The sequence below is a fragment of the Citrobacter sedlakii genome, from assembly GCF_018128425.1.
Classification (GTDB): Bacteria; Pseudomonadota; Gammaproteobacteria; order Enterobacterales; family Enterobacteriaceae; genus Citrobacter_A; species Citrobacter_A sedlakii.
Window position 1 is genome coordinate 3,331,778 of record NZ_CP071070.1, and the last position, 228,921, is coordinate 3,560,698.

227 protein-coding genes, 1 tRNA gene, 1 other RNA gene, 2 pseudogenes and 1 other annotated feature (2 of these 232 only partly in view) are annotated in these 228,921 nt (G+C 54.0%); of the genes and pseudogenes, 116 read left to right on the top strand and 115 right to left on the bottom strand.

The window, feature by feature from the left end; genetic code table 11:
* The 6 genes from JY391_RS15940 to JY391_RS15965 form a co-directional block, all read right to left on the bottom strand.
* On the bottom strand, positions 1 to 428 hold the 5' portion of the coding sequence (locus JY391_RS15940) for an ATP-binding protein (protein ID WP_211934629.1). It extends 415 nt beyond the left edge of the window; the window shows 428 of its 843 coding nt (coding positions 1-428); its start codon is at positions 426 to 428; its stop codon lies off the left edge, out of view.
* A 2-nt stretch (positions 429 to 430) separates the two neighbouring features.
* Entirely contained in the window at positions 431 to 931 is a 501-nt protein-coding gene (locus JY391_RS15945) for a hypothetical protein (protein ID WP_229264061.1), read from the bottom strand.
* A 78-nt stretch (positions 932 to 1,009) separates the two neighbouring features.
* Positions 1,010 to 2,157, bottom strand: a protein-coding gene (locus tag JY391_RS15950; protein WP_199957947.1) for an IS3 family transposase whose coding sequence is annotated in 2 segments (ribosomal slippage) — positions 1,010 to 1,920 and positions 1,920 to 2,157 — 1,149 coding nt in all. Because the reading frame shifts where the segments join, the coding sequence is not laid out codon by codon here.
* A 60-nt stretch (positions 2,158 to 2,217) separates the two neighbouring features.
* Complete coding sequence (locus JY391_RS15955) at positions 2,218 to 2,538, bottom strand: hypothetical protein (RefSeq protein WP_229264062.1); 321 nt, start codon at positions 2,536 to 2,538, stop codon at positions 2,218 to 2,220.
* Positions 2,538 to 3,275, bottom strand: a complete 738-nt coding sequence (locus JY391_RS15960; protein ID WP_211934630.1) for a GIY-YIG nuclease family protein — start codon at positions 3,273 to 3,275, stop codon at positions 2,538 to 2,540. Before JY391_RS15960 ends, JY391_RS15955 begins: the two co-directional genes overlap by 1 nt.
* Before the next feature lie 34 nt (positions 3,276 to 3,309).
* Positions 3,310 to 3,591, bottom strand: a complete 282-nt coding sequence (locus JY391_RS15965) for a CII family transcriptional regulator (protein ID WP_020838495.1) — start codon at positions 3,589 to 3,591, stop codon at positions 3,310 to 3,312.
* 449 nt (positions 3,592 to 4,040) lie between these two features.
* Between JY391_RS15965 and JY391_RS15975 the strand changes: the two genes are divergently transcribed.
* From JY391_RS15975 to JY391_RS16105, 27 genes and pseudogenes are all read left to right on the top strand, one after another.
* Positions 4,041 to 4,742, top strand: coding sequence for a S24 family peptidase (locus tag JY391_RS15975; protein ID WP_211934631.1), 702 nt, complete (start codon positions 4,041 to 4,043; stop codon positions 4,740 to 4,742).
* Between the two features lie 160 nt (positions 4,743 to 4,902).
* The gene (locus JY391_RS15980) at positions 4,903 to 5,877 is read left to right on the top strand and encodes a P63C domain-containing protein (RefSeq protein ID WP_211934632.1); all 975 of its coding nucleotides are present in this window, start codon (positions 4,903 to 4,905) and stop codon (positions 5,875 to 5,877) included.
* 91 nt (positions 5,878 to 5,968) lie between these two features.
* Positions 5,969 to 6,349: an SEN1984 family lipoprotein gene (locus JY391_RS15985; RefSeq protein WP_102601543.1), complete on the top strand. Its 381-nt coding sequence runs from the start codon at positions 5,969 to 5,971 to the stop codon at positions 6,347 to 6,349.
* 447 nt (positions 6,350 to 6,796) lie between these two features.
* Entirely contained in the window at positions 6,797 to 7,138 is a 342-nt protein-coding gene (locus tag JY391_RS15990) for a transcriptional antitermination N peptide (protein ID WP_211935813.1), read from the top strand.
* A gap of 2 nt (positions 7,139 to 7,140) precedes the next feature.
* Positions 7,141 to 7,611, top strand: a complete 471-nt coding sequence (locus tag JY391_RS15995) for a hypothetical protein (protein WP_211934633.1) — start codon at positions 7,141 to 7,143, stop codon at positions 7,609 to 7,611.
* A gap of 45 nt (positions 7,612 to 7,656) precedes the next feature.
* Positions 7,657 to 7,950, top strand: coding sequence for a hypothetical protein (locus JY391_RS16000; RefSeq protein ID WP_211934634.1), 294 nt, complete (start codon positions 7,657 to 7,659; stop codon positions 7,948 to 7,950).
* Complete coding sequence (locus JY391_RS16005) at positions 7,950 to 8,198, top strand: hypothetical protein (protein ID WP_211935841.1); 249 nt, start codon at positions 7,950 to 7,952, stop codon at positions 8,196 to 8,198. Before JY391_RS16000 ends, JY391_RS16005 begins: the two co-directional genes overlap by 1 nt.
* A gap of 150 nt (positions 8,199 to 8,348) precedes the next feature.
* Positions 8,349 to 8,603, top strand: a complete 255-nt coding sequence (locus JY391_RS16010) for a hypothetical protein (protein WP_000401881.1) — start codon at positions 8,349 to 8,351, stop codon at positions 8,601 to 8,603.
* An 85-nt stretch (positions 8,604 to 8,688) separates the two neighbouring features.
* Positions 8,689 to 8,823 carry a protease FtsH-inhibitory lysogeny factor CIII gene (locus JY391_RS16015; protein WP_023242791.1) on the top strand — a complete coding sequence of 45 codons (135 nt, stop codon included), beginning with the start codon at positions 8,689 to 8,691 and terminating at the stop codon, positions 8,821 to 8,823.
* A gap of 29 nt (positions 8,824 to 8,852) precedes the next feature.
* Entirely contained in the window at positions 8,853 to 9,002 is a 150-nt protein-coding gene (locus JY391_RS24105) for a hypothetical protein (protein WP_490818067.1), read from the top strand.
* 87 nt (positions 9,003 to 9,089) lie between these two features.
* Positions 9,090 to 9,278: a hypothetical protein gene (locus JY391_RS16025; RefSeq protein ID WP_000613174.1), complete on the top strand. Its 189-nt coding sequence runs from the start codon at positions 9,090 to 9,092 to the stop codon at positions 9,276 to 9,278.
* Positions 9,279 to 9,285: 7 nt separating this feature from the next.
* On the top strand, positions 9,286 to 9,894 hold the full coding sequence (locus JY391_RS16030) for an ERF family protein (protein ID WP_211934635.1): 609 nt from the start codon (positions 9,286 to 9,288) through the stop codon (positions 9,892 to 9,894).
* Entirely contained in the window at positions 9,894 to 10,268 is a 375-nt protein-coding gene (locus tag JY391_RS16035; protein WP_211934636.1) for a hypothetical protein, read from the top strand. The genes JY391_RS16030 and JY391_RS16035 overlap by 1 nt, the downstream gene beginning before the upstream one ends.
* A gap of 12 nt (positions 10,269 to 10,280) precedes the next feature.
* On the top strand, positions 10,281 to 10,760 hold the full coding sequence (locus JY391_RS16040) for an HNH endonuclease (RefSeq protein ID WP_211934637.1): 480 nt from the start codon (positions 10,281 to 10,283) through the stop codon (positions 10,758 to 10,760).
* A 16-nt stretch (positions 10,761 to 10,776) separates the two neighbouring features.
* The gene (locus JY391_RS16045) at positions 10,777 to 11,067 is read left to right on the top strand and encodes a phage anti-RecBCD protein (RefSeq protein ID WP_211934638.1); all 291 of its coding nucleotides are present in this window, start codon (positions 10,777 to 10,779) and stop codon (positions 11,065 to 11,067) included.
* A 10-nt stretch (positions 11,068 to 11,077) separates the two neighbouring features.
* Positions 11,078 to 11,248, top strand: coding sequence for a DUF2737 family protein (locus tag JY391_RS16050; protein WP_211934639.1), 171 nt, complete (start codon positions 11,078 to 11,080; stop codon positions 11,246 to 11,248).
* On the top strand, positions 11,245 to 11,898 hold the full coding sequence (locus JY391_RS23800; RefSeq protein WP_229264063.1) for a hypothetical protein: 654 nt from the start codon (positions 11,245 to 11,247) through the stop codon (positions 11,896 to 11,898). Before JY391_RS16050 ends, JY391_RS23800 begins: the two co-directional genes overlap by 4 nt.
* Positions 11,895 to 12,107, top strand: a complete 213-nt coding sequence (locus JY391_RS16060) for a hypothetical protein (RefSeq protein WP_211934640.1) — start codon at positions 11,895 to 11,897, stop codon at positions 12,105 to 12,107. Before JY391_RS23800 ends, JY391_RS16060 begins: the two co-directional genes overlap by 4 nt.
* Positions 12,108 to 12,109: 2 nt before the next feature.
* The gene (locus JY391_RS16065) at positions 12,110 to 12,355 is read left to right on the top strand and encodes a hypothetical protein (protein ID WP_211934641.1); all 246 of its coding nucleotides are present in this window, start codon (positions 12,110 to 12,112) and stop codon (positions 12,353 to 12,355) included.
* A complete protein-coding gene (locus JY391_RS16070; RefSeq protein WP_211934642.1) occupies positions 12,352 to 12,924 on the top strand; it encodes an ead/Ea22-like family protein in 573 nt (190 codons plus the stop codon). Before JY391_RS16065 ends, JY391_RS16070 begins: the two co-directional genes overlap by 4 nt.
* A complete protein-coding gene (locus JY391_RS16075; RefSeq protein ID WP_211934643.1) occupies positions 12,924 to 13,343 on the top strand; it encodes an HNH endonuclease in 420 nt (139 codons plus the stop codon). The genes JY391_RS16070 and JY391_RS16075 overlap by 1 nt, the downstream gene beginning before the upstream one ends.
* Positions 13,340 to 13,780, top strand: coding sequence for a hypothetical protein (locus JY391_RS16080; protein ID WP_211935842.1), 441 nt, complete (start codon positions 13,340 to 13,342; stop codon positions 13,778 to 13,780). The genes JY391_RS16075 and JY391_RS16080 overlap by 4 nt, the downstream gene beginning before the upstream one ends.
* A 331-nt stretch (positions 13,781 to 14,111) precedes the next feature.
* A complete protein-coding gene (locus JY391_RS16085; protein ID WP_211934644.1) occupies positions 14,112 to 14,369 on the top strand; it encodes a DNA polymerase III subunit theta in 258 nt (85 codons plus the stop codon).
* Between the two features lie 82 nt (positions 14,370 to 14,451).
* Positions 14,452 to 15,006, top strand: a complete 555-nt coding sequence (locus JY391_RS16090) for a hypothetical protein (RefSeq protein ID WP_211934645.1) — start codon at positions 14,452 to 14,454, stop codon at positions 15,004 to 15,006.
* Positions 15,007 to 15,042: 36 nt separating this feature from the next.
* Positions 15,043 to 15,261, top strand: coding sequence for a hypothetical protein (locus JY391_RS16095; RefSeq protein ID WP_211934646.1), 219 nt, complete (start codon positions 15,043 to 15,045; stop codon positions 15,259 to 15,261).
* A gap of 2 nt (positions 15,262 to 15,263) precedes the next feature.
* A pseudogene (locus tag JY391_RS23805) lies at positions 15,264 to 15,326 on the top strand (helix-turn-helix domain-containing protein); the annotation flags it as partial.
* Between the two features lie 164 nt (positions 15,327 to 15,490).
* Positions 15,491 to 16,654: a site-specific integrase gene (locus JY391_RS16105; protein WP_211934647.1), complete on the top strand. Its 1,164-nt coding sequence runs from the start codon at positions 15,491 to 15,493 to the stop codon at positions 16,652 to 16,654.
* A gap of 18 nt (positions 16,655 to 16,672) precedes the next feature.
* On the opposite strand, the gene JY391_RS16110 is transcribed toward JY391_RS16105, so the two are convergent.
* A tRNA-Arg gene (locus JY391_RS16110) sits at positions 16,673 to 16,746 on the bottom strand.
* A gap of 241 nt (positions 16,747 to 16,987) precedes the next feature.
* Between JY391_RS16110 and folD the strand changes: the two genes are divergently transcribed.
* The 3 genes from folD to JY391_RS16125 all read left to right on the top strand — a co-directional run bounded on the left by folD (position 16,988) and on the right by JY391_RS16125 (position 18,712).
* Positions 16,988 to 17,854, top strand: coding sequence for a bifunctional methylenetetrahydrofolate dehydrogenase/methenyltetrahydrofolate cyclohydrolase FolD (gene folD, locus JY391_RS16115; RefSeq protein WP_042285739.1), 867 nt, complete (start codon positions 16,988 to 16,990; stop codon positions 17,852 to 17,854).
* A gap of 1 nt (position 17,855) precedes the next feature.
* Positions 17,856 to 18,068 carry a ribosome-associated protein YbcJ gene (ybcJ, locus tag JY391_RS16120; protein WP_042285741.1) on the top strand — a complete coding sequence of 71 codons (213 nt, stop codon included), beginning with the start codon at positions 17,856 to 17,858 and terminating at the stop codon, positions 18,066 to 18,068.
* Between the two features lie 122 nt (positions 18,069 to 18,190).
* Positions 18,191 to 18,712 (top strand): metal-dependent hydrolase, encoded by a 522-nt coding sequence (locus JY391_RS16125; RefSeq protein ID WP_211934648.1) that lies wholly within the window; start codon positions 18,191 to 18,193, stop codon positions 18,710 to 18,712.
* Positions 18,713 to 18,798: 86 nt separating this feature from the next.
* Here the strand turns inward: JY391_RS16125 and cysS are convergent, their stop codons facing one another.
* A complete protein-coding gene (cysS, locus tag JY391_RS16130; RefSeq protein WP_042285746.1) occupies positions 18,799 to 20,184 on the bottom strand; it encodes a cysteine--tRNA ligase in 1,386 nt (461 codons plus the stop codon).
* Between the two features lie 173 nt (positions 20,185 to 20,357).
* Here cysS and ppiB point away from each other — a divergent pair, with 173 nt between their 5' ends.
* The 5 genes from ppiB to mnmH all read left to right on the top strand — a co-directional run bounded on the left by ppiB (position 20,358) and on the right by mnmH (position 24,436).
* Positions 20,358 to 20,852: a peptidylprolyl isomerase B gene (gene ppiB, locus JY391_RS16135; RefSeq protein ID WP_012904905.1), complete on the top strand. Its 495-nt coding sequence runs from the start codon at positions 20,358 to 20,360 to the stop codon at positions 20,850 to 20,852.
* 2 nt (positions 20,853 to 20,854) lie between these two features.
* Positions 20,855 to 21,577 (top strand): UDP-2,3-diacylglucosamine diphosphatase, encoded by a 723-nt coding sequence (gene lpxH, locus JY391_RS16140; RefSeq protein WP_060569032.1) that lies wholly within the window; start codon positions 20,855 to 20,857, stop codon positions 21,575 to 21,577.
* Between the two features lie 118 nt (positions 21,578 to 21,695).
* Positions 21,696 to 22,205, top strand: a complete 510-nt coding sequence (purE, locus tag JY391_RS16145; RefSeq protein WP_211934649.1) for a 5-(carboxyamino)imidazole ribonucleotide mutase — start codon at positions 21,696 to 21,698, stop codon at positions 22,203 to 22,205.
* A complete protein-coding gene (purK, locus tag JY391_RS16150) occupies positions 22,202 to 23,269 on the top strand; it encodes a 5-(carboxyamino)imidazole ribonucleotide synthase (RefSeq protein ID WP_042285754.1) in 1,068 nt (355 codons plus the stop codon). Before purE ends, purK begins: the two co-directional genes overlap by 4 nt.
* 96 nt (positions 23,270 to 23,365) lie before the next feature.
* A complete protein-coding gene (mnmH, locus tag JY391_RS16155; RefSeq protein WP_211934650.1) occupies positions 23,366 to 24,436 on the top strand; it encodes a tRNA 2-selenouridine(34) synthase MnmH in 1,071 nt (356 codons plus the stop codon).
* Between the two features lie 97 nt (positions 24,437 to 24,533).
* On the opposite strand, the gene JY391_RS16160 is transcribed toward mnmH, so the two are convergent.
* The 3 genes from JY391_RS16160 to ybbA form a co-directional block, all read right to left on the bottom strand.
* Complete coding sequence (locus JY391_RS16160; protein WP_042285761.1) at positions 24,534 to 25,667, bottom strand: porin; 1,134 nt, start codon at positions 25,665 to 25,667, stop codon at positions 24,534 to 24,536.
* A gap of 178 nt (positions 25,668 to 25,845) precedes the next feature.
* The gene (gene ybbP, locus JY391_RS16165) at positions 25,846 to 28,260 is read right to left on the bottom strand and encodes a putative ABC transporter permease subunit YbbP (protein ID WP_211934651.1); all 2,415 of its coding nucleotides are present in this window, start codon (positions 28,258 to 28,260) and stop codon (positions 25,846 to 25,848) included.
* A complete protein-coding gene (ybbA, locus tag JY391_RS16170) occupies positions 28,257 to 28,943 on the bottom strand; it encodes a putative ABC transporter ATP-binding protein YbbA (protein WP_199956489.1) in 687 nt (228 codons plus the stop codon). Before ybbA ends, ybbP begins: the two co-directional genes overlap by 4 nt.
* On the opposite strand from ybbA, the gene tesA reads away from it, so the two are divergent.
* From tesA to JY391_RS16185, 3 genes are read left to right on the top strand one after another with little or no spacing between them, the layout of a single operon-like run.
* Positions 28,914 to 29,537, top strand: a complete 624-nt coding sequence (gene tesA / locus JY391_RS16175; protein WP_042286206.1) for a multifunctional acyl-CoA thioesterase I/protease I/lysophospholipase L1 — start codon at positions 28,914 to 28,916, stop codon at positions 29,535 to 29,537. The two genes, ybbA and tesA, sit on opposite strands and share 30 nt — an antisense overlap.
* Positions 29,527 to 30,336 carry an SDR family oxidoreductase gene (locus JY391_RS16180; RefSeq protein ID WP_120714857.1) on the top strand — a complete coding sequence of 270 codons (810 nt, stop codon included), beginning with the start codon at positions 29,527 to 29,529 and terminating at the stop codon, positions 30,334 to 30,336. The genes tesA and JY391_RS16180 overlap by 11 nt, the downstream gene beginning before the upstream one ends.
* Positions 30,337 to 30,395: 59 nt before the next feature.
* Positions 30,396 to 31,250, top strand: a complete 855-nt coding sequence (locus JY391_RS16185; RefSeq protein WP_199956491.1) for a co-chaperone YbbN — start codon at positions 30,396 to 30,398, stop codon at positions 31,248 to 31,250.
* A gap of 66 nt (positions 31,251 to 31,316) precedes the next feature.
* Here the strand turns inward: JY391_RS16185 and fetB are convergent, their stop codons facing one another.
* Both fetB and fetA read right to left on the bottom strand, forming a co-directional pair.
* Positions 31,317 to 32,093 (bottom strand): iron efflux ABC transporter permease subunit FetB, encoded by a 777-nt coding sequence (gene fetB / locus JY391_RS16190; RefSeq protein ID WP_060569037.1) that lies wholly within the window; start codon positions 32,091 to 32,093, stop codon positions 31,317 to 31,319.
* On the bottom strand, positions 32,080 to 32,757 hold the full coding sequence (fetA, locus tag JY391_RS16195) for an iron efflux ABC transporter ATP-binding subunit FetA (protein ID WP_211934652.1): 678 nt from the start codon (positions 32,755 to 32,757) through the stop codon (positions 32,080 to 32,082). The genes fetB and fetA overlap by 14 nt, the downstream gene beginning before the upstream one ends.
* Before the next feature lie 147 nt (positions 32,758 to 32,904).
* On the opposite strand from fetA, the gene JY391_RS16200 reads away from it, so the two are divergent.
* Both JY391_RS16200 and JY391_RS16205 read left to right on the top strand, forming a co-directional pair.
* Positions 32,905 to 33,819: an SPFH domain-containing protein gene (locus tag JY391_RS16200; protein WP_042285781.1), complete on the top strand. Its 915-nt coding sequence runs from the start codon at positions 32,905 to 32,907 to the stop codon at positions 33,817 to 33,819.
* Complete coding sequence (locus tag JY391_RS16205; RefSeq protein ID WP_042285783.1) at positions 33,819 to 34,280, top strand: NfeD family protein; 462 nt, start codon at positions 33,819 to 33,821, stop codon at positions 34,278 to 34,280. Before JY391_RS16200 ends, JY391_RS16205 begins: the two co-directional genes overlap by 1 nt.
* Positions 34,281 to 34,285: 5 nt before the next feature.
* Here the strand turns inward: JY391_RS16205 and cueR are convergent, their stop codons facing one another.
* Positions 34,286 to 34,693: a Cu(I)-responsive transcriptional regulator gene (cueR, locus tag JY391_RS16210; protein ID WP_042285786.1), complete on the bottom strand. Its 408-nt coding sequence runs from the start codon at positions 34,691 to 34,693 to the stop codon at positions 34,286 to 34,288.
* A gap of 107 nt (positions 34,694 to 34,800) precedes the next feature.
* Here cueR and copA point away from each other — a divergent pair, with 107 nt between their 5' ends.
* The 3 genes from copA to ybaK all read left to right on the top strand — a co-directional run bounded on the left by copA (position 34,801) and on the right by ybaK (position 38,914).
* Positions 34,801 to 37,302 carry a copper-exporting P-type ATPase CopA gene (gene copA, locus JY391_RS16215; RefSeq protein WP_200033584.1) on the top strand — a complete coding sequence of 834 codons (2,502 nt, stop codon included), beginning with the start codon at positions 34,801 to 34,803 and terminating at the stop codon, positions 37,300 to 37,302.
* A 136-nt stretch (positions 37,303 to 37,438) separates the two neighbouring features.
* Positions 37,439 to 38,233, top strand: a complete 795-nt coding sequence (locus tag JY391_RS16220; protein WP_060569041.1) for a TraB/GumN family protein — start codon at positions 37,439 to 37,441, stop codon at positions 38,231 to 38,233.
* Positions 38,234 to 38,434: 201 nt separating this feature from the next.
* The gene (ybaK, locus tag JY391_RS16225) at positions 38,435 to 38,914 is read left to right on the top strand and encodes a Cys-tRNA(Pro)/Cys-tRNA(Cys) deacylase YbaK (protein WP_042285792.1); all 480 of its coding nucleotides are present in this window, start codon (positions 38,435 to 38,437) and stop codon (positions 38,912 to 38,914) included.
* Positions 38,915 to 38,958: 44 nt separating this feature from the next.
* Here ybaK and ushA read toward each other — a convergent pair whose 3' ends face one another.
* Entirely contained in the window at positions 38,959 to 40,608 is a 1,650-nt protein-coding gene (gene ushA / locus JY391_RS16230) for a bifunctional UDP-sugar hydrolase/5'-nucleotidase UshA (RefSeq protein WP_211934653.1), read from the bottom strand.
* Between the two features lie 161 nt (positions 40,609 to 40,769).
* Between ushA and JY391_RS16235 the strand changes: the two genes are divergently transcribed.
* Positions 40,770 to 41,975, top strand: coding sequence for an MFS transporter (locus tag JY391_RS16235; protein WP_060569043.1), 1,206 nt, complete (start codon positions 40,770 to 40,772; stop codon positions 41,973 to 41,975).
* 215 nt (positions 41,976 to 42,190) lie between these two features.
* Complete coding sequence (ybaL, locus tag JY391_RS16240; RefSeq protein WP_042285798.1) at positions 42,191 to 43,867, top strand: YbaL family putative K(+) efflux transporter; 1,677 nt, start codon at positions 42,191 to 42,193, stop codon at positions 43,865 to 43,867.
* Between the two features lie 110 nt (positions 43,868 to 43,977).
* Here ybaL and gsk read toward each other — a convergent pair whose 3' ends face one another.
* Positions 43,978 to 45,282 (bottom strand): inosine/guanosine kinase, encoded by a 1,305-nt coding sequence (gsk, locus tag JY391_RS16245; protein WP_042285800.1) that lies wholly within the window; start codon positions 45,280 to 45,282, stop codon positions 43,978 to 43,980.
* A 142-nt stretch (positions 45,283 to 45,424) separates the two neighbouring features.
* Here gsk and aes point away from each other — a divergent pair, with 142 nt between their 5' ends.
* Complete coding sequence (gene aes, locus JY391_RS16250; RefSeq protein WP_211934654.1) at positions 45,425 to 46,384, top strand: acetyl esterase; 960 nt, start codon at positions 45,425 to 45,427, stop codon at positions 46,382 to 46,384.
* On the opposite strand, the gene hemH is transcribed toward aes, so the two are convergent.
* The 8 genes from hemH to JY391_RS16290 form a co-directional block, all read right to left on the bottom strand.
* Positions 46,381 to 47,343, bottom strand: coding sequence for a ferrochelatase (gene hemH / locus JY391_RS16255; RefSeq protein ID WP_060569045.1), 963 nt, complete (start codon positions 47,341 to 47,343; stop codon positions 46,381 to 46,383). The two genes, aes and hemH, sit on opposite strands and share 4 nt — an antisense overlap.
* Before the next feature lie 172 nt (positions 47,344 to 47,515).
* A complete protein-coding gene (gene adk, locus JY391_RS16260; protein WP_042285806.1) occupies positions 47,516 to 48,160 on the bottom strand; it encodes an adenylate kinase in 645 nt (214 codons plus the stop codon).
* A 241-nt stretch (positions 48,161 to 48,401) separates the two neighbouring features.
* Positions 48,402 to 50,276 carry a molecular chaperone HtpG gene (gene htpG, locus JY391_RS16265; protein ID WP_181821853.1) on the bottom strand — a complete coding sequence of 625 codons (1,875 nt, stop codon included), beginning with the start codon at positions 50,274 to 50,276 and terminating at the stop codon, positions 48,402 to 48,404.
* 110 nt (positions 50,277 to 50,386) lie between these two features.
* Positions 50,387 to 50,992 (bottom strand): recombination mediator RecR, encoded by a 606-nt coding sequence (recR, locus tag JY391_RS16270; RefSeq protein WP_042285814.1) that lies wholly within the window; start codon positions 50,990 to 50,992, stop codon positions 50,387 to 50,389.
* Positions 50,992 to 51,321, bottom strand: coding sequence for a YbaB/EbfC family nucleoid-associated protein (locus tag JY391_RS16275; RefSeq protein ID WP_001515903.1), 330 nt, complete (start codon positions 51,319 to 51,321; stop codon positions 50,992 to 50,994). Before JY391_RS16275 ends, recR begins: the two co-directional genes overlap by 1 nt.
* Positions 51,322 to 51,374: 53 nt before the next feature.
* Positions 51,375 to 53,306, bottom strand: a complete 1,932-nt coding sequence (gene dnaX, locus JY391_RS16280) for a DNA polymerase III subunit gamma/tau (protein WP_211934655.1) — start codon at positions 53,304 to 53,306, stop codon at positions 51,375 to 51,377.
* Positions 51,978 to 52,042 (bottom strand) — a sequence feature (DnaX frameshifting element). Its footprint overlaps the gene before it by 65 nt.
* 88 nt (positions 53,307 to 53,394) lie before the next feature.
* Positions 53,395 to 53,946: an adenine phosphoribosyltransferase gene (gene apt, locus JY391_RS16285; protein WP_042285819.1), complete on the bottom strand. Its 552-nt coding sequence runs from the start codon at positions 53,944 to 53,946 to the stop codon at positions 53,395 to 53,397.
* A 203-nt stretch (positions 53,947 to 54,149) separates the two neighbouring features.
* Positions 54,150 to 54,527, bottom strand: coding sequence for a DUF454 family protein (locus tag JY391_RS16290; protein ID WP_042285821.1), 378 nt, complete (start codon positions 54,525 to 54,527; stop codon positions 54,150 to 54,152).
* Positions 54,528 to 54,596: 69 nt separating this feature from the next.
* Between JY391_RS16290 and priC the strand changes: the two genes are divergently transcribed.
* The 3 genes from priC (at position 54,597) to JY391_RS16305 (ending at position 56,299) form a co-directional block, all read left to right on the top strand.
* Positions 54,597 to 55,124 (top strand): primosomal replication protein N'', encoded by a 528-nt coding sequence (gene priC / locus JY391_RS16295; protein ID WP_211934656.1) that lies wholly within the window; start codon positions 54,597 to 54,599, stop codon positions 55,122 to 55,124.
* Between the two features lie 14 nt (positions 55,125 to 55,138).
* Positions 55,139 to 55,306, top strand: a complete 168-nt coding sequence (gene rsmS, locus JY391_RS16300; RefSeq protein WP_042285825.1) for a pleiotropic regulatory protein RsmS — start codon at positions 55,139 to 55,141, stop codon at positions 55,304 to 55,306.
* 69 nt (positions 55,307 to 55,375) lie between these two features.
* Positions 55,376 to 56,299 carry an Rpn family recombination-promoting nuclease/putative transposase gene (locus tag JY391_RS16305; RefSeq protein ID WP_181821856.1) on the top strand — a complete coding sequence of 308 codons (924 nt, stop codon included), beginning with the start codon at positions 55,376 to 55,378 and terminating at the stop codon, positions 56,297 to 56,299.
* Positions 56,300 to 56,334: 35 nt separating this feature from the next.
* Here JY391_RS16305 and mscK read toward each other — a convergent pair whose 3' ends face one another.
* Both mscK and acrR read right to left on the bottom strand, forming a co-directional pair.
* Positions 56,335 to 59,691 carry a mechanosensitive channel MscK gene (gene mscK, locus JY391_RS16310; RefSeq protein ID WP_211934657.1) on the bottom strand — a complete coding sequence of 1,119 codons (3,357 nt, stop codon included), beginning with the start codon at positions 59,689 to 59,691 and terminating at the stop codon, positions 56,335 to 56,337.
* Positions 59,692 to 59,810: 119 nt separating this feature from the next.
* A complete protein-coding gene (gene acrR / locus JY391_RS16315; RefSeq protein WP_042285832.1) occupies positions 59,811 to 60,464 on the bottom strand; it encodes a multidrug efflux transporter transcriptional repressor AcrR in 654 nt (217 codons plus the stop codon).
* Positions 60,465 to 60,604: 140 nt separating this feature from the next.
* Here acrR and acrA point away from each other — a divergent pair, with 140 nt between their 5' ends.
* From acrA to JY391_RS16345, 6 genes are all read left to right on the top strand, one after another.
* Positions 60,605 to 61,798: a multidrug efflux RND transporter periplasmic adaptor subunit AcrA gene (gene acrA, locus JY391_RS16320; protein ID WP_042285835.1), complete on the top strand. Its 1,194-nt coding sequence runs from the start codon at positions 60,605 to 60,607 to the stop codon at positions 61,796 to 61,798.
* A gap of 22 nt (positions 61,799 to 61,820) precedes the next feature.
* Complete coding sequence (gene acrB / locus JY391_RS16325) at positions 61,821 to 64,970, top strand: efflux RND transporter permease AcrB (protein ID WP_042285838.1); 3,150 nt, start codon at positions 61,821 to 61,823, stop codon at positions 64,968 to 64,970.
* A gap of 493 nt (positions 64,971 to 65,463) precedes the next feature.
* A complete protein-coding gene (gene tomB / locus JY391_RS16330) occupies positions 65,464 to 65,838 on the top strand; it encodes an Hha toxicity modulator TomB (protein ID WP_042285841.1) in 375 nt (124 codons plus the stop codon).
* A gap of 27 nt (positions 65,839 to 65,865) precedes the next feature.
* A complete protein-coding gene (hha, locus tag JY391_RS16335) occupies positions 65,866 to 66,084 on the top strand; it encodes a hemolysin expression-modulating protein Hha (RefSeq protein WP_001280991.1) in 219 nt (72 codons plus the stop codon).
* 177 nt (positions 66,085 to 66,261) lie between these two features.
* Positions 66,262 to 66,819, top strand: a complete 558-nt coding sequence (gene maa / locus JY391_RS16340) for a maltose O-acetyltransferase (RefSeq protein ID WP_042285845.1) — start codon at positions 66,262 to 66,264, stop codon at positions 66,817 to 66,819.
* 107 nt (positions 66,820 to 66,926) lie between these two features.
* Positions 66,927 to 67,397, top strand: a complete 471-nt coding sequence (locus tag JY391_RS16345) for a YlaC family protein (RefSeq protein WP_042285848.1) — start codon at positions 66,927 to 66,929, stop codon at positions 67,395 to 67,397.
* Positions 67,398 to 67,444: 47 nt separating this feature from the next.
* Here JY391_RS16345 and ykgO read toward each other — a convergent pair whose 3' ends face one another.
* Positions 67,445 to 67,585, bottom strand: a complete 141-nt coding sequence (ykgO, locus tag JY391_RS16350) for a type B 50S ribosomal protein L36 (protein ID WP_016537667.1) — start codon at positions 67,583 to 67,585, stop codon at positions 67,445 to 67,447.
* A gap of 2 nt (positions 67,586 to 67,587) precedes the next feature.
* Positions 67,588 to 67,848, bottom strand: coding sequence for a type B 50S ribosomal protein L31 (locus tag JY391_RS16355; RefSeq protein WP_042285853.1), 261 nt, complete (start codon positions 67,846 to 67,848; stop codon positions 67,588 to 67,590).
* 178 nt (positions 67,849 to 68,026) lie between these two features.
* Between JY391_RS16355 and pdeB the strand changes: the two genes are divergently transcribed.
* On the top strand, positions 68,027 to 69,577 hold the full coding sequence (pdeB, locus tag JY391_RS16360) for a cyclic di-3',5'-guanosine monophosphate phosphodiesterase PdeB (RefSeq protein WP_211934658.1): 1,551 nt from the start codon (positions 68,027 to 68,029) through the stop codon (positions 69,575 to 69,577).
* A 39-nt stretch (positions 69,578 to 69,616) separates the two neighbouring features.
* On the opposite strand, the gene JY391_RS16365 is transcribed toward pdeB, so the two are convergent.
* Together JY391_RS16365 and yczE are read right to left on the bottom strand one after the other, a co-directional pair.
* Positions 69,617 to 69,970, bottom strand: a complete 354-nt coding sequence (locus JY391_RS16365; RefSeq protein WP_211934659.1) for a DUF1428 domain-containing protein — start codon at positions 69,968 to 69,970, stop codon at positions 69,617 to 69,619.
* Positions 69,971 to 70,050: 80 nt separating this feature from the next.
* The gene (yczE, locus tag JY391_RS16370) at positions 70,051 to 70,647 is read right to left on the bottom strand and encodes a membrane protein YczE (RefSeq protein ID WP_199956500.1); all 597 of its coding nucleotides are present in this window, start codon (positions 70,645 to 70,647) and stop codon (positions 70,051 to 70,053) included.
* An 83-nt stretch (positions 70,648 to 70,730) separates the two neighbouring features.
* Between yczE and yczR the strand changes: the two genes are divergently transcribed.
* A complete protein-coding gene (gene yczR / locus JY391_RS16375; protein ID WP_211934660.1) occupies positions 70,731 to 72,158 on the top strand; it encodes a MocR-like transcription factor YczR in 1,428 nt (475 codons plus the stop codon).
* On the opposite strand, the gene JY391_RS16380 is transcribed toward yczR, so the two are convergent.
* The 3 genes from JY391_RS16380 to ffs form a co-directional block, all read right to left on the bottom strand.
* On the bottom strand, positions 72,155 to 72,373 hold the full coding sequence (locus JY391_RS16380) for a hypothetical protein (protein ID WP_042285866.1): 219 nt from the start codon (positions 72,371 to 72,373) through the stop codon (positions 72,155 to 72,157). The two genes, yczR and JY391_RS16380, sit on opposite strands and share 4 nt — an antisense overlap.
* Positions 72,370 to 72,621, bottom strand: a complete 252-nt coding sequence (locus tag JY391_RS16385) for a hypothetical protein (protein WP_042285870.1) — start codon at positions 72,619 to 72,621, stop codon at positions 72,370 to 72,372. The genes JY391_RS16380 and JY391_RS16385 overlap by 4 nt, the downstream gene beginning before the upstream one ends.
* A 198-nt stretch (positions 72,622 to 72,819) precedes the next feature.
* An RNA gene (ffs, locus tag JY391_RS16390) (signal recognition particle sRNA small type) lies at positions 72,820 to 72,916 on the bottom strand.
* Between the two features lie 162 nt (positions 72,917 to 73,078).
* Between ffs and JY391_RS16395 the strand changes: the two genes are divergently transcribed.
* The gene (locus JY391_RS16395) at positions 73,079 to 73,387 is read left to right on the top strand and encodes an MGMT family protein (protein WP_211934661.1); all 309 of its coding nucleotides are present in this window, start codon (positions 73,079 to 73,081) and stop codon (positions 73,385 to 73,387) included.
* 34 nt (positions 73,388 to 73,421) lie between these two features.
* On the opposite strand, the gene JY391_RS16400 is transcribed toward JY391_RS16395, so the two are convergent.
* Positions 73,422 to 73,991 carry a YbaY family lipoprotein gene (locus JY391_RS16400; RefSeq protein WP_042285875.1) on the bottom strand — a complete coding sequence of 190 codons (570 nt, stop codon included), beginning with the start codon at positions 73,989 to 73,991 and terminating at the stop codon, positions 73,422 to 73,424.
* A gap of 213 nt (positions 73,992 to 74,204) precedes the next feature.
* On the opposite strand from JY391_RS16400, the gene tesB reads away from it, so the two are divergent.
* Positions 74,205 to 75,065: an acyl-CoA thioesterase II gene (tesB, locus tag JY391_RS16405; RefSeq protein ID WP_042285876.1), complete on the top strand. Its 861-nt coding sequence runs from the start codon at positions 74,205 to 74,207 to the stop codon at positions 75,063 to 75,065.
* A gap of 70 nt (positions 75,066 to 75,135) precedes the next feature.
* On the opposite strand, the gene amtB is transcribed toward tesB, so the two are convergent.
* The 5 genes from amtB to decR all read right to left on the bottom strand — a co-directional run bounded on the left by amtB (position 75,136) and on the right by decR (position 81,060).
* A complete protein-coding gene (gene amtB, locus JY391_RS16410; RefSeq protein ID WP_042285877.1) occupies positions 75,136 to 76,422 on the bottom strand; it encodes an ammonium transporter AmtB in 1,287 nt (428 codons plus the stop codon).
* A gap of 31 nt (positions 76,423 to 76,453) precedes the next feature.
* Entirely contained in the window at positions 76,454 to 76,792 is a 339-nt protein-coding gene (gene glnK / locus JY391_RS16415; RefSeq protein WP_002891893.1) for a P-II family nitrogen regulator, read from the bottom strand.
* A gap of 221 nt (positions 76,793 to 77,013) precedes the next feature.
* Positions 77,014 to 78,792 carry a SmdB family multidrug efflux ABC transporter permease/ATP-binding protein gene (locus tag JY391_RS16420; protein WP_042285880.1) on the bottom strand — a complete coding sequence of 593 codons (1,779 nt, stop codon included), beginning with the start codon at positions 78,790 to 78,792 and terminating at the stop codon, positions 77,014 to 77,016.
* The gene (locus JY391_RS16425) at positions 78,785 to 80,557 is read right to left on the bottom strand and encodes a SmdA family multidrug ABC transporter permease/ATP-binding protein (protein WP_211934662.1); all 1,773 of its coding nucleotides are present in this window, start codon (positions 80,555 to 80,557) and stop codon (positions 78,785 to 78,787) included. The genes JY391_RS16420 and JY391_RS16425 overlap by 8 nt, the downstream gene beginning before the upstream one ends.
* Positions 80,558 to 80,601: 44 nt before the next feature.
* Positions 80,602 to 81,060 (bottom strand): DNA-binding transcriptional regulator DecR, encoded by a 459-nt coding sequence (gene decR / locus JY391_RS16430; protein ID WP_042285884.1) that lies wholly within the window; start codon positions 81,058 to 81,060, stop codon positions 80,602 to 80,604.
* 112 nt (positions 81,061 to 81,172) lie between these two features.
* Between decR and JY391_RS16435 the strand changes: the two genes are divergently transcribed.
* Positions 81,173 to 82,228, top strand: a complete 1,056-nt coding sequence (locus tag JY391_RS16435) for a PLP-dependent cysteine synthase family protein (RefSeq protein ID WP_229264064.1) — start codon at positions 81,173 to 81,175, stop codon at positions 82,226 to 82,228.
* A 43-nt stretch (positions 82,229 to 82,271) separates the two neighbouring features.
* On the opposite strand, the gene cof is transcribed toward JY391_RS16435, so the two are convergent.
* Positions 82,272 to 83,090: an HMP-PP phosphatase gene (gene cof, locus JY391_RS16440; protein WP_042285890.1), complete on the bottom strand. Its 819-nt coding sequence runs from the start codon at positions 83,088 to 83,090 to the stop codon at positions 82,272 to 82,274.
* 100 nt (positions 83,091 to 83,190) lie between these two features.
* Between cof and JY391_RS16445 the strand changes: the two genes are divergently transcribed.
* Both JY391_RS16445 and queC read left to right on the top strand, forming a co-directional pair.
* Positions 83,191 to 84,891 (top strand): SgrR family transcriptional regulator, encoded by a 1,701-nt coding sequence (locus JY391_RS16445; RefSeq protein WP_211934663.1) that lies wholly within the window; start codon positions 83,191 to 83,193, stop codon positions 84,889 to 84,891.
* Positions 84,892 to 84,955: 64 nt separating this feature from the next.
* Positions 84,956 to 85,651, top strand: a complete 696-nt coding sequence (queC, locus tag JY391_RS16450; protein WP_042285896.1) for a 7-cyano-7-deazaguanine synthase QueC — start codon at positions 84,956 to 84,958, stop codon at positions 85,649 to 85,651.
* Between the two features lie 106 nt (positions 85,652 to 85,757).
* Here the strand turns inward: queC and fadM are convergent, their stop codons facing one another.
* The 9 genes from fadM to bolA all read right to left on the bottom strand — a co-directional run bounded on the left by fadM (position 85,758) and on the right by bolA (position 96,161).
* Positions 85,758 to 86,156 carry a long-chain acyl-CoA thioesterase FadM gene (fadM, locus tag JY391_RS16455; RefSeq protein WP_042285898.1) on the bottom strand — a complete coding sequence of 133 codons (399 nt, stop codon included), beginning with the start codon at positions 86,154 to 86,156 and terminating at the stop codon, positions 85,758 to 85,760.
* A gap of 104 nt (positions 86,157 to 86,260) precedes the next feature.
* Entirely contained in the window at positions 86,261 to 86,635 is a 375-nt protein-coding gene (locus JY391_RS16460) for a helix-hairpin-helix domain-containing protein (protein ID WP_042285900.1), read from the bottom strand.
* A gap of 149 nt (positions 86,636 to 86,784) precedes the next feature.
* A complete protein-coding gene (ppiD, locus tag JY391_RS16465) occupies positions 86,785 to 88,659 on the bottom strand; it encodes a peptidylprolyl isomerase (protein ID WP_211934664.1) in 1,875 nt (624 codons plus the stop codon).
* Positions 88,660 to 88,860: 201 nt separating this feature from the next.
* A complete protein-coding gene (gene hupB / locus JY391_RS16470; RefSeq protein ID WP_003021629.1) occupies positions 88,861 to 89,133 on the bottom strand; it encodes a nucleoid-associated protein HU-beta in 273 nt (90 codons plus the stop codon).
* A gap of 208 nt (positions 89,134 to 89,341) precedes the next feature.
* On the bottom strand, positions 89,342 to 91,696 hold the full coding sequence (gene lon / locus JY391_RS16475) for an endopeptidase La (protein ID WP_042285905.1): 2,355 nt from the start codon (positions 91,694 to 91,696) through the stop codon (positions 89,342 to 89,344).
* A gap of 183 nt (positions 91,697 to 91,879) precedes the next feature.
* Positions 91,880 to 93,154, bottom strand: coding sequence for an ATP-dependent protease ATP-binding subunit ClpX (gene clpX, locus JY391_RS16480; protein WP_042285907.1), 1,275 nt, complete (start codon positions 93,152 to 93,154; stop codon positions 91,880 to 91,882).
* 182 nt (positions 93,155 to 93,336) lie between these two features.
* The gene (gene clpP, locus JY391_RS16485) at positions 93,337 to 93,960 is read right to left on the bottom strand and encodes an ATP-dependent Clp endopeptidase proteolytic subunit ClpP (protein ID WP_003021624.1); all 624 of its coding nucleotides are present in this window, start codon (positions 93,958 to 93,960) and stop codon (positions 93,337 to 93,339) included.
* 244 nt (positions 93,961 to 94,204) lie between these two features.
* Positions 94,205 to 95,503: a trigger factor gene (tig, locus tag JY391_RS16490; RefSeq protein ID WP_042285910.1), complete on the bottom strand. Its 1,299-nt coding sequence runs from the start codon at positions 95,501 to 95,503 to the stop codon at positions 94,205 to 94,207.
* Between the two features lie 340 nt (positions 95,504 to 95,843).
* Positions 95,844 to 96,161, bottom strand: coding sequence for a transcriptional regulator BolA (gene bolA / locus JY391_RS16495; RefSeq protein ID WP_042285914.1), 318 nt, complete (start codon positions 96,159 to 96,161; stop codon positions 95,844 to 95,846).
* Between the two features lie 305 nt (positions 96,162 to 96,466).
* Here bolA and JY391_RS16500 point away from each other — a divergent pair, with 305 nt between their 5' ends.
* The 7 genes from JY391_RS16500 to cyoE all read left to right on the top strand — a co-directional run bounded on the left by JY391_RS16500 (position 96,467) and on the right by cyoE (position 103,821).
* On the top strand, positions 96,467 to 97,045 hold the full coding sequence (locus JY391_RS16500; RefSeq protein WP_211934665.1) for a lipoprotein: 579 nt from the start codon (positions 96,467 to 96,469) through the stop codon (positions 97,043 to 97,045).
* 47 nt (positions 97,046 to 97,092) lie between these two features.
* A complete protein-coding gene (ampG, locus tag JY391_RS16505; protein ID WP_211934666.1) occupies positions 97,093 to 98,568 on the top strand; it encodes a muropeptide MFS transporter AmpG in 1,476 nt (491 codons plus the stop codon).
* A 459-nt stretch (positions 98,569 to 99,027) separates the two neighbouring features.
* Positions 99,028 to 99,975 (top strand): cytochrome o ubiquinol oxidase subunit II, encoded by a 948-nt coding sequence (gene cyoA / locus JY391_RS16510; protein WP_042285924.1) that lies wholly within the window; start codon positions 99,028 to 99,030, stop codon positions 99,973 to 99,975.
* 19 nt (positions 99,976 to 99,994) lie between these two features.
* Complete coding sequence (gene cyoB / locus JY391_RS16515; RefSeq protein WP_042285926.1) at positions 99,995 to 101,986, top strand: cytochrome o ubiquinol oxidase subunit I; 1,992 nt, start codon at positions 99,995 to 99,997, stop codon at positions 101,984 to 101,986.
* Positions 101,976 to 102,590, top strand: coding sequence for a cytochrome o ubiquinol oxidase subunit III (locus JY391_RS16520; RefSeq protein WP_042285929.1), 615 nt, complete (start codon positions 101,976 to 101,978; stop codon positions 102,588 to 102,590). The genes cyoB and JY391_RS16520 overlap by 11 nt, the downstream gene beginning before the upstream one ends.
* Positions 102,590 to 102,919: a cytochrome o ubiquinol oxidase subunit IV gene (locus JY391_RS16525; RefSeq protein WP_012904838.1), complete on the top strand. Its 330-nt coding sequence runs from the start codon at positions 102,590 to 102,592 to the stop codon at positions 102,917 to 102,919. The genes JY391_RS16520 and JY391_RS16525 overlap by 1 nt, the downstream gene beginning before the upstream one ends.
* An 11-nt stretch (positions 102,920 to 102,930) precedes the next feature.
* The gene (cyoE, locus tag JY391_RS16530; protein ID WP_082636756.1) at positions 102,931 to 103,821 is read left to right on the top strand and encodes a heme o synthase; all 891 of its coding nucleotides are present in this window, start codon (positions 102,931 to 102,933) and stop codon (positions 103,819 to 103,821) included.
* A 17-nt stretch (positions 103,822 to 103,838) separates the two neighbouring features.
* On the opposite strand, the gene JY391_RS23915 is transcribed toward cyoE, so the two are convergent.
* The gene (locus tag JY391_RS23915; protein ID WP_374197233.1) at positions 103,839 to 104,024 is read right to left on the bottom strand and encodes a DUF1493 family protein; all 186 of its coding nucleotides are present in this window, start codon (positions 104,022 to 104,024) and stop codon (positions 103,839 to 103,841) included.
* Between the two features lie 273 nt (positions 104,025 to 104,297).
* Between JY391_RS23915 and JY391_RS16535 the strand changes: the two genes are divergently transcribed.
* Positions 104,298 to 105,662: an MFS transporter gene (locus JY391_RS16535; RefSeq protein WP_181821870.1), complete on the top strand. Its 1,365-nt coding sequence runs from the start codon at positions 104,298 to 104,300 to the stop codon at positions 105,660 to 105,662.
* A 46-nt stretch (positions 105,663 to 105,708) separates the two neighbouring features.
* On the opposite strand, the gene JY391_RS16540 is transcribed toward JY391_RS16535, so the two are convergent.
* Positions 105,709 to 106,200 carry a YajQ family cyclic di-GMP-binding protein gene (locus JY391_RS16540; RefSeq protein ID WP_042285941.1) on the bottom strand — a complete coding sequence of 164 codons (492 nt, stop codon included), beginning with the start codon at positions 106,198 to 106,200 and terminating at the stop codon, positions 105,709 to 105,711.
* Between the two features lie 124 nt (positions 106,201 to 106,324).
* Between JY391_RS16540 and panE the strand changes: the two genes are divergently transcribed.
* On the top strand, positions 106,325 to 107,236 hold the full coding sequence (gene panE / locus JY391_RS16545; RefSeq protein WP_042285943.1) for a 2-dehydropantoate 2-reductase: 912 nt from the start codon (positions 106,325 to 106,327) through the stop codon (positions 107,234 to 107,236).
* Complete coding sequence (gene yajL, locus JY391_RS16550; protein ID WP_181821871.1) at positions 107,199 to 107,789, top strand: protein deglycase YajL; 591 nt, start codon at positions 107,199 to 107,201, stop codon at positions 107,787 to 107,789. Before panE ends, yajL begins: the two co-directional genes overlap by 38 nt.
* 93 nt (positions 107,790 to 107,882) lie before the next feature.
* Here the strand turns inward: yajL and thiI are convergent, their stop codons facing one another.
* Positions 107,883 to 109,331, bottom strand: coding sequence for a tRNA uracil 4-sulfurtransferase ThiI (gene thiI, locus JY391_RS16555; RefSeq protein WP_060569060.1), 1,449 nt, complete (start codon positions 109,329 to 109,331; stop codon positions 107,883 to 107,885).
* 208 nt (positions 109,332 to 109,539) lie between these two features.
* On the opposite strand from thiI, the gene xseB reads away from it, so the two are divergent.
* Genes xseB through yajO form a run of 4 tightly spaced genes read left to right on the top strand, consistent with a single transcriptional unit; the run spans position 109,540 to position 113,599 of the window.
* Positions 109,540 to 109,782: an exodeoxyribonuclease VII small subunit gene (gene xseB, locus JY391_RS16560; RefSeq protein ID WP_042285949.1), complete on the top strand. Its 243-nt coding sequence runs from the start codon at positions 109,540 to 109,542 to the stop codon at positions 109,780 to 109,782.
* Positions 109,783 to 110,682, top strand: a complete 900-nt coding sequence (gene ispA / locus JY391_RS16565) for a (2E,6E)-farnesyl diphosphate synthase (protein WP_200033548.1) — start codon at positions 109,783 to 109,785, stop codon at positions 110,680 to 110,682. It abuts the gene before it with no gap.
* Between the two features lie 23 nt (positions 110,683 to 110,705).
* A complete protein-coding gene (dxs, locus tag JY391_RS16570; RefSeq protein WP_042285953.1) occupies positions 110,706 to 112,568 on the top strand; it encodes a 1-deoxy-D-xylulose-5-phosphate synthase in 1,863 nt (620 codons plus the stop codon).
* Between the two features lie 56 nt (positions 112,569 to 112,624).
* Entirely contained in the window at positions 112,625 to 113,599 is a 975-nt protein-coding gene (gene yajO / locus JY391_RS16575) for a 1-deoxyxylulose-5-phosphate synthase YajO (protein ID WP_199956508.1), read from the top strand.
* A 56-nt stretch (positions 113,600 to 113,655) separates the two neighbouring features.
* Here yajO and pgpA read toward each other — a convergent pair whose 3' ends face one another.
* From pgpA to nrdR, 6 genes are all read right to left on the bottom strand, one after another.
* Entirely contained in the window at positions 113,656 to 114,171 is a 516-nt protein-coding gene (gene pgpA / locus JY391_RS16580) for a phosphatidylglycerophosphatase A (RefSeq protein ID WP_042285958.1), read from the bottom strand.
* The gene (gene thiL / locus JY391_RS16585; RefSeq protein WP_211934667.1) at positions 114,149 to 115,126 is read right to left on the bottom strand and encodes a thiamine-phosphate kinase; all 978 of its coding nucleotides are present in this window, start codon (positions 115,124 to 115,126) and stop codon (positions 114,149 to 114,151) included. The genes pgpA and thiL overlap by 23 nt, the downstream gene beginning before the upstream one ends.
* A gap of 77 nt (positions 115,127 to 115,203) precedes the next feature.
* Positions 115,204 to 115,623 carry a transcription antitermination factor NusB gene (gene nusB / locus JY391_RS16590; RefSeq protein WP_042285962.1) on the bottom strand — a complete coding sequence of 140 codons (420 nt, stop codon included), beginning with the start codon at positions 115,621 to 115,623 and terminating at the stop codon, positions 115,204 to 115,206.
* Between the two features lie 19 nt (positions 115,624 to 115,642).
* Entirely contained in the window at positions 115,643 to 116,113 is a 471-nt protein-coding gene (gene ribH, locus JY391_RS16595; protein ID WP_042285964.1) for a 6,7-dimethyl-8-ribityllumazine synthase, read from the bottom strand.
* A gap of 89 nt (positions 116,114 to 116,202) precedes the next feature.
* On the bottom strand, positions 116,203 to 117,306 hold the full coding sequence (gene ribD / locus JY391_RS16600; RefSeq protein WP_211934668.1) for a bifunctional diaminohydroxyphosphoribosylaminopyrimidine deaminase/5-amino-6-(5-phosphoribosylamino)uracil reductase RibD: 1,104 nt from the start codon (positions 117,304 to 117,306) through the stop codon (positions 116,203 to 116,205).
* Between the two features lie 3 nt (positions 117,307 to 117,309).
* On the bottom strand, positions 117,310 to 117,759 hold the full coding sequence (gene nrdR, locus JY391_RS16605) for a transcriptional regulator NrdR (RefSeq protein ID WP_012904816.1): 450 nt from the start codon (positions 117,757 to 117,759) through the stop codon (positions 117,310 to 117,312).
* Positions 117,760 to 117,911: 152 nt separating this feature from the next.
* Here nrdR and JY391_RS16610 point away from each other — a divergent pair, with 152 nt between their 5' ends.
* The gene (locus JY391_RS16610; protein WP_211934669.1) at positions 117,912 to 118,451 is read left to right on the top strand and encodes a SadB/YajI family lipoprotein; all 540 of its coding nucleotides are present in this window, start codon (positions 117,912 to 117,914) and stop codon (positions 118,449 to 118,451) included.
* Positions 118,452 to 118,750: 299 nt separating this feature from the next.
* On the top strand, positions 118,751 to 119,605 hold the full coding sequence (locus JY391_RS16615; RefSeq protein ID WP_042285970.1) for a nucleoside-specific channel-forming protein Tsx: 855 nt from the start codon (positions 118,751 to 118,753) through the stop codon (positions 119,603 to 119,605).
* Between the two features lie 25 nt (positions 119,606 to 119,630).
* Here JY391_RS16615 and JY391_RS16620 read toward each other — a convergent pair whose 3' ends face one another.
* The 7 genes from JY391_RS16620 to queA form a co-directional block, all read right to left on the bottom strand.
* On the bottom strand, positions 119,631 to 120,362 hold the full coding sequence (locus tag JY391_RS16620) for a helix-turn-helix transcriptional regulator (RefSeq protein WP_042285971.1): 732 nt from the start codon (positions 120,360 to 120,362) through the stop codon (positions 119,631 to 119,633).
* A gap of 15 nt (positions 120,363 to 120,377) precedes the next feature.
* Positions 120,378 to 120,749, bottom strand: a complete 372-nt coding sequence (locus JY391_RS16625) for a VOC family protein (protein WP_042285972.1) — start codon at positions 120,747 to 120,749, stop codon at positions 120,378 to 120,380.
* A 152-nt stretch (positions 120,750 to 120,901) separates the two neighbouring features.
* Complete coding sequence (gene secF, locus JY391_RS16630) at positions 120,902 to 121,873, bottom strand: protein translocase subunit SecF (protein WP_042285973.1); 972 nt, start codon at positions 121,871 to 121,873, stop codon at positions 120,902 to 120,904.
* Between the two features lie 10 nt (positions 121,874 to 121,883).
* Positions 121,884 to 123,731 carry a protein translocase subunit SecD gene (gene secD, locus JY391_RS16635; RefSeq protein WP_072197058.1) on the bottom strand — a complete coding sequence of 616 codons (1,848 nt, stop codon included), beginning with the start codon at positions 123,729 to 123,731 and terminating at the stop codon, positions 121,884 to 121,886.
* Between the two features lie 26 nt (positions 123,732 to 123,757).
* Positions 123,758 to 124,090: a preprotein translocase subunit YajC gene (gene yajC / locus JY391_RS16640; protein WP_012904809.1), complete on the bottom strand. Its 333-nt coding sequence runs from the start codon at positions 124,088 to 124,090 to the stop codon at positions 123,758 to 123,760.
* A gap of 22 nt (positions 124,091 to 124,112) precedes the next feature.
* A complete protein-coding gene (tgt, locus tag JY391_RS16645) occupies positions 124,113 to 125,240 on the bottom strand; it encodes a tRNA guanosine(34) transglycosylase Tgt (protein ID WP_042285978.1) in 1,128 nt (375 codons plus the stop codon).
* A 52-nt stretch (positions 125,241 to 125,292) separates the two neighbouring features.
* Positions 125,293 to 126,363 (bottom strand): tRNA preQ1(34) S-adenosylmethionine ribosyltransferase-isomerase QueA, encoded by a 1,071-nt coding sequence (queA, locus tag JY391_RS16650; protein ID WP_211934670.1) that lies wholly within the window; start codon positions 126,361 to 126,363, stop codon positions 125,293 to 125,295.
* A 92-nt stretch (positions 126,364 to 126,455) separates the two neighbouring features.
* Here queA and acpH point away from each other — a divergent pair, with 92 nt between their 5' ends.
* Together acpH and JY391_RS16660 are read left to right on the top strand one after the other, a co-directional pair.
* Positions 126,456 to 127,037 carry an ACP phosphodiesterase gene (acpH, locus tag JY391_RS16655; protein WP_042285982.1) on the top strand — a complete coding sequence of 194 codons (582 nt, stop codon included), beginning with the start codon at positions 126,456 to 126,458 and terminating at the stop codon, positions 127,035 to 127,037.
* A gap of 126 nt (positions 127,038 to 127,163) precedes the next feature.
* Positions 127,164 to 127,766, top strand: a complete 603-nt coding sequence (locus tag JY391_RS16660) for a peroxiredoxin (RefSeq protein ID WP_042285985.1) — start codon at positions 127,164 to 127,166, stop codon at positions 127,764 to 127,766.
* Between the two features lie 50 nt (positions 127,767 to 127,816).
* Here the strand turns inward: JY391_RS16660 and JY391_RS16665 are convergent, their stop codons facing one another.
* The 10 genes from JY391_RS16665 to phoB form a co-directional block, all read right to left on the bottom strand.
* A complete protein-coding gene (locus JY391_RS16665; protein ID WP_211934671.1) occupies positions 127,817 to 129,211 on the bottom strand; it encodes a DUF3999 family protein in 1,395 nt (464 codons plus the stop codon).
* Positions 129,208 to 131,853 (bottom strand): DUF2339 domain-containing protein, encoded by a 2,646-nt coding sequence (locus tag JY391_RS16670; protein ID WP_211934672.1) that lies wholly within the window; start codon positions 131,851 to 131,853, stop codon positions 129,208 to 129,210. The genes JY391_RS16665 and JY391_RS16670 overlap by 4 nt, the downstream gene beginning before the upstream one ends.
* Before the next feature lie 159 nt (positions 131,854 to 132,012).
* Entirely contained in the window at positions 132,013 to 133,881 is a 1,869-nt protein-coding gene (locus tag JY391_RS16675) for an amidohydrolase (protein WP_211934673.1), read from the bottom strand.
* A gap of 21 nt (positions 133,882 to 133,902) precedes the next feature.
* Positions 133,903 to 134,448, bottom strand: a complete 546-nt coding sequence (locus tag JY391_RS16680) for an antibiotic biosynthesis monooxygenase (RefSeq protein ID WP_205612870.1) — start codon at positions 134,446 to 134,448, stop codon at positions 133,903 to 133,905.
* A 48-nt stretch (positions 134,449 to 134,496) separates the two neighbouring features.
* Entirely contained in the window at positions 134,497 to 135,138 is a 642-nt protein-coding gene (locus tag JY391_RS16685; protein ID WP_042285998.1) for a hydrolase, read from the bottom strand.
* A 190-nt stretch (positions 135,139 to 135,328) separates the two neighbouring features.
* The gene (gene malZ, locus JY391_RS16690) at positions 135,329 to 137,146 is read right to left on the bottom strand and encodes a maltodextrin glucosidase (RefSeq protein ID WP_211934674.1); all 1,818 of its coding nucleotides are present in this window, start codon (positions 137,144 to 137,146) and stop codon (positions 135,329 to 135,331) included.
* A gap of 178 nt (positions 137,147 to 137,324) precedes the next feature.
* Positions 137,325 to 138,692 carry a proline-specific permease ProY gene (gene proY / locus JY391_RS16695; protein ID WP_060569071.1) on the bottom strand — a complete coding sequence of 456 codons (1,368 nt, stop codon included), beginning with the start codon at positions 138,690 to 138,692 and terminating at the stop codon, positions 137,325 to 137,327.
* Between the two features lie 81 nt (positions 138,693 to 138,773).
* Positions 138,774 to 140,093, bottom strand: a complete 1,320-nt coding sequence (gene brnQ / locus JY391_RS16700; protein WP_060569072.1) for a branched-chain amino acid transporter carrier protein BrnQ — start codon at positions 140,091 to 140,093, stop codon at positions 138,774 to 138,776.
* A 408-nt stretch (positions 140,094 to 140,501) separates the two neighbouring features.
* A complete protein-coding gene (gene phoR, locus JY391_RS16705; RefSeq protein WP_060569073.1) occupies positions 140,502 to 141,797 on the bottom strand; it encodes a phosphate regulon sensor histidine kinase PhoR in 1,296 nt (431 codons plus the stop codon).
* 51 nt (positions 141,798 to 141,848) lie between these two features.
* Entirely contained in the window at positions 141,849 to 142,538 is a 690-nt protein-coding gene (gene phoB / locus JY391_RS16710; protein ID WP_042286011.1) for a phosphate response regulator transcription factor PhoB, read from the bottom strand.
* A gap of 189 nt (positions 142,539 to 142,727) precedes the next feature.
* Here phoB and sbcD point away from each other — a divergent pair, with 189 nt between their 5' ends.
* The 3 genes from sbcD to araJ all read left to right on the top strand — a co-directional run bounded on the left by sbcD (position 142,728) and on the right by araJ (position 148,459).
* Positions 142,728 to 143,930: an exonuclease subunit SbcD gene (sbcD, locus tag JY391_RS16715; protein WP_211934675.1), complete on the top strand. Its 1,203-nt coding sequence runs from the start codon at positions 142,728 to 142,730 to the stop codon at positions 143,928 to 143,930.
* A complete protein-coding gene (gene sbcC, locus JY391_RS16720; RefSeq protein WP_211934676.1) occupies positions 143,927 to 147,073 on the top strand; it encodes an exonuclease subunit SbcC in 3,147 nt (1,048 codons plus the stop codon). Before sbcD ends, sbcC begins: the two co-directional genes overlap by 4 nt.
* 207 nt (positions 147,074 to 147,280) lie before the next feature.
* Complete coding sequence (araJ, locus tag JY391_RS16725; RefSeq protein ID WP_060569076.1) at positions 147,281 to 148,459, top strand: MFS transporter AraJ; 1,179 nt, start codon at positions 147,281 to 147,283, stop codon at positions 148,457 to 148,459.
* 36 nt (positions 148,460 to 148,495) lie between these two features.
* On the opposite strand, the gene mak is transcribed toward araJ, so the two are convergent.
* Positions 148,496 to 149,404 carry a fructokinase gene (gene mak, locus JY391_RS16730; protein WP_042286021.1) on the bottom strand — a complete coding sequence of 303 codons (909 nt, stop codon included), beginning with the start codon at positions 149,402 to 149,404 and terminating at the stop codon, positions 148,496 to 148,498.
* 127 nt (positions 149,405 to 149,531) lie between these two features.
* Here mak and rdgC point away from each other — a divergent pair, with 127 nt between their 5' ends.
* Positions 149,532 to 150,443, top strand: coding sequence for a recombination-associated protein RdgC (gene rdgC, locus JY391_RS16735; protein WP_042286024.1), 912 nt, complete (start codon positions 149,532 to 149,534; stop codon positions 150,441 to 150,443).
* Between the two features lie 66 nt (positions 150,444 to 150,509).
* Here rdgC and ppnP read toward each other — a convergent pair whose 3' ends face one another.
* The 5 genes from ppnP to JY391_RS16760 form a co-directional block, all read right to left on the bottom strand.
* Positions 150,510 to 150,794, bottom strand: coding sequence for a pyrimidine/purine nucleoside phosphorylase (gene ppnP, locus JY391_RS16740; protein ID WP_042286027.1), 285 nt, complete (start codon positions 150,792 to 150,794; stop codon positions 150,510 to 150,512).
* 70 nt (positions 150,795 to 150,864) lie between these two features.
* Positions 150,865 to 151,542: an AroM family protein gene (locus JY391_RS16745; protein ID WP_042286031.1), complete on the bottom strand. Its 678-nt coding sequence runs from the start codon at positions 151,540 to 151,542 to the stop codon at positions 150,865 to 150,867.
* A 259-nt stretch (positions 151,543 to 151,801) separates the two neighbouring features.
* Entirely contained in the window at positions 151,802 to 151,993 is a 192-nt protein-coding gene (gene yaiA, locus JY391_RS16750) for a protein YaiA (RefSeq protein ID WP_042286035.1), read from the bottom strand.
* A 27-nt stretch (positions 151,994 to 152,020) separates the two neighbouring features.
* Positions 152,021 to 152,566: a shikimate kinase AroL gene (gene aroL, locus JY391_RS16755; RefSeq protein ID WP_181821885.1), complete on the bottom strand. Its 546-nt coding sequence runs from the start codon at positions 152,564 to 152,566 to the stop codon at positions 152,021 to 152,023.
* 192 nt (positions 152,567 to 152,758) lie between these two features.
* Positions 152,759 to 153,208: a YaiI/YqxD family protein gene (locus tag JY391_RS16760; protein WP_042286041.1), complete on the bottom strand. Its 450-nt coding sequence runs from the start codon at positions 153,206 to 153,208 to the stop codon at positions 152,759 to 152,761.
* A gap of 147 nt (positions 153,209 to 153,355) precedes the next feature.
* Between JY391_RS16760 and proC the strand changes: the two genes are divergently transcribed.
* Positions 153,356 to 154,165, top strand: coding sequence for a pyrroline-5-carboxylate reductase (proC, locus tag JY391_RS16765; RefSeq protein ID WP_042286044.1), 810 nt, complete (start codon positions 153,356 to 153,358; stop codon positions 154,163 to 154,165).
* 15 nt (positions 154,166 to 154,180) lie between these two features.
* Here proC and adrA read toward each other — a convergent pair whose 3' ends face one another.
* The 6 genes from adrA to JY391_RS16790 form a co-directional block, all read right to left on the bottom strand.
* Positions 154,181 to 155,281 (bottom strand): diguanylate cyclase AdrA, encoded by a 1,101-nt coding sequence (gene adrA, locus JY391_RS16770; RefSeq protein WP_211934677.1) that lies wholly within the window; start codon positions 155,279 to 155,281, stop codon positions 154,181 to 154,183.
* Between the two features lie 114 nt (positions 155,282 to 155,395).
* A complete protein-coding gene (gene psiF / locus JY391_RS16775; RefSeq protein ID WP_060569081.1) occupies positions 155,396 to 155,716 on the bottom strand; it encodes a phosphate starvation-inducible protein PsiF in 321 nt (106 codons plus the stop codon).
* Between the two features lie 213 nt (positions 155,717 to 155,929).
* A complete protein-coding gene (locus JY391_RS23890; RefSeq protein ID WP_267876732.1) occupies positions 155,930 to 156,055 on the bottom strand; it encodes a hypothetical protein in 126 nt (41 codons plus the stop codon).
* A 299-nt stretch (positions 156,056 to 156,354) separates the two neighbouring features.
* A complete protein-coding gene (iraP, locus tag JY391_RS16780) occupies positions 156,355 to 156,615 on the bottom strand; it encodes an anti-adapter protein IraP (protein WP_042286052.1) in 261 nt (86 codons plus the stop codon).
* 254 nt (positions 156,616 to 156,869) lie between these two features.
* Positions 156,870 to 158,075, bottom strand: a complete 1,206-nt coding sequence (locus JY391_RS16785) for a multidrug efflux MFS transporter (protein ID WP_211934678.1) — start codon at positions 158,073 to 158,075, stop codon at positions 156,870 to 156,872.
* A 167-nt stretch (positions 158,076 to 158,242) separates the two neighbouring features.
* Positions 158,243 to 158,926, bottom strand: coding sequence for an extensin-like domain-containing protein (locus JY391_RS16790; protein WP_042286057.1), 684 nt, complete (start codon positions 158,924 to 158,926; stop codon positions 158,243 to 158,245).
* A 105-nt stretch (positions 158,927 to 159,031) separates the two neighbouring features.
* Between JY391_RS16790 and ddlA the strand changes: the two genes are divergently transcribed.
* Positions 159,032 to 160,126: a D-alanine--D-alanine ligase gene (gene ddlA, locus JY391_RS16795; RefSeq protein WP_181821888.1), complete on the top strand. Its 1,095-nt coding sequence runs from the start codon at positions 159,032 to 159,034 to the stop codon at positions 160,124 to 160,126.
* Between the two features lie 54 nt (positions 160,127 to 160,180).
* Here ddlA and JY391_RS16800 read toward each other — a convergent pair whose 3' ends face one another.
* Positions 160,181 to 160,399 carry a DUF2754 family protein gene (locus tag JY391_RS16800; RefSeq protein WP_211934679.1) on the bottom strand — a complete coding sequence of 73 codons (219 nt, stop codon included), beginning with the start codon at positions 160,397 to 160,399 and terminating at the stop codon, positions 160,181 to 160,183.
* A 258-nt stretch (positions 160,400 to 160,657) separates the two neighbouring features.
* On the opposite strand from JY391_RS16800, the gene JY391_RS16805 reads away from it, so the two are divergent.
* Complete coding sequence (locus JY391_RS16805; protein WP_012904778.1) at positions 160,658 to 160,966, top strand: YaiY family protein; 309 nt, start codon at positions 160,658 to 160,660, stop codon at positions 160,964 to 160,966.
* 36 nt (positions 160,967 to 161,002) lie between these two features.
* On the opposite strand, the gene JY391_RS16810 is transcribed toward JY391_RS16805, so the two are convergent.
* Together JY391_RS16810 and sbmA are read right to left on the bottom strand one after the other, a co-directional pair.
* Entirely contained in the window at positions 161,003 to 162,097 is a 1,095-nt protein-coding gene (locus JY391_RS16810) for a DUF1615 domain-containing protein (protein ID WP_200033505.1), read from the bottom strand.
* Between the two features lie 14 nt (positions 162,098 to 162,111).
* Positions 162,112 to 163,332, bottom strand: coding sequence for a peptide antibiotic transporter SbmA (gene sbmA, locus JY391_RS16815; protein ID WP_042286065.1), 1,221 nt, complete (start codon positions 163,330 to 163,332; stop codon positions 162,112 to 162,114).
* Between the two features lie 342 nt (positions 163,333 to 163,674).
* On the opposite strand from sbmA, the gene ampH reads away from it, so the two are divergent.
* Positions 163,675 to 164,832 (top strand): D-alanyl-D-alanine-carboxypeptidase/endopeptidase AmpH, encoded by a 1,158-nt coding sequence (gene ampH / locus JY391_RS16820; protein ID WP_042286067.1) that lies wholly within the window; start codon positions 163,675 to 163,677, stop codon positions 164,830 to 164,832.
* Here the strand turns inward: ampH and iprA are convergent, their stop codons facing one another.
* Positions 164,833 to 165,459, bottom strand: a complete 627-nt coding sequence (iprA, locus tag JY391_RS16825; RefSeq protein WP_060569088.1) for a hydrogen peroxide resistance inhibitor IprA — start codon at positions 165,457 to 165,459, stop codon at positions 164,833 to 164,835.
* 91 nt (positions 165,460 to 165,550) lie between these two features.
* Positions 165,551 to 168,472 (bottom strand): autotransporter adhesin EhaB, encoded by a 2,922-nt coding sequence (gene ehaB, locus JY391_RS16830; RefSeq protein ID WP_211934680.1) that lies wholly within the window; start codon positions 168,470 to 168,472, stop codon positions 165,551 to 165,553.
* Between the two features lie 512 nt (positions 168,473 to 168,984).
* Between ehaB and hemB the strand changes: the two genes are divergently transcribed.
* Entirely contained in the window at positions 168,985 to 169,959 is a 975-nt protein-coding gene (gene hemB / locus JY391_RS16835; protein WP_060569091.1) for a porphobilinogen synthase, read from the top strand.
* A 120-nt stretch (positions 169,960 to 170,079) separates the two neighbouring features.
* Positions 170,080 to 171,780, top strand: a complete 1,701-nt coding sequence (olsF, locus tag JY391_RS16840) for a bifunctional ornithine lipid synthase OlsF (protein WP_211934681.1) — start codon at positions 170,080 to 170,082, stop codon at positions 171,778 to 171,780.
* A gap of 174 nt (positions 171,781 to 171,954) precedes the next feature.
* Here olsF and JY391_RS23895 read toward each other — a convergent pair whose 3' ends face one another.
* Entirely contained in the window at positions 171,955 to 172,083 is a 129-nt protein-coding gene (locus JY391_RS23895; RefSeq protein ID WP_267876733.1) for a hypothetical protein, read from the bottom strand.
* A gap of 261 nt (positions 172,084 to 172,344) precedes the next feature.
* On the opposite strand from JY391_RS23895, the gene JY391_RS16845 reads away from it, so the two are divergent.
* The 6 genes from JY391_RS16845 (at position 172,345) to fbpC (ending at position 180,142) form a co-directional block, all read left to right on the top strand.
* The gene (locus JY391_RS16845) at positions 172,345 to 172,974 is read left to right on the top strand and encodes a response regulator transcription factor (protein WP_042286212.1); all 630 of its coding nucleotides are present in this window, start codon (positions 172,345 to 172,347) and stop codon (positions 172,972 to 172,974) included.
* Positions 172,974 to 174,515: an MASE1 domain-containing sensor histidine kinase gene (locus tag JY391_RS16850; protein ID WP_211934682.1), complete on the top strand. Its 1,542-nt coding sequence runs from the start codon at positions 172,974 to 172,976 to the stop codon at positions 174,513 to 174,515. Before JY391_RS16845 ends, JY391_RS16850 begins: the two co-directional genes overlap by 1 nt.
* An 83-nt stretch (positions 174,516 to 174,598) precedes the next feature.
* Positions 174,599 to 175,903: an MFS transporter family glucose-6-phosphate receptor UhpC gene (gene uhpC / locus JY391_RS16855; RefSeq protein ID WP_211934683.1), complete on the top strand. Its 1,305-nt coding sequence runs from the start codon at positions 174,599 to 174,601 to the stop codon at positions 175,901 to 175,903.
* A complete protein-coding gene (locus JY391_RS16860) occupies positions 175,900 to 176,931 on the top strand; it encodes an ABC transporter substrate-binding protein (RefSeq protein WP_042286088.1) in 1,032 nt (343 codons plus the stop codon). The genes uhpC and JY391_RS16860 overlap by 4 nt, the downstream gene beginning before the upstream one ends.
* A 74-nt stretch (positions 176,932 to 177,005) precedes the next feature.
* Positions 177,006 to 179,084: an ABC transporter permease gene (locus tag JY391_RS16865; RefSeq protein ID WP_060569099.1), complete on the top strand. Its 2,079-nt coding sequence runs from the start codon at positions 177,006 to 177,008 to the stop codon at positions 179,082 to 179,084.
* A gap of 11 nt (positions 179,085 to 179,095) precedes the next feature.
* Complete coding sequence (fbpC, locus tag JY391_RS16870; RefSeq protein ID WP_211934684.1) at positions 179,096 to 180,142, top strand: ferric ABC transporter ATP-binding protein; 1,047 nt, start codon at positions 179,096 to 179,098, stop codon at positions 180,140 to 180,142.
* Between the two features lie 36 nt (positions 180,143 to 180,178).
* Here the strand turns inward: fbpC and mmuM are convergent, their stop codons facing one another.
* From mmuM to JY391_RS16915, 9 genes are all read right to left on the bottom strand, one after another.
* Entirely contained in the window at positions 180,179 to 181,111 is a 933-nt protein-coding gene (gene mmuM / locus JY391_RS16875; RefSeq protein ID WP_211934685.1) for a homocysteine S-methyltransferase, read from the bottom strand.
* Positions 181,098 to 182,501, bottom strand: coding sequence for an S-methylmethionine permease (gene mmuP, locus JY391_RS16880; protein ID WP_211934686.1), 1,404 nt, complete (start codon positions 182,499 to 182,501; stop codon positions 181,098 to 181,100). Before mmuP ends, mmuM begins: the two co-directional genes overlap by 14 nt.
* Positions 182,502 to 182,578: 77 nt before the next feature.
* Entirely contained in the window at positions 182,579 to 183,778 is a 1,200-nt protein-coding gene (gene mhpT, locus JY391_RS16885; protein ID WP_211934687.1) for a 3-(3-hydroxy-phenyl)propionate transporter MhpT, read from the bottom strand.
* A gap of 69 nt (positions 183,779 to 183,847) precedes the next feature.
* Positions 183,848 to 184,861, bottom strand: a complete 1,014-nt coding sequence (gene mhpE, locus JY391_RS16890) for a 4-hydroxy-2-oxovalerate aldolase (protein ID WP_211934688.1) — start codon at positions 184,859 to 184,861, stop codon at positions 183,848 to 183,850.
* Positions 184,858 to 185,808 carry an acetaldehyde dehydrogenase gene (mhpF, locus tag JY391_RS16895; protein WP_211934689.1) on the bottom strand — a complete coding sequence of 317 codons (951 nt, stop codon included), beginning with the start codon at positions 185,806 to 185,808 and terminating at the stop codon, positions 184,858 to 184,860. The genes mhpE and mhpF overlap by 4 nt, the downstream gene beginning before the upstream one ends.
* Complete coding sequence (gene mhpD, locus JY391_RS16900) at positions 185,805 to 186,614, bottom strand: 2-keto-4-pentenoate hydratase (protein ID WP_211934690.1); 810 nt, start codon at positions 186,612 to 186,614, stop codon at positions 185,805 to 185,807. Before mhpD ends, mhpF begins: the two co-directional genes overlap by 4 nt.
* A 9-nt stretch (positions 186,615 to 186,623) precedes the next feature.
* Complete coding sequence (mhpC, locus tag JY391_RS16905; RefSeq protein WP_211934691.1) at positions 186,624 to 187,490, bottom strand: 2-hydroxy-6-oxonona-2,4-dienedioate hydrolase; 867 nt, start codon at positions 187,488 to 187,490, stop codon at positions 186,624 to 186,626.
* A 16-nt stretch (positions 187,491 to 187,506) separates the two neighbouring features.
* Positions 187,507 to 188,451 carry a 2,3-dihydroxyphenylpropionate/2,3-dihydroxicinnamic acid 1,2-dioxygenase gene (mhpB, locus tag JY391_RS16910; protein WP_211934692.1) on the bottom strand — a complete coding sequence of 315 codons (945 nt, stop codon included), beginning with the start codon at positions 188,449 to 188,451 and terminating at the stop codon, positions 187,507 to 187,509.
* A gap of 1 nt (position 188,452) precedes the next feature.
* Positions 188,453 to 190,114: a bifunctional 3-(3-hydroxy-phenyl)propionate/3-hydroxycinnamic acid hydroxylase gene (locus tag JY391_RS16915; protein ID WP_211934693.1), complete on the bottom strand. Its 1,662-nt coding sequence runs from the start codon at positions 190,112 to 190,114 to the stop codon at positions 188,453 to 188,455.
* A 190-nt stretch (positions 190,115 to 190,304) separates the two neighbouring features.
* On the opposite strand from JY391_RS16915, the gene JY391_RS16920 reads away from it, so the two are divergent.
* The 7 genes from JY391_RS16920 (at position 190,305) to lacA (ending at position 199,313) form a co-directional block, all read left to right on the top strand.
* Positions 190,305 to 191,117, top strand: coding sequence for a DNA-binding transcriptional regulator (locus JY391_RS16920; protein WP_211934694.1), 813 nt, complete (start codon positions 190,305 to 190,307; stop codon positions 191,115 to 191,117).
* A gap of 168 nt (positions 191,118 to 191,285) precedes the next feature.
* A complete protein-coding gene (locus tag JY391_RS16925) occupies positions 191,286 to 192,062 on the top strand; it encodes an MBL fold metallo-hydrolase (protein ID WP_211935815.1) in 777 nt (258 codons plus the stop codon).
* 18 nt (positions 192,063 to 192,080) lie between these two features.
* Positions 192,081 to 193,034, top strand: a complete 954-nt coding sequence (locus JY391_RS16930) for a GlxA family transcriptional regulator (protein ID WP_211934695.1) — start codon at positions 192,081 to 192,083, stop codon at positions 193,032 to 193,034.
* Between the two features lie 27 nt (positions 193,035 to 193,061).
* The gene (locus JY391_RS16935; protein WP_131729027.1) at positions 193,062 to 194,147 is read left to right on the top strand and encodes a LacI family DNA-binding transcriptional regulator; all 1,086 of its coding nucleotides are present in this window, start codon (positions 193,062 to 193,064) and stop codon (positions 194,145 to 194,147) included.
* Between the two features lie 125 nt (positions 194,148 to 194,272).
* Positions 194,273 to 197,356 carry a beta-galactosidase gene (locus tag JY391_RS16940; RefSeq protein ID WP_211934696.1) on the top strand — a complete coding sequence of 1,028 codons (3,084 nt, stop codon included), beginning with the start codon at positions 194,273 to 194,275 and terminating at the stop codon, positions 197,354 to 197,356.
* A gap of 51 nt (positions 197,357 to 197,407) precedes the next feature.
* On the top strand, positions 197,408 to 198,661 hold the full coding sequence (locus JY391_RS16945; protein ID WP_042286109.1) for an MFS transporter: 1,254 nt from the start codon (positions 197,408 to 197,410) through the stop codon (positions 198,659 to 198,661).
* A gap of 28 nt (positions 198,662 to 198,689) precedes the next feature.
* Complete coding sequence (gene lacA, locus JY391_RS16950; protein ID WP_211934697.1) at positions 198,690 to 199,313, top strand: galactoside O-acetyltransferase; 624 nt, start codon at positions 198,690 to 198,692, stop codon at positions 199,311 to 199,313.
* A gap of 63 nt (positions 199,314 to 199,376) precedes the next feature.
* On the opposite strand, the gene prpE is transcribed toward lacA, so the two are convergent.
* From prpE to prpB, 4 genes are read right to left on the bottom strand one after another with little or no spacing between them, the layout of a single operon-like run.
* Positions 199,377 to 201,263 (bottom strand): propionate--CoA ligase, encoded by a 1,887-nt coding sequence (gene prpE, locus JY391_RS16955; RefSeq protein ID WP_211934698.1) that lies wholly within the window; start codon positions 201,261 to 201,263, stop codon positions 199,377 to 199,379.
* Positions 201,264 to 201,303: 40 nt separating this feature from the next.
* Positions 201,304 to 202,755: a bifunctional 2-methylcitrate dehydratase/aconitate hydratase gene (locus tag JY391_RS16960; RefSeq protein WP_042286115.1), complete on the bottom strand. Its 1,452-nt coding sequence runs from the start codon at positions 202,753 to 202,755 to the stop codon at positions 201,304 to 201,306.
* A 37-nt stretch (positions 202,756 to 202,792) separates the two neighbouring features.
* A complete protein-coding gene (prpC, locus tag JY391_RS16965; RefSeq protein WP_042286116.1) occupies positions 202,793 to 203,962 on the bottom strand; it encodes a bifunctional 2-methylcitrate synthase/citrate synthase in 1,170 nt (389 codons plus the stop codon).
* 52 nt (positions 203,963 to 204,014) lie between these two features.
* Positions 204,015 to 204,893: a methylisocitrate lyase gene (prpB, locus tag JY391_RS16970; protein ID WP_199956541.1), complete on the bottom strand. Its 879-nt coding sequence runs from the start codon at positions 204,891 to 204,893 to the stop codon at positions 204,015 to 204,017.
* A gap of 248 nt (positions 204,894 to 205,141) precedes the next feature.
* On the opposite strand from prpB, the gene prpR reads away from it, so the two are divergent.
* The 9 genes from prpR (at position 205,142) to JY391_RS17015 (ending at position 216,349) form a co-directional block, all read left to right on the top strand.
* On the top strand, positions 205,142 to 206,737 hold the full coding sequence (gene prpR / locus JY391_RS16975; protein ID WP_042286118.1) for a propionate catabolism operon regulatory protein PrpR: 1,596 nt from the start codon (positions 205,142 to 205,144) through the stop codon (positions 206,735 to 206,737).
* Positions 206,738 to 207,364: 627 nt separating this feature from the next.
* Entirely contained in the window at positions 207,365 to 208,189 is an 825-nt protein-coding gene (locus tag JY391_RS16980) for a hypothetical protein (RefSeq protein WP_211934699.1), read from the top strand.
* A gap of 243 nt (positions 208,190 to 208,432) precedes the next feature.
* Positions 208,433 to 209,770: a DNA methyltransferase gene (locus JY391_RS16985; protein WP_211934700.1), complete on the top strand. Its 1,338-nt coding sequence runs from the start codon at positions 208,433 to 208,435 to the stop codon at positions 209,768 to 209,770.
* Between the two features lie 4 nt (positions 209,771 to 209,774).
* On the top strand, positions 209,775 to 211,763 hold the full coding sequence (locus JY391_RS16990) for an AAA family ATPase (RefSeq protein WP_101139773.1): 1,989 nt from the start codon (positions 209,775 to 209,777) through the stop codon (positions 211,761 to 211,763).
* A 2-nt stretch (positions 211,764 to 211,765) separates the two neighbouring features.
* Positions 211,766 to 212,365, top strand: coding sequence for a hypothetical protein (locus JY391_RS16995; protein WP_211934701.1), 600 nt, complete (start codon positions 211,766 to 211,768; stop codon positions 212,363 to 212,365).
* Positions 212,366 to 212,369: 4 nt separating this feature from the next.
* The gene (locus JY391_RS17000) at positions 212,370 to 213,476 is read left to right on the top strand and encodes a hypothetical protein (RefSeq protein ID WP_211934702.1); all 1,107 of its coding nucleotides are present in this window, start codon (positions 212,370 to 212,372) and stop codon (positions 213,474 to 213,476) included.
* Positions 213,477 to 213,717: 241 nt separating this feature from the next.
* Complete coding sequence (locus JY391_RS17005; protein WP_211934703.1) at positions 213,718 to 214,155, top strand: hypothetical protein; 438 nt, start codon at positions 213,718 to 213,720, stop codon at positions 214,153 to 214,155.
* Positions 214,124 to 215,392 (top strand): relaxase/mobilization nuclease domain-containing protein, encoded by a 1,269-nt coding sequence (locus JY391_RS17010; RefSeq protein WP_211934704.1) that lies wholly within the window; start codon positions 214,124 to 214,126, stop codon positions 215,390 to 215,392. The genes JY391_RS17005 and JY391_RS17010 overlap by 32 nt, the downstream gene beginning before the upstream one ends.
* Positions 215,393 to 215,677: 285 nt before the next feature.
* The gene (locus JY391_RS17015) at positions 215,678 to 216,349 is read left to right on the top strand and encodes a hypothetical protein (protein ID WP_211934705.1); all 672 of its coding nucleotides are present in this window, start codon (positions 215,678 to 215,680) and stop codon (positions 216,347 to 216,349) included.
* A gap of 317 nt (positions 216,350 to 216,666) precedes the next feature.
* Here the strand turns inward: JY391_RS17015 and JY391_RS17020 are convergent, their stop codons facing one another.
* Positions 216,667 to 217,080, bottom strand: a complete 414-nt coding sequence (locus JY391_RS17020) for a hypothetical protein (RefSeq protein WP_211934706.1) — start codon at positions 217,078 to 217,080, stop codon at positions 216,667 to 216,669.
* 545 nt (positions 217,081 to 217,625) lie between these two features.
* Here JY391_RS17020 and JY391_RS17025 point away from each other — a divergent pair.
* A complete protein-coding gene (locus JY391_RS17025) occupies positions 217,626 to 218,474 on the top strand; it encodes a replication initiation protein (RefSeq protein WP_211934707.1) in 849 nt (282 codons plus the stop codon).
* Entirely contained in the window at positions 218,471 to 218,725 is a 255-nt protein-coding gene (locus tag JY391_RS17030; protein WP_000586154.1) for a hypothetical protein, read from the top strand. The genes JY391_RS17025 and JY391_RS17030 overlap by 4 nt, the downstream gene beginning before the upstream one ends.
* 453 nt (positions 218,726 to 219,178) lie before the next feature.
* Here the strand turns inward: JY391_RS17030 and JY391_RS17035 are convergent, their stop codons facing one another.
* The 3 genes from JY391_RS17035 to JY391_RS17045 form a co-directional block, all read right to left on the bottom strand.
* Complete coding sequence (locus tag JY391_RS17035) at positions 219,179 to 219,382, bottom strand: helix-turn-helix transcriptional regulator (protein ID WP_211934708.1); 204 nt, start codon at positions 219,380 to 219,382, stop codon at positions 219,179 to 219,181.
* Between the two features lie 120 nt (positions 219,383 to 219,502).
* On the bottom strand, positions 219,503 to 220,372 hold the full coding sequence (locus tag JY391_RS17040) for a DUF6387 family protein (RefSeq protein WP_211934709.1): 870 nt from the start codon (positions 220,370 to 220,372) through the stop codon (positions 219,503 to 219,505).
* A gap of 111 nt (positions 220,373 to 220,483) precedes the next feature.
* Positions 220,484 to 221,731, bottom strand: a complete 1,248-nt coding sequence (locus JY391_RS17045) for a tyrosine-type recombinase/integrase (protein ID WP_211934710.1) — start codon at positions 221,729 to 221,731, stop codon at positions 220,484 to 220,486.
* Positions 221,732 to 221,927: 196 nt separating this feature from the next.
* On the opposite strand from JY391_RS17045, the pseudogene JY391_RS17050 reads away from it, so the two are divergent.
* A pseudogene (locus JY391_RS17050) lies at positions 221,928 to 223,739 on the top strand (autotransporter outer membrane beta-barrel domain-containing protein); the annotation flags it as partial.
* 130 nt (positions 223,740 to 223,869) lie between these two features.
* Positions 223,870 to 224,502: a LysE family transporter gene (locus JY391_RS17055; RefSeq protein ID WP_060569115.1), complete on the top strand. Its 633-nt coding sequence runs from the start codon at positions 223,870 to 223,872 to the stop codon at positions 224,500 to 224,502.
* A gap of 10 nt (positions 224,503 to 224,512) precedes the next feature.
* Here the strand turns inward: JY391_RS17055 and JY391_RS17060 are convergent, their stop codons facing one another.
* The 5 genes from JY391_RS17060 to JY391_RS23815 form a co-directional block, all read right to left on the bottom strand.
* A complete protein-coding gene (locus JY391_RS17060; protein WP_060569116.1) occupies positions 224,513 to 224,644 on the bottom strand; it encodes a DUF2474 domain-containing protein in 132 nt (43 codons plus the stop codon).
* Positions 224,644 to 225,654 carry a cytochrome d ubiquinol oxidase subunit II gene (gene cydB / locus JY391_RS17065; protein WP_211934711.1) on the bottom strand — a complete coding sequence of 337 codons (1,011 nt, stop codon included), beginning with the start codon at positions 225,652 to 225,654 and terminating at the stop codon, positions 224,644 to 224,646. The genes JY391_RS17060 and cydB overlap by 1 nt, the downstream gene beginning before the upstream one ends.
* A complete protein-coding gene (locus tag JY391_RS17070) occupies positions 225,654 to 227,054 on the bottom strand; it encodes a cytochrome ubiquinol oxidase subunit I (RefSeq protein WP_042286123.1) in 1,401 nt (466 codons plus the stop codon). The genes cydB and JY391_RS17070 overlap by 1 nt, the downstream gene beginning before the upstream one ends.
* A 120-nt stretch (positions 227,055 to 227,174) precedes the next feature.
* Positions 227,175 to 227,276 (bottom strand): small effector SsaA, encoded by a 102-nt coding sequence (gene ssaA / locus JY391_RS17075; RefSeq protein WP_042286124.1) that lies wholly within the window; start codon positions 227,274 to 227,276, stop codon positions 227,175 to 227,177.
* 313 nt (positions 227,277 to 227,589) lie between these two features.
* Positions 227,590 to 228,921, bottom strand: the end of a protein-coding gene (locus JY391_RS23815; RefSeq protein WP_229264065.1) for an autotransporter outer membrane beta-barrel domain-containing protein. It continues 1,644 nt past the right edge of the window; only the last 1,332 of its 2,976 coding nucleotides appear in the window; its start codon lies beyond the right edge, outside the window; it ends in the stop codon at positions 227,590 to 227,592.

Genomic DNA, 228,921 nt, shown 5'->3' on the forward strand with positions numbered 1-228,921 from the left:
ATAACCAGACCGCCGCCTCTCTGTAATCGCTCAGGCCATTTGCTGGCGTATGCCTGACATACCTTCAGTACTCGTTTAGCATCGTCGTTAACTGGCACGTAGTTTTGCAGGGAACATCCCTTAAATCGCTCAGGGATATCGAGATTATTTAACAGAAATTCGATGGTCCTTTTGCGGGATGCCTCGTCGCTTTTAATCTTCTCTGCCTGTAGCTCAATAAGCTCGTCACGCAAGCATTCAGGGCATTCACTTGGTCTGGTAGCAAACTTAATAGGGCCTGTTGAATATCGGTTTCTCTGCTCAAACTCGCCGTGTTTCTCGCAGTTGCCAGTACAGAACTCTACGGCGGTGTGCTCGATTTCAATTGGCGGCTTGCTTAGCTCTGACAGTCTCTTCTCCAAGGATGAGATTTTTTCGTCCAGTGTCATATTCACTCCTGAGCCCAAGAAGGCATCTCAGTTTGTCCGTAGTCTTTGGTGGCGAAGCTCTCGTTAACGGCTCGCTTAACAGGTTGGCGGATAGCGTTTTTGTTCTGGTAATTCAACTTGGCACTTGCAGTGCTAAACCAGTTCTTCGGCTTCTCATGCGTGAATTCCAGATCCAGACGAGTCAGCTCAGCTACAAGGTCGATATTTGTGAAAAGCGCTTTCCAGGAATCGAAGTCCTTCTGGTTCAGTCGAACAACATTTCCCTCGAAGGCGTAACGACTAGCCATCTGGTGAACGTTATCTTCTTCGCAAGTCGCTTCAGCGGCTTGGGTGTTATTAGAGGGAATCAGGTTAAGGGAATCAGGAATCAGGTTAAGGGAATCAGCAGGATTTAAATTGTTCTCTACTGGTTCTTGCACTGTACTTGCACCGTGCTTTTCTGGTGCTTCTTGTTTATCAGTAGCTTGCGATTCATTTGCACCATCATTGCACTGTGCTTGCATGGTGCTTTCATCGACCTTTACTGGTTCTTCTTCCTGTTTAGGATCTGCTTCGCAGTATTCTGAATCGCCACGGATAACCTAGACACTTCTGAGTCGTTGATAATATAGGTTTTCATATTCAACTGGTGGCATCTGCTCGCTCGAACCATGCCGACGCTTACTGTTATAAAACATTTCGATGTAATCAAAAATATCGCTTCTGGCTTCGTCTCTAGTTCCGTAGATCTTTTTCTTAATCCGTTCGCGCTTCAGTAGCTGGAAAAAGCTTTCCGCAACCGCATTGTCGTGGCAGTTTCCGCGACGGCTCATGCTGCCTTCCAGACCGTGTGATTTCAGGAACGACTGCCACTCATGGCTCGTGTACTGACTGCCCTGATCAGAGTGAACCAGTACCTGCTTTTGAGGATTACGCCTCCACACCGCCATAAGTAATGCGTTCAGGACAATCTCTTTTGTCATTCGGGGTTGCATTGACCAGCCGATAACTTTTCGGGAGAACAGGTCAACCACCACGGCCAGATACAACCAGCCTTCGTGGGTTCGGATGTAGGTTATGTCCGTAACCCAACGTTCATCCGGTGCTTCCGGGTTGAACTGCCGCTGGAGCTTGTTGGGCGTCACAATACTGGCTTCACCTTTACGCGCCCGTGGACTTCGGTATCCGACCTGAGCCTTTATCCCCACACGTTGCATCAACCGCCAGACTTTGTTTACACCGCATTGTTGCCCGGAATCCCGCAGATCGAGATAGATCTTGCGATAGCCATAAACACAGCCCGACTCCAGCCAGAACTGCTTAATATGTCCCGTCAGCTTCAGGTCAGCATGATACCGTCGTGAATGTGGCTGCTTAAGCCAGGCGTAAAACCCACTTGGATGCACATCCAGCACCTGGCAGAGCAGGCGGACAGGCCAGCAACGATTGTTGTCACGGATAAAGGCGTACCTCAGTCGGACAGCTTTGCGAAGTACGCCGCGGCTTTTTTTAATATATCCCGTTCGTCAGTAACCCGCTTTAACTCCTTCTGGAGTCGGCGGATCTCGGCCTGAGCATCTGACTGTTCATTATTAGTGGAAGAATCCGGACCGTACTTCTTTATCCAGGCGTAAAGGCTGTGGGTGGTGATATCGAGACGAGTTGCAACGCTGGAAACAGAATGACCACGATCAACAACCTGTTTGACTGCTTCAATTTTAAACTCTTCAGGATAACGCTTACCGCTCATGGGCACCTCTCTTTAAGTCATCTTAAATGACTCTGGGGTGTCTGTTAAACCCGTGGCGATTCATTCTGGTATCTCACTAGGTGCTTCCTTGCAGTGAGGATTCTGGTGCTTCTTCCAGTTTGCAATCTGGATGAAAGCGCCATCATTAACCTTATAGCGATGAATGAATTTACGGTCATGCAACTGTTGCAGTAACTCATCGCAATCGACGTTATCGAAGGGAAGAACGAGCGCCTTAACCTTTTTGGGGCGATCATCAAGCCGCCCTTCTTTGTCAGCAATTGTCCATAGCCCGGCAAAAAGAAGTCGAGCATATGGCGAGCATTCTGCCAATTCATCATTGGTAAAAAAGCCAGGTTTGATGTTTCGTGAACGAGCCATTAAAAGCCTCCGGGTAATCTTGGGCCGTAAATGCCCGTGAGCATTTCTCTCTCATGAACTTCCTCGAGATATGCTAAGTAACTTTGATGTGATTCGGTCATGATTCCTCGAAGGAATCCGTTTTCGATAATTACTGATATGCCGTCATGGTTTATGCGATCTAACTGTTCGCACCCAAGCTCAAAGATAGCCCTCAGGATGCTTGTTGGAGAGCCGATATAACTAAGGCCAAACTCTTCTAACCATTCATGAGCATTAAGCTTTGTAGGTTTATCCGAACAAATAACTACGCAGTCATCTGCTATTTCTTCAATTGAGGCTTTCGACTCGCACAAGCAATATGACTTACAAATTTCGTTAGCTTCTGCAACAGAGCACCGGAAGAACTCTCTCGCGGTGTTTACTCGTTTCTCATCTAATGCAGCATGTATCCTTGCTTCATCTCCTCTAGGGTCTTCAGAGTAATATGAAGCCTCTACAATAAACTTCTCAGGTACACCTGTGGCAGCAGATATCTCTTTAGCCCTAGCCTGAGGGGAGTTAGTTGTCATCCCTATTTTTAGAATACCCGGCATGCATGGATTTGAAAGGATATACACCCATCCTTTGCAGTTGATCGTATCTGGAACGCTTCCACTGATATCGATAGGCATTGAATATTTGAGTTCAAGCCTCTCTACTTCTTCCTTAATGAATCGATATCTGAAATCTTTTACAAAATCGTCATTAAGCGGCATAATTACTCCTGTTACTTGACATAACACAGTGTGTTTAAGCCTCGATCGAGTTACCGCTCATCGGGGCTTTTTCTTTGGTGAGATAATTAGCCAGTCGCTTCGTCAGCTCTGCCATTTCCTCGTCTTCGATTCCATATTCCAGAACAGCCAACATCAGACTTACCTGAGAGAAGAAACCATTCTTCCACCGGCTAACCTGGTATTCGGGTATCCCCATAGCTTTAGCGAATGTCTTCTGACCCATCAGCGCCAGTTTGTTCAGTAGTGACGACTCGATGCGAGCCGCCTTCTTGCTTTGAGTTGCAATTCCGTTCATTCAAAATATTCCTTAGAAATTAGATAGAATTGGCTTCGCAAATTCACGCAAAGCCTTGAATATGTTTACCGCGTTGTCGGCGGTTCAGATTGGTAAAGAGCGTTTTGCTTATGCAGCCATCAGTTCAGGCCAAATGCTTACCCAATCACCTGGGTGCAGGTCTTTACGGGTTACGCTTCCGTTACTGAACTTCTCGATTAGTACGCATAACGCAGCGCCTAACTCATGATTCTTGCTAAGAGCTTTACGCAAATAGCCGATTGAAGTTCCGCATCGGGAGGCAAACTCGCGCTGCTCCTCAAGTGAGAGGGAGTTTAGATATGTTCGCAATTTCTCCATATCCCTTCTCCTTCATCATTGCATCATGCACAGAGTTTACCTACAGGTAAAACATAAATCAATACCCATAGGTTATTTACCGATGGGTAATGTTGGATAAGATCTCTTCTATGGATAAATACGAAAAAAGAAGACTTAAGCTCATAGAAATACGTGACAGATTCTGTAACGGAAAAGCTGCTGAGCTTGCACGTCGAATAGAAAGAGAGCCTTCATACATCTCTAGAATGCTTTACCCGGAAGGAAAGCCTGGGAGGAAGCGTATTGCTGATGACATGATGGAAATCATTGAAAAATCATTCAATCTCCCAAGAGGGTGGATGGACTCAATCACATCTGAGATGCCACAAGCAAATGATGAATTGGAATTTGCTGGAAGCATTCGCGCAGGATATGTTCCTGTCATTGGTGAGGCCGTTTTAGGAGTAGATGGCTCTGTGGATATGATAGAGTTTAGAGCAGGTTGGCTTCGAATTTATAGCGGAGATAAGGACGCCTATGGTTTAAAGGTCAAGGGCGATAGCATGTGGCCTCGGATTCAATCTGGAGAGTATGTAGTAATTGAGCCAAACACCATGGTTCATGCTGGAGATGAAGTTTTTGTACGTACGAAAGATGGTCACAATATGATCAAAATCATGAATAAGACACGAGATGGAGATTATCAGTTCTCAAGTGTGAATAGTGATCACCGTCCTATCACTCTTGAAGCGCACCAAATTGACAAAATGCATTTCGTTTCTGCCATCGTTAAACATACAAGATATGTGGACCAAGATGACGTACCAAGAGTAGATCAAGGGATTTTATAGCGTATAACATCATGACGAAATCCTTTGAATATGATAGGTCGCATGGAAGCGGCCTTTTTTATGCAGAAATAAATGCAAGCATAAACATTAAAAATCTGCTTGCTTGTTTATTTATACAGTGATTAAATGCATGCACATTTCACAATAAAGGTGCTTGCATATGTCTAATGAAGAAACCAGGAAACCTACTGGGAAGGCGAAAGGTGGAGTGGCTCGCGCTAAATCACTTACCAAAGAGCAGCGTACAGAAATTGCTAAAAAAGCGGCGGCAAAACGGTGGGAAGGTAAACCACTTAGAGCGATCAGAAAGGGCAACTTCATTGATGATTTCGGCATTGATGCAGAATGTTACGTACTTGATGATAATGATAAAACGGTTGTAGTTAGCAAAACTGGCCTGGCTAAATTACTCGGAATCGGTGAGCATGGCAGGGATGTAGACCGTTTTCTAAACACAAATTATATGGCAGATTTTGTTGATCCATTACTGCTGGAAAAATTCCAAAAACCTCTTATTTTTCAATGGCGAAGTCCGGTCCCAAACTCAGCACCAAATCCACTGGCTGACGAGGCGCACGGTTACGATATTGCCCTTATCGGTGATATAGCTACAGCAATGATTAATGCTGACCGAGCTGGCGCTCTGCCACCTTCAAGATCAAAATCTGCCAGCCTTGCCCAAAGACTTGTTACCGCATCAATGAAAGCTGGGCTCAAGGGGCTTGGTTATGCGATTGCAGGATACAGGCCTGAAGTACAGGAAGTTATTGATTCCTTCAAAGCCTACGTACGGGAAGAGGCAAGACAATATGAAAAAGAGTTCCCAGATGAGTTGTATGAGGCATGGTACAAAATATACCAACTAAACAAACCAGAAAGAGGACGCCCTTTCCTTTTCAGCAAATTAACGATAGAGCAGATTTACACACCATTGGCGAAAAGTCAGGGCGTGATACTTGATCTTGCTAAAAAAAGTAGAGATGAAAACGGGAAGCGTGGAGATAAAATCCATCAGTTCTTACAAGAGGTTGGCGTTAGAGCATTAAGACAACAAATAGGTAAGGTACTTGCAGTGTCTGAACTGTTTGAAGAAAAAGAAACGTATGAAGCGGCGCTAGCTAAAGTTAACAAATAACTCCCTAACCCGGCCACTGAGCAGGGTTTTCTTTATCAGTACAAAACACAATGTTAAGATGATTCCGATTGCAATCAATGGAAACTGAGATATGAAAAAAATAGCTCTGGCAGTGGCTTTGGCAGTAACGTTGGCAGGATGTGCATCTTCAGGAAATCAGCAACTGAAAAACGAGACTGAAACAAGCGTTCAGTCGAAAATCCAGGAGGGGAAAACCACCAAAGCAGAGGTGAAGTCAGTCTTTGGATCTCCTGACGCTGTTTCTTACACTGATGGCGGTAACGAAATCTGGAAGTATGCCTTCGCCAAAGTTAAAGTTAACGGCACTTCCTTTATCCCTTTTTATGGTCTATTCCATAACGGAACAAACGGCACCAAAAAAGAGCTGACCATTCTCTTTAAAGACGACAAGGTGCAGAAGTACACCATGGCTGAATCAGCAATCAATACCAAATCAGGATGGGCAGACTGATAATCTGTTTTATACCCGGCCTTTGAGCCGGGATAATCTCATAGATTGCCATCCGAACCCCTACCACTCCCCATACCCACACCCCATAGATACCACTTAGTATATTTCTAATCTCAGCAATTCCTATCTGTAATTTTAAAAAAATTACCTTATTTTTCATGCAGGTAAACTATCTCGATAAAATTATTTACCTATAGGTATAGACAAAGTTTTTACCCACAGGTATATTTTGACCATCAGCAGGAAGCTGGTAGCCAAAACGGAAAGGCAATGCTCTTTAACTTCGACGGTGCGCTGACAAAGCGCGAACAGATACCAAACGAGATGGGTTTGGGGTGCGGGCAGAAGCCAACCTCTTCGGCGGAGGCGCTCGGCAATGAGTACGCGGTCAGGGTTAGCCGCCTGACTGCCTGCACCACCAAAGCCATTTCACACGAGGACAAAGCCATGACGGTTATCCAATACGGTTCTTCAGTATCAGCAGGTAACGCTAAAACTCGCCGTCATGAGCGGCGCAGGAAGCTTGCTATCGAACGCGACGCTATCAGCAATATCTTTGACGCGATATTTGGTTGCGAATCTCCTGACGCTTCTCATGATGAAACACGCAAGCCTGTATCTCGTGTAGACAGAGCCACTTCGCTCGGAAGTCTGCGCGATAAGAAAGAGCAGGAAGCACCACAGAAAACTAACCGCCTGTACTACAGCAAGCCAACCCGTGAAATGGGAGTGACTTGTGTAGGACGGCAGAAAATTAAATTAGGCAGTAAGCCACTGTATGAGGGGTGAATATGAGTAAATCATGGAACGTTCCATTCCCTGAATCAGAGGTGGAGCATGACGGGATGCCTGTATTCTGGCGATTTCAGTCAACCGTTGAAGAAGATGGCATAAAGGTTTTCGCATTGCAGTACGTTGCTTTTCACCAAACGGAGCATTACGCATGGTTGGTTCCTGCGCACTGGATTGATCTCTATAAGCCTGAGCCAAAACGTTGGATGCAGGAATGGAAGGATAAAAAGAGAAGATACGCAATCAAGAAGGTTAAGAAAAGCGCGGAAAGGTCTTTCGCATTTCCAACCAAAAAATTAGCAATTGAAAGCTTATTGCGAAGAAAGAAATACCACTTGATGCATCTTAAACAAGACCTTGCTGTTGTATCCACTGTTGTAGATGAAATGAAAAAGCTAGATATCAATGAGCCGCGTATTGATTACAACTTCGGTCACAACCAAGAAACAGAAAATTGGGTATTCGAATAGGCCGCATAGTCGGCCTTCTTTTGGCAGCAAGCCACAGAGGTGAATATGAGCATTGAACAAATGAGAGTTGTATGCGAGGGGGCAAAATCCCTTGGAATGGCTCTGATAGGTGATGATTTTATTGGCTATAAATTCTGCGATGGAGATGAAAACCTTAGGGAGGCAGCTAATGAGCTACTTCAGGCATTCTTCCCAGCAGATTTACTTCAGGACGATGAACACGAATACATTCAGCGCGTTAAGTTTCTTGGTTACCACAGAGACGAAGATTATAGCAGTGCAAGATGGAATCAGGATAAAACGCAGGCAGCCATCAGCAAGGCTATGGGGGAGGAGTGATGAGTAATTTAGATAACGGTGGTTATGCATTCCCAATTCCGAATGCAGATTTTCAAACTTTCGCACCAAGTACGATTGAGGAATATAAGCGAGTTCAGTCAGGCATGACATTGCGTGATTACTTTGCAGCAAAGGTAATTAATGGAATCCTATCTGACCCCAACGCAGGTTTGTTAGAAGATGATTTAAACAGATATGCGGTAATTTCTTATAAAGCAGCGGACGCAATGCTCAAAGCTCGCGAATAAGCACTGTGTATTCATTCCAGTGAGTGAATACACGGAGCAATATCGCTCGTAACCGAATGAGGACGAAGACTCGTTCTGGTTATTGGAGAATCATCCCTTGATAGTCTTGCCGCTCTATATGGGCGGCATTCTTTTTGCCTGGAGGAAAGCATGGAAATCGACGTTCGAAAAGTTGCAACTTATTCATCAAATGGTGGATGGAGAGAAGTAACCGTCAAAGAAGATAATACGACTATTAAGTTTGACTTAAACACTTATGGCGAAATTAAAGAGTTTTGCCATCACCTCTTGGATACCGCTTTTGCTGAGATGGAAATGGATGAAATCATCGCCTATCTAACGGAAAACAGCTATAGCGACGAGATTATCGAGCGCTACGAAGAAGAGAAATCAGAAGCCGCCTGAGTGCGGCTTTTTCATGCCCGCATATCAACAGAGATTCACGAGTCTCTATCGCTATGCAATCACACACAACATAAGGAACCAGCCCATGATGCAACTAAGCCTCGCGGGTAGCGGCGTCATGTCCGCTTTTTATCCCGCTGAATCCGAATTATCCAAACGTGTTCGCCGTCTTATTCGTGCTGTTCGTAAGCAACTGGAGGCGTTATGCAAAACACATTAACCGTTATTCGCCAGTGCGTAACTCCAGGAATGCTGGTTATTCACCACGGAAAGCCATGGAGAGCAGCAGTTAACAAAGACGGCAAGTTGCACATCCACACACTGACCGAAGCTAAGCCACTTAAAGACCTGCTGGTAGATATCGTGCTTAACCATAAAAACGAGCCGGAGATTATCTAGTGAGCATTGCAGATACATGGTCAGACGATGCGTTTATTCGCCTTATGAAAGACATGCTCAATCAGCAGAAAGAACAGGAGAACGATGATGATTCCTACAGACCTAGCCAGAACTCCAGAATTGAGCAGGATAAAGCGTCAGTATCACCTGACTGAGGCAATGTACTGGCGTAAGGCAGGTGATAAGTCGATGAAGTCCTTCTGTCTTGATATGGCTCGCCGTGAACGAATGAATAAAGGCGAGTTTCTGGCTAATCCATCTGAACTTCCATTCTGAGGTAATTATGAGCATACAATTTTATGAGCGGCTGGCAGCTATTCAGGAGCACCTTAACGCGCCAAAAAATCAGTATAACTCGTTCGGGAAATATAAATATCGCAGCTGCGAGGACATTCTTGAAGGAGTAAAGCCGCTGCTGAAAGGCCTGTTCCTGTCAATCACTGATGAGATTGTCCTGATAGGCGATCGTTATTACGTCAAAGCCACGGCGACAATCACGGATGGTGAAAATAGCCACTCAGCAAGCGCTATAGCGCGAGAAGAAGAAAGCAAAAAGGGAATGGATGCTGCTCAGGTAACAGGCGCTACAAGTTCTTACGCTCGCAAATATTGCCTTAATGGTTTGTTCGGTATTGATGACTCAAAAGACGCTGATACTGACGAGCATAAACAACAGCAGAATGCAGCTCCGCCGAAACAACAAAAACCATCCCCTACTCCTGAGCAAATTCTGAAGGCATTTACTGATGCAGCGGCACAAAAGGCCTCAGTTGATGAGCTTAAACAGGCCTTTGCCAAGGCATGGAAAATGCTTGAAGGAAGTGATGAGCAGCATAAAGCTCAGGACGTTTACAACATTCGTAAAGATGAACTTGAAGGAGCGATCGCTTAATGGCGCATTCAATTACTGTACGACTAAACAAGCCAGCAAGAGAGTTTCAGGCTGGAGAAAATATCGGATTCAACATTCGTGCTGGCGTTCAGTATTACGACCGCCAGACAAAAAAGAAAGAATGGACAAACTACAGTGCCGCTGTATTTGCCAAACCGGGGGCCCAAGCTGATTACTACCGAAGCGTTCTGGTTGAAGGTGGAATCGTTGAAATTACCGGAGAGAACATCAAGGTGGATGTTTATCAGGGGCAAAACGGACAGTCCATAACTCTTGAGTTGCTTAATGCTCGAATAGGGTTTGCTAATTCAGGAAGTAACCAGCGGCCAGCTACCCAACCGCAAGAAACATACGACGACGCGATCCCCTTCTGATTTGGAAGTGACATGGAAATTTCAAAAGAAACCATTGAGAAATATCTACACTACGATCCCAATACTGGATTATTTAGATGGCGGGTTTATAGAAGCAGGATAGCCAGACCAAATAGCATAGCAGGATCTATCCAAAGCAAAGGCTATATAAACATAATGATAGATGGAAAAAATTATTATGCCCACCGCCTTGCATGGATAGTTACTTATGGAGAGACACCACAAGAAATTGATCACATTAATGGGATTAGGTCAGATAATAGGATTGGAAACCTTAGAAATTGCACAAGTTCACAAAACAAACTCAATTCAAAAGTAAACACTAGGAATAAATCCGGAGTTAAGGGTGTGTTTTGGCATGAAAGAGACAAAAGATGGATAGCTTATGGAGGAGGTAAAGAACTAGGAAGATCTCAGTCTCTTCTTGAAGCGGTTAATTTAAGAAATAAATTTATAGATACACACCCAGACTCTTCGTTTTTCGCAAAATAATCCTGAAGGTAAAAATATGAGACCTCTTTACGGGGCGGATGACCCGCGCCGGTTATCTGGTAATTCCGTCTCGGAGGTGCTGGATAACTTCAGAAAGAACTACGACCTGATTATGGCTATGCCGCAGGAAACGAAAGCAGAAAAGGAACTTCGCCATCTCATCTGGCTTGCGGAAAAAGAAGAACGCGAAGCCATCTACCAGACATCAATCCGTCCGTTCCGCAAAGCTACTTATACCAAATTCATTGAAATTGACTCGCGCCTTCGTGATTACCGTTCTCGTTATGGCGCTATCAGTAATAACTGAGGAATTCATCATGATTGGCAACACATATGACCCAGGTATTTCCCCTCACGAATTAATAGCCAGACACAAATTCAAGCCAATGCCAGATAAGCAGGAGTTACTCAAGCGTGACTCTTTTAACACACGCGAGAGATTGCAGAACAACAAGTGGCTAAATGCGATGCTGAGAGGTGGGAAATGAAACCGAGTTATGAAGAACTTGAAGAGCAACTGAACAGATCGCGACGTCTCTGTGATGCCGCTCTGGCTAATGAGCGGGTCTGGGAAACAGCCATGATGCAGGCATGCGGTGAGGATGGGCCGAAATCAGTGGCTGATAAGTTTTCCGAACTGAAAGCCCAATGCGCGGCGCTGGCTGCGGAGAATGCTGGGCTTAAGGACTTTGTCAAAACCTGTTTCCGCGAAGCGGCTGATGGTGCATCGCTGGATGGTGCTGATATTCAGGAGCTTGGCGAAAGTCTTGGCTTGTTTGGACGCGAGACGTATCAACCAGCGTTGCACGGCTACATCTGCGGTCATGAGGCTGGAGAGGACACCGTCTATGTCATGAAGAAAACCCCGGCAACCGACGCTTTCTTGGCTGAAGTGCGGGCGCGGGTCTGGGTTGAGGGTAACGAGCCAACTGAATTTGGTCGCTACTGGGTTCGTTATGAAACCGATACTGGCCCGCAATACTGCTCGGCGAAATGGATTGAACACAACTTCTGCGCGGGCAGCGATACCAACATCCACAAAATCTGGCTTGCGGACCATTCGCGTTCAATCAACAGCCTGAAGGGTGTAACCCACTACACCATGTTGCCAGAGCCAATCGAAGGAGGCGCCAAGTGAGTGCAGAAATTACTTCAATCTCTGGCTTTCTCAACGACCTCCGCTGGGGTGTTGATAAGCACGTTATTAACTATGAAAACGAGCATGTATGGATGGGGCCATCCGAACAAGGTGGCTTCACTGACTGCTGCTATTACGGCTACGAATGCGAACGCCACAAGCCTATCAGAGAAGCAGAGGACGCCGCGCAACCTCGCAAAGGAGTGTAGTCATGAGCGAAATATCAAGCTACCCGGCAGTGCAGCAGATTAACTTCTACGTCAACGATGCGTCTCCTGAATTGTTATTTGAGCGCAGGGTTTATTTAGAAAATTACCTACTCCCATGCTGGAAAGGAAGGCTGGCAGAAATGCAGTCATGGAGCGAATGCACAGACGCTGATTTAAAACTTCTCGCTGCATACCAAAGAGGCGTTGATTATCTGACGGATGCGTTAAAACAGGAGACCGCCCAATGAGCAACATCGACAAACAGGCGCTGCGTGAAGCGGCGAAGAAGGCTACGCCGGGGCCGTGGTACGTACATGACAAGCCTTGTGAGGACGGTAACTATGGGATTGATACCAGCGATAAAGAGTTTCTGGCTGAAGCCGTCGTGTGGTGGGGGTTTGCAAGGCAGAGTATTTGGCGTGAAGAGGACGCGAAATACATCGCCCTAGCCAACCCAGCAACCGTGCTGGCGCTGCTGGATGAGCTGGAAGCCGCAGAACGGCGCATCGCTGATCTGGAAGATCTACTGGAGGCTGAGGTTCGGTTGTGGACACAACGTTACGACTGCGCAAATAGCCGCAGAGAAGCCGCAGAGAAGCGCGTGGCTGAAGTGGAGGCGCGGGAGGTGACGCTACCTGAAGATGCTGAGCATGACGTTATGGCTCCTGTTGTTGCGTACTTTTTGGAGCATTTCAAGTGGGATGGAAGCTCGGTTCGTTGGGATGGTCGCAAAGAGTATGACCTTTTGGCCGATAGAGTGAAATACGCGCTAAACATGGTTTTTCGCCGCGCCGCTGGCATCGGTAAGGGGGAGTGATGGCATTGACGAAAAAACAGCGCGCCGAGTTGCGCATGAAGTTCGGCGGTCGCTGCGCTTACTGCGGCTGCGAGCTACCTGAAAAGGGTTGGCATGCCGACCATGTTGAAGCCGCTCTGCGCAAGTGGGAGTTTGGTGAACGACAGTCAAATGGGGTACGCCGCACTGTCGCAACTGGTGAGTTCTGGAGGCCGGAGAATGACGCTATCGAAAACCTTTTCCCGGCTTGCGCTCCATGCAATCTGTTTAAAGCGACATTCACCGTTGAAGATTTCCGTAAACAGATAACCGCTCAGGTAGAGCGTGCGCGCGCCTACAGCGTCAATTTCCGAACGGCAGAGCGTTTTGGCCTGGTTGAGGTAGTCGATAAGCCAGTTGTTTTCTGGTTTGAACAATATCAGGAAGGAGCGACAGCATGACCACTATTACCAAAGAGTCCATCACGGACACAATCAAAGGGCTGGAGCAGTTAGTCAATCGCGGTATTCAGTCTATCTACATCGATATGGCTATCGCTGGTATGCGTAGCCTGCTGGCATCGCTCGAAGCTGATCCTGTTCTTTACGCGGCAGAGGAAACGCTTGCTTACGCTAAGCATGGTGAGCTTCACCTGACCTGTTTATCAGAACCAATGGGGGATGCGGTTATTCCGCTATACACCGCCCCGCCAGCGACGGTATGTGAGAGAGAGTCGGTGCAGATGTTTGGCATTGGATCAGTGTTTAAGCCTCAAATATTGAGCATAGATGAGGTTGATTGTGATAACTGCGCACATTACCAGCCTAATGTCTGCCATGGGGAAGGATGCCCTGCCGCCATGCTTCAGTGTGCCGATGATGAAGTTGGCGAAAAATGAGAGTGGCGATGCCTAAATCCCCAGCAGAGCGCAAAGCTGCGCGTATAAGTGATGTTATACAAAGATAAACGTATAAGGCCATGCTACTGTATAGCCTTCGCTTTTTTGTGTGGAGGTTTTTATGACATGTAAGGTATGTGAAAAACAGCCCAGAGGACGCCGTCAACCCCCTCTAGAATGCATGGAGTCTATCCCTGAAGAGCAAGGCGAGTACATGAGTCTAAATGGCCGTGCAACCCAGGAAAGCTACTATGTTTGTAGAGAGTGCGGACATAAATGGATGCATGAAACTGGAAATTGCGGCATGGGATGGCAACCTTAAGGTTAATTTATGTCAAGGTTCAACATAGCAGCAAAGAGCCAGGAAGATCGTGACAAGGTTAATGTTGACCTTGCCGCTTCTGGTGTCGCGTACAAAGAACGCCTGAATATGCCCGTAATCGCTGAGCAGGTAGCACGAGAACAGCCTGAGCATCTGCGCGAGTATTTCTTGGAAAGAGTCCGATACTATCGCGAGCAGTCGTTAACGCTGCCGAGAGCAAGTGACCCGCGATATATAGAGATGGCAGAGCAGAACGCCAAGAAGTAACAACCTGAACGAATACGAACCCGCCGAGTGCGGGTTTTCTTTTATCTTAACCCGCTACGGCGGGTTTTGTTTTATGGAGTGAATGATGAAACTGATTGATTTGCTGATTAATGAGCTACCGAAACGAGGTGGCTGGCCTGTTGGTGTGGATGCGGTTTATCAAAATGCTCGGGGATGCCTGGTGCGTCAGATTTTTCAATCTGGATGCACAGACGCTGAAATTGATATCGCATTTGATGTGCTGGCAGATGATATGTACAAGGGTGTACTTCGCGAGCAATACGAATCCGCACTTGCTGCCAGCAAGACAGAATGGAATGGCGATGGATTACCTCCGGTGGGTGTTGAATTCGAGCACTCATTTCATGCTGACAGTTTTTCAACATGGCACTGTCGCAGGTGCACTGCTGTTGGTAAACATGGCGTGCTATGTATTGATGAGAAAGACACGGAGATATACCTGAATGACACGAACAACAGGTTCAGACCTATCCGCTCTGAAGCAGATAAGAAACGATATGCTGCTATTGAGGCGTTATTTGAGATTCTTGATGCAGGCGTTTCTACATCGCAAGACTCCATTGACATTTACGACGCCATAGCAGCCGGTAAGATTCCTCACATCCGCATCGACTAGACCGCCGCAATGGCGGTTTTTTATTGGAGATAGATAATGAATTTAACAATTAAGCAGATTCACGAACCGGCTAGTTTCGCTGGCCTGTCCTGCAACACTCCTGAAGATGCGCAGGTGGAAGGCGATACAGAAATCACTATTGATAGCGGCGACATTCATGATGATGGTGGGTACGGTATTTATTCAGGGCTACGTGCTCATTTTACTGAATACCCTGAAGAGGGTTATATCGCACTGGACGAATTACCGGAGTAACCATGGAATCACACAGCCTCACACTCGATGAGGCCTGTGCATTTCTCAAAATATCCAGACCTACCGCCACCAACTGGATTCGCACAGGCCGCCTTCAGGCAACACGTAAAGACCCCACAAAACCAAAATCCCCTTACCTCACCACACGGCAAGCCTGCATTGCGGCGCTCCAGTCTCCGTTGCATACTGTTGGCGTGAGCGCGGGTGATGGCATCAGAGAGGAAAGAAAATGTCACTCTTCCGCAGAGGTGAAATATGGTACGCCTCGTATTCGCTCCCGGGCGGGAAGCGAATTAAGGAGTCTCTTGGCACAACGGACAAGCGGCAAGCACAGGAGTTGCACGACAAAAGAAAGGCTGAACTCTGGCGAGTAGACAGACTCGGCGACTTTCCCGATGTGACTTTTGAAGAAGCCTGCTTACGATGGATTGAGGAGAAATCAGATAAGAAGTCGCTCGATACTGACAAAGGCCGGATGGGATTCTGGCTTGAGCATTTTGAAGGTGTCAGGTTAAAGGACATTACCGAGGCGAGGATTTACTCAGCGGTTAGCAGGATGCATAACCGAAGCAATCTGGAGATATGGAAAGCACGAGTCGAAGCAGCAAGGAAGAAAGGAAATCCTGACCCTGTTTATGTAGCTAAGCCGGTAACCACTTCCACCAAGGCGAAGCACCTTGCGTTGATGAAAGCCATTCTCAGAGCAGCAGAACGCGACTGGAAGTGGCTGGAGAAAGCGCCAGTCATCAAGATACCGACCGTCAGGAATAAGCGCGTCAGATGGCTGGAGAAGGACGAAGCAAAGCGCTTGATTGATGAATGTCCGGAGCCGTTAAAGTCTGTCGTCAAGTTCGCGCTGGCAACAGGTTTACGACGTTCGAATATCATCAATCTGGAGTGGCAGCAGATTGACATGCAGCGCCGTGTGGCATGGGTTAACCCGGAAGACAGCAAATCAAACAGAGCTATTGGCGTAGCGCTGAATGATACCGCATGTAAGGTTCTGCGTGACCAGATAGGCAATCATCATAAATTTGTGTTCGTACACACAAAGGCAGGAAGAAGGCCTGATGGTTCCATCACTCCGGCAGTCAGGAAAATGAGGGTCGATGATGGTCGCGCATGGAAGTCTGCATGTAATCGTGCAGGAATAGAAGATTTCCGGTTCCATGACCTGAGACATACATGGGCAAGCTGGCTGATTCAGTCAGGTGTTCCATTGTCGGTACTACAGGAGATGGGTGGCTGGGAGTCGATAGAAATGGTGCGTCGATATGCCCACCTCGCGCCTAATCACCTGACCGAACATGCGAAGCAAATTGACTCGATTTTTAACGATGATGTCCCAAATATGTCCCACGAAGGAAATTTAGAGGCAGGAGGAAATGGTTAACTTATTGATAATTAAGAGCGCCCCCTGCAGGATTCGAACCTGCGACCGACGGCTTAGAAGGCCGTTGCTCTATCCAGCTGAGCTAAGGGAGCATCGAGAGAAAACAAACTGACATAAAACTGCCCGGTATTATACGTTCACCACTCTGGTGGTCAATGGCTTTCCTTTCAACTGCTTGAGTTATGAGCATAACCGCCGCCGTTCACCTCAAGAGTGGCCTGATTCCTGTCAAAAACTGCCGCGACCGTAAGCGGCGACTGACAACCGTCCTCACTTCTGACAAAATAGCCGCATCCCCTTCGACGTGAAATTACAGATGGAATCCTCTCTCTGATGGCAGCAAAGATTATTGACGGTAAAACGATTGCGCAGCAGGTGCGCTCTGAGGTTGCTCAAAAAGTTCAGGCGCGCGTGGCGGCCGGACTGCGGGCGCCTGGACTGGCGGTTGTGCTGGTAGGCAGTAACCCGGCTTCGCAGATTTATGTCGCAAGCAAACGTAAGGCCTGTGACGAAGTGGGATTCGTCTCCCGCTCCTATGACCTGCCGGAAACCACCAGCGAGGCGGAGTTACTGGAACTGATCGATACGCTGAATGCCGATAACACCATTGACGGTATTCTGGTGCAATTGCCGCTTCCGGCGGGTATCGATAACGTGAAAGTGCTGGAGCGTATCGATCCGGACAAAGACGTGGATGGTTTTCATCCTTACAACGTTGGTCGCCTGTGCCAGCGCGCGCCGCGTCTGCGCCCCTGTACGCCCCGCGGCATCGTTACCCTGCTTGAACGCTACAATATCGACCTTTACGGCCTGAACGCCGTCGTGATTGGCGCATCCAACATCGTGGGCCGCCCGATGAGCATGGAGCTGCTGCTGGCCGGTTGCACGACCACGGTGACGCACCGCTTTACCAAAAATCTGCGCCATCATGTCGAAAATGCCGATCTGCTGGTCGTCGCGGTCGGTAAACCGGGCTTTATTCCCGGTGAGTGGATCAAAGAAGGCGCCATCGTGGTTGATGTCGGCATTAACCGTCTGGAAAATGGCAAGGTGGTTGGCGACGTCGTTTTTGACGACGCGTCCGCGCGCGCATCTTACATTACCCCCGTGCCGGGCGGCGTTGGCCCAATGACCGTCGCCACTCTTATCGAAAACACGCTTCAGGCGTGTGTTGAATATCACGACCCACAGGATAACTAACATGGCGACATTTTCTTTAGGCAAGCATTCTCACGTTGAACTGTGTGATTTGCTGAAACTGGAAGGCTGGAGCGAAAGCGGCGCCCAGGCGAAAATGGCCATTGCGGAAGGACAGGTCAACGTTGACGGCGCGGTGGAAACCCGCAAACGCTGCAAAATCGTTGCCGGTCAAACCGTCAGCTATGCCGGTCAGAGCGTCACCGTCGTCGCCTGATGCCCTTTGCCGGACAGCGGTCTTCGCACCCTGTCCGGCGATGCTCCCCTTCCCGTCGAGTGACTTCATCGTCCCTTCACAGTGCGTTGCGAACATAGCGTTTTTTCATACGAAGCGAAAATATGCCAACGATTCTCACCCACGCGGCTGTCCCGCTCTGCCTCGGCTTAGGGCTGGGCACAAAAGTCATTCCCCCCCGTTTGCTGCTCGCCGGTATCGCGCTGGCGATGGTGCCGGACATGGATGTGCTCTCCTTTAAACTCGGCGTGGCCTACGGCAACGCGTTCGGCCATCGCGGCTTTACCCATTCGCTGCTGTTTGCTTTTGTGGTGCCGATACTGTGCGTGCTCATTGGTCGACGATGGTTGAAAGCCAGTCTGACGCGCTGCTGGCTGTTTCTTACGGTATCACTGCTGTCACACAGTTTACTGGATTCGATCACTACCGGCGGCAAAGGTGTCGGCTGGCTGTGGCCGTGGTCGGATGAACGCTTTTTTGCGCCGTGGCAGGTGATTAAGGTCGCGCCGTTCGCGCTATCGCGCTATGCCACGCCGTATGGCCATCAGGTGATTCTCTCGGAACTGCTGTGGGTGTGGTTACCGGGGCTGATGCTAATGGGGATGTTGTGGTGGAAACGGCGATAAAAAGCCGGATAGCGACGCGTTACGTCTTATCCGGCCTGTAAATAACCTCAACCCGACAAGCGTAAACGCCGCCGGGGATCTCCGTCTTACTTGCGACGCCAGGTGGTTCCCTGCGGTCCGTCTTCCAGGACGATACCCATTTCGTTCAGACGATCGCGCGCCGCATCCGCCGCCGCCCAGTCTTTCGCTTTACGGGCATCCAGACGCTGCTGGATCAACGCTTCGATTTGGGCTACTTCGCCGTCATCCGCCTGCGCGCCGCTTTGCAGGAACGCTTCCGGCTCCTGCTCCAGCAGACCGAGCACAGCAGAAATTTTACGCAGATGTGACGCCATGGCGTTCGCGGCTGCCATATCTTCCCCTTTCAGTCGGTTCACTTCGCGCGCCATGTCGAACAGCACCGAATAGGCTTCCGGCGTATTGAAGTCGTCGTTCATCGCCTCAATGAAGCGCGTTTCAAAGGCTTCGCCACCGGCAGGGGCGACGGTTTTATCCGTTCCGCGCAGCGCGGTGTACAGCCGCTCCAGCGCCGAACGCGCCTGCTTGAGGTTCTCTTCGCTGTAGTTCAGTTGGCTGCGGTAGTGACCGGACATCAGGAAGTAGCGCACCGTTTCCGCATCGTAGTATTTCAACACGTCGCGCACGGTGAAGAAATTGCCCAGCGATTTAGACATCTTTTCGCGATCGACCATCACCATGCCGGAGTGCATCCAGTAGTTCACGTATTCGCCGTCGTGCGCACAGGTGGACTGCGCGATTTCGTTTTCATGATGCGGGAACATCAGATCCGAACCGCCGCCGTGAATATCAAAATGATTACCCAGCTGTTTGCAGTTCATGGCCGAGCATTCAATATGCCAGCCAGGACGGCCTGCGCCCCACGGCGACGGCCAGCTCGGTTCGCCCTCTTTGGACATCTTCCACAGCACGAAGTCCATCGGGTTGCGTTTGACGTCAACCACGTCCACGCGCGCCCCGGCCTGCAACTGATCCAGATCCTGGCGAGACAGCAGACCGTAGTTTGGGTCAGTCGGCACGTCGAACATCACGTCACCGTTGTCTGCGACGTAAGCGTGGCCTTTGGCGATCAGTTGCTCGGTGATCTCAATGATCTCGGCGATATGATGCGTCGCGCGTGGCTCCATGTCCGGGCGCAGAATATTCAGCGCATCAAAATCTTTGTGCATTTCCGCGATCATGCGATCGACAAGCGCCACGAAGCTTTCACCGTTTTCATTAGCGCGTTTGATGATTTTGTCGTCGATATCAGTAATGTTGCGTACGTATTTCAGCGTGTAGCCCAGAAAACGCAGGTAACGCGCCACCACATCGAACGCGACGAAAGTACGGCCATGTCCGATATGACAGAGATCGTAAACGGTAATACCACACACGTACATGCCGACTTCCCCGGCATGAATAGGTTTGAATTCCTCTTTTTGGCGCGTCAGTGTATTAAAAATTTTTAACATTGAAGGTTCCGTGTAAGACGTGTGTGGATCGTAAAGTCCGTATAATACCCATAATTCGGCATGGGATCAGCACACTTTGCAAGGTGATCACAGCCTGCGCTTATGCTATAACACACCCCTTACTCTGACCCTCATCGGGTTAAAGCACTTCTCTATCGGAACAGGATGCAAAAATGGTTACTTTCCACACTAATCACGGCGATATCGTAATCAAAACGTTTGATGATAAAGCGCCTGAAACAGTTAAAAACTTCCTGGACTACTGCCGCGAAGGTTTTTACAACAACACCATTTTCCACCGTGTGATTAACGGTTTCATGATTCAGGGCGGCGGTTTCGAACCTGGCATGAAGCAGAAAGCAACGAAAGAAGCGATCAAAAACGAAGCCAACAACGGTCTGAAAAACACCCGCGGTACGCTGGCGATGGCCCGTACTCAGGCTCCGCACTCTGCAACCGCGCAGTTCTTCATCAACGTCGTCGACAACGACTTCCTGAACTTCTCCGGCGAAAGCATGCAGGGCTGGGGTTACTGCGTATTTGCCGAGGTCGTTGAAGGCATGGACGTTGTGGATAAAATCAAAGGCGTCGCGACCGGTCGCAGCGGTATGCACCAGGACGTACCAAAAGAAGACGTGATCATCGAAAACGTGACCGTTAGCGAGTAATCGTGGCGACACTGTTTATTGCAGATCTTCATCTCTGCACGGAAGAACCGGCGATTACCGCCGGTTTTCTGCGTTTTTTAGCCGGAGAGGCCCGTCAGGCCGACGCGCTGTATATCCTCGGCGATCTGTTTGAAGCCTGGATCGGCGACGACGACCCTCTGCCTCTGCACCGGCAAATCGCGGCGGCAATCAAGGCGGTGGTTGACGCGGGCGTTCCTTGCTTCTTTATTCACGGCAACCGGGACTTTCTGCTTGGGAAACGCTTCGCGCGTGAAAGCGGAATGATCCTTTTGCCGCAGGAAAAGGTGCTCACGCTGTATGGCCGCCGGATACTGATTATGCATGGCGATACGCTGTGTACTGACGACCACGGTTATCAGGCGTTTCGCGCCAAAGTTCATCAGCGCTGGCTGCAAACGCTGTTTCTCGCCCTGCCGTTGTTTATTCGCAAACGGGTAGCCGCGAAAATGCGCGCGGGCAGCAAAGCCGCCAACAGCAGCAAATCGCTGGCCATCATGGACGTTAATCAAGATGCCGTTGTGGCCGGGATGGAAAAACATCAGGTGCAGTGGCTGATCCACGGGCACACCCACCGCCCGGACGTGCATACCCTTACCGCTAACGGCCAACCCGCGTTCCGCGTGGTGTTAGGCGCCTGGCACAGCGAAGGGTCGATGGTAAAAGTGACGCCGACAGACGTTAAACTGATCTCTTTCCCGTTTTAAATCTCCCCGCGAATTGCCAGCCTCATAAGTGACGCAACCGTTTTCCTTGGCGTATTTACATGCTATTCTCTGTGGCCTCAAAAGCAGCGTGTCCCGCACCACAGGAGTTTTCAGACGCATGTCTTCCCGCAATAACCCGGCGCGAGTCGCCATCGTGATGGGGTCCAAAAGCGACTGGGCTACCATGCAGTTCGCCGCCGAAATCTTCGATATTCTGAACGTCCCACACCACGTTGAGGTTGTCTCTGCGCACCGCACCCCCGATAAACTGTTCAGCTTCGCCGAAAGTGCGGAAGAACACGGCTATCAGGTGATTATCGCCGGCGCCGGCGGCGCGGCGCATCTGCCGGGCATGATTGCGGCGAAAACGCTGGTGCCGGTGCTGGGCGTTCCGGTACAAAGCGCAGCGCTGAGCGGCGTCGACAGCCTCTACTCCATCGTGCAAATGCCGCGCGGCATTCCGGTGGGCACGCTGGCGATAGGTAAAGCCGGCGCGGCAAACGCAGCGCTGTTGGCCGCCCAAATTCTGGCAACGCACGACAACGCGTTACGTCAGCGTTTGCACGACTGGCGCAAGGCGCAGACGGACGACGTCCTTGAGAATCCGGACCCGCGAGGTACGGCATGAAACAGGTCTGCGTACTGGGCAACGGTCAGTTAGGTCGAATGCTGCGTCAGGCCGGTGAACCGCTGGGTATCGCCGTCTGGCCGGTTGGGCTGGACGCGGAACCTGCCGCCGTCCCTTTTCAACAAAGCGTTATCACCGCAGAAATTGAGCGCTGGCCGGAAACGGCGCTGACCCGTGAACTGGCGCGTCATCCCGCGTTCGTCAACCGCGACGTCTTCCCGATTATTGCCGACCGCCTGACGCAAAAGCAGCTTTTTGACACGCTCAACCTGGCGACCGCGCCGTGGCAATTGCTGGCCGATAAAAAGGAATGGCCCGCGGTGTTTGAACGGCTGGGTGAACTGGCGATCGTGAAACGTCGCGTCGGCGGCTACGACGGCCGCGGCCAGTGGCGACTGCGCGCGACGGAAACCGACCAGCTTCCGGCCGACTGCTACGGCGAATGCATCGTTGAACAGGGCATCAACTTTTCCGCTGAAGTGTCGCTGGTTGGCGCTCGCGCTTTCGACGGCAGTACGGTGTTTTACCCGTTAACGCGCAACCTGCATCAGGACGGAATTCTGCGTACCAGCGTCGCTTTTCCCCAGGCCAATGCGAAACAGCAGGCACAGGCCGAAGCGATGCTCTCCGCCATTATGCAGGAGCTGAACTACGTCGGCGTAATGGCGATGGAGTGTTTTGTCACGCCGGACGGCCTGTTGATTAACGAACTGGCGCCGCGCGTGCATAACAGCGGTCACTGGACGCAAAACGGCGCCAGCATCAGCCAGTTCGAGTTGCATTTGCGGGCTATTACCGGCCTGCCGATGCCAGCGCCGGTGGTAAACAGCCCGTCGGTGATGGTGAATCTGATTGGCAGCGAGCTGAATGCTGACTGGCTGAAGCTGCCGCTCGTGCACCTGCACTGGTATGACAAAGAGGTGCGTCCGGGGCGTAAAGTTGGCCACCTGAACCTGACCGACAGCGACACCGCGCGCCTGAGCGCAACGCTTGAAGCCCTCGCGCCGCTGCTTCCGCCGGAATACGCCAGCGGTATCGTCTGGGCGCAAAGCCAGCTCAACTAACACATTTAGTGCCAGGGGAAGGAAGTTTCCTTCCCCGTTTCCCCTCTACGCGCGTAAAATCCCCCCATTGCTGTTTTTGTCTTTTCAGGATTTCACATGAACGATGGAACGGACTATCGGGCGATCCTCGCCGCTGATACGCCCTTAATCGATGTCCGCGCGCCGGTTGAATTTCAGCAAGGCGCAATGCCCGGCGCAATCAATTTGCCCTTGATGGATGATGACGAGCGCGCCGCCGTCGGCACCTGTTACAAACGCCAGGGGCCGGACGCTGCGCTGGCGCTGGGTCATCAACGGGTCTGCGGCGAGAAACGCCAGCAGCGAATTGACGCCTGGCGCGCGGCCTGCGAAAAATACCCGCACGGCTATATCTGCTGCGCGCGCGGCGGCCAGCGATCGCATATTACTCAACAGTGGCTGCGCGAGGCGGGCGTCGAGTACCCGCTGATCAAAGGCGGCTACAAAGCGCTGCGCCAGGCGGCGATACACATTACGGAAGAACAGGTCCAGAAACCGATGGTGCTTGTCGGCGGCTGCACAGGCAATGGCAAAACGCAGCTGGTCCAGCAGCGGCCTGATGGGATCGATCTTGAAGGGCTCGCCCATCATCGCGGCTCCTCGTTTGGCCGCACGCTGGAACCGCAGCTCAGCCAGGCGAGTTTTGAAAACCTGCTGGCGGTGACGTTACTGAAAAAACAGGCGTCACGCTGGGTGCTGGAAGATGAAGGCCGGATGATCGGCTCAAACCATCTGCCGGAATGTCTGCGCCTCCGGATGACTCAGGCGAGCATCGCCGTGGTGGACGATCCGTTCGAACGCCGTCTTGAACGGTTGCGCGACGAGTATTTTATCCGTATGCACCATGATTTCACCCACGCATACGGGGACGAACAGGGCTGGCAGGAATATGGCGAGTATCTGCATCACGGGCTTTTCGCTATTCGCCGCCGTCTGGGTTTGCAACGCTTTGCCGAACTGACCGCAAAGCTTGACACCGCGCTGACGGAACAGCGTCGTACCGGTAGCACCGACGCCCATTTCAACTGGCTGGTGCCGCTGCTGGAAGAATATTACGACCCGATGTACCGCTATCAACTGGAGAAAAAAGCCGACAAGATTGTCTTTCGCGGGACGTTTGAAGAGGTGGCGGACTGGCTGCGCCATTAAAAGAGCCGGGCGGCGTTTTCGCCTTACCCGGCGCGCACAGTGCGGCGACACAGGCCGGATAAGACGCCACGCGTCGCTCTCCGGCACTGTCGCCGACTCAGAAGTCGTAACGCAGACGCACGAGGTTCATATCGCCCAGGTCATCGGTGCTGGAGGTGAAGACATGCTCGTAATCAACACGGAAACCATAGTCCAGTTGGAAGCTGATCCCCACGCCGTTATCGGTGCGCAGATAATCCCGGCCATTCACGTATTCAATACGGTCGCCCATAAAGTACGGCTGAATGGATTTCACCGCGTACTGGTTGATCGGGAAAGTGTAGCCCGCGAAGTATTCCAGACCCCAGGCATCACCAGCAAAGTAGTCGTTCACCGATACTTTTTTCGTGGTCATGAAGTTCTGGTACCAGCCGCCGCCCATTGAGAAGGTCCAGTTTTCCGGCGTCCAGCTCAATGCTGTACCCACAATGTTCTGATCGTACGTCTTGTTGCCGTTGCCGCGCATTTCTGCACGGGTGTAGTTCCACGCCGTACCCCAGCTTAGATCGTCAGTAATATGATAATCCGCACCCAGCGAGCCGCCGCCTTTACGCTTGTAGTTCAGGCCGTTGTTTGCGTTGTAGTCATCGCTGAACAGATAAGACGCGTAGAGATCAACATCGCCTACGGTTTTCTTGTATTTCAGCATCTTGCGAGAACGGTAGGAGCCGTCGTAGTCGCCGTTGATCCCGTTACCCGGAGCCTGGCCTATCATGTCATAGTCCCAGATATCGGTTTTCGCGCCCACCACATCGTAGTAAATGCTGTTCTGTTGACCGAAAGTCAGCGTACCCCAGGTATCGCTTTTCAGACCGGTATACAGCATACGGCGGGTGGTGTCGTGCGCGCCTTCGGCGTAGTGGTTATCCCAGTTAAACTGCGCCGGAATATTCACGCCCAGCTCGTAGAAGCTGATCCAGCTAATGTCGTCAAACAGATAGTAATCTGCCGCGAAACGGAAACGGGTGCCGCCGTCAAAACCATTACGTTTATAACCGTTGGCGCCGTCATCGCCCGTCATATTCTGGAACTGGGGACGAATACTCCCGCCCACGGTGAAGTTTAGACGGCTCAGCGGGTTGCCCGCCTGGGGATCTTGTTTCAGAACAGTGATTTCCGCCTGAGAAGCGAAAGACATTAATGCCACTGCCGCGCCGATCGATGCCGCCAGCGCTGTTGTTTTTATAGTCATTATTTTTCCTTGATAGATTTCCTGCTAATTATTCAGCAATGGAATGTTAACCGGAATTACTACAGGCGTGTTGGCGGGTTTTTAATGATTTGTGCCGTTAAACGGCGCGGGCTTATCCATTTATGCTTTTAAAAAAGAGTGCGCCGGTATCTTCACCGGCGCGTCAGTCTCATACGGCTTAATTGCTAAACTGGCGGAACAGCGCCTTCCCCTTCAGTAACCGGATCCCCAACCAGCCGCCGCAGACGGAAAGCAGGAACGCGCCGCTAAGGGGTAAAACCGCCCACAATCGCCAGTCCGGCTGCCAGGGGAAATCAAAGACCCGGGTTTGCAACATTGCCAGCGCTGTTTCTGCGCCAATGGAAGCCACCAGCCCGGACACCAATCCCAGCATGGCAAATTCACACCATAAGGTGGTGCGCAGCAGTTTCTTGCCCGCCCCCAGCGTGCGCCAGACGACCAGTTCCTGATGGCGTTGCCGCATGCCAACCTGCACCTGCGCCAGCAACAGCAGGATGCCGCAGGCGGTAACCAGCACCACCATGACTTCCAGCGCCCGGCTCACCTGCTCCAGTACCTGGCCGACCTGCCGGAGAATAGCGCCGATATCCAGCAGGCTAACCGTCGGAAATTCGCGGTTAAGCTGGGTCAGCATTTCATTGCCGTTTTCCCAACGAAAGCTGGTCAGCCAGCTTTGCGGCTGTCCGTCAAGCGCGCCGGACGGGAAGATAAAGAAGAAGTTTGGCCGCAAACTTTCCCAGTCCACCTTACGCAGACTGGTGACCTTTGCGCTGAACTGTTGGGTATCGCCCATAAAGGTCACGCTATCGCCCAGTGACACGTTCAACCGCTTCGCCAGCCCCTCTTCTATCGACACTTCGCCCTCTTTCGGCGGCCAGACGCCGGCGACAATCGGATTATGGCTGGGTCGGCTATCCTGCCATGTCAGATTCAGCTCGCGGTTTAGCGCTTCATCCGGATTACCTTCGGTCGATTTATCGTTAATGGCCGTCAGGCGTGCCCGGACAATAGGATAAAACGCTTCCGGGATCACCTGATGCTCCGAGAGAAAGGCCTTCACCTGCGGCACCTGTTCAGAAGCGATGTTGATCAGAAAATAGTTGGGGCTTTCCGGCGGCAGTTGCTGCTGCCAGCGATCCAGCAGATCGCCGCGCAGCACCAGCAGTAGCGCCAGCAGCATAAACGACAGCGAGAATGCGGAAAGCTGGCTCAGGGTGGACCATGGCTGACGCAGCAGGCGGCTAACGGCCAGACGCAGCGGCAACGACGAGAGCGTCAGGCCGCGCAGAACATTCAGCAGCATCCACCCCAGCACGCCGCACAGCAGCGCCAGTACCACCGCGCCCGCCAGCACCGCCCACAGCAGGGGACTGCCGCCCATTAATCCGGCGAGCAACAGCACAACGACAACGGTGACGACCGGCAGATAAAACTTCAACGGCCAGACATTCGCCACCGCGTCGCGACGCAGTACGCGCAGCGGCTGAGTCGCCAGCAGCAGACGATACGGACGCAGGCCCACCAGCAGCGAAATGACTATCATGGTGCCCAGCGCCCACAGCCACGGCCAGAGGCTGGCAGGCGGCAGTGCGGCAGGCAATACCGGCTTGAGCAGCACCATTAAGACCTTTTCAAACAGTAACCCTATCGCGCCTCCGGTGACGGCAGAAAGCGCCAGCACCATCAGCCACTGCCCGACGATCAGTTTGCGCAATTGCGCCCTGCCCGCGCCGAGGGTTTTCAGGATTGCCACTAGATCGTAGCGGCTGCGGCAGTAATGGCTCATTGCCACCGCCACGGCGGCGACGGCCAACAGCAGGGTTAACAGCGCTGAAAGCAGTAAAAATTGCTGCGAACGCTCAAGGGATTTACCGAGCGCGCCTTCATCCTGCTCAAGACCATACCAACGATGCTCTGGTTTGAGCTGCGGCAGCAGCCATTTTTCGTAGTCGTCCAATTGCTGCGCAGTACCGCCAAACTTGTAGCGCCAGGTAACGCGGCTGCCGGGCTGTACCGCACCGGTTTTTTCCACATCAGCAATGTTCATCATCAGCCGCGGCGCCATCTGGAATGGGTTAAAGCCTGAGTCCGGCTCCTGCACCACTTCACCGGCAATACGCAACGTGGCGTCGCCCACGTCAAGGGTATCGTCGATTTTCAGATTCAGCAGCGCCATCAGGCGCGGCGCGAGCAGCACCGACCCGGGCTGGGGCTTCAGCCCAGACGGGCGGGTTTCCAGCTTGCCGTACATCGGATAAAGGTCATCAACCGCCTTAACGTTAGCCAGTTGCGGCGTGTCTCCGGCAAACGTCATGGTGGCGAAGGTCAGTTGTTCCCCGACTTTTAGCCCGCGCTGACGCGCTTCGTCGATCCACGCCTGCGGGACCACGCGCGAACTGCGCAGCGTCCGGTCGCCGGCCATAAACTCACGGCTTTGCTGGCTTAACCCTTTCTCCATTCGGTCGCTGATGCTGCCCAGCGCCAGCACACAGGCCACCGCCAGGCTCAGCGCCATCCAGCCAATCAGTAACGACGGCGAGCGCCATTCGCGCCAGAACCAGCGTGCGATCATGCCTCCTCCTGCAACTGTCCGTTGACCAGTCGCAGACGCCTGTCGCAGCGCGCTGCCAGTTGGGGATCGTGGGTCACCAGGATCAACGTCGTCCCGTGTTCACGGTTCAGCGAAAACAGCAGATCGGCAATTTTGTCGCCAGTCTGTCGATCCAGGTTGCCGGTTGGTTCATCCGCAAACAGCACCTCCGGTCGTCCGTTAAACGCGCGCGCCAGCGCCACGCGCTGCTGTTCGCCGCCGGAAAGCTGGGCCGGAAGATGATCCAGACGCTTACCCAGCCCCAGTTGTTCCAGCAACGCTTTCGCGCCTTCCCGGGTTTTGCTGCTGGTTTCCCCACGCAGCAGCGCTGGCAGCTCGACGTTCTCCAGCGCGTTTAGCGTCGGGATCAACATAAACGACTGGAAAACAAAGCCGACGTGCCTGGCGCGCAGTTGCGCCCGCGCTTCCTCGTCCATCTGGTGCAGCGGTTTACCCACCAGACTGACCTCGCCGCCGCTGCCGTCATCCAGTCCGGCGAGGATCGCCAGCAGCGTTGACTTACCCGAACCCGACTCGCCAATCAGGGCGATGGTCTCGGCGCGTTTGACAACCAGTTCAACTCCGGTAAGGATGGAAAGCTCATGCTCCCCCTGACCGACGGACTTCTTAAGATGATGAACTTCAACAATGTTTTCCGCTGGCATTTGCCCTTCCTGTTTTTGATCCTGTTTACCTGTCGGGCCGTGGCGGCTGACACGTTATTAATCCTCGGCGACAGCCTGAGCGCCGGCTATCGTATGTCTGCCAGCGCAGCCTGGCCTGCGCTGTTGAATGACAAATGGCAAGCAAAAACCACGGTTGTCAATGCAAGCATCAGCGGCGACACCTCCGGGCAAGCGCTGGCGCGGCTGCCTGCCTTGCTAAAACAACATCAACCGCGCTGGGTACTGGTTGAGCTTGGCGGTAACGACGGCCTGCGCGGTTTCGCCCCGGCGCAAACCGAACAGACGCTGCGCACCATTTTGCAAAAGGTGAAAGCCGCTAACGCCGAACCGCTGCTGATGCAAATTCGCCTGCCCGCAAACTACGGTCGCCGTTATAATGAAACCTTCAGCGCTGTTTATCCTAAGCTTGCCAGTGAGTTCGATATTCCTCTGTTACCCTTTTTTATGGAAGAGGTCTATCTGAAACCCCAATGGATGCAGGATGATGGTATTCATCCTAACCCCGAAGCTCAGCCGTTTATCGCTGACTGGATGGCGAAACAGCTGAGTCCTTTAGTAAATCATGAGTCATAACACAACGGAGATCCTGACAGGTAAAGTTATGCAAAAATCGGTCTTAATAACAGGATGTTCCAGCGGAATTGGCCTGGAAAGCGCGTTTGAACTTAAGCGCCAGGGCTTTCAAATTCTCGCAGGCTGCCGTAAACCTGAAGATGTCGCCCGCATGAATAGCATGGGCTTCACCGGCGTACAGATCGATCTCGACTCTCCTGAGAGTGTGGATCGCGCCGCCGATGAAGTGATCGCCCTGACCGATAACTGTTTGTTTGGGATCTTTAATAATGCCGGGTACGGCGTTTACGGTCCCCTGAGCACCATCAGTCGTGAGCAGATGGAGCAGCAATTTTCCGCCAACTTTTTTGGCGCTCACCAGCTCACAATGCGCTTATTACCGGCAATGCTGCCCCACGGCGAAGGGCGTATCGTCATGACCTCATCGGTGATGGGGCTGATCTCCACGCCGGGACGCGGCGCTTACGCCGCCAGTAAATACGCGCTGGAAGCGTGGTCGGACGCGCTACGTATGGAGCTGCGCCACAGCGGAATTCACGTCAGCGTGATCGAGCCCGGCCCCATTCGTACCCGTTTTACCGAGAACGTTAACCAAACGCAAAGCGACAAACCGGTGGAAAATCCCGGCATTGCCGCCCGTTTTACCCTGGATCCTGAAGCGGTGGTCAATAAAGTGCGCCACGCGTTTGTCAGCGACAAACCTAAACTTCGCTATCCGGTCACGCTGGTCACCTGGGCCGTCATGCTGCTGAAACGTCTGCTGCCGGGGCGCCTGATGGACAAAATTTTGCGTGGGTGAGTTGAAGCGCGCGCGTCAGCCCCCATGTAAAAAAGAAATCGACAAAAGAGAGCAACTCCATGTCCGTACAGAATATTGTCAACATTAACGAATCGAACCTGCAGCAGACTTTAGAACAGTCGATGACCATACCGGTACTGTTCTATTTCTGGTCCGAGCGTAGCCAGCACTGTCTGCAACTGACGCCAGTGCTGGAAAGCCTGGCCGCGCAGTATAACGGCCAGTTTATCCTGGCGAAGCTCGACTGTGACGCCGAGCAGATGATCGCCTCCCAGTTTGGCCTGCGCGCGATCCCTACCGTTTACCTGTTCCAGAACGGTCAGCCGGTTGACGGTTTCCAGGGGCCGCAGCCGGAAGAAGCGATTCGCGCCCTGCTCGATAAAGTGCTGCCGCGTGAAGAAGAGCTGAAAGCCCAGCAGGCAATGCAACTGATGCAGGAAGGCAACTATATCGACGCGCTGCCCCTGCTGAAAGACGCCTGGCAGTTGTCTAACCAGAACGGTGAAATTGGCCTGCTGCTTGCGGAAACCCAGATTGCCCTGAACCGCACTGAAGAGGCCGAAGCGGTGCTCAAAACGATTCCTCTGCAGGACCAGGACACCCGCTATCAGGGGCTGGTGGCGCAGATTGATTTGCTGAAACAGGCCGCCGACACGCCGGAGATTCAACAGCTCCAGCAACAGGTTGCCGATAACCCGCAGGATGCCGGACTGGCGGCGCAACTGGCGCTGCAACTGCATCAGGTGGGACGTAACGAAGAAGCGCTGGAACTGCTGTTCAGCCATCTGCGTCACGATCTCGCCGCGGCGGACGGACAGGTGCGTAAAATGTTCCAGGAAATTCTGGCCGCGCTTGGCACGGGTGATGCGCTGGCGTCGAAGTACCGTCGCCAGCTGTACGCACTGTTATATTAATTCCGCCTGCAGTGCCCGGTGGCGCTACGTTTACCGGGCCTGCGGGTCAGAGATGCCCTTCCCCGCTCACGACTTTAAATGCGTCACCACCAGTTGGTGGCGCGAATTGTAGAATTTCCGATAGGTTAAATAACAGGCGATAATGGTTGACAGGCTCGCCGTCGAAAGCAGCATAAAGGTCACCATAATCTGGTATTTTATCGCTTTTACCGGATCGATCCCGGCAAAGATCAGCCCCGACATCATACCTGGCAAACTCACCAGCCCAACCGTTTTCGCTGAGTCAATCGTTGGGATTAGCGAAGCGCGAATGCTGTCGCGAATCAATCCGGCTGATGCCATTTTTGGCGTCGCGCCCAGGCTCAGTTTTTCCTGAATCTGCTGCCGCTCACTGCTAAATCGCTGTCCGAGATTGTTATAGCACAAGCCAACGGCGACCATCGCGTTCCCGGCAATCATCCCGGAGATCGGAATCACCTGCATGGGAATAAATTCAATCGACCCTGACAGCACCAGCACCGCCAGTGTTAAGCCTGCGCCCACGGTAATGGCAATAAATGAGGACACAAACGCTTTATCAATATATTTGCTGCGCTTCTGCGCGTTATACGCCGCGTTAAAACAGATAAATAGCACCATCACTAACGTCAGAACGGCGTGATTGACGCCGAAGATATATTTCAGGACATAGCCCACGATAATAAGCTGAACGACAGCGCGCCCGACGCTCCAGAGAATGTCCTTTTCCAGCGCCAGTTTCTCTTTGTGGCTGATCAGCATCGCCACCACCACCAGCATCATCGCCAGGGCCAGAGACGAATTGGTAATATTATGCTCGTTCATTACGCGTCTCCTGCATTTCACCGGCATGCGGCGTCAGGGTAATAATCGTATCCGCATGATCGATCTCATCTTTATCGTGAGTAACCCACAGCACCCCAATTTGCTTATCACGAGCGTAGCGATGGATCATTTCGTTGACGTTGCGCTTATTTTTTTCATCCAGCGCGCTGGTGATTTCATCAAGCAACAGCACCTGCGGTAAAAACTGTAGATTGCGGATTAGCGAGATACGCTGCTTTTCGCCGCCGGAAAGCGCGCTGATGTTTTTCTCCAGTAGCGTTTCCGAAAGGTCAAATCGCGCCAGATCGTCGACAAGCTGCTGTCGCTCCGGGCGCTTATTGCGGATTTCCCAGGGGAAGATCAAATTCTCATACACGGTGTTGCCAAACAGCGTGGGCGTTTGCGTACAGTAAGAAACCTGCTGACGATACGTCTCCGGACTGAGCGTGGCGATATCTTGACCCGCAAAAAGAATTTCCCCTTCGCTGGGGCTAAGTAACGACGCGATAATTTTCAGCAAGGTGCTTTTACCGCAGCCGGAAGGTCCGGTAATCAGTTTAAATTCGCCGGGGAGGAGGTTAAAGCGAATACCACGCAGAATGGTTGTCTCCCCTGCCTGGTATCCCACGTTTTTGAGCTGAAGCAGAATGCCATTTTCTTTCATTGTGCGTCCATCTTTCCATTTTTTATCGGCAATGAGTGTATCTCTGTATGGAATAAGAGGGGAACTCCCTTTGATTAATCGGATATAATTTGTTTACGCTGGTAGCGATATATCATTTCAAGGACAGTGCAACAGGAGGTTTTTTTAATGCTTATTTTTATCCCTATTCTCATCTTTGTCGCCCTGGTGGTCGTTGGCGCGGGCGTGAAAATCGTACCGCAGGGGTATCAGTGGACAGTGGAACGTTTTGGCCGTTACACCAAAACGCTCCAGCCCGGCCTGAGCCTCGTTGTGCCGTTTATGGACCGCATTGGCCGCAAGATCAATATGATGGAACAGGTGCTGGACATTCCTTCGCAGGAAGTGATTTCCAAAGACAACGCCAATGTCACCATCGACGCCGTATGTTTTATCCAGGTCATCGATGCTCCACGGGCGGCCTATGAGGTCAGTAACCTCGAACTGGCGATCATCAACCTTACGATGACCAACATCCGTACCGTTCTGGGTTCGATGGAGCTCGACGAAATGCTTTCCCAGCGCGACAGCATCAACTCGCGACTGCTGCATATTGTCGATGAGGCGACCAACCCGTGGGGCATCAAAGTCACACGTATTGAAATCCGCGACGTGCGTCCTCCGGCGGAGTTAATTTCCTCTATGAACGCGCAGATGAAAGCGGAGCGAACCAAGCGCGCCTATATTCTGGAAGCCGAAGGGGTACGCCAGGCGGAGATCCTCAAGGCCGAGGGGGAGAAACAGTCGCAGATCCTGAAAGCGGAAGGCGAACGCCAGTCGGCCTTCCTGCAGGCGGAAGCGCGTGAACGTTCCGCTGAAGCGGAAGCGCGGGCGACCAAAATGGTGTCCGAAGCGATCGCCGCCGGGGATATTCAGGCGGTTAACTACTTCGTGGCGCAGAAATATACCGAAGCGCTACAACAAATAGGCTCGTCCAGTAACAGTAAAGTGGTGATGATGCCGCTGGATGCCAGCAGTCTGATGGGCTCCATTGCCGGCATCACTGAACTGGTTAAAGACAGCGCCAGCGAGCGGAAAAAATAATGATCGAGATGATAGCGGCGCATCCGCATATTTTCTGGCTCAGCCTCGGCGGCCTGTTGCTTGCCGCCGAAATGCTCGGCGGTAACGGCTACCTGCTGTGGAGCGGCGTGGCGGCAGTGATTACCGGTCTCACGGTATGGCTACTGCCGGTTGGTTGGGAGTGGCAGGGCGTGATGTTCGCGGTCTTAACCCTCCTCGCCGCCTGGCTATGGTGGAAATGGCTGGCGAAGCGTGTACGGGAGCAGAAACCCGCCGACCGCCAGTTAAACCAGCGCGGGCAGCAACTGGTGGGTCGCCGGTTTATGCTAGAGTCCGGGCTGGTCAATGGCCGCGGGCATGTGCGGGTCGGCGACAGCTCCTGGCCGGTCAGCGCCACGGAAGATCTGGCTGGCGGTACATTGGTTGAAGTGATCGCCGTTGAAGGGATTACCCTGCATGTCAGAGCAATAACACGTTCGTAATTAACTCACCTTCCCTTGTGATGGCAGCAGCCGGAAAGATTATCGATAATCGGACAGTCGGCGCTGTCATCGCCGGGACAGGCGTCCGCCAGCGTCAGCAGTTGCTCGCGCATCGACTGTAATTCGCTGATGTGCCGTTCAATTTCCGCCACTTTTTCCAGCGTGCGCTTTTTCACATCCGCGCTGTGGCGGGCCGGATCGTTGAACAGGTTGACCAGTTCGCCACATTCTTCAAGGTTAAATCCAACCTGACGCGCCTGGCGCAGCAGCGTCAGTTCGTTCAGATGCTGTTGGCTGTAGGTCCGGTAGCCATTTTCACTGCGTAACGGCGGCGTCACCAGCCCCTTTTCTTCATAAAAGCGGATGGCTTTGCTGGTTAAACCGGTTTTTTTCGCGACATCGGATATATTCATGACTTCCCCCTTGACCTTCCCCTTGATGGAAGGTTTACCCTAAATAACAGTTAGCCCATCGAAGTGCAAGGGGCAATACCTTTGCCCTGTAACAGAGGAGAGTTGTGATGCCACAAACCATCGACCTGACCCTGGACGGCCTGTCCTGCGGTCATTGCGTGAAACGCGTGAAAGAGAGCCTTGAGCAGCGCCCTGATGTTGACCAGGCGGAAGTAAGCATTACGGAAGCGCACGTCACCGGCACCGCCAGCGCCGACGCGCTTATCGAAACCATCAAGCAAGCCGGTTACGGCGCGGAGTTAAGCCACCCAAAGGCTAAACCGCTGGCGGAGTCATCAATCCCGTCGGAAGCACTGGCAGCGGTCCCTGATGAGCTTCCGGCAGCCACGGCTGAAGACGATAGCCAACAGCTGCTGTTAAGCGGCATGAGCTGCGCCAGCTGTGTCTCCCGGGTTCAGAACGCGCTGCAAAGCGTACCGGGCGTCACGCAGGCACGGGTAAACCTTGCGGAACGCACTGCGCTGGTCATGGGCAGCGCGTCCGCCGCAGAATTAGTGCAGGCGGTGGAAAAAGCGGGCTACGGCGCCGAGGCGATTGAAGATGACGCTAAACGCCGCGAACGCCAGCAGGAAACCGCCATCGCCACCATGAAACGCTTTCGCTGGCAGGCGATTGTCGCCCTGCTGCTCGGTGTGCCAGTGATGGTCTGGGGCATGATCGGCGACAATATGATGGTCACCGACGACAACCGCAGCCTGTGGCTGGCGATCGGCCTGGCGACGCTGGCCGTTATGGTTTTCGCAGGCGGCCATTTCTACCGCAGCGCGTGGAAAAGCCTGCTGAACGGCACCGCCACGATGGATACGCTGGTCGCCCTCGGCACCGGCGTGGCATGGCTCTATTCGATGAGCGTCAACCTGTGGCCGCAGTGGTTCCCAATGGAAGCGCGGCATCTCTATTATGAAGCCAGCGCGATGATCATCGGTCTGATTAACCTCGGACATATGCTGGAAGCCCGCGCCCGCCAGCGCTCGTCAAAAGCGCTGGAAAAACTGCTCGACCTCACACCGCCAACCGCCCGGATCGTCACCGACGAAGGCGAAAAAAGCGTCCCGCTGGCCGATGTCCAGCCAGGCATGCTACTGCGGCTCACCACCGGGGACCGCGTACCGGTTGACGGTGAAATCACCCAGGGTGAAGCGTGGCTGGATGAAGCGATGCTCACCGGGGAACCTGTCCCGCAGCAAAAAGGCGAAGGCGATAGCGTTCATGCCGGTACCGTCGTGCAGGACGGCAGCGTGCTGTTTCGCGCAAGCCGCACGGGGAGCCACACCACACTGTCACGCATCATTCGCATGGTGCGCCAGGCCCAGAGCAGCAAACCGGAAATCGGTCAGATGGCCGATAAAATCTCCGCGGTGTTCGTCCCGGTGGTAGTGGTTATTGCATTGGTAAGCGCCGGGATATGGTACTTCTTTGGCCCCGCGCCGCAAATTGTCTATACCCTGGTCATCGCGACAACGGTGCTGATCATCGCCTGTCCATGTGCGCTGGGGCTGGCAACGCCGATGTCGATCATTTCCGGCGTTGGGCGCGCCGCCGAATTTGGCGTTCTGGTTCGCGATGCCGATGCGCTACAGCGCGCCAGCACCCTGGATACGGTGGTCTTTGACAAAACCGGGACGCTGACCGAAGGCAAGCCGCAGGTTGTGGCGATCGCAACCTTTAACGGCGTTGATGACGCCATGGCGCTGCGTCTGGCGGCGGCGCTGGAACAAGGCTCCAGCCATCCGCTGGCCCGGGCGATCCTCGACAAAGCGGGCGAGGCAACGCTGCCGCAGGTTAACCGTTTCCGTACGTTGCGCGGGCTGGGCGTGAGCGGTGAAGCCGAAGGCCATACCCTGCTGCTGGGCAACCAGGCGCTGTTAAATGAGCAGCAGGTCGCCACGACGCTGATGGAGACCGAGATTGCCGCTCAGGCGTCACAAGGCGCCACGCCGGTTCTGCTGGCGATTGACGGTAAAGCGGCAGCGTTACTGGCTGTGCGCGATCCGCTGCGCAGCGACAGCGTCGCGGCGCTTCAGCGTCTTCATCGCGCCGGGTATCGTCTGGTGATGTTGACCGGGGACAACCCGACGACCGCTAACGCGATCGCGAAAGAAGCCGGGATCGACGAGGTGATCGCAGGGGTATTGCCGGACGGTAAAGCCGATGCCATTAAGCGTCTGCAGAGTCAGGGACGTCAGGTGGCGATGGTGGGCGACGGCATTAACGACGCCCCTGCGCTGGCGCAGGCGGATGTCGGTATCGCGATGGGCGGCGGCAGCGATGTGGCGATTGAAACCGCCGCCATCACCCTGATGCGCCATAGCCTGATGGGCGTCGCCGACGCGCTGTCGATCTCCCGCGCCACGCTGCGAAATATGAAGCAGAACCTGCTCGGCGCGTTTATTTATAACAGCATCGGTATTCCGGTCGCCGCCGGGATCCTCTGGCCCTTCACCGGTACTCTGCTGAATCCGGTGGTTGCCGGGGCGGCAATGGCGCTGTCATCCATTACCGTGGTGAGTAACGCGAACCGTCTGCTGCGTTTTAAACCAAAAGAGTAACGCGGATCGCTGACGCTTATCCGGTCTACACAGCCGTTTGTAGGCCGGATAAGCCGCGCGCATCGTCATCCGACAATTCACGGTTTGCACCTTCTCAGGCCACGCGCTAGCATGAGTCTCTACTTAGGGAGGTCGCATGGATCTGTTGTACCGGGTAAAAAGGGTTTTCGCTGCGCTGCGCGGCCATCCGTATAGCTGGCCCGCCATCGACGTTTCGTTGCCCGGCCATCGCCACTTTCACCTGATTGGCAGTATTCATATGGGCAGCCGCGACATGTCGCCGCTGCCCGCCAGGCTACTCAAAAAGCTCAGAAACGCCGATGCGTTGATCGTTGAAGCCGATGTCTCCGGTAGCGACAGTCCGTTTGCCGACTTACCGGCGTTTGCCGCGCTGGAAGATCGCATCAGCGAAGACCAGTTGCGCAATCTGCACAGAGCGACCGACGAGCTGGGGATCTCCCCTTCCCTGTTTTCCACGCAGCCGCTGTGGCAGATTGCGATGGTGCTGCAGGCCACCCAGGCGCAACAGTTAGGATTACGGCCTGAGTACGGAATCGACTACCAGCTATTGCAGGCGGCCAAAAACGCGCAGATTCCGGTCATTGAACTGGAAGGCGCAGCCAGCCAGATTACGTTACTGAGCGAACTGCCGGACAACGGCCTGGCGTTGCTGGACGATACGCTGACGCACTGGCATACCAATGCCCGGCTGCTTCAGCAGATGATGAGCTGGTGGCTGAAAACGCCGCCGCAGGATAACGCGTTGACGCTGCCAAACACCTTTAGCGAATCGTTGTACGACGTACTGATGCACCAGCGCAACCTCGCCTGGCGGGATCGCCTGGCGGCGCTGCCCGCGGGACGCTATGTGGTTGCCGTCGGCGCGCTTCATCTGTATGGGGAAGGAAATTTACCGGCGCTGATGCGCTAAAAAAATGGCCAATATCGCTATTGGCCCGTCAAAGAGGAATTTCATCATTATTATTATGCCGCCGCTTTTTGCGACGGTGTATGTCGATTGTCGCTCAAACTCTGCATCCTGCCAATACAATTGCGCAAGATGGTACTATTTTTTAGACAGTCGTCAGGGGTATGCTTTTGTTGAATTATCTCCGAGCAAGGATTCGTAGTTATGACACCCGCCGTTAAATTACTCGAAAAAAACAAAATTTCCTTTCAGATCCACACCTACGATCACGATCCTGGCGAAACGAACTTTGGCGACGAAGTGGTGCGTAAACTGGGATTGAATGCGGATCAGGTTTATAAAACGCTACTGGTCGCTGTAAACGGAGACATGAAGCACCTGGCCGTTGCGGTCACGCCGGTTGCCGGTCAACTGGATCTAAAAAAAGTGGCGAAAGCGCTGGGGGCAAAAAAAGTCGATATGGCTGACCCGATGGTTGCGCAACGTACTACGGGGTATCTGGTGGGCGGCATTAGCCCACTCGGACAGAAAAAGCGGTTGCCGACGCTGATAGATGCGCCCGCACAAACGTTCCCGACCATTTACGTATCCGGCGGCAAGCGCGGGCTGGATATCGAACTGGCGGCAAACGATTTGGCCGCCATTCTGGACGCTAAGTTCGCCGACATTGCGCGTCGGGATTAAACCCGTTGTCAGCCCGGCGGCCTAGCGTCACCGGGCAAGCAGGTTTAAAAAATCACCTCATTGCCAGGCGCATACGCACCGGCATCCAGCGGTGAATTTTTCTGGATATATTCTTTCAGCACTTCCGCATCGATGAAGCCAGTGTTGACGTAGCCCGGCTTGTTATCCAACCGCGGATAACCATCCCCGCCCGTGGCGTTAAAGCTCAGCGTCGCCATCCGGTAGGTTTTGGCCGGATCGATCGCTTCCCCTTTGATTTTGAGATCGTTTAGCTTACCGTCTTTCGCCACAAAGCTGACGTTAGCAAACTGCGGATACGCGCCGGAATCCGGCTTCATTTGCGCTACGGCGGTCAGGTACTCAACGACCTCTTTGCCGCTCATATCGGCGTATACCACAATGTTGCCAAACGGCTGCACCTTCAGGACGCTTTTATACGTGATGTCGCCCTCTTCAATCGAGTCGCGAATGCCACCGCCGCTCATCACCGCGAAATCCGCGCCGGTGCGCGCCATTTGCGCGGCCAGGATCAGACGGCCCATATTGGTTTGCTCGAAGCGCACTTTGCTGCGATCGCCTTCCAGACGAGCATTCACCGAGCCGATTTTGACATCCAGTTGCGCTTTGCCTTTATTCTGAAATGGCGTCAGTAGCGAGAGCATCTGCGGGTTTTCGGCTATTTCCGGTGTGTAAAGCACGCGCTCACTTTTCCCGTCTTCCCAGGTGACTTTCTTCTTCAGGTTCACCGGAATGAGCTGGTAGTTGACCATTTTCATTTCACCGTTACGGAACTCAAAGTCCGCGCGGCCTACGTATTTACCCCATTCATGCGCCTGTACGATCCAGATGCCGTTCTGCTTATCCGGTGCGCAAGGCGTTCCCGGAACATAATCGACCTGCTTTTTGTTTTCTGACGCCATGCACACGGGGTCTTGCGAGTGACCGCCTACAATCATCGCCAGCGAACCGGCAGGCAGGCTGCGCGCCATTTCGACGTCGCCCGGCGCATTGGAGCCGTGATTGCCGTTATCGTAGTGCCCCATGTGGGTCGTCGCGATAATCACATCCGGCTTCTCGTTCATTTGCAGTTCCTGAATCACCAGCTTCGCTTCATCCGCGGGCTTACGGAACTCAATATCCGTAAAGAATTCAGGGTTGCCAATTTTCGCCGTGTCGTCGGTGGTTAAACCGATAACCGCAATTTTCAGATCCTGACGCTTAAAAATAGCCCAGGGTTTAAACAGACGTTCACCGGTGCTTTTCTGGTAAATATTGGCGGAAAGAAACGGAAACTTCGCCCACTTTTCCTGCTGGCGTAAAACAGTGAGCGGATTATCGAATTCGTGATTGCCGACGGCCATTGCATCATAGCCAATCAAATTCATGCCGCGAAAGTCGGGTTCGGCATCCTGCAGATCGGACTCCGGCACGCCAGTATTAATGTCGCCGCCGGAGAGCAGCAGCAGGCTTCCGCCCTCTTCCGCCACTTCGTGACGAATACCGTCCACCAGCGTTTTTTGCGCAGACAGGCCATATTCGCCGTATTCACTGCGCCAGAAATGGCCGTGATGATCGTTGGTGTGCAGGATGGTGATTTTGTAAGTTTTATCCTTTTCATATGCCTGCACGGGCTGGCTGACCAGCGCCCAGGTTGCCAGCAACACCAGTGCGACGCCACGTTTCATAAACTTCATTTTTTCTCTCCCTGACCCAGGACAAATGCAGAAATTACAGCGAGTAATGAGAATAAACAAATAAGTTTTCAGAAATGCGACTTTCTTCAAAACTCAGTCACAGGTATGTTAGGCGGATAATAATTACTCCCTGCACTTCAATAACTATAGACGTGGTACTTATGGCAATCAGTGAAACCTCTCAGCCAGCGTCGCTGCCGAAAGGGCGGACGTCATTTGGCATTTTAGGGGCCATCAGCCTCTCGCACTTACTTAACGATATGATCCAGTCGCTGATTCTGGCGATTTACCCACTGCTTCAGTCAGAATTTTCGCTGACGTTTATGCAGATTGGCATGATCACCCTTACCTTTCAACTGGCCTCGTCGCTGTTGCAACCGGTTGTCGGCTACTGGACCGATAAATATCCCATGCCGTGGTCGCTCCCCATTGGAATGTGTTTCACCCTTAGCGGACTGGTTCTGTTGGCAATGGCGGGCAGCTTTGGCGCCGTTTTGTTGGCGGCAGCGCTGGTCGGGACAGGTTCATCGGTCTTCCATCCGGAATCCTCGCGCGTGGCGCGCATGGCCTCCGGCGGACGTCACGGCCTTGCCCAGTCGATCTTCCAGGTGGGCGGCAACTTTGGTAGCTCGTTAGGGCCGCTGCTGGCGGCAGTGATTATCGCCCCTTACGGTAAAGGCAACGTCGCGTGGTTTGTGCTGGCCGCTCTGCTGGCGATTGTCGTGCTGGCGCAAATCAGCCGCTGGTACGCCGCGCAGCATCGAATGAGCAAAGGGAAACCTAAAGCCAGCGTTATCAATCCGCTACCGCGCAACAAAGTCGTACTCGCGGTAAGCGTCCTGCTGGTGCTGATTTTCTCGAAATACTTCTATATGGCGAGCATCAGCAGCTATTACACCTTTTATCTGATGCAAAAATTCGGATTATCGGTACAAAACGCGCAGCTTCATCTGTTTGCGTTTCTGTTTGCGGTCGCTGCCGGGACGGTTATTGGCGGGCCTGTCGGCGATAAAATCGGTCGAAAATATGTGATTTGGGGGTCTATCCTCGGCGTAGCGCCGTTTACGTTGATTTTACCCTATGCCACGCTCTACTGGACCGGGGTTTTAACGGTGATCATTGGATTTATTCTTGCCTCGGCGTTTTCTGCCATTCTGGTGTATGCCCAGGAACTGTTACCCGGCCGTATCGGCATGGTTTCTGGTCTGTTTTTCGGCTTCGCTTTCGGAATGGGCGGACTTGGCGCGGCGGTATTAGGGTTAGTTGCCGACCATACCAGTATCGATTTAGTTTATAAAATCTGCGCTTTCCTGCCGCTTCTCGGGATATTGACCATATTCTTACCTGATAACCGACCTAAAGCCTGAGTTTACCGCGGCTAAAGCTAAACTTTAGCCGCGCGCCAGACCAGTTATCATAAGCGTTTGCTCTGCCTGTCCTCAGTCCCTTTTCCGATCCGTGCCTTTTTTGCGCCAGATTGCAGTTTTCTTCAAAATTCAACAATTATTCATAAACATGATAATGAAAATTGTCATAAACTATTACGTGGAATTTGTGGACATCAGCTACCAAAGGAGACGGAATGCATCACGCCACCCCGCTTATCACCACCATTGTTGGCGGCCTTGTGCTCGCTTTTATTCTCGGCATGCTTGCCAATAAACTGCGTATTTCTCCTCTGGTGGGATATCTGTTAGCGGGCGTTCTGGCCGGTCCATTTACCCCTGGTTTTGTGGCTGATACCCAACTGGCGCCGGAACTCGCCGAACTGGGGGTTATCCTGCTGATGTTCGGTGTTGGCCTGCACTTCTCGCTTAAGGATTTGATGGCGGTAAAGTCCATCGCCATTCCCGGCGCGATCGCCCAGATAGCCGTGGCGACGCTGCTGGGTATGGCGCTTTCCGCAGTGATGGGCTGGTCGTTGATGACCGGCATCGTCTTTGGGCTGTGTCTGTCGACCGCCAGTACCGTGGTGCTGCTGCGTGCGCTTGAGGAGCGTCAACTGGTTGACAGCCAGCGCGGGCAGATCGCTATCGGCTGGCTGATTGTCGAAGATCTGGTGATGGTGCTGACGCTGGTGCTTCTGCCCGCGGTGGCCGGAATGGTGGAAAAAGGCAACGTCGGTTTCGCCTCGCTGGCGGTCGATATGGGCATTACCATCGGCAAGGTCGTGGCATTCATCGCCATTATGATGTTGGTGGGTCGCCGCCTGGTGCCATGGATTATGGCCCGCAGCGCCGCCACCGGCTCCCGCGAGCTGTTTACGTTATCCGTTCTGGCGCTGGCGTTAGGCATCGCCTTTGGCGCGGTGGAACTGTTTGACGTCTCCTTCGCCCTCGGCGCGTTCTTTGCCGGCATGGTGTTGAATGAATCAGAACTGAGCCACCGCGCGGCGCACGATACGCTGCCTTTGCGCGACGCGTTTGCCGTACTGTTCTTCGTTTCCGTCGGTATGCTGTTCGACCCGATGATCCTTGTGCAACAACCGCTGGCGGTGCTTGCCACGCTGGCTATCATCATCTTCGGTAAGTCGGTCGCCGCCTTCCTGCTGGTGCGTCTGTTTGGGCATTCGCCGCGTACCGCACTGACCATTGCCGCCAGCCTGGCGCAGATTGGCGAATTCGCCTTTATTCTTGCAGGTCTGGGGATGGCGCTGAATCTGCTGCCCCAGGAAGGGCAGAATCTGGTGCTGGCCGGCGCGATCCTGTCGATAATGCTAAACCCAATACTGTTTGCGCTGCTGGAAAAATATCTGGCGAAAACCGAAACGCTGGAAGAGCAGACGCTAGAAGAAGCGATCGAAGAAGAGAAGCAAATTCCGGTGGATATCTGCAACCACGCGCTACTGGTAGGCTTTGGCCGCGTCGGCAGCCTGCTTGGCGAGAAACTGATGGCGGCGGATATACCGCTGGTGGTGATTGAAACGTCACGAACCCGCGTGGATGAACTGCGCGAGCGAGGGATCCGCGCGGTGCTGGGCAATGCCGCCAACGAAGAAATCATGAATCTGGCGCATCTGGACTGCGCGCGCTGGCTCATCCTTACTATCCCGAACGGCTACGAAGCGGGTGAAATCGTGGCGTCTGCCCGTGAGAAATGCCCGAACATTGAGATTATCGCCCGCGCGCACTATGACGATGAGGTGGAGTACATTACCGAGCGCGGGGCGAATCAGGTGGTGATGGGCGAACGTGAAATCGCCCGGACGATGCTGGAACTGCTGGAAACGGGGCCAGCAGGTGATGTGGTGCCGGGTTAATCCTGAATCCTGAATGTCACCCTGCCGGATGGCGGCGTCATGCATTGTCCGGCCTACAGCGCCTGATACTCTACGCAGGCCCGATCAGTGAATCGCCATCGGGCAGAGGTTCAGCGATCCCAGTAGGACTCCTCAAGACTGTCTTCCCGTTCCGGCAATCCTCGCGTCAGACGCGGGGAGTGTTGGTTCAACACCTGATAGCTGACCCGGTTCGCATACTTGCATACCTGCGCCAGTGACGAATAGGTCAACCAGGTAAAGGTATGCTTGCTGGAATTCGGCACGTTCGTGCGGTGATAGCTGTTAGCAGTAATATCATGCAGTAGCGCCGCCAGCGCGCCGTCGCCCGCGCCGTTGGTATTCATGATCTTTTCCGGACCGCCCATATACGGCGCGATATGAGAATAGACCCGCAGCGGATTCACGCAATCCTTATGACGCATCGCGCGGCTGAACTCGTACTGGTTAAACTCGGCAATCGCGCCCGGCAATAATGGATGCTGGGTTTTCCGTTTGGCTTCGTCTTCGGTGAAGCCCGCCATATACAGGCCGATCGGCCCGGCGGTGCAAAGCACCAGATCCACCCAGTCCAGCGCCTTGTCCGACGCCAGCAGCGGATCGCTCTCTCCGGTCAACGCTTCGGCTTCTTCTTCGTTCATCGCCAGAATTGAGACGTTTTCTTGCAGAAATGCCTGCCACCACTGTGGGTTATCGGCAATCACGAATTTGGTGCCAAGCGTCAGCACTACCGGCACATTGTGTTTTTTCGCATACCCGATGGCCTTCATGGTCGCTTCCGGCATTGGTTCTCCTGGCTTACAGCGCACCAGATAGGAGGTTAATACCAGCGCAGAGGCACCGGCAATCACCGACTCTGGGATGCTTTCCGCACGCAGTTGGTTCATGTGGCCGGGGCTGATGGCGAAGGTACGCTCACCGGATTCGCCGATCAGGGTAAAACAACGGCCAATCGGTCCGTCCACGCCCTGAAGATAGTTGAGATCGGTACGGCTGGAGGTATTGCACAAATAGCGATAGGCATAGCTGCCTATTTCGATGTTACTGCACATGACGCCAAGCAGCACCGAGCGATCGTCCGCCAGCACCGAATAGTTGTGCATGGTGTTGCCTATGGTGCCGCCCGCAAACTGATGAGTGATTAAATTTCTCTGCTTCAGCTCCTGATATAACGCTTCCGCCACGTCATCTTCGATCACCAGAGAATGTCCGGCGCTTAATCCGTAACGTTGTATAAACTCGTCATCGACTTTCGCTTCAATATCCACCAGCGTCTGGTCGATACCGACGACCCACGCGGCGCTACTCTCGTTTTCAGGCTGAATTTGTTGCAGCAGCGGATCGCGCGCATTGACGGGGAAATAGTGTTTGGATTTGCGTTTACCGGGAAATTTCATGACTGTTTTTACGGGTGACTAACGGAGCGGTGCATGGTAGCACATTCCCCCCCGCTTCCGCAGAGTTTCAATATCCGACGACGGGATCGCAGTTTCTGCGGCGAGAATTTTTACAATGTTCCTTTTTCACAAGGAGCGTTCGATGAAACCGGAAAATAAGCTTCCCGTCCTGACGTGCATTTCAGAAGAGATGCAGACAGTGCTTGATGTCCACCAGGACGACCTGCCGCCCTGGCCGCCCGCCGATGATGTTAAAGCCATGCGCCAGCATTACCAGCTTGAGCGTCGTTTCTGGAATCTTGATGCGCCAGCGATGACGACGCGAGAATATACGATTCCGGGCGCGCACGGCGAACTGACCACACGGTTTTACTGCCCGGAGCCAGAAAGTCAGGCAACGCTCTTTTACCTGCACGGCGGCGGATTTATTCTCGGCAATCTCGATACCCACGACCGCATTATGCGTCTGTTGGCACAATATAGCCGGTGTACGGTGGTAGGCATTGATTATTCCCTGTCGCCCGAGGCCCGTTTTCCGCAGGCTATTGAAGAAACGGTTTCTGCCTGCCAGTTTTTTCATCAGCACGCGGACGATTATCAACTGAACATGTCGCACATTGGCTTTGCCGGTGATTCGGCGGGAGCGATGCTGGCGCTCGCCAGCGCGCTGTGGTTGCGGGATAAACGGTTGGAATGCGGGAAAGTGGCCGGCGTGTTGCTATGGTATGGTCTGTATGGCTTGCAGGACTCGCCCAGCCGTCGGCTGCTGGGCGGCGAGTGGGACGGCCTGAGTCGCGACGATCTGAAGATATTTGAGAACGCCTATCTGCGTACCGCAGAAGACCAGGAGTCGCCTTACTATTGCCTGTTCAATAACGACCTGACGCGCGACGTGCCGCCATGCTTTATCGCCACCGCCGAATTTGATCCGCTTATTGACGACAGCCGCCTGCTTTTTGACACGCTCAGGACGCACCGCCAGCCGTGCGAATACAAAATGTATCCCGGCACGCTGCATTCCTTCCTGCACTACTCCAGGATGATGCGTAGCGCTGACGAAGCGCTTCAGGACGGCGCGCGTTTCTTTACCGCCCAGCTTTAGCGATACGCTGCGGTCAGTTTTAGCATCATATCAATATGTTCCGGTGTGGCATTAAGCGCCGGAATATATTCATATTTCTTGCCGCCCGCCTCAAGGAAGATCTCTTTGTTTTGTACCGCGATCTCTTCCAGCGTCTCCAGGCAGTCAGCCGCAAAGCCCGGGCACATCACCTGTATATGGCCGGTCCCTTTTTCACCGAGCATTTTCAGCGTTTCGTCGGTATAAGGCGTTAGCCATGGCTCACGACCAAAGCGCGACTGGAAGGTCATCATCACCTTGTCCGGCGGCAGGCCGAGCGCAGAAACCAGCTCTCGGGTGGTATCACGGCAGCGCTGCGGATAATCGTCGCCTTCATCTGCATAACGCTGCGGAATGCCGTGATACGACAGCAGCAGCAGATCGGGTTCGCCATGTTCTGCAAATGATGCCCGCACGCTGTTGGCCAGCGCATCAATGTAGGCGCTGTCGTCAGCGTAATCGCGAATGAATGAGATGCCGGGAATGTGGCGCTTGCGCTCAAGAATGCGCGCCAGTTCGTCCCAGACGGCAGCGACGGTCGAACAGGAATATTGCGGGTACAACGGCAACACGACGATATGATCGACGTGGTTGGCCAGCAGTTCATCCACTGCGCTTTCCAGCGATGGCGATCCATAGCTCATCCCGAGGGCAACCGGCGTATCCGGCAAGCGTGCGGCAAGCGCCTGCTGCTGCTGGCGGCTGTAAACCATTAGCGGCGACCCGCCTTCCATCCACACAGACTGATACAGTTTCGCCACGCGCGGCGAGCGCAGCGGCAAAATCACCCCGCGTAACAACGGCCACCATAAAAGACGAGGCGTATCAACAACGCGTTTGTCGCTGAGAAATTGCTTGAGATAGCGTTTCACTGCCGCTGGCGTAGGCGCATCGGGCGTGCCGAGGTTAGCCAACAAAATTCCGGTTTTCGTCTGACGCATTACCGCCTCTTATCGTTTCAACTGGTTGATAATTGTAGCGGAAAAGCAGAGAAGAAGAACTAATTGCTGCGAGAGGTATTTTTGGGCGAAGCCGGAGAGTAGCGTGCCGCGTTCTCTCCGGCCTACGGTGCGGTAAGCCCGATAAGCGTGGCGCCTTCGGGCATTTTACCGATTAACCGAGGATTTTTTCCAGGTCTGCACGCACGTCAGCCACGGCCTGTGTGCCGTCGACTTTGGCGTATTGGGTGTTACCGGCTTCCGCTTCTTTCTGGTAGTAGCCAATCAGCGGTGCGGTCATCTGATGGTATTCCACCAGACGCTTACGTACGGTTTCTTCCTGGTCGTCTTTACGGGTAGTCAGCTCTTCGCCGGTCACATCGTCTTTACCGTCCACTTTCGGCGGATTGAATTTGATGTGGTATACGCGGCCAGAGGCGGCGTGAACGCGGCGACCGACGATACGGTCCACGATCAGTTCGTCCGGTACGTCGAATTCGAGAACGTAGTCCACCACGATGCCCGCTTCTTTCATGGCGTCAGCCTGCGGAATGGTGCGCGGGAAGCCGTCTAACAGAAAACCGTTACGGCAATCTTCCTGGGCGATACGCTCTTTCACCAGCGCAATCACCAGCTCATCGGTCACCAGCTTACCCGCATCCATGATGTCTTTCGCTTGTTTACCCAGCTCGGAGCCAGACTTCACGGCAGCACGCAGCATATCACCCGTGGAGATTTGCGGAATACCATACTTCTCCATGATGAACTGAGCCTGAGTTCCTTTACCCGCGCCCGGAGCGCCAAGCAGAATGATACGCATTACGAAAATCCCCTTAAAGGTTGTCGATATTTTTTAAAAAAGCGCTAAACGATACCACCATCACGCAATTCGCTCAAGGAAGGTGCCCTGCGCTGAAACGGTTAACGGCGGGAAAATAAGAAAAGAGAGGAACAAATAAAAGAATGCCGGATGGCGCTGACGCTTATCCGACCTACAAACAGCAACCTGTCCGTAGGCCGGAAAGACGTTTTCGTCGCCTTCCGGCATCACCTCAACGCGGTCAGGAAACCAGCAGTTGGTTCATGCGACGGATAAACTGGTTCGGATCCTCCAGCGTCCCGCGTTCGGCAAACAGCGCCTGATCCAGCAGCAGTTCAACCCACTCTTTAAACTGAGCGTCATCTTCGGTGTCCGCAGTGCGTTTCACCAGCACGTGATCCGGGTTCAGTTCAAAGATGTATTTCACTTCCGGTACAGCCTGACCTGCGGCGGCAAACAGTTTTGCCATCTGAGTGCTCATTTCGTCCGCATCGGTGGTGACAATCGCGGGCGTGTCGGTCAGACGGTGGGTCAGACGCACCTCTTTCACCCGATCGCCAAGCAGAGTTTTCACACGCTCAACGAACGGCGTCAGCGCTTTTTCCGCTTCTTTCGCGCTTTCGTCCACTTCATCGGCCAGCTTGTCGATAGATTCGTCGGCTTTCGCCACGGACTGGAACGCTTTACCGTCGAATTCAGTCAGGTAATTCATCATCCATTCGTCGATGCGGTCGGAAAGCAGCAGGACTTCGATACCTTTCTTACGCAGCAGCTCCAGGTGCGGGCTGCTCTTCGCTGCCGCATAGCTGTCGGCGGTGATGTAGTAAATCTTCTCCTGCCCTTCTTTCATGCGGGAAACATAGTCTTCCAGCGAGACGGTCTGTGCGGAGGAGTCGGTATGGGTGGAGGCAAAACGCATCAGTCTGGCGATGGTTTCCTGGTTGGCGTGATCTTCCGCCGGACCTTCTTTCAGCACCAGACCGAACTGTTTCCAGAAGGTCTGGTATTTTTCCGCATCGTCCTTCGCCAGTTTTTCCAGCATTTGCAGAACGCGTTTGGTCAGCGCGCTGCGCAGATTACGGGTAACGGTGCTGTCCTGCAGGATTTCACGAGAAACGTTCAGCGGCAGGTCGTTGGAATCGATCAGACCCCGCACGAAACGCAGATAGTTCGGCATGAACTGTTCGGCGTCGTCCATGATAAACACGCGCTGGACGTACAGCTTCAGGCCGTGTTTATGATCGCGGTTCCACATGTCCCACGGCGCCTGAGACGGAATATACAGTAGGCTGGTGTACTCCTGCTTCCCTTCCACGCGGTTGTGGCTCCAGGTCAGCGGATCGGTAAAGTCATGGGCAATGTGCTTGTAGAATTCTTTGTATTCGTCTTCGCTGATTTCGGACTTGTTACGGGTCCACAGCGCCTGCGCCTTGTTGATTTTTTCCCAGGAGACAACGGTTTCACCGTCTTTCTCTTCCTGTTTTTCAATTTCTACCGGCAGCGCGATGTGATCGGAATATTTGCTGATGATCGAACGCACGCGCCAGTCATCGAGGAACTCATCTTCGCCATCGCGCAGGTGCAGGGTAATTTCGGTGCCGCGATCGTCTTTGGTGATGTCGGCAACCGTGTATTCGCCTTCGCCCGCAGATTCCCAGAACACGCCGTTTTCCGGCTTATCGCCCGCCGCGCGGGTGCGCACGGTCACTTTGTCGGCAACAATAAACGCGGAATAAAAGCCGACCCCGAACTGGCCGATCAGCTGGCTGTCTTTCGCCTGGTCAGATCCCATGGATTCGAGGAATGATTTCGTGCCGGATTTGGCGATGGTCCCCAGATGATCGATAACGTCATCCCGGTTCATGCCCACGCCGTTGTCGGCAATGGTCAACGTACGCTTATCTTTATCGAAGGAGACGCGCACGCGCAGTTCACCGTCGCCTTCATAGAGGTCCGGGTTTGACAGCGCGCGGAAACGCAGCTTGTCTGCCGCATCTGAGGCGTTAGAGATAAGCTCACGCAGGAAGATTTCTTTATTGGAATACAGAGAATGGATCATCAGATGCAGAAGCTGCTTTACCTCTGACTGAAAACCGCGAGTTTCTTGTCCTTTCATGTAGATCTACCTCAACAAAGCCATTTTTAATGGTAAAAACACGTTGAGGGGAAAATGGGGACGCGGGGGAGATATTTCAAGCGGAGGCCGCAAACGCCGCCTCCGTTTGTTCAGAATTTAAGCTTATGGCGACCGGCAAGAGAGTGTGACAGCGTTGTGCCGTCAACCATCTCCAGCTCACCGCCAACCGGAACGCCGTGAGCGATACGGCTGGCTTCGACGCCATATTGCGCGCAAAGCTCGGCAATATAGTTCGCCGTTGCCTCCCCTTCGACCGTGGGATTGGTCGCGAGGATCACTTCATTGAGCGGCTCAGAAGAAAGGCGCTGTTCCAGCCGGTCAAGTCCAATGTCGTCCGGCCCGATACCGTCGAGCGGCGACAGGTGCCCCATCAGCACGAAATAGCGCCCGGAAAATTGCCCGGTCTGCTCAATCGCGTAGATATCCGCCGGACTTTCGACCACGCAAATCTGACCGTTTTCCTGACGACGCGGGTTTGAACAGATATTGCACACGTCCTGCTCGGTGAAAGTACGGCAATCGGCACAGTGGCCGATTTCCGACATCGCCCGGGTCAGCGCTTGCGCCAGGCGCATCCCGCCGCTGCGGTCACGCTGTAACAGCGTAAACGCCATGCGCTGCGCCGACTTCGGGCCTACGCCCGGCAAACAGCGCAGTGCTTCCATAAGCTGAGTTAACAGCGGGCTGGTTTGCATCAGAACGGCATCTTAAAGCCTGGCGGCAGTTGCATACCGGAAGACACAGACGCCATTTTCTCTTTCTGCGTTTCTTCAATGCGACGAGCGGCATCGTTGAACGCGGCGGCAACCAGATCTTCCAGCATCTCTTTGTCATCTTCGAGCAGGCTCGGATCGATTTCCACGCGACGGCAGTTGTGCGCGCCGTTAATGGTCACTTTCACCAGACCTGCGCCGGACTCGCCGGTCACTTCCAGCTTCGCAATCTCTTCCTGCATCTGCTGCATTTTTTCCTGCATCTGCTGGGCCTGTTTCATCAGGTTGCCCAGACCGCCTTTACCAAACATAGGCTTCTCTCTCAATCACGTTAAGGGATGACAATCGTAAGCGACGCTTACGATCAAATGGGACGAATACTCTCTTCATCCAGATCCGCATCAAAAAAGCGACGCAGGGTCTGGATATTATTATCCGCAACGATCGACTCACGCGCCTGCGCAAGTTTTTCTTCATAAATGGCCTGACGCCACTCCAGCGGCGTGCGCACCGCCGGATTATCATCTTCTACGATAGTCAGTTCAACCGTTGTACCGGCCAGCGCGCTCAGCGCCTCGGCCAGTTTTTGTTTCGCGCCAGCGGAGTTCAGATGGCGCTGGCTGGAGCGCAAATGCAAACAGACAGCATTGCCGTCCTCTTCTTTCCAGGCATTGAGCGCCACCTGTTCCACCAGTTTCGGTAATGCTAACTGGCTCACCTGCGCCGCCCACGGGTCGCGTTCAATGGCTTCCGTCGCCAGCTTCGCCGCCAGCTCAGGCGTCTTTTCATGCTCCAGCGCTTTTTTCAGCGCTTTCGGCGTCGCGACAACGTCTTTCACTTCGACAACCGGAGTGGTTGCCTTCCAGCGATACGCTTCTTTCTTCACCGGCGCTTGTTCGAGCGCAGACGGTGCGGGACGCGCCTGCACGCGCTCCGTCACCGATGCCAGCCTTTCCAGCGCAGCGTTATTCACCGGCCGCGCGCGGGTTGCGGCTGCCGGTTCACTCTTTTTTGCTTTGGTTGCTCCCTGCGCGCGCTGAAGCTGATTGCGCGCCGCCAGCACCTGACTGGTGGCGTCGGACAATGGCGCGGCTGGCGCCTGCTGTGTCGGCGCAGACGGCTGCTGCGGCACCTGCGTCGGACTCATCACCGCAGTCGGGGCCACGGGCGCAAAAGACTGGCGCGGCGTCTCCGGTTCCGGCAACGGCATCCGTGGGTGAAACGCCAGCGCGCGCAGCAGGGTCATTTCAACCCCCATGCGTCTGTCCGGCGCGTAAGGCAGCTCTTTACGACCCATCAACAACGTCTGGTAATAAAGCTGTACGTCCGTTGGCGGTACTGTTCGCGCCAGTTCGCGCATCCGTACTTCAATTGTCGCCATGTCGCTGCCCAGCGCCGCGGGCGAAAGCTGGACCAACGCAATTCGATGCAGCAGGCCGAGCATTTCGACCAGCAACGCTTCCCACTCGATGCCGCGCGCCGCCGCGTCGTTGACCAGCGACATGACGCGTTCACCGTCGGCGGCGATCACCGCTTCCACCAGCGACAGCGCCTGGTCGTCATCCAGCGTACCGAGCATCGCGCTCACCGCCTGGGTTGAAACCTGACCGTCGCCGCTGGCGATAGCCTGATCGGTCAGGCTAAGCGCGTCGCGCAGGCTCCCGTCTGCCGCCCGGGAAAGCAACTGCAACGCGCGAGGTTCGTGCGCGATGTGCTCTTCATTAAGAATGTGCTCAAGCTGGTGGCGGATCTGCTCGACGTCCAGCGCCTTAAGGTGAAATTGCAGACAGCGGGACAATATGGTCACCGGCAACTTCTGCGGGTCGGTGGTCGCCAGCAGGAATTTGACGTGCGCGGGCGGCTCCTCAAGGGTTTTGAGCAGCGCGTTAAAGCTGTGACGGGACAGCATATGCACTTCGTCGATCAGGTACACCTTAAAGCGACCACGCGCAGGGGCGTACTGAACGTTATCCAGCAGGTCGCGAGTGTCTTCGACTTTGGTACGCGACGCGGCGTCAATCTCGATGAGATCGACAAATCGTCCCTGCTCAATTTCACGGCAGTTGTCGCAAACGCCGCATGGCGTGGCGGTGATCCCGGTTTCGCAGTTCAACCCTTTCGCCAGCAGACGGGCGATAGAGGTTTTACCGACGCCGCGAGTCCCGGAAAAAAGATAAGCGTGGTGAATACGCCCTAGCGACAAGCCGTTCGCCAGTGCGGTTAGCACATGTTCCTGGCCGACAACGTCAGCAAAGGTTGGTGGGCGCCATTTTCGGGCTAAAACCTGATAACTCATTGGCTGGCTCTGCAACGCTGGAAGGTGAATTCATAGGGGGGAATGCTAACACAACCTCGCTCAATGAGCGAGGTTGCGGGGACCGGGATTAATGCCCGGCAAAGGAGACCAGACAGTAACTGGCGATACCCAATTTTTCCAGACGCGCTTCGCCGCCGAGATCCGGTAAATTGATGATAAACGCCGCGTCATTGACTTCACCACCCAGACGGCGGATCAGTTTCGCGGTGGCTTCGATGGTGCCGCCGGTCGCTAACAGGTCGTCCACCACCAGCACTTTGTCGCCAGGCTGAATGGCATCAACGTGAATTTCCAGTTGATCGGTGCCGTATTCCAGCTCGTAGCTTTCAGCGATTGTCTCACGCGGCAATTTGCGCGGTTTACGTACCGGCACAAAACCAACGCCAAGCCCCAGCGCCACCGGCGCGCCAAACAGGAAACCGCGCGCTTCAGTACCGACCACTTTGGTAATGCCCGCATCTTTGTAACGCTCAACCAGCAAGTCGATGCTGAGCGCGTAAGCCTTCGGGTCTTCCAGTAAGCTGGTGACATCACGGAAAAGAATGCCCGGTTTCGGGTAGTCCTGAATGCTTTTAATGCTATTTTTGAGAAACTCAAGCTGCTGTGCAGTCGCGGTCATAAGTGTGTGCCTGATAAATACGGTATTACTCTACATTGCGCGCAGTATACTTCATCCTGCAGATTGCCTTAACGCACTTTGGACGATCGTGTGTATAGCAGGCCAAAGTTACCTGTGGTTAACCTTTGACCAGGCGCGCCTGTGCTCGAAAACGGTCGAATTTACTGGCTACAGCCGGTAATTGCAACTGCGATGATTACGCTTCAGTGCTTTTGTTGCTTTTCATCAACTACCGGGATTCGCCACATAAATATCAGCAGGCAGGCGAGGATGAAAAGCAGGAGGATCCGCACCCACATCATGGGGGTCAGCCACAATGAGACGCCAAAGGTCATCAGGATCAGAATGATCGCCCGGGATTTCGCGCCCGGCGGCATCGCTTTATGTTTTTGCCAGTAGCGTAAATAGCTGCCAAACCACGAACGGTAGAGCAACCACTGATGAAAACGCGGCGACGAGCGGGCAAAGCACCAGGCGGCAAGTAAAATAAACGGCGTCGTCGGCAGAAGCGGCAATACCACGCCAAGCGTTCCAAGGACAACCGCAAGCCAGCCCGTGATGATCAAGAAGATTCGTTGCATAATAAAGGCATGTCGCAAACCAGAACGCTACTTTAGCATAACAGTTATCATTTTCATTGGAGTGTTGAATTGAAAACCGCCATGCTGCTACAAAAGCTGGACGATCGGCTCGCCGAATTGCGCCATCGTTGCGCACCGCTAGCGCAGCACGCAACACTCAGCCCTCGCTTCGATCGCCAGCTTTTCCAGACCCGCACTACGCGTCTTCAGGACTGCGTAGAGGAAGCGGAGGCCAATCTTCAGGCGCTACGCCAGGCTGTTATGCGACAGCAGCTTCCACAGGTCGCCTGGCTGGCGGAACATCTCGCCTCACAGCTGGAGGCTATCGCCCGCGAGTGTGAAAGCTGGTCGCTGCGCGAATGGGACAGCGGTTCACCTACCCTGACCAAATGGCAGCGTAAACGCCTTCAGCATCAGGAATTTGAACGCCGCCTGCGAGCGATGACGCAGGAACGTAAAATGCGCCTCGCCGAAACCCACAGTCTGCAGGAACAACAGACGCTGCAGCGCGAAGTGGAAATCTATGAAGGTCGTCTGGCGCGCTGTCGCAAGGCGCTCGACAGCATTGAACGCGTCATCGCACACTTAACCCGCTAAACCCCGGAGAATCTATGTCACTGGAAAACGCCCCGGACGAGGTCAAACTGGCCGTCGATTTGATCGTGCTGCTGGAAGAGAATCAGCTCCCTCCGCGAACCGTGCTACGCGCGCTGGAAATCGTTATGCGTGATTATGAAAACAAGCTCAAAAGCGCGGAAGACGGCTCGCAATATCAATGATTACTGTCTGGTGGAGCGTCGCGGCGAATGGCATAGTCGCCGCAACAATTCGCGACCATTGGATGGCTCATGGAACGACTCCCCCCTTCACCGCACGATGCGGTTTTCCGACAGATGCTGACGCAAAAAGCCGTTGCCCGGGATTTTCTGCAGATTCACCTGCCCGGCCATTTTCTTCAGATCTGTAATCTGGACTCCTTAAAGCTGGAGTCCGGTAGTTTTGTCGAAGAAAATTTACGCAATCGGTATGCTGATATCCTTTATTCCTTAGAGACGGAACAGGGTCCTGGTTACATTTATGCGCTGATTGAACATCAGAGCACACCCGATAAGCTCATGGCATTCCGAATGATGCGCTATGCGATTGCCGCCATGCAGCGCCATCTTGATGCGGGACATACAACGTTGCCGTTAGTGGTGCCTATCCTCTTTTACCAGGGGCTAAAAAGCCCATGGCCCCACAGCCTCAACTGGCAAAGTCTGTTTAGTGAACCCGAGATGGCAAAGACGCTATACAACAGTGAATTTCCGCTGGTGGACCTGACGGCGATACCGGATAATCAGATCCTGCAGCATCAACGGATGGCGATGCTGGAACTCCTGCAAAAACATATTCGTCAACGCGATTTGAGTGAGTTACTGGATCAGTTGATCACATTGCTAACGCAGCAATCGCTTACCGACCCTCAACTTAACGTGTTGATAAACTATATGGTGAAGGCAGGTAATTGTGAAAATCCCGGCGTACTGATTCGCCAACTGGCACAGGGTGCGCCTCAGTATAAGGATCAACTGATGACGATTGCCGAATGGCTGGAAGAGAAAGGCCGCACAGAGGGTATTCAACTGGGCATGCAACAAGGTCTGGAAAAAGGCCGCCAGGCGGAGGCCCGTGCCATTGCGCGAAAGATGCTGGATGACGGGATGGAATCCTCACGTATTATGCAGTTTACTGGCCTGACCGCAGAAGAACTGGCTGCGCTGTCTCATTAAACAATCGAGGGGCGACATTCGCCGCCCCCGTTTGGTTAACTTACCGCCGGCGTCGGATCGTCGCCTTTAATCTCGCGCTTCACTTCCGTCACTTCATCGCCCTTATCGTTGCGCAGATGCACTTCAAGTTGATTAAAGGCAATGTCGATATTGTTTTCGCGGCACAGGCGGTCGATGGCGCGGTTCAGTTCGTCCACGGTATGGCTGCGATCGCGCAGTTCGCGGACGTACAAACGCAGCTCGTGGTCGAGCGTACTGGCGCCGAAGGTGGTAAAGAACACTTCAGGCTGCGGATCGTGCATCACCTTTGGATGCTCCAGCGCCGCCTGTTGCAGAACTTTACGCACTTTCTCCAGATCTGAACCGTAGGCCACGCCAATGCGGATCACCAGTCGCGTGGTGGTATCGGACAGGGACCAGTTGATCAGACGTTCGGTCACAAACGCCTTGTTCGGGATGATCACCTCTTTGCGATCGAAGTCAGTGATAGTGGTCGCACGGATGCGGATCTTACTGACGGTCCCTGAATAGGTGCCGATGGTCACCGTATCGCCGATCCGCACCGGACGTTCGAACAGGATAATCAGACCGGAGACAAAGTTACCGAAGATCTCCTGCAAACCAAAACCCAGACCGACCGACAGCGCCGCCGCCAGCCACTGCAGTTTATCCCACGAAACGCCAAGCGACCCGAATACTGTCATCGCCCCGACGGCGATAATAATGTAATTGAGGATCGTGGTGATCGCGTACGATGCGCCCTGGCGCATTTTAAGCCGCGAGAGCACTAACACTTCCAGCAGGCCCGGCAGGTTACGGATCAATGCCCAGGCCACCATTGAGGCGATAATGGCAAACAGTAAACTGCCCATCGTCACGCTCTTCACCACCGCGGCGCCCGCTTCAGTGCCGTTGTAATGCCAGAGCGTAATGCTGTCGAGATAGCTGAACACGGTGATCAGATCGGACCAAATCGCCCAGAACATGACCGCAAACAGCGAGACCATCAGCAGCATGGTGATACGCAGCGTTTGCTGGTTCACCTGCTCAAGCGCGATCGTCGGCTCCTCCTGCGGTTCCGCCCCTTCAGCGCCCTCTTTCACCAGATTTTGCCGACGCGCCAGTGCGCGACGCCAGGCAATGCGCCGCGCCGCAACGCTCAGTCCGCGCAGTACGGTCTGGTAAAGCAGATTCCAGATAATCACCAGATAAACGGTCTCTATCCAGCGACCCGCCAGGCGAAGCGTGGTATAGAAATAGCCGGTCGCGGTCAGCACCATCAGGGCAACCGGAATAATCGACAGGATAGTGATCGTGACCAGTCGCAGTCCATGAGACTCTTTGTCGCGCCAGCTTTCCCGGAACATCGGCCAGACCAGAAACGCGATCAACAGCAGGTTAAGGAAAATCATCGCCTGCCCCAGCACATCATCCATCAGATGCAGCGGCGACTGCTCGGCCACCACCGACCAGAAGTGCAGCGGCAGCAGCGCCAGACTGATGCGTACGATCTGACGCCGCCAGTGGCTGGTCAGCTGCGCGGGCATCCCGAAGTGTCGAATCGCCACCCCTTCTTTTTCCAGTACCTTCCAGCACAGGCCAAACACCAGCCAGAAGATGGCCAGTTTTTTGCTGAACGCCCACAGCAGGTCGCTGATGTTGAGCTGCATTGTCAGCAAAATCAGGCCGACGGCGAGGATAAGCAGGCACGCAGGCAGGGCGCGAATCAGATCGATCAGAATCGCTTTCGGCGTATTCAACTGGCTGTCATTGCGTAAGGAACCGACCGCCGCAGCGAGTTTTTGCTGCCAGGCTTTCAGCCATTTCAGACGCCAGCGAATCACGCCGGCAATCAGTAACAGCGGCAAGCCAGCGAGAAACGCGATGAATACCGCAGGCCAGGCTTTCTCCCAGTTAACGGTGATTTTCATCGCCTTAAACTGCTCTTTCAGGGTTTCCGGGAACGCCTTTATCCAGTCCCAGTCCATCGGACGGTTGCTGTTTACCCAGAAGATTTGCTGGGTGAGAATTTCTTTCAGGCTTTTTGATACGCTCATTAACTGCTGTTGATTAATTTGCAGGTTAATGGCCATCATCAGCTGATTGCCAAGCTGCTTATTCAACTGGTCCAGCAGCTCGCGGCGCATATCGACCACCTGCAGCAGCGCGTCGTGCACCTCGTCGTTAACGTCGCTCTGATGCCCCTCTTCCAGTTTGGCGACGAAAGCATCATTCTGAAACAGCGCGTCGCGCTGTTGGTTGACTTCAAACTGCTCAAGCCGCAAATCCGCGATGCGGTTGGTCATATCTTCAAGCTCATCTGCCGACGGCAGGGTTTGCTGCTGCTGATACAGGATACGAGACAGCAGGAGGCTCCCCTTCAGCACCGCGATCTGTTCTTTAATATTGCGTTCAGATTGCAGGGCGCGATCCAGCCAGTTTTTGACCTTGATGTTTTGCTGCATCAACGCGTTGCCGTTTTCCGTCGCGGCAATCAGACGCTGGCTGAGCTGATGGTTGATATCCAGTTCCTGCTTCACCAGCGGATTGGCCTGAATGCGCGCGGTCTCATCTGGCGAAATGGCCTCCTGCGCGGTCTTTTCGGTGAGCGTTAGCCGCTTGTTATTCACCGCTTCCTGCAACAGCTGCAGCTGATGCTCAATCCGGTTGCTGTTGGCGGTGACGAAATCGCGCTGCTTTTGCAAAGTGTCCTGGAGCACTGTATTGCCTTCCAGGCTTTTACGCTGTTGCTCAATCTGGGCATTCAGCAACACTTGCTGCGCTTGTAGCAGCACCTGTTGGGTTGGACGTAACGCCGTTTCGCCGACGCCATCCAGTTGGTTACGGATTTGCTGAAGCTGTTGGGAAGCGGCGTACATAGCGTTCTGCACGCGCTCTGGCTGCGTTTGCAGGGAAACTAACTGACTGTTATAGGTCGCCAGGTCGTTTTGCGAATTCTGCAGATCATCCAGCGCCTGGGCCACGCGCAGCTCCAGCTGACGCAGTGACAGAGTGCTGAGGGTTTTCCGCGTCTCGTCGTCATTATCGACATCGCTCAGCGCGTTAAGGGATTCCACGGCCTGACGCATTTTTTCCGGCGCCTGTGACACTTTCTGGCGTAACTGAACTGTCTCCTCTTTCACCCGTTCGATTTTCTCCAGCGTGGCAATGGTCTCGGTGAGATCCTGCTGAATCAGTTTGTCCTGGGCGGAAAGGTCTTTTTGTTTATTGAGTGTATCCAGTTGGCTTTGCACATCCGCCCGGGAAGGCAGGTCACCGTTTGTGGAGGCGCGGGCCAATGCCAATGACGGGCAGGACAACATAAGAATGAAAACAGCCACCGTGACAAAAATAAGGTGCTGTGAACGTTTATAGAGCTGCAACATAGTCATGTGAATGAAGGTTTCTGAACCGAAAAGACGACCGAAAATAGTCAACGCGCAAGAATATCACGGCTCTCTTAGGCAGAATAGCGGCAGCGAAATCGACCAGGACAATTCCTGGCGCGGGTTCAGGCCTGCGCGTCAGGCGCGACGGCGCGCAGTGTGGGGCAAAACATAAACATTTCCAGCAGGATAGCGACGTAATCGCGCGCTTCTTTTTTGAGATCGAACGAATGCGGCGCAAACAGCCAGTTTTCCATGATACCCGAGACGTAGCCGCGCATGATAACCGCGGCGCGGCGCGTGAGCAGATTCGCGGGAAGCATATTGGCTTTTATACAGTGCGTGAGGGTCTGCTCAATACGGTCATAGCTCTCCAGGCAGATGTTTCTTTGCGCCTGCTGCACTACGGCCATTTCTCCCACAAATTCGCATTTGTGGAATATAATCTCCATCAATAAACGTCGCCGCTCTTCCGTCACGGTAGATTCAAGAAGATGAACTAATATTTCTCTTAATACAGATAGTGGATCGTCGGGGAATTTTGCCTGATACTCAGTCTCAAGCTCACCAATGTTGGATTCTGACAGCTCCCAGATTTCACTGAATAAATCCGACTTGTTTCTGAAATGCCAATAGATTGCGCCACGAGTAACGCCCGCGGCTTTTGCAATCTCCGCCAGCGAGGTGGAAGATACCCCTTGTTGCGAGAACAAACGTAGCGCTACATCCAGTATGTGTTGTCGTGTTTCCTGCGCTTGTTGTTTGGTTTTTCGTGCCATATGTCGGTGAATTTATAGGCGTTAGATTTACATACATTTATGAATGTATGTACCATAGCACGACGATAATATAAACGCAGCAATGGGTTTGTGGACTTTTGACCATTGATCAATTTGAAATCGGACACTCGAGGTTACATATGAACAAAAACAGAGGGTTAACGCCTCTGGCGGTCGTTCTGATGCTCTCAGGCAGCTTAGCGCTAACAGGATGTGACGACAAACCGGCCCAACAAGGGGGCCAGCAAATGCCAGAAGTTGGGGTTGTGACGCTCAAAACTGAACCTCTGCAGATCACCACTGAACTTCCGGGTCGCACCAGCGCTTTCCGTATTGCCGAAGTTCGCCCTCAGGTAAGCGGCATTATCCTGAAGCGGAATTTCGAGGAAGGCAGCGATATCGAAGCAGGTGTGTCTCTCTATCAGATTGATCCTGCGACTTATCAAGCGTCATACGAAAGTGCGAAAGGCGATCTGGCGAAAGCCCAGGCCGCAGCCAGCATCGCGCAGGTCACGGTGAACCGTTATAAGAAACTGCTCGGCACGCAGTACATCAGTAAACAAGACTACGATCAGGCGCTGGCGGATGCGCAACAGGCGAATGCTGCCGTGCTTGCCGCTAAAGCCGCCGTTGAAACGGCGCGTATTAACCTGGCGTACACCAAGGTGACCTCCCCGATTAGCGGCCGTATTGGTAAATCGTCCGTAACCGAAGGCGCACTGGTGCAAAACGGTCAGGCGACCGCGCTGGCGACCGTACAACAGCTTGATCCGATCTACGTTGATGTTACCCAATCGAGCAACGACTTCCTGCGCCTGAAACAAGAACTGGCTAACGGAACGCTGAAACAGGAAAACGGCAAGGCGAAAGTTGAGCTGGTGACCAGTGACGGCATTAAATTCCCACAGACAGGCACGCTTGAGTTTTCAGACGTGACCGTCGACCAGACTACCGGTTCTATTACTTTACGCGCCATCTTCCCTAACCCGGACCACACGCTGCTGCCGGGTATGTTTGTCCGCGCGCGTTTGCAGGAAGGGACTAACCCATCCGCTCTGCTGGTGCCGCAGCAGGGGGTAACCCGTACGCCGCGTGGCGATGCTACCGCGTTGGTCGTCGGCGCAGATAACAAAGTCGAAACCCGTCAAATTGTGGCCAGTCAGGCGATTGGTGACAAGTGGCTGGTGACCGATGGGCTGAAAGCGGGTGACCGTGTTGTCGTCAGTGGGCTGCAGAAAGTGCGTCCTGGTGCGCAGGTGAAAGCACAAGAGATTACCGCAGATAACAAACAGCAAGCTGCTGGCGGTAACCAGCCTGAGCAAACTAAGTCTTAACTTAAACAGGAGCCGTTAAGACATGCCAAATTTCTTTATCGATCGCCCCATATTCGCATGGGTGATCGCCATTATCATCATGTTGGCAGGGGGGCTTGCGATCCTCAAACTGCCGGTCGCGCAATATCCAACGATTGCGCCGCCAGCAGTGACGATCTCCGCAACCTACCCTGGCGCTGATGCGCAAACCGTGCAGGACACCGTCACACAGGTTATCGAACAGAACATGAACGGTATCGATAACCTGATGTACATGTCCTCAAACAGTGACTCCACGGGTACCGTGCAGATCACCCTGACGTTTGAATCCGGTACCGATGCGGACATTGCGCAGGTTCAGGTGCAGAACAAACTGCAGCTGGCGATGCCGTTGCTGCCGCAGGAAGTTCAACAGCAGGGCGTGAGCGTTGAGAAGTCATCCAGTAGCTTCCTGATGGTTGTCGGGGTTATCAACACCGACGGTTCCATGACCCAGGAAGATATTTCGGACTACGTTGCCGCCAACATGAAGGACGCCATCAGCCGTACTTCCGGCGTGGGTGACGTGCAGTTGTTCGGTTCGCAGTACGCGATGCGTATCTGGATGGACCCGACAGCGCTCAACAAATTTCAGCTGACGCCGGTCGATGTGATCAACGCAATCAAAGCGCAGAACGCCCAGGTTGCGGCGGGTCAGTTAGGCGGTACGCCGCCGGTGAAAGGCCAGCAGTTGAACGCCTCGATCATTGCCCAGACGCGTCTGACTTCAACCGAAGAATTCGGCAAAATCCTGCTGAAAGTGAATCAGGATGGTTCGCAGGTTCGTCTGCGTGACGTTTCCAAAATCGAACTGGGCGGCGAGAACTACGACGTTATTGCGAAGTTCAACGGCCAGCCTGCGTCCGGTTTAGGGATTAAACTGGCGACGGGCGCCAACGCGCTCGACACCGCGACAGCTATCCGTGCTGAACTGGCGAAAATGGAGCCGTTCTTCCCGTCGGGCCTGAAAATTGTTTACCCGTATGACACCACCCCGTTCGTGAAAATCTCCATTCATGAAGTGGTGAAAACGCTGGTGGAAGCGATCATTCTCGTGTTCCTGGTAATGTATCTGTTCCTGCAGAACTTCCGCGCGACGCTGATCCCAACCATTGCCGTTCCGGTGGTTCTGTTGGGGACCTTTGCGGTCCTTGCGGCCTTCGGCTTCTCGATAAACACCCTGACGATGTTCGGGATGGTGCTTGCCATCGGTCTGTTGGTGGATGACGCCATCGTGGTGGTCGAGAACGTCGAACGTGTTATGTCCGAAGAGGGTCTGCCGCCGAAGGAAGCGACGCGTAAATCAATGGGCCAGATTCAGGGCGCACTGGTGGGTATCGCGATGGTTCTGTCGGCGGTGTTTATCCCGATGGCCTTCTTCGGCGGCTCGACCGGGGCTATCTATCGTCAGTTCTCCATCACTATCGTCTCTGCGATGGCGCTGTCGGTTCTGGTAGCGTTGATCCTGACGCCGGCGCTGTGCGCCACCATGCTCAAGCCCATCGCCAAAGGCGACCACGGTGAAGGCAAAAAAGGCTTTTTCGGCTGGTTTAACCGCATGTTCGATAAGAGCACGCACCACTACACCGACAGCGTAGGCAACATTCTGCGCAGCACCGGTCGTTATCTGCTGCTGTATCTGATCATCGTGGTCGGCATGGCCTTTCTGTTCGTTCGTCTGCCAAGCTCCTTCCTGCCGGATGAAGACCAGGGGGTATTCCTGAGCATGGCCCAGTTGCCTGCCGGTGCGACTCAGGAACGGACGCAGAAAGTTCTCGATGAGATGACCGACTATTTCCTGACCAAAGAAAAAGCCAACGTTGAGTCGGTGTTTGCGGTTAACGGCTTCGGCTTTGCGGGTCGCGGTCAGAACACCGGTATCGCGTTCGTCTCGCTGAAAGACTGGGCCGATCGTCCGGGCGATGAGAACAAAGTTGAGGCGATTACCCAACGTGCGTCAGCGGCCTTCTCGCAGATTAAAGACGCAATGGTCTTCGCCTTTAACCTGCCGGCGATTGTTGAGTTGGGTACTGCAACCGGCTTCGACTTCCAGTTGATCGACCAGGCGGGTCTTGGCCATGAAAAACTGACACAGGCACGTAACCAGCTGTTTGGCGAAGTGGCAAAACACCCGGATCTGCTGGTTGGTGTTCGTCCTAACGGTCTGGAAGATACGCCGCAGTTCAAAATTGATATCGACCAGGAAAAAGCACAGGCGCTGGGCGTTTCCATTAGTGATATCAATACCACACTGGGCGCAGCCTGGGGCGGCAGCTACGTAAACGACTTTATCGATCGTGGTCGTGTGAAGAAAGTTTACGTAATGTCTGAAGCGAAATACCGCATGTTGCCGGAAGATATTGGTAACTGGTACGTCCGCGGCAGCGATGGCCAGATGGTGCCGTTCTCGGCCTTCTCGTCGTCACGCTGGGAATACGGTTCACCGCGTCTGGAACGTTATAACGGCTTGCCTTCCATGGAGATTCTGGGCCAGGCAGCGCCGGGCAAGAGTACCGGTGAAGCGATGGCGATGATGGAAGAGTTGGCAAGCAAACTGCCTTCCGGCATCGGCTATGACTGGACGGGGATGTCCTATCAGGAACGTCTGTCCGGCAACCAGGCCCCTGCCCTGTACGCCATCTCGCTGATCGTCGTCTTCCTGTGTCTGGCGGCGTTGTATGAGAGCTGGTCGATTCCGTTCTCGGTTATGCTGGTGGTTCCGCTTGGGGTTATCGGCGCGCTGCTGGCGGCGACCTTCCGCGGGTTGACCAACGACGTTTACTTCCAGGTGGGCCTCCTCACAACCATTGGGTTGTCGGCGAAGAACGCGATCTTGATCGTCGAATTCGCCAAAGACCTGATGGATAAAGAAGGTAAAGGCCTGATTGAAGCCACGCTTGAAGCGGTACGTATGCGTTTACGTCCGATCCTGATGACCTCGCTGGCGTTCATTCTGGGCGTTATGCCGCTGGTTATCAGCTCCGGCGCAGGCTCCGGCGCGCAGAACGCCGTGGGGACAGGCGTGATGGGCGGTATGGTCACCGCGACCGTACTGGCTATCTTCTTCGTTCCGGTGTTCTTTGTGGTGGTACGCCGTCGCTTCAGCCGCAAGAGTGAAGATGTCGAGCACAGCCATACCGTAGAGCATCGTTGATCCGCATTATAATAAAGGCCGCGCAAGCGGCCTTTTTTTCGAGTGATAGTGTTCACCGCGCTAATTGCAACGTCGTTTACTTACGATTGAGGAATAAACGTCTTTATCCACAACAGTGAGGAGGATTTTCTTAGCGGTTTTAGTTAATTCTTATTTGTCGATTATTAATTCATTATTAAGAGTATTCCTGGCGATGAAAACAGCGACACCTCCCCCGCAACAACTAAGTCAATGAAAAGATAAGATATATTGAGTCTACGACTCAGGATAAAATACCTTATTCCGGACAGCCTCTATTACGTGCTATAATGATAATGTTGCACCCCACTCTTCTATTCACTTAATTGTAATTTTTCGTAATAGGACGATGAAATCTTTTATAGAGTAGATTATAGTTAAAGCATCAGGAGCAGAGGGCAAGTTCTAGGTCTGTTAGTTGTACCCATCCCGAAAGGTGTTCGGTTAGTTAAAGCCACTAAGAAGGGGATGCGTTATGGATGAATACTCACCCAAAAGACATGATATCGCTCAGCTGAAATTTCTTTGTGAAACGCTTTATCATGATTGTCTTGCAAACCTTGAAGAAAGCAATCATGGCTGGGTTAACGATCCAACCTCGGCTATCAACCTGCAACTCAACGAACTGATCGAGCATATTGCAACCTTCGCGCTTAATTATAAAATTAAGTATAACGAGGACAATAAGCTGATCGAACAGATTGATGAATATCTGGACGACACTTTTATGTTGTTCAGCAGTTATGGCATTAATGCGCAGGACCTCCAAAAATGGCAGAAATCCGGGAATCGCTTGTTCCGCTGCTTTGTGAATGCCACCAGGGCTAATCCTGTTAGTTTGTCTTGTTAAATATTATTACAATCATAGGTAAGAATCATGTCCGATAAACCATTAACTAAAACTGATTATTTGATGCGTTTGCGACGCTGCCAGACTATTGACACGCTGGAACGCGTGATTGAAAAAAATAAATATGAATTGTCTGACAATGAATTGGCTGTATTTTACTCAGCAGCAGATCACCGTCTCGCAGAATTAACCATGAATAAACTTTACGACAAGATCCCCTCCTCCGTCTGGAAATTCATCCGTTAATTCGTGGTAGACTCATTAGAAAATACGGATGTTTTCTTGCGAAACAATGTTGAATATTTGCTTTAAGCGTCGATACGCTGTTGTGAATTCTGTCACAAAATAACGCAGGGAACGTTCCCTGACACCCTCTGTCCCTCTACTGTATGGCTTTTAATGCTAACGCAGAGAGTGCATGGAATGAGTGAAGAAAAGCAAAAAATGATCGCGGGCGAGCTGTACCGACCCTCGGATGACACCCTGCGCGATGACCGGATGCAGGCGCGCAAGTGGGTTCACCGCTACAATCAGACCGCCCCGGACGAAAAAGCCGAACGCCTGGCGATCCTCACCGCGCTTCTCGGTCACTGTGACAAGCCCTATATCGAACCGTCCTTTCGCTGTGACTACGGTTACAATATCTTTCTCGGGAAAGACTTTTACGCCAATTTCGACTGTGTACTGTTGGACGTTTGCCCCATCCGCATTGGCGACAACTGTATGCTGGCGCCCGGCGTTCATATTTATACCGCCACCCATCCTCTGGACGCGACTGAACGCAACAGCGGACGGGAGTTCGGCAAACCGGTCACCATCGGCAATAATGTCTGGATTGGCGGACGCGCGGTGATTAATCCGGGCGTAACGATTGGCGACAATGTCGTTGTGGCCTCCGGCGCGGTGGTGACCAAAGATGTGCCGGCAAACGTGGTCGTAGGCGGCAATCCAGCGCGGATCCTGAAACATCTGTCGGCCTGATTGTAACTGTTATGCTAAATTGTGGTTAATCTGTTACTTTTTTCAGGGTTACGCCGCTTTTAAAATGGGGTGTTCATCTGCAAGTAGCACAATCACAAAGGCTAAAAATGACAGAAATACAACGCCTGCTTACCGAAACCATTGACGATCTTAACGTGCGTGAGAAGCGCGATAATAAGCCGCGCTTCAGTATCAGCTTTATCCGCAAACATCCGGGCCTGTTTATCGGCATGTACATCGCCTGGTTCGCCACCCTCGCGGTCATGTTGCAGTCCGACACGCTGGTTGGCTCAGTCTGGCTGCTGGTCGTGCTTTTCATCTTACTGAACGGTTTTTTCTTTTTTGACGTCGCTCCGCGCTATCGTTATGAAGATATCGACGTGCTGGACTTCCGGGTGTGTTACAACGGCGAGTGGTACAACACGCGATTCGTTCCCCCGGCTTTGGTTGAGACGATTCTTGAGTCCCCGCGCGTCAATCGTGAACAGAAGACGCAGTTACAGAAGATGCTTTCCCGTAAGGGCGAGCTGTCGTTTTATGATATTTTTACTCTGGCACGCGCTGAAGCACAGCAATAACCTGCCGGTGCCGGATGGCGCGCTCCGCCATTCGGCACCGGGTAATCTTACCGACGCTTTTTCCGCCCTTGTACTGCCTTAAAACGCGGATTCGTTTTACAAATCACATATAACCGCCCTTTTCTTCTGACAATCTGGCAGTCCGGATGGCGCTGCTTTGCGCTGCGCAAGGAATTCAGTACCTGCATTTTCACCCCCGCTTCGAGCTTAAAAAATGGCCAAAACGTTTCTCAAAGCGCGCCGCGCTGCCTTCGTTAGCAAACGTTTTTTGCTTACCGGTGTAATACGGATGCGACTTAGATGAAACATCAATAGTGACGTACGGGTAGACCACACCGTCCAGCTCAATTTCGCGATCCGTTTTAATGGTTGACCCTACTTTAAAATATTCATCAGCGCTGGTGTCGTGAAACACCACGGTGCGGTAAGCAGGATGTATATTCGGTTTCATCTTTACCCCTTTAATTGTTACAGTATAACATAACAATAAAATACGCCAAGCCTGGCCGTTTATCAACCCCATGAAAACCAGGCTCAATACGCACATTGCACTTAACACACTCACCAATACCGGTTTTTTTCCGCGATCGGATATAATTTCTTTACGATGCGTTATTAAGGATATCTTCGTGACCACACGACATCTGGTTAGCCTGGTAACGGGCGTGCTGATCCTCGCTATTTTGCTGCCAGTAGGGGTGAGCATCTGGCTTGCCCATCGCCAGGTCGAGAGGAAGTTTATTGAGGAGCTGGATAACTATTCCACCCAGGTGTTTGAGCGCACCCAACGTGTGGTCCAGCAGGCGAAAAATGCCCTACAGGACATTGAGGCAGTGACTAGCCTCCCCTGCTCGCATGACCATTTGCTGGCGATGCGGCGTATCTCTTTTAGCTACCGCTATGTACAGGAAGTGCTGTACCTGGAAAACAACATCCCGCGATGCTCGTCGCTGGAACAGGAAAGCCATACCGCTCCTTTTCCGCCCGCTATGAAGCTGACCGACGACGGTTACCAGGCCTGGTTTACCACGCATAACGATTTGGGGATTGCGCGCTATATGACCGCGCTGGGGAATGGCCGCTATATCGTCATGATCGATCCCGCCTCATTTATTGACGTTGTGCCCTTTGGCGCATGGCAAATCGATGTGGCGATAATCGGCACACAACGTAATATTGTTATCGCCAGTAGCGGGACCATTCCTCCCGCCGTTCTGCAATATACCCGCGAAAAAACGCCGCGCCATCTGGAACGTCACGGCGTGGTATATGAAATCCGCCCCTTCCCGGAAATGGGGATTGCCATTGTCAGTTGGGCTTCCACGCGTCCACTGGATAAAATCTGGTATCAACAGGCGTTTATCTGGGTACCCGTCGGTACGGTGATCGGGCTTCTGGCAGCGGCGTTTATCCTGCGCATTTTGCGGCGTATTCAGTCTCCTCGTCATCGGCTACAGGATGCTATACATAACCGGGACATCAGCGTTCACTATCAACCCATCATGTCGCTGACCACGGGGAAGATCGTTGGCGCAGAGGCGCTGGCGCGTTGGCGGCAAACTGACGGCAGCTTTCTTTCGCCGGACATTTTTATTCCGCTTGCCGCTCAGACCGGGCTTACCGAATCGCTTACCCGCCTGATCATCGAGTCGGTGTTTGAAGATATGGGGCAATGGCTTCAGCAGCATCCGGAACAGCATATTTCCATCAATATTGAATCCGCGGATCTTGCCTCAGAGAAGCTCCCGGCGCTGCTCAACAAATTGCTCCAGCAGTACCAGGTTTCTCCTTCTCAGATAGCCCTGGAACTGACTGAACGCGCTTTTGCCGATCCAAAAACCAGCTCGCCCATCGTTGCCCGCTATCGTGAAGCGGGACATGCCATCTATATTGACGATTTCGGTACCGGTTTCTCCAGCCTCAGTTACCTGCAGAATCTGGAAGTGGATATCATGAAAATTGATAAATCCTTTGTCAGCGCGCTCGAATACAAAAACGTGACGCCGCACATTATCGAAATGGCCCGGACGCTGAATCTGAAGATGGTGGCCGAGGGAATTGAAACGGCGAAGCAGGAAGCATGGTTACGCCAGCATGGCGTGGATTATGGTCAGGGCTGGCTGTACAGCAAAGCGCTGCCCAAAACGGCGTTTATCCTCTGGGCTGAAGAGCACCTTTAAGGTGAAAATGGCTGGCGGCACGCCGCACAGCCAGTCACGTCATTCGTCGAGAATAGGGGAAAATCCACCGTAGATCATGCGTTTACCATCAAACGGCATTTCATCGCCGAATTCTTTCATCCGCGGGTCGGACATCATCTTTTGATTCGCCGCATCCCGTACCTCTTTCGACGGGTATTCGATCCAGCTGAACACCACTTCTTCGTTTTCTCCGGCTTTAACCGCCATGCGAAAATCGGTGACGCTGCCATCTGGCACGTCGTCGGCCCAGCATTCAACGATGCGAAGCGCGCCAAATTCCTTAAACAGCGGTGCTGCTTTCGCCGCCAGCGCCTTATAAGCCTCCTTGTTTTCGGCGGGGACGGCTACAACAAAATCATCAACATACTTCATGAGAAAAACCTCCGAAGTTTACTGCGCGGCCAGCCTTTCCAGCCGCGTCAGTCGGATTAAGTGTAGTCGTCTCTCGTCAACTACGCTGTCTGGATCCGGGACCGGGAAGTGTAGCGAAACCACGGCAAACAGAGCTGAATTAACGGCCCGATCGCCAGAGCGTACAGCACCGTTCCTACGCCAAGCGTGCCGCCCAGCAGCCAGCCGCTGAAGAGCACCGACACCTCGATCGCCGTTCGGATCAGACGCACCGACCAACCGGTGCGGGCATGAATGCCGGTCATCAGCCCGTCCCGCGGCCCGGCGCCAAAGCCAGCGCCGATATACATGCTCGTCGCCAGCGCGTTGACCACCACCGCCGCCGCCAGCATCACGCTGCGCACGACCAGCGAGGAGAGTTCCGGCATCAGCGCCAGCGCAGCATCGGCGGCAAGTCCAATGACAATAACGTTGCTGAATGTGCCTAAGCCGGGACGCTGGCGCAGCGGGATCCACAGCAACAGGACCAGCGCGCCAACGATAATCATCACGATGCCTATCTTCATTGACAGCAGATTTGCCAACCCAAGATGAAAAACGTTCCACGGATCGGCGCCTAAGTCCGCGCGCACAAACATGGCGGTTGAGACTCCATACAGAGCCAGTCCAAAATAGAGTTGCAGCAGTCGACGTCCCATTTTCCCCTCCCCGTCAAGATGGCTTTTATCTTCGCCATAATTGGCACTATGATTAATGACCAGTTTTGAGAAAGTGGACTGCTATGTCATCACGTCGCAATGGAAGCCAGTCGTTACATCGCCTGCTGGGTCACTGGCAGGAGACATCTTCACGTACGCCGCTGTGGCGACAGTTGGCGGAAGCGCTGCGTCTGCTGATCCTTGACGGACGTCTGGCGCTAGATAGCCGCTTGCCTGGCGAACGCGAACTGGCGTCAGTGCTGGATGTAAGCCGCACCACCGTTGCCAGCGCGCTGGCGCAACTACGTGAAGAGGGATATCTGGACATCCGTCACGGCAGCGGGTCGCGGGTGATTTTGCCAACGCATATTCGCGACGTGCCCACGCGCTCGGCGACGCCCCTGGCGGTTGATCTTTCCACGGCGGCGCTGAATGCCGGACCTGAAATCCATCAGGCTTACCAGGAGGCGCTGCGCGCCATGCCGCCCCACTTGTTGACCTCCGGCTATCAGCCGCAGGGGCTGCTCTCCCTGCGCGAGTCTGTCGCCCGGCACTATGCGTCGCGAGGACTGCCGACCCATGCTGATGAAATCATGGTAGTGAACGGTGCGGTCAGCGGCCTGGCGCTGATCCTGCGTTTAATGACCGGGCCAGGCGACCGCGTACTTGTCGATCATCCCACTTACCCACTGGCCATTGCCGCGATTCAGGGCGCCTCCTGTCGACCGGTAGGCGTTTCGTTACCGGAGCAGGGCTGGGATACCGCTGGACTGGCAGCCACTATCGCACAGACCTCTCCCAGGCTCGCTTATCTGATGCCGGATTTTCATAACCCCACCGGCCGGTGCATGGATGAGCCGACGCGCCAGATTGTCGCCGACATTGCGGCCACAACCCACACTACGCTGGTCATTGATGAAACGATGGTGAATCTGTGGTACGACGCCGCGCCGCCGCCTCCACTGGCGGCTTATCATCGCCATGCGCCGGTCATTCTGCTGGGTTCGGCAGGAAAAAGTTTTTGGGGCGGCTTGCGGCTGGGATGGGTGCGCGCGCCCGCAAGAACCATCGCTGCGCTGGTGCAAACGCGCGACACGTTCGATCTCGGCTCGCCGGTGCTGGAACAGCTCGCCGCCACGTGGCTTCTCGATAATGCCAGCGCCTTTTTACCCCAACGCCGACAGCAACTGGCGGAACGACGCGCATTGTGTCAAACGCTTATGCGCTCGCATTTTCCGGAATGGCGCTTTCAGACGCCGCAGGGAGGACTTTCGTATTGGGTGGAACTGCCGGACGCGCTGGCGACGCAGTTCGCCACGCGCGCGGAGAGCGCCGGGATACAATTGGGAACAGGCACCCGCTTCGGTTTAGCAGGCGCCTTTGATCGCTTTTTACGGATGCCGTTCGCGCTGCCGGAAGAAGGCTTGCGCGAGGCTTTTCGAACCTTACAGCCGCTCTGGGAGAGCCTGCGCATGCAGTCAGCAGGCAGTAAAGTTCGCAAAATTATTTAGTATTGACGCGGTACCGGAAAGCCTTTCAGGGAGATGATAAAATCCTCACCCTCTTTCTTGATTCTGGCGCCCGCGTCGCACCAGTCTGAGGCAATACGGAAAAACTCGTCGCTGCCGACGTTCCAGTGTAAGCGAACATGTTTCACGTAGCCTGAGCGCAATAATTCACAGGCTTCACTGTAGTTACTGGCGGTGGAAAGCGTTTGCTGTTTCATTTTTTCTTCTTCAGTAATCTGCGCAATGCTTTGATTTCTTTCGACGTCAGCGGTTCGACTTGCGACTCGATCGTGTGCTGGCTGTCGATCTCATCTGCGCAGACGTCGCCTTCTGCCGCCGCCCCAAAGGCGCTAAGCAGCAGTTTTTCTGTCGTGATACTCAAATTTTCGTTGTTCGTTTCGGCGTGCTGGCGAAGTTTCTCTTTCACCGCCTCATCGATTTTGACATTTAGTACCGCTGTAGCCATCGTAAAATCCTTGTGTGCAAGCAGGAAAAACACGGCGTAGCCGCAAACGCGCCGGTACGACGTGGAAAGAAAGAGGGGATTATGTTTTAACTTCCCGACAACACTCTGCCAGTTGTTCATTACAAAAAAATGACGAATTCATGACAAAATGAAGAAGTGAGACGGCGGGCTACTTCGGACGGCAGAAATGGGTGGGGGCCCTGCCAGCTACATCCCGGCACACGCGTCATCTGCCTTGGCTGCTTCCTTCCGGACCTGACCTGGTAAACAGAGTAGCGTTGCGGGAGAACCAACAGAGCCCCCATTGAGAGCGTTGTTAACCAACGCGCAGGCGCATTATCACTGCTGCCCCGGCCAATTGCAAGCCGTCGGGCGTCGGATGCTGGTTTCTTGCGCAATGGCGCTTCACCCGCCGCCGTTTCGGGATTATCCTGAAGGATTACCGCAGGAAAAAATAATGGACAGAGAAGACACTTTTCCCCAACGAGTCTGGCAAATCATTGCCTCAATACCGGAAGGATTCGTCACCACCTACGGTGACGTGGCAAAACTTGCCGGTTCGCCGCGGGCTGCGCGCCAGGTAGGCGGCGTCCTCAAACGCTTACCCGAAGGCAGCACCCTTCCCTGGCATCGGGTGGTTAACCGACACGGCGCGATCTCATTATCCGGGCCGGATCTTCAGCGTCAACGTCAGGCATTATTATCAGAAGGGGTTCAGGTGTCCGGAAGCGGGCAAATCGATTTGCAGCGTTATCGCTGGAACTAGTGACCCTCTCCGGGCGGAGAGGGTCGTTTACGTCTTAATACTGCGTAGGTGCTGGTACGGCAGAAGAAGGCGTCACCTGTGTCGGCGACGTCGACGGCACCGTTGTGGTTGCGCCGCCGCTGGCCTGAACAGGCACTGCCGTCTGCTGGACAGGGACCAGCGTCAGATCGGCTTTCGTTCCGCCCTGGTTGATAACCGGCTGAACGGTATCGGTGATAAAGACCAGTTTGTCGTTCACAGTGATGGCTGCGCTCAGCAGAATGCGGGCATTCGGCTTGATATCGGCCGGGTTAAACGGCAGTACGAAGCTGAACGGCGCTTGCTTCCCTTCGGTTCGTACCGCTTTTTGCGACAGCACCTTAGACGGCGCATCGGCCAACGAAGCGTCTGACAGGGTAACGGTCAGAACAGCATCAGGCGGCAACGCCACTTTCTGACGGATCCATACGGTACCTGAAACATTAGGTTGCTGAATAGTGGACTGTGTGGCAGTAATGGAAGTGTTCGGGTTTGGCGCAGGCGTCTGAATGTCCGCGCTTTTATCCGCGCAGGCAGCCAGAGACACCGCAACCGCTAAACCACTTACTATGTGCACGAGTTTCATTCAATTCTCCTTATCATCAATGCACCAGCAGGCCTTTCCCCCCGCCGGAAGAGTGGTTAACAAATACATAACGTCAATAAGTGTGGCACATATCACTGATTTTTGCCTGGATTAAGCCTTTTATTCAGACTATTGCACCCATCGGACCACTTAATAAATTGCGTTATACTCTGCCTATCTCGCTTCGGCGCCGTTGTTACCTGGAGAGCATGTATGAGTCAGGCACTGAGTAATTTGCTGACATTATTGAATCTGGAAAAAATTGAGGAAGGACTCTTTCGGGGCCAGAGTGAAGACTTAGGACTGCGCCAGGTCTTTGGCGGGCAGGTTGTCGGTCAGGCGCTGTATGCCGCTAAAGAGACCGTACCGGAAGAACGCCTTGTTCACTCTTTCCACAGCTATTTTTTACGCCCCGGCGACAGCCAGAAACCGATTATTTATGATGTGGAAGTACTGCGCGACGGCAACAGTTTCAGCGCCCGCCGCGTTGCCGCTATCCAGAACGGCAAGCCTATTTTTTACATGACCGCGTCGTTTCAGGCGCCTGAAAACGGTTTTGAACATCAAAAAACCATGCCGCACGCCCCCGCGCCAGACGGCCTGAAATCAGAAACCGAAATCGCCCAGTCGCTGGCGCATCTGCTGCCACCGGTGCTGAAGGATAAATTTCTCTGCGACCGCCCACTGGAGGTGCGACCGGTTGAGTTCCACAATCCGTTGAAAGGCCATGTGGCCGAACCTACCCGTCAGGTGTGGATCCGCGCTAACGGCACGCTGCCGGATGATATCCGCGTGCATCAGTATCTGCTGGGCTACGCGTCGGATCTTAATTTTCTGCCGGTTGCGCTACAGCCGCACGGCATTGGTTTTCTGGAAAAAGGGATTCAGATCGCCACCATCGATCACTCCATGTGGTTCCACCGTCCCTTTGATTTGAATCAGTGGCTGTTGTACAGCGTGGAAAGCACCTCGGCGTCCAGCGCCCGGGGCTTTGTACGCGGTGAGTTTTATACCCAGGACGGCATATTGGTCGCCTCAACCGTGCAGGAAGGGGTGATGCGCAATCACAACTAAACCGGCAGACGCCGTATGCGGTTGATAACGCACGCAGGCCCGGTCAGCAATACGCTGCCGGGCCCTGACGTTACGCGTTATACGCGTTCTCGCCGTGGCTGTTGACATCCAGCCCTTCGCGCTCTTGCTCTTCCGGCACGCGCAGCCCTACGGTCATATCCGCCAGCTTGTAACCGATGAACGCCACCACGCCGGACCAGACGAGGGTGATGGCAATACTTTCCAGTTGTACCAGCACCTGATGCCCCATCGTTACGCCCTCGGCGAACCCCACCCCGCCCAGCGCGCTGGAGGCGAATACGCCCGTCAGAATACAGCCGACGATCCCGCAGACGCCGTGAACGCCAAACACATCGCATGGGTCGTCAACTCGCAGCAGACGCTTCAACATGGTTACGCCCCACAGCCCGGCTAGCCCGGCGACCACGCCGATGATTAACGCGCCGCCTACGCCGATATAGCCGCAGGCAGGCGTTACGCCAACCAGACCGGCAATCGCACCGGAACAGGCGCCCAGCAGAGAAGGTTTACCGCGCAGCGCCCACTCCCCGAAAATCCAGCCGAGGATTGCCGCCGCCGTTGCGACAACGGTATTGACGAAGGCCAATGCCGCAATTTCATTCGCCGCCCCGGCAGAGCCGGCGTTAAAACCAAACCAGCCGATATAAAGGATCGCCGTGCCGGTAAACACCATCGGCAGGTTGTGCGGTTTAAACGCCTCTTTGCCAAAACCGACGCGTTTGCCAATCAGGTATGCGCCCACCAGCCCGGCAATCGCCGCGTTAATATGCACCACGGTACCGCCGGCGAAGTCCAGCGCGCCATGTGACGCCAGCAGGCCGCCGCCCCACACCATATGGGCGATCGGAATATAGGAGAGCGTCAACCAGACCACCACAAAGATCAGCACGGCAGAGAAACGGATACGTTCCGCCAACGCCCCGACGATCAACCCGACGGTGATACAGGCAAACGAGCCCTGAAAAGCAACGTGAATATACTGGTAGATACTGCCCATCACGGCGGTCAGCTCAATGTTCTTGAGCATCACCCAGTTAACATTACCGAAGAAGTTGTTCCCTTCGCCAAACGCCAGTGAATAGCCAAACACCACCCACATAATACACACCAGCGCGAAGGTGACCGTCACCTGCGTCAGCATCGACAACACGTTCTTACCGCGGATCAGACCGCCATAGAACAGGGCAATGCCGGGAATGGTCATAAACAGCACCAGCGCGGTGCAAATCATCATAAAACCGTTGTCCGCTTTTTCGGCAACTGCCGGAGCAGCCGCTGCCAGCCCAGGCAGCATCGCCAGTGAAGCAAGGCCCGTTTTCATCGTTGCTATCTTCATTTTGTCGTTTCCCGTTACTGTGTGCCAGGCGTTACAGCGCCGCTTCGTCGGCTTCGCCGGTACGAATACGAATCACACGCTGCAGCTCAGCGACGAAAATTTTGCCGTCGCCAATTTTTCCGGTGTATGCCGCTTTACTGATGACATCAATCACTTCATCAAGCTGGTCGTCGGCAATCGCCACATCAATTTTCACTTTGGGCAGGAAATTGACGCTGTATTCCGCCCCGCGATAAAGCTCAGCATGACCTTTCTGCCGCCCAAAGCCTTTCACTTCGGTGACGGTCAGTCCCTGAATACCTATAGAAGAGAGCGCTTCGCGAACGTCTTCCAGTTTGAACGGTTTGATTACCACGGTAACCAGCTTCATAGATCCCCTCCAGTCAGAATTCGGTAATGGCGCTGCTACACGTATACGTGATTGCAAGGGTTATGCCAGAAATGAAAATTCCCCGAAGAGCGGCCTGCGGCTGGCGAAAGAATTGACGTGAGAAAGGGCGAGGCGAAGCGAGAAAAGAAAAACGCACCATGGCAGTGCATGATGCGTTACATTTTTGCACCACCGCCGTCGGGGCTAACGGCGTCGGTGCATCAGGCGGGTTGCGACTCTTCCCGCACGCTGGCCGCCAGTTCCTCTCCGGCGAGCTGGAGCTGATACATCTGCCAGTAGCGTCCCTGCGCGGCGAGCAGTTGATGATGGGTCCCGCGCTCCACCGCTTGTCCGCGATGCAGCACCAGAATGGTATCCGCTTCCACGATAGTTGACAGACGATGAGCGATCACCACCAGCGTGGTATGTTCGCGCACCGCCGCCAGCGCCCGCTGAATTGCCTGCTCAGTGCCCGAGTCAATGCTGGCGGTCGCTTCATCGAGAATTAAGATTTGCGGCGTCGCGACCAGAACCCGCGCCAACGCAAGCAGCTGTTTTTGCCCGACGGAGAGGTTATTTCCCTGCTCGCCAAGACGGGTATGGATACCTTCGCTCATGCCGCGCGCCAGCTCCGCGAGCTGCACGGTTTCGAGCGCCTGCCAGACCTGCTCCTCGGAAATATCCCGTCCCAGGGTAACGTTGGCAAGGAACGTATCCGCCATCACCACCGGATCCTGCTGCACCATCGCCACGCCCTGGCGTAACGCACCGTGACTGAGCGTACTCAGCGGACGGCCATCAAGACGAATTTCGCCGTGGCGAAGGGGATAATAGCCCATCAACAGGCTGGCAAGCGTGCTCTTGCCGCTGCCGGTGTGCCCCACCAGCGCCACAAAACTGCGCGACGGCACTGAGAGGCTGATGTTTTGCAGCACCAGATTATCATCGCGATAAGCAAACGAAACATCGTCGATTTCGATCTGCCCGGATGCCAGCGGACGGGCGTCCTGACCGTAACGCTGACGCGGGCCGTCCATCAGTTCAAACACGCGTTCACCCGCCACTACCGCCTGTTGCAGCATCGACTGCTGCGTAGTGAGTTCAATTAGCGGCTCATTCAGGCGCCCCAGATAACTGATGAAGGCGTACAGTACGCCGACTTCAATAGTGCCGACAGAGGTAAAGCTGAACAGCATCAGCAGCCCACAGAGAATCAACGCTGAAAACAGGCTCAACAGAGGACGCAATAAAAAGCCGTCCAGACGCAGTGTCTGCATCCGCGCCATATAATGCGATCGGCTGGCCTCCCCCATTCTTTCACCAAAACGCGCCTGCTGGCGGAATTGCTGAATGACGCTCATGCCGTTGATGACTTCGTTAAAACCGTCGTTAATATCGGCGAGATAAGCGCGTACCCGGCGCACTATCGGCGTGCTGTAGCGCTGGTAGATCACCATCACCACCAATACGGCCGGGAAAATCAGGATCGCCACCAGCGCCATACGCCAGTCAAGACTGAACATCGCCACCAGCATCGCGCCAATCAGCGCCGCGCTGCGCAGCACGGTCGCCACCACCGTGACGTACAGATCGCGAATGACTTCGGTGTCATTGGTGACGCGTGAAATCAGTTGGCCGACGGGTTGGGTGTCAAACTCACTTAACGGCTGTCGCAACGCGGCGTCCATCACGTCGGTACGCAGTTGCTGAACCACCCCGACCGCGGCGCGGTTAAACAGCAGCGACTGCGCGTAATGCAAACTGGCGGCCAGGATTTGCAAGCCGAGATAAGCGGCTATCAGCCCGGCGACAATGCCGAGCGGCAGCGTGTTTTTCGCCACCATATTGTCGATAAAATAACTGATCAACAACGGGCCGCTGACTTCCGCCGCCGCCGCAATCCACAGCATCACGACCGCGATACCCAGCGGTTTACGCCACGGAGATCCATAGGCCAGCAGGCGCTTGAGGGTCGGCCATAACTGCCCGAAACTACGCATTCGCCGTCTCCTCATCGTTTTGCGGCGCATCGTCCAGCGCGGCTTCCAGTTGCTGGTAACGGTACATGTCGCGATACCAGCCCGCCTGCTGAACCAGCGTCTCATGGTCGCCACGCTGCACGATATGACCATGCTGCATAACAATGATTTCGCTCGCTTCGGTCAGCGCCGACAGTCGGTGCGCGCTGATAATCACCGTGCGCCCTTCTCCCCACTGGCGCAGATTATGCAGGATCTGATGCTCGGTGCGGCCATCCACTGCCGACAGCGCGTCATCAAGGATCAGAATTTCGGCATTCAGCAGCAGCGCTCGCGCAATGGAGATGCGCTGTTTTTGCCCGCCAGAGAGCATGACGCCACGCTCGCCCACTTCGGTGTCATAGCCCTGCGGCAGACGCAAAATATCCTCATGAACGCTGGCCAGCCGCGCCACATGCTCAATGTCCTGCTGCGTGGCGTTCGGGCAGCCCAGCGCAATGTTATTGGCCACGGTATCGGAAAACAGAAAAGGCGTCTGGCTAACCACCGCCAGGCGGCTGCGCCAGCTGTCCAGTTGCAAACGCGGCAACGGAATGTTGTGAAAACGCACGTCCCCCTGGGTAATGTCGAAATGACGCTGAATCAACGACAGCACCGTACTTTTACCCGCGCCGGTGGGCCCGCAAATGCCAAGCATCTGCCCCGGTTGAAGGCGAAAAGTAACGTTTTCCAGCGCCGGATGCGAGGTGTGGGGATAGCTGAACTCACGTATCGCGACCGCCAGTTCTCCCCGCCCTTCCGGCACCGGTTCCGTACCGTCGTTAACTACCGGCGCTTCGGCCAGCATCGCGCGAATGCGGCTGTATGCCGCGCTGCCGCGCTCGACGATGTTGAACATCCACGCCAAAGCCAGCATTGGCCATATCATCAGCCCGAGATACATCATAAAGCTGGTTAATTGTCCCAACGTCAGGGAGCCCTGGACGACCATCCAGCTGCCGCCGCCAATCGCCAGCAGGTTCGCCATCCCGATGGCGATGTAAATCGTGGGATCAAAGCGCGCGTCAATGCGCGCCACGCGCATGTTTTTCTTACCGGTGTCGTCCGCATCGGCCGCAAACAGCGCCGACTGGCGATCCTCCAGACCAAAGGCTTTGATCATGCGGATGCTGGTGAGGCTCTCCTGGGTACGGTCATTCAGGCTGGAGAAAGCAGCCTGCGCCAGGCGAAAGCGATCGTGCAACTTATCGCCGTAGCGCTTAATCATCAACGCCATAACCGGCATGGGCAACAGCGCTAACAGGGTCAGTTGCCAGCTGATCTGCGTGGACATCACGATCAGCACCGCACAGCCCATCACCAGCGAATCCACCAGCGTCAGGACGCCTTCGCCTGCGGCGAACACCACGCGATCCACATCGTTGGTGGCGCGCGCCATCAGATCGCCGGTACGGTGGCGCAGATAAAATTCAGGATGCTGACGGCTCAGCTGACGGTAGTAATCTTCCCGCAGTTCCACCGCAAGCTGGTAAGACGCGCCAAACAGCAGCACGCGCCAGACGTAGCGCAGCAGATACACCACTACGGCAATCAGGGCGATGGTGCCAATCCACATCAGCACCCGCTGCGTCGTAAAGTGCTGCGCGGTGACGCCATCCACGACAATGCCCACCACCTTTGGCGGAATGAGCTGAAGAATGGCGATGATAATAAGCAAGGCAACAGCGCCGAGGTAGCGACGCCACTCCCGGCGAAAATACCAGCTTAATTGAGCAAATAATCGCACGCGTTATGTCCTGACCTGATTTTCCGGCTCATCGTCCGGGAGGGTTATTCAATGGGTAAAGCGGTAGTGTATTTAATCTGTTCCATCGCGAAACTGGATGTCACATCGGAGAGGCCCGGCACGCTGTTCACCAGGCGCTTATAGAAATCATCGTAGCGTTTCATGTCGGCTACCTGTACCCGCATCAGGTAGTCGTACTCCCCGGCCATGCGCCAGAAGCCAAGCACTTCGGGCATCTCGCTGACCACCGTCACGAAACGGCAGTACCATTCACTGCTGTGGTGCTGGGTTTTGATCAGCACGAAGGCGGTTAATCCCAGCCCCAGTTTTTCCGGGTCCAGCAACGCGACTTTGCCCAGCAAAATGCCGTCGTCTTCCAACCGTTTGAGGCGCTTCCAGCAGGGTGTGGTGGTCAGATTAACGGCATCCGCCAGCGCCTGCAAAGAGAGGGTGCAGTCTTGCTGCAACAGCGCCAGTAGCTTGCGGTCAATTTTATCTAACATATCGACATCTCAGAGAACAATTTTCTCCATTCATTCTATTTTAAAGGTCAAATAGCAACAATTTTTTCCGTGCTTTTCGCTACGCTTGGCACAAAATGACAAATGGATATTAATGATGAATAGTGCATGGGTTAAAAACGCCATCAATGAAATCAACGCGGATTACCATCGCTCCGCCGATACTCACCTTATTCGCTTACCGCTGCCTGCCTTTCCGGGTATCGAGCTGTATCTTAAAGATGAAAGCACGCACCCGACCGGCAGCCTGAAACACCGGCTGGCGCGCTCGCTGTTTCTCTACGGGCTGTGCAACGGCTGGATCAAAGAAGGCACTACTATTATAGAATCCTCTTCGGGATCGACCGCGGTTTCTGAAGCCTATTTCGCTCGCCTGCTGGGGTTGCCGTTTATCGCCGTCATGCCATCCTGTACGGCAAAGCGTAAGATTGAGCAGATTGAATTTTACGGCGGCCGCTGTCATTTCGTCGAAAGCGCGTGTGAAATTTACGCCGCCTCGGAGCAACTGGCGCGCGAGCTGAACGGTCATTACATGGATCAGTTCACCTACGCTGAACGCGCCACCGACTGGCGCGGCAACAATAACATCGCCGACAGTATTTTCCGCCAGATGCAGTGCGAGCCGAACCCGGTTCCCGCGCACATCGTTATGAGTGCGGGCACAGGCGGCACCTCCGCCACTATTGGACGCTATATTCGCTGTCAGGGCTATGCGACCCGTCTGATGGTGGTTGACCCGGAAAACTCGGTATTCCTCCCCTACTGGCAAAACCGTGACGCCACGCTTCGCAGCCCGACGGGCAGTAAAATCGAAGGCATAGGCCGTCCGCGCGTGGAGCCTTCTTTTATTCCGGACGTGGTGGACGAAATGCTGCGCGTGCCCGATGCCGCCAGCGTGGCAACCGCGCACTGGCTGGAAACCCAGCTCGGTCGTAAGGTTGGGGCTTCCACGGGAACCAATATGTGGGGAATGCTGCACCTTGCCGCCAGAATGCGCGACGCGGGTGAAACCGGTTCACTGGTGACGCTGTTATGCGACAGCGGGGAGCGGTATCTGGACACCTACTACCACCCCGAGTGGGTAAAGGCGAACATAGGCGATTTGACGCCGTGGCAGGATGCGCTTGCTCAGTTGCTACGCCTTAAATAAAAAAACGGGCAACGTGATGCTGCCCGTTGCCGGAAAGGATCTCTCATTCGGGGGAATAAGGTAGATGCGGATTGTCCAGCCAATGTGTCAAAAAGTGTGATACCGCCTGATTACGGCAGTGGCCAATAACCGGCAGATGCGGCAGCTCGGCAATCAACTGCGGCATCGCATTGCCCATAATCAGGCCATGACCAACGCTACCGAGCATTTCACGGTCGTTCATCGCGTCGCCGAACGCCATGCATTCCGCCATCGTCAGTCCAAGGTGTTGACTCAACACTGTCAATGCGGAACCTTTATTACAGTTCACCGGCAATACTTCCAGGCAATCAACGGCAGAGAAGCACAGATGCGCCCGTGGGCCTAACGTTTCATGCAACTGCGTTTTCAGTCGCGACAGATCGTCATGATCGCCGCAGAAGCAAACCTTGGTGACTTGATCCGCCGGGAGACGTTTGATATCGACGATCTGGTAGCGAAAACCGCTGTAGACGTGGGCCTGCAGGATCGCCGGAATGTCCTCGCCGGTAAACCAGCCATTGTCGTTAAAAACATGCATACTTGCCCGGGTGTCCCACTTCTGCTGCAGGACGATTTGCGCGACCGCCGGATCCAGATCCTGTCGATGCAGCACCTCTCCTTCCAGCGAATGAATGCGCGTACCGTTGCCGGTAATTAAAAACGCCTCCAGCGAAACGGCGCCGAGAATATGGCGCATTTCCAGCACGTGACGCCCGGTCGCAAAAGCCAGCGTGATGTCACGTTCACGCAGGCGGGATAACGTGGAAATCGTTTCCTCACCCAGCAGGTGGTTTGGCATCAGCAAGGTGCCATCCATATCAAATGCAGCCAGACGAGCCATCTCTTTCTCCACTCTGTGACGGGGTTAACTTGTGGATGAGTATCACCTGATATATACGGAAGTAATAGTGAATAGATAAACTGAATTGTTCCGGGTTTTTATGCGACTTCTTAATCGTCTTAATCAATACCAGAGGCTGTGGCAACCTTCTGGCGGCGAACCGCAAAGCGTGACCGTGGGCGAACTGGCGGAGCGCTGCTTTTGCAGCGAGCGTCACATCCGCACCCTGCTACGTCAGGCGCAGGCGGCGGGGTGGCTTGTCTGGACGTCGCAGTCCGGGCGGGGTAAGCGCGGATTGCTGCGTTTTTTGGTGACGCCGGAATCGCTGCGCACCACGATGATGGAGCAGGCGCTGGAAAAAGGGCAACAGCTTAGCGTACTGGAGCTGGCGCAACTGGCGCCCGGCGATTTGCGCGCCATGCTCCAGCCTTTTATGGGGGGTCAGTGGCAGAATGCGACGCCAACGTTGCGAATTCCCTATTATCGCCCGCTGGATCCGTTGCACCCTGGCTTCCTGCCTGGCCGCGCCGAACAGCATCTGGCAAGCCAGATTTTCTCGGGTCTGACCCGCTTCGACAGCGAGACGCAGCAACCCTGCGGCGATCTAGCGCACCACTGGGAGATTTCCCGCGACGGCTTACGCTGGGATTTTTATATCCGATCCACGCTGTACTGGCACAACGGCGACCCGGTGGCAACCACGCAGTTACACCAACGGCTGTTGATGCTGCTGGCGCTTCCGGCGCTGCACAGGCTGTTTATCAGCGTCAAGTCAATAGATGTGACCCATCCGCAATGCCTGACGTTCACCCTTCACCGCCCGGACTTCTGGCTGGCGCACCGTCTGGCAAGCTACTGTAGCCATCTGGCGCATCCGGAACAGCCACTCGTCGGCACCGGGCCGTTTCGCCTGACGCTTTTTACTCCGGAACTGGTGCGTCTGGAAAGCCACGACCATTACCATCTTACACATCCCTTGCTTAAAACCATTGAATACTGGATCACACCACAATTGTTCGCGCAGGATCTGGGCACCAGTTGCCGTCACCCGGTGCAGATCACCATTGGAAAACCAGAGGAACTCGCCACGGTAAGCCCGGTCAGTACCGGAATCAGCCTGGGCTTTTGCTACTTAACGTTGAAAAAGAGCGCAAGATTATCCTTGTACCAGGCGCGTTGGCTGGTCGAACTCATCCATCGTTCTTCGCTGCTTGAGACGCTCGATGTCGGCGAGAATTTAATCACGCCCAGCCGCGCGCTGCTGCCAGGCTGGTCTATTCCACGCTGGCAAGGGCTTGAGGAGGTGGCGCTGCCAAAAACCTTGACCCTGGTCTACCATCTGCCAGTGGAACTGCACACCATGGCCGAACGCTTGCGCCTGACTCTGGCGGATCTGGGCTGCGAACTGACGTTAATTTTCCACAATGCGAAAACCTGGGAGGGCTGTCATCTGCTTGCCGAAGCGGACCTGATGATGGGGGACAGGCTGATTGGCGAAGCGCCAGAATATACCCTCGAACAATGGCTGCGCTGCGACGCGCTCTGGCCACATGTGCTCGACGCGCCTGGGTTTTCGCACCTACAGGCGACGCTGGATGCGCTGCAAATTCGTCCCGAAGAAGCGCATCGGCACGCCGCGCTCCGGCAGGTTTTCACCACTCTGATGAATGAGGCGACGCTGACGCCGCTGTTTAACTATCATTACCGCATCAGCGCTCCCCCAGGCGTGAACGGCGTACGCCTGAATCCGCGCGGCTGGTTTGCCTTTACGGAAGCCTGGCTGCCGCCGCCGGGGCCGTGAAGTCGCTGGTCGGCGCGCATTTCAGGCGTTAACATAATGGTTTTGTAGATTTACGGGAAATACCATGAAACGTGCCGTCGTTGTGTTCAGTGGAGGACAAGACTCCACCACCTGTCTGGCGCAGGCGCTGCATCAGTATGATGAAGTGCATTGCGTGACCTTTGACTATGGTCAGCGCCATCGCGCTGAGATCGATGTGGCCCGTGAACTGGCCCTGAAACTGGGCGCCCGTGCGCACAAAGTGCTGGATGTGACGTTGCTCAGCGAACTCGCCGTCAGCAGCCTGACGCGCGACAATATCCCGGTACCGGATTACGAACCGGAAGCAAACGGCATCCCCAATACTTTTGTTCCCGGACGCAATATTCTGTTTTTGACGCTAACGGCCATTTACGCCTATCAGGTGAAGGCAGAAGCGGTGATCACCGGCGTGTGTGAAACCGATTTTTCCGGCTACCCGGACTGCCGCGACGAATTTGTGAAAGCACTCAATCACGCGGTTAATCTTGGCATGGCGAAGGACATTCGATTTGAAACGCCGTTAATGTGGATTGATAAAGCTGAAACCTGGGCGCTGGCAGACTACTGGGGCAAGCTGGATCTTGTGCGTCATGAAACACTGACCTGTTATAACGGCATTAAAGGCGACGGTTGCGGCCAGTGCGCGGCCTGTCATCTTCGCGCCAACGGTCTGCACCATTATCTGGCTAATAAGCCTGCGGTAATGGCGGCGATGAAACACAAAACCGGTTTACAATAACGCCTGTAGCATGGCCGGATGACGAAACGACGTGTCGTGTCCGGCCTACGCCGTCTGATGCGCAGGCCGGATACGCGAAGCGCCATCAGGTACGCTTCGCGGTTTTCTACTGGACCATTTGCTCCAGCTTATCCCGCAATTCCCCTTCCAGCGGTAACGCTTTCTGTGTTTTCAGATCGATGCAAACGAAGGTGATCAGCGCATCGGCCACCACTTGCCCTTCTGGTTCAAGCGTGATGACCTGGCTCAGAATACCGCTTTTACCGTTTAACTGTTGGACCTGACTGGTGACGGTCAACAGATCGCTCAGCACCGCCGGACGGCGATAATTAATATTGATATTTACCACCACGAAGGCGATGTTGTGCGCCGTCATCCACTGAAAGCTGTCGCTGTTTTCCAGCCCGTCCCAGCGGGCTTCTTCAAGGAATTCCAGATAGCGGGCGTTATTCACATGTTGGTAAACATCGAGATGATAACCACGGACTTTGATTTGTGTTTGCATAGCGCTGAAACCTTAATTTATCGTTATAGGTATGACAGAAGTAAAGAGGTCATAACTGGTATGACCTCCGTAATCCTGGCAAATTTTAGCCACTACGCAAGTGCTTAAAGCGTTAACGCTGACAGATTACGTTCAACTAACGCGCTACCCATGCCCGGCACCTGCTTGAGATCGTCTACCGTTTTAAAAGGACCGTACTCTTCGCGATAGCTGACGATCGCCTGTGCTTTCTTCAGCCCGACGCCGTTCATCGCGCGCGCCAGCTCCTCTGCCGTTGCGGTGTTAATGCTGACCCGGGTACCGTCTTCGTCGCTGGCTTTCACTGGCGCCGCCGCTTTGTTTTGCGCAGCGGTATGGGCTTCCGCTTTGTTTTCCGCCACCGCGCCCTTTGTTGCTGGCGCGGCGGCCAGCGCGCTGTGCGTCATGCCCGCGCAGGCTAAAGAAAGGGTAATGAGTAGCGCTTTGAATCCGTGTTTCATACTGTTTCTCCTTGTTTGTTAACAGTGAAAGCACAATAGCGGGACGGCAGAAAGCGAACAAATGGCAAAGTTCAGAAATGGAAAAGGCCGCGAAAGCGGCCTTTTGGTGTTACAACTGTTGAGCTATTTTTTGCGAGACGTCTCGATGATTAAGGCTGTTGCTCCATCGCATCACCGATTTTGATCTTCGCTTCTTTACGCAGATTGCTCATCAGCGCTTCAAACACAATCTGCGCATTGTTCTGGGTGATACCCTGAACCATCGCCTTTTTCTGATCTTCCGGCATGGAGCCGGCTTTCACTTCATCCAGCGCCAGGATCACGACGTTACCCTGCATGTCGTCAGCAATGCCATAGCTTGGTTTATCTTTGGCTGGCAGGCTCAGGCCAAACGCCGCCTGGCTAATCGGATCCTGTCCAGTACGGCTCAGGGTTTTCGAATCGCCAAAGCGCAGGCCCGCCGCTTTCATCGCTTCTGCGCCTTTTCCTGCTTTCAGATCAACCAGCAGTTTTTCCGCGCTCAGTTTGGCCTGCTGCGTGGCTTTTTCATGTTTCACTATTTCAGTGACCTGATCTTTTACCTCAGCCAGAGGCTTCACCGCTTCCGCTTTATGCTCGCTAATGCGCAGTACAAACGCACGATCGCCATCAACGGTGATGATATCGGAGTTTCTGCCCGGCGTACCGTTTTCACCTACCAGCGAGCCGTCAAAGATCGCGTCTGACACCGGTTTAAAATTGAGTTCTTCAGGCAGACTGTCGCGGCTAAACCAGCCCGTTTCCACCGCTTTCACACCGGCGACTTGCTCAGCGCCCACCAGCGATTCGGTGTCATTGTTCGCCGCGTCGCTAACTTTCTGCTGCAAGGCGAAAAAGGCGTCGATCGCTTTTTCCTGTTTCACTTTCGCGGCAATGTCGTCACGTGCTTCGCTCAACGGTTTGACCTTCGCCGGCTGGACGTCGTCAAGACGCGCCACCAGGAAACCGACGGAAGATTTGATTACGCCGGAAAGCTGGCCTTTTTCTTTCAGACCGGCATTTTTCAGTTCGTCAGGGGTGGTTGATTCTTCCAGCCAACCCATGTCGCCGCCGTTACGGGCAGAGATGATATCAGCCGATTTTTCTTTCGCCAGCGCTGCAAAATCACCGCCTTTATTCAGCGCGTCCAGCACCGCTTTGGCTTCATCTTCCGTTTTGGTCTGGATGATGCTGTAACGGGTGCGCTGCGGCTGAGTGAATTCATCCTGATGCTGATCGTAATAAGACTGAATGTCTTCATCGCTCACCGGTTTTTGCATCGCCGCAGCGTCGAGCTTGATATAGCTGACACGGAACTGTTCCGGGGTCATGAAGCTGTTTTTGTGCTGCTCGTAATAGCTGCTGACATCCTGTTCGGTCACCTGCTGCTTCGCCGCCAGCGCATTGACGTCGATAGTGGCTTCACGCACCACGCGCTGCTGAGCCACCAGCGCCGCCAGTTCGTCTGTTTCGCCTTTGAGCATAAAGTCGGTACCCGCAACGCCGTTGATCAGCTGCTGGGTGGTCAATTGATTACGCAGCGCCTGGGCATACTGGTCCGCAGTCATGCCCATCTGATTAATAATCGCGTTGTAGCGATTGTTATCAAATTTACCGTCAACCTGGAAAGCGGGCGTAGTGAAAATCGCTTGTTTAACCTGTTCGTCGCTGATGCCAAGTTTGAGTTCGCGCGCGTACTGGTCGAGCAGCGCTTCGTCGATCAGGCGATTCAGCGTCTGCTGGCGCAGGGTTTTCATATAGCCTTCATTGGCGGCCAGTTCTGAATACCGATCGCCAAGCTGCTGCTGCATGCGATTACGTTCGCTGTTGAACGCATTCTCAAACTGCCCACGGCTGATTTCCTGGCCATTCACTTTAGCGGCGTAGTTGTTGCCTCCGCCAATCAGGTAACCACTCACGCCGGTCAGAATGAACGACACGATAATGATTCCGAAAATAATCTTGAGCACGAGACTGTTAGCAGCCGTGCGTAAGCTGTCCATCATGGTGTAACCACACTCCGCTGTAGGTGACTATACACTGCACGCAGCATAGTGTTTCCTGAACGCTGCGCATAAAGGCCTATTGTGACAAGAAACAGGGGCGATTGTCAGCCCACAACGTATAGAAAATCGGTTCAATAATAAAAAAGGCACATCAGATGATGCGCCCTTGTACTGGATCCTGTTCCCCTGAAGGGAATACGCTTAGTTTACAGCGTCTTTCAGTGCTTTACCTGCACGGAAGCCAGGAACTTTCGCCGCAGCAATGGTGATCTCTTTACCGGTTTGCGGGTTGCGACCAGTACGGGCAGCACGCTCTTTAACGGCAAAAGTACCAAAACCTACCAGCGCAACGTCATCCCCTTCTTTCAGAGATTCGGTAACAGATGCAATAATTGCATCTAACGCACGTCCAGCCGCAGCCTTAGAGATATCAGCCCCTGCAGCAATTTTGTCGATCAGTTGAGATTTATTCACTCTTCTCTTCCTCATTATAATTTATATCGCACCTGAGTCCTTCAAAGTGCGACCGCGCAGCAGTTATATCAGGCCTGCCATGCCCTTACAACACCCGTTAATGATGGCAAGCCTAATCCGTCATCTAAATTAGCTATACAAAAAAAGGCTGGCAAGCCCGAAATGGCCTGCCAGCCCTGTTTTTATTAGTGCTCTTTGCGCGAGGTCACTATTTTGCGGTTACAACCTGCATGCCAGACGGCTCATTTTGCAGCGCGAGGGTCAAAACTTCTTCGATACGTTTCACCGGATGAATGTCCAGATCCGCAATCACGTTATCCGGAATCTCTTCCAGGTCACGTTTGTTCTCGTCAGGAATTAAGACCGTTTTAATGCCGCCACGGTGTGCCGCCAGCAGTTTTTCTTTCAACCCGCCGATAGGCAACACCTGGCCGCGCAGGGTGATCTCACCGGTCATCGCGACATCGGCGCGTACCGGGTTACCGGTCAGACAGGAGACCAGCGCAGTACACATTGCGATACCGGCGCTCGGGCCGTCTTTCGGCGTCGCGCCTTCCGGTACGTGAACGTGGATATCGCGTTTTTCGTAAAAGTCCGGATTAATACCCAGTTTTTCCGCGCGCGCGCGTACCACCGTCAACGCTGCCTGAATGGACTCCTGCATCACCTCGCCCAGCGAACCGGTATAAGTGAGCTTACCTTTACCTGGCACGCAGGCGGTTTCAATGGTCAGCAGATCGCCGCCCACTTCCGTCCACGCCAGACCCGTGACCTGGCCCACACGGTTTTCGTTGTCCGCACGGCCATAGTCAAAGCGCTGAACGCCCAGGTAATCGTGCAGGTTATCGCCGTTGATCACGATATGCTTCAGGGACTTGTCCAGCAGCAGTTGCTTCACGGCTTTCCGGCACAGTTTAGAGATTTCACGCTCCAGGCTACGTACGCCCGCTTCACGGGTGTAGTAACGAATAATGCCGATAATGGCGCTATCGTCGACCGTCAGCTCACCTTTTTTCAGCGCGTTACGCTCGATCTGCTTCGGCAGCAAATGCTGCTTCGCAATATTCAGTTTCTCGTCTTCGGTGTAGCCAGACAGACGGATCACTTCCATACGATCCAGCAGCGGCGCCGGAATGTTCATCGAGTTAGACGTCGCGACAAACATGACGTCGCTGAGGTCGTAGTCCACTTCCAGGTAGTGATCGCTGAACGCCACGTTCTGCTCGGGATCCAGCACTTCAAGCAGGGCGGACGCCGGATCGCCACGCATGTCCGAAGACATCTTGTCGATCTCGTCAAGCAGGAACAGCGGGTTTTTAACGCCCACTTTGGCCATTTTCTGGATCAGTTTACCCGGCATAGAACCGATGTAAGTCCGGCGGTGACCGCGAATTTCCGCTTCATCGCGCACGCCGCCGAGCGCCATACGGATGTATTTACGCCCGGTCGCTTTCGCGATGGACTGGCCCAGAGAGGTTTTACCCACCCCCGGCGGCCCAACCAGACACAGGATCGGTCCTTTAATTTTGTTCACACGGCTCTGCACCGCGAGATACTCAAGGATACGGTCTTTCACGCGCTCAAGGCCGTAATGATCGGTATCAAGAATTTCCTGCGCCTGACGCAGGTCTTTTTTGACTTTGCTCCGCGCATTCCACGGAACCTGCACCATCCAGTCGATATAGCCGCGCACAACGGTCGCTTCTGCCGACATCGGAGACATCATTTTCAGCTTCTGCAGCTCCGCTTCCGCTTTCTCTTTCGCCTCTTTCGGCATTTTCGCCGCGTCGATCTTGCGCTTCAGCGCTTCGTTTTCGTCCGGGGCATCATCCATTTCGCCAAGTTCTTTCTGAATGGCTTTCATTTGCTCATTCAGATAGTACTCACGCTGAGATTTCTCCATCTGCTTCTTAACGCGGTTGCGGATACGCTTCTCAACCTGCAGCAGATCGATTTCGGACTCCATCATCGCCATCAGATATTCCAGACGCTCGTTCACGTCGGACATTTCCAGCACGGACTGTTTGTCCGCCAGCTTCAACGGCATATGCGCCGCGATGGTATCCGCCAGACGCGCCGGGTCGTCGATGCTATTGAGCGACGTCAGCACTTCCGGTGGGATTTTCTTGTTCAGCTTGATATAGCCTTCGAACTGGCTGATTGCCGTGCGCACCAGCACTTCCTGTTCACGCTCGTCGATGGCGGGTGAATCAAGGTATTCCGCTTTCGCAGAGAAGTGTTCGCCGTTATCAGACAGCGCAGAAATACGTGCACGCTGTAACCCCTCGACCAGCACTTTTACCGTGCCGTCAGGCAGTTTCAGCATTTGCAGAATAGAGGCCACGGTCCCGACGGTGAAAAGATCGTTTACACCCGGCTCATCCGTTGATGCTTCTTTCTGGGCGACCAGCATGATTTTTTTATCATGGTCCATAGCCGCTTCCAGACAACGGATAGATTTTTCCCGCCCTACAAACAAGGGTATGACCATGTGCGGATAAACCACCACATCGCGCAACGGCAATACGGGGATTTCAATGCGTTCAGAACGCTCAGGATTCATAGAGCTCTCTCTTAGTTTAGTGTCCGCCAGGTAATCAGGTGACACGCTGTGCTTCATCTCACCTTTAACATGTATGTCAGTATATGGGGATGTTTCCCAGACATTCAACGGCAGGATTCAGGAAAAATAAAAGGGGAGATAAAATCCCCCCTTTTTGATTAACCAGTTGTATCTTTTGGCTAATTATTCGCCAGATGCCTGCTGCGCTTCCGGCTTGCCGTAGATCAGTAACGGCTTGCTTTGACCGCCGATGACCGACTCGTCAATCACCACTTTCTCGACGTCTTCCATAGAAGGCAGATCGTACATGGTGTCGAGCAGCGCGGCTTCAACGATGGAACGCAGACCACGGGCGCCTGTTTTACGCGCCATCGCTTTCCTGGCGATAGCATCCAGCGCTTCGTCACGGAATTCCAGATCCACGCCTTCCAGGTTAAACAGCGCCTGATACTGTTTGGTCAGGGCATTTTTCGGCTCTTTGAGGATCTGAATCAGCGCTTCTTCGCTCAGTTCGCTCAGCGTTGCCACGACCGGCAGACGACCGATGAACTCCGGGATCAACCCGAACTTAATCAAATCTTCCGGTTCGACCTGAGAAAGCAGCTCACCTTCGCTGGCTTTGTCGGATTTGCCTTTCACCGTCGCGCCAAAACCAATGCCAGAGCCGGTTTCAACACGGTTCGCGATCACTTTATCCAGACCCGCGAACGCGCCGCCGCAGATAAACAGGATTTTCGAGGTATCAACCTGCAGAAACTCCTGCTGAGGATGTTTGCGTCCGCCCTGCGGCGGAACCGCGGCGACGGTCCCTTCGATCAGCTTCAGCAGCGCCTGCTGCACGCCTTCGCCGGAAACGTCACGGGTGATGGACGGGTTGTCAGATTTACGGGAAATCTTGTCGATTTCATCGATATAGACGATACCCCGTTGAGCTTTCTGCACGTCGTAATCACATTTCTGCAGCAGCTTCTGAATAATGTTCTCAACGTCTTCACCCACATAACCGGCTTCGGTCAGGGTGGTGGCATCCGCCATGGTGAACGGAACATCCAGCAGGCGCGCCAGCGTTTCGGCCAGCAGCGTTTTACCGGAACCGGTGGGACCGATCAGCAGAATGTTACTTTTACCCAACTCGACGCCGTTACTGGTGTCGCCGTTGCGCAGACGTTTGTAGTGGTTGTAGACCGCAACCGCCAGCACTTTTTTCGCCTGTTCCTGGCCGATAACATAATCGTCAAGATGGTTGCGAATTTCATGCGGCGTCGGCAATGCGCTGCGTTCGCGGTGCGGCGCCACTTCTTTAATTTCTTCGCGAATGATGTCGTTACATAAATCGACGCATTCGTCGCAGATATACACCGATGGACCGGCTATAAGCTTACGCACTTCATGCTGGCTTTTGCCGCAAAAAGAGCAGTACAACAGTTTGCCCGAGCCATCTTTGCGTTTATCTGTCATGAGTTAAAACCTCTTTCTTTGTTCTTTGTGCCGCACACGACGACGCAAAATGCCATTCTCAGGCGCAAGTCGCTTAGTCGCGTTGTGCCGCCTTTCATTAGTATATACACAAAATCATTCACGCTACATGAGGCAAACGCCCGTAGAATGATGAGTGTCGCGGCACGCTTGCGCCCGGGGCATCAATTACGATGGGTCAAAATCGAGTCGACTAAGCCGTACTCTACCGCTTCGGAAGCAGAGAGGAAGCGGTCACGCTCTGTATCGCGTTCAATCTGCTCAAGAGATTGACCCGTATGGTGCGCCATAAGTTCATTCATGCGCCCTTTCACTTTTAAAATTTCACGAGCATGAATTTCGATGTCCGTCGCCTGGCCCTGATAGCCGCCCAGCGGCTGGTGGATCATGACGCGAGAATTCGGCAGACAGAAGCGTTTACCTTTCGCCCCTGCGGTCAGCAGGAACGCGCCCATAGATGCCGCCTGCCCCATACAAATGGTGCTAACGTCCGGCTTGATAAACTGCATAGTGTCGTAAATAGACATCCCTGCGGTAATCACGCCGCCTGGGGAGTTAATATACAGGTAGATATCTTTTTCCGGGTTTTCCGCTTCCAGGAACAGCATCTGCGCCACAATCAGGTTAGCCATATGGTCTTCGACCTGGCCGGTCAGAAAAATGACGCGTTCCTTAAGTAGACGAGAATAGATATCAAATGAGCGCTCACCGCGTGAGGTCTGTTCAATGACCATCGGCACCAGCGCCATATGGGGTGCAAAGTTATCTCGTTCGCCGCTGTATGACATTTCCGTCTCCTGGATAAAATTTGAAAAAACCTGCTGTACCGATTGTAACCTTATGGACGGATTATCAGCTAGTCCCTCTGTTATGGGTACGGCATCGCTATAATTCAAGCATAACAATCTTTTGCTTTAACGCTAACACCGAAAAACGCTTTTTCGCCCTCTCGCTGCAAAAGGTCCGGCAAAAAAAAGACCCGCCACCAGAGGGTGACGGGTCCTTGTGCGAATGTCACGCGATAGCGCGAAATTACGCCTGCTGGTTCATCAGCTCGTTGAACGTTGTGGCTTTTTCAGTCACTTTCGCTTTCGCCAGAACGGCTTCAACAGCCTGCTCTTCCAGCGCAACGTTACGCATGTTGTCCATCAGCTCTTTGTTTTTGCTGTAGAACTCGATCACTTCTTTCGGATCTTCGTACGCAGAAGCCATCTCTTCGATCAGGCCTTTTACGCGCTCTTCGTCAGCTTTCAGCTCGTTAGTGCGAATCACTTCGCCCAGCAGCAGGCCAACAACGACGCGGCGTTTAGCCTGTTCTTCGAACAGTTCGCGCGGCAGTTCCAGCGCTTGTTTCTCGTTGCCGCCGAAACGCTGAGCAGCCTGGCGACGCAGTACGTCGATTTCGCTGTCGATCAGAGCGGAAGGAACGTCAATGTCGTTCGCTTTCACCAGACCTTCGATGGCCTGAGATTTAACACGGTTACGTACAGCGCCTTTCAGTTCGCGCTCCATGTTCTTGCGCACTTCGGTACGCAGACCAGCCACGGAACCATCTTCAACGCCGAAACGCTTGATGAATTCTTCAGTCAGTTCCGGCAGCTCGCGCTCTTCCACTTTCTTCAGGTTGATCGCGAACTTCGCGGCTTTACCTTTCAGGTTTTCAGCGTGGTATTCTTCCGGGAAGGTGACGTCAATGGTGAATTCTTCACCGGCTTTGTGACCTTTGATACCGTCTTCAAAGCCCGGGATCATACGTCCCTGGCCCATTGCCAGGACGAAGTCAGACGCTTTTCCGCCTTCGAATTCTTCGCCGTCTACAGAACCGGTGAAGTCGATGGTCACGCGATCTTCTGCATCAGCAGCGCCGTCTTTGTCTTTCCAGGTCGCCTGCTGCTTGCGCAGGGTGTCCAGCATGACATCAACGTCAGCGTCGGTCACTTCAACCACCGGTTTTTCAACTTCGATAGCATCCAGACCCGTCAGTTCAACTTCCGGATAGACTTCAAATTCTACAGAATAGGTGAAGTCTTCACCCAGCTTGTATTCGCCCGGAACGTAGTTCGGCGCGCCAGCCGGATTGATTTTTTCTTTGATGATCGCATCAACGAAGTTGCGGCTCATCAGGTCGCCCAGAACATCCTGGCGAACAGACGCGCCATAACGCTGAGCAACAACATTCATAGGTACTTTGCCTTTACGGAAGCCGTCAATACGTACTTTCTTCGCTACGTTGACCAGCTCGCTTTTCACAGCGGTCTCGATGCTGTCAGCAGCGATAGTAATCGTTACACGGCGGCCAAGGCCTTGAGTGGTTTCAACTGAAACTTGCATCTTGTTACCTCAAAAAATCACAGTGCTCGGTCAACTCTACTCCGCAAGCACAGATTATTGGCTTCGCGGAACCGGGATGTTCTCATAATCAATCACATTCCCTGTCGTCAGAATCATCCCGAAGACATTCAAATAGACGCGGCATTATAGCGGCATCACTTTTATGAGTCGAGAACGGTGATTGCGCGTTGCTGCGGCTTTTTTCACAATTCCCGGCTAATTTTGGTCTGAAAACCGTCAAACCAGAACAAAATTCAGACAAAATAAAACGGCCCGCAGGCCGTTTTCACACAATCATTAGCAACATACTGGAAAAGCGCCAGCGGTTGCAAATAGGTTTTCAGGCGATGCTTCCTGCTCCACGGCATGGCGGTGACGCAAAAATCGTATCCTGCAAGCCTTCCCATTCCTTAATGGTGTAGGTGTGCAGCGCCAGCGCGTGGACCGTCGTGGACAGTTCAGCCGTTAATGTGCCGTAGATCATCCGATGACGATTTAAAAACCGTTCGCCTGCGAAGCGATCGCTAACCAGAACCACTTTAAAGTGGCTTTCGGAACCTGCCGGGACATTGTGACGATAACTCTCATCCACAACTTCGAGGAACACGGGTTGGAACGCTGCCCTTAATTTTTCTTCTATTTGCTCACGTATCATCATGAAAGATCTCCTCAAACCACGCTGAGATGTCACCCATCCCTTTAAATATTAGCCGCTTTTACCGGTTCCATTACACCATTACAACAAATATTTAGCCTTCGTCTGATTTTCAGCGTCAAACTCGTGAAGTTTACTGATTTATACATTCCGGAGATTGCAAAAAGCCGAAGTTTGTTCTCCATGCAGTCATAAAACGGACAACGCGATGAATTTACATGCGTTACCCACTTCCCCTCGCCGTTAGCGGTGTTATGATGGCGGGAATTTTTCACTTTCTCTGCTGAAGATTTACTGAGAGTCCGAACATGTTAAAAAAAATCCTCTTTCCGTTAGTCGCTATCTTTATGCTGGCAGGCTGCGCGACGCCGCCGACCACCATCGACGTGTCCCCGAAAATGACCCTGCCTCAGCAGGATCCAAGCCTGATGGGTGTGACCGTCAGTATTAACGGCGCCGACCAGCGTACGGATCAGGCGCTGGCGAAAGTCACCCGCGACAACCAGCTCGTCACCCTGACCGCCTCCCGCGATCTGCGCTTCCTGTTACAAGAAGTGCTGGAAAAACAGATGACCGCGCGCGGATATATGGTGGGTCCGAACGGTGCGGTTAACCTGCAAATCATTGTTAATCAGCTGTATGCCGACGTCTCCCAGGGCAACGTCCGCTATAACATCGCCACCAAAGCCGATATCGCCATCATCGCCACCGCGGCAAACGGCAACAAGATGACGAAAAACTATCGTGCCAACTACTCCGTTGAAGGCGCTTTCACGGCGACCAACAAAAATATCGCTAACGCGGTCAACAGCGTGCTGACCGACACCATCGCGGATATGTCTCAGGACACCAGCGTCCACGACTTCATCAAGCAAAACGCACGTTAATATCTGTATCCTGACCCGGCCTCACGCCGGGTCAGTTTTCTGAGCCCATGTCCAGTCACTACTTACGTATTTTTCAGCAACCAAAATCAGCGATTTTGCTGATGCTAGGGTTCGCCTCCGGCTTACCGCTCGCGCTGACGTCCGGCACGCTTCAGGCGTGGATGACTGTCGAGAATATCGATCTTAAAACCATCGGTTTTTTCTCGCTTGTCGGTCAGGCTTACGTCTTTAAATTTCTCTGGTCGCCGGTCATGGACCGCTACACGCCGCCTTTTTTGGGTCGCCGTCGCGGTTGGCTGCTGACCACCCAGATCCTGCTTTTGATCTCCATCGCGGCGATGGGGTTCCTTGAGCCTGGCAGCCAGTTGCGCTGGATGGCGGCCCTCGCGGTCGTCATCGCCTTCTGTTCCGCCTCGCAGGACATTGTTTTCGACGCGTGGAAAACAGACGTCTTAGCCGCGGAAGAACGCGGCGCGGGTGCGGCGATCAGCGTGTTGGGGTATCGGTTGGGGATGTTAGTTTCGGGCGGACTTGCGCTGTGGATGGCCGACCGCTGGCTTGGCTGGCAGGGTATGTACTGGCTGATGGCGGCGCTGCTTATTCCCTGCATTATCTCAACGCTGCTGGCGCCGGAGCCAACCGACGCCATTCCGGTGCCCAAAACCCTTGAACAGGCCGTCGTCGCCCCACTGCGCGACTTTTTTGGCCGTAACAACGCCTGGCTGATTTTGCTGCTCATCATCCTTTATAAACTCGGCGACGCGTTTGCCATGAGCCTGACGACGACCTTTTTGATTCGCGGCGTCGGATTTGACGCCGGTGAAGTGGGCGTGGTGAACAAAACGCTGGGGTTACTGGCGACCATCGTCGGCGCGCTGTACGGCGGCATATTAATGCAGCGACTGACCCTGTTCCGCGCGTTGCTGATCTTCGGCATCCTGCAAGGGGTTTCTAACGCGGGATACTGGCTGCTGTCGGTCACTGATAAGCACATGTTCAGCATGGCAACGGCAGTATTCTTCGAAAACCTGTGCGGGGGGATGGGGACATCCGCGTTTGTCGCCTTGTTGATGACGCTGTGTAATAAGTCCTTTTCCGCCACCCAATTTGCGCTTCTTTCCGCGCTTTCTGCTGTGGGTCGCGTGTATGTCGGCCCGGTTGCAGGTTGGTTTGTTGAAGCGCACGGCTGGTCGACTTTTTATCTCTTCTCCGTTGTCGCTGCGCTACCCGGTCTGCTTCTGCTGCTGATATGCAAACAAACGCTGGAGTACACGCGAGAGAGCGAAAGCTTCCTGCCGCGTACGGAATTCCGTTCTGCTTACCGTCTGGCGCTGAAAATACTGATGGCGGGCTGCGCGATGTTGGGCGTCTGGCTGTTACTGCTGACGATGAATGCGCTGAACTTGTCCAACTTCACCTTCCTCGCTGGGCTACTGGAAGTGGCGGTGATCGTGGCAATCATTGGCGTTGTCGTGGGCGGCGTGCTGGATTATCTGGCGCTGCGCAAAACCCGTCTGGTGTAAGTGGCAGACATTATTTAGCCGTTGTAATCACCCTGCGCGATTATAACGGTTAAATAATCAACACTTGAGAAAAATATTATTTGTTGTTTTGTGCGCAATAGAAACTGGAAATTATTGACGCCTTTAATGTATTTTATTTTCCTTACTCGATTCAGCTTGAGCGCATTTATTTTTTGTATTTTGTTTGTCTCTTTTTTGATAATTAATTGTTAATCAATTGTTTTATTTTTGCATTGGTTATACCAATTGCCCTCCCGCCCCTTCCTCTTAGTCCCCTTTCGTTATAAAGCGATGTTGCAACAGGTTCTTAATGCTATACTGACATATCTTGCAACATATGTGACACGTGCGGCAGAACCCGGTAACACAGATCCAATGATGTTTACAGTAATGTAACCTTCCCGTAAAATGCCCACACACTTTAAACGCCACCAGGTCCCGTGGAATTGAGGTCGTTAAATGAGACTCAGGAAATACAATAAAAGTTTGGGATGGTTGTCATTAATTGCAGGCACTGCATTACTCAGTGGCTGTAATTCTGCGCTGTTAGATCCCAAAGGACAGATTGGACTGGAGCAACGTTCACTGATACTGACGGCCTTTGGCCTGATGTTGATTGTCGTTATCCCTGCAATCTTGATGGCAATTGGTTTCGCCTGGAAGTATCGTGCGAGCAATAAAGATGCGAAGTACAGCCCGAACTGGTCACATTCCAATAAAGTGGAAGCTGTGGTCTGGACGGTGCCGATTCTGATCATCATTTTCCTTGCGGTACTTACCTGGAAAACCACTCACTCTCTTGAGCCAAGCAAACCGCTGGTGCATGACGAGAAGCCTATTACCATCGAAGTGGTTTCCATGGACTGGAAATGGTTCTTCATCTACCCGGAACAGGGCATTGCTACCGTGAATGAAATCGCCTTCCCGGCGAACACTCCGGTTTACTTCAAAGTGACCTCCAACTCCGTGATGAACTCCTTCTTTATTCCGCGTCTGGGTAGCCAGATTTATGCCATGGCCGGTATGCAGACTCGTCTGCACCTGATCGCCAACGAAGCCGGTACCTATGACGGTATCTCCGCCAGCTATAGCGGTCCAGGCTTCTCCGGTATGAAGTTTAAAGCTATCGCCACACCAGACCGCGCCGCATTCGACCAATGGGTTGCTAAAGCGAAACAATCTCCGAACACCATGAGCGACATGGCTGCGTTCGAGAAAGTGGCTGCGCCAAGCGAATACAACCAGGTGGAATATTTCTCCAACGTGAAACCGGATTTGTTTAAAGACGTCATTAACAAATTTATGGCTCACGGCAAGAGCATGGACATGACCCAACCGGAAGGTGAGCACAGCTCGCACGAAGGGATGGAAGGCATGGACATGAGCCACGCGGAAGCCGCTCACTAAGGGGCCGAGGAAGAAAACGATGTTCGGAAAATTATCACTGGATGCAGTCCCGTACCATGAACCCATTATCATGGTCACGATTGCTGGCATTATCATCGGTGGTCTGGCCTTACTGGGCTTAATCACTTACTTCGGTAAGTGGACCTACCTGTGGAAAGAGTGGCTAACGTCAGTTGACCACAAACGTCTTGGCATCATGTATGTCATCGTCGCTATCGTAATGTTACTGCGTGGCTTTGCCGACGCCATCATGATGCGTAGCCAACAGGCGCTGGCCTCGGCGGGCGAAGCGGGTTTCCTGCCGCCGCACCACTACGACCAGATCTTTACGGCTCACGGCGTGATCATGATCTTCTTCGTGGCCATGCCATTCGTTATCGGTCTGATGAACCTGGTGGTTCCCCTGCAGATCGGCGCGCGTGACGTTGCGTTCCCGTTCCTCAACAACCTGAGCTTCTGGTTCACCGTTGTTGGCGTGATCCTGGTTAACCTTTCTCTGGGGGTTGGTGAATTCGCACAGACCGGTTGGCTGGCCTATCCGCCGCTTTCGGGAATAGAGTACAGTCCAAGCGTCGGGGTCGATTACTGGATATGGGCGCTGCAGCTCTCCGGTATTGGGACAACGTTAACCGGTATCAACTTCTTCGTGACCATTCTGAAGATGCGTGCGCCGGGCATGACGATGTTCAAGATGCCGGTATTTACCTGGGCTTCACTGTGCGCCAACGTGCTGATTATCGCCTCGTTCCCTATTCTGACAGTGACCATCGCGCTGCTGACCCTGGATCGCTATCTGGGCACCCATTTCTTCACCAATGATATGGGCGGCAACATGATGATGTACATCAACCTGATTTGGGCCTGGGGCCATCCGGAAGTGTACATTTTGATCCTGCCGGTGTTTGGGGTGTTCTCCGAGATCGCCGCGACATTCTCCCGTAAGCGTCTGTTTGGTTACACCTCGCTGGTGTGGGCGACAGTGTGTATTACCGTTCTGTCGTTCATCGTTTGGCTGCACCACTTCTTTACTATGGGTGCAGGCGCGAACGTCAACGCCTTCTTCGGTATTACCACCATGATTATCGCCATCCCGACCGGGGTGAAGATCTTCAACTGGCTGTTCACCATGTATCAGGGCCGTATCGTCTTCCATTCAGCGATGCTGTGGACGATTGGCTTTATCGTGACCTTCTCGGTCGGCGGTATGACCGGTGTTCTGCTGGCGGTACCGGGCGCGGACTTCGTTCTGCATAACAGTCTGTTCCTGATTGCGCACTTCCATAACGTCATCATCGGCGGCGTGGTCTTCGGGTGCTTCGCCGGTATGACCTACTGGTGGCCGAAAGCGTTTGGCTTCAAGCTGAACGAAACCTGGGGTAAACGCGCGTTCTGGTTCTGGATCATCGGTTTCTTCGTGGCGTTTATGCCGCTGTACGTGCTGGGCTTCATGGGGATGACCCGTCGTCTCAGCCAGCAGATCGATCCGCAGTTCCACCCGATGCTGATGGTTGCGGCTGTCGGTGCGGCGCTGATTGCGATTGGTATTCTGTGCCTCGTTATTCAGATTTACGTTTCTATCCGCGACCGCGAGCAGAACCGTGACCTGACCGGGGACCCGTGGGGTGGCCGTACGCTGGAGTGGGCAACCTCTTCTCCGCCTCCGTTCTATAACTTTGCCGTTGTGCCGCACGTTCACGAGCGTGACGCCTTCTGGGAAATGAAAGAAAAAGGCGAAGCGTACAAACAGCCTGCGCAGTATGAAGAAATTCATATGCCGAAAAACAGCGGCGCGGGCATTGTGATTGCCGCCTTCGCAACCCTCTTCGGTTTCGCCATGATCTGGCATATCTGGTGGCTGGCAATCGCAAGCTTCGCAGGCATGATCATCAGCTGGATTGTGAAGAGCTTTGACGAGGACGTGGATTACTACGTACCAGTCCGTGAAGTCGAAAAACTGGAAAACCAGCATTTCGATGAGATTTCTAAGGCAGGGCTGAAAAATGGCAACTGATACTTTAACGCACGCGACTGCCCACGCGCACGATCACGGGCACCACGACGCAGGTCAGAACAAAATCTTCGGATTCTGGATCTACCTGATGAGCGACTGCATTCTGTTCTCGATTCTGTTCGCAACCTATGCCGTTCTGGTGAACGGCACCGCGGGTGGCCCGACGGGTAAGGACATTTTCGAACTGCCGTTCGTTCTGGTTGAAACTTTCCTGCTGTTATTCAGCTCCATCACCTACGGCATGGCGGCGATCGCCATGCACAAGAACAACAAGAGCCAGGTGGTTTCCTGGCTGGCGTTGACCTTCTTGTTTGGCGCCGGGTTCATCGGGATGGAAATCTATGAATTCCATCACCTGATTGTTAACGGTATGGGTCCGGATCGCAGCGGTTTCCTGTCGGCGTTCTTTGCGCTGGTCGGTACCCACGGCCTGCACGTAACCTCTGGACTGATCTGGATGGCGGTACTGATGGTGCAAATCGCCCGTCGCGGCCTGACCAGTACTAACCGTACCCGCATTATGTGCCTGAGCCTGTTCTGGCACTTCCTCGATGTGGTGTGGATCTGCGTGTTCACTGTTGTTTATCTGATGGGGGCGATGTAATGAGTCATTCTAACGATCACGGCGGCGCGTCCCATGGCAGCGTAAAGACCTACATGACAGGCTTTATCCTGTCGATCATCCTGACGGTGATCCCGTTCTGGATGGTGATGACGGGGGCGGCTTCTCCAGGCGTTATTCTGGGGACAATCCTGGCAATGGCAGTGGTGCAGATTTTAGTGCATCTGGTGTGCTTCCTGCACATGAACACGAAGTCTGATGAAGGCTGGAACATGACGGCTTTTGTCTTTACCGTGCTGATCATCGCCATCCTGGTTGTCGGTTCCATCTGGATCATGTGGAACCTCAACTACAACATGATGATGCACTAAGAGCGGCGGTTATGATGTTTAAGCAATACCTGCAAGTAACGAAACCAGGCATCATCTTTGGCAACCTGATCTCGGTGATCGGGGGGTTCCTGCTGGCCTCCAAGGGCAGCATTGATTATCCCCTGTTTATCTACACGTTGGTTGGGGTGTCACTGGTTGTGGCGTCGGGTTGTGTATTTAACAACTACATCGACAGGGATATCGACAGGAAGATGGAAAGGACCAAAAACCGGGTGCTGGTTAAGGGCCTGATTTCTCCTGCTGTCTCGCTGGTGTACGCCACCCTGCTGGGTATTGCTGGCTTCATGCTGCTGTGGTTTGGCGCGAATCCTCTGGCCTGCTGGCTGGGCGTGATGGGCTTTGTGGTCTATGTAGGCGTCTACAGCCTGTATATGAAGCGCCATTCTGTTTACGGTACGCTGATTGGTTCTCTCTCCGGCGCTGCGCCGCCGGTGATTGGCTACTGCGCCGTGACCGGCGACTTCGACAGCGGCGCGCTGATTCTGCTGGCGATTTTTAGCCTGTGGCAGATGCCGCACTCGTATGCCATCGCCATTTTCCGCTTTAAGGATTATCAGGCGGCAAACATCCCGGTTCTGCCGGTGGTGAAAGGTATTTCGGTGGCGAAAAACCACATTACGCTGTACATCATCGCCTTTGCGATCGCCACGCTGATGCTCTCGCTGGGCGGTTACGCCGGGTATAAATACCTGGTGGTCGCGGCGGCGGTGAGCGTCTGGTGGTTAGGAATGGCGCTGCGCGGCTATAAAGTGGAAGACGATCGCGTCTGGGCGCGCAAGCTGTTCGGCTTTTCGATCATCGCCATTACCGCGCTTAGCGTAATGATGTCCGTCGACTTTATGGTGCCGGATTCGCACAGCCTGCTGACTTACGTCTGGTAAGACAGCCTTGCGCAAACTCACGTTGAAAAGGGTGCTTGGGCACCCTTTTTTTTCGGCGTATTCTCCCAGGGGAAATACGGTTTCCAGTTCACACACGATAAATCGACGAGAAAGCCTTTCTCGTAACGATCGTGAGCGTTATGAATATCTTCCCCGGGACGCCAAATAATGCCAGATCGAGTTCTGACGGTGCTTCTTGCCAGTTTTCATCGAGATAACGATATCTCGTCTCTGAACATCGCAAGCACTTCATTGGTGAGTATTATTGAATATCCCCACCTGCATCATCCAAATCCTTCCTCTCTTTTGGTTCATAAGGATATCCGGGCGGAATAATAGCTATGCAATTATATTAAATAAACCAGTTACACAAGTAACAAACCCTTTTATGTCTCTTCACAATTCTACATATCGTAGTGGTTTACCCTGTTACCTCGCCGCTTTACACTAGGCGCGACATTAAGACAGAGGTGGGAATGAACGATTATAAAATGACGCCGGGCGAGTTGCGCGCCACCTGGGGTTTAGGGACCGTTTTTTCATTGCGCATGCTTGGCATGTTTATGGTCCTGCCGGTTCTGACCACATACGGCATGGCTTTACAGGGCGCCAGTGAAGCGTTGATTGGTATCGCGATTGGTATTTACGGCCTCGCGCAGGCGATATTTCAAATTCCGTTTGGACTGCTTTCCGACCGTGTTGGCCGTAAACCACTCATTGTCGGCGGGTTGGCCATCTTTGTTTTAGGCAGCATTATCGCCGCCCTCTCCCACTCCATCTGGGGGATTATTTTAGGGCGGGCGCTTCAGGGCTCCGGAGCGATCGCCGCCGCCGTGATGGCGTTACTGTCCGATCTCACCCGCGAACAAAACCGCACCAAGGCGATGGCGTTTATCGGCGTCAGCTTTGGCATCACCTTCGCTATCGCCATGGTGCTTGGCCCGATAATTACCCACGCGCTGGGGCTGAACGCCCTGTTCTGGATGATCGCTGTTCTCGCCACTACCGGTATTGCGTTGACAATCTGGGTCGTGCCAAACAGCACTACCCATGTGCTAAACCGCGAGTCCGGCATGGTGAAAGGCAGCTTCCGGAAAGTGCTGGCTGAACCTAAGCTGTTGAAACTTAACTTCGGTATTATGTGTCTGCACATTCTGCTGATGTCGACTTTTGTCGCCTTACCCGGTCAACTCGCAGACGCCGGGTTACCTGCCGCCGGGCACTGGAAAGTCTATCTGGTCACGATGCTGATCTCTTTTGCCTCCGTGGTGCCCTTTATTATTTACGCCGAAGTGAAGCGCAAAATGAAGCGGGTATTCCTGCTCTGCGTGGCGTTGATTGTGATTGCGGAGATCGTGCTGTGGGGCGCGGGAAATCATTTCTGGGAGCTGATTATTGGCGTCCAGATTTTCTTCCTTGCCTTTAATCTGATGGAAGCCCTTCTGCCTTCGCTCATCAGTAAAGAGTCACCAGCGGGCTATAAAGGCACAGCGATGGGTGTCTATTCCACCAGCCAGTTCCTCGGCGTGGCGATTGGCGGCTCGCTGGGCGGTTGGGTCGACGGCATGTTCGATGGACAAACCGTTTTCCTCGTCGGCGCGCTGTTAGCCGTTGTCTGGCTGGCGGTCGCCAGCACAATGAAAGAACCGCCTTATGTCAGCAGCCTGCGGGTAGAAATCCCGTCCGATATCGCCGCCGATGACACATTAAAGCAGCGTCTGTTGGCAACAGATGGCGTGAGCGAGGTGCTGATCGCGGAAAATGAGCATTCTGCGTATGTTAAGATCGACAGTAAAGTGACGAACCGTTTTGAGGTTGAGCAGGCTATCAGGCTAGCGTGATGGTTGCCGGATGGGGGTTATCGCCGATCCCATCCGGCATAAACGCTTAATCGCGGAAGTTTTTGAACTGGAACGGCTGACCTAAATCCCCGCCACGCACCAGCGCCATAACGGACTGAAGATCGTCGCGGGATTTACCGGTTACGCGAATTTCATCACCCTGAATCTGCGCCTGCACCTTCAGCTTGCTGTCTTTGATCAGCTTAACGATTTTTTTCTGCACCGCGCTTTCAATACCCTGCTTCAGCTTCGCTTCCACAAACCAGGTTTTGCCGCTGTGCACAAACTCTTCCGGCACATCCAGCGAAGCCCCTTCAATGCCGCGTTTCAGCAGTTTGGCACGCAAAATGTCCAGCAACTGGTTCACCTGGAAGTCGGACTCACTCAGCACTTTGATGGTTTTATTCGCGTCGTTCAGCTCAATACTGGCCTCTACGCCGCGAAAATCGAAACGCGACTCGACTTCACGAACCGCGTTATCTACGCCGTTACGCGCTTCCTGCAGATCAACCTCGGAAACAATATCGAAAGATGGCATCTTTTCTTCTCCCTTCATTTTCGTTGCGTTGCATAATACCTGCAACGAGGCTTAACGAGAAGCTTAGCTGATGGCGCTATACTTAGGCCATAACACCTGGCGCAGTTGCAGGTGAGGAGGAACAATGAAAGTAACAGTGCTTGGATGCGGCGCCCTGGGTCAACTCTGGCTTACAGCGTTGTGCAAACAGGGACATGACGTTCAGGGTTGGCTGCGTATTCCCCAGCCCTATTGCAGTGTGAATGTGATCGAGACCGACGGTTCGATTTTTAACGAATCTCTGACGGCGAACGACCCGGAGTTTCTTGCCGACAGCGATCTGCTGCTGGTTACCCTGAAAGCCTGGCAGGTTTCCGACGCCGTAAAAGCGCTGGCAGCCATGTTACCCGTCAGTACGCCTGTTCTGTTGATTCACAACGGTATGGGTACCATTGAGGAGCTGAAATCGCTCCGCCAGCCGCTGCTGATGGGCACCACCACCCACGCGGCGCGTCGCGATGGCAACGTCATCATCCACGTTGCCAGCGGCACCACGCATATTGGTCCAGCCCGGGAGCAGGATGGCGACTACAGTTATCTTGCGGATACATTGCAATGCGCGCTGCCTGACGTCGCCTGGCACAACACGATTCGCGCGGAGCTGTGGCGGAAGCTGGCGGTAAATTGCGTGATCAATCCGCTCACCGCGTTGTGGAACTGCCCAAACGGCGAGCTTCGCCATCATTCCGACGAGGTCGCGCTGATTTGTCGGGAAGTCGCAGCGGTGATTGAACGTGAAGGTCATCATACGTCAGAGGACGATTTACGCTATTATGTCGAACAAGTCATTGAGAGTACGGCAGAAAACATATCTTCCATGTTGCAGGATATACGGGCGATGCGGCATACCGAAATTGATTACATCACCGGTTATTTGCTGAAACGCGCCCGGGCGCACGGGATCACTGTGCCGGAAAATAGCCGCCTGTTTGAATTAGTGAAACGAAAGGAGAGTGAGTATGAGCGCATCGGCACTGGTCTGCCTCGCCCCTGGTAGTGAAGAGACCGAAGCGGTCACTACCATCGACCTGTTAGTGCGTGGCGGTATTAACGTCACCACGGCGAGCGTCGCCAGCGATGGCAATCTCACGATTGTGTGTTCCCGTGGCGTTAAACTGCTGGCAGACGCGCCGCTGGTTGAAGTCGCCGACGGCGATTATGATGCGATCGTTTTACCCGGCGGCATTAAGGGTGCGGAATGCTTTCGCGACAGTCCGCTGCTGGTGGAAACGGTCAAACAGTTCCACCGCTCCGGGCGCATTGTCGCCGCTATTTGCGCGGCCGCTGCGACCGTGCTGGTTCCACATGATATTTTCCCCATCGGCAATATGACCGGCTTTCCGGCACTGAAAGATAACATCCCCGCCGAACAGTGGCAGGACAAGCGCGTCGTATGGGACGCACGTGTGAAGCTGTTAACCAGCCAGGGGCCGGGGACCGCCATCGACTTTGGGTTGAAAATTATTGATCTGCTGGTTGGACGTGAAAAAGCCCACGAAGTGGCGTCACAACTGGTGCTGGCGGCGGGCATTTACAACTATTACGAGTAAGCGGGTAAAAGCCGGGTGGCAGTTGTGCCTTACCCGGCCTAATAAGTGATCTGTATTATCGACCCGGTAAGCGCTGCGCCACCGGGCAATCAATTACGGACGGTAAACCTTCACGTTCTCAAAGCCCTGCTCGCGCAGATAAAGCGCCTGTAGGCGGCTCATCACGCCGCGCTCGCACCACAGCAGCCAGGTTTTGCTCTGATCGAGATCGCCGAATTTGGTGCTCAGCTTGTAGAACGGCAGGGAAACCACATCCACGCCTTCCACCTTCAGCGGTTTGTCGTCCTGCTCATCGATGGAGCGGATATCGAGGATCGCGTCGTTCGGGCCGAAGCCGCTGACGGTCTCCACTTCAACCACCTCCTGCTCGGTCTGTTGGGCGATCTCGCGGATATCGACGTTGCTGGCTTCCGCCACCACGTTATCAAGAATGCTGAAATCGAAGTTCTCTTCTTCCGCTTCAATTTTCGCCTTGATGGCTTTCACCGTCGGACTTTTTGAGATCACGCCGCAGTATTCCGGCATCGTGCGGGCGAAATCTTCGGTACCAATTTCGCGGGCGATATTGATGATGTGCTCTTTGTCGTATGCGATCAACGGACGAAGAATCAGGGTATCAGAGACATTATCAATCAAACGCAGGTTGGTCAGCGTCTGACTGGAAACCTGCCCCAGCGCTTCGCCCGTCACCAGCGCCTGCACACCATACCGCTCCGCCACTTTCGACGCTGCGCGCACCATCATGCGCTTAAGCACGACGCCCATCTGGCCATCGTCGACCTTTTCGAGGATCTCACCGACCACCGGCTCAAAGTTAATGGCGACAAAGCGGACGCGGTGCGAACTGCCGTAACGGTTCCACAGGTAATGCGCCACCTGGCGAACACCGATTTCATGCGCCGCGCCGCCAAGATTAAAGAAGCAGTAATGTACGCGGCAGCCGCGACGCATCAACATGTAACTGGAAACGCCAGAGTCAAAACCGCCTGAAATCAGCGACAGCACGTCTTCCTGGGTACCGATCGGGAAACCGCCAATCCCTTCATAGCGACCTTTGATGATCAGCAGACGGTCATCTTCAACTTCAAGATGCACCGTTACATCCGGGTTGGTCAGCTTCACGCGCGCAGATTCAATATGCTGATTTAATCCGCCGCCCACGTAACGTTCCACTTCGATGGAGCTAAACGCATGCTTACCGCGACGCTTCACACGTACGCAGAAGGTTTTGCCTTCCAGACGGTCGCGGTACTCCACCAGCGCTTTCTCGAAGATATCGTGCAGGTCGGTGAACGGCACATCTTCCACTTCAAGGATATGGTGGATACCCGGAATGCGGGTCAGCGCCTCGCGAATCATCAGGCGCTGGCTTTCATCCTTAGCGCGTACTTCGATGTTATCCCAGTGGCGAACGACAGCAAGGGTTTCATCATAGTGCTTTAAAACGTTACGAATGTTCCCGGTCAGAATTTTTATAAAGCGCAAACGCACAGATTGGCTTTTGATAGTGATTTCCGGGAACAATTTAATGATAAACTTCATGGCGGCAATGGTTCTTAAGCAAGCCATCAAAGGCTTGTATTGGAGAATAGTACAGCAGCCCAAACATGAAGCTGCATCCAGGCGCGGGAGTATACCATCAACCGGTCCGTCCTGTGCACATCCCCTTACCATTGTGCGTTATTTGCTTATCAGTGCGAGTCCGTTACCATAGTCTTGTGCTGCCATTACTGAGAGTCAGACATTCATTATGCCGAAGAAAAACGAGGCGCCCGTCAGCTTTGAAACATCGCTGAACGAGCTGGAGCAAATTGTAACCCGTCTGGAAAGCGGCGATCTGCCGCTTGACGAGGCGCTGAACGAATTTGAACGTGGCGTGCAGCTGGCGCGTCAGGGCCAGGTTAAGCTGCAGCAGGCTGAACAGCGCGTGCAGATCCTGCTGTCTGACAACGAAGACGCAGAGACGACGCCTTTTACACCGGATAACGCGTAAATGGATTTTACCCAGCAGCTACAGGCTTGCGTGGAGCAGGCCAATCAGGCGCTAAACCGTTTTATCGCTCCACTGCCCTTTCAGAACACTCCCGTGGTCGAAACCATGTTGTATGGCGCATTATTAGGGGGTAAACGCCTGCGCCCGTTTTTGGTTTACGCCACCGGCCAGATGTTTGGCGTCAGCAAGGGTACGCTGGACGCCCCGGCCGCCGCCGTTGAGTGCATTCACGCCTATTCGCTCATTCACGACGATTTACCGGCGATGGATGACGACGATTTGCGCCGCGGCCTGCCGACCTGCCACGTCAAATTTGGCGAAGCGAACGCCATTCTCGCTGGCGACGCCCTGCAAACGCTGGCGTTTTCCATCATCAGCGACGCGCCGATGCCGGAAGTGAGCGACCGCGATCGCATAGCGATGATTTCCGAACTGGCGAACGCCAGTGGGATTGCGGGGATGTGCGGCGGTCAGGCGCTCGATCTGAACGCTGAAGGTAAGCAGGTGCCGCTGGACGCGCTGGAGAAAATCCACCGCCATAAAACCGGCGCATTGATCCGCGCCGCAGTGCGCCTGGGCGCGTTAAGCGCGGGCGAAAAAGGGCGAAACGCCCTGCCGATACTCGACAAATACGCAGAAAGTATCGGCCTGGCCTTCCAGGTTCAGGATGACATTCTGGATGTGGTGGGCGATACTGCAACGTTGGGTAAACGCCAGGGTGCCGACCAGCAGCTTGGCAAAAGTACCTATCCTGCACTTCTGGGTCTTGAGCAAGCCCGGAATAAAGCCCGGGATTTAATCGAAGAGGCCCGTCAGTCATTAAACCAGCTGGCCGTTCAGTCTCTCGATACCTCGGCACTGGAAGCGCTAGCGGACTACATAATCCAGCGTGATAAATAAACAACCAATCCTATGGGCTTGCGATGAGTTTTGATATAGCCAAATACCCTACCCTGGCACTGGTCGACTCCACCCAGGAGTTACGCCTTTTACCCAAAGAGAGTCTGCCGAAACTCTGCGACGAACTGCGCCGCTATCTTCTCGACAGCGTCAGTCGTTCCAGCGGACACTTCGCCTCCGGGCTGGGCACGGTGGAACTCACCGTGGCGCTGCATTATGTCTATAACACGCCGTTTGACCAGCTTATCTGGGACGTGGGCCATCAGGCTTATCCGCACAAAATTCTCACGGGTCGCCGCGATAAAATCGGCACCATCCGCCAGAAAGGCGGCCTGCACCCATTCCCATGGCGCGGCGAGAGCGAATACGACGTCCTGAGCGTCGGTCACTCTTCGACGTCTATCAGCGCAGGAATTGGCATTGCCGTCGCCGCCGAAAAAGAGGGAAAAGATCGCCGCACCGTGTGCGTGATTGGCGACGGTGCGATCACCGCCGGTATGGCGTTTGAAGCAATGAACCACGCGGGCGATATCAAGCCGGACATGCTGGTGATCCTCAACGACAACGAAATGTCGATTTCCGAAAACGTCGGCGCGCTCAATAATCACCTGGCGCAGCTGCTTTCCGGCAAGCTCTACTCCTCGTTGCGTGAAGGCGGCAAGAAGGTCTTTTCTGGCGTACCGCCGATTAAAGAACTCCTGAAGCGCACAGAAGAACATATCAAAGGCATGGTGGTGCCGGGCACGCTGTTTGAAGAGCTGGGCTTTAACTATATCGGCCCTGTGGATGGTCACGACGTACTGGGACTTATCACGACGCTCAAGAATATGCGCGATCTGAAAGGTCCGCAGTTTCTGCACATCATGACCAAAAAAGGGCGTGGCTATGAGCCTGCCGAAAAAGATCCGATCACGTTCCATGCAGTGCCGAAATTCGATCCCTCCAGCGGCTGCCTGCCGAAAAGCAGCGGCGGCCTGCCGAGCTATTCGAAAATCTTTGGCGACTGGCTGTGCGAAACCGCAGCGAAAGACAGCAAGCTCATGGCGATCACCCCGGCCATGCGCGAAGGTTCCGGCATGGTCGAATTTTCGCGTAAATTCCCGGATCGCTATTTTGACGTCGCGATCGCCGAACAACATGCGGTAACCTTTGCCGCCGGTCTGGCGATTGGCGGCTACAAGCCGGTGGTGGCGATTTACTCCACCTTCCTGCAACGCGCCTACGATCAGGTTATTCATGACGTGGCGATCCAGAAGCTGCCGGTGATGTTTGCCATTGACCGCGCCGGGATTGTCGGCGCCGACGGGCAGACCCACCAGGGGGCGTTCGATCTCTCGTATCTGCGCTGCCTGCCGGATATGGTTATCATGACCCCCAGCGATGAAAACGAATGCCGCCAGATGCTGTTTACCGGCTATCACTACAGCGAAGGCCCGACCGCGGTCCGCTACCCGCGCGGCAACGCGCTGGGCGTTGAACTGACGCCGCTGGAGAAGCTGCCTATCGGCAAAGGCGTGGTGAAACGTCACGGTGAAAAACTGGCCATCCTGAACTTCGGTACGCTGATGCCGGAAGCGGCAAAGGCCGCGGAATCGCTTAACGCAACCCTGGTGGATATGCGTTTTGTGAAGCCGCTGGACGACGCGTTGATTCTGGAAATGGCTGCCCAGCACGACGTGTTGGTGACGCTGGAGGAAAACGCCATTATGGGCGGTGCGGGCAGCGGCGTGAACGAGGTGCTGATGGCGCATCGTAAGCCGGTGCCAGTGCTGAACATCGGCCTGCCGGACTTCTTTATCCCGCAGGGCACTCAGGATGAGGCGCGCGCCGAACTGGGGCTCGATGCCGCTGGCATTGAAGCCAAAATCAAGGCCTGGCTGGCATAATCGTCTATTTGCTCCTGCTATGCTTATCCCATAATCAGCATAACAGGAGCGAAACAATGCAATACAACGTCTTAGGAAAAACCGACCTTCGGGTCTCCCGCCTGTGTCTGGGCTGTATGACGTTTGGCGAACCGAGCCGCGGCAATCATGCCTGGACGCTTCCCGAAGAAAGCAGTCGTCCGATCATCAAACACGCCCTTGAGGGCGGCATCAACTTTTTCGACACCGCCAACAGTTATTCCGCAGGCAGCAGCGAAGAGATTGTTGGTCGCGCCCTGCGCGATTTCGCCCGTCGTGACGAGGTGGTGGTGGCGACCAAGGTCTTTCATCAGGTTGACGACCTGCCGGAAGGTTTGTCCCGCGCGCAGATCCTGCGCTCTATCGACGACAGTCTGCGGCGTCTGGGTATGGATTACGTTGATATCCTGCAAATTCACCGCTGGGACTACAACACGCCGATAGAAGAAACACTGGAAGCGCTGAATGATGTCGTGAAAGCCGGGAAAGCACGTTACATCGGCGCATCCTCAATGCACGCCTCGCAATTTGCCCAGGCGCTGGCTCTGCAAAAACAGCATGGTTGGGCGCAGTTCATCAGTATGCAGGACCATTACAATCTGATCTATCGTGAGGAAGAGCGCGAGATGCTGCCGCTGTGCTATCAGGAGGGCATCGCGGTGATCCCGTGGAGTCCGCTGGCGCGGGGTCGTCTGACCCGTCCGTGGGGGGAAACCACCGCGCGCGTCGTCTCCGATGAGGTGGGTAAAAATCTGTACCGCGAAAGCGACGAAAACGATGCGCAGATCGCCGCCCGCCTGGCAGGCGTTAGTGAAGAGCTTGGCGCGACGCGCGCTCAGGTGGCGCTGGCGTGGCTGCTCAGCAAACCCGGTGTCGCCGCGCCGATTGTCGGCGCATCTCGGGAAGAACAACTGGATGAACTGCTGAACGCGGTGGATTTAACGCTGAAGCCGGAGCAGATAGCCGAACTGGAAACACCGTACAAACCGCATCCGGTGGTGGGATTCAAGTGAAGACAGCGCCCGATAGCACGACGCTTATCGGGCCTCTCCCGCATTTCAGGAATCGGTTAAAACATACCGATCGGCCAGTGGTGGCCGATAAAATACAAAATACCGGCAGAAATCACCCCTGCAACGATATCGTCAACCATGATCCCCATCCCACCGTGGACGTTGCGGTCAAACCAACGGATCGGCCATGGCTTCCACATATCAAGAATACGGAAAATAACGAACCCGGCTGCCACCCACTGCCAGTCGCGGGTCGGCAGCGCCATCAGGGTGATCCACATCCCGATGAATTCATCCCAGACAATACTGCCGTGATCATGAACGCCCATGTCTTTCGCCGTCTGATGGCAGAGATAGACCCCGATACAGATGCCCAGCATCACCACCAGTGAATAGAGCTGCCAGGGCAGAAAGGTCATCACATACCAGAACGGGATCGCCGCCAGTGACCCCATCGTGCCCGGAACCACCGGACTCAGACCACTACCAAAACCGGTAGCCAACAAATGCCACGGGTTAGTCAGTTTCAGGCGGCTTTTCGCCGTATCTTTATGACGTGGCAAAATGGTCATATCCTTTCCAGTCGAAGGTGACAGGCTCGCCGTCACGCGTAAAACAGATCCCTTCCACATCCGCGCTCATTTGCCCGATGCAGGTAAACGGCACGCCGAGATGGCCGAGCGCGACATCCAGCGCCCCGCGATTCAGTTCCGGTACCGTAAAGCATAATTCATAGTCTTCGCCGCCGGAGAGCGCCCAGCGCAGCGCCTGTTCGCTTTCGACATGACGTTTGACCGCGTCGGAGAAAGGCAGCGTTTCAATGTCTATGCGCGCGCCGCAGGCGCTGGCTTTGACGATATGCCCAAGATCGGAAATCAGCCCATCCGACAGATCGATCGCCGCGCTCGCCTTGTCGCGCAGCGCCTGCCCTTGAAGAATACGCGGCGTCGGTCGCAGGTGGCGTTTTAGCAGATATTCCCGGTCAACCTCATCCGCAACCTGTAAACGGTGCTGTAAAATCGCCAGCCCTGCCGCGCTGTCGCCTGGCGTACCGGTAACGTAAATCCAGTCGCCCGGCTTCGCCCCTGAGCGTTTCAGGGCGCGGCCCGCAGGGACGTAGCCGTGGATACCCAGCGTCATGGAGAGCGGCCCACGCGTGGTATCGCCGCCAATCAGCTGCATATCGTAATAATTGAGTAGTTCGAACAGACTGTCGCTGAATATTTCCAGCCAGCGTTCATCGACCTTCGGCAGCGTTATCGCCAGCGTCAGCCACGCCGGATCGGCGCCCATTGCCGCCAGATCGCTTAAATTGACCGCCAGCGCTTTATACGCCAGGTCCGCCGGATCGATATCGGCCAGGAAGTGATTACCCGCCACCAGCGTATCGGTACTGATCGCCAGGGTCTGTTTTTCAGGAATATTCAGGAGTGCGCAATCGTCGCCAATACCGGTTTCGACATCGAGACGAGAGCTTCTAACACGGTCAAAATAACGGGCAATCAGGGAGAACTCGCCGCATGCCATACGTTATGCCTCAGCAGAAATAAAGAAAAAGCCGCCAGCGGAGCGGAGGCGTCCCCGCGTCACTGACGGCCTGGTGATTACTTTTTGTTGGGGCGAATCGCAGGCGCTGCTTTATCCAGTACGCCATTGACGAACTTGTGGCTGTCTTCTGCGCCGAAGGTTTTCGCCAGTTCGATCGCTTCGTTGATGGCCACTTTATACGGCACATCGCTACGCTTAGACAGCTCAAACAGCGCAATGCGCAGGACCGCTTTTTCCACCTGACCCAGTTCTTCCAACAGGCGGGACAGGTAAGGCTTCATCAAACCGTCCAGGTACGCGCTGTTAGTCGCCACCCCGGACAGCAGTTCGCGGAAGTACATGACGTCAACATCTTTTACGTCCTGTTCTGCCAGGAACTGGTATTCAACATCAGCGATGTCGTTCTGGGACAACTGCCAGGAGTAGAGCGCCTGAACGGCACACTCACGAGCGCGGCGACGAGCAGCAGGTTTCACGGATTTCCCCTTACAAAAATCAGGCCTTGATGGCTTTCAATACATTAATCATTTCAAGCGCGGTCAGTGCAGCTTCCGCGCCTTTGTTACCGGCTTTGGTGCCAGCACGTTCAATCGCTTGTTCAATGCTTTCGGTGGTCAGTACGCCAAAGGCGACAGGAATTTCGCTGTCCTGAGCGACATGCGCCAGGCCATTGCTTGCCCCACCAGCAACATATTCAAAGTGCGCGGTGCCACCACGGATCACGGTGCCAAGCGCAATCACCGCGTCATATTTACCGGTTTTCGCCAATGCGCCAGCCGCCAGCGGCAGCTCGTATGCGCCTGGAACCCAAACGACGGTAATATTTTCATCTTTAACCTGGCCAATGCGTTTCAGTGCGTCAACCGCGCCGTCCAGCAGGCTGTCATTGATAAAGTTGTTGAAACGCGCAATGGTGATGGCGACGCGAGCGTCCGGAGTAGCAACGTTAGCTTCAATAATGTTCATATTCTTCCTTCGGGTTCGGTATAAGCCCCCGCAGGGGGGCGGATTTTATCATAAATATCGTCGCGCTGCTTCCTAAATTCAGGCAGCCATTACGCGGGAATCAAATGCAGGCAAACGTCCGGACCTACACGACGTATCTCATTGAATGTAAACTTCGGCGCCTGGCTAAGTTGTTCAAGCCCTGGCAGGACGCATAATCCGCGGGCGTCATTGCCTAACAGTGTAGGCGCAACATAAACGATTAGCTCGTCCACCACGCCAGCCTGCAGCAGCGCGCCCGCAAGGGTCGGCCCCGCCTCCACCCAGAGGCTGTTGACCTGCTGTTTGCCTAACAACATCATCAGCACCACCAGATCAAGATGGCCATTGTGTTCCGGCACCAGAAGCGTACGCACCGTTTCCGGCCACTGGCGGGAATCATCTTTGGTACGCGCAAACCAAGTTTCTCCCGGCTGCTGAACAATGCGGTGTTCCGGCGTCACGCGATTCTGACTGTCGATCACAATCCGCACCGGTTGGCGCAGCGTGTCCTGCGGGTATACCGCCTGCGTCGCGTCGTCCAGTTCAGTCCAGCGTACGGTCAGTTGCGGATCGTCCGCCAGTACCGTTGCGCTACTGGTCAGGATGGCGTGGCTTTGCGCACGCAGGCGCTGAACGTCGCGTCGCGCCTGCGGCGAGGTGATCCACTGGCTTTCACCGCTCGCCATCGCCGTACGCCCGTCCAGCGAGGCGCCGAGCTTAAGCTGAACATACGGAAAACCGGTGCGCATTCGCTTGAGAAAGCCTTTGTTTAACCCTTCCACTTCGCGCATCATCAGACCGTGGCTGACGTCGATCCCTGCCTGTTGCAGACGGTACAGCCCACGTCCGGCCACCTGTGGATTCGGATCCTGCATCGCCGCGACCACGCGCGATACTCCGGCAGCAATCAGCGCATCGCAGCACGGCGGGGTGCGGCCATGGTGGCTACAGGGTTCAAGGGTAACGTAAGCCGTCGCGCCTTTGGCTTTTTCGCCGGCCATCCGCAGCGCATGGACTTCGGCGTGGGGTTCCCCGGCGCGGTGATGGTAACCTTCGCCGACAATTTCGCCCTCTTTCACAATCACGCAACCGACGTTGGGATTGGGGTGAGTGGTGAACCGCCCGCGCGCAGCAAGCTTCAGCGCGCGCGCCATGTATATCTCATCCTGCATGGCTTAGTCCTGTAGGCGAGCGATCTCTTCGCCGAATTCTTTGATATCTTCGAAGCTACGGTAGACGGAGGCAAAACGGATATAGGCGACTTTGTCGAGTTTTTTCAGTTGTTCCATCACCAGATTGCCGATCATTTTACTCGGCACTTCACGCTCACCGGTGGCGCGCAGCTGCGACTTGATGTGGTTCAGCGCCATTTCGACGTCATCTGAACTGACCGGACGCTTTTCCAGCGCACGTAACATGCCGCTACGTAGTTTTTCTTCATTAAAAGGTTCGCGCACGTCGTTGCTTTTCACAACCCGTGGCATCACAAGTTCCGCGACTTCGAAAGTGGTGAAGCGTTCGTTACAAACCAGACACTGCCGACGGCGGCGTACTGACGATCCCTCGCCCACAAGACGAGAGTCAATTACTTTCGTGTCTACGGCGAAACAAAATGGGCAATGCATACGGCGTCCTGACCAGGTGGTTAACAGAAATCTATTTTACCCTGAACTGACGTGACAACAAAGGCGCAACGCTTTTGAGACAAAGGATCGGTGTCTTTGCGCCGTTTACGCACTACCATTAGGTCAGTGCAATATTCCAGGAAAACCGCGATATGACAAAACGTTACCTAAGAATTCTCCTGGCGGGAAGCCTGTTTAGCCTTACCGCCTGCGCCCAGCAAAGCGAGGTTCGTCAGATGCATCAAAGCATCAGTACGTTAAATAAAGAGATGAATCAGCTTAATCAGGAAACGGTAAAAATTACGCAGCAGAACAGCCTGAACGTGAAATCTACCCGCGGCGTGTACCTGTTGCCGGGTTCAAATACGCCGGCGCGTCTGAACAGCCAGATTGGCACGCTGCGCATGTCGCTAAAAAATATCGCGCCGAATGCTGACGGCACACGCGTGACGCTACGGATTCAGGGTGAGTCCAACGATCCGTTACCGGCTTTCAGCGGCACCGTTGAATATGGGCAAATTCAGGGAACAACTGACAATTATCAGGAAGTCAATGTGCAGAATATGTTGATTAACGCCCCTGCCAGTCTCCTGGCGCCAGCCGATGTGGACATTCCGCTTCAACTTAATGGTGTTACACCCGAGCAGTTAGGCTTTATCCGTATTCATGATATCCAGCCTGTGACGCGCTAAACGCCTCTGCGGAACGTTTTGTGCGTTCCGCAACATCTCACCCGCCCTTTTTGTGACTCTACTGACATCACCGAAATTTTTGCTAATCCTTTGCAACATTCATCAAAGTCAGTACAATCGCCGCGCTAAAACACGCAAACGTGAACGCAATCGATTACGTGAATGATAGAAATGTGAAACATGACAGATTTTTGTGAGCAATGATTTTTATAATAGGCTCCGCAGAAACACGAAATATTTAGAAACCTAATTCGCGCCTTTTTCACTCCCGTTAGGGATTTTCAATCAGTGGCATAAATATGAAAAAAACATTACTTGCAGCCGGTGCAGTGCTCGCGCTTTCTACGTCTTTCACCGTGAACGCCGCCGACAACGACAAACCGCAGTATCTTTCCGACTGGTGGCACCAGAGCGTCAACGTTGTGGGTTCCTACCATACCCGCTTCGGACCGACACTGCGCAACGACACCTATCTGGAATACGAAGCTTTCGCCAAAAAAGACTGGTTTGATTTCTATGGCTACGTTGATGCGCCTCGCTTCTTCGGCGGCGACAGCAACTCCCGCGGGATCTGGAACCACGGTTCTCCGCTGTTTATGGAAATCGAACCACGCTTCTCGATCGATAAGCTGACCAACAGCGACCTGAGCTTTGGTCCGTTCAAAGAGTGGTATTTCGCGAATAACTATATCTACGATATGGGTCGTAACAGCGAAGGCCGCCAGAGCACCTGGTATATGGGTCTCGGTACCGACATCGACACAGGGTTGCCGATGAGCCTGTCCCTGAACGTCTATGCGAAATATCAGTGGCAGAACTACGGTGCGTCCAATGAAAACGAATGGGATGGCTACCGTTTCAAAGTGAAATACTTTGTGCCGATTACCGATCTGTGGGGCGGTAACCTGAGCTACATTGGCTTCACCAACTTCGACTGGGGCTCTGATCTGGGCGACGATCAGTACCGCACCAGCAACTCTATCGCGTCCAGCCACATTCTGGCGCTGAACTACGATCACTGGCACTACTCGGTGGTCGCCCGTTACTTCCATAACGGTGGTCAGTGGAAAGATGGCGATGAGCCGGTATGGCAGGCGGAACCGATCAAGTCTAACGGCTTCGGCTGGTACCTGGTGGTAGGTTACAACTTCTAAGTAGCGCAAATAGCCGGGTGGCAAGTTATGCCTGACCCGGCCTCCGCGCGTCGCCCGCTGTTCCGCAAGCGGGCTTTTTATCGCTTACCTTGCGCAAAAAATCCGCCAACGAGCGCTCTGCACTCTCGCAAAAGCGCCGCTCCGTCATCGTGATCTGCAAACATCTGTCGAGCCGAAAGCAGCGATAATCATCCCGCCGTTCGCACCAGGCGACCAAAAGCCAGTATTCGCCCCAGAAATACATCCCCAGCGGCTGTACCTCCCGCCAGGAGAGCTGTCCGGCCTCGTCGCGATAATGCAGCGCCAGCACCTGTTGGCCGGAAATGGCGCGATGAATAAGGTCGAATGCGCTGCGTGAATGCGGCTGTGTCCCAAAGTCCGGGGCGAATATCCGCGCCTGCTCGGCTTTGCGGCGGCTTTCTTCCGGCAGGATCGCCAGCACTTTCTCTTGTGCTGACGCCAGTTCGCGCGACAGGGAATCTCCGCCCCAGGTCGTTAACAGACGAATAGCCGCAATCAGCGCTTCGGATTCCCGGTGAGTCAACATCAGCGGCGGCAAATCAAATCCCGCCATCAGGCGATACCCACTGCCCGCCTCTCCTTCCACCGGTACTCCGGACAGCGACAGGTCGCGGATATCACGGTAGATCGTCCGTTCTGACACCTCCAGCCGCTCGGCAAGTAGCGCCGCCGTCGTCAGTCGCCTGCCGCGCAGGATCTGCACAATCTGAAACAAACGGTCGGCGCGACGCGTCATAGTGACTCTCTTACGTTAAGCGGGTTGATGTAATCCGACACGGTTACCTTCGCTGTCGGTAAACAGCGCCACGGTGCCAATCTCGTTGCCCAAATCGATCGGGCCGAACACGCATTCACCACCGGCGCTGGCGACGCGATCCAGCGTTGCCGCAAGATCGTCGGTGTGCAGATAAACGATTGCGCCCTGCGGCGAAGGCAAGACGCCGTCGATTTTCGCCAACGCGCCGCCGGTAGCCGGATCGTCATAGGGAAAGACCGCCAGATCGGCACAGTCCATTTTTTCGCGGCGCAGCGACAGCCCCAGCACCGGCTCATAAAACGCGATAGCGCGCGCCATATCGGTGACGGGAATTTCAAACCAGTTAATGATGCTTTTACTTTTCATCCTTCCTCCTGCCTGTGTGGTTGAGTTCAGAAGAAGAATAAAACAGGGCTCCTGACAGCATACTGTCAGTAATGATTGCGGAACAAGCCAGAAAGGAAAAAGAAAAATCCCGATCTTACGACCGGGATTTCATCAGGGAGCTGAACACCAGATTACGGCAGAATTGACGGCTGATCCGCCCCTTCTTTTTCGACTTTCTGCTGCAGCATGTGCTCGCGCTTCATACCCAGCTTCAGCGCCAGCGCCGACGCAACGTAGATGGAAGACGCGGTACCGATAGAGACACCGATCAGCATGGTCAGCGAGAAGCCTTCCAGCACCGGGCCGCCGAACAGGAACAGCATCAGAATCACCATCAACGTGGTACCGGAGGTGATCAACGTACGGTGCAGCGTCTGGGTCAACGACACGTTAAAGATTTCGTACGGCGTACCGCGACGAATCTTGCGGAAGTTCTCACGGATACGGTCAGATACCACAATGCTGTCGTTAAGCGAGTAACCGATAACGGACATCAGCGACGCCACGATTGTCAGGTCGATCTCAATATGGAACAGCGACAGGATCCCAAGCGTGATGATCACGTCATGCGCCAGCGCGATCACCACCCCGGCCGCCAGTCGCCACTCGAAGCGGAAACCGACGTAAACGAGGATAGAAATCAGCGCGGCTAACAGCGCCATCGCGCCGGTTTGCGCAAGGTCAGCCCCCACGCTCGGTCCGACGAATTCAATTCGCTTCACCGCCGCGTTCTGGTTGGTGGACTCGTTAATCACACTCAACACTTTGCTGCCCAGCACCTGGCCGCCGTTCGCCCCTTCGGTCGGCGGCATACGAACCATGATGTCGTGACTGCTGCCGAAGTTCTGTAAAAGCGGATCAACAAAGCCCGCTTTTTCCAGCGCATCGCGCATCACATCCATCTCCGCAGGTTTTTCCAGCGTGATTTCGATAACCGTACCACCGGTAAAATCGAGCCCCCAGTTAAAGCCGCGTACGCCCATAATCACAATGGCCGCAATCAGCAGAGCGCCTGAAATGCCGAAAGCCCAGTAGTCCCAGCGCATAAAGTCCCAGACTTTACGGCCATGGTTCAATTGTTCAACAGTATATTCCTGTGCCACTTCGCACTCCTCAGATTGACAGCTTTTTGACGCGCTTGCCGCCATACAGCAGGTTTACGATGGCACGTGTACCGACAATTGCGGTAAACATTGACGTCGCTACACCGATACCGGTCGTAATCGCGAACCCTTTAATCGCCCCGGTGCCGACCGCGTACAGAATGATAACTTTGATCAGCGTGGTGATGTTCGCATCGAAAATAGAGCTGAACGCCCCCGCATAACCTTCGTTAATCGCCTGCTGCACCGAACGCCCGTTGCTCAACTCTTCTTTGATACGTTCGTTGATAAGCACGTTCGCATCGACGGCAACGGCAAGGGTTAAGACGATCCCCGCAATCCCAGGCATACTCAGCGTGGCCCCCGGCAGCAGCGACATCACGCCGACAATCAGCACCAGGTTTGCGATCAGCGCGCTGGTCGCAATCAGACCAAACTTCTTATAGAACAAGATCATGAACAGGATGGAGACCGCCAGACCCGCCAGACACGCTTCCAGACCCTGCTTAATGTTCTGCATACCCAGGGTTGGACCGATGGTCCGCTCTTCAACAATCTGAATTGGCGCAATCAGCGCGCCGGCACGCAGCAGCAGAGAGAGCTGACGCGCTTCGTTCGGGTTGTTGATGCCGGTAATACGGAAGCTGTTACCGAGACGAGACTGGATGTTGGCGATGTTAATCACCTCTTCCTGTTTCACCAGCACGGCACGACCGTTGGCGTCTTTCTTACCGCTGTCCTTATACTCCACAAACAGGGTCGCCATCGGCTTGCCGATATTGTCCTTGGTGAAGTTAGACATGATGTTGCCGCCTGCGCTATCGAGCGAAATGTTCACCTGCGGCTGGTTATACTCGTCCTGGCTGGACGTAGAGTCGGTGATATGGTCACCGGTCAGGATGACGCGTTTGTACAGCACAACTGGCTGGCCTTCACGCATCTGCTTCACTTCGGAGTCGCCCGGTACGCGTCCGGACGCTGCCGCAGCCTGGTCTACGTTGGTGTTAACCAGACGGAATTCCAGCGTCGCGGTCGCGCCAAGGATCTCTTTCGCGCGCGCCGTGTCCTGAATGCCAGGCAGTTCAACCACAATGCGGTCAGCGCCCTGGCGTTGCACCACCGGCTCGGCGACGCCCAGCTGATTCACACGGTTACGCAGAATATTGATGTTCTGCTGAACCGCGTATTCACGCGCTTCGCTTAAGCGCGCATCGGTCATTACCGCACGCAGCGCATTGCTTCCCTGGCTGGAGATCACCAGATCCGGGTGGCGTTTGCTGAGATACGCAATCGCGTCGTCACGCGCGCTGGCATCACGGAAATTGATGCTCAGACCGTAGTTGTCTTCTTTACGAACGGTAGTATACGGGATGCCTTTTTCACGCAGATCGCTGCGCAGGCTATCGATATTTTGTTCCTGCAATTTACCCAGCGCGGTGTCCATATCCACTTCCATCAGGAAGTGAACGCCGCCACGCAGGTCAAGACCGAGTTTCATCGGTTCTGCTTTGATGGCAGCCAGCCAGCGCGGGGTAGCCGGAGCAAGGTTAAGCGCCACGACGTATTTATCACCCAGCACGCCCACCAGCGCTTCACGTGCGCGCAGTTGAGTGTCGGTGGTGTCGAAGCGCGCAAGAATAGCGCCCTCTTCCAGTGCCACAGACTTCGCGGTAATTTTTTCTTTTTGTAACGTATTCTGGACCTGGATCAGCGTTTGCTCACTGGCGGCGACACCGCGCGCGCCAGTGATTTGAACGGCCGGATCCTCACCATACAGGTTGGGAAGCGCATACAGCAGACCGACGACAATGACGACGATCAGCATGACATACTTCCACAAAGGATAACGGTTTAACACGGCAGTTCCCTTCGGGAAAGTTACTATTACAGCGCCTTCATGGTGCCTTTCGGCAGAACGGCAGCTACGAAGTCACGTTTGATAACCACTTCCGTGGTGTCATTCAGCGCGATAGCGATGTAGCCAGTTTCTGCTACTTTGGTCACACGACCCACCAGGCCGCCATTCGTCAGGACTTCATCACCTTTCGCGATAGAATCCATCAGCTTTTTGTGCTCTTTGGTGCGCTTCTGTTGTGGGCGCAGGATCATGAAATAGAAGATCAGGCCAAACACAACCAGCATCAGAATCAGAGACATCGGGCTGCCCTGCGCCGGAGCACCTGTTGCCGCTACCGCATCAGAAATAAAAAAGCTCATTCAAATTCCCTCATTATTAAAATTAATCAACGTTTAAAGGTGGAACAGGTCGACCCTGACGTTGGTAAAAATCGGTCACGAAGCTCTCTAATTTACCTTCTTCAATAGCCTTGCGTAAACCCGCCATCAAACGCTGGTAGTAACGCAGGTTATGAATGGTATTGAGTCGCGCGCCCAATATTTCGTTGCAACGATCGAGATGATGCAAGTAGGCGCGTGAATAATTGCGACAGGTATAGCAATCACACTCAGCGTCGAGTGGGCTGGTGTCGCTTTTATGCTTCGCGTTACGAATTTTCACCACGCCGTCGGTCACGAACAGGTGACCGTTACGGGCGTTGCGGGTTGGCATCACGCAGTCAAACATGTCAATACCGCGACGTACGCCTTCAACCAGATCTTCCGGTTTACCGACACCCATCAGGTAACGCGGTTTATCTGCCGGAATTTGTGGGCAGACGTGCTCCAGAATGCGGTGCATGTCCTCTTTCGGTTCACCCACAGCCAAGCCGCCGACAGCGTAGCCATCAAAGCCAATCTCTACCAGACCTTTCACGGAGATATCGCGTAAATCTTCGTAAACACTGCCCTGAATGATGCCAAAAAGCGCATTTTTGTTGCCGAGGCTATCGAAACGGTCGCGGCTACGCTTCGCCCAACGCAATGACATCTCCATCGAACGTTTAGCATAGTCCCAGTCCGCTGGATACGGCGTGCATTCGTCAAAGATCATCACAATATCGGAACCGAGATCGTACTGAATCTCCATCGATTTTTCCGGATCGAGGAAAATCGGATCGCCGTTGATCGGGTTACGGAAATGGACACCCTGCTCGGTGATCTTCCGAATGTCGCCCAGGCTGAACACCTGGAATCCCCCGGAGTCGGTAAGGATCGGGCCTTTCCACTGCATGAAGTCATGCAGATCGCCGTGGAGTTTCATGATCTCCTGGCCCGGACGCAGCCAGAGATGGAAAGTATTACCGAGGATAATTTGCGCGCCGGTGGCTTCCACCTCTTCCGGCGTCATCCCTTTTACGGTGCCGTAGGTGCCCACAGGCATAAAAGCAGGCGTTTCCACTACGCCACGATCAAACACCAGGCGACCGCGACGCGCACGACCGTCGGTGGTATCAAGTTCGAACTTCATTATTTCTCCTGCATCAGAGAGACAGTCTGATGGTGATTACAGTGCCGCGGCCTTAGTCCCCGACACGCTCATTCAAAGCCTGCGGATTGTACGTGATAAACATCGCGTCCCCGTAGCTAAAAAAGCGATATTTTTGTTCTACCGCAGCCTTGTAGGCGTTCATTGTATGCTGATAACCGGCAAACGCGGAGACCAGCATGATAAGCGTAGATTCCGGCAGATGGAAATTGGTCACCAGCGCATCAATGACTTTGTACTGATAGCCGGGATAGATGAAGATCTGCGTATCGCCAAAAAACGGTTCGATGATGTCGTTTTTCGCCGCCTGCGCCGCGCTTTCAAGAGAACGCACCGAGGTGGTGCCGACCGCCACCACACGGTTGCCGCGCGCTTTCGCCGCCAGCACCGCATCAACTACCTCTTGCGGCACTTCGGCATACTCAGAGTGCATGATGTGATCTTCGATAGTGTCCACGCGTACCGGCTGGAACGTCCCCGCGCCGACATGCAGCGTGACAAACGCCATCTGAATACCTTTGGCGCGCAGTTTTTCCAGCAGCGGTTCGTCAAAGTGCAAACCGGCGGTTGGCGCCGCGACCGCGCCAGGTTTTTCGCTGTAAACCGTCTGGTACAGCTCGCGGTCGGCCTCTTCGTCCGGGCGCTCAATATACGGCGGCAGCGGCATATGACCAATGGCGTTGAGGATATCAAGCACCGAGCGTTCGTCATGGAACGCCACTTCAAACAGCGCATCGTGGCGCGCGGTCATGGTTGCTTTAATGCTCTCGTCATCGCCCAGCAGCAGTTCTGCGCCCGGCTTCGGCGCTTTGGATGCGCGAATATGTGCCAGAATACGTTTATCATCAAGCATACGTTCGACCAGCACTTCAATCTTGCCGCCGCTGGCTTTACGGCCAAACAGGCGCGCCGGGATCACGCGGGTATTGTTAAAGACCAGCAGATCGCCAGGGTTGAGCTTGTCGAGCAGATCGGTGAAAGTACCGTGCGTCAGCGCGCCCGTTGGCCCGTCCAGTGACAGCAAGCGACAGCTGCTGCGCTCAGGCATGGGATAGTGAGCAATCAGGGATTCAGGTAGTTCAAAGGAGAAATCGGCGACGCGCATGACGTATACTCGTGACTTAAAAACAGGCGGCATAGTCTAGTGCTCACACCCTTTTGCTGCAACAACTAGCCGCCACCGGACAAATAAAACGCATGAATTTTCTCGCTCACCTGCATCTCGCGCACCTCGCGGACAGCTCCCTTTCCGGCAATTTGCTGGCCGATTTCGTGCGCGGCAACCCTGCCGATATCTACTCGTCAGAGGTTGTCGACGGGATTTTTATGCACCGCCGTATCGACGTGCTTACCGATAACCTGCCGGAAGTAACGGAAGCCAAAGCCTGGTTCCGTCCCGAAACGCGCCGTGTTGCGCCGATTACCCTTGACGTGATGTGGGATCATTTTTTGTCACGCCACTGGGAACGGCTTTCGCCGGAGATGCCGTTGCCGGAGTTTGTGCGCTATGCCCATCAGCAGGTGTCGATCATTCTGCCAGACTCGCCGCCGCGTTTCGTTAATCTCAATAATTACCTGTGGTCGGAACGCTGGCTGGAGCGTTATCGCGAGATGAATTTCATTCAGAACGTACTCAACGGCATGGCCAGCCGCCGCCCGCGTCTGGATGCGCTGCGCGACTCCTGGTACGACCTGGACGAACATTATGACGCACTGGAAACACGTTTCTGGCAGTTCTACCCGCGCATGATGGCGCAGGCGAGAAATAAGCAGCTCTGACAGCATGATCAATGATAGGCAAAAGCTTGCTGAACGATTGTCGCCACCTCTTTGTCTTATGCGCGAACACTCTCTATACTGGCCCGCGTTGCGTTCCAAAAACCCTTAACTTTGCAGGAGAATAATATGGTACTGGTGACTCGTCCGGCTCCGGATTTTACAGCAGCTGCGGTACTCGGTAGCGGTGAAATCGTTGAAAACTTCAATTTCAAACAGCACACCAACGGTAAAGCGACCGTTCTGTTCTTCTGGCCAATGGATTTCACCTTCGTTTGCCCGTCCGAACTGATCGCGTTCGACAAACGTTATGAAGAATTCCAGAAGCGCGGCGTTGAAGTGGTTGGCGTTTCCTTTGACTCCGAATTCGTCCACAACGCATGGCGTAACACCCCTGTCGACAAAGGCGGCATCGGTGCGGTGAAATACGCAATGGTTGCTGACGTTAAGCGTGAAATTCAAAAAGCCTACGGCATCGAGCACCCGGAAGCGGGCGTTGCGCTGCGTGGTTCCTTCCTGATCGACGCAAACGGCATTGTTCGCCACCAGGTGGTTAACGACCTGCCGCTGGGCCGTAACATCGATGAAATGCTGCGTATGGTTGACGCGCTGCAGTTCCACGAAGAGCACGGCGAAGTCTGCCCGGCACAGTGGGAAAAAGGTAAAGAAGGTATGAACGCGTCTCCGGACGGCGTGGCGAAATACCTGACCGAAAACGTTTCCAGCCTGTAACCGGCACGAATCACGTAAAAAGGCTCGCATAGCGAGCCTTTTTTATTGCGTTACGCCGCGCCGTCTTTTTTTACTTCACGCCAGAGACGAAAGGCCAGCAGCGCCAACAGCGCGACGCCGACAATCAGCACGCCCCAGACCAGCAACCGTTTTGCCTGGCTTTCACGTTCCGTCGCTGAGGTCGCAGTTAACCGTGATTCCCCGCCCAGTTTGACCGCTTCGTTGACGGAGGCCGAGGGTAGCGTCGCCACATCATAGGTTGTTCGCAAATCGGCGGGAATAAGCATATCCACGCCAACGCTTGCCGGTTCCGCTGCGCCATTCCCCCAGGCCAGCAGATAGGGGGCTTTCCCTTGCGCGTTGAACACCAGATCATAACGATCGCGGTAGCCTGTCACCTGCGGCAGCGTTTCCGGTAAGCGCGCGTTAAGCGTGGTGATTTTTATCGCCTCCACCAATGTTCCGGGCAGCGGGACGGGCGCCGATGCCCTCCCCTCCAGTTGATAGAGCACCTCTTTTTTCAGCACCTGCCAGTCACTCTTCGCCGTACTGCGCCAGGCAATCTCGACGGGAAGAACGCCATCGCTGTTCAGAGTGATATCCAGCGAACTGAGCGGCTGAGGACGCGTCCACTGCCATTGCGCCTCCGTTGCCGACAACCGCCGTCCCTCGCCCTGCATCGCCATTTGCTCCGCCACGACGTGCGCGGGGGCGCTGACAGCCTTAACCCCCGTTAGCGCGACGGTGGTGCGGGGCGCTTCCAGCACAAGCAGCAGATAACGAATGGCATGCGGGGATAACGTGATATCGACGTCAATCCTGTCGAGTTTCAGACGATCGTTGCCGCTGGCGATATCCATCAATGGCATCTCCTCGCGCAGCGAATGCCAACGCTTGAGATTGACGCTGTAATAGACCGATGCTTTCCCCTGCCACGGCGTCTGCGGTGTATCCCAGGCGAGCTGAAGTTGGGACAGCGAAACCGCTTCGCTCGCCTTTTCCGGCAACGTCAGCAAATAATGCTGACCGACGGGTTTCGCTGTCTCCCCTTCCAGCACGATCTCTACGCCGCTTTTGGAACGCAGCAGGATTTTATCGGTGTCGTCTTCCGTTGTCTGGCGTGACGTTACCGGCGAAGAGTCCAGCGGGAACAGCCGCAGCGCCGTCGGCTCAGACGCCGCCTGCTGGCGCGCCGCCTTTACCAGGCTAAACGGCACCGCTTCTCCCCTTTGGTTAAATACGCGCACATCCTGCAGTTCCGGTGAGGCGCTTTGCTGATAGACGTCCTGAGGCAGCGCGATTCGGTACCACTGCGAAGGGGTGGATGTGCCAAGCGTCACGCCAAAAGCGTAGTCCTGCGGCGATGCCACTGGCGTCTCGTTACCCAATACCGGGCCAGCCAGCGTTAGCAGCGTGGTACAGACCACGGCGTTAATCCATTTCATTTTTCTTCTCCTGCTTTGGGCGGTAACGGTGAGAAATAGCCAACGATCAGCACCAGAATCGCCACGCCGATAAAGGCTACCGCGCGCGCCAGACCGCCCCCGCCAGCGCTGTCCACCAGCATCAGTTTAACAATCACCAGCCCCAGCAGCACCGCGCCGCAGAGCCATTCCCGCCGCGAGGCCTGACGGGTCGCATGCAGCATCATCACCAACGCGCTGAGCATCCAGAACAGGGCGAAACAGGTCTGAATAAGCCGCGAATGCCATAGTGATTCAAGCTCCCAGGCCACTTCGCCGTACCAGGCGAGCGCACGTAGCAGGACACCGTTCAGCCACCAGAATGCAAGCGCCATCAGCGCGACCACGGGCCAGGGCTGGCATAAAGAGAGTGTCGCAGGAACATAGCGCCGCGCGGCGCGGTACAACGCGACCAGCCCCAGCAACGCGAAGGCGGCGCCTTCCTCCAGCGGGTTAACTAGCGGCAGGTATGCCTGGCGGTACACTACGCCATCCTGTAAGTTTGCCAGCGCCAGCAAGCCTGCCAGCGCAACCGCTACCGGCACCATCGCCTGCACAGCATATAGCGCCGGCCAGACCTTAAACGGCCAGAACTGACGGCGCACCGCCGCGCCGATGAAAATAATCAGCAGCCCGCCTGTCGCCATCATCACGCCGCTTCCCCAGGCCGCCATGCCCCACGGCAAATCGCGGGCAAACCAGAACAATTCGGCGGCCAGCGCCAGTAAAAACATCCACAGGAGTGAAAGATGCAGCCCCTGGGAGATTCGCGGCGGTAACGCGCGCTCGTCGCGGCGCAGCAACATCAGCGCGGCAGGCAGCGCCAGACACCATGCCAGATTCTGCCAGCCCGCGGCAAACAGTGACTGGCGGGAAATTTGCAGCAAAAGCGCCAGCAACATCACCGGCCACAACAGCCACTTACTGGCCTCCAGCGCGTGCCACGCCAGGCGTTTTCCGACGCTCCGCCAGCCCCAGACCGACACCGCCATCAGCGCCAGCACGCCGGACACCACCCAGGCATCTTTGTTGAAGATCAATTGCGAAGCGCCGGCCAGCGCGATAAGCCAGAACAGCACCCCGCCCGCCAGCAGTCCCCAGCTTCCCCGTATCGCGATCTGCCGCCATAACCACGCTGCTGCCAGCCAGCACAGGCTGAGCACCGCGAAAATCAGCATCAGGCTCAGCGCATCGCTTGCATCCGTCAACGCCCACAACGCGCTGCCGAGCGCCAGCACCAGCAGCGCTGTGCCGCTGTAGCTCATACGACGTTGCTGCTGTTGAACACCCAGCCATAAAATACCCAGGCCTTCCAGCGCCCAGGCCATCGCCGTCCAGCGCGCCGACAGCGCCAACGGGATAGCCAGCGTCGCAAATGCGCCGCCCAACGCCAGCGCCGCCAGCACCAGAGGACGTCCCAGCGACGGATAGCGACGCAGCGCCAGCCAGGCGAGACATAAGTAGACTCCGCCATAGCCCAGCGCGCTGAGCGCCGGACCGTACTCCCAGTGACGGGTCATCGCGTACTGCATCCCAAAACCTATTAACGGCGGCGCAAACAGCAGCACGCCGTCGACAATCTGTCGGCCTTTCTCCTGCGCCCGCAGCGACAGCGCCACGCTCAGCACGCCAAAAATCAGGATATTCGCCGCCAGGAAAAGTTGGCAGGGAAGGTAATACGCTGGCTGATAGTCGCTCAGCCCCCACAGTCCGCCGACGCCAAAGGTAAAGAGCAGGCCGAGCAGGTTAAGTTCGCGCCAGTGCTGCCAGATGCTGATCGCGAGAATGCCAACCGAAAGCAGTAAATAGAAGGAGAACAGCGCGACATAGTTGCCGCTGCCGGTAGACAGCAGCAGCGGAGCGAGATAGCCGCCGAGACTCGCCAGCATCGCCAGGCTGAGCGCCTTTTGCAATATCGCCAGCCCGACGCTCGCCGCACAGATCACCACCAGCAGCGCAAAGGCCAGCGTCATCGGCAGCATCTGCCAGAGACGAAAGGCGCCAAAGACCGTGAGATAGAGTGCGCCCGTTGCGCCCCCCTGCAAAATCAACGCATAGACGGGCTGTCTATGCCGCAGCCGCCAGCCGACGGCGAGCAGGACAATGGCAAACAGCGCAGCCGCCACCAGGCGCAGTTCAAGCGGGAACAGGGCGTGCTCAACCGTATAGCGCAGCAGAAAAGACAGTCCAAGAAACAGCAGCAGAATACCGAGTTTCGCCAGCGGGTTGCCCTGCATAAACCAGCGCGCCAGCGAGGTTATCATGCCGCCAAAGGCGGAAGGCGGCTTTGCCACTGCAGGGGCCGGGTCGCGCGGCGGGACACCATCGTGGTTTGCCGCGCGCTGAGGACGCTGCGCTCGCCACGGGCTCGCCGGTTCAGACGCAACGTCGGGCACAGATTCGGTCGGGATGACCGTTTCAACCGGCTGCGCTGGCGTCGGCGTTGTCTGCGCAACCGTCGGCGCTGCGACAGCGCGCTGCTCGAGTTCTTCCACCCGGCGGCGCAGTCTGGCAAGCTCATCGCGGGTGGTCGCGCTTCGGTTAAACGCGACAATCGCCAGGATCGGCACCACCACCAGCGCGAAAAACACGATGATGCAGCCAAGGATTAAAAGGTCGTCCATGTTGTCACCTTCACTGTACGGGATCGTCTAAGATTGACACAAATTGTTGCATTTGCGCTATCTCTGAAGATGAAAATGCCGGATGGCGCGTCAGCATCTCATCCGGCAACAACGGGACTTTACCGTATCGGGCAGGCGCCAGCGCCCCCGCCCGTCAGGTTAAAAAGCGAAGCAGGAACAGCCCAGCGCTCCCCAGAATGCGCGATCATCAGAAACCGCAATTCCGGATTTTCGGGCAATGTCGTGCTGATGACCATGAACGCCGCAACTGCCGCAGCACTGATGCATTTGCACTACCGCCCCCACCTTCGCCGACGCTGGCGGCGCGGCGCGGTAATGCCCTGGCACATTCACCACCGGCGACCAGTCCGGCACTACCGGGATAGCAGGCGGCGCCAGCGGCGTGAAAGGCCCGGCGGCATAGACCACTTTACCATCCACAACCGTCATCACTGACTCAATGCCTTTGATCTCCTCCTCCGCAACGCTGAAGTAGTCTTTCGACAGCACCACCAAATCCGCCAGTTGATCTTTCACAATGCGGCCTTTTTTGCCCTGTTCGCTGGAGAACCACGCGCTACCCGCCGTCCACAGCTCAAGCGCCACGTCGCGCGGCAAACGGTTGTTCTCGTCATACATCGCCGTCCCGCCCACCGTACGCCCGGACACCAGCCAGTAAAGCGCTGTCCACGGGTTATAACTGGCAACGCGGGTCGCATCCGTCCCCAGCCCGACCGGAACGTCGGCCGTCAACATTTTCGCGACCGGCGGCGTATGCTTCACCGCCTCTTTGCCGTAGCGGTCAATAAAATATTCGCCCTGAAACGCCATGCGGTGCTGTACCGCTATCCCGCCGCCGAGCGCCTTCACACGGTCGATGTTGCGTTCGCTGATGGTCTCGGCATGGTCGAAGAACCAGTGCAGGCCGTTAAACGGGATATCGCGATTCACCTTCTCAAACACATCCAGCATCCGGCCTATCGATTCGTCGTAAGTGGCGTGCAGGCGGAACGGCCAGCGGTGTTCGACCAGATGGCGCACCACGCGCTCCAGTTCATCCTCCATGCCTTCCGGCAGGTCCGGGCGCGGCTGAAGGAAATCCTCAAAATCCGCCGCCGAAAAGACCAGCATTTCCCCCGCCCCGTTCGCGCGATAAAAGTCAGTCCCCTGCCCCGGTTTGAGCATATCGGTCCAGCGCTCAAAATCTTCAAGCTCCTGCTGCGGACGCTGAGTAAACAGGTTGTAGGCAATGCGCACGGTCATCTGATCGTTTGCATGTAACTGCTCAATAATCTGATAATCTTCCGGGTAATTCTGGAAGCCGCCGCCCGCGTCGATGGCGCTGGTCAGCCCAAGACGATTCAGCTCGCGCATAAACTGGCGGGTCGAGTTGACCTGCATGTCCAGCGGCAGCTTCGGTCCCTTCGCCAGCGTCGAATAGAGGATCATGGCGTTTGGTTTGGCGATCAGCATTCCGGTTGGATTACCGTTACCGTCGCGAACAATTTCGCCGCCTACCGGGTCTGGCGTTGCTTTGGTGTAACCGACCGCGTTCAGCGCCGCACGGTTGAGCAGCGCGCGGTCGTACAAATGAAGCACAAACACCGGCGTATCCGGCGCAGCCTCGTTAAGCTCCTCCAGCGTCGGCATTCGGCGTTCGGCAAACTGGAATTCACTCCAGCCGCCCACCACGCGAACCCACTGCGGCGACGGCGTTCGGTCTGCCTGCTCCTTCAGCATACGCAGCGCGTCCGCCAGTGACGGCACGCCTTCCCAGCGTAGCTCAAGATTGTAGTTCAGCCCTCCGCGAATCAGGTGCAGGTGCGAGTCGTTAAGACCGGGGATTACGGTATGGCCTTTCAGGTCGACAACCTGCGTACCGTCAGCGGCCAGACCCATCATCTGGTCGTGGCTTCCCGTGGCGAGGATTTTACCGTCTTTAATGGCAACCGCTTCCGCCTGCGGGCATTGGCTATCGAGGGTGTGTATTTTTCCGTGAGTCAAAATTAATGAGGCAGTGTGAGACATAATATTCTCCTGATGAGTCGGTCAGGCTTTTTTCAGCCAGCCGGCAAACAGACGGGTGACGATGGGCATCCAGAACCAGACAACCAGCGCAACCACGCACGCATCGTTGATCAGATGCAACGCTAACGATCCCTTCAGGGTGGGCAGGATCATCCCGGTCAGCCAGGGCACCAGATTGGTGCTGGGAAAAATGACCAGAAGGGTGATAAGAAATTGCTTCCAGCGGCGTGGCTGCCGGACATGCGGCGCGGGTGGGGTGAACCAGAACGCGGCTTCCGTATGAATTTCCGTTTTATCGCCATCCGCCAGCAGCGGAGCGATTTCGTCGACCAGAATCCGCCGGGTGTCCGACTGCGTCCAGTTGTAGAGATGCTCGAGCGTGTCGAAGCGGATGATGATATTCCAGTGATTTTGTCCATCGGTGGGGCGAATGACGTTTGCCCCCAAATGACCGGGGAACTCCGCCGCGACCGGCATAATTTTTCCAAGCCATAATTCATACCGCGCCGCCTGTTCAGGCCGAAGAGTGTGGGTAATCACCAACGTCACAGATTTATTCTGCGCCATGACAAATTCCTTACCGAAGGTCAATGGCGGGTTGCCCCGCCATGGGAATCAGGCTTTACGTTCAGGCGCGCCATGTACCAGGGTGTAAGCGTAATCCACCCCCATACCGTAGGCGCCGCTGTGTTCACGCACCAGATCCATAACCGCGTCATAGGTCTCTTTGCGCGACCAGTCGCGCTGGTACTCAAGCAGAACCTGCTGCCATGTCACCGGCACCGCCCCAGCCTGCACCATACGATCGATAGCGCGTTCGTGCGCATCAACCGACGTCCCGCCGGAAGTGTCGGTAACCACATAAACTTCGTAACCGGCTTCCAGCGCCATCAGCGCCGGGAAGGTCAGGCACACTTCAGTCCACAGCGCAGAAATAATCAGTTTTTTACGCCCGGTAGCCTCAACGGCTTTGACAAACGCCGCATCTTCCCAGGAATTCATGGACGTGCGTTCGATGGGTTTAACATCCGGATGAACAGCGAGCAATTCCGGCCAGATATAGCCGCTGAAACTTTTCGTTTCAACTGAAGTATAGATAACCGGCACATTAAATATTTTGCCTGCTTTCGCCAACGCAACCGTATTATTCTTTAAAAGCTGTCTGTCTATATTAGCTACACCGAATGACATCTGCGGCTGATGATCAATAAAAATCAGGGCGGAATTAGACGGATCAATCAATTCACGGATAGACATAAATACACCTTACAATCAATAAGTTATAGGTAAACTTCTGTGTGTGCTATATACGCTCGGGCCCGGATTGATAAAGCAAATTGAGTATAGCGAGAATTGATTGTGAGGATATTAAAGAAATTTGTCCGCTCTGTTTAATTTAACCGAACAAGATAAAAAGGCAGGTTTTAATACCTGCCTTTAATAAGGATTAATGACCTAACCAAATGGCAGCGGATATCGCCGGTAATGACAGTACGCAGTCCTGCATATCGGCTTTACCTTCTTTGATCTGCCAGGCGTTAACATTTAGCAGCGGCGACGCCGGTAAAACCACCTCGCAGGCTTCGCCGCGGTTGATCGCGACCAGCACGCGCTGTTGGTTATAAACGCGTAAAAACACCACCACATTGTCTTGCGCATATATCACCTGACAGCCGCCATAGCGCAGCGCCTGGCTGCGCTGACGCAGCTTCGCCAGACGCTGGTACAGCGCCAGCAGCGCGGCATCCTGCTTCTCCGCCTGCCAGGGGAAGGGTTTGCGGCAGAACGGGTCGTTGTTGCCATCCAGTCCCACCTCATCGCCGTAGTAAATGCAGGGGACGCCCGGCCAGCTAAACAGCCAGACAACCGCCAGCGGCAGACGCGCGACGTCTTTTCCAAGCAGCGATTTAAACCGCGCCGTATCGTGGCTGTCGAGCTGGTTGAACATCCGCAACTGCTGCTGGTGCGAGAGCCCCGCGCGGTAATTCTCCATCCACGCCATACAGGTCTGCGCGTCAATCTGTTGCGGATCGTAAGAAATATCCGTGTTCGCGAGAAACCCCCACAGCGGGAAAGTAAAACCGCGGTAGTTCATCGCCGCGTCTTCGACGTCCGCCTGCAGCCACTGCCGCGCGTCGCCAAAGTGCTCGCCGACAATATAGGCTTCCGGCTGCGTCTCTTTCGCCGCCTGCGTAATGCCCGCGACGTGCCGGAGGTTATGCCGCGCTCCGCCGTCTTCGCCAAGCATATGCACCACATCGAGCCGCCAGCCGTCCATATTCCAGGGCGCTTTCAGCCAGTGGCGCACAATGCTGTCTTCACCGCGGTAAATTTCATTAACCAGACTTTCCGATCGGTAGTCCAGTTTTGGCAAACTGGGGTAGCCCAGCCAGTCCAGCGCGACGCCATCCTCTGAAAAGCTGTACCAGTCGCGCCAGGGAGACGCCGGATTATGGCACGCGCCGCCCGTCCCCCGGTTATGCCGGTCAAACCATGCATGGGAATCACCGCTGTGGTTAAACACGCCGTCCAGCACCAGCCGTATCCCCTGCTGCTGCGTCTTCTGCCGCAAACGCATCAGCGCCGGATCGCCGCCAAACTGCGGATCCACGTGACGATAATCTTCCGTGTCATATTTATGCACGCTTGGCGCGGTGAAGACCGGATTCAGATACAGCGCGGTCACGCCGAGCTTTTTCAGATACGGCAGCTTCTCGCTGATCCCATCCAGATCGCCGCCATAAAAGGTCGATCCCCCGGCCTGCGCGGTCAGGGGATCGTCCCAGTCGCGCAAAACAATGTCCTGACCCGCCGCATGATGGAAATAGACGTTATCCTGCTGCGCCTCGCGCGGCTGGCTACGCGCAAAACGATCGGGGAAGATCTGATAAAAAATTTGATCGGCCACCCACTGCGGGCCGTTATCCGGCACGTCAACGGCAAACTGCTCAAGGCGGGCCGGCGGGAAGCGGCTGAATCCCTGTGGCGTAAACCAGCGCTGGCGATCGTGCCAGAGCAGCTTAAAGCTGTAGCGGCGACGCGGCTGGCCGCGACTCAGGTCGATGACCGCGCGCCATGCGGTGACGCCGGGATGTGGCTGGCTGCGCAGTTTGTGCATTGCCAGCGACGTTTCTTCGTTGTCATTTTCCGCGCGCAGCGTCACGCGTTGAGGCAGGTTTTCCCCCGCCAGCCAAAGCGTAATGCTCAGTTGCGCTTTGTTTTGCTTAACAAATGGGGCAACCGGAAGGTGCCAGGCGTTCAACATCACGTATCCCCTTTGATGAAAATGCGCTCACCTTGCCACAGCAATTTACAGGATAACTCATCATCTGCAGGTTTATTGGGGGAGGAGTGTGGGGGAGGATATTTTGGCGGCATTGCCGGGTGGCGACACTGACGCGTCTTATCCGGCCTGCGAGCATTCGCAGACCGGACACACACCGTTACTGCGCCATCAGACGATCGCGACGGCGTTTGAACATCCAGCCAATCAGCAGCAGGACAATCCACGCAAAACCAACGTACAGCGAGATGCGGGTATCCGGGTGATAGCCAATCAGCCCAATGATAAAGACGAGAAAGATCAGCCCGGCGATAGTGGTCGCCACCCCGCCTGGCACTTTAAATTTCAGCGCGTTGACCTCGTCGGGCGGCAGACGGCGACGGAAGGCAATCTGCGACAGCAGGATCATAATCCACACCCACACCGTGGCGAAGGTCGCCAGCGAAGCGATAACCAGGAAGACGTTTTCCGGCATGATATAGTTCAGATAAACCGCAAACAGCAGCGCAACGGTCATCACCATCACGGTCACCCACGGAATGCCGCGGCGCGAAGTCCTGGCAAACACCTTCGGCGCGCTGCCCTGCTCCGCCATGCCGTGCAGCATACGGCCCACGCCAAAGACGTCAGAGTTAATCGCCGACAGCGAGGCGGTAAGCACCACAAAGTTCAGAATGCTGGCGGCAAACGTTATTCCCAAATGCTGGAAGGTCAGTACAAACGGGCTACCATTGGTTCCCACCTGGTTCCACGGGTAGATCGACATAATGACAAACAGCGTTCCCACGTAGAACACCAGAATACGCATCGGCACTGAGTTAATCGCGCGCGGGATCGATTTCTCCGGGTCTTTCGCCTCCCCGGCGGTGATACCGATGATCTCAATCCCGCCGTAGGCGAACATCACCATCTGGAGAGACATCACCATGCCCAGCCAGCCGTTGCTGAAAAAGCCGCCATTGCTCCACAGGTTATGAATACCGGTCGGCTGACCGCCGTTGCCAATCCCCCAGATGATAATGCCGAAACCGGCGGCAATCATGATGATAATGGTGGCGACTTTAAAGAAGGAGAACCAGAACTCCAGTTCGCCGAAAACCTTCACGCTCATCAGGTTGATGGCGCAAATCAGCAGCACCACGCTAAGCACCCAGATCCAATGCGGCACCGCCGGGAACCAGACGCCCATATAGATACCGAACGCGGTCACGTCGGCGATGGCGACGATCAGTATTTCAAAACAGTAGGTCCAGCCGGTGATGTAGCCCGCCAGCGGGCCGAGGTTTTCTTGCGCATAGCGCGAAAAGGAACTGGCTGCGGGGTTGTGAACGGACATTTCGCCCAATGCGCGCATAATGATATACGCGGCAACCCCGCCAATAATGTACGCCAGCAGTACGCTTGGCCCCGCCATTTTGATGGCGTCCGCCGAGCCATAGAATAGCCCGGTGCCAATTGCTGAACCCAGTGCCATAAAGCGAATGTGCCGGGTGCTTAGCCCACGCTTTAGCTTGTTATTACTTTCCATCAATTCCTGACCCATCTACACAATAAAAAACCACGGGGTTAAGCAAGATAACCCCGTGGTCAAAACATACTGTCAGCAATCTTAGTGGGCGCTGGAGGTCACCTGCCGACCCGCTGCGCGATCCCAGATAATTGCCAGGACCACTATCACGACGGTGGGCATTAACCACGCCAGTCCCTGTTCCGCCAGCGGTAAACGCTGGGTCCAGGCCGGTAACACGTCGCCGATTGCCGATGCTTTAATCCCGTCAAGGATACCAAAAAGCAGGCTGATAAACATCGCCGGTGCGATAACGCGGGACGAATTATGCCACCATGAGCGGGTAAAACTTAATACAACCAGTGCGATACACGGCGGATAGATCGCCGTCAGCACCGGAATGGAGATCTGAATCAGGTGGCTCAGCCCCAGGTTGGAGACCACCATCGAGAAGCCGCCGAGGATAAACACCAGCGTGCGATACGAAAGCGGGACGTACTGCGCGAAGAACTCCGCACAGGCGCAGGTCAGGCCAACCGCGGTGACCAGACAGGCGATGAAGATCAGGGCCGCCAGCAGCAAGCTCCCCGCGCCGCCGAAGGTATGCTGAACGTATGCATGCAGGATCGCCGCGCCGTTAACGGACTGATCGACCAGCGTCGCGCTGTCTGATCCCAGACGGAACAGCGCCAGATACAACAGCGTCAGACCAATGCCCGCCATCAGGCCAGCCCAAACGGTATAGCGGGTCAGCAGACGCGCTTCGGTCACGCCGCGCGAGCGCGCCGCGTTCACAATCACGATACCAAATACCATCGCGCCCAGCGTATCCATGGTCAGATAGCCGTTCACAAAACCGTTAGAGAACGCCGCGTTTTCATAAGCGTCCATGGCAGTGCTGATAGGGCCAGCCGGCCAGATAATTGCCGCAACGGACAGGACGATCAGCGCGATAATTTTCAGCGGCGCCAGGAAATTCCCTACCGTATCCAGCAGTTTGCCAGGATAGAGCGACACCAGAATAACGAGGGCGAAATAGACCACGCTATAGATAAACAGCGGCATCGCCGAATCGCCGGTCAGCGGCGCGATGCCCACTTCAAACGACACGGTCGCGGTGCGCGGGGTCGCAAACAGTGGTCCAACCGCCAGGTAACAGACGGTTGCCAGCAGGACGCCCGCCACTTTACCGATTGGGGTGCTCAGGCTGTCCACGCCGCCACCCACTTTCGCCAGCGCGATCACGGTCAACACCGGCAGACCCACGGCGGTAATCAGAAAGCCGAAAGCCGCAGTCCAGACGTGCTCGCCCGCCTGCAGACCAACCATTGGTGGAAAGATAATGTTTCCTGCGCCGACGAACAGCGCAAAAGTCATAAAGCCAAGGGCGATAATATCGCGCGATTTTAACTGATGGGTCATAAAGCTTACGGCCTGTGGATGTGGTGTTGATTAAATTAAAATTTTTTACCTTTCCCTACGGGAAGATACAGCGGATTTTTTAAGCAATTCCAGCGGGATATGCTCCTGGGCTGGCGCGGCGAAGAATAGTTTTTCGAATTACCGCCTGAATGCAGTCAGACCGCCAGCATCTGGGGCGCAATTTAAACGCTTATAACGTTTTAAAGCAAGGAGGGATCTAAAAACCGGAACATTATCGCGATATCGAATTCAGAGTTGGCATAAAACACCATTCTTAAGAAAAAGTCATGGCTTATCATGCGAACAAAAAACGACCAGACGTTGCGAAATTTAGTGGACTGTTCTTAACCGCAAACAAAATAAGCCAGCATTCGCTGGCTTATGGAAAGATAGCCTTACGATCGGGCATTAAGCCGATTTTTTGGCAATTAAACGTTCCGGCAGCACAAAACTAAAGCGCGTGCCTTTGCCCAGTTCACTGTCAATCGATAAGCGGCTTTCATGATGATTCACCGCATGTTTAACGATGGCCAGCCCGAGCCCACTGCCGCCGGTTTGCCGCGAACGGGCCTTGTCGACGCGGTAAAAACGCTCGGTCAGACGCGGCAAGTGTTCCGGCGCGATCCCCGGACCATTATCCTCCACGCTGAACGCCGCACCGTGCGGCACAGCGTGCCAACGCACAGTGATGTGGGTTCCTTCCGGCGTATGGTTTACCGCGTTATACACCAGGTTAGAAATCGCGCTACGCAACTGTTCTTCATTCCCCAGCACCTTAAGCTGATTATCGACCTCAAAGCTGAAGGTGTGCTTATTCTGGCTCAGCGTTTGCGCTTCGCGTTCCACCATGCGCAGCATCATCGGCACATCGACCTGCTCATTGAGCAACAGCGTCGGCGAGGCTTCAATCTTCGACAGCGTCAGCAATTGCTTCACCAGTCCTTCCATCCGGAAAGTCTGTTCGCGCATCGTCAGCAACGCTTTCTCGCGCGTGGCCCCTTCCAGCGGCTGTTCGTGCATCATTTCCAGATACCCCTGCAGCACAGTGAGCGGCGTGCGTAGCTCGTGGCTGACGTTGGCAAAGAAGTTGCGTCGCGCCCCTTCAAGCTGATGCATCTGGGTCACGTCCCGGGCGACCATCAGCAACTGCTTGTCGGTATAAGGCATCACGCGAATCTCCAGATGCCGTCCGGTATTGAGCACCAGATTCAGCGGCCGGGTGAAATCACGCGTTTTGAGATAGTGAGTGAACTCAGGATAACGCAGCAAGTTGAGGATATTCTGCCCGTTATCGTCGGGCCAGCGTAGCCCCAGCACCTGTTGCGCCAGGCCGTTACACCAAAAAATTCCGCCCTCTTCGGTGGTTAATACCACCGCATCCGGTAGCGACTCCGCCCCGCTGCGAAAGCGTTTGATCAGGTTTCCCAGTTCACGCCGACGTTTTTTGTTACGCAGCTGCATCTGATGCAGCCCGTACAACAGCGGCTCCCAGCTTCCGCTGCCCGGCGGCGGCGTCATACTGCGGTCAACCCACAGCCACCATGACAGGCGTAACAAATTCCAGAAATGCCAGATGAGCAGTCCCGTTACCGACGCCAACAAAAACCACGGCAGGTAACCAAAAATAGCGCTGAGGATAAAGGCCGGGATACAGCAAAGTATCAGTTCCAGCACCAGCCTTTTCCATGACAGTCTTTCCAGCACGCGTCATACTCCGTTCTGAGCCAGGCCTGCGCCTGGCGCTTGTTTTACCCTTCAGAAGCGGGTTGAAAAACGATACCCTGTCCCACGTACCGTCTGAACCATCCGGTCATGACCGCTGGTTTCCAGCGCCTTGCGCAGACGTCGAATATGCACATCGACCGTGCGATCCTCAACGTAAACGTTAGTGCCCCAGACGTGGTTCAACAACTGTTCACGGCTGTAAACGCGTTCCGGGTGAGTCATAAAGAAGTGCAGTAACTTGAATTCCGTCGGCCCCATATCGAGAGGGTTTTCGCCGGTCATGACGCGGTGGGAGGTCGGGTCCAGGCTCAGCCCCTGCATCTCGATCACCTCTTCCACTGCCATAGGCGAAATGCGGCGCATAACGGCTTTGATACGCGCCACCAGTTCTTTCGGGGAAAACGGCTTGGTTATGTAGTCGTCTGCGCCGGTTTCCAGGCCGCGCACGCGGTCTTCTTCTTCGCCTCTGGCGGTGAGCATCATCACCGGAATATCCCGGGTCATCGCTTCGCGTTTGAGGTGTTTAATAAACTGGAGACCAGAACCGCCAGGCAACATCCAGTCAAGGAGGATCAGATCCGGCCAGGGTTCGTTAAGTTGGTTCACCGCACTGTCATAATCTTCGGCTTCGACAGGCTGAAAGCCATTTTGCTCGAGCACGAAGCAGACCATTTCGCGAATTGGAGCTTCATCTTCTACGACCAGAATACGTCTCGCCATGATTTGCCCTGTTTTAGATAAATTGCTAGTCATCAATGCGGCGTCATTATGCGTCACTTTTATGACAGATTTATGAAAAAGATACCGCAGGCTGATGACAGGTTGTTGATTTATTACAAGCCATACAGGAGATATTACCGTCCGTGAAAAGGTATAATCCCCGCCACGCTTTTTTGCCATGGAACCGTTATGCGCATCTTACACACCTCTGACTGGCATCTTGGACAGAATTTTTACAGCAAAAGCCGCGCCGCTGAGCACCAGGCCTTTCTCGACTGGCTGCTGGCAACGGCGACCGAGCAGCAGGTGGATGCCATTATTGTCGCAGGTGACATTTTTGATACCGGCTCGCCGCCGAGCTACGCCCGCGAACTGTACAACCGTTTTGTCGTCAATTTACAGCAAACTGGCTGTCATCTGGTGGTGCTGGCGGGCAACCATGACTCCGTCGCCACGCTCAACGAGTCCCGCGAAATTCTCGCCTTTCTGAATACCACCGTTGTCGCCAGCGCCGGACACGGTCCACAGCTTCTGCATCGCCGCGACGGAACGCCCGGCGCGGTACTGTGCCCAATTCCCTTTTTACGCCCGCGCGACATCGTTACCAGTCAGGCCGGATTGAGTGGTCTGGAAAAACAGCAGCACCTGCTGAGCGCCATCACCGACTACTATCAGCAACAGTATCAGGCCGCCTGCGCCCTGCGCGGCGAACACACGCTGCCGATTATCGCCACCGGTCACCTGACTACCGTCGGCGCGAGTAAAAGTGACGCGGTGCGTGACATTTATATTGGCACCCTCGATGCGTTTCCCGCGCAAAATTTCCCTCCCGCCGATTATATCGCGCTGGGTCATATCCACCGTGCGCAGCAGATTGGCGGCACCGGGCACATCCGTTACAGCGGCTCCCCCATCGCCCTGAGCTTTGACGAGTGCGGTAAACATAAATGCGTCCATCTGGTGAGCTTTGAAAACGGCAAACTGGCGAGCGTCGACAACCTCACTGTGCCGGTAACACAGCCGCTGGCGGTACTGAAAGGCGATTTCGCCGCTATCACTGAGCAGCTTGAACAGTGGCGTGACGCGCCGCAAACGCCGCCGGTCTGGCTGGATATTGAGATCACCACCGACGAATACCTGCATGATATGCAGCGCAAGATCCAGGCGCTGACCGAAACGTTGCCCGTGGAAGTGCTGCTGGTGCGCCGCAGTCGCGAACAGCGCGAACGTATGCTAAGCAACGAACGACGGGAGACGCTGAGCGAGCTGAGCGTTGACGAGGTGTTTACCCGCCGTCTGGCCCTGGAGGCACTCGACGATCCTCAGCGCCAGCGCCTGATCTCGCTGTTTCACACCACCTTACAGACGCTGTCCGGGGAGGATGACGCATGAAGATTCTCAGCCTGCGCCTGAAAAATCTCAACTCGCTGAAAGGGGAATGGAAGGTAGATTTTACTGCTGAACCCTTCGCCAGTAACGGTCTGTTCGCCATCACCGGCCCCACGGGCGCCGGAAAAACGACGCTGCTGGACGCCATCTGTCTGGCGCTCTACCACGAGACGCCGCGGCTGAATACTGTTTCACAGTCGCAAAACGATCTGATGACCCGCGACACCGCTGAATGTCTGGCGGAAGTGGAATTTGAGGTAAAAGGCGAAGCCTACCGCGCATTCTGGAGCCAGAACCGCGCCCGCAACCAGCCTGACGGCAATTTACAAGCGCCGCGCGTGGAGCTGGCGCGCTGCGCCGACGGGAAAATTCTTGCCGATAAGGTGAAAGATAAGCTTGAGATGACCGCCGACCTGACCGGTCTGGACTACGGACGCTTTACCCGCTCAATGCTGCTCTCTCAGGGACAATTCGCCGCCTTCCTCAATGCTAAACCGAAGGAGCGCGCAGAACTGCTGGAGGAGCTGACCGGGACGGAAATCTACGGACAAATTTCGGCGAAGGTATTTGATCAACACAAAACCGCGCGGGCCGATCTGGAGAAACTTCAGGCGCAGGCCAGCGGCGTCGCGCTGTTAGCGCCTGAGGCGCGACAGGCGCTGAATGAACGTTTGCAGGCGCTCACTGACGAAGAACAACAGCTTGCCGCGCGGCAGTCAACCCTGCAACAGCACCTGAACTGGCTGACGCGGCAGCACGAACTGCACGCGGAAACACAGCGTCGGCAGCAGGCGCTGGAAACAGCGCAAGCGGCATTACAGCAGGCCCAGCCGCAGCTTGCGCCGCTGAACCTGGCGCAGCCAGCCAGAGCGTTACGCCCACACTGGGAACGTATTCAGGAACAATCCGCTATCCTTTCCCGCACCCGCCAGCAGATTCAAGAAGTAAATGCTCGCTTACAAAGTACGCTTACGCTGCGCAGCCGTATTCGCCGCTATGCGCAACAGCAGTCCGCGACGCTGGTAAACGCTCAGCAAACGCTGACGGCCTGGCTTAGCGAACACGATCGCTTCCGCATGTGGAGCAACGAACTGGGCGGCTGGCGGGCGCTGTTTGCCCAGCAGGCCAGCGACGCCGTCCAGCGGGAGAAATGGCGGCAACAGCTGGCGTCAGATACCCGCAAGCGGGAAGCATTGCCGACGCTGACCCTCGCCCTCACGCCAGATGAGGTTACCACAGCGCTGGCCCAGCATGCGCGACAGCGCCCGACTCGCCAGCGCCTGCTGGCGCTGCATGGTCAGCTCGCCCCCAACATTAAGCGTCTGGAGCAGCTTAAGACGCTGATTGCGCAGAATACGCGCACGCTGGCGGAGCAAACCGCGCAACTGGACGCCAGGCGCCAGCAGTATAAAGAGAAAAACCAGCATTACCTCGACGTCAAAACCCTCTGTGAACAGGAAGCGCGAATTAAAGATCTCGAAAGCCAGCGCGCGCTGTTGCAGTCCGGACAGCCCTGTCCGCTTTGCGGCTCGACCACGCATCCGGCGGTAGCGGCCTATCAGGCGCTCGAACTCAGCGTCAATCAGGCGCGACGTGACGCGCTGGAAAAAGAGGTCAACGCGCTGGCGGAACAAGGCGCCACGCTGCGCGGGCAGTGCGACGCCCTGAAGCAACAGGTGCAGCGCGACGAGAACGAAGCGCAGGCGCTGGCGAAAGATGAGCAAGCGCTCACTGTTGAATGGCAGGCATTAATTCGCGATCTCAACATCACGCTGCAGCCACAGGATGATATTCAACCCTGGCTAACGGCGCAGGACGATCATGAAAAACAGCTTTACCAGCTCAGCCAACGCCATGATCTGGACGCGCAACTCGTCGCGCATCAACAGCAGATCACGCAGTTTAGTCAGCAGATTAACCAGCGTCAGGCGACGCTGACCGCGCAGCTCAGTCGCTACGCACTCTCCCTGCCGGACGAGGGGCACGAAGAGGCGTGGCTACACGCACGCGCCGCGGAGGCGCAGACGTGGCAACAAAAGCAGACCGAGCTTAACGAACTGCAGGCGCGTATCGCGCAGTTGACCCCACTACTCGAGACCCTGCCCCCAGCCGAGGCGGATTCAGAAGATCCTGCGCCGGTTTCGCTGGACCACTGGCGTCAGGTGCACGACGACTGTCTGTCGCTGCAAAGCCAGTTGCAAACATTAGAGCAACAGGCGGTGAACGAGAATCAGCGCGCCAGCGAAGCCCAAACGCAGTTTACGGCGGCGCTGGAAAGCAGCATTTTTGCCGACCAGGCGGCGTTTCTCGCCGCGTTGCTGGATGAGGAGACCCTTGCGCGCCTTGAGCAACTCAGGCAGTCGCTGGAAAACCAGTTGCAGCAGGCCCGCACGTTAGCGGCACAGTCCACGCAGGCACTGGCGACGCATCAGCAACAGCCGCCTGCCGGTCTGGATCCCACATTATCGATTGCGCAGATCCAAGCGGATGCCGCGCAGCTCAACGGCCAGCTACGCGAAAACGCCACCCGGCAGGGAGAGATTCGCCAGCAGCTGAAGCAGGACGCCGACAATCGACAACAACAGCAAAGCCTGATGCAGGCGATCGCCAGCGCCAGCCAGCAGGTTGAGGACTGGGGCTATCTGAACGCGCTTATTGGCTCAAAAGAGGGTGATAAGTTCCGTAAATTCGCTCAGGGCCTGACGCTGGATAATCTGGTCTGGCTGGCGAATAACCAGCTCACGCGTTTGCATGGTCGCTATTTGCTTACGCGAAAAGCCAGCGACGCTCTGGAGCTGGAGGTGGTGGATACCTGGCAGGCGGACGCCGTGCGGGATACCCGCACCCTTTCCGGCGGCGAGAGTTTCCTCGTCAGCCTCGCGCTGGCACTGGCGCTTTCGGATCTAGTGAGCCACAAAACGCGTATTGATTCGCTGTTTCTCGATGAAGGTTTCGGCACCCTTGATAGCGAAACGCTGGACACCGCGCTGGATGCGCTGGATGCGCTGAACGCCAGCGGCAAGACCATCGGCGTGATTAGCCATGTGGAGGCGATGAAAGAGCGGATCCCGGTGCAAATTAAGGTGAAGAAAATCAACGGGCTCGGTTATAGCAAACTTGACCCCCTGTTTGCGGTGACGAAGTAAATGGCATGCCGGGTGGCGTTTCGCTTATCCGGCCTGCTCAACAGTCACGCCGCCATTCGGCAAAGACCGATGCGTTAGCACGATCGTCAATACTCAGAGACGAATAAGGAATGGCATTCCGCCCGACTTAACCGCAAGCTATGACGCGATTGGCTGCGGCAATGCGCAGCCGCTGCGCTTAACCCGCGCACAATAATGGCAGGTGGTATGAACAAGGTTATTTTTTCTTTAGCGCTCGGGACGTTTGGGCTGGGCATGGCCGAATTCGGCATCATGGGGGTATTAACGGAATTAGCCCGCGACGTTGGCATTTCGATTCCCGCCGCCGGACATATGATCTCGTACTACGCGTTTGGCGTGGTGCTGGGCGCCCCCATTATCGCCCTTTTTTCCAGTCGCTTTTCGCTCAAGCATATTCTGCTGTTTCTGGTGACCCTGTGCGTCATCGGCAACGCGATATTTACCCTCTCCTCTTCTTACGCCATGCTGGCGGTCGGCAGGCTGGTCTCCGGCTTTCCGCACGGCGCTTTCTTTGGCGTGGGCGCGATAATTCTGTCTAAACTCGTCCGGCCGGGAAAAGTCACCGCCGCCGTGGCGGGGATGGTGGCCGGAATGACCGTCGCAAATCTGGTTGGCATCCCGCTCGGGACGTTTCTCAGCCATGAATTCAGCTGGCGCTATACCTTTTTGCTGATCGCCGTGTTTAACGTTGCGGTGATGGTCTCGATCGGTTTCTGGGTGCCTGATCTGCATGATGAAGCGAAAGGAAAGCTGCGTGAACAGTTTCATTTCCTGAAAAGCCCCGCGCCATGGCTGATATTTTCCGCCACCCTGTTCGGCAATGCCGGGGTTTTCGCCTGGTTCAGCTATATCAAACCGTATATGATTTACGTTTCCGGCTTCAGCGAGACGGTCATGACTTTCATCATGATGCTGGTCGGGCTGGGGATGGTACTGGGCAACCTGCTTAGCGGACGGTTATCGGGTCGCTTTTCTCCGCTTCGGATCGCGGCGACAACCGACTTTGTCATCGTCCTGTGTCTGCTGCTGCTCTTTTATGTGGGCGGGATAAAAGTCGCGTCGCTGACGTTTGCGTTTATCTGCTGCGCCGGACTGTTTGCCCTTTCCGCGCCGCTGCAGATCCTGCTGCTGGAAAATGCCAAAGGCGGCGAACTGCTGGGCGCGGCTGGGGGGCAAATCGCCTTTAATCTCGGGAGCGCTATTGGCGCATACTGCGGCGGAATGATGCTGACGCTGGGTTTTGCCTATCACTATGTGGCGCTGCCCGCCGCCCTGCTGTCGTTTACGGCAATGGCGTCATTGTTGACGTATGGACGCGTTAAGCGCCGACAGCACCCGGTGTTACCGGTGGCCGGAGGGCGCTGACGCGCGTCCGGCCTATACGTCCTGCCCGCAGGAATATTACCCTTGCGGCCACAGCCACGCGGCGCCGCGCACGCCGCTGGAGTCGCCGTGTAGCGCTTTACGGATTGGCGTTTCACACTCACCGCCAAAGACAAACTGTTTGATAAGCGTCGGAACGGTTTTATACAAACGATCGACATTGCTCATCCCACCGCCCAGCACGATCGCATCCGGATCGAGTATGTTCACTACATGGGCAAGCGATTTCGCCAGCCGCAGCTCGTAGCGGCTTAACGCCAGCTCGGCCACCGGATCCTGCGCCGCCACACGCTGCATGATGTCGCTGCCCTGCAGCGGATGCCCGCTCAGGCGGTGGTAATCGGTCGCGAAGCCGGTGCCGGAGATAAACGTTTCAATACACCCCTGCTTGCCACAATAGCAGGGCACCTCCTCGCGATAGCGAAGCTCATCTTCATCCATCCACGGCAATGGATTATGCCCCCACTCGCCCGCCGTACCGTTCCCTCCGATGTGCGCCCGTCCGTTCAGCGCAACGCCTGCGCCGCAGCCGGTACCAATAATCACCGCAAACACCGTTTGCGCTCCGGCAGCCGCGCCGTCGACCGCTTCAGAAACCGCCAGACAGTTTGCGTCATTCGCCAGGCGCACCTCACGCTGCAAACGCGCGCACAGATCGCGGTCGAATGGCTGTCCGTTAAGCCAGGTCGAATTAGCGTTTTTCACCACGCCGGTGTAGGGCGACAGGGAACCGGGAATGCCTATTCCGACCGTTCCCGTCTGCCCGGTAGCGCGTTCGGCCATGGCGACCAACGTCGCAATAGTCTCAATAGTTTGCTGATAATCCTCACGCGGCGTCGGCAGGCGATGGCGGAACAATTGCTCCCCCGCCTCGCCGAGCGCAATCACTTCCGTTTTGGTACCGCCAAGGTCAATACCTATACGCACAGGCCACTCCTTATTTTTTTCGGCAATATCAATAGCGTAGAGTCGGGCTTTCGCTTAAGCAATGCAAGGCCGCCGACAATTCGCTACTATACGCGCTGGATTTAACGACAAGGCCGTGGAAATTATCATGCTGTGGTTCAAAAATTTAATGGTTTACCGTCTTAGCCGCGATATTTCGTTGCGCGCTGAAGAGATGGAAAAACAGCTAGCCTCAATGACGTTTACCCCTTGCGGTAGCCAGGATATGGCCAAAATGGGCTGGGTGCCGCCAATGGGATCGCACAGCGATGCACTGACGCATGCCCACAACGGCCAGATCCTGATTTGCGCGCGTAAAGAAGAGAAGATCCTGCCTTCGCCGGTCATCAAACAGGCGCTGGAAGCGAAGATCGCCAAGCTGGAAGCCGAGCAAGCGCGTAAGCTGAAAAAAACGGAAAAAGATTCGCTGAAGGATGAAGTGCTGCATTCTCTGTTGCCGCGCGCCTTCAGTCGCTTCAGCCAGACAATGATGTGGATCGACACGGTTAACGGGCTGATCATGGTGGACTGCGCCAGCGCCAAAAAAGCGGAAGATACGCTGGCGCTGCTGCGTAAATGCCTCGGTTCGCTGCCGGTGGTTCCGCTGGCGCTGGAAAATCCGATCGAATTGACGCTCACTGAATGGGTGCGTTCCGGCACCGTGGCTCAGGGCTTCCAGTTGCTGGACGAAGCCGAACTGAAAGCGATGCTGGAAGATGGCGGCGTGATCCGGGCGAAAAAACAGGATCTGGTGAGCGACGAAATCGCGGTGCACATTGAAGCCGGTAAAGTGGTGACCAAGCTGGCCCTCGACTGGCAGCAGCGCATTCAGTTTATGGTTTGCGATGACGGTTCGATTAAGCGTCTGAAATTCAGCGACGAACTGCGCGATCAAAACGAAGATATCGATCGGGAAGATTTCGCCCAGCGTTTCGACGCTGACTTTATCCTGATGACCGGAGAGCTGGCGGCGTTGATCCAGAATCTGGTGGAAGGCCTGGGTGGAGAAGCCCAGCGCTAAAGCGCGGTTGCTGCGCAAGGAAAGGCCGGACAAGACGCTTTTGTGTCGCTATCCGGCCTTTCTCGTTTACAGATAGCGGCAAAGGTAGGAGGTCGGCTCCGCCACCTGCAAATGGAACTCACTGTGGCCAGGGACGTTAAATACCTCGCCGGCGGCATACACTTTCCATTCGGTTGCGCCCGGCAACAGGACATTCAACGCGCCGCTCACTACCGTCATTTCTTCCGGCTCTGCGGTACCAAACGTGTATTCCCCTTCCAGCATCACGCCAACGCTGGCGCGGCCAGTGCTGCTGCTGGTAAAGCCGATCGATTTCACTTTGCCGGAAAAGTATTCGTTACTTTGAAGCATAAACTGACCCTGTCTGGTGATTAAATTCACTCCCAATATAGGGTCCTGACCTTTCGCCTGTCACGCAAAATTAAACCAGCAATTCAGAAGCCAGCCGTGCAATCAATACATTAGAGAGCAAAACCGGCACATCCAACGACTTTTGCAGCACATCGCGGTGACGCTGATGAAATCCCAGGCAGTCCAGCATAATCACATCCGCGCCCTGCTCAAGCAGCGCTTTGCCGGCGTCGATCAACTGCTGGACGCTGCCATGCACCGGATTCGCCAGTGAATAAACCGGCGGCGACGCCAGCACCTGCCACTTTTCCGCCTGGGCAGACATAAGCTCCTCGACCGGCACGATAACGCCCACCTGATGTCCGTCAACGATAGAGGCCACCAGCGGCGGGATAATACGTCGCGGCTCCAGCAGAATACTGTTACGGGCGGTCATACTTCTGATGCTCGCGGTGCTCATCAAAAGAATAATGTCGTAACCCTGGTTATCCAGCACCTCAATAACGCTTTGCAGATCGCGTTCGACTTTTTGTTTAGAGACATGGGCCGGTTGATTATCGCTAAGCAGGGTTAAGAGCGGTGCTTCTCCTGCGTCAATTTTATAATCCGTGAGCACATCTTCACGGTTCATTTTTCCAAGCAGGCTGTGATGGGTAATGTGCTGTTCGTCGATGTACTCCGTCAGGAGCGGCAGGATTTCGCTCGTGGGTACAACGCCGATAGTGAGAATTGCCAACGACGCGCTCATTTTTGCCACCTTTTTATATTTCGTCGTTTATTTGCGAACAAATGCTCTACGCCACTGCCGACATTTGCCTGATGCAAATTTAAATGCAAAAAAGCGTAGCAGGAGATGGGCAAAGTATTATGTAAAGATTCCAGATGATTCCAGTAAAATATTGTTATCGTTTAATGTTCTTTTTTTGAAACAAAATGTCATCTGCGAAATATGTGATGCAGCTTCGGTTTAGGGATAACTCAGAATCCATTCCGAGTCGCTTGTGGCGTCAGCTTTTTTCAGGATCTTCGTAACGCTTTTTCGCATCCATCGCTTCTTGCGCCGTCGGATGCTCGCTGATTAACGAGTCGGGTTTCGGGTGATCGGCACGCAACTGATACCAGGTCACGGTCTGACCCGGTGCGCCTTTCTCAATGGTGACAATATACGCTTCCCGTGGATAAGGAGGTCTGGTCGGCATGGCTCTTCCTTTTTGTCAGAATGAACCTTAAGTATAGACGCCGCCTTGTTTACGCTGCGTAACCTGCGCCAGCGCGCCCCGAATTTCAGAAATCACCTGGTCGGGCGCGTTTGACGCATCAATGATGAAATGGGCCGCCTGGCGATACAATATGTCGCGCTGGGCAAGCACCTCTCGCACCTCTTCACTGAGCGGTTTGCCGGTTAGCGCCGGGCGCAGTTCTTCTTCAGGCGACGCTTCCAGGCGTCCCACCAGCGTGGACACCGGCGCGCTTAAATAAACGACAATGCCGTTTTCGCGCATGAAGTGACGATTGTATTCCGTCAGAATAATGCCGCCGCCCGTAGCCACGACCGTCGCAGGGGCAGTGACCGCTTCCAGCGCGGCGGTTTCCCGGGCGCGAAACCCAGGCCAGCCTTCCCGTTCAACGATCTCCGCCACTGTCATTTGCATCTGCGACTGTAGCCATTGGTCGGTATCGACAAAGCGGCAGTTAATTGCCGACGCCAGCGCCATGCCAACCGTTGTCTTTCCACATCCACGCGGACCCACAAGATAAAGCGGTTGCGTCATACCGGGAATTCCCCAAAAAGCCGCGACGTTGCGGAATAAAATGTCGTGAAAGTAATAATCATACCACCCAATGCGTAGACAGCCCAAGGTGTAAACATTAATTTCCACATCAGGCTAAAAGTAACAATATATCCCTACTATAACAAGAAACAGTGCTGAGAAAACTGTAAAAAATAAATTACATCATCCTTTTCAGCGCTGAGCTTCCCGCCACCACTTCTCCAGCTCAGCCGCGAAGTGCTGGCGGTCACGCGGCGAGAGGCTGTCCGGCCCGCCGGTCTGGATGCCGCTGGCGCGGAGGGTATCCATAAAGTCGCGCATGGTCAGACGCTCGCGGATCGTCGACTCGGTGTAACGCTCCCCGCGCGGGTTGAGCGCTGCGGCGCCTTTCGCCAGCACTTCCGATGCCAGCGGGATATCCGCGGTGATCACCAGATCGCCTGCTGCGCACTGGCGCACGATTTCGTTATCCGCCACATCAAAACCGGCGGGCACGCGCAGCGTGCGGATAAACGGCGACGGTGGAACGCGCAGCGTCTGGTTCGCCACCAGGATCAACGTCTGTTGCATTCGCCCGGCGGCGCGAAAAAGGATCTCTTTAATTACGTTCGGACACGCATCCGCATCAACCCAAATCGTCATACTGTTTCCCGTTAAGAGGCAATTTTCTATTGTCGCGTGCTTTTGCCCTGCGGCAAAGTGCTGTTTGCCCTTCATGGCTCTTTCATAACGCGTTAAGCTAGGCTTTATCAGTCAAAACAACAATTATCACGCATAGGGAGTGACGAGATGGATAAGAAAATCGGTTTTATCGGCTGCGGTAATATGGGTAAAGCGATCCTCGGCGGCCTGATTGCCAGCGGTCAGGTGCTCCCCGGTCAGATTTGGGTTTACACGCCTTCCCCTGAAAAAGTCGCCGCGCTGCGCGACCAGTACGGCATTAACGCTGCGCAATCCGCCCAGGAAGTGGCGCAGATCGCTGATATTGTTTTTGGCGCCGTGAAGCCCGGTATCATGATCAAAGTGCTGAGCGATATCACCTCCAGCCTGAATAAAGAATCGCTGGTGGTGTCGATTGCCGCGGGCGTTACGCTGGACCAGTTGGCTCGCGCGCTGGGACATGACCGTAAAATCGTTCGTGCGATGCCAAACACGCCGTCGCTGGTCAATGCCGGGATGACCTCCATTACGCCAAATGCGCTGGTGACGCCTGAAGATACTGCTGACGTACTGAACATTTTCCGCTGCTTTGGCGAAGCGGAGGTCATTGCTGAGTCGATGATTCATCCGGTTGTCGGGGTCAGCGGATCCGCGCCTGCCTATGTCTTTATGTTTATCGAAGCGATGGCCGATGCCGCCGTGCTGGGTGGAATGCCGCGCGCCCAGGCCTATAAATTTGCCGCCCAGGCGGTGATGGGCTCCGCAAAGATGGTACTGGAAACCGGTGAGCATCCGGGGGCGTTGAAAGATATGGTCTGCTCGCCGGGCGGTACCACCATCGAAGCGGTACGCGTCCTCGAAGAGCGCGGGTTCCGGGCTGCGGTGATCGAAGCGATGGCGAAGTGTATGGAAAAATCAGAGAAGCTCAGCAAGTCCTGAGCAGGCAACCGGACGTTACGCCGCCACTTCGGTGCGGTTACGTCCGGCGTGCTTTGCTTTATAGAGCGCCAGATCGGCGGACTTCAGCCATTCGCGATAATGGCTAAACTGCGGTGTCAGCGGAGCAACGCCAACGCTGATATGCACCATCACCTGCGGAGCGCAGGGCAGACGTAATGCGCGAAGTCCTTCGTGAACCCGCGACATCGCCGCAATGGCATTGCCGGCTGGCGTCCCATGCATAATGACCGCAAACTCATCGCCGCCAAAGCGGCCTATCACGTCGCTGCTACGCAGGGTCATCCGTAGCTGTCGGGTCAGCGCCTGAATGGCCTCATCGCCGACGTCGTGTCCCCAGGTGTCATTAATTCCCTTGAAATGGTCGATATCAATGATCAGGAGCGTGCAGTCGCAATGCTGCCAGCGACAGCGTTCAAACTCCGCGCGCAGTAACATCTCCCAGTGGCGCCGGTTAAAGACCCCTGTCATCCCGTCATGGGTGCTCATGATCTTTAGTCGTCGCTTATGCTCCGCCAGCGTTGTCGCGGTCTGGTAACTTACCCAGGCAAATAAAAGCGGATAGAGGATGATAATGGGCAGCGTCAGTCCCCCTTCAAGCGGCGTGCTGGAAAACGACACCACGCCGCCGGTCAGTTGCAGTGTCAGCAAGGTGGCTAATGTCATCAGCACCGTTCCGGCGAAAAACAACCGCGAACCGCCCGCGCCCATCAGATTCATCCCCATCATCATCAATAGCGCGCAGGAAGGCAGCGCGTTAACGCCAGTCAGCCCAATCCACACGCCAGCGAAGATCGCATCTATTTTGAAATTGCTGAACTCGCGATGCAGCGGATCGCTTGCCCTGCTGGCAATCTGCCAGGCCAGATGCGGCCAGACGAACGCCCAGCCAACCAGCGCTAACCACCAGCCCCCTGCTACCGGCTGGCTGACCAGGGTTGCCGCAAGGGGGAAGAACATTCCGCCCAGCGCCACCGCGCGCGGCAGTCTGACGCGCCGGGCGAATCGCAGTCCGGAGCGCTGAAGATCGTGCTGCAAAGAGATGTAACCGCCCTCATCCGGCGCGATGTGATTTTTGTAAAAATTATCGTCATTCATTATTTTTTGGGAACATTTAGAAATAATTTCCCAAATTATAGAGACGAGCGTGGCGGGGAAAGTATGAGATTTCGGGTGAGCGATGCCATCGGCTCACCCGTTAGCACTACGCGCTTAGGCCGCTTTCTTCAGGCAGGCGCTCATAAACTTACTGCGATCGTCACCTTTCAGCGACTGCTGTGTCGCCTGAGAATTGCACTCACGCATTTTCTGCTGCTGCGGCGTCAGGCTTTTCTCATTAGGATCGGATTGACTGTTTTTAAGGCAATTACTCATGTACGTCTTGCGGGCATCCCCTTTTAGCGCCTGCGCTGTCGCCTGCTGATTACAGGTGGTCATACGCTGTTGTTGTGGGGTGAGTGTTTTCTCGGCAGCACCGACTGTCGTTAAAAAGACCAGACCAAATAATAGCGTTACCAGTAATGTTATTTTCATAGCACCATCCTTTTTTGAACCAGGACACAGTCGAGCGTTTCGCGAAATGCCTTGCCATGCCGGATGGCGACGATCCGCGAACCTGATTTCGTACTGATGTCATTAAGTCTGGTCGCTAACCTCAAAAAAGCCACCCGACAGCAAAAGTAATCCTGCCGGGGGGTGGACGACGTCAGACCCGGCGCCGCTTTCCAGCGCACCGGCATATTTCCCTCAGAGAACATCCCCGGCAGCAGTTATTTCGAAATGACGCCATAGCATCATGACGGGAATTTCAACGCGTCCGGCAGGAATGAACATCAGCGGTAACAACGCAAGGGTTTTACCGCTTCGCTTCATTTTATATTCTCCATGTAAAATACTCACTTACCCTAAATAACAGACCTTGCAGGAAGGCGACAAATGAATGTATCCCGCTGTGCGTAGAAAACGCATTGAGTTATATGCGCCAACGCTACAACACACTTTTAACGGATGTCTTCAGGGTAAAATAATAAAAACAAAGCGACTATAACGTTATGTCGTGACAGGTTTATGACAACGTGTTCTTGCTTATAGCCAAAACACATTCGCGTTGCCGGACAGGACAAAAGCGCCCTGGTCAATTTCCGCCAACGCGTCTGTCACGAAGAATAACGTTAGTAACGAGGGTGTTTCAGGAGTTTTTGGACATACTGGCGCAGCAGTTCTTTATCGTCATCAGAAATGCTGGCATCCGGCTTTACCCCGTCAAGAGCCCCTTCCACCTGTTGAATCAGGATATCCTGCTCTTTTTTCGCCATATTACGCAGCATCGCCGTGACGATAATCTCTAACGCCTCTACCTGAGCAACCAGTTCCTTCGATTCTTCTTCTTTCTGGGCAAGCTTAAGCAACAACTCAGCAATGAGATTTTTCATGACTGTATTCCCTTATCTAAAGAAGCCTGACGTTATCACTGTGAACTCATGCTGCCTAGAGGTGAAGGGTAGTATTTTTAAAAGAAAGAAATGACTTTGCGTAAATAATCACAAATTAACGATAGCGAAACGTTTCTCGCCAGCAGTGAGGAAGACTGAAATTAAAGAAAGCAAATAAATAATCACCTCCAGCCATAATCTAAAGTTATGATAAAAATGCATGGATTTAACTTAAGTCACTTTCTTTTATTAATTCAACCCGTTGTACGACTTTTTTCCCGCTGGCGTAACGTCAGCATTAACTGAACAATGTTGATTAGCACAATGACCGCGGTGGCAATAAATACCCAGCGGAAACCGGCCATTGCCGAGACCGTCGCGCCCATTAACGGCCCCGCAACGTTGCCAAGATACATAAACGACTGATTATAACCAAAAATACGTCCGGTAATTTGCTCACTGGAGTATTTCACCAGCAGCGTTTGTACCGCAGGCAGCATCGCGCCATCGGCAAACCCGAGCAGAAAACGCAGTACGCCAAGCTGAAAAGGCGTAGTGACCCATGACATAGCGAAAAACAACACCACCGCACAGATAAGCGTCGCCATTAAAATGCGCTCCGTGCCGATTCGATCGCCCAGCTTTCCCAGTCGCGGCGCAGAGATGAGTGCGGAAATACCCGGCACCGAGGCAATGAATCCGCTCAGAAAAGCGATGTTATTGCTGTCCGGCGCCATCGACTTAATAAACAACGCCAGAATCGGACTAATGGAGCCATTGCACAGTTGAATGACCAGCGTGGTGAAAAACAGGCTAATAACTAACGCCGGGTACGGGAGCGAAGCAAAAACCGCCCTGCCGCTCAGACGTTCACTCTTTTTCAGTGTCGGACGCACGCCTTCTTTGATTAAAAAGAAGGTCACCAGAAAGCTCACCATCAACAGCATTGCGGTAATAAAAAAGACGGGTCGTAGCCCGACATGGTCGGCAATAAAGCCGCCCATCAGCGGGCCGCCAATCACGCCGCTAATTTGTGCGGTCGCCAGCGTACTGAGCGCCCATCCGCTTCGTTCGCGCGGAACCTGCGACGCGACCAGCGCCATCGCATTAGGAATATAGCCGGAAGTGAGCCCCATAATGCCGCGCAGCAAAAACAGCTGCCAGACGTTTGTGGCAAATGCCTGTAGCAGAATCGCTATCGCCATGCCTAAGGACGCGCGCAGCAGCATCAGCTTACGGCCCTTGCGATCGGCGAGACTGCCCCACAGGGGCGAGACAATGGCGGAGATAAGAAAGGTGATACTGAAAGTCAGACCAGACCACATCGAGAGCGCTTCGTGGGAGGAAACCCCTAATTGTGAAATATACAACGGCAAGAACGGCAGGATTTGACTGATTGCCAGACCGGTGAAAAAGCAGCCGAACCAGACGGAAATGAGGTTAACTTTCCAGGATTCCATAAATACTCGTTGTGATAACGTACTGAAAACGCAGCACAGTTTAGCAATAATGCAGCCGCGGAATGGTTCAAGAGATGCGATGGGTCTGAGTTTGCTATTTTATCTTCCCGTTCATCAGATTTGTGAAATAAATCACATAAATGACCCCCACATGCAGCGCGTTATGCTTAACGACAAAGGCCGTATCCGCGCATGCCGAGGTGAAAATGGTTAGCGTGCGCGGCGTTATACTCCGGACCCAACCCGTTACCAAAGTACTGACAGCTCGCGCTGAGCATCGTGCGCAGCCAGGGGGCGCTTTCATCCTGCTTCCAGCCGCGCAGCACGCTTATGTTTCGCCCGTCGGCAAGGCGAAAGCCGCTGATATCCAGCGCCTGCGCGCTGGCGTGTTCGCTTCGGCGCGCGTCGGGACGGTGGTAGATATTGCGGCAGGCGAAGCTGCCCAGGTGATCGATACGCGTCAGCCTGCTGGCCATAAACTGCTCGGTTAACGGCCGCGCCTGCTGTTCAACAAACAGCGCTGCGCTGAGCGCCAGCGGGCAGGAAGCGAGAAAGCTGCTGCTCAGTTTGACCGCGCCGAAATCCCTGACGCGCACCACGTCGGTTAACGGACAGTCGCCCGCACTGTCGGCCACCGGCTGCGAGGAGATCAGCTTTCGCTGGTTCGCCTGTTGCAGCAATGTCTGACATTGATCTTTCGTCAGCCGCTGAAGCTTGAATTTGGTCAGCCAGTTGGGCGGATCGGTCAGCCCGAGCGGCGTAAAGGGATTGTAATATGACGGCAGATACCGGTACCCCACGCCCCCCGCCACGCCCAAGAGAATAATAAACAGCCAGCCTTTACCTTTCACGCCCCCTCCTTTGCGTTTCTGCTTAACATTATGGCAGAAGCCCGCGAATCCCTCGTTTTGTCGTGGTAATGTATACGCTTTGCGTTCGATGGAATGGGTTTTAAGATGGCAAAATTGCGGGTAGGAATCGTATTTGGTGGGAAATCAGCGGAACATGAAGTGTCATTGCAATCGGCAAAAAATATTGTCGATGCCATCGACAAGACCCGCTTTGACGTTGTGCTTTTAGGCATTGATAAACAAGGGCAGTGGCACGTCAGCGATGCCGAAAATTACCTGCTCAACGCCGACAATCCGGCGCGCATTGCGCTGCGCCCTTCCACTACCAGCCTCGCGCAGGTGCCGGGTAAACATGAGCAGCAGCTGATTGACGCGCAAACCGCGCAGCCGTTGCCGACAGTTGACGTAATTTTTCCGATCGTTCACGGCACGCTGGGCGAAGACGGCTCATTGCAGGGCATGCTGCGGGTGGCGAATTTGCCGTTTGTCGGTTCCGACGTGCTGGGCTCCGCGGCATGTATGGATAAAGACGTCACCAAGCGTCTGCTGCGTGATGCCGGGCTGAATATCGCGCCCTTTATCACCCTCACCCGTGCCAACCGTCACGCTATCAGCTTTGCCGACGTAGAAGCGCGTCTTGGTCTGCCGCTTTTCGTGAAGCCTGCCAACCAGGGCTCATCCGTTGGCGTCAGTAAAGTCACCAGTGAAGCGCAGTATGCGCAGGCGATCGAACTGGCGTTCGGATTCGATCACAAAGTGGTGGTGGAACAGGGGATCAAGGGTCGCGAGATCGAATGCGCGGTCCTCGGCAACGATCATCCGCAAGCGAGCACCTGCGGCGAGATCGTGCTGAACAGCGATTTCTATGCCTACGACACCAAATACATTGACGACAACGGCGCGAAGGTTGTGGTGCCTGCGGCGATCGCGCCTGAGGTTAACGACAAGATCCGTGATATCGCGATCCAGGCTTACCAGACGCTGGGCTGCGCCGGTATGGCGCGGGTGGATGTCTTTTTAACGGCGGATAACGAGGTGGTGATCAATGAGATCAACACCCTGCCGGGATTCACCAATATCAGTATGTATCCGAAACTGTGGCAGGCCAGTGGGTTAGGCTACACCGACCTGATCACCCGGTTAATCGAGCTGGCGCTGGAGCGTCACGCGGCGGATAACGCCCTGAAAACGACCATGTAATCTGCACTTTTGATTGCCCGGTAGCGTCAGGCTTACCGGGCGCTCAAATGCACATTATTTGACTGACGCAACGTCGTCATCTTCCACACGACGACGAATGATCAGCCCCGCCAGCCAGAAGCTCATCACCCAGGTGACTGCGCCCACTGCATAGGTTTGCCAGCCTTTAGCTTCAAATCCCAGCAACCCGACGACACCGTTAAGAATAAAAATAAGCCCGATGGCGAAGGCATAGTAATGCCAGTCGCGGCGGATTTTTACAGGCAAATTCATAGCGTCTCCCGCACGAAAAAAAGCATAGTGGCATAGTACTGGAAACCCGTCTGTGCCGTATGCGGAATTTCTTAAATGTTGCAAAATTTAAATTAAGGTAATGTATTTGTGACAAGCGGCAAAAATCTGCATTCCAGGACTCATCCCAGGCTTAATTTACCATCATTCTGATATTGACAAACGCGATGACCTGTCAGACTCACACTACGTTCCTGGCAGATGTCAGGCAGAAAGCAGAAATTCCCGCGGAGGTCATTTATGGCTGATTTCACTCTCTCAAAATCCCTGTTTAATGGGAAACATCGAGAAACCTCCTCTACCCCTGGCAACATCGCGTATGCGGTGTTTGTGCTGTTTTGTTTCTGGGCTGGCGCGCAGATCCTGAACCTGTTGGTTCACGCGCCGGGTGTATATGAGCATCTGATGCAGGTTCAGGAGACGGGACGTCCGCGCGTCGAAATCGGGCTGGGCGTCGGTACAATATTTGGCCTGGTGCCGTTTCTGGTCGGCAGTCTGATTTTCGGCGTGATTGCCGCCTTCCTGCACTGGCGGCATCGCCATCACTAATCTTTCCTGTCGGGTGGGATTCCCTCACCCGACCCGCTACAGCTTCATACATCTCGCCCGTCGATCGTCTACCCGTTTTGCGAACCACGCCGTCGTCAGATTACGGGTAATCTTGGGACTTTCCAGTTGAATACCCGGCAGCATCTCTCGCGGTAATGCTTTACCCGTTTTCTTCTCGGCGAGAGCGTAGACCCCTTTGTACAGATCCGTCTCTTCGAACGCCAGGCTGTCACCTTTTTCCAGCTGTCGACGGATAGCGCTTTCACTGAGATCCAGTTTGTTCGCCAGCTTACGCACCGCCAGCTCGGTTTTGCCCGCCGCCTTGCTGCCATACGCGATCAAATCGCCGTCCAGCGCCAGTTTTACGCCGCTGGCTTTGCTGACGGCATTCTGGAAAGCGGCATTACGGCTGGCATACCATCCGGCATTAAAGTCGGCAAAGCGGAAAATTGGCGCGCTGTAGTTCGCCGGATAATTGAGCAGATGGTAGGTCCCAAACCACAGTCCGCCGCGACGGGTGAAGACTTCCTGACGCACCGTTCCGTCCATCGTCCACGGGTAACCGTTGGCGTGCTGCTCGGCGAAAGCGATGCTGACCTGCATCGGACCGCCCGTATGAACCGGATTTAGCGAGCCAAACAGCGTCTGCCCCATCGGCACCATATTGATGAAATCATCAAAAATCGCGCTAAGTTGTTTTTCGGTTTTCACCGTATCAAGGCGATCGCTGTAGCTCTTGCCATTCGGGGAGTTGATTTTAAGCGCGGTATGCACCAGAAAAAGCGGAATATGCATGCGCCCGGCGCGGCGGTCAATCTCCTGCCAGGCGATTTTGCTCAGCCCCGGCACGGTGGGATCGGCTGTATAATTAGACTCCTGCTGTGCGACCGCCAGCACCGAACAGACGTTTTCCTCCGTCGGGGCGATCTTCTGGCTCTCAAAGGTTTTCGCCAGGTCTTTGGCCCAGCTATCGCGGTCTTTGACGCTGGCTGGCATTTTCTGGCGCACCACGCTCGCGACGTCGACGGCTTTCTCCCCTTTTTTTAGCGGCTGCGCCGTCTGGGTACTGCATCCAACAAGGACCAGCCCGGCCAGTAATGACAAAGGGGAAAGACGAGACGCCGCCGACATAATGCTTCCTTATATTAACCAAGAGTGTGGGTGACAGCCTGAATATCGTTGTCGTCCAGTTCGCGCTCAAAGCTGCGCAGACGTTTGTAGATAGACATCAGCTCCACCAGCGTGGTCCATGAGTTTATCAGATACTGAAAAGCCCCACGTACCTGGCTAAACACATTGGTGATTTGCGTCATCAGGCCGAGCGTAATCGTACCGGCAACGATCGACGGAAACAGCAGGAACAAGCCGAAAACGTTATCCACCTGCAGGTACAAAATGCGGGCGATATTAAAATACATGTAGTGGAAATAGAGACGGAAATAGTTCTGGCGCACCGCGTTGAACAATTCACGAACCGTTGGCGGCGTGGCGCGGTTGGCGTCGTCTTCGCCATACACCAGCTCTTTACGATAAGCCGCTTCGACGCGCTGATTTTTGAACTCCAGCCCCGGCAGCTTGATCCCAACCACCGCCAGCAAACCGGTGCCCATCAGCGACCAGATAATCGCGGCAATCACCAGACCGTAAGGCACATGGCCGACGATCGGCAGTTCCGGTACATGTGGAGAAAGCGCAATCAGCACCGGCAGAAAGGCGATTAAGGTCATAATCGCCTTAATAAAGCTCACGCCCATGCTTTCCAGCGTGGAGGCAAAACGCATGGTATCTTCCTGCACACGCTGGGCGGCGCCTTCGATATGACGCAAATGCTGCCACTGCGCCATGTAGTATTCATTCATCGCCGTACGCCAACGGAACACATAGTGGCTGACGAAAAAATTGTTCAACACGCTTATCACCACAGCAATCAGCGCGATCCCCAGAAAGATACCTAACTCATTGTAGAATTGCGCCATTGTGACAGTATGAGGAGCGCTAAGCGCTTTCTGAATCAGATCGTAAAAGGGCGCATACCAGGCATTGACGGCCACCCCAACTTCAACCAGAAACCAGGTGACAAAGACAATCAGCGACGTGCCGAGAATCGACCAGTACTGCCAGCGGTGCGGGCTGTAGATAAACCAGAACAGGGCAAATACCCCCACGCAAAGCACGTAATAAGCATAAAAGATCAGGTAGTTCAAAGACCAGAAACGCGCGGCGCTAATGGGCACGTCGTCCGTTGCGCCGGTGAAATGCGCAACCCAGTCTCCCCCACCCGCCTGCCAGAAAATGACGGCAGCGACTGCCCAAATAAACGCCGAGAGAAAAAAGGGTCCCGGCTTCGGGAAAAATGACTTGAACATAATGCTCTCCTGCTAACTTCTTATCGTTATGACAACGGCTGTGCTGAAGAAAGTAAAAACGTCACACCAGCGAAACCGCCATTGTGACCAGAATGGCGGCGCTTAGTTCGTCTGCCATTGCTGAAATATTGTTTCGACGGATTACAGCCTCCCGCACAAAAACGACGGCTACTATACGCTCAGGATCACAAAAGCGAACTTTCTTTCGCCGCAAAAAACGTGGATTTACTCGTCGTTACGTTTTTATAACTATCCTTGCTTTAATTAGCGCTTTGAAAAAGAACGCGCCGTAGTATAAATACGAACTGTCTTCTTCCTTTTATTCATGCATGGACACCACCGTTGAAACGTAGTCTGCTTTTTTCTGCCGCGCTGTGTGCGGCGTCATTGACCTCAGTCCAGGCGGCGCAGCCTATCGCTGAACCGGTTTTCGCATCTGATATCGTTGAACGTTACGCCAATCATATTTTTTATGGCAGCGGCGCAACGGGGATGGCGCTGGTTGTGATCGACGGCAACCAGCGGGTCTTTCGCAGCTTCGGCGAAACCCGCCCAGGTAATAATGTGCGCCCACAGCTGGACTCGGTTATCCGTATTGCCTCGATAACCAAGCTAATGACCAGTGAAATGCTGGTGAAGCTGCTCGACCAGGGCACAGTCAGGCTGGACGATCCGCTGAGTAAATACGCTCCTCCAGGCGCATATGTTCCGTCGTATCAGGGCAAACCGATTACCCTGGTGAACCTGGCGACGCATACCAGCGCCCTGCCTCGCGAACAGCCTGGCGGCGCGGCGAAACGTCCGGTTTTTGTCTGGCCGACGCGTGAGCAGCGTTGGCACTATCTTTCTAACGCCACGCTAAAAGCCGCGCCGGGTTCGCAGGCGTCATATTCCAACCTGGCGTATGACCTGCTGGCGGATGCGTTGGCTACCGCCGCCGGTAAGCCTTACACCCAACTCTTTGAAGAAAAGATCACCCGGCCTTTGGGCATGAAAGACACGACCTATACGCCGTCCCCCGACCAGTGCAAGCGTCTGATGGTGGCGGAAAAAGGCGCCAGTCCGTGCAATAACACCCTTGCAGCGATTGGCAGCGGCGGCGTCTATTCAACGCCGGGCGATATCATGCGCTGGATGCAGCAGTATCTGTCCTCTGACTTTTACCATCGCAGTCGTCAGGCCGACAGGATGCAGACGCTGATCTATCAGCGCGCGCAACTCACCCGCGTGACGGGCATGGATGTGCCGGGTAAAGCAGATGCGCTTGGCTTAGGCTGGGTATATATGGCGCCGAAAGAGGGCCGTCCGGGCATTATTCAAAAAACCGGCGGCGGTGGTGGATTCATTACCTATATGGCGATGATTCCTCAGCAAAACGTCGGGGCGTTTGTGGTCGTGACGCGCTCACCGCTGACGCGTTTCAAAAATATGAGTGACGGTATTAACGATCTGGTCGTCGAACTGAGCGAAAATAAACCGTTAGTGGTTCCGGCATCCTGATCAGTATTCTGAAGGCAGACGGTTAATTCCCACCAGTTTGCCTTTATTCATTTCGATATAGCCGCCCTTACGTAATGCCGCCAACACTTCCGCTACCACCGAGCGGGATATACGCGTGCGCTGGTGAATATAATTCATGACGCCAACCCGTGCGCGTAATCCTTCCTCCCATTCATTCATTGAAAACAGGGTCGAACGAATTTGTTCATAGGAGTTGTTGCCGATCAGTTGCAGATCGCGCAGTTCAAGAATGCGGTTCAGCCACGCCAGCCAGCAAAATGCATCACGCCACAACTGGCACTCTTCGATAAGAGTCACGGTTTGCGATGAAGGCAGAAAATAACCGGAACAAGTTCCATCAGAGATCAGCTCATACGGCACGTTGTTTTCCATCACGCCGTTAGCAAGGCCCATGATAAAAGGCGCCTGCCCTATGCCGACCAAAATGTGTTCCTGCCGTCTTAATGAAATGATGCCATCAAGGATAACTACGGTGTTATCACGATTCACATCACTGGAATAAAGAGTCTGTTTCTCATTACGGGAAAACTCAAAACGCGTTCCATATTTTGATAAACATGCGTCGAGCCGAGCGAATTCGGTTAATGGTTTACTGACAGGCAACATATTAGCGTTCCTTGCATTAATGCCCGTCAAATCCTTGACGGGCATTGTTTACCAATTTAAATACGCTTACATCTGTTCCACTCGGGAACGATTACCAGGTGTATTTAACGCCGACGTTAGCAGACCAGTCCTGGTCGACATCGCCGCCACCGAGGTAGTTAGCATCGGTGTATGCGCTGAAGTTTTTGGTGAAGCTGAACTGTGTACCCAGGCCCACGCGAACGGCGGAACCTTCAGTGCCGTTATCGATGGAGTCACCGTTTACGTCAGCATCGTTATTGGCATCGTCATAGACGTAGGCCAGTTTGAAGTATGGCGTCAGCGCCTGATCTTCGCTGTAAGCGAAGGTATAACCTGCGTCAACACCCAGTTCATAACGCATGCTGTCGTAAGACTGACCGTCAACCTGCAGATTGTTGCTCAGCTGGTAGTCGTCGCCAGACTGGAACAGGCCAGACACGCTGCCGTACGGCGTCAGGTAACCCGCATCGCCCAGTTTCCAGTCATAACCCAGTTTCAGACCGAAGCCCCAGGCATCCGTAGACGCGCTGCCATCAACATACTGTCCATTACTCATGTTGGCGGACAGATCGTTGTTGAAATGCGAGTAGCTCATGTTGCCATCAACAAAGATGTTGTTTGCAAAACGCGCGGAAGAGTAGATGTACGCGGACTGGCTGTCCTGATCCACCTGACCGGTATGGTCGCTCATGTCGCCTTTGCCGAAGCCTGCCGCGGCACCGACGATCCATTTCGCGTTGTTACCATCAATTTTGGTATCAACACCGACCATGATGCCGTTAACTTCCTGATCGTAGTTAATGGTGCCGTTGTCGCCGCTGAAGCTGCCGCCGAAGTAGCTCACCCATGCGCCGCCGTTATCAGCCAGACCGTGACGCGCGTTGGTCAGACGAGTCCCTACAGTGTCCTGCTCCAGATTCCAGATATTGTTGTTAGCAGACGGGATGCTCAGCGCCATGTTCGCATAGTCTGTCAGCTCCATCTGCTGCAGAACAACGGTATTGCCTTCCTGCTGCGCCTGATAGGTGTAGGCACCCAGATCCGCTTTGTTAGCGGCGGAGAAGGTGGCAGTGCTGTTCTTATCGTTTACGTAGATCAGCTCTTTGCCCTGATAATCCGCAACAGCGCCTTCGCCCGTCGCGTTGTCGATACGCACTTTGTAGTTGCCGGTTGCAGCCGCAACGCCATCACCCGCATTATCAACTTCAGCCAGGTCCGCGCTATACGCATCGCCGTTACCGTTAATGGTCAGGTGACCATCAGAGTTCATGGCGATAACGCCGTAGCCGTAGTTAGACTGGCTGTTGTCCCAGGTACGATCGTTAGTCAGATCGGCGTCCAGCACGAAACTGTTGCTGTGAACATCAAAGACACCGGCGTGTACGTTGCCGTTGGCGTCAGTATAACTGGTCAGGTTCAGGGTATCCGCTTGCAGTGCATACGCGGTGCTATTGCCCACGTCCAGTACGCCGTCGTTGGTCACCGTGATCGAGTTGGCATACAGTGCCGCATCATTAGTGCCCCAGCCCGCAGAGACATCATCAGCAATGGTCACGGTACTGTTGTCGATGGTCAGCGCATCGGTCGCAACATGACCATCTTCATTGATATTCAGCGCCGCGCCGCCGGTCAGTGCGATGGTGTCAGAAACCAGTGAAGAATCTGCAACATTCACGACAGAACCGCTGTTGATGTTCAGGGTATCGATCAGAGAGGACTTCGTCGTATCCCACTGAGAACCATTATTCAGCGTGACGTTGAATAAACCGCTTTGATATACGTTGTTGCCAATGACGTGACCATCTTCACCGTAGGCAGTGTCGCTGTTATCCACGCCATAGGTTGACCACGGCCACAGGCTGTTAGCGGCGATATCAATCAGCGTAGAGGTTGCGTCAGTACCTGCAGCAACGCTGTCGTAAATACCGTCGCCATCGGTATCCGTCTGATGAACAGACATCGCCGCGCCAACCCACTTAGTGCCGTTGTCCAGCGTCAGATCCAGACGATCGGTGCCATCCCAGCCGTTAGTGTCCACGTGGTCGTCAGTATCGCGATAGCTGTCCGCACCGTTCGGGAAGAAGTTCTCGTCAAAGTTGCTGGAGAAGACCACATCCCCCATCAGCGAGGAATTGCTCAGATACGCAGTGGTTTGCATTGCATTATCGGCTGCCGGCGTGGCAACCACGGCTAAGGCGACGTCATCCGCACTGTATTCGCCACTGTAATCGCTGGCATTGTTATTGTTGCCAAACCAACCTGACGTGCCTTCGTCGGAGAGAGACCCTGAGGTCACAGTAGAATCGGTAACGGTAATTGTGTTGTTGAAAATTTCGCCGCTGTTAACGCCAGTGCTGACCGTATTGTCGTCAACATCTTGCCACTCGTACCCCTGAGTCAGCGTAATACCCGCCACGTGAGAATTATTGGCGATAGTCAGATCAACTTCCTGATCCAGGGTAATCGCGGTGCCCATATTATACACGTCGACAACATGGGTATCCGCTGTGCCGTCGGTATAGGTGCCGTTGTAGGTATAGTGTTCGTAGTTATCGTCGATGGTCGAGTTATCAACGGTGAGCGTCAGGCGGTCGTAAACATACCCCGTGGTGTCACGGCCCACACAATCGGTGGTCATGCATTCCGAGGTGATCATACCGTGAACGGTACTGTTTTTGATCGTCAGGCTGTTGTCATTGGTGTTGGTGCTCAGACCATCATCCAGGTAATACGTTGAAATGACGCCATTAACGGTTGCATTCTTGATAACCGGGTAAATATCTCCGTTGTATACGCTGTCCGTAGCGTAGTTATTCCAGCCGACATAACCTTCAAAATAGACGCCGTCAGCGTAAGAGGAATTATCATAGTGCACAAACGTATTATACGTTGTGCCGGAGATATCCGTTGAAGCATTCGCCTGAGAAGTGATTGCCAGAGTGCAAGCCAATGCTAATTGTGAGACTACAAGTTTCTTTTTCCAGGAGTGCATTTGTCATCCCTCCTCAGGGACGTAATAGTGTTGATCCATCAATTATTAATTCATAGAAAACAATTTTGTTTTGCGAGGAGGATTATGCGATGCCTTTACGGAAAGGTTCAATTAAACTTTGTTTTCCGTCCGGAATCGGACATTAATAATAACATTAAAAATGCATTAACAGCATCAAATAAAAAGAATCACAAAAACAAGCAATTACAATATGAGCAACTCTAAAGACATACAGAAAATAAATGCAATAAAGCATTATCAACACGATACTGAATGAATAATCCTGTAATCACCTCAGACCGCTAAAAAATAAAATCAATTAGTATTCAAAATACAGCCACAAGAATTAATTTCATTCTCGTATATGAATAATGAGCTATGCATAACAATTTATTGTTCAGATATTTCTTTAAATTGACGTACAAGCCGCGCATAGCGCCAACTTTCGTAAAACACGGATGACCAGATTCAGGTATACTAGCGACTTCGTTTTCACAAACATCAGGCATCCCATGACAGACTTAATCCACCGCCCTCGCCGCCTGCGCAAATCCGCTGCGCTGCGCGCCATGTTTGAAGAGACAACACTGAGCTTAAACGACCTGGTGTTGCCGATCTTTGTTGAAGAAGAACTCGACGACTACAAGGCTATTGAGGCCATGCCCGGCGTTATGCGCATTCCGGAAAAGCATCTGGCGCGCGAGATCGAACGCATCGCGAACGCGGGCATCCGTTCCATCATGACCTTTGGTATCTCTCACCATACCGATGACACCGGCAGCGATGCATGGAAAGAAGACGGTCTGGTGGCGCGCATGTCACGCATCTGCAAGCAGACTGTGCCTGACATGATCGTGATGTCAGACACCTGCTTCTGCGAGTACACCTCCCACGGCCACTGCGGCGTACTGTGTGAGCACGGCGTTGATAACGACGCGACGCTGGCGAACCTCGGCAAGCAGGCGGTTGTTGCCGCAGCCGCGGGCGCTGACTTCATCGCGCCGTCCGCGGCAATGGATGGACAAGTACAGGCCATTCGCCAGGCGCTGGACGCCGCGGGTTTTACGGACACCGCGATCATGTCCTACTCCACCAAGTTCGCGTCATCGTTCTACGGCCCGTTCCGTGAAGCGGCAGGTACCGCGCTTAAAGGCGATCGTAAAACGTATCAGATGAACCCGATGAACCGCCGAGAAGCGATCCGTGAATCCCTGCTCGACGAAGCCCAGGGCGCGGACTGCCTGATGGTGAAACCCGCTGGCGCGTACCTTGACGTATTGCGCGATATCCGTGAACGCACCGAATTACCGCTCGGCGCGTATCAGGTCAGCGGCGAGTACGCGATGATCAAATTTGCCGCCATGGCGGGCGCGATCGATGAAGAAAAAGTGGTGCTGGAAAGCTTAGGCGCGATCAAACGCGCGGGCGCGGACCTGATCTTCAGCTACTTCGCCCTGGACCTGGCGGAGAAAAACATCCTCCGCTAAGGTTCCTGCTTTTTGCCGGATGGCGTGCCCATCCGGCCTTTCCCCAAAACGTCACCCGACCGTCATACAAGCGACACTTACGCCTTCTACTGTCTGCTCAGGACAGATGGAGGGGATGCTATGTTTAGTCTCGAGAACGTACTCAACGACCTTTGGCCCGAGGCGAGGACCACGCCGTGGCAGAAGTCATTATTACAGCGTCTGCTCTATGAAAAAGAGTTTCAGCAGTTTGCGACACGCCATCCCCATCTCAAAGGGGTGGATATGGTCGAACAGGTCCTTGAACATCTGGAGATTCGCTGCGAGATCCCCGAACATCACATTGAAAATATTCCCGAATCGGGTCCCCTGGTGGTGATTGCCAACCATCCCACCGGCACGCTGGACGGACTGGCGCTGATCTATGCCCTCTCCCGCGCCCGACGTGATATCAAAGTCGTGACGAATCGACTGCTTTCGCACCTTACCCCGCTCCGCTCGTTGTTCATCCCGGTAGACAATATTCATGGCCGTACGCCGAAATCCTCATTGCAGCAAATGGATGCGCATCTGCAGGCGGGTGGCGCACTGGTGTTTTTTCCCGCCGGAGAAGTTTCCCGCCTGACCCTGAAGGGAATAGCGGAGCGGCACTGGCATTCCGGGTTCATCAGAATGGCGGAGAAGTACCGCGCGCCGCTGCTGCCCATTTACATCCACGCACGTAACAGCCCGTTGTTCTATGCATGCGGCCTTATCTCCGCGCAGGCCTCACTGCTGCTGTTAATGCAGCAAATGTTTCGTCGCCGTGGCAGCACCCTGCCCGTGCGTATCGGACAGCAGATTGCCTGGACGCAGTGGTCCGCCCCCCAACGCACCGTTCGCGAGTTGGCCGGGAAGTGCCGTGAGCACGTCATTGCGCTGGGCCAGAACCGGGCCGGCGTGTTTCGCACCGAAAGCACCATCGCGCCGCCAGAGAACAGAGCGCGGTTGAAACGCCAACTGGCAAACGCGGAGAGTCTGGGCCGTACAGCAGATGGCAAAATCATCTATCTCTGGCAACGTAACGGGCAAGAAGACGCGACCATCCTGCGCGAGCTGGGACGGTTACGGGAAATCGCTTTTCGCGCGGTCGGTGAAGGCAGTGGTAAACGCCGCGACATCGACCGTTACGACGATGAATACCTGCACCTGATTTTATGGGATGAAGACGATCTGGAGATTGTTGGCGCGTACCGCTTTGCCCCCTGCGCTCTGGTGCAACAAAAACAGGGGCTTGACGGTCTGTATAGCCACAGCCTGTTCGACTACGATGCGCGCATGGCGGACATTATGCAGCAAGGTATTGAACTGGGGCGCAGCTTTATCCAGCCGCGCTACTGGGGACGACGGGGGCTGGACTATCTGTGGTCCGGCATCGGCGCCTGGCTCGCGCGCAATCCGCAGTACCGTTACCTGTTCGGACCGGTATCGATCTCCGGCGGACTGCCTCCCGATGCCCGGGATCTACTGGTGGCGTTCTATCGTCTGTGGTTCCCGCCCACGCATCCGCTGGCCGTCTCCCGCCAACCCTGTCCGGCATCGCTTCCCGATGTGCTGGCGCAGTTTACCGGCAACGATTACGCCGAAGATCTCACCCGTCTGAAATCGCTGTTGGGCAATCTCGGCTGCGGGATCCCGCCGCTGTATAAGCAATATTCCGAGCTGTGCGAACCGGGCGGCGTGCAGTTTATCGATTTTGGCCGTGACCCGGATTTCAACAACTGCGTGGACGGGTTGGTCCTGGTGGATTTAACCCGACTGAAGGCTAACCGCTACGCGCGTTATATCGGCGCGCATACGTAGCGCTTTAATTTAACCTGCCCGGAAGAACGGCTTACCGGATGGGGGTGTATCACCGGATGCAACAGCCACGGCTTCCCGTCTGCACTGCTCCTCCTCCTTTCTGGGGTATTTATACCCCGGGCAGGGTATGCGGGTAGCTCACGCAATGACAGTCGAAATGGTTCAGAAAGTGCGTCATAGGCGGCAATACCGCTGCTCCACACCGTATCGCCCCGGCTGGCGACATCTCAGTCCGTTATTCACCGGCTTTTTCATTTCCGCTGCCTGCTGCTGTGCCGGTGAATGATGCGATGAACGTGCCATAGGTCTGCTCCCTTGTCTTGTTATAGAGGCAGTATTTCGTCGCAAAAGAAATTGATAAAGGAATTAAAAAGTCTTGCTAATAGCAAAGCGTTTTTAGAAAAAAATCGGCAATGGTTAGTGATTTCGCGCATTACCCCAAACGACGTCGCTGTCAGGTTGCATGACGTTTTTGTTACATCCATTCCATAACTACGCCTGATTGATTGCCAGCGCAGCGGCGGCAGGCATCATAGCGATATGATCCGGCAAGAGAGCAAAAAGATGATACGTGTAGTGCTGGTGGACGACCATGTGGTGGTGCGATCCGGTTTTGCGCAGCTACTGAGTCTTGAAGACGATCTGGACGTCGCGGGCCAGTACAGCAGCGCGGCAGAAGCGTGGCCTGCGCTGCTGCGCGAGGAGGTCAACGTGGCGGTGATGGATATCGCCATGCCGGATGAAAACGGCCTGAGCCTGCTGAAGCGACTGCGGGCGCAAAAACCGCAGTTCCGCGCCATTATTCTCAGTATTTATGACTCGCCGACCTTTGTGCAAAGCGCGCTGGATGCAGGCGCCAGCGGCTATCTCACCAAACGTTGTGGACCGGAGGAACTGGTTCAGGCCGTACGTTCCGTCGGCATGGGCGGGCACTATCTCTGCGCCGATGCGCTACGCGCGCTGCGCGGCGGGAAACAGTCGTCACCGGTCCTGGAAGCGCTTACGCCACGCGAGCGCGAGGTATTTGACCTGCTGGTGAAGGGCGATAGCGTGAAAGCGATCGCCTTTAAGCTCGACCTGAGCCATAAAACGGTACATGTGCATCGCGCCAATGTGCTCGGCAAGCTGAACTGTCACAGCACCATTGAGCTGGTGCATTTTGCGCTCGACCACCAACTGCTGGCGGGGCACTGATGTCGCGCGGCGTTCGCCACGTCGTCATTTCGCTGTTTATCCTGCTGGCCTGGGGAACGGGCTGGCTGATGCTGTGGACGCTCAGTTTTTACCTGACCCATAACGGTCAACAAGCGGCGCTGTTTTTACCGCACGGCGTTTATCTGGCGCTGCTGATCCTGCTTTCGCGTCGTTACTGGCCCGCGCTGGTCTTACCGCCCATAGCGATGCTCTTCTGGCTGCACAGCGAACACTTACTGAATGGCTATCTGCTGACAACCGCACCGTTGATCGGCCTGCTTCCCGCCAGCCTCGCACAGCAGTACTGGCGCCGTTTCCCACTTTACTGGCAGCGGCTCACCCTGCTGCTGGCGACGGTCACCGTCGCTTCTCTTCTGAATACTGTCCTGCTTTCTCCGTTTGTGAAAAGCCCGGCATTACTGCTCGGGCTGGCCTCATTTACTGGCGGCGTACTGCTGACGCCGTTTGTTTATCTGATTTTTGAATTTCTTCGCCAGCAGCACCGTTATCATCTGCTGGGGCTGGACACCACTAATCCACCGCTGCGCACCTCGCTGATTATCTGGTGCAGCCTGTTTTTTATCATTGGCATCGGTACCCAGATGGTGCTTTCGCCGGAAATTGAACGGCTGCTGCTGATTGTGGTCTTTCTCCCCAACGTCGTGATGGCATGGAAATTCGGCTGGCAGGGCGGCGTGCTTTCTGGCCTGCTCGGCAGCATGATGATCACCCTCGCCCGTCAGGTTGGGGTTGGATTCAGTAACCTGATTGAGCTGGAGATCTTCCTCGCCACCCAGTCGCTGCTGGGCATCGGGCTGGGGATCGCCATCAGCCGTCAGCAGCATCTGGCGCAAAACCTGCACCATTACCGGCAACGTCTGGAGGCCGAACTGGCGGCGCGACGGGCGCTGACTGAAAAGCTGATCCATACAGAGGAAGACACGCGTAAAAGTCTGGCGCGCGAGCTGCACGATGAAATCGGCCAGAACATTACCGCCATACAGATCCAGTCACAATTAGTAAAACGGGCGCGCGATCCGGCGCAAACCCAGGCCGCCGCCAGCCAGATTAACGAACTGGCCCGGCGCATTCACCACTCTACCCGTCAGCTTCTGCGCCAGCTTCGACCGCCCGCGCTGGATGAACTGTCATTCAAAGAGGCGCTGCATCATTTGCTCAACGAGTTTGCTTTTCAGGAGCGCGGTATCCGCTGCCGGTTTGACTATCAGTTGCCCTCCACGCCCGAAAGCGAAACGGTGCGCTTTACCCTCTACCGTCTGTTGCAGGAACTGCTGAACAACGTCTGTAAGCACGCCGCCGCCAGTGAGGTCTCGATTGTTTTGCGCCAGCGCGGTGAGACGGTGTATCTGGACGTAAAAGACAACGGCGTGGGCATCGACGTGGCGCGCATGTCTGGCTTCGGTATTCAGGGAATGCGCGAACGCGTCAGCGCGCTCGGCGGTGAACTGACCCTGGAGTCCCGGGACGGCACGCGGGTGAGTGTTAACTTGCCCACAAATTTGCAACAAATCGCCTTTTAACCAGGAAAAAGTCTTAGTCACTCCGGACTTTCTCTCATCCCCTTTCGGTTTCATTTTTTTATAGTCAGAAAAACGGAGACGGTATGCACGCACGCCCAGCGATTGACATTGAACAACGTTACCGGACGCTGCGCCCGAGATTACTGCTGTGCATGGTGATTGGCTACGCGGCGTTCTACCTGACGCGCAAAAGCGTGAACTATGTGTTACCTGCGTTACAAACCGACCTGGGGCTGGATAAAGGCGATATCGGTCTCCTGGGATCGCTGTTTTACCTCAGCTACGGGCTGTCGAAATTCACCGCCGGACTGTGGCACGACAGCTACGGACAGCGTGGATTTATGGGCGCGGGACTTTTCGCTACCGGCGTGCTGAACGTCGCGTTCGCGTTTGGCGAGTCACTAACGCTTCTTCTTGCTGTCTGGACGCTGAACGGATTTTTTCAGGGCTGGGGCTGGCCGCCGTGCGCCCGTCTGCTGACCCATTGGTATTCACGCAATGAACGCGGTTTCTGGTGGGGCTGCTGGAACATGTCGATCAACATCGGCGGGGCGATTATCCCGCTGATTAGCGCCTTTGCCGCCCACTGGTGGGGCTGGCAGGCGGCGATGCTGACGCCGGGGATCATCAGCATGGCGCTGGGTATCTGGTTAACACTGCAACTGACAGGAACGCCCCGCGAAGAGGGATTACCGTCAGTCGGCGCCTGGCGTAACGACCCGCTGGAACTGCGCCAGGAGCAGTTAAGCCCGCCGATGGGGCTGTGGCAGATGCTGCGAACCACCATGTTGAAAAACCCGATGATTTGGTTGTTAGGCGTGTCGTATGTGCTGGTGTATCTCATCCGCATCGCCCTGAACGACTGGGGCAACATCTGGTTGACCGAGAGCCACGGCGTCAATCTGCTGAGCGCCAACGCCACGGTTATGCTGTTTGAAGTGGGCGGACTGCTCGGCGCGCTGTTTGCTGGCTGGGGGTCAGATTTACTGTTCAGCGGCCAGCGGGCGCCGATGATTTTGCTGTTCACGCTGGGGCTGATGGTGGCCGTCGCCGCGCTGTGGCTGGCGCCAGTGCATCATTACGCGCTGCTGGCGGTCTGTTTCTTTACGGTGGGTTTCTTTGTCTTTGGCCCACAAATGCTGATCGGTCTTGCTGCGGTGGAGTGCGGACACAAAGCAGCGGCCGGGTCGATCACCGGGTTTCTCGGTCTGTTCGCCTATCTGGGAGCAGCGCTGGCGGGCTGGCCTCTGTCGCTGGTCATAGAACGCTACGGCTGGTCGGGGATGTTCAGTTTGCTCTCGATCGCCGCGGTATTAATGGGTTTACTGCTGATGCCCCTGCTGATGTCGGGCATCACCACCCCACTCAGTCAAAGGATAAAACAATGAAAATGACCTTTACCTCTACCCTTATTGCCTCTGCCGTGGCGCTGGCAACACTTTCCGGCGCGGCGCAGGCGAAAGGTCGTCTGGTGGTCTATTGCAGCGCTACCAATGAAATGTGCGAAGCAGAAACCAAAGCTTTTGGGGAAAAGTACGACGTGAAAACGTCATTCATCCGCAACGGCTCGGGCAGCACGCTGGCGAAAGTCGATGCCGAAAAGAAAAACCCGCAGGCTGACGTCTGGTACGGCGGTACGCTTGATCCGCAGTCTCAGGCTGGGGAAATGGGTCTGCTGCAACCGTATAAATCGCCCAACCTTGAGCAGGTCATGACACAGTTCCGCGACCCTGCCAAACTGAAAGGAAATTATTCGTCGGCGGTGTATGTGGGCATTCTCGGCTTTGGCGTTAACACCGAACGCCTGAAAGAGAAAAACCTGCCGGTGCCAAAATGCTGGAAGGATCTGACTAAACCAGAATACAAAGGCGAAATTCAAATTGCCGACCCGCAAAGTTCCGGAACGGCGTACACCGCACTGGCGACTTTTGCGCAACTGTGGGGGGAAGATCAGGCCTTTGATTACCTGAAACAGCTAAACAGCAACGTTTCTCAGTACACCAAGTCCGGTATCGCCCCGGCGCGAAACGCCGCGCGCGGTGAAACGGCTATCGGTATCGGCTTCCTGCACGACTACTCGCTGGAAAAAGAGCAAGGCGCACCGCTGGAGCTGATCTCCCCGTGTGAAGGCACCGGCTACGAAATCGGCGGCGTCAGCATTCTGAAAGGCGCGCGCAATCTCGACAACGCCAAACTGTTCGTCGACTGGGTGCTGTCGAAAGAGGCGCAGGAACTGGCATGGAAGAAAGGTAAGTCCTATCAGATCCTGACCAATACCACCGCGGAAACGTCACCTAACTCACTGAAACTCGACGGCCTGAAGCTGATCAATTACGACATGGATAAATATGGCTCAACGGATGTTCGCAAAGCGCTCATCAATAAATGGGTCAGCGAAGTGAAAATGGGTAAATAAGCCCACTTTTGCGGTCATGCCGGGTGGCGGCTACGCCCTACCCGGCCAGGATCTTCCTCAACACCGGAACCGCTATGTCACACACACTTGCACGCCATTCCGTGAAAAAACGGGATGCGGTATTCCTTTGGGTTTTGCTGAGCTGGCTGGCATTTGCGCTGCTGCCGAGCTGGAGCCTGGATTATGGTCTGCTGGAGTCGACGCGCGATGAGATTGTCGACGCCTACGGCTGGTCGCAGGTTAATGTTAGCTGGCTGTGGTATCTGCTGCCAGGCCTGCTGCTGATACGTCCTTTTCAGGAAGCCACGCGGGAGCAGCGCAACCGCCATTACCTCGACGCAGGCTGGTCGTTATTCTGTATGGCGTTTGTCGTCATCAGCGCCACTGTGGAAGGTCGCGGCTTAGGCTACGCGACCCTCGTACTGTTTGTGGCGCTGGGCGCGATGATGACCCTGGCGCTGACCCGTCTGGAATGGCTGGGCGGCGACCGTTTCGTCATCGGCTCGCTGGTCGCCATCGTGGCGTTGATTGGCGTGTTTATCGTCTGGCCAAGCATCGCTATTTTTATTCCGATGTTCACCGGCGATACCGGAGAATTCGCGCCGCTGGCGTTTATGACCGTGCTGTCACAGGCACACATCATCCAGGTCATTATCAACTCTATCGCGCTGTCGATAGCGGTGGGCGTCGGCTGCACGTTTTTTGGTCTGGTGTTGGCGATTTACACCACCCGTATCGCCCGCCGCAGCGCCATTATTGGCCGTATTTTTTCAATATTGCCGATCGTCACCCCGCCGTTCGTCGTGGGGCTGGGGGTGACGCTGATGATGGGCCGCTCCGGCTATGTCACTGAATGGATGGTCGACTGGTTCGGGCTGACCAATACCAACTGGCTGTACGGTTTTACCGGCATCTGGCTGGCGCAGGTGCTGGCGTTTACCCCAATGGCGTTTATGATCCTCGATGGCGCGATCAAAACCATTCATCCATCGCTGGAAGAGGCTTCCTATACCCTGCGCGCCAGCCGCTGGCAGACGTTTAACGGCGTGTTTGTGCCGCTGCTCAAACCGGCGCTGGCGAACGCGTTTCTGATCGTCATTGTGCAGTCATTGGCCGACTTCAGTAACCCGCTGGTTCTCGGCGGTAACTTCGACGTTCTGGCCACGCAAATCTACTTTTACATTACCGGTTCACAACTGGATTATCAGGCCGCCAGTACCCTCGGCGCGTTCTTGCTGCTCTTTTCGCTGCTGGTGTTCTGCGTCCAGTACATGTGGATCGGTAAGCGCTCCTATGTCACCGTGTCCGGTAAATCGTATCGCGGTGATGTGCAACCGCTGCCGGTGACGCTCGTGTGGAGCGTGGTGGTGATCCTGGCGGTGTGGGTGGCCTTTAACGCCCTGCTTTACGGCAGCATTTTCTACGGCAGCTTTACCGTTAACTGGGGCGTGGACTACACCCTGACGCTGGATAACTTTATTAAGCTGTTCGGCCAGGGCATGAGTGACGGCGCATGGCCTTCGCTACTGGATACCCTGCTTTACGCCGGGATTGCCGCGCCAATCACCGCCGCCTTCGGGTTGCTTATCGCATGGATCGTGGTGCGCCAGCAGTTCAAAGGCAAGAAGACCATCGAGTTCACCACCATGCTGTGCTTTGCCGTACCCGGCACCGTGGCGGGCGTGTCGTACATTCTCGCCTTTAACAGCGCGCCAGTGTATCTCACCGGTACGGCGGCCATTGTCATTATCTCAATGGTGATGCGGAATGTGCCGGTAGGGATTCGCGCCGGAATTGCGGGCTTAGGACAAATCGATAAATCGCTGGATGAAGCTTCGCTCAGTCTGCGCGCCGGGAGTTTACGCACCATTACCCACATTCTGCTGCCGCTGCTGCGCCCGGCGATCCTCTCCGCGCTGATCTACAGCTTTGTGCGCGCCATTACCACCGTCAGCGCCATTGTGTTCCTCGTGACGCCGGACACCCGGGTGGCGACGGCCTACATTTTAAACCGCGTAGAAGACGGCGAATACGGGGTGGCGATTGCCTACGGTTCGATTCTGATCGTGGTGATGCTGGCAATCATTTTCATCTTTGACTGGCTGATCGGGGAAGCGCGTATCTCCCGTTCGAAAGCGAAAAATCAGGCGTAATGGAGCGCACTATGAGTCAGAAAAATTTTGTTGAACTGCGCAACGTCACCAAACGATTCGGCAGCAACACGGTGATCGACAATATCACTCTCACGATTCCGCAGGGACAAATGGTGACGCTGCTCGGTCCCTCCGGCTGCGGTAAAACCACTATTCTGCGTCTGGTCGCCGGGCTGGAAAAACCGAGTGAAGGGCAGATTTTTATCGATGGCGAAGATGTTACCCACCGTTCCATTCAGCAGCGCGATATCTGTATGGTGTTCCAGTCCTACGCTCTGTTCCCGCATATGTCGCTGGGAGAAAACGTCGGCTACGGCCTGAAGATGCTCGGCGTCTCACGCCAGGAAGTCAACGCCCGGGTGAAGGAGGCGCTGGCGATGGTCGATCTTGACGGCTTTGAAGCGCGCTATGTCGATCAGATCTCCGGCGGCCAACAGCAGCGTGTGGCGCTGGCGCGCGCCTTGATCCTCAAACCAAAGGTGCTGTTGTTCGATGAGCCGCTGAGTAACCTCGACGCTAACCTCCGGCGCAGCATGCGTGACAAGATCCGCGAACTGCAAAAGCAGTTTGATATTACCTCACTGTACGTCACCCACGATCAAAGCGAAGCCTTTGCCGTTTCCGACACCGTGCTGGTGATGAACAAAGGGCATATCATGCAGATCGGTTCGCCGCAGGAACTGTACCGCCAGCCCGCGTCACGTTTTATGGCGAGCTTTATGGGCGATGCCAACCTGTTCCCGGCCACCTTCACCCCGGAAGCGGTGAATATTTACGGTTATCGCCTGCCGCTCCCCGCGCACTTTGTGGCTGAAGGCGCCGGGACCGTGGGCGTGCGTCCGGAAGCGATCACCTTAAGCGATCGTGGGGAAGAGAGTCAGCGTTGCGCCATCCGGCACGTGGCCTATATGGGGCCACAGTATGAAGTAACAGTGGAGTGGCACGGGCAGGAGATTTTATTACAGGTCAACGCTACGCGCTTACAGCCGGACGTCGGCGAGCAGTACTACCTCGAAATCCACCCGTACGGCATGTTTATGTTAGCGGACGCGGCGTGATCGTTGCCGGGTGGCGCGACGCCACCCGGCGCACCCTCAGCGCCGGGCGTTTAACTCGGCAATATCCTTTGGCGTCGTCCGGCAGCAGCCGCCTATCAGCTTCGCCCCCGCCGCTAACCACTGCGGCAAATAATCCGCCAGCGTCTCGCACACTTCACCATGATGATGCCAGGTTTTGCTCACCGCATCGTAATGCTCACCCGAATTCGGGTAAATCACCAGCGGCAGCGCCGTTACGCCGCGCAAATGCTGTAACGCGGCGGTGGTGTTTTCCAGCGCGATGCAGTTAATGCCTATCGCGACCACCTGCGGATAATGATTCAGCCACTCGGCCACCTCCTGCAACGGCGTGCCGTCGCTCAGATGTTCACTGTCGCGTAGGGTGAAAGAGAACCATGCGCGGGCGCGCGGGTAGTCGGTCAACAGCGCCGCCAGCGCCTGAATCTCAACAAAGTTAGGCAGCGTTTCACAGGCCAGCAGATCGGCGCCAGCATCCAGTAGCGCCTCAACGCGCGGACGGTGGAAGGCCTGAAATTGCTCGGGGGTGCGCACGTAGTCACCGCGATATTCCGACCCGTCCGCCAGGAACGCGCCATACGGGCCGACCGATCCCGCCACCAGCAGCGTGCCCGCCTGCGGATTTTCCGCCAGCCAGGCTTCGCGAGCTTTACGCGCCAGCTCCACGCTTTTGCCGATCAGCGCTTTGGCCTGCGCTTCATCCAGTCCGCGCGCCGCAAACCCTTCCGGCGTGGCCTGGTAGCTGGCGGTAATCGCGCACTGGGCCCCGGCGCGAAAATAGTCCAGATGCACTTCGCGGATCAGCTCCGGGTTTTCTACCAGCACCCTGGCTGACCACAAACTGTCGGTAAGATCGCACCCCCGCGCTTCCAGCTCCGTCGCCATTGCCCCGTCCAGCAACAGAAAATCGTGCTTTTCGAGAATGGCGCTTAACGGATTATTCTGCGACATGTTCAGACTCCTGTTGTTTATCTCGCGATTGAGTAAGGAAATAAACACCATAACACAGCGCCACAAACGGTAAACCGCACCACAGCGCAATTCTCTGACTCGGATCGAAAGCCAGCCCGACACAGGCCACCAGGCAAAGGACGAACCCGGACACGGGCACCAACGGATACCAGGGGGCGCGATACTGTAGCGCATCAAGCGTTTTGCCCTGCTGAACGTGACGACGACGAAAAACAAAATGTGACGCGCAGATACTCAGCCACACCGCCACCACAGCAAAGCCGGAAATCGCCGACAGCGCGACATAGACCGTATCCGGCGCGACCACGCTGGAAAACAGCGCCAGCACGCCGCCGAGCATACTCACCGACAGCGCGGTAAGCGGCACGCCATTGCGGGTCACCCGCGCAAAACAGGCGGGCAGCGTGCGCTCGTTAGACAGCGACCACAGCATCCGGCCGGACGCGTACAGCCCGGAGTTTGCCGCCGACAGGATCGCAGTCAGGATCACGAAGTTAACAATATCCGCCGCGTAAGGAATGCCCACCTTCTCAAATACCAGCACAAACGGGCTTTTTTCAACCCCCGCCTGCTGCATTGGGATCAGCGCCGCCAGCACGAACACGGTGCCGATAAAGAAAATGATCAGCCGGGCAATGGTGGTACGAATCGCCACCGGGATGACTTTTTGCGGGTTTTCCGTTTCACCGGCGGCAATGCCGATAAGCTCCGTGCCGGAAAAGGCGAAATTCACCGCCACCATGGTCATCAGTATCGGCAGGCCGCCGTGCGGAAACCAGCCTTCGGCGGTAATATTGCTTAACCCCGGCGCGGGTGAACCGTCCTGCATCGGAATGATACCGAAAATCGCCGCCCCGCCAAGGATGATAAAGGCAATAATGGTGATGACTTTGACCAGCGAAAACCAGAACTCGCCTTCGGCAAAAAAGCGGGTGGACACCACGTTCAGACCAAATATCACCAGACAGAAAATGACACACCAGATCCAGACGGGCACCTGCGGGAACCAGTACTGCATACAGAATCCGGCGGCGGTAAAGCTGGAGCCGAGCGCCACAGTCCAGGTTAGCCAGTAAAGCCATGCCACGGTGTATCCCGTCGCCGGACCGAGGTAGCGCGCGGCATAGACGTGAAACGCCCCGGTTTCCGGCATCGCGACCGACAGCTCGCCAAGACACTGCATCACCAGCCAGACCACCAGCGCGCCAATCAGATAAGCCAGCAGCGTCCCTGCCGCCCCGGTGGTCGAAATAATGTATCCGGTATTGAAAAATAAGCCGGTACCGATTACGCCGCCCAGAGACAGCATAATCAGATGGCGGGTTTTCATGGTGCGCTTCAGTGGCGCATGTTGTTGTGTTGTTTGCATATAACCTTCTAAACGTATGGACATCTAAACATCCAAAGAAGGTTTGTTATACCGTGTTTACGGGCGGAATGCAAAACTCAGCCAGCCGCCAGGCGGCGCGATGTCCGGCTCATCAGCACAAACACCGCCAGTCCCGCCAGCAGGATCCCTGGCGCTGACGCCGCCATCACACCGACGGTACCGGTGCCGAGCGCCAGCATTTTCCCGGCCAGCAGCGGCCCGCTCATCGCTCCGAGGCGCCCGACCGCCACGGCGGTGCCGACCCCTGTCGCCCGAATGTCGGTACTGTAGAACAGCGGCGCCAGCGCGTAGAGCACGCTTTGCCCGCCGGTGGCGAACAGCCCGGCGATGAATCCGGCCATCAGCATACCGCTGAAGGAAGAGACGGTGCCCAGCGCCAGCAGCGAGGCCAGCATCCCGCTATAGATCAGAAGCGACATGGTCAGCGGCCGCAGCTTGTCCATCAACGCCCCGAGGATCAGCGTGCCTGCCGCCGCGCCGATTTGCAGGGAAAACATCACCCGCGCCGCCTGCGAAGGCTGGAATCCCTGTTCCACCAACAGCATCGGCAGCCAGTTGATCAGCATGTAGACCACCAGCAGGGTGAAGAAATAGCACAGCCAGAGCAGCAGCGTGGCGCTGGCCGTCGCCGGGGCAAACAGCGCGCGCAACGGTGGCGCGCCCGGGGTTTGACCGGCAAATACTGCCGACTCCGGCAGCCAGCGCATCAGCAACGGCACCAGCAGCAGCGGAATCACGCCGCCCACCCAGAAGACGGTCTGCCAGGCCGTTGCGACACCGGCAAAACCGAGCATTGCCGCCAGCGCGGCGCCAATAGGCACCCCGCAGTACATCAGGCTGACCGCCGTGCCGCGAAAGCGTGGCCCCGCGGCTTCGGAGGTGAGCGCAATCAGATTCGGCAGCGCGGCGCCCAGGCCCACGCCGGTCATCAGGCGGGCAAACACCAGCGTGAAGAAACTCCACGACAAGGCGGTCGCCAGCGAAAACACGCCGAACAGCGCCACGGAGGCGATCAGGACGCGCTTGCGTCCATAGCGATCCGCCAGCATGCCACCGACCAGCGCGCCGGGTAACAGGCCGAGGATCCCGGCGCTGAAGATCCAGCCCATTTGCATGCTATCCAGCGAGAATACCCGGGCGATGCCCACGGCGGCGATACCGGCGGCCTGGAGATCGAGCCCTTCCATCAGGGCGACCAGAAAACACAGCCCGATGGTCAGCATCAGGCGCGATGTAGCGTAGGGACGAGGATGCATAAGATCTCCCTCTGAGTTCACGGGGCAGGTGAATGGCGGCTGATACGTTGCCAGCCGCATCATTCTTATTTATTGACTGTTGCGCAGATCCAGCGCCACATCGACGATCATGTCTTCCTGGCCGCCCACCATCCGGCGTTTCCCCAGTTCGACGAGGATGTCGACCGCGCTCAGGCCGTAGCGTGCCGCCGCCACTTCGCAGTGACGCAGGAAGCTGGAGTACACGCCGGCATAGCCCAGCGCGAGGGTTTCGCGATCCACGCGCACCGGGCGGTCCTGTAACGGGCGCACCAGATCGTCGGCGGCGTCCATCAGCGCATACAGATCGGCGCCGTGCTGCCAGCCGAGCTTATCGGCCGCGGCAATAAAGACCTCCAGCGGCGCGTTGCCCGCTCCGGCTCCCATTCCCGCCAGGCTGGCGTCAATGCGGTCACAGCCCTCTTCCACGGCGGCGATCGAGTTCGCCACCCCAAGACTCAGATTGTGATGCGCGTGCATGCCGGTTTCTGTTTCCGGCTTCAGCACCGCTTTCAGGGCGCGGAAGCGATCGCGAATGTCCGTCATGTTCATTGCGCCGCCGGAGTCGACCACATAGATGCAGGTCGCGCCGTAGCCTTCCATCAGCTTCGCCTGCCTGGCCAGATTTTCCGGCGTGGTCATATGGCTCATCATCAGGAAACCGACGGTGTCCATTCCCAGCTCACGGGCAGAGTGAATATGCTGAGCGGAGACGTCCGCCTCGGTGCAGTGGGTCGCCACGCGCACCACCCGCGCCCCAGCCTGATACGCATTTTTCAGGTCATGAATCGTGCCGATCCCCGGCAACAACAGCGTGGCGATTTTGGCATGTTTCACCACCCCCGCCGCCGCTTCAATCCACTGCAAATCGCTGTGCGCGCCAAAGCCGTAGTTGAAGCTGGAGCCTTGCAGGCCGTCGCCGTGGGCGACCTCAATCGAATCCACCCGCGCGTCGTCGAGCGCTTTCGCAATCTGGCGCACGTTTTCCAGTGAATACTGATGACGAATGGCGTGCATGCCGTCGCGCAGGGTCACGTCCGAGATGTAGAGTTTTTTACCGTTCATGCTGCTTCTCCTGCCCGACGCGTCAGCGACTGCGCCATCTTTTCAGCGGTCGCCAGCGCGCTGGAGGTCATAATATCGAGATTGCCCGCATACGCTGGCAGGTAGTGCGCCGCCCCTTCCACTTCCAGATACACCGCGGTTTTCAGCCCACAGAACTGTCCGATGCCCGGCAAATTCACTGGTTTATCCTCAGGAATGACCTCAAACTGCACGCGCTGCTTCAGGCGATAGCCCGGCACGTAAGCCTGCACTGCGGCCGCCATCTCGTTGATGGACGCTTCCACTTCCGCCTGCGAGGCGGCGTCGCTCAGCACATAGACGGTGTCGCGCATCATCAGCGGCGGTTCGGCCGGGTTAAGCACGATAATCGCTTTTCCCTTCGCCGCACCGCCCACCGCCTCAATGGCTTTCGCGGTGGTTTCGGTGAACTCGTCAATGTTTGCCCGCGTTCCCGGTCCGGCGGATTTACTGGCGATCGAGGCGATAATCTCGGCGTAATGCACCCGCGCCACGCGGGAGACCGCCGCCACCATCGGGATGGTCGCCTGCCCGCCGCAGGTGACCATGTTGACGTTCTGCTGGTCGACGTTGGCCGCGAGATTGACCACCGGCACGCAGTACGGGCCAATGGCCGCAGGCGTCAGGTCAATCAGGCGAATGCCCGGCTTCGCTTCGCGCAGGGCGGCGTCGTTTTGGACATGCGCCCCCGCGCTGGTGGCATCGAACACAATATCAATGTCGGCAAATTCCGCCATCGCCATCAGCCCTCTTACCCCGTCGTGGGTGGTGGCGACGCCCATGCGGCGGGCGCGGGCCAGTCCGTCCGATTCAGGGTCGATACCGACCATCACCGCCATCTCCAGATGCTGACCGTGACGCAAAATTTTAATCATCAAATCGGTGCCGATATTGCCGGAACCGATAATGGCAACCTTACACTTACTCATGACTGACTTCCTTCTGTGGTCGCCGCGGAAAACGTGACGGCAACCGAACCAATACCTGCAATATGGGCGGCAAAGGTGTCGCCCGCGTTGACCGCGACCATCGGCCCCAGCGCCCCGGTCAGAATAATGTCGCCGGCGCGCAGCGGCTCGCCGAGGCTGGCCATTTTGCGCGCCAGCCAGACGGCGGCGTTCAGCGGATGCCCCAGGCATTCGCTGCCGCGCCCGCTGGACACCTCTTCGTTATTGCGCGTCATGTTCATGGCGCAGCTTTTCAGATCGACTCCGGCCAGACGCTGCGCCGGGCCGCCGAGCACATACACGCCGCAGGAGGCGTTGTCCGCCACGGTGTCGACAAACTGAATCGACCAGTCGCGGATGCGGCTGCCCACCACTTCCAGCGCGGGCAGCACCCATTCAACGGCGCCAGCCAGTTCATCAAAGGTGGTGTCAACGTGCGGCAGATCCCGGTTAAGCACCAGCGCGATTTCCGCTTCGATGCGCGGTTGCAGCACGCGGGAAAACGGGATGGTCTCGTTGTCGCCGTAGCACATGTCGGCGAACAGGGTGCCGAAGTCCGGCTGACTCACCCCCAGCTGCTGCTGGACTTTCGGGTGCGTCAAGCCGACTTTGCGTCCGACTACCCGGCGCCCCTGCGCCACGGCGTGTTCAACATTGATGCGCTGAATGGCATAGGCGGCTTCCGCACTCTCCACGCCCGGCCATTCACGCACCGGCGCAATGGCTTCGCCCTGCTCTTCTGCACGCCGCAACGCTGCGGCGATTGGTTCAAGGATAGTGTTCGACATAACCGTTCCTTATGGGCGCGCGAGGAAATTGAGCACCAGTTGGTTAAAGGCGTCCGCATGTTCCCACTGCGCCCAGTGGCCGCAGTCGCGATAGATATGCAGTTCGGCGCCGGCAATCCCGGCGAGCAGGCGCAGACCGGCGTCCATCGGCACAAATCGGTCGTTGCGCCCCCAGACAATCAGGGTCCGGGCGGTGATTTCGCTCAGGCGCGGCGAGAAGTCGGGGAATTGCTTCGGGTTCGCCTCCAGACTTTTAATAAAGTTGTCCAGATGATCGCGGCGCGACAGCATATTGTTCAGCCGCGCTTCAAACAGCGCGTCGGTCAGGTCGCGGGGGTCATGGACGAAGATGTTCATCATCTGTTTCAGATTGTCGATGGTCGGCTCGCGGTAAAGCTGATTCAGCCGCTTAATGCCTTCCGTCGGCATTGGCGTGAACAGGCTCATACCGCCGGTTCCCCCGCCCATCAGCACCAGCCTGCCGACGCGCTCCGGCCAGCTCAGGGTGAAGGCGACGGCGCTGTGGCCGCCCATTGAGTTGCCCAGCAGGTGGACGGTCTGAATGTCCAGTTGGTCGACCACGCTTTTCAGAATGCGGGCATTGAGATCGGATCGGGACCCGGTATTGACGATCGAATCGCTCTTGCCCCAGCCCGGGCAGTCGAGCAGGATCACGCGATAGCCCGCTTCCACCAGCGGATCGATATTGCGGCTGAAGTTGGCCCGGCCCGTGGCCCCCGGGCCGGAACCGTGCAGCAGAACGACGGTTTCGTCGCCTGCGCCGCAGTCGTTGTAATGGATGCGTAGCGTTTTACCGGCTTCCTCAACGTTGAGAAAACGGCTGGTCGCGGCTTCGGTTTGCGGTTGATAACTCATGATGTTCTCCTGCCTTTCAGTTCAGTGTTCTGGCGCTCAGCGAGCCAAATCCGGCGATCCACTCCGGGATCGGGCGATAGTAACGACCTTCGCTTCGCCAGGCGCCAAAGGCGGAAATGGCGGCGAAAGCGGCAACCCAGGTTTTGATTTCGTGGGTGGATTTGCCCGCGATCGCGGACAGCTCTTCATTGCTGACGGCATCCAGTTCGGCAATACGCCCCTGTTCGAGCAGCGACATAAACCGGTTGTCCCAGATGGGGTTCAGCGGGTGCAGCGTTTTCTGATCTGCAACAAACTTCTCGGCGGCGCCGATCACCCGCTGCTGACGCAGCTCACGCTCCCCGGCAGGCAACTGTTTGCCACTGCCCAGCAGGCGATCGCGCATATGGGCGTCGGCTTTCGCCAGCTCCGGCACCGGCGGCTGGTGCGACAACCCGCCGGACCCTAAAAACAGCACCCGCTTATTAAGCGTGCTGGTGAAACGACCAATCGCTTCCCCCAGCATCCGGGTACGCTGAAAGCCCGGCAACGGCGCGGCGACGCCGTTGATAAACACCGGCAGCACCGGCACGTTGTTCAGCCCGCCGAGCAAAAACTCCAGCGGCTGGGCAAAGCCGTGATCGACCTGCATGCAATACGAGACGGCGAGATCGATGCCGTTTTTCATCACCGCGTGGGCGCAGGCTTCGGCCAGTTCAGTCGGTACCGGCAGTTCCCCCGCCGCGCTGCCAAAATCGCCAATCGCCGTCGCGCCGACGCCTAAACAAAACGGCGGCATGACGTCATAGAAAAACCCGTTGTAATGATCCGGAGCGAACAGCACCACCAGTTCGGGATCAAACGCGGCGATCCGCGCGCGGGCACTGGCGATAACGCCGTTGACCTCGTCCAGCACGGCCTGCGCCGGGTCGACATAGCCCACCAGCGGCGAGTGGGAAAGACAGTGAAGATAAGCGTGCATATCAGGCCACCTTTTCGACAGGAAGATTGGCATCCGCGCGGGTCAGCGTCATCACTGACGCCAGGGTGTTGAGCGTGGCGCCGAGGGTTTGAGGAATGGCGACGGCGGCGACAAAGCGGTCCGGGCGCATCACCACCAGCGAGACGTTATGCCGTGCGAACCACTCGCGCAGACGCCCCTGCGCGTCGCCGATACGGATCACCCCGTCATGGCGGTCCTGCGGGGTGCCAATCTGCACCTCCGGCACCACCTGAATAAAGCGCGTGCCGGTGGCGCGCCACTGCCGAATCTGCGCTTCGCTCATCCCCCACAGCGGGTTACAGCCCCAGCCGATCACCGCGAAGTTCGCGCCGATGACGTTATCCAGCAGCGTCACCTCTCCCGTCTCCAGCGTGATCTTCGGCTGAATAAACATCTTGCCGACGGGGGACGTTGCGGCCTCGCCTTCGCGCACCAGCGCGCCGTCGTGATACTGCGGCATCGGCTTGAAGCGCATTTCGAGGAAGTAGCGTTTCACCGGCGGCAGGTAGTTCAGCAGCCAGGAGGCGCCGTCACGCACCGCGCCATGCCAGCGCTTCGGCGGCGCCAGCACGTTGCCGGCGGTCACTGAGAGGTCAATCATCGCTTTTGCGTGATCGCGGCGTTCCTGCTGGTAGGTATCGAGCAGCGCGTCACTCGCTTTGCCGTCGATCACCAGCGCCAGCTTCCAGGCGAGGTTAAAGGCGTCGCGCATGCCGCTGTTATAGCCCTGCCCCTGCCAGACCGGCATGATGTGCGCCGCGTCGCCGGCCAGCAGCACGCGATCGACGCGGAAGCGATCGGCAAGACGGGCGTTATGGGTGTAGACGCGCTGACGGATCAGCTCGACGTTGTCCGGGTTCGGCAGCACCTTGCTTAACAGCTGACGCATGTTTTGCGGCTCGCTGAGCTGCGCCTCGGTCTCCCCTGGCATCACCATAAATTCAAAACGCCGCACCGCGTGGGGTAGTGCGGCGGAAACGTAAGGCCGCACCGGATCGCAGCACAGATAGACATGCGGCGTGCTGAGCGGATCGTTGGCAATATCGACCACAATCCACTGGTTCGGCGCGGTTTTCCCTTCAAACGGCACGTTCAGCGTGCGGCGCACCAGGCTCGCTCCGCCATCGCAAGCCACCAGCCACTGTGCTTTGACCGTTTCCCGTTGCCCCTGCGCCGTTTTCAGGTTGAGCGTCACCTCGCCATCCTGCTGGCTGAAGGCTTCCAGCTCGCGAGAGAACAGACAGCGCACATTGGGAAAGCGCGACAGCCCCTCAAGCAACACCGCATCCACCTGCGGCTGGATAAACGCGTTGCGCCGCGACCAGCCGAACTCATCGGTCATCGGCTGAATATCAGCAAAGCAGCGGCCTTTTGGCGTAAGAAAGCGCATCGCGTGGTGTGGCGTGGTATGTGGCAGCACCTTCTCCACCAGCCCGACGGACTGCATGGTGCGCAGCGCCTCATCGTCAATGCCGATGGCGCGGGGATAGTCGATGAGCTTATCAAGCTTTTCCACCACCAGCACCTCGATGCCCATCTGACCAAGATAGTTGGCCATCATCAGTCCGACCGGCCCCGCACCGGCTATGGCGACCTGAACGGTATGGTTGACGGCGGGTTGAATATCAGGGGTTGTTGACATGTTGTACCTCACGATTCGGACAAAACGGCGGGGCTGAGTCGGTTAGCCGCCGCACCTTTTTGTTAAAAATATGTGAATACTTTTTTATAGTGTTGTCAGTATAAGAAGGGCTTTTTGCGCTACAATCAAAACATGTCAGAACGTGCACCAGGTGCACATCGTTGTTTTAACTATAAATATGTCAATAAACATGAAGAATGATGAGCAGACGGAATACAAAACCGTTCGTGGTTTAACGCGCGGCTTAATGTTATTAAATATGTTAAATAAACTCGATGGCGGGGCCAGCGTCAGCCTGCTGGCGGAGCTGAGCGGCCTGCATCGCACCACGGTGCGCAGGCTGCTGGAGACATTACAGGATGAGGGATACGTCCGGCGCAGCCGGTCTGACGACAGCTTCCGCTTAACCATTAAAGTGCGCCAGTTGAGCGAAGGATTTCGTGACGAACAGTGGATTTCTGCACTGGCGGCGCCGCTGCTGGGCGATCTCCTGCGCGAAGTGGTCTGGCCGACCGACGTGTCGACGCTGGACGTTGACGCGATGGTGGTACGGGAAACCACCCACCGCTTTAGCCGGCTGTCGTTTCACCGCGCGATGGTCGGGCGGCGCCTACCGCTGCTGAAAACCGCTTCTGGCCTGACCTGGCTGGCGTTTTGCCCGGAAAACGAGCGTCAGGCGCTGATAGCGATGCTGGCGGCGCGTCCGGGCGAGGAGTACCAACTGGCCCGCGACCCCCGCAGGCTGGACGCCGTTCTTGCACGCACCCGCCAGGCGGGCTACGGGCAAAATCATCGCGGCTGGGATGAAGAGGAGAAAATCGCCTCTATCGCCGTACCGCTGCGCAGCGAGCAGCGGGTGATTGGCTGTCTGAACCTGGTGTATATGGCCAGCGCGATGAGTATTGAGCAGGCGGCAGAGCGGCATCTTGCGGCGTTACAACAGGTGGCGCGACAAATTGAGGAAGCCGTAGAGTCGCAGGCGATTCTGGTGGCCGGACGGTGAAACGGGTCACATTTTTACCTCGACCCTGCGCCTGTTGACCGGAACGCGCGCGCGCTCATCCAGTAGGTCATCTGGCCCAATCTCATCGCTATTCGCCCATTTGCCCACATTTTTTCCTCGCGCCCTCTATTACGCTGTCTCCACTGACCCTCACGTGGAGTACCGATGATGAACATTACGCAAATTCGCAACGCCACCCAGTTGATTACGTTTGGCGGCAAAACATTTCTCATTGACCCGATGCTGGCGCCGAAAGGCGCGTGGCCGGGCTTTCCCGGCACCGCCCGCGCCGATATTCGCAACCCCACCGTGGAGCTTCCCTGCGATATCGACACGCTGTTACAGGCCGACGTGCTGATCGTCACCCATCTGCATGAAGACCATTGGGACGACGCCGCATCCGCATGCGTGCCGAAGGATAAGCCGATTTATGTGCAAAACGAGCAGGATGCGCAGACGCTGCGCGAACAGGGTTTTACCGCGCTGACGGTGCTGACGGAAGAGACCATTCTCGGGGAGATCACGCTGCGTAAAACCGGCGGCCAGCACGGCTCCGATCGTCTGTATGCCGTTCCCGAAATGGCGGCCCGGCTGGGCGAAGCCTGCGGGCTCATCTTGACCCATCCGCAGGAAAAAACGCTGTATCTGGTGGGCGATACCGTCTGGCGCGACGAGGTCGAAGCCAACATGATCCGCTATCAGCCTGATGTGGTGGTATTGAACGCCGGTTTCGCGCACGTCATCGGTTTTGGCCCGATCATCATGGGCGCGGAAGATGTGCTGAAAACCCATTTCACCCTACCGGACGCGCAGATCGTGGCAACGCATATGGAAGCCATCAATCACTGTCTGTTAACGCGCGCGGCGCTCAAAGACTACGCACGCGACAACCAGATTGCAGAATATGTGCATGTGCCGGAAGATGGGGAAACCCTGACGTTTTAACCGCCATCGAGGAGAACTATGCGCCCCGTTACCGTCGCCATTGTCGCCGTGGACGATTTCAGCCCATTTCACTTTTCTGTGCCCTGCATTCTGTTCGGGGAAAAGGTGGCAACGCAGAAGCGCTTTACGGTGAAGATCTGCGCCGAAACGCCGGGTACGGTCAACTCGCAGGACGGGTTTTCGTTGCACGCCGCCTACGGTTATGAGGCGCTCATCGACGCGGATATTGTGATGATCCCCTACTGGGGCGCCACCGCCCAGCGTCCTCCCCAGATGCTACTGGATACGCTGGTGCAGGCCCGGCAAAACGGCGCGCAAATTGTTGGCCTTTGTCTGGGGGCATTTGTTCTGGGCTATGCAGGCCTTCTGGACGGCAAACGCGCCGCCACGCACTGGGAATTTGAGCAGGATTTTCAAGCGCGTTTTCCGGCGGTGACACTTGATATCAATGCCTTGTATGTTGATGACGACGGGATCATCACCTCTGCGGGCACGGCGGCGGCTCTCGACTGCTGCCTGTATGTGATTCGCCAGCGCTTTGGCAGCGTAGTGGCGAACCAAATCGCCCGGCGGATGATTGTTCCGCCACACCGTGAAGGCGGCCAGGCGCAATTTATCGCCCAGCCGGTGCCCAAAACCACGCGCGATGCGCGCATTAACGGACTGCTGGACTATTTGCGCCAGACAATCCGCGACCCCCATGACCTTGATTCGCTCGCCAGTCGGGTCATGATGAGTCGTCGCACGCTCACCCGTCATTTTATGAAGGCGACAGGGTGTAGCGTCGCCGAATGGCTGATCCGTGAACGCCTGCGCCTCAGCCAGACGCTGCTGGAATCCAGCCAATTGCCCATCGAGCGCATCGCCAGTGAAGTGGGTTTTCAGTCTGCTGTGACCTGGCGTCAGCATTTTAAATCCCACTTCGGCGTCAGCCCGGCTGAATGGCGAAAAACCTTTCGCGGTATGGCATGATAGCGCGCGGAAAACGTGGAAATCAGGGTGATGAATGTGAAACCGGTAACGCTTTACGATGTGGCAGACTATGCTGGCGTCTCTTATCAGACCGTCTCGCGGGTGGTGAATCAGGCCAGTCACGTCTCGGCGAGAACCCGCGAAAAAGTGGAAGCCGCCATGGCGGAGCTGAACTACATTCCTAACCGTGTCGCCCAACAGTTAGCCGGCAAACAGACGCAGCTGATTGGCGTTGCCACCGCCAATCTGGCGCTGCACGCACCGTCGCAGATTGTCGCCGCCATTAAATCCCGCGCCGACCAGTCCGGGGCCAGCGTGGTAATTTCCATGGTAGAGCGCAGCGGCGTCGACGCCTGTAAAGCGGCAGTGCATAACCTGCTTGCGCAGCGGGTAAGTGGGCTTATCATCAACTATCCCCTCGACGAAGACGACGCCATTGCCGTTGCCGCCGCCTGTGGCAACGTGCCGGTACTGTTCCTTGACGTTTCGGACCAGTCGCCCATCAACAGCATTATTTTTTCCCACGACGACGGCGCGCGCCTCGGCGTGGAGCACCTGGTTCAGCACGGCCACCAGCGCATCGCCCTGCTGGCCGGACCGCAAACGTCGGTTTCCGCGCGCCTGCGTCTGGCGGGCTGGCATAAGCACCTCGCGCGTTATCAACTCCAGCCGGTGGCGCAGCAGGAGGGCGACTGGAGCGCGATGTCCGGTTATCTTCAGACCCAACGGATGCTTAACGCGGGGACGATCCCCGGCGCGATGCTGGTCGCCAACGACCAGATGGCGTTAGGCGCAATGCGCGCCATAAGCGAGTTTGGTCTGCGCGTGGCGACCGATATTTCCGTAATCGGCTATGACGATACCGAAGACAGCGCCTGCTACATTCCCCCCCTTACGACCATCAGGCAGGATTTCGCGCTGCTTGGACAAACCAGCGTCGACCGCCTGATCCAGCTTTCTCGCGGGGCATCAACCGGGGGCAATCAGTTGCTGCCGGTCACGTTGGTGGAGCGCAAAACCGTGCAGCCACCTGGGACACAGGCCGCCTCTCCACAAGCGCTGGCCGACTCGCTCATGCAGTTGGCGCGTCAGGTCGCCCTGTTAACACGCTAAATCCTGCACACGAAAATGTGTGAGACAGTTCACTCATTAGCCTCATCAGACTTTACAGTTTTCTGGCTCTGCCCGTATGTTGTCTAAAATTGTGAGCGAATAACAATTCACGACAGGACATAGCCATGACATTGACCACGGATTCACTCGCCGCCGTACTGGCGCGCCGCGACTGGGAAAATCCCGGCGTAACCCAGCTTAACCGTCTGGAAGCCCACCCGCCATTTTCCAGCTGGCGCAGCGCCGAAGACGCCCGGGATAATACCCTTTCTCCCCAATTGCGCAGCCTCAACGGCGACTGGAAATTTGCCTGGTTCGCCTCGCCGGAGGCGGTGCCGGACAGCTGGCGGCTAAACGATCCGGAAAATGCCGACACTATCTCCGTACCGTCAAACTGGCAAATGTACGGCTACGACGCACCGATTTATACCAACGTCACCTACCCAATTCCGGTCAATCCGCCCTACGTACCCGCAGAGAACGCCACAGGATGTTACTCGCTCACATTCGATATTGACGAGGCAGCACTCCACGACAGCCAGACGCGGATCATTTTCGACGGCGTCAATTCGGCCTTTCATCTCTGGTGCAACGGACGCTGGGTCGGCTACGGCCAGGACAGCCGTCTGCCTTCGGAGTTCGATCTCAGCGATTTTCTGCGCGGCGGCGAGAACCGTCTGGCGGTGATGGTGCTGCGCTGGAGCGACGGCACATACCTGGAAGATCAGGACATGTGGCGCATGAGCGGTATCTTCCGCGACGTCAGCCTGCTAACCAAGCCCGCTACGCAAATCAGCGATCTGCGGATTTCCACCCGCTTTAATGATGATTTCAGCCGCGCCGAACTGGCCGCCGAAATCAGAATGCACGGTGAACTGCGCGACGATCTGCGCGTCACCGTGCAGTTGTGGGATGGCGACGTCCTGGTCGGTGAACGGACGGCCCCCTTTGGCGGCGAAATTGTTGACGAGCGCGGCGCGTATCATGACCGCGCCACCCTGCGCCTGAAAGTCGATAACCCGTCGCTGTGGAGCGCCGAAACGCCGCATCTGTACCGCGCGGTTGCGCAGTTGCATACCGCTGACGGCGAACTGATTGAAGCCGAAGCCTGTGACGTCGGCTTTCGCCAGATCAGCATTGAAAACGGCCTGCTGTTGCTGAACGGCAAGCCGCTGCTGATTCGCGGTACGAATCGCCACGAACATCACCCGAAGCACGGTCAGGTAATGGACGAAGCGACGATGGTGCAGGACATCATCCTGATGAAGCAGAACAATTTTAACGCCGTGCGCTGCTCCCATTACCCAAACCACCCGCTGTGGTACACGCTGTGCGACCGTTATGGGCTGTACGTCGTGGATGAGGCCAACATCGAAACCCACGGCATGGTGCCGATGAACCGTCTGACCGATGACCCAACCTGGCTTCCCGCCATGAGCCAGCGGGTGACGCGCATGGTACAACGCGACCGCAATCACCCGAGCATTATTATCTGGTCGCTGGGCAATGAGTCCGGGCATGGCGTCAACCACGACGCGCTGTACCGCTGGTTGAAATCGGAAGATCCGTCGCGCCCGGTGCAATATGAGGGCGGCGGCGCAGACAGCGCGGCGACGGATATTATCTGTCCGATGTATGCCCGCGTCGATCAGGATCAGCCGTTCCCGGCGGTGCCGAAATGGTCAATCAAAAAATGGCTGTCAATGCCGGGCGAGCAGCGTCCGCTGATCCTCTGCGAATACGCGCACGCAATGGGCAACAGCCTCGGCGGTTTCGCCAAATACTGGCAGGCGTTTCGGCAGTATCCGCGCCTGCAGGGGGGCTTTGTCTGGGACTGGGTCGATCAGTCGCTGATTAAATATGATGTTGAAGGTAACCCATGGTCAGCCTACGGCGGCGACTTTGGCGACACGCCGAATGACCGCCAGTTCTGCATGGACGGTCTGGTGTTTGCCGACCGTACGCCGCATCCGTCGCTATACGAAGCCAAACACGCGCAGCAGTTTTTCCAGTTTACCCTGCTGCCCGGCGCGGAACGTAACATCGAGGTGACCAGCGAATATCTGTTCCGCCATAGCGACAATGAGATCCTGCACTGGTCCCTTGCCCTGGACGGTAATCCCATTGCAGCGGGGAACGTCGTGCTGGACATCGCCCCGCAGGGACGCCAGGTCATTACCCTTCCCGACGTTGCTGTCCCCGATGCAGCAGGCCAGCTATGGCTGACGGTGCGCGTTGAGCAGCCGCAGGCCACCGCGTGGGCGCCAGCCGGACATATCAGCGCCTGGCAGCAGTGGCCGCTGGCGGAAAAACTGAGCGTGGCGATCTCCCCGTCTGTCGGTTGTGCGCCACGGCTTGAGGCGGGAGAGACGCATTATCTGGTCACGGTGAATCAACAACGCTGGCAGTTCTGCCGCCAGCAGGGTGTATTGACGCAGTACTGGATCGGCGAGGACGCGCAGCTGCTGACCCCGCTTCGCGACCAGTTTACCCGCGCGCCGCTTGATAACGATATCGGCGTCAGCGAAGCCACGCGTATTGACCCGAACGCCTGGGTTGAACGCTGGAAAGCCGCCGGGCATTACCGCGCAGAAGCGATGCTGTTGCAGTGCGAAGCACAGACGCTCACCGACGCGGTGATCATCACTACCGCCCACGCCTGGCAGACCCAGGGGGAAACGCTGTTTATCAGCCGTAAAACCTGGCGCATTGACGGAGATGGCGAACTGACGATCACGGTGGATGTGGATGTCGCCCACGGCACGCCACACCCGGCGCGCATCGGACTGACCTGCCAACTGGCCCAGGTGGCGGATCGCGTGAACTGGCTGGGATTAGGTCCGCATGAAAACTACCCGGACCGCCTCTCTGCCGCCTGCTTTGATCGCTGGGACCTGTCGCTCGACGACATGTATACGCCGTACGTTTTTCCGAGCGAAAACGGGCTGCGCTGCCACACCCGCGAACTGCGCTATGGCGCCCACTGCTGGCGCGGCGACTTCCAGTTCAATATCAGCCGCTACAGCCAGCAACAACTGATGAAGACCAGCCATCGCCATCTGTTGCAGGAAGAGGCCGGTACATGGCTGAACCTTGACGGCTTCCACATGGGCGTGGGCGGCGACGACTCCTGGAGCCCGTCGGTGTCGCCGGAATACCAGCTCAGCGCAGGTCGCTATCACTACCAGATCGTCTGGTGCCTGAAATAACAAAAAACGGGCAGGTTAACGCCTGCCCGATATTCGCATAAGGACGTTCACATGCATTATTTGAAAAATACTAACTTCTGGATGTTCGGCTTTTTCTTCTTCTTTTATTTTTTCATTATGGGTGCTTACTTCCCCTTTTTCCCGATCTGGTTACATGATATCAACCATATCAGCAAAGGCGATACCGGTATTATCTTCGCCTGCATCTCGCTATTTTCACTCTTGTTCCAACCCATTTTCGGCCTGCTCTCTGACAAGCTCGGTCTGCGCAAGCATCTGTTGTGGGTCATTACCGGTATGCTGGTGATGTTCGCGCCGTTCTTTATTTACGTTTTCGGCCCGCTATTGCAGGTCAATATTTTGCTCGGTTCGATTGTCGGCGGGATCTATCTGGGGTTTATTTATAACGCTGGCGCGCCCGCCATTGAGGCCTACATAGAAAAAGCCAGTCGCCGCAGTCATTTTGAATTTGGCCGCGCGCGGATGTTCGGTTGCGTCGGCTGGGCGCTGTGCGCGTCGATTGCCGGCATTATGTTTACCATTAATAACCAGTTTGTCTTCTGGCTGGGCTCCGGCTGCGCGGTGATCCTGGCATTGCTGCTGTTCTTCTCGAAAACGGAAGCGCCTTCATCGGCAAAAGTGGCCGATGCGGTTGGCGCGAATCACTCGGCATTTAGCCTGAAACTGGCGCTGGAATTATTTAAACAACCGAAGCTGTGGTTTCTGTCGCTGTATGTTGTCGGCGTGTCCTGTACCTACGATGTGTTTGACCAGCAGTTCGCTAACTTCTTTACCTCATTCTTTGCCACTGGCGAACAGGGTACCCGCGTGTTTGGCTACGTTACCACCATGGGTGAACTGCTGAACGCCAGTATTATGTTCTTTGCGCCACTGATCGTGAACCGCATTGGCGGAAAAAACGCCCTGCTGCTGGCGGGCGCGATTATGTCAGTGCGGATCATCGGCTCGTCGTTTGCCTCTTCGGCGCTGGAAGTGGTGATCCTGAAAACCTTGCATATGTTTGAGATACCGTTCCTGATTGTCGGTTGTTTTAAATACATCACCAGTCAGTTTGAGGTACGCTTCTCTGCCACGATTTACCTGGTGTGCTTCTGCTTCTTTAAGCAACTGGCGATGATTTTCATGTCGGTTTTCGCCGGCAATATGTATGAAAGCATCGGTTTTCAGGGAGCATATCTGGTGCTCGGACTGATCGCGCTGAGCTTTACGTTGATTTCGGTATTTACCTTAAGTGGGCCGGGGCCGTTTACCCGCCATGTCAAACCTGTCTGTAAACAAGCATAAACCCCACCACAAGGATGAAATTTCACACATGACTATGCCAATGAGAGAAAGAATAAAAGCAGGCCAACTGTTTACAGATATGTGCGAAGGTTTGCCGGAAGAGAGATTGCGCGGAAAGGAATTGATGTATGAGTATAACCATTCGCGTCCGTCAGAAGTTGAAAAAAGGAAAAGCTTGATTAAATCCATGTTTGGCTCAACGGGAGAAAATGCATGGATAGAGCCGCCCATTTATTTTTCCTACGGTACCAACATCCATATCGGTGACAACTTTTATGCTAATTTCAATTTTACCATCGTAGACGACTATACCGTCACGATTGGCGATAACGTTCTGATTGCGCCAAATGTTACCCTCTCCGTGACCGGGCATCCTGTTCATCATGAATTGAGGCAAGCGGGAGAGATGTATTCCTTTCCGATCACAATTGGCAATAACGTCTGGATCGGCAGTAACGTGGTTATCAATCCAGGTATCACGATAGGAAATAACACCGTGATTGGCGCAGGTAGCGTGGTCACAAAAGACATTCCTTCAAATGTCGTTGCCGCGGGCGTTCCCTGTCGGGTTATCCGTGAAATAAACGACAGAGATAAAGAATATTATTATAAAGACCGCAAAGTAGAGCGTTCCCTTTGCCACCTGGCATGACGCCGGGCGCTCTACAATAATGCGACCGTAGGCCCGGTCAGCTTGCGCCACCGGGCGCTACCGCTACTCCTCAATGATCTGGCGGATTTGCTGCAACGCGGCGGGATCGTCGAGGGTGGTGAGATCGCCGGGATCGCGACCTTCGCAGATGGCCTGGATCGTCCGGCGCAACATCTTGCCGGAGCGCGTTTTCGGCAACTGCGAGACAAACCAGACGTGAGCGGGACGGCCAAAATTGCCAATCTGGCTGTCCACCAGCGCCATAATCGCTTTTTCTTCCGCCTGCGCCACATCACGATCGTCCAGGCTGTCGCTCTGTTTCGGGATAACAAACGCCACCGCCACCTGCCCTTTCAGCGCGTCTTTTACCCCCACGACCGCCACCTCAGCGACGTTAGGATAGCTGGAAATGCTCTCCTCTATCTCGCGGGTGCCAAGACGGTGGCCGGCAACATTTATCACGTCGTCGGTACGTCCGAGGATAAAGTAATAGCCGTCGGCGTCGCGAATGCCCCAGTCGAAGGTGGCATACACCTGACGGCTGAACAGCGACCAGTAGGTGTTAACAAACCGTTCATCGTCTCCCCAGATAGTCTGGATACAGCCCGGCGGCAGCGGCCCCTCAATCACCACCATCCCCTTTTCGTTCACGCCGCAGGGTTCGCCGGTCACTTCATTGAGTAACTGCACGTTATAACCGTACATCGGTACGCCCGGGCTACCGAGCCGCGACGGTCTGTCGTCAAGCTGACGGGCTAGCGCCATAATCGGCCAGCCGGACTCCGTCTGCCAGTAATTATCGATAACCGGCACCTCCAGCGTCTGGGTGACCCACGCGGCGGTAGGTTCATCCAGCGGTTCTCCGGCCAGATACAGCACCTCCAGCGAGGAGAGATCGTGATTGCGGATCTGGGCGGTTGGAAATTTCTTCAGTACGCGAATGGCGGTCGGCGCGGAAAACATCCGGTTCACCCGGTACTTCTCGACAATTTTCCACCACACCCCGCAGTCCGGGTACGTTGGCAGCCCTTCATAGACAATCGTCGCCATCCCCGCCAGCAGCGGCGCGTAAACGATATAAGAGTGACCGACAACCCAGCCGATATCCGACGCGCAAAAAAAGACGCCGCCCGCTTTGCCGCCAAAAATGGTGTCCATTGAGGTTGCCAGCGCCACCGCGTAGCCGCCGACGTCGCGCTGCACGCCTTTGGGTTTTCCCGTGGTGCCGGACGTGTAAAGAATGCAGGAGGTCTCGTTAGATTCCAGCCACGCTACCGGCACCCGCGCGCCTGCGTGTTGCTGACGCAGGGCGGCATAATCAAGATCGCGTCCGGCCACCCGCGCCATTTTCGCCAGCCCACGGTCCACCAACAACACGTGCTGCGGCTGATGCTGCGCCTGCGCGATGGCGTCGTCGAGCAGCTTTTTATACGGCAGGATCTTTCCTCCGCGCGCCCCGGCATCCGCCGAGACGATCAGTACCGGTCTGGCATCGTCAATTCTCGCCGCCACACTGTGTGAGGCAAAACCGCCGAATACGACCGAATGAATCGCCCCAATGCGTGCGCAGGCCAGCAGCGTCACGTGCGCCTCGGCAATCATCGGCATATACACCAGCACCCGATCGCCGCGCCGGACGCCCAGCGACAGCAGCATCGACGCCACTACGTTCACCTCGTCATACAACTGGCTGAAGGTGTAGGTGCGCTCCTCTTCGGTTTCGGAAGAGACGGCGATCAGCGCCAGCGCGTCCGGCTGTTTGTCCAGCCAGCGGTCGATGGCGTTATAACACAGATTGGTGGTGCCGCCGCAGAACCAGCGGGCAAACGGCGGGCGGCTATGATCCAGCGTCCGGGTAAACGGCGTCTGCCAGTCGATGCGCTTTGCCTGCTCTGCCCAGAACAATTCCGGTTGCGTAATCGAACGCTGATAGAATTCGCGAAAAGACATGAGGCTCTCCTGTTGAACTTATGCCCTATTGCTATCTGTTTCAGATAACGAACAAGTCGAGGTACTCGTTAACCGGCATCTGCTCCAGACGGGTTCGGTCCAGGGAGGCTTCCAGAATGCGCTGCTGCTGACGGGCCGGGAACTGACGCGCCAGGTTGATTTTGAATTTTTCGATAAGCTTTGGAATGCCGTCGGCGCGACGGCGGGCGTGGCCGATAGGGTAATCCACCACCACTTCATCAAACGCCGTACCGTCGGTGAACGCCACGGTGATGGCATTGGCGATGGCGCGTTTTTCCGGATCGTGATAGTCGGCGGTAAACTGCGGGTCTTCAAAACAGCTTATCTTCTCACGCAGAGCGTCGATGCGTTTATCCTGCGCCACGCCATCTTCATAATCCGCCGCCGTTAAACGTCCGAACAGCAGTGGGATGGCAACCATGTACTGAATGCAGTGGTCGCGATCCGCCGGGTTATTCAGCGGGCCTTTCTTGTCGATGATGCGAATGCAGGCTTCGTGAGTGCGAATGGTCACCTTCTCAATATCCGCCGCAGTTTTACCCGCCGCCTGCATCTGCGCATGCAGGGTCATCGCCGCTTCTACCGCGGTCTGCGAATGGAACTCCGCCGGGAAGGAGATTTTAAACAGCACATTTTCCATCACGTAAGAGCCATAGGGGCGCTGGAAGCGGAATGTTTCGCCTTTGAACGAGACGTCGTAGAACCCCCAGGTTTTCGCCGTCAGCGCTGACGGATACCCCATCTCGCCGGTTTTTGCCATCAGCGCCAGGCGTACCGCGCGGGAAGTGGCGTCGCCTGCCGCCCAGGACTTCCGCGTGCCGGTGTTCGGCGCATGGCGATAAGTTCGCAGCGACTGGCCGTCGACCCACGCCAGCGATACCGCGTTCAGGATCTCGTCCCGGGTCAGCCCCAGCATTTCCGCCACCACGGCGGTGGACGCCACTTTCACCAGCAGCACGTGATCCAGGCCGACGCGGTTAAAGGCGTTCTCCAGCGCGATGCAGCCCTGAATCTCGTGAGCTTTGATCATCCCGCTCAGCACCTGCTTCATGGTCAGCGGCGCTTTGCCTGCCGCCACCGCGTTACGTGACAGCCAGTCCGCCGTCGCCAGGATGCCGCCGAGGTTATCAGAAGGGTGCCCCCATTCGGCGGCAAGCCAGGTATCGTTAAAGTCGAGCCAGCGGATCATCGCGCCGATGTTAAACGCCGCCTGAACCGGATCGAGCTGAAACTGTGTGCCAGGCACGCGCACGCCGTTTGGCACGAGAGTACCGGGGACAATCGGCCCCATAAGTTTTTTGCACGCCGGATAGTCCAGCGCTTCGAGACCACAGCCGAGCGTATCCAGCAGGCAGTAATGCGCGGTGTCATACGCCACTGTTGAGGTGATGTCATAATTCATCACGTAATCGACGATATCAACGATTTCGCGGTCAAATTCCGGGCGGACGTTTAGTTCTTGTACGGACATAAAAGCGTTCCTGCATGTTAGGGTCAGAGGGAGTGAATCAGCAACGTTGGTCTAACGAGACGAACGGACGATCTTCCGGTCCGGTATAGTTGGCGGAAGGTCGGATAATTTTGTTGTCCTGACGCTGTTCGATGATGTGCGCCGCCCAGCCGGTGACGCGGGCGATAACGAACAGCGGAGTGAACATTTCGGTGGGAACGCCCATCATGTTGTATGACACCGCCGAGAACCAGTCGAGGTTGGGGAACATCTTTTTGGTTTCCCACATCACCGTTTCCAGACGATCGGCGATGTTGTACATCTTCAGCGAGCCGCCTTCTTCAGAAAGCTGCTTCGCCACCTGCTTAATGACCTGATGACGCGGATCGGCCAGGGTATAAACCGGGTGCCCAAAGCCAATCACCACCTCTTTGTTTTCCACACGTTTGCGGATATCGGCTTCCGCTTCGTCCGGCGTTTCGTAGCGCTGCTGGATCTCGAGCGACACTTCGTTTGCTCCGCCGTGCTTCGGCCCGCGCAGTGCGCCTATCGCGCCGATAATGGCCGAATAGACGTCCGACCCGGTGCCCGCAATGACCCGGCTGGTGAAGGTGGAGGCGTTGAATTCGTGCTCGGCGTAAAGCACCAGCGAAATGTGCATCGCTTTTTCCCAGCTTTTTGACGGTTTCTCGCCGTGTAGCAGATGCAAAAAGTGGCCGCCGATGGAGTCGTCGTCGGTTTCTGGCTGGATGCGCTCACCGTTGTGGCTGTAGTGGTACCAGTAGAGAAGTACAGAGCTGAGCGACGCTAACAGCTTGTCGGCGATATCCCGCGCCCCGGAGACGGTGTGGCCCTCTTTTTCTGGCAGGGTGCAGCCCAACGCCGAGACGCCGGTACGCATGACATCCATCGGATGCGACGCGGCGGGCAGCGCTTCCAGTACAGTGCGCACGTTGGCCGGTAATCCCCGCAGCGCTTTCAGTTTGATTTTATACGCGTGAAGCTCGTCGCGGGTCGGTAATTTGCCGTGGATCAGCAGATGGGCGACCTCTTCGAATTCGCAGTGCCGGGCGAGGTCCAGTATGTCGTAACCGCGATAATGAAGATCGTTGCCGCTTTTGCCGACGGTGCACAGCGCGGTATTGCCTGCCGGTACGCCGGACAGCGCAACGGATTTTTTCGGCTTAATGACATGTGTGTTGTTTTGCAGGATCGTCGAGTCTGTCATGTTGTCCTCGTCATTATTGTAATGTGCAGGATAGTGAGGTCTGGGCGAAGCGTTACTTCCGGTTCAGCGCGTCCAGCGCCTCCTCGTACTGGTAGTAATTGATGCTTTCGTACAGCTCGTTGCGGGTTTGCATCATGTCGATGACGCTTTTTTGCGTTCCTTCCTGACGCAGCACGTTATAGACCTGTTCCGCCGCGCGGTTCATCGCGCGAAACGCCGACAGCGGGTACAGCGCCATCGCCACGTGGGCGCTGCGCAGTTCATCGGTGGTAAACAACGGCGTCGCGCCGAATTCGGTGATGTTGGCGAGGATCGGCACATTGACCGCGTCGGCAAACTGTCGGTACATGGCAAGCTCGGTGATCGCCTCCGGAAACAGCATGTCGGCCCCCGCGTCGACGTAGGCCTGCGCGCGATCTATCGCCGCGTCCAGGCCTTCTACCGCCAGGGCGTCGGTGCGCGCCATGATCACAAAGTCGGGATCGGTTCGGGCATCCACCGCCGCGCGAATGCGATCCACCATCTCCTCTTTCGAGACGATCGCTTTGTTCGGTCGGTGACCACAGCGCTTAGCGCCGATCTGATCTTCAATGTGTAACGCCGCCGCGCCGGCTTTGATCATTGACCTTACGGTGCGGGCCACGTTAAAAGCCGACGCGCCAAAACCGATGTCGGCATCCACCAGCAGCGGCAGCGGGCAGACGTCGGTGATGCGACGAATGTCGGTCAGCACGTCATCAAGCGTTGAGATCCCGAGATCCGGCAAACCCAGCGATCCTGCCGCCACGCCGCCGCCGGAAAGGTAAATCGCCTGGTAGCCTGCGCGCTGTGCCAGCAGAGCGTGGTTGGCGTTAATGGTGCCGACTATCTGAAGCGGGTTTTCTTGCGTAAGGGCCGCGCGAAATGCCTGACCCGGCGAGTGTCGTGACATATTTTATCCTTTGTTATCAAGTTGTGAGCGTCGTTACTCTCCATAAAGCAAAGGCTATGCCAGGTGCCGCACCCGATTAAGAAAAATAAAAAATACTGATATGACAATACGATAGATAAATCCCGCTGGCAGATAGCGAAAAAAAGCGTGTCAGCTAACGTTTCATAAAATGTTCCGTGTTGTTTCATTGCAACATAATTGAAACACGGCTAAACCCATTATTCGGTCTCTTCACGTTTAGGTTTGCTATGACAGCTTCGCCTCTTCCTCCACGGATCAATGACGACAAACCGGTCATCTGGACCGTCTCGGTGACGCGGCTGTTCGACCTGTTTCGCGACATCAGCCTCGAGTTCGATCATCTGGCGACCATCACCCCTATTCAGCTTGGCTTTGAAAAAGCGGTAACCTACATTCGCAAAAAGCTGGCGACCGAACGCTGCGACGCCATCATCGCCGCAGGCTCTAACGGCGCGTATCTGAAAAGCCGTCTCTCTGTTCCAGTGATCCTGATTAAACCGAGCGGTTTTGACGTACTGCATGCGCTGGCGAAAGCAGGAAAACTGACCGCCTCGATCGGTGTGGTGACGTATCAGGAGACGCTGCCGGCGCTTATCGCCTTTCAGAAAACATTTGGTCTGCAACTTGAACAGCGCAGCTACGTCACCGAAGAGGACGCGCGCGGGCAGATAAACGAACTTAAGGCTAACGGCATTGAGGCGGTGGTCGGCGCGGGGCTCATTACCGATCTCGCCGAGGAAGCCGGTATGACGGCGATTTTTATCTATTCTGCGGCCACAGTGCGCCAGGGATTCAGCGATGCGCTGGATCTGACGCGAATGACCGCCCGCGTAACGGCCTCTTACGCGTCCGATCGGGCGCTGCGTACCCGCTATGCCCTGGAGGATATCCGTGGCGCGTCCGGACAAATGGAACAGGTGCGTCAGACCATCATGCTCTACGCCCGCTCCCGCGCCGCGGTGCTGATTCAGGGCGAAACCGGCACCGGCAAAGAGCTGGCCGCGCAGGCCATTCATCGCGAAAGCGGCGTACACGCAGGGTCTCGCAGCGACATCGCCTCCCGTCCGTTTGTCGCTGTGAACTGCGGTGCGATTACGGAATCGTTGCTGGAAGCAGAACTGTTCGGCTACGAGGAGGGCGCTTTTACCGGCTCCCGACGCGGGGGGCGCGCCGGACTGTTCGAAATCGCCCACGGCGGAACGCTGTTTCTGGACGAGATAGGCGAGATGCCATTGCCCCTGCAAACCCGTCTGCTGCGCGTACTGGAAGAAAAAGAGGTGACCCGGGTGGGCGGTCATCATCCTCTCCCCATCGATGTGCGGGTGATCAGCGCCACCCACTGCAATCTGGAAGAGGCAATGAAACACGGTCAGTTCCGCCGCGATCTCTTTTACCGCCTGAGCATTCTGCGCCTCGCTCTGCCTGCGCTGCGCGATCGCCCTGGCGATATCGCTGCGTTGGCTGAGGGGTTTTTAAAACAGTCGCTGGCTGCCCTGAACGTCCCGTTTACCGATACCGTCCGCAGCGGTCTGGCGCAAAGCGCAGCCGTTCTGGTGACCTACCCGTGGCCGGGGAATATCCGCGAGCTGCGCAATATGATGGAGCGTCTGGCGCTGTTTTTAAGCGTCGACCCCATGCCGACGCTGGATGCGGATTTATTACAGCGGCTGCTGCCGGAACTGTCAGAACGTGACGAAGCCGTGTCTCCATCCACACGACTGACGGCCAGAGAAGCGCTCGACCGCTTCAATGGCGATAAATCCGCCGCGGCTCAGTTTCTTGGTATAAGCCGCACGACATTCTGGCGGCGGTTAAAACAGTAATCCCCCGTTTCAGAATGTTCACTTTTATCGGAACTGACGTCTTTATAGATAACCAACGGATGCCAAAATATATTCTTACATCCGTCATCAGATTATTCGGCAAGCAAAAAACATTTAATTGATAATAATCCTAAAAACACAAACAAATTTCTCAAATATGTCACTGATTAAAAATTGACATTTATCAAGCAATATTTAAAAAGCGCGCTTACAAAGCGTAAAATTAATGATGCCACTACGTGATTACACAAGGGTCAAATGATGAATATTTTAATGTTATCCAACTACCTTTGAGTAATTTCACTTACCGCAACCCTGTACCATTTCTTTGTTTTACCTTGTTTTTCATCATAGTAAACACATCCCCGGCATGAAGGGAAACATTAAGCATCATAACGAAAGACGGTGAGATTGCGGTTCCCGGTACTGTCTGTATGACGCAATTAATCGTTTAAATCTATCAATGTTAAGCGAGAGTAATAAATAAACGATTGAAACTTTTTGACTGACAGCGAATAGTTAAAAGGCAGGAACGCAAACATATAAGCAATCTATTAATGCCCGTTATTACAGACAGGCATTGTTGCTTATCACTTCTTTTATTTTAAAACTTACGGACGAGTGATCATGAAAAAACACGCGTTATATTTTCGTTCTTCTTTGTTATCCCTCGCAATTTCAGCGGCGCTGGCCTCAACCGCAGCGGCAAATACTATCAATGCGCTGACCTTTCCCCCCCCTTCCGACGCTAATACCATTATTACGATTAATAACGATAATAATGTCTTACTCTCGGCATCTGAAAATACAGACCCGGCCTGGGATCGCTTTGGCTCCCTGCGGGTGGGTGAAAATAGCGACGGCTCGCTGATCATTGACAATCGGGCGATTACCACCGACGCCGGGATGATTGGCAACAATGCAACGGGCAGCGTCACACTCCAGAGCGGCGCTACCTGGACACTGAAAGGGCTAAATCTGGTGCTGGGAACCCACGACGGTTCCGGTACGCTTGTGGTTAACAGCGGCAGCCGCGTCAGCGGGATTAACGAACTGCGGATCGGCGAATACGCCGCACAGGCCTCTGGAGAAGTGAACATCGACGGAGCCGGTTCGTCTGTATCGTCCAACTGGGCGGTGGTGGGCGATCAGGGAAAAGGCAAACTGACCATCACCAACGGCGGCTCGCTTACCCTCAGTGAACACATGAACATTGGCTATGTGGGCAATACCCTGAACTCAAACCGCGAAGGCGCTGGCGAAACGCGGGTCGACGGCGCAAATTCACAGCTGAATGTCGCCCAGGGCATCTATCTTGGCGGGTTTACCACTACGCCTAATGACGCCACCGGCAGTCTGACCGTCGGCAATGGCGCGACGATCAACTCCGGCACGCTTATCTGGTTGGCGGTGGGCGAAGGCAGGACTCGAACATCGCAATTATCCTATTGATATTAGCATGAAAAATAAAAGCAACAAAGGGAAGATACCATCACAAATACCATCACCTCCCAAAATTGAAATCGAATAAAAGATTTTCTAAATAATCTGATGCTATATAAGAAAAGAATGCTGCAGAATTAAATATACTACTACGCGCAGATTTATTCACCATTAATTAAATCACCACAATTCATTGATTTTCATGATAAAATGTGATATAAGGGAGAAAATAAATTTATGGATGTTTGAAATATGTCATTCTGGCAGTCAGAAATCAATGAAACTATTACTAACTCTTTCAGGTTCATTGCCAAGAGTGAACACGATAATTTCAGTAAGTGGCTTTCAAAATATAATGAAAAGGCCCCAACTTCTTCAAATCAGGGGACAATAGATCTTCCCTTCCAGCGTTGGTTTCGCTTTAAGGAAGCCTTTTCTCCAAAGTTTGTCGTTGATACTCTTACCTCATTACCATATGAAGTCAATACATGTTTAGATCCATTCTTAGGAAGTGGAACAACTGCCATCACATGTAAGTTGATGGGAATAAATTCAATCGGGACAGAAGTTAACCCATTCTTAGCAGACTTAATCTCAGCAAAGTTAAAATACGTATCTCCAGAAATATTTTTGAGGGGATATAAAAATATAATCGATAATTTAGAGATTATTCCTGAAGATTTTTTATTGACACCTGGTATGCCTTTATCTTTTACAGAGCCAGGCATCAAAGGTAGATTCATATTCTATAAAAATACATACGCTACTATCAGAGCATTACTGCGAAGCTCTAAAGTAATGTCTAATGATGAAGCCCGCTTATTTAAGGTGTTATTAGGCTCAGTTCTTATTGAGAATAGCAATGCAATTGTAAATGGAAAAGGTAGAAGATATAGACGTAATTGGGAATCACGAGTCAAAACAGGACATGATGTAATTCGGTCTTTAAACAAAGCTGTGTATAATGCATTAGAAGACATTCAATTATTTCGCACAGAAAATAATAGCACACATACCATTCTTAATGGTGATACAAGAAAACTGCTAAAGGATATTAAAAAGGCAGACGTTATTATTTTCTCTCCTCCTTATCCTAATTCTTTTGATTATACGGATGTGTACAATATTGAGTTGTGGATGTTAGATTACCTTAAAAATGATATTGATAACAAGAAATTAAGGAACCAAACATTTCGATCTCATGTTCAGGCGAAATGGAATTTCGATGCAGATATGGAACTAAACTCTAAAACCTTAATAACGGTTTTTGATAATTTAAATAAATTGAGAAAGGATCTTTGGAACAAAAATATACCTGAGATGGTTTATAATTATTTTGAAGACCTTCAAACTATTTTTAAAGAATTTAGTAGAATATTACCTGTAAACCATCACGCCATAGTTGCTATAGGTGATAGCCAATATGCAGGTGTACATATTGACGTTGGTGTCATACTTGAAGAAATTTTGATACCTCTTGGTTTTGTACTCCAAGAAAAAGGTGAGATACGTTCAATGAGGAGCAGCTCTCAGCATGGCGGTAAATTTGAGCTCTCTGAACATTGTTTGGTTTTCAAGAAAATAAGGTAAAATCATGACCACTGAAAGAAATAAGATCACCTTACCTATAATTAAACAAGTTAGACTATATGACTTTGATTTATACACGAGCAATCCAAATATTATAACAGAAGTCAATAAAAATGTTTATTGTCTGATCGGAGCTAATGGATTAGGAAAATCTACTTTTCTTAATTCTGTAACTTACTGTATAACCGGAGCGATTCCACTTACTGAGAAAAATTTCTCTACGGCTCCAGAATATGCCAAGAATGCGACAAGAAATACAAGAACAACTGATTATTTTAATGGTCGAATTAGTGAAAGTTTACGTGGACGAGTTAAAGTATCAGTACTGTTAGAATGCAAGAATACAAGAATAGAAGTTGTGCGCCATCTTTTTTCTGATGGTAAAGTTTCAAGTCTTTCGATCGAAAACCTTGGAAATAATAATCATATCACCTTAAATTTAAATAACAGTAATGCTGAGGAAATGGAGTCATTATATCAGCAAAAAATAATTGAATTAACTGGATTAAAGGATTTTAGTCAATATATATTTCTTTTCCATTTTATATCTGTGTTTGATGAATCAAGACATTTATTACTTTGGAACGACGATATATTAACCAATGCATTATATATAGCCTTTGGAACTGATCCTTCTGTAGCTATTTTAGCTGAAAACTTACAGAATGAAATGGAGAAGGAAGATTCACGAGGACGAAATGCTAAGTTCGCAGCAAAACAAATAACACGTCAAATCGATGAATTGTTATCAGCAATGAGGGATAAGCACAGCGATGATGGCTTATCACAAGCACAAACGTTAGAAAGACATAAAAAACTTTGTGAAAATGTTAAATATGCGCAAAATAGAACCGCTCATATAAATTTAGAAAAAAAAGACTTAGAAGTTAAATGCGCTGAATTGAATTCGAAATATTCAGCGTTAGAGGTCGAATATAGAAAAGAGTTCTCATCTCGCCTATCTAATATGAGCCACTTGCGGTATCATCCGTTAATAAAATTAAGCATAGAAGATCATAAATGCGCTCTTTGTAATTCTGAATCACATGATATATCTCATCATTTAGAAGATATAATATCCGAAAATAAATGTCCATTATGCTTATCTAAAGTTATTGATGATTCAGATGCTGACAAACTTGCTCTTCAAAAAATCAAAAAAATAGATATTGAAAGGGCAAACATCAAAGAAAAACTTGAAATAACCTATCAAGCATTAGACCGGGTGATTTCTGAGTTAAATATAGCTGAAGCCAACGAACAAGCAGCACAAGCAGAACTTGACTCGTTTGAAAACGAAAATAGAAGTGCCATTCTTTTAGGAAGCTCACCAAACCCTCATTATTTCACGCAAGAAATAAAAGAATTGGAAGCGCAGAGAGACAAGTTTAATAAAAGTAGCTTGGCATTCTATAAAAAAAGAGATGAGCTTCGTGATCAATTAAGAAAGCATGAAAAAGAATTAAAGGTAAATTACTCTATATATGCAGAATCTTTTGTTTTACGGTTTAGAGAATTAGCAGAAGAATTCATTGGAATGCCCGTTGATGTAGTTTTAGAACATCACAAATCGAAAACCAAATCAGGATTTGGCTTGACGTTGCACATGAATAAAAAACTGAGAACAACCTCAGATAAGCTATCAGAGAGTCAGCGATTTTTTATTGACATTGCATTAAGAATGGCAATAACTGAATTTATGTGCGATGGTCCAGCTACACTACTTATAGATACACCTGAAGGCTCCTTAGATATAGCGTATGAAGCGAGAGCTGGCTCAATGTTTTCTAAATATGCTAAACAAAACAATTTCATACTTATGACTGCAAATCTTAGAAGCTCATATCTTGTTCTAAGGCTTGCTAACCTACAAAAAAAGCAGGGAATGCAAATAGTAAGAATGACTGAGTGGACAAACCTTACAGAAGTGCAGAAAAGTGAAGAGGGTTTGTTCACCAGAGCCTATAACGATATTGAAGAAGCCATGGAGTAATTATGAAACAAATACTACCCTCCGCCTACTTTGATTCACTAATGATAATGGACGAAATGCCGGCATCGCTGCGTCCTATATCTTTTGTTGAATATCATCTTTATTCATATCTATCATGCGTGCTAGCTTTATTTAAAGGCGAATCAATAAGCAGCTGGGGTTATAAATACACCGTAACTGAATATGGATTCCCATTTTCAAACGAACTTCAGCATGCAATAGATTTTTTATTGAATAGAGGTTTCATTTACACCGATGAAAATGGTTTATTTCATCCTAATGATGATATTATATCTGCTGAATTAAATAACTTCTCTCATGATAAATCTTTGATAAACAGAAGAGAACTTATCAGTACAGCATTACAATGTGGACTCAATATACCATCTGGCGCAATAAGAAATGCAATTAAAAACTCGCCTGGAATGTCTTTAAGTACCAGCCTTGCTCAGGCAGCGCCATTACTGGATGATGAAGATAACATAGATATTTTATATGAAGAATATGATGTCATATCAAAAATGATTGGAAAGGAAAATAAAGATTTATTATCACCTGCTGTAATTTGGTTATCTGCCCGTGTAATGAGAACTGAAGGATAAGTTTATGTTTATCAATGCAGACCTCGGAAGAATACATGACTTAATTGCAAGCAGTCCAACACTTCATGCAAGCCAAGTCTTTGGTAATAATGGCACTGATAAACTTTCTTTTTTGATGGATAGAATAAAGATATTTTATCAACATTTTCCAGCAGAGAGTGTAAACTTTAAATTAATGTTTTATATCAAGGTTGAAAACTTTGAAACAAAAGAAAATATGTTCCCAAGAGAGGCTATTACTCTAATTTATGATTTTGATAATATACATACAATAATATCCTCACGTTCTGATAAATGTATATCTTTTGAAGTTTTAGAAGATGGAAGCTGTGCTTTATCAATAACCGATGAGAACGATTTTCATAATGACGAAGAATTGCGCAAAAATTATATATTCTATAGTCTTAATAATAAAAAAGAGCATTTTTACATCGGCGCTTTCACTGATGAAGTAGTTCCTCTTTCACCAATGATAACAAGCAACTTCTGTGCCCCAACTTACCGTTCATTGGATGATGCTTTGAAAGCGTATTATATCAAAATGGCGAGAGAGACTACATGTAAAATCCTCCAGTCTATTTGGCATAAAGGCGTTGCTGGTGCAAGATTATTTTTAAATAATAAGCCAGAACATATTATGCGTGATTCTCTCGTTCAGGCTTTAAATATGACATTAAAAGATGCCGACGTTAGAGCAGAACAAAATACAGATGATACAAAACCTGTGGATATCAAAATATCATGGTTTCACAGCAAAGCTACTGCTCTCATCGAGATAAAATGGATTGGAACCTCTCTAAAAATCGCTCCGAAAGACCCTAAAAAGCCATTTACCATTTATGACGAAAACAGGGCGCGTGAGGGTGCTAAGCAATTAATTGAGTACATAGACAATGAATTCACAAGTAGCCCGGAAAGATTACCTCAAGCATATTTAGTTGTTTTTGATGCAAGAAGAAAAAACCTTGTAGATCCAGAAGCTCAGATCAATAAAGATGATGCTTTCTTCTATGAGAATCACGATATCGAATATAATCCAGAATACTATGAATTAGGTTATTTTAATAAGCCTTATCGTTTTTACCTAAGGCCAAGGTATTCAAGTTTATAATTTCCGGAAAATAAAAAGCCACTTTGACATGGAGTGGCTTTAAATTTATTAGCAACAATTTATAATTTAAGCAAGGGCTAACTCAAAGAAGCGCTATGCTGCTTCTTTGAGTTTACCCTTGTTTTTTCGCCTTTCAGTTGAAAAAAAATTAAAATAAAACGAACACTATATATTGACATAATGTTCTACTGCAATATAAATAAGGCACGAGCCAAAAATTAATTATGCAAAAGGATTTGATATGACCAAAAATAATAATATCAATATGAGAAAGATGAACAATCGTTTCAACTGTGGAAGTTCTAACGAAATGAATATTCCACATAAACAACTTCGTTCTCATTGCGTGAGTGTCAGGCTTAATAATGAAGAGCTAACGCTTCTGAATAAAAAACGTGGCCGCCATCGCAAAGGTGAATGGCTTCGTTTATCTTTACTTAATACAGTTCCAAGTGTTGTTCCAGCAATTAATATAGAAGCATGGAGATCTTTAGCTGACCTTTCACAGAAACTTAATAAGATTGTTTTCCACCTTGATAATAAAAGCGCTGGAAGCCACCTGACCAAAACGGAACTATTTGCAGTGAAGCGACAAATTTCCGATCTTCGTTTACATCTCATCACCGCTGACTTATGGAGAGACCCCGATGAAGGGAATGCAAAAGATCCGCAGAGGTAAGAACTTTATCGGAATCGTCCTTTATGCATTAAAACCAGATTCTCATCATAGGATAGCTCCTGTCGTGATCGGGGGAAATATGGATGGATGTGCAGCGAAAGATCTAATCACTGAATTCAATCTAACAAAAATGCTTCGCCCTGATGTGGATAAACCTGTTTGGCACAATTCGCTTCGTTTACCAAAGGACGAAGTGCTAACCGATGCTCAGTGGTCCGCTATAGCTGATGACTATATGAAGCGCATCGGCTTCTCGGAAACGCATCTCAGATGCTACGTGTTGCATGACGATGCGGTCGGTCAACACATCCACATTATCGCCAGCCGCATAGACCGTATTACAGGCAAACTCTATCTCGGCAAAAATGAAAACCTGATTAGTACACGCATTATCCAACAGCTTGAACACGACTATTCGCTACTAAGAACTAAAGGCCCCGAAACAAAAACCTCTTCAGCATTGCCCTGCCCTAAACTAACACGAAAAAAAACACGAAATGAAGTGATGCAAGAGAAAAGGACAGGTGAACAATGCCCAAAAACCATCATCCAGAACGCTTTAGAGACGTTAGTTTCTAAAAGAGTAACGACCACGGAGTTTGTCCAACAGCTTTTTGAACAAAATATTAATGCATTACCCAACATCACATCTACAGGTAAAATGAATGGTTTCTCATTCGAATACGCCGGGATTGCTTTCAAAGCTTCGCAATTAGGTAAGTGTTTTTCTTGGTCGACCTTGCAGGGTAAACTCGATTATAGACCGGAACGCGATAACGACTTTCTGTTTGACCTAAAAGCAACTATCACTAAAGCGAATGCGAACGAAATCTTAAAGGAAAACGTTAAAAGCTCCTTCGAAGCATTTATCATTGATAGGCATGCAGGTAAAGACGAAAGTGATGTCGCTTATGTAGAAGAGAAGTGTTTCTCGGAAGCTTTAGCAGGGAGTAAGAAAGCGATAGCAACTAAAGCCGTAAAAGAGATGCCTAATCAAAGCTACGAGGTCTCAGCATTCAGATGGATGGAAACCATCCCTTACCTTGATACGATTTATCGTCTGCTGAGACAACTTAAAATCCCAATTCTTAGACGCCCCGCAAAGCACCAAGTCATCACTGAAGCGATGATGATAGAAATCCATCCCATCAATCCCAAAAACACTTTTGTGGAGCCTTTACTTGACGGCAATTTAGTGCCACCAAGGCAACATTACCACCTTACATGTAGATTTTAGTAAGCAACATACTCCCAAAATTGATCGTTTATACCGATCGATAATGATGCTATGATAGCCACAAACTATCATTATTTGTTAATCGATCGGTACAAGTGATTTGCGTTTCCTGTAAACCTAGTCAAAATGTTAGTTCACACTGGAATGCTAACATCATGATTTTACTAGTCTATATCCTTTTCATTAATGCACCGGTACTGGAAATGGCAGATATTATTCCATCTTTGGAACCGAACGATTTCATACATCATCGAATCTGATTTCATCTTAAACATAGGAATTTGTATGAGCAGCTTCATCACGAAACACTGCAATGAAGAAGTTAACATTGACCCGTTAAGTCGCCGGGAAACGAAAGCTGAGATGACAACACCTAAATTCGAGTTGTTCGGCGAAACCTACATGTTCGTTGAGACCTTTTCTTCTACTGTTATCAGTCCCCTCCCATCCACTGACCAAGTTTGGGTTAAAACCGATACGGGGGATGAGACACAGATTCCAGCCTTTGGTATCACATTTAGAAAATCTCACAAAATTTGTAAATACGAGCTTCGCCAGTATAGAGTTAATGGTTCATTTAGTGTCTTCAAAGATGCTCTCATTGTTAATGCAACCACTGGTGAATACGAAGTCAACTTAAATAGAAAGACAATTATTATCCCTGCGTTTCTCACCGTACTTTTCCCTAACGCTTCGATGGCATTTTATTATAGGGCGATGCCTGTTCCTAAGTTTTTTTCCACCATATTTATCTTGCTTTGTTGCATTGCAGTTATTTCATTTTTTGTATTGCCATGGGGGTTTAAATCTGGATATGTTTTTGACGAACATAAATATATGTGGTTAACCTATTTTTCCTCACGACTTGGAAGCTTTACCTGCATTAAATGGATAAAGAGAAGAAGCCAAAGATTTGATAACGCACTCAGAAGCGTTATTAAGTCAATACAATTTTAAAATTAAACTCTTGAACGAGGAAATCACGAATAGAATATGTTAACATCCTTGCCGAATCTTACAGCCTGAGCCCTTCTGGCAGCAAAGATAAATGTTTATACAATAAGCATAACGGTCAGTCCCAGACAACGATATACATCCTTGTCATTGGTACTCCGTGGAAACAACGAAACAATCACGATTATGCTTAAAGGAGTTAAAGTTGATTTCTACATTGCTTGTGCTGAAGCAAGCTATGTAAGTTTTGGCATTTTTCATGTAGGCATCTGATAATAAGTTGAAAGCATTAAATTCAAATCACGGAAGTTTTCATATTATTATAGACCATATTTTTTCCTTTTATTCTTTACTGATAAACTCCTTTTCATTGTAAAAGATTTGTACTTCTTTTTTTCCTGCACATAAATTTTTTCTGTCTGACTACCATTATCGACAATGAAATTAATAAGTAATGAACACGTTCTTCTCATTCTTACTTTATCAATTAAATTATTATCTAACTCATTAATATAATTGTAGTATGAAAATAATAGAAATGTTAAAACAACATCTTTATTTGAGAATGTCAGTCTTTCAATTTCTTGCTGGTACTTAATATAATACCCAGCACAAAACAGATACGACCTCTCGATCAATTGTTGTTCAGAAACTCCTGATTCGATAATTTTATCGACAAACTTATCGAGCAGTATCAAATATCTCTCCATAATATTAAATTTTGTATTCTGCATAATGCCACCATTAAATTTAACTATATCAATTTAAATACTTATATATGCTTTATTTAAATTGTCAACTAATAAAGAATATCAACAAAACAAAATCCACCACAGATATTAATTAGAAAAAACTTAACTTATACATTCTATATCTCCTATAGTTAAAAAATTTTTGTTATAAATTTAAAATATCTTCTTTGTATATAAAGAAAGTTGAAGTTTAACAATACAAAATTTGACAAGGTCAGATTATTGAATTAATAATTAAATTAAAGGACCTGCGATCAATATTTAGTTTTTACCAGATAAAAAGCAATCATATTACAGTATGCAACTATGATTTATGAGCCGCACTTAAAAAAGCTATCATCATTTATATTGTTATTGAAGCACTTCCCTTTTGTTATTATAACCCTACAAGAAACACCTAATATCTGATATGGCTTTTAGACACTTGACAAACTTTTAAAATCACTTATTAAATAATTATAAAAATAACACATATCTCCTTTTTAGAAAAATACAATAAAATGGAGAACACAATAAGGAGATCAGAAATGTTAAATAACGAAAACATATATAATGTAGAAAAATACAAACTGCAAATTCAAAAATATGCTTTATGCTGTGATGATTTTAGAGATGGGGTATACAGAGCCCCTAAAGACAAAGCCCTTCTAAAGAAATATATTTGTTTTAATAACAAATCTTTTATTAACGGTTTGGTTTTTGATGTAGATCACAAATATGGAGCGGTCGCATGGGACTTAGTTGGTTTACCAATACCAAATACGATCATACAAAACATAAAAAATGGCCATGCTCATTTACTTTATGCTTTAAAAAGCCCGGTATTAAAAACAGACATGGCAAGAGATAAGCCTTTAAAGTTGGCCGCTATTGTCCAGAGTGGATTTACAGAAAGGTTAGATGCAGACAGAGCTTATGCTGATGTTTTAATGAAAAACCCTCTCAACATGCATGAATGGAGAACGACATGGACAAATACTTCAGCATATGATTTACAATACCTCTTAGATTTTATCCCAGACAAGATAAGAATTTCGAGTAAAAAGAAAAGTGTTATACATGGGCTGGGCCGCAACGTTAACTTGTTCGAAGATTTGAGAATTATTGCTTATAAAGAAGTATTAAGTTTTAAAAAGAGTAAAAACTATCGTTGTTTTTTTTATGATATGCTATCAAAAGCGACTTTACTTAATAATCATAGCAACCCTCAAAATCCATTATCTCATGAAGAGACAAAACAAATTTGTAGCAGTATTTGTAAATGGACATGGCGTAATTTTTCAATTCAGAAATTTTCGACAATACAATCAATAAGAGCAAAGAAAACAAGAAAAACGCAAAAAAAATTAGAAATAGCATTGGAGACATTATTATGATAATTAATGGAAAATTAATTAAAGCAAAAGACTTAGCTAAGGCTGCCGGTGTATCTCGTTCAACAGTGATTAAATATTACGGCATTAGCCGTGAGAATTACGAAAGGGTAGCAACTGAAAGAAGGAAGCTTGCTTTTGAACTAAGAGCATCAGGTTTAAAATGGAAAGAAGTTGCTGAAAAAATGAACACGACAAAATATAGCGCAATTGCATATTATAGACGATATTTAGCATTAGAGAAAAACAAATAAAGCATATCATTTCTGATGTACAGCATACCAATATAATCTTTTATATCAAATATATAAGGAATAGACCATTTTGTTTTGAATCAAAAATCAGCATATGTTCATCAACAATTTAATACCTGAATGCAAACGACTAAATATTCATAAGTAAAATCTAATGAAAACGGATTGCTCACTCTTATACATTACGGTGATCACCAAATTTAATATGTTAAGGAAATTGACATTTAAAGAAAGAACCACAATAACCATTCTTAAAATAAGAAAGGTATTCTCTAATTAATTAGTTAATATTTCGAATAACTATGCATAATTACTTCTAAATCGACCCTCTTTTATTACCCCATTGTCTAAAATGGCTTCAACCTCATAAATTATATTAATAACCATAATCGTCTCTTAATTAACATCAATCCTCAACTCTAACAATTTGTGTTCATATTTTTTATTTATTTCCTAAGAAACTTTTTTTCTCGAAGAATTAATCGTTTCATGAATCCAGTTATCTACTTCGCTTTCTACAAAGGCTACTGCACGAAGACCAATTTTTACTGGTTGAGGAAAACATCCCTTGCTGATAAGCCTATAGATCCACGCTTTACCAAATCCAGTTTTCTTCATGACTTCTGGTAAACGGATGAGACGAGCTTGATTTTCCATATGTATGTCCTCTGTTGTTTCTACAGGGATAGAATACAAATGAATTTCAAATGGATGAAGCGAGATTACGAACACCAGAGCCATCCTTGGCTCGAAACTATGAGTCTATGGAGATTCATATCACTCAGAGTCTGAGAGTTTCATAACATCCGAAACCCTCATTTCTTTAACGTGCTGATTTTTATTGATAAAAAAATTAAACTGCCTAAGAAAATCAGTTTCTACAGTTTTCATTGCGAAAGGGCGATCCGCATCCCTAATATGATATCCTTGGCGAATTGCCTTATCATCGTCTTCATCCGTGTATAGCAATCGGGATAGTCTATCGTCTGACAGAAGTACTTTTTTTCTTTCTGACCATGCAAGCAAATCGAGCATGGGGATTATTCGATAGCTAATTAATTTTTTTATTGCCCCATAACCAAACCTGACTGCATCAAGTGGTGCAGGTTTAACGCCCTTTACTTTTCGCCATTGCGGTAATGATACTCGCAGGGCTTCTGCTATCTCATCATCGCTTCCACCCGCAAGATCGATTTCTAACATAATGGTAGTAGGAAATTGTTCAGGAATTATTTCGGATATGTATTCATTCTCAATAGTGGAATCAATTTTATATTGTTCTGTATTTGCTCTTATGAATAAAGCCTTTCTCATGCAAGCAAAACTGATATTTGCTATTCGATCAACAGTAGTAATAAAAAAGTATGGGGGTTGATATGATTTATTTTCGGAATCCATATAATTTAAGTGTTTCTCTTTGATAAGAAAAGGATCACCATCCAATATCTGCATATAGTTTTTCAATACCGTTTTCTGCATTCCTTCTTCTATTACTGGTTTGAAGAAATATGTTCTCGCCCATATTTCATGGTAAAGCATATTAATAGAAATGTTTTCAAACTCGCGATATTTGTCTAAATTGAACCACGTTTTCACTGCTTTAGTGTCTTCTGATGTCCAACTATTAATTTTTACCCAAGATTTCATTAATGCCACTCCGTTGTAAAAAGTCTTACTTCGTAATAGCACATAAATCGCAAATAAAAAAATGGCGTTTCAATTGGTTATTGAATGCGCCATTATATTTATAAAAATCAGTTAGTTATCAAAATCAAAAGGTGCAATTCTTCTCTTAGTTGTTTCATCAAGATAATCAGCCCACCACTGCAACATAAGCTTTCTCTCATCGAGGTGTTCTGCTTTATGAATGTAGGCAGCACGAACGGAGTTTCGCTCTTGGTGGCTCATCTGCCGTTCAACAGCATCCCTTGACCATTTTCCTGATTCGATTAAGGCACTACAAGCCATCGCCCTGAACCCATGCCCACATACCTCAACGGTTGTGTCATAACCCATCGACCTTAGTGCCTTGTTCACTGTGTTCTCGCTCATAGGTTTTCTGAAATCATGATCGCCAATGAATACAAGGTCGCATTCCCCACTGATTTCTCTGATGGTTTTTAGAAGTTCTAAAGCCTGACGACTTAACGGCACGAGGTGTGGGGTCTTCATTTTTGAGCCTCGATGGGAATGTTTCACCCCTGGTATTGGCTCGCGTTCTCCAGGGATAGTCCACATCGCATTTTCAAAGTCGATCTCCGACCATCTTGCGAATCGGAGTTCACTGGAACGGATAAAAATGAGCAATGTCAGCTTCACAGCTAATTTAGTAAGTTTCCTACCTTTAAAGCTCTCGATGCGCTCTAAAAGCTCTGAGAACCTATCAAATGGTAATGCTGGCCTGTGGGTTCGTTTCGCAACAGCAATTGCTCCAGACATCTCTTGTGCTGGATTATAGTCAATTAAGCCATTCTGGACGGCATATCGCATTATTGCTGTGGTTCTTTGTTGCAGACGAGCAGCTACTTCTAGTCGTCCAGAAGCCGCAACAGTTTTGACTGGAACGAGAAGATCCTTAGTTTTAAGCTCGGCTATTTTTCTCTGTCCTATGGAAGAGAAAAGGTTGTCTTCAAGGCTCCTTAAAACCCTTTCACTATGAGAATCTGACCATTTTCTTTTACAGGCAGTATGCCAGTCCCTCGCAACAGCTTCGAATGTCAGGGCTTCGCTTTGCTCAATCTTATCAGCTTTTTTCTTCTCAGAAGGGTCGATACCATCAGATACCAACTTTTTGGCTTCATCTCGCTTCCTGCGGGCTTCACCAAGAGAGACCATTGGATAAACACCCAATGCTAAAACTTTCTGTTTACCCCCGAAACGGTACTGTAATCGCCAGTACTTCGAGCCGTTAGGATTGATCAGCAGGTGCATACCCTGCCCATCTGTGAGTTTGAAGGGTTTGTCGGAGGGCTTGGTAGTCCTAACTTTGATATCGGTGAGAGCCATCAGTTGATACCTCCAGTGTTGGTACCAAAATCAATCGAACCGGGAATACCATCAGTTATACCATCATCAGTTGGTATATGTTCAAGGAATTGAGTAGACGTGGACAGACTAAGAAAAGCCAGAAACCTGCTTAACTTACTGTTTTTATGGACTAAAGTAGACGTTAGTAGACTTGAAAAAAGCTTTGTATGGTGCCGAAGGCCGCACCGGTATCCTGAACATTGGCGGCGCGCAGGGAGAAACCGAACAGGCGGCAGGCTCAATTAACGTTCCACGAATTCATCTTGGGAATATCGACGGCGTCAGCACGGCGGTGCTCAACCTGAACCATAACAGCGATGATTTCGTGCTTGGCGCCAACATTACCGGCACCGGCGAGGTGAATCATCTCGGTTCGGGAACGTCCACCCTGACCGGTGCGAGCAATTACCGGGGCAATACCCACGTCGCCAGTGGGACACTGCGTGCCGGAGCGGTTAACACGCTGAGCGCGAACTCGGACTACCTTGTCGACAGCGGCGCCAGTCTCGATCTGAATGGTTACTCTCAAACGGTCAACTCGCTGGTGCTTGACGGAAACGCGACGCTGTCGGCTGACACACCGTCTGACGGTACGTTTACGCCCACCACGTTGACCATTAATGGCGATTACGCCAGCAACAACGGGCTACTGTCCCTCCGTACCGCATTGGGTGATGATCTTTCCGCGACCGACAAACTGGTGGTAAAAGGCGATACCTCAGGCACGACGCGCGTGAGCATCGTTAACGCAGGCGGCAGCGGCGCGCAAACAGTTGAAGGCATCCAGGTCGTCAATGTTGAAGGCGCGTCGGCCGGCAGCTTTGTGAAAGAAGGCCGTATCGTCGCGGGCGCGTATGATTATGATCTGACGAAACGGGATAACCAGAACTGGTATTTGACCAGCCTGGCCTCCGTGACGCCACAACCCCCCGTCCCACCGGTGGACCCCGAAGAACCTGAACAGCCGGAAGAACCCGATGTTCCGGTGCCACCTGCGCCGGAAGGCACGCATCAGTATCGCCCGGAAACGGGTAGCTATCTGGCGAACGCACTTGCCGCCAATACGCTGTTTAACACTCGCCTGCACGATCGTTTGGGCGAGACGCAATACACCGATCTGTTAACCGGTGAAAAGAAAGTGACCAGCCTGTGGATGCGACACGTTGGCGGTCATCAGCGCTTTAAAGACAGCTCCGGCCAGATCAGCACCCAAAGTAACCGCTACGTGATCCAGCTTGGCGGCGACATTGCCCAATGGAGCAGTGACGGCCAGGATCGCTGGCACCTGGGCCTGATGGGCGGTTACGCGAACAGTAAGAGCCGCAGTCACGCCAGTCTCACGGGTTACGCGTCACGCGGCGAGATCAGCGGATATAGCGCTGGCGTTTATGGCACATGGTACGCCAATGACGCCGACAAAACTGGCGCCTATCTGGACGCATGGGTGCTCTATAACTGGTTTGAAAATACCGTATCCGGACAGGGACTGGCGTCAGAGAAATATGATTCCGACGGGATCACCGCTTCGCTGGAAACAGGCTATACCTTCAGCCTTGGCGCCAGTCGCGATGGGCGTACCCGTTACTGGTTGCAGCCAAAAGCCCAGCTTACCTGGATGGATGTGCAGGCGGACAATCACACCGAGAAAAACGGGACCCGGGTGGTCGATGAAACGGATGGCAACCTGCAAACGCGCCTGGGCATTAAAGCTTTTATGCAGGGCCATAATGCCATCGATGACGGTAAAACGCGCACCTTCCAGCCGTTTGTCGAAGCGAACTGGATCTACAACAGCCAGAACTATGGCGTGAAGATGGACGATATTCGCAGTGAAGTGAAAGGCACGCGCAATATCGGCGAGCTGAAAGTGGGTGTGGAAGGGCAACTCAACGCTCGCCTGCAACTGTGGGGTAATGTCGCTCAGCAGGTAGGCGACAAGGGTTACAGCGATACGCAAGGCATGTTGGGGTTGAAATATACATTCTGACAGACGCGCCACCCGCGGCAACGCGGGTGGTTTTTCTCTTCCCTTCTCTCTTTGTGATCCCCCTCGCATCGCCATCCATCGGTGAAAAATAGGATGACATCAGATCGTTCATTTGACAGAAGCGTGGTGTATGGACCCTTTACATGCCGTATTTCTTACCGTCAGCCTGTTTGTCCTGACCTTTTTTAATCCCGGCGCGAATCTCTTTGTCGTGGTGCAGACCAGCCTCGCTTCCGGACGGCGCGCCGGAGTGCTTACCGGACTTGGCGTCGCCGCTGGCGATGCGCTTTATTCGGGGCTGGGACTGTTTGGCATGGCAACATTAATCACGCAATGCGAGGCGCTGTTTTCGCTGATAAAAATTGGCGGCGGCGCCTATCTGCTGTGGTTTGCATGGAACAGCCTGCGCCGCCAGGACACACCGCAAATGGGCCCGCTCGCGCAGCCGGTGGCGGCGCCGTGGACGGTCTTTTTCCGTCGCGGTTTGCTGACCGATTTATCAAATCCGCAGACGGTGTTGTTTTTTATCAGTATTTTCTCCGTCACGCTCAGCGCGGATACGCCGACATGGGCGCGGATGATGGCCTGGGCGGGCATCGTGCTTTCTTCCATTATCTGGCGCGTCTTCCTCAGCCAGGCCTTTTCGTTACCCGCGGTCCGTCGCGCGTATGGGCGGATCCAGCGCGTCGCCAGCAAAATTATTGGCGCAATTATCGGTTTGTTTGCCCTGCGCTTGATTTACGAAGGCATAACCCATCGCTAATCTTTTGTGCTCAGGAACGAAAGCCCGCAGAGGTCATCAGCACTCTGAACAGCGCGCCGACCGCCGCCAGCAGCAGAACGCTGGCGCACCAGATGGCGATCAGCCATACCACGCGGTGGGACCATTTTTTGATTTTCGCCATCAGTGATATCCCTCTCCGTGGCGGATTTTTCCGCGGAACACGTAGTAGCTCCAGAAGGTGTACGCCAGAATCACCGGGATGATGATCAGCGCACCTACCAGCATAAAGCCCTGGCTTTGCGGCGGCGCGGCAGCTTCATGCAGGGTGATCCCCGGTGGAATAATATACGGCCAGATGCTGATCCCGAGCCCGCTGAAACCGAGGAAAATCAGCCCCAGGGTCAGCAGAAACGCGCGGGCATGAAAGTCCGATCGATACAGACTGCGCCACAGCCACAGGCTGAAGACGATGACCAGCAGCGGAACCGGCAGGAAATAGTACAGATTTGGCAGCGAGAACCAGCGTTCGGCAATCGCGCTCTGCGTCAGCGGCGTCCACAGGCTGACCACCGCCATCACCAGCAACAGGACGATCAACAGCGGACGGGCCAACTGCCGCATCCGGCTTTGCAGCGGATCTTCGCTTTTCATGATAAGCCAGGTCGCGCCCAGTAATGCATAGGTGATGACCAGGCCGAGGCCGCAGAACAGGTTAAACGGCGTCAACCAGTCCAGTTGCGAGCCGCTGAAGGCGCGTCCACTGACCTGAAAACCGCTGACCACCGCGCCGACCACGATCCCCTGGCAGAAGGTCGCCAGTATCGATCCGACAATAAACGACTTATCCCAGAAGGCGCGGTGTGATTCCGTGGCCTTGAAGCGGAACTCAAAGGCCACGCCACGGAAAATCAGCCCGAGCAGCATCAGCAGCAACGGAATAGTGAGCGCATCGGCAATCACCGCGTAGGCCAGCGGGAACGCGCCGAACAGTCCCGCGCCGCCCATCACCAGCCAGGTTTCGTTACCGTCCCAGACCGGCGCGACCGAGTTTACCATCACGTCGCGGTCATGCTTATCGCGAATAAACGGAAACAGAATGCCAATCCCGAGGTCGAAGCCGTCCATGACGATATACATCAGGGTGGCGAAGACGATGATGGCAAACCAGATTACAGACAGATCGAGCGTCATCAGCGTTTCTCCTGATCGAGCGGTTCACCCACCGCGGAGATGGGACGTGCCGGGCGGCCATCGGTTTCAGAGGTCGGTTCCTCCAGCGGTTGCGGCCCCTTTTGGATCAGGCGGATCATATAGAGATAGCCGACGCCAAACACCAGCGAGTAAACCACAAAGAACGCCAACAGACTGATGCTCATCTGTAGCGTGCTGTGCGCCGATACCGCGTCACGGGTACGCAACAGGCCGTAAACCACCCACGGCTGTCGCCCAACTTCGGTGGTCACCCAGCCCGCGAGGATCGCGATTAGCCCTGATGGCCCCATCCACAGCGCGAAATGCATAAAGGGGCGGGAGTGATATAACCGGTTTTTGTAGCGCAACCACAGGCTGGCGAGTCCCAGCAGAATCATCAGCACCCCCATCCCCACCATCAGACGAAACGACCAGAACACGATGGTTGAGTTGGGGCGCTCATCTTTTGGATAATCCTTCAGGGCGGGTACCTGCTTGTCGAGACTGTGGGTCAGAATCAGGCTGCCTAACGCGGGGATCTCCAGCGCATAGCGGGTTTCTTCCGCGTCCATATCCGGCCAGCCCACCAGCGTCAGCGGCGTGGGTTCGCCCGGCGTGTTTTCCCAGTGTCCTTCAATGGCGGCGATTTTCACCGGCTGATGCTCAAGGGTATTCAGACCATGCATATCGCCAATCAGCGCCTGCACCGGCGCCACCAGCATCGCCATCCACAGCGCCATGGAAAACATTTTGCGGATTGCGGGTGTATCGTTGCCCTTCAGCAGATGCCAGGCCGCCGAAGCGCCGACAAACATTGCGCTACTCAGAAACGCCGCCACCGACATGTGCAGCAGGCGGTAAGGGAATGACGGGTTAAAGATAACGGCGAACCAGTCCACCGGCACCACCTGACCGTTAATGACCTCGAAACCCTGCGGCGTGTGCATCCAGCTGTTGGACGCGAGGATCCAGAAGGTGGACATCAACGTGCCCAACGCCACCATGCAGGTGGAGAAAAAGTGCAGGCCCGGCCCGACTTTGTTCCAGCCGAAGAGCATCACCCCCAGAAAACCGGCTTCCAGGAAGAAAGCCGTCAGCACTTCGTAGGTCAGCAATGGGCCGGTAATACTGCCGGCAAACTGCGAAAAACCACTCCAGTTGGTACCGAACTGGTAAGCCATCACCAGACCGGAAACCACCCCCATGCCGAAATTCACTGCAAAGACTTTAACCCAGAACTGATATAACGAACGCCAGACCGGATTATTTGTTTTTAACCAAAGTCCTTCCAGTACAGCCAGATAGCTGGCTAAGCCAATAGTGATAGCCGGGAAAATAATATGAAACGAAACGGTAAAGGCAAACTGGATTCTTGCCAGCAAAAACGCATCAATATCCATATTTTCTCCCGTTTATATGACGATACCTGCGCATAGAGACAACGACATCCAATAATTAAACGTTAAGCGAAGCGTAAAAATACTCCCCCACGTTAAAACAGGGGGGAGAAATTCACCCGGTCAGGATTTTTTCTTTGGCGTGCTGTCTGGCTTATCGCCGGATTCCGGGGCTTCGGAAGGATCATCTTTTTCGACAGCGAAACGGTTAAGGTGATAAAGCATAGTGCCTCCTTCGGTTATTTTCGCGCGATGCAAATATCACCAATCGTTACCGTTTAAATAGACTTCGGCAACGCTCAGGATATTTTCCTCGCACCATCATTTATTGCCTGTTAACAAGCCTGTCTGACCATTAAGAATAGACGCTAAGCCCCGATATTCAAGGCAAGAAAATAGCGAAGCGAGGGAAAGGAAATAGTGTCAGTGGGAATTTGAGATTTTCGGATAAAAGCCGGATGGCGGCGGTGAACTGCGCCTCATCCGGCTTACATGATTGTTTACAGGCCCGGTAGCGCAACGCCACCGGGCCGTTCCGTTAAAACGACGCTTTAATGCCAATCATCGCCGAGGTGTCGCTGTAGCCTTTATCGCCAATCTGCTGGCCGACGTTGCCCCACAGGGAGACGTTCTTCGTCAGCTGGCCTTCTACACCGGCCTTCAGCTCGCCGATATTGCGGGTGCCGTCCAGATCCACATTGTCACCGTTCATCGACACGCCAAAGTCCTTGCTGTTGTGGATCCAGTTCGCTTCAACAAACGGCTGGAAGGTGCGGTCTTTGCCGTCATCCAGTTTGTTGTGGCCCTTGCCGAACAGACGCACACCAATGCGGGTCTGCACGTTGCCGTCGCCGTGACCTTCCACGCGGGTGCCGTTGGCTTCGCGGTGTTCGTCCGCCTTCACGCCCATCCAGGTGACCTGCGCTTTCGGCTGGATATACAGCGCGTTACGCTCGCTGATGTCCGCCAGTTTCCAGGTGTAGCCGGATTCCACCGACGCGGTGAAGCCTTTTGAGTCGTACTCTTCGGATTCGACGCCGCGACCGGAAACGGTGTTGTCAAACCAGCTGTACTGCGCCCAGGTATCGACATACGCGCCTTCGTGGGTGGCGTTATCCTGCAGCCAGGTGCCGTACAGACCGACGCTGTAACCGCTGATGCGGCTGTCGGCGCGGTTGCCGTTACGCTGGTTTTCCGCCCGCGCTTTCTGGTTGGCGTAGCCCGCCATCAGACCAAGGTGGAAACGGTCAGTGTTGTCGGAAGACCACTGGGCGATGTCGCCGCCAAGCTGCATCACATAGCGGTTGGCCTGCATCTCCAGCTGGCCGCTGCTGTCCTGCTGGCGGGTGTGGCCACCGACGTTGCGCAGCCACAGGCTGGTCACCGCTTTCTCGCCGGTCAGGGCGTCGACGTAGTGGGTTTCGCCCAGGCGGTCGTGCAGACGGGTGTTAAACATCGTGTTCGCCGCCTGCAGGTTCATGCCGTACAAACCCGCTTCCGGACGCACCGCGTGCTCGCGCGGCGTCTGCGGCTCAGGTTGCGTCGGCGCTTGCGGAGTCAGCGGATCGACCGGGTCCACTGGCTCAGTCGGATCAACCGGTTCCGGCTGTGGTTCCGGCGTCAGCGCGCTGGTCAGATACCAGTTTTTCTCATTCTGCCCTTCCCCACGTTGCAGGGTGTAGTCATACGCCCCCGCCACGATACGCCCGTTCTGAGTAAACACACCGTCAGAATTTCCCGCCACGCTAATAAGCTCAATACCATCGGTGGTCAGCCCGCCTGCGCCGCCCGCGTTCAGCACCGTCACGTTCGTGTTACCGGAGGTATTGCCCTGCACAACCAGCTTATCGGTTGCAGAGGTATCATCGCC

Bases quoted from the DNA above. Each gene is read 5' to 3' on its own strand.
- amtB (WP_042285877.1), bottom strand. From the start codon at position 76,422: ATGAAGATAGCAACGATGAAAACGGGCCTTGCTTCACTGGCGATGCTG.
- JY391_RS16035 (WP_211934636.1), top strand. From the start codon at position 9,894: ATGGCGCATTCAATTACTGTACGACTAAACAAGCCAGCAAGAGAGTTT.
- aroL (WP_181821885.1), bottom strand. From the start codon at position 152,566: ATGACGCAACCGCTTTATCTTGTGGGTCCGCGTGGATGTGGAAAGACA.
- psiF (WP_060569081.1), bottom strand. From the start codon at position 155,716: ATGAAAATAACATTACTGGTAACGCTATTATTTGGTCTGGTCTTTTTA.
- queC (WP_042285896.1), top strand. From the start codon at position 84,956: ATGAAACGTGCCGTCGTTGTGTTCAGTGGAGGACAAGACTCCACCACC.
- clpX (WP_042285907.1), bottom strand. From the start codon at position 93,154: ATGACAGATAAACGCAAAGATGGCTCGGGCAAACTGTTGTACTGCTCT.
- JY391_RS16810 (WP_200033505.1), bottom strand. From the start codon at position 162,097: ATGTCGGCGGCGTCTCGTCTTTCCCCTTTGTCATTACTGGCCGGGCTG.
- JY391_RS16990 (WP_101139773.1), top strand. From the start codon at position 209,775: ATGACCACTGAAAGAAATAAGATCACCTTACCTATAATTAAACAAGTT.
- yczR (WP_211934660.1), top strand. From the start codon at position 70,731: ATGTCATCACGTCGCAATGGAAGCCAGTCGTTACATCGCCTGCTGGGT.
- cydB (WP_211934711.1), bottom strand. From the start codon at position 225,654: ATGACGCTCGATCTGTCTGTAATCTGGTTTGCCATCATCGTCTTCGCC.
- glnK (WP_002891893.1), bottom strand. From the start codon at position 76,792: ATGAAGCTGGTTACCGTGGTAATCAAACCGTTCAAACTGGAAGACGTT.
- ybcJ (WP_042285741.1), top strand. From the start codon at position 17,856: ATGGCGACATTTTCTTTAGGCAAGCATTCTCACGTTGAACTGTGTGAT.
- JY391_RS17010 (WP_211934704.1), top strand. From the start codon at position 214,124: ATGAAGGGAATGCAAAAGATCCGCAGAGGTAAGAACTTTATCGGAATC.
- mmuM (WP_211934685.1), bottom strand. From the start codon at position 181,111: ATGTCGCAGAATAATCCGTTAAGCGCCATTCTCGAAAAGCACGATTTT.
- JY391_RS15985 (WP_102601543.1), top strand. From the start codon at position 5,969: ATGAAAAAAATAGCTCTGGCAGTGGCTTTGGCAGTAACGTTGGCAGGA.
- thiL (WP_211934667.1), bottom strand. From the start codon at position 115,126: ATGGCATGCGGCGAGTTCTCCCTGATTGCCCGTTATTTTGACCGTGTT.
- tgt (WP_042285978.1), bottom strand. From the start codon at position 125,240: ATGAAGTTCGAACTTGATACCACCGACGGTCGTGCGCGTCGCGGTCGC.
- JY391_RS15945 (WP_229264061.1), bottom strand. From the start codon at position 931: ATGCAAGCACAGTGCAATGATGGTGCAAATGAATCGCAAGCTACTGAT.
- JY391_RS16045 (WP_211934638.1), top strand. From the start codon at position 10,777: ATGAGACCTCTTTACGGGGCGGATGACCCGCGCCGGTTATCTGGTAAT.
- JY391_RS16760 (WP_042286041.1), bottom strand. From the start codon at position 153,208: ATGACGATTTGGGTTGATGCGGATGCGTGTCCGAACGTAATTAAAGAG.
- JY391_RS16105 (WP_211934647.1), top strand. From the start codon at position 15,491: ATGTCACTCTTCCGCAGAGGTGAAATATGGTACGCCTCGTATTCGCTC.
- prpC (WP_042286116.1), bottom strand. From the start codon at position 203,962: ATGACAGACTCGACGATCCTGCAAAACAACACACATGTCATTAAGCCG.
- JY391_RS23895 (WP_267876733.1), bottom strand. From the start codon at position 172,083: ATGGCACGTTCATCGCATCATTCACCGGCACAGCAGCAGGCAGCGGAA.
- yajO (WP_199956508.1), top strand. From the start codon at position 112,625: ATGCAATACAACGTCTTAGGAAAAACCGACCTTCGGGTCTCCCGCCTG.
- uhpC (WP_211934683.1), top strand. From the start codon at position 174,599: ATGCACGCACGCCCAGCGATTGACATTGAACAACGTTACCGGACGCTG.
- JY391_RS16000 (WP_211934634.1), top strand. From the start codon at position 7,657: ATGAGCATTGAACAAATGAGAGTTGTATGCGAGGGGGCAAAATCCCTT.
- JY391_RS16610 (WP_211934669.1), top strand. From the start codon at position 117,912: ATGACAAAACGTTACCTAAGAATTCTCCTGGCGGGAAGCCTGTTTAGC.
- mhpF (WP_211934689.1), bottom strand. From the start codon at position 185,808: ATGAGTAAGTGTAAGGTTGCCATTATCGGTTCCGGCAATATCGGCACC.
- JY391_RS16010 (WP_000401881.1), top strand. From the start codon at position 8,349: ATGGAAATCGACGTTCGAAAAGTTGCAACTTATTCATCAAATGGTGGA.
- ribD (WP_211934668.1), bottom strand. From the start codon at position 117,306: ATGCAGGATGAGATATACATGGCGCGCGCGCTGAAGCTTGCTGCGCGC.
- fbpC (WP_211934684.1), top strand. From the start codon at position 179,096: ATGAGTCAGAAAAATTTTGTTGAACTGCGCAACGTCACCAAACGATTC.
- mmuP (WP_211934686.1), bottom strand. From the start codon at position 182,501: ATGCAAACAACACAACAACATGCGCCACTGAAGCGCACCATGAAAACC.
- mhpC (WP_211934691.1), bottom strand. From the start codon at position 187,490: ATGAGTTATCAACCGCAAACCGAAGCCGCGACCAGCCGTTTTCTCAAC.
- JY391_RS15965 (WP_020838495.1), bottom strand. From the start codon at position 3,591: ATGAACGGAATTGCAACTCAAAGCAAGAAGGCGGCTCGCATCGAGTCG.
- JY391_RS16220 (WP_060569041.1), top strand. From the start codon at position 37,439: ATGGATCTGTTGTACCGGGTAAAAAGGGTTTTCGCTGCGCTGCGCGGC.
- htpG (WP_181821853.1), bottom strand. From the start codon at position 50,276: ATGAAAGGACAAGAAACTCGCGGTTTTCAGTCAGAGGTAAAGCAGCTT.
- JY391_RS16400 (WP_042285875.1), bottom strand. From the start codon at position 73,991: ATGAAACTCGTGCACATAGTAAGTGGTTTAGCGGTTGCGGTGTCTCTG.
- JY391_RS16030 (WP_211934635.1), top strand. From the start codon at position 9,286: ATGAGCATACAATTTTATGAGCGGCTGGCAGCTATTCAGGAGCACCTT.
- JY391_RS23890 (WP_267876732.1), bottom strand. From the start codon at position 156,055: ATGAAGCGAAGCGGTAAAACCCTTGCGTTGTTACCGCTGATGTTCATT.
- mhpD (WP_211934690.1), bottom strand. From the start codon at position 186,614: ATGTCGAACACTATCCTTGAACCAATCGCCGCAGCGTTGCGGCGTGCA.
- rdgC (WP_042286024.1), top strand. From the start codon at position 149,532: ATGCTGTGGTTCAAAAATTTAATGGTTTACCGTCTTAGCCGCGATATT.
- JY391_RS16745 (WP_042286031.1), bottom strand. From the start codon at position 151,542: ATGAGCGCGTCGTTGGCAATTCTCACTATCGGCGTTGTACCCACGAGC.
- JY391_RS17015 (WP_211934705.1), top strand. From the start codon at position 215,678: ATGAGCAGCTTCATCACGAAACACTGCAATGAAGAAGTTAACATTGAC.
- JY391_RS17040 (WP_211934709.1), bottom strand. From the start codon at position 220,372: ATGAAATCTTGGGTAAAAATTAATAGTTGGACATCAGAAGACACTAAA.
- JY391_RS16865 (WP_060569099.1), top strand. From the start codon at position 177,006: ATGTCACACACACTTGCACGCCATTCCGTGAAAAAACGGGATGCGGTA.
- JY391_RS16620 (WP_042285971.1), bottom strand. From the start codon at position 120,362: ATGACGCGTCGCGCCGACCGTTTGTTTCAGATTGTGCAGATCCTGCGC.
- panE (WP_042285943.1), top strand. From the start codon at position 106,325: ATGAAAGTAACAGTGCTTGGATGCGGCGCCCTGGGTCAACTCTGGCTT.
- prpE (WP_211934698.1), bottom strand. From the start codon at position 201,263: ATGTCTTTTCGCGAATTCTATCAGCGTTCGATTACGCAACCGGAATTG.
- acrB (WP_042285838.1), top strand. From the start codon at position 61,821: ATGCCAAATTTCTTTATCGATCGCCCCATATTCGCATGGGTGATCGCC.
- acrR (WP_042285832.1), bottom strand. From the start codon at position 60,464: ATGGCACGAAAAACCAAACAACAAGCGCAGGAAACACGACAACACATA.
- tig (WP_042285910.1), bottom strand. From the start codon at position 95,503: ATGCAAGTTTCAGTTGAAACCACTCAAGGCCTTGGCCGCCGTGTAACG.
- JY391_RS16535 (WP_181821870.1), top strand. From the start codon at position 104,298: ATGAACGATTATAAAATGACGCCGGGCGAGTTGCGCGCCACCTGGGGT.
- JY391_RS16805 (WP_012904778.1), top strand. From the start codon at position 160,658: ATGGCTGATTTCACTCTCTCAAAATCCCTGTTTAATGGGAAACATCGA.
- prpR (WP_042286118.1), top strand. From the start codon at position 205,142: ATGACAGCTTCGCCTCTTCCTCCACGGATCAATGACGACAAACCGGTC.
- JY391_RS16395 (WP_211934661.1), top strand. From the start codon at position 73,079: ATGGACAGAGAAGACACTTTTCCCCAACGAGTCTGGCAAATCATTGCC.
- hemB (WP_060569091.1), top strand. From the start codon at position 168,985: ATGACAGACTTAATCCACCGCCCTCGCCGCCTGCGCAAATCCGCTGCG.
- cyoE (WP_082636756.1), top strand. From the start codon at position 102,931: ATGATGTTTAAGCAATACCTGCAAGTAACGAAACCAGGCATCATCTTT.
- ybbP (WP_211934651.1), bottom strand. From the start codon at position 28,260: ATGATCGCACGCTGGTTCTGGCGCGAATGGCGCTCGCCGTCGTTACTG.
- fadM (WP_042285898.1), bottom strand. From the start codon at position 86,156: ATGCAAACACAAATCAAAGTCCGTGGTTATCATCTCGATGTTTACCAA.
- yczE (WP_199956500.1), bottom strand. From the start codon at position 70,647: ATGGGACGTCGACTGCTGCAACTCTATTTTGGACTGGCTCTGTATGGA.
- prpB (WP_199956541.1), bottom strand. From the start codon at position 204,893: ATGTCACGACACTCGCCGGGTCAGGCATTTCGCGCGGCCCTTACGCAA.
- ushA (WP_211934653.1), bottom strand. From the start codon at position 40,608: ATGAAGTTTATGAAACGTGGCGTCGCACTGGTGTTGCTGGCAACCTGG.
- JY391_RS16940 (WP_211934696.1), top strand. From the start codon at position 194,273: ATGACATTGACCACGGATTCACTCGCCGCCGTACTGGCGCGCCGCGAC.
- JY391_RS16460 (WP_042285900.1), bottom strand. From the start codon at position 86,635: ATGAAACACGGATTCAAAGCGCTACTCATTACCCTTTCTTTAGCCTGC.
- JY391_RS16435 (WP_229264064.1), top strand. From the start codon at position 81,173: ATGATGAATAGTGCATGGGTTAAAAACGCCATCAATGAAATCAACGCG.
- JY391_RS16025 (WP_000613174.1), top strand. From the start codon at position 9,090: ATGATTCCTACAGACCTAGCCAGAACTCCAGAATTGAGCAGGATAAAG.
- purK (WP_042285754.1), top strand. From the start codon at position 22,202: ATGAAACAGGTCTGCGTACTGGGCAACGGTCAGTTAGGTCGAATGCTG.
- JY391_RS16235 (WP_060569043.1), top strand. From the start codon at position 40,770: ATGGCAATCAGTGAAACCTCTCAGCCAGCGTCGCTGCCGAAAGGGCGG.
- JY391_RS17020 (WP_211934706.1), bottom strand. From the start codon at position 217,080: ATGCAGAATACAAAATTTAATATTATGGAGAGATATTTGATACTGCTC.
- JY391_RS16685 (WP_042285998.1), bottom strand. From the start codon at position 135,138: ATGTCTATCCGTGAATTGATTGATCCGTCTAATTCCGCCCTGATTTTT.
- JY391_RS16540 (WP_042285941.1), bottom strand. From the start codon at position 106,200: ATGCCATCTTTCGATATTGTTTCCGAGGTTGATCTGCAGGAAGCGCGT.
- rsmS (WP_042285825.1), top strand. From the start codon at position 55,139: ATGTCACTGGAAAACGCCCCGGACGAGGTCAAACTGGCCGTCGATTTG.
- dxs (WP_042285953.1), top strand. From the start codon at position 110,706: ATGAGTTTTGATATAGCCAAATACCCTACCCTGGCACTGGTCGACTCC.
- phoB (WP_042286011.1), bottom strand. From the start codon at position 142,538: ATGGCGAGACGTATTCTGGTCGTAGAAGATGAAGCTCCAATTCGCGAA.
- xseB (WP_042285949.1), top strand. From the start codon at position 109,540: ATGCCGAAGAAAAACGAGGCGCCCGTCAGCTTTGAAACATCGCTGAAC.
- ddlA (WP_181821888.1), top strand. From the start codon at position 159,032: ATGGCAAAATTGCGGGTAGGAATCGTATTTGGTGGGAAATCAGCGGAA.
- pgpA (WP_042285958.1), bottom strand. From the start codon at position 114,171: ATGACCATTTTGCCACGTCATAAAGATACGGCGAAAAGCCGCCTGAAA.
- cyoB (WP_042285926.1), top strand. From the start codon at position 99,995: ATGTTCGGAAAATTATCACTGGATGCAGTCCCGTACCATGAACCCATT.
- JY391_RS15960 (WP_211934630.1), bottom strand. From the start codon at position 3,275: ATGCCGCTTAATGACGATTTTGTAAAAGATTTCAGATATCGATTCATT.
- JY391_RS16050 (WP_211934639.1), top strand. From the start codon at position 11,078: ATGATTGGCAACACATATGACCCAGGTATTTCCCCTCACGAATTAATA.
- nrdR (WP_012904816.1), bottom strand. From the start codon at position 117,759: ATGCATTGCCCATTTTGTTTCGCCGTAGACACGAAAGTAATTGACTCT.
- JY391_RS16040 (WP_211934637.1), top strand. From the start codon at position 10,281: ATGGAAATTTCAAAAGAAACCATTGAGAAATATCTACACTACGATCCC.
- JY391_RS17070 (WP_042286123.1), bottom strand. From the start codon at position 227,054: ATGGATATTGATGCGTTTTTGCTGGCAAGAATCCAGTTTGCCTTTACC.
- JY391_RS16925 (WP_211935815.1), top strand. From the start codon at position 191,286: ATGAACATTACGCAAATTCGCAACGCCACCCAGTTGATTACGTTTGGC.
- decR (WP_042285884.1), bottom strand. From the start codon at position 81,060: ATGTTAGATAAAATTGACCGCAAGCTACTGGCGCTGTTGCAGCAAGAC.
- folD (WP_042285739.1), top strand. From the start codon at position 16,988: ATGGCAGCAAAGATTATTGACGGTAAAACGATTGCGCAGCAGGTGCGC.
- JY391_RS16205 (WP_042285783.1), top strand. From the start codon at position 33,819: ATGATCGAGATGATAGCGGCGCATCCGCATATTTTCTGGCTCAGCCTC.
- JY391_RS16365 (WP_211934659.1), bottom strand. From the start codon at position 69,970: ATGAAGTATGTTGATGATTTTGTTGTAGCCGTCCCCGCCGAAAACAAG.
- JY391_RS16520 (WP_042285929.1), top strand. From the start codon at position 101,976: ATGGCAACTGATACTTTAACGCACGCGACTGCCCACGCGCACGATCAC.
- yajL (WP_181821871.1), top strand. From the start codon at position 107,199: ATGAGCGCATCGGCACTGGTCTGCCTCGCCCCTGGTAGTGAAGAGACC.
- JY391_RS24105 (WP_490818067.1), top strand. From the start codon at position 8,853: ATGCTGGTTATTCACCACGGAAAGCCATGGAGAGCAGCAGTTAACAAA.
- JY391_RS17025 (WP_211934707.1), top strand. From the start codon at position 217,626: ATGTTAAATAACGAAAACATATATAATGTAGAAAAATACAAACTGCAA.
- JY391_RS16930 (WP_211934695.1), top strand. From the start codon at position 192,081: ATGCGCCCCGTTACCGTCGCCATTGTCGCCGTGGACGATTTCAGCCCA.
- clpP (WP_003021624.1), bottom strand. From the start codon at position 93,960: ATGTCATACAGCGGCGAACGAGATAACTTTGCACCCCATATGGCGCTG.
- ppiD (WP_211934664.1), bottom strand. From the start codon at position 88,659: ATGATGGACAGCTTACGCACGGCTGCTAACAGTCTCGTGCTCAAGATT.
- sbcD (WP_211934675.1), top strand. From the start codon at position 142,728: ATGCGCATCTTACACACCTCTGACTGGCATCTTGGACAGAATTTTTAC.
- JY391_RS16345 (WP_042285848.1), top strand. From the start codon at position 66,927: ATGACAGAAATACAACGCCTGCTTACCGAAACCATTGACGATCTTAAC.
- JY391_RS16075 (WP_211934643.1), top strand. From the start codon at position 12,924: ATGGCATTGACGAAAAAACAGCGCGCCGAGTTGCGCATGAAGTTCGGC.
- proC (WP_042286044.1), top strand. From the start codon at position 153,356: ATGGATAAGAAAATCGGTTTTATCGGCTGCGGTAATATGGGTAAAGCG.
- ribH (WP_042285964.1), bottom strand. From the start codon at position 116,113: ATGAACATTATTGAAGCTAACGTTGCTACTCCGGACGCTCGCGTCGCC.
- JY391_RS16085 (WP_211934644.1), top strand. From the start codon at position 14,112: ATGTCAAGGTTCAACATAGCAGCAAAGAGCCAGGAAGATCGTGACAAG.
- ybbA (WP_199956489.1), bottom strand. From the start codon at position 28,943: ATGCCAGCGGAAAACATTGTTGAAGTTCATCATCTTAAGAAGTCCGTC.
- JY391_RS16860 (WP_042286088.1), top strand. From the start codon at position 175,900: ATGAAAATGACCTTTACCTCTACCCTTATTGCCTCTGCCGTGGCGCTG.
- thiI (WP_060569060.1), bottom strand. From the start codon at position 109,331: ATGAAGTTTATCATTAAATTGTTCCCGGAAATCACTATCAAAAGCCAA.
- JY391_RS16525 (WP_012904838.1), top strand. From the start codon at position 102,590: ATGAGTCATTCTAACGATCACGGCGGCGCGTCCCATGGCAGCGTAAAG.
- JY391_RS16945 (WP_042286109.1), top strand. From the start codon at position 197,408: ATGCATTATTTGAAAAATACTAACTTCTGGATGTTCGGCTTTTTCTTC.
- JY391_RS15990 (WP_211935813.1), top strand. From the start codon at position 6,797: ATGACGGTTATCCAATACGGTTCTTCAGTATCAGCAGGTAACGCTAAA.
- JY391_RS16385 (WP_042285870.1), bottom strand. From the start codon at position 72,621: ATGGCTACAGCGGTACTAAATGTCAAAATCGATGAGGCGGTGAAAGAG.
- JY391_RS15975 (WP_211934631.1), top strand. From the start codon at position 4,041: ATGGATAAATACGAAAAAAGAAGACTTAAGCTCATAGAAATACGTGAC.
- cysS (WP_042285746.1), bottom strand. From the start codon at position 20,184: ATGTTAAAAATTTTTAATACACTGACGCGCCAAAAAGAGGAATTCAAA.
- JY391_RS16355 (WP_042285853.1), bottom strand. From the start codon at position 67,848: ATGAAACCGAATATACATCCTGCTTACCGCACCGTGGTGTTTCACGAC.
- aes (WP_211934654.1), top strand. From the start codon at position 45,425: ATGAAACCGGAAAATAAGCTTCCCGTCCTGACGTGCATTTCAGAAGAG.
- JY391_RS16200 (WP_042285781.1), top strand. From the start codon at position 32,905: ATGCTTATTTTTATCCCTATTCTCATCTTTGTCGCCCTGGTGGTCGTT.
- lacA (WP_211934697.1), top strand. From the start codon at position 198,690: ATGACTATGCCAATGAGAGAAAGAATAAAAGCAGGCCAACTGTTTACA.
- hemH (WP_060569045.1), bottom strand. From the start codon at position 47,343: ATGCGTCAGACGAAAACCGGAATTTTGTTGGCTAACCTCGGCACGCCC.
- JY391_RS15995 (WP_211934633.1), top strand. From the start codon at position 7,141: ATGAGTAAATCATGGAACGTTCCATTCCCTGAATCAGAGGTGGAGCAT.
- JY391_RS16625 (WP_042285972.1), bottom strand. From the start codon at position 120,749: ATGAAAAGTAAAAGCATCATTAACTGGTTTGAAATTCCCGTCACCGAT.
- ispA (WP_200033548.1), top strand. From the start codon at position 109,783: ATGGATTTTACCCAGCAGCTACAGGCTTGCGTGGAGCAGGCCAATCAG.
- mnmH (WP_211934650.1), top strand. From the start codon at position 23,366: ATGAACGATGGAACGGACTATCGGGCGATCCTCGCCGCTGATACGCCC.
- JY391_RS15955 (WP_229264062.1), bottom strand. From the start codon at position 2,538: ATGGCTCGTTCACGAAACATCAAACCTGGCTTTTTTACCAATGATGAA.
- JY391_RS16070 (WP_211934642.1), top strand. From the start codon at position 12,352: ATGAGCAACATCGACAAACAGGCGCTGCGTGAAGCGGCGAAGAAGGCT.
- JY391_RS16800 (WP_211934679.1), bottom strand. From the start codon at position 160,399: ATGAATTTGCCTGTAAAAATCCGCCGCGACTGGCATTACTATGCCTTC.
- JY391_RS17000 (WP_211934702.1), top strand. From the start codon at position 212,370: ATGTTTATCAATGCAGACCTCGGAAGAATACATGACTTAATTGCAAGC.
- JY391_RS16160 (WP_042285761.1), bottom strand. From the start codon at position 25,667: ATGACTATAAAAACAACAGCGCTGGCGGCATCGATCGGCGCGGCAGTG.
- JY391_RS16290 (WP_042285821.1), bottom strand. From the start codon at position 54,527: ATGCAACGAATCTTCTTGATCATCACGGGCTGGCTTGCGGTTGTCCTT.
- apt (WP_042285819.1), bottom strand. From the start codon at position 53,946: ATGACCGCGACTGCACAGCAGCTTGAGTTTCTCAAAAATAGCATTAAA.
- JY391_RS16080 (WP_211935842.1), top strand. From the start codon at position 13,340: ATGACCACTATTACCAAAGAGTCCATCACGGACACAATCAAAGGGCTG.
- JY391_RS16665 (WP_211934671.1), bottom strand. From the start codon at position 129,211: ATGAAATGGATTAACGCCGTGGTCTGTACCACGCTGCTAACGCTGGCT.
- acpH (WP_042285982.1), top strand. From the start codon at position 126,456: ATGAATTTTCTCGCTCACCTGCATCTCGCGCACCTCGCGGACAGCTCC.
- mscK (WP_211934657.1), bottom strand. From the start codon at position 59,691: ATGACTATGTTGCAGCTCTATAAACGTTCACAGCACCTTATTTTTGTC.
- mhpE (WP_211934688.1), bottom strand. From the start codon at position 184,861: ATGAACGGTAAAAAACTCTACATCTCGGACGTGACCCTGCGCGACGGC.
- JY391_RS16960 (WP_042286115.1), bottom strand. From the start codon at position 202,755: ATGTCCGTACAAGAACTAAACGTCCGCCCGGAATTTGACCGCGAAATC.
- cueR (WP_042285786.1), bottom strand. From the start codon at position 34,693: ATGAATATATCCGATGTCGCGAAAAAAACCGGTTTAACCAGCAAAGCC.
- JY391_RS16420 (WP_042285880.1), bottom strand. From the start codon at position 78,792: ATGCGTAGTTTCGGGCAGTTATGGCCGACCCTCAAGCGCCTGCTGGCC.
- JY391_RS16615 (WP_042285970.1), top strand. From the start codon at position 118,751: ATGAAAAAAACATTACTTGCAGCCGGTGCAGTGCTCGCGCTTTCTACG.
- ppiB (WP_012904905.1), top strand. From the start codon at position 20,358: ATGGTTACTTTCCACACTAATCACGGCGATATCGTAATCAAAACGTTT.
- bolA (WP_042285914.1), bottom strand. From the start codon at position 96,161: ATGATGATACGTGAGCAAATAGAAGAAAAATTAAGGGCAGCGTTCCAA.
- JY391_RS16995 (WP_211934701.1), top strand. From the start codon at position 211,766: ATGAAACAAATACTACCCTCCGCCTACTTTGATTCACTAATGATAATG.
- JY391_RS16500 (WP_211934665.1), top strand. From the start codon at position 96,467: ATGTTAAAAAAAATCCTCTTTCCGTTAGTCGCTATCTTTATGCTGGCA.
- sbmA (WP_042286065.1), bottom strand. From the start codon at position 163,332: ATGTTCAAGTCATTTTTCCCGAAGCCGGGACCCTTTTTTCTCTCGGCG.
- JY391_RS16660 (WP_042285985.1), top strand. From the start codon at position 127,164: ATGGTACTGGTGACTCGTCCGGCTCCGGATTTTACAGCAGCTGCGGTA.
- brnQ (WP_060569072.1), bottom strand. From the start codon at position 140,093: ATGACCCATCAGTTAAAATCGCGCGATATTATCGCCCTTGGCTTTATG.
- iprA (WP_060569088.1), bottom strand. From the start codon at position 165,459: ATGTTGCCTGTCAGTAAACCATTAACCGAATTCGCTCGGCTCGACGCA.
- JY391_RS17055 (WP_060569115.1), top strand. From the start codon at position 223,870: ATGGACCCTTTACATGCCGTATTTCTTACCGTCAGCCTGTTTGTCCTG.
- JY391_RS16095 (WP_211934646.1), top strand. From the start codon at position 15,043: ATGAATTTAACAATTAAGCAGATTCACGAACCGGCTAGTTTCGCTGGC.
- JY391_RS16445 (WP_211934663.1), top strand. From the start codon at position 83,191: ATGCGACTTCTTAATCGTCTTAATCAATACCAGAGGCTGTGGCAACCT.
- tesA (WP_042286206.1), top strand. From the start codon at position 28,914: ATGAACTTCAACAATGTTTTCCGCTGGCATTTGCCCTTCCTGTTTTTG.
- JY391_RS15980 (WP_211934632.1), top strand. From the start codon at position 4,903: ATGTCTAATGAAGAAACCAGGAAACCTACTGGGAAGGCGAAAGGTGGA.
- JY391_RS16985 (WP_211934700.1), top strand. From the start codon at position 208,433: ATGTCATTCTGGCAGTCAGAAATCAATGAAACTATTACTAACTCTTTC.
- lon (WP_042285905.1), bottom strand. From the start codon at position 91,696: ATGAATCCTGAGCGTTCTGAACGCATTGAAATCCCCGTATTGCCGTTG.
- maa (WP_042285845.1), top strand. From the start codon at position 66,262: ATGAGTGAAGAAAAGCAAAAAATGATCGCGGGCGAGCTGTACCGACCC.
- ppnP (WP_042286027.1), bottom strand. From the start codon at position 150,794: ATGCTTCAAAGTAACGAATACTTTTCCGGCAAAGTGAAATCGATCGGC.
- mhpB (WP_211934692.1), bottom strand. From the start codon at position 188,451: ATGCACGCTTATCTTCACTGTCTTTCCCACTCGCCGCTGGTGGGCTAT.
- JY391_RS16180 (WP_120714857.1), top strand. From the start codon at position 29,527: ATGAGTCATAACACAACGGAGATCCTGACAGGTAAAGTTATGCAAAAA.
- recR (WP_042285814.1), bottom strand. From the start codon at position 50,992: ATGCAAACCAGCCCGCTGTTAACTCAGCTTATGGAAGCACTGCGCTGT.
- iraP (WP_042286052.1), bottom strand. From the start codon at position 156,615: ATGAAAAATCTCATTGCTGAGTTGTTGCTTAAGCTTGCCCAGAAAGAA.
- JY391_RS16785 (WP_211934678.1), bottom strand. From the start codon at position 158,075: ATGGAATCCTGGAAAGTTAACCTCATTTCCGTCTGGTTCGGCTGCTTT.
- JY391_RS16670 (WP_211934672.1), bottom strand. From the start codon at position 131,853: ATGGACGACCTTTTAATCCTTGGCTGCATCATCGTGTTTTTCGCGCTG.
- adk (WP_042285806.1), bottom strand. From the start codon at position 48,160: ATGCGTATCATTCTGCTTGGCGCTCCGGGCGCGGGTAAAGGAACTCAG.
- ampG (WP_211934666.1), top strand. From the start codon at position 97,093: ATGTCCAGTCACTACTTACGTATTTTTCAGCAACCAAAATCAGCGATT.
- JY391_RS16675 (WP_211934673.1), bottom strand. From the start codon at position 133,881: ATGTCTCACACTGCCTCATTAATTTTGACTCACGGAAAAATACACACC.
- JY391_RS17030 (WP_000586154.1), top strand. From the start codon at position 218,471: ATGATAATTAATGGAAAATTAATTAAAGCAAAAGACTTAGCTAAGGCT.
- purE (WP_211934649.1), top strand. From the start codon at position 21,696: ATGTCTTCCCGCAATAACCCGGCGCGAGTCGCCATCGTGATGGGGTCC.
- sbcC (WP_211934676.1), top strand. From the start codon at position 143,927: ATGAAGATTCTCAGCCTGCGCCTGAAAAATCTCAACTCGCTGAAAGGG.
- JY391_RS17060 (WP_060569116.1), bottom strand. From the start codon at position 224,644: ATGGCGAAAATCAAAAAATGGTCCCACCGCGTGGTATGGCTGATCGCC.
- JY391_RS16305 (WP_181821856.1), top strand. From the start codon at position 55,376: ATGGAACGACTCCCCCCTTCACCGCACGATGCGGTTTTCCGACAGATG.
- queA (WP_211934670.1), bottom strand. From the start codon at position 126,363: ATGCGCGTCGCCGATTTCTCCTTTGAACTACCTGAATCCCTGATTGCT.
- ybaL (WP_042285798.1), top strand. From the start codon at position 42,191: ATGCATCACGCCACCCCGCTTATCACCACCATTGTTGGCGGCCTTGTG.
- fetB (WP_060569037.1), bottom strand. From the start codon at position 32,093: ATGAACGAGCATAATATTACCAATTCGTCTCTGGCCCTGGCGATGATG.
- ykgO (WP_016537667.1), bottom strand. From the start codon at position 67,585: ATGCAGGTACTGAATTCCTTGCGCAGCGCAAAGCAGCGCCATCCGGAC.
- JY391_RS16015 (WP_023242791.1), top strand. From the start codon at position 8,689: ATGATGCAACTAAGCCTCGCGGGTAGCGGCGTCATGTCCGCTTTTTAT.
- tomB (WP_042285841.1), top strand. From the start codon at position 65,464: ATGGATGAATACTCACCCAAAAGACATGATATCGCTCAGCTGAAATTT.
- cof (WP_042285890.1), bottom strand. From the start codon at position 83,090: ATGGCTCGTCTGGCTGCATTTGATATGGATGGCACCTTGCTGATGCCA.
- JY391_RS16380 (WP_042285866.1), bottom strand. From the start codon at position 72,373: ATGAAACAGCAAACGCTTTCCACCGCCAGTAACTACAGTGAAGCCTGT.
- JY391_RS16915 (WP_211934693.1), bottom strand. From the start codon at position 190,114: ATGTCAACAACCCCTGATATTCAACCCGCCGTCAACCATACCGTTCAG.
- cyoA (WP_042285924.1), top strand. From the start codon at position 99,028: ATGAGACTCAGGAAATACAATAAAAGTTTGGGATGGTTGTCATTAATT.
- proY (WP_060569071.1), bottom strand. From the start codon at position 138,692: ATGGAAAGTAATAACAAGCTAAAGCGTGGGCTAAGCACCCGGCACATT.
- adrA (WP_211934677.1), bottom strand. From the start codon at position 155,281: ATGAATGACGATAATTTTTACAAAAATCACATCGCGCCGGATGAGGGC.
- JY391_RS16980 (WP_211934699.1), top strand. From the start codon at position 207,365: ATGAAAAAACACGCGTTATATTTTCGTTCTTCTTTGTTATCCCTCGCA.
- JY391_RS16005 (WP_211935841.1), top strand. From the start codon at position 7,950: ATGAGTAATTTAGATAACGGTGGTTATGCATTCCCAATTCCGAATGCA.
- yaiA (WP_042286035.1), bottom strand. From the start codon at position 151,993: ATGCCGACCAGACCTCCTTATCCACGGGAAGCGTATATTGTCACCATT.
- fetA (WP_211934652.1), bottom strand. From the start codon at position 32,757: ATGAAAGAAAATGGCATTCTGCTTCAGCTCAAAAACGTGGGATACCAG.
- tesB (WP_042285876.1), top strand. From the start codon at position 74,205: ATGAGTCAGGCACTGAGTAATTTGCTGACATTATTGAATCTGGAAAAA.
- ehaB (WP_211934680.1), bottom strand. From the start codon at position 168,472: ATGCACTCCTGGAAAAAGAAACTTGTAGTCTCACAATTAGCATTGGCT.
- JY391_RS16680 (WP_205612870.1), bottom strand. From the start codon at position 134,448: ATGGCGCAGAATAAATCTGTGACGTTGGTGATTACCCACACTCTTCGG.
- acrA (WP_042285835.1), top strand. From the start codon at position 60,605: ATGAACAAAAACAGAGGGTTAACGCCTCTGGCGGTCGTTCTGATGCTC.
- ssaA (WP_042286124.1), bottom strand. From the start codon at position 227,276: ATGCTTTATCACCTTAACCGTTTCGCTGTCGAAAAAGATGATCCTTCC.
- mhpT (WP_211934687.1), bottom strand. From the start codon at position 183,778: ATGCATCCTCGTCCCTACGCTACATCGCGCCTGATGCTGACCATCGGG.
- olsF (WP_211934681.1), top strand. From the start codon at position 170,080: ATGTTTAGTCTCGAGAACGTACTCAACGACCTTTGGCCCGAGGCGAGG.
- JY391_RS16920 (WP_211934694.1), top strand. From the start codon at position 190,305: ATGAAGAATGATGAGCAGACGGAATACAAAACCGTTCGTGGTTTAACG.
- JY391_RS16850 (WP_211934682.1), top strand. From the start codon at position 172,974: ATGTCGCGCGGCGTTCGCCACGTCGTCATTTCGCTGTTTATCCTGCTG.
- JY391_RS16090 (WP_211934645.1), top strand. From the start codon at position 14,452: ATGATGAAACTGATTGATTTGCTGATTAATGAGCTACCGAAACGAGGT.
- JY391_RS17035 (WP_211934708.1), bottom strand. From the start codon at position 219,382: ATGGAAAATCAAGCTCGTCTCATCCGTTTACCAGAAGTCATGAAGAAA.
- JY391_RS16125 (WP_211934648.1), top strand. From the start codon at position 18,191: ATGCCAACGATTCTCACCCACGCGGCTGTCCCGCTCTGCCTCGGCTTA.
- malZ (WP_211934674.1), bottom strand. From the start codon at position 137,146: ATGTTGAACGCCTGGCACCTTCCGGTTGCCCCATTTGTTAAGCAAAAC.
- gsk (WP_042285800.1), bottom strand. From the start codon at position 45,282: ATGAAATTTCCCGGTAAACGCAAATCCAAACACTATTTCCCCGTCAAT.
- JY391_RS16065 (WP_211934641.1), top strand. From the start codon at position 12,110: ATGAGCGAAATATCAAGCTACCCGGCAGTGCAGCAGATTAACTTCTAC.
- copA (WP_200033584.1), top strand. From the start codon at position 34,801: ATGCCACAAACCATCGACCTGACCCTGGACGGCCTGTCCTGCGGTCAT.
- ybaK (WP_042285792.1), top strand. From the start codon at position 38,435: ATGACACCCGCCGTTAAATTACTCGAAAAAAACAAAATTTCCTTTCAG.
- hha (WP_001280991.1), top strand. From the start codon at position 65,866: ATGTCCGATAAACCATTAACTAAAACTGATTATTTGATGCGTTTGCGA.
- araJ (WP_060569076.1), top strand. From the start codon at position 147,281: ATGAACAAGGTTATTTTTTCTTTAGCGCTCGGGACGTTTGGGCTGGGC.
- JY391_RS23800 (WP_229264063.1), top strand. From the start codon at position 11,245: ATGAAACCGAGTTATGAAGAACTTGAAGAGCAACTGAACAGATCGCGA.
- JY391_RS16845 (WP_042286212.1), top strand. From the start codon at position 172,345: ATGATACGTGTAGTGCTGGTGGACGACCATGTGGTGGTGCGATCCGGT.
- yajC (WP_012904809.1), bottom strand. From the start codon at position 124,090: ATGAGCTTTTTTATTTCTGATGCGGTAGCGGCAACAGGTGCTCCGGCG.
- dnaX (WP_211934655.1), bottom strand. From the start codon at position 53,306: ATGAGTTATCAGGTTTTAGCCCGAAAATGGCGCCCACCAACCTTTGCT.
- JY391_RS17045 (WP_211934710.1), bottom strand. From the start codon at position 221,731: ATGGCTCTCACCGATATCAAAGTTAGGACTACCAAGCCCTCCGACAAA.
- JY391_RS16185 (WP_199956491.1), top strand. From the start codon at position 30,396: ATGTCCGTACAGAATATTGTCAACATTAACGAATCGAACCTGCAGCAG.
- JY391_RS17005 (WP_211934703.1), top strand. From the start codon at position 213,718: ATGACCAAAAATAATAATATCAATATGAGAAAGATGAACAATCGTTTC.
- JY391_RS16275 (WP_001515903.1), bottom strand. From the start codon at position 51,321: ATGTTTGGTAAAGGCGGTCTGGGCAACCTGATGAAACAGGCCCAGCAG.